Genomic DNA, 199,367 nt, shown 5'->3' with positions numbered 1-199,367 from the left:
GGAGTTGAGGATGAGCGGAACCCATGAGGGCCCGGAAGCCAGAACGCTTCCACGAAGAGGCCGGATATGCGAATGCAACCGTTCTTCACTGACCTGGGGGAGTGACCAACAGGGAGGGGACCATATAAGATGCTTCAGCTTCTTAGGCGCCGCCAAGCGCCCACCGTTCTTACCTACCTCCCGACCTGTATCTATTACTCCTGTGGCGTCCTGCACAAGGTCAGATCGAAACCAATGGCTGCCATCGCTGGAGCAGAGGACAGGATGTCCTCGTCGCCTAAGCGGCCATGGACGGCCCTCTTGGGCGACGGAAGCGATGGCAGCCATTGGCTTCAGACTCCCAAGGTCTGCTCAGGGCATACGCAATAAATGCGCAATAAAAAAGGGGCCCTCGAAGGGCCCCTTATCATTCTCACCACAACCAATCAGTGGGATTCAGACGGCTCGGCATGCGCCTTGGCCGCTTCATCCTGATCGGCGTTGTGGTCCTTCGCCAGCAGGACGTAGAACGCCGGCAGCACGAACAGCGTGAACAGCGTGCCGATGCCCAGGCCCGTGGCAATGGTCAGGCCGATGGCGAAGCGGCTCTGGGCACCCGGGCCGACCGCGATCAGCAGCGGCACCATGGCCACGATCAGCGCCAGGGACGTCATGATGATCGGGCGCAGCCGGATGGCGGCAGCCTCAATCACGGCCTCAAGCTTGTTCAGCCCCTTGTCGTGCTGCAACAGGTTGGCGAACTCCACGATCAGTATCCCGTTTTTCGACACCACCCCGATCAGCGTGATCAGCCCCACCTGGGTGTAGATGTTCATGGTGGTGAAACCCAGCACCATGAACGCCATGGCCCCGGCAATGGACATCGGCACCGACACCAGGATGATGAACGGGTCACGCCAGCTCTCGAACTGGGCCGCCAGAACCAGGTAGATCACCAGCAGTGACAGGAAGAAGGTCACCGCCAGTGCGCTGCCCTGCTGCACATACTGGCGCGAGTCCCCCTGAAAGTCGTAGGTGAAGCCCTGCGGGAACACCTGGCTGGCCGCCTGCTTCATGAAGTTGATGGCGTCGCCCTGCGGCACCAGCGGGATCCCCTGGATGGTCAGGGAGTTCTGCTGGTTGAACTGCGTCCGCTGGGACGGTTCCACCGCTTTGCTGAAGCTGATCACGCTGCTCAAGGGCACCAGTTCGCCCGAGTCGGCACGGATGTAGTAGTCGTTCAGGTCTTCCACGTTCTTGCGGGCGCTGCGCTCCACCTGCGGAATGACCTGGTAGGAGCGGCCTTCCATGTTGAAGCGGTTGATATAGCCGCCACCCAGCATGCTCGACATGGCCTGACCCACATCCTGCATCGACAGGCCCAGGTCGGCGACCCGGTCGCGATCCACCTTGATGGTGGTGACCGGCCGGTCGAACTGGATCGACTTCTGCAGGAACATGAACTTGCCACTCTGCATGCCCTTGGCCAGCAGGTCGTCCGCCACTTTATTGAGCTCTTCATAGCTCTTGCCGGTGGTGATGACGAACTGGAACGGCAGACCACCGCTGGAACCGGGCAGGGACGGAATCGGGAACACCGCCGTCTGCAGGCCGGTAATCTTGGAGATCTCCTTCTGCAGGATCGGCTGGACCTCGAACTGGGAAATATCCCGCTCGCTCCAGGGCTTCATCTTGAAGCCGCCGAACACGGCGTTGGGGCTGGTGATGCCCAGCAGCATGAAGGTCTCGTCGTAGCCGGGCAGCTTCTCGAACTCGTCCTGCATTTCATCGCCGTACTTCTGCAAATAGTCCAGCGTCGCCGTCTGCGGTGCGGTGCCCTGGAACAGCAGAATGCCCTGATCCTCACTGGGTGCCAGCTCGCTTTTGCTCAGTTTGACCATGCCACCGATCGACAACAGCACGATCACCGCGAAGAAGATGGTGACGGACTTGGTCTCCAGGCTGGAGGACAAGGCGCGCTGATAGGCGCCGGCCAGTCCGTTGAAGAAGTTCTCGACCTTGGTCTCGAACTTCGTCGGGTTGCCGTGGGGTTTGAGCACCTTGCCCGACAGCATCGGCGACAGGGTCAGCGCCACGATGCCCGAGATCACGACGGTGCCGGCGAGGGTAAAGGCGAATTCTGTGAACAGCGAGCCCACCAGACCGCCCATAAAGCCGATCGGCGCGTATACCGCCACCAGTGTTGTGGTCATGGCGATAATCGGCGTTGCCATTTCCCGCGCGCCGTTAAGCGCCGCGTCGAACCTGGATTCGCCCGCCTCGATGTGTCGGTGCACGTTCTCCACCACGATGATGGCGTCGTCCACCACCAGCCCGATCGCCAGTACCATCGACAGCAGGGTGAGCAGGTTCAGGGAGTAGCCCAGCGCCAACATCACGAAGGCGCCGCCGATGATCGACAGCGGCACCGCCACCGACGGGATAATGGCCGCGCGCAGCGACCCCAGGCAAAGGAAGACCACCACCAATACGATCAGGACCGCTTCCCAGAGCGTCTGGATGACTTCCTTGATGGAGTCGTCGATGAACTCGGACGCATCGTACGGCAGTTCCACCTTCAGCTCTTCCGGCAGCTGGGCTTCGATATCCGGCAGGGCGCCTTTGACCAGCCCGGCAACGGTCAGCGGGTTGGCGCCCGGCGACAGATTAATCGCGACATAGGTGGACGGCTTGCCTTTGTACAGGGCCAGGTTCTCGTAGCTCTGAGAGCCCAGTTCGACCCGGGCGATGTCGCCCAGACGGATCAGCGTGCCCTTGTCTTCCTTGATGACCAGGTTCTTGAACTGCTCGGCGCTGCCAATATCGGTGTCACTGGTCAGGCTGATCTGCACCAGGTCGCCCTTGGTGTTGCCGACCGCCGCCTGATAGTTGTTCTTCAGCAGAATCTGCACCACGTCGGACGGGGTCATGTCGACCGCCGCCAGGCGCTCCGGATCCAGCCAGACCCGCAGCGCGAATGTCCGGCCCAGCAATTCCGCTTTACCCACACCGGGCAGGGCCTGCAGCTTGGGCTGGACCACACGGGTCAGGTAGTCGGTGATCTTCGGCACGTCCATGGTGTCGCTGTAGAAGGCGATGTACATCAACGCCGTGCTGTCGCCGGTCTCGGACGTGATGACCGGGTCCTGTGCATCCGCCGGAAGTACGTTGCGCTGACTGGCCACCTTGGCCTGGATTTCGGCCAGCGCCGCGTTGGCGTCGTAGTTCAGCTCCATATGGGCCTGAATGGTGGAGGTGCCCTGGGAGCTGGTGGAGGTCAGGTAGTCGATACCGCTGGCTTCGGCGATGGCCTGTTGCAGCGGCGTCGTGATAAAGCCCTTGACCAGGTCGGAACTGGCGCCCGGATAACTGGTGGTGACGGTGACCGTCGTGCTTTCCAGCAACGGATACTCCCGCACCTCCATTTCCATGGCACTACGGACCCCGAGTAGCAGGATCAGCAGACTGACGACGGTCGCCAGTACCGGCCGGTTAACGAATATGTCCGTGAAGCGCATCAGTTGCTGGCCTCCTCGCCACTGTTTTCATCCTTGGCCGGGGCATCGTCGTCCTTGGTGATCTCGACCGCCTGGCCCGCCCGCAGGCGCAGCAGAGCCGTCGCCACCACACGCTCGCCGGCTTCGAGATTCTTCGTGACCTCAACCCGGCCGTCGCGTGTGGCGCCGGTTTCGACGCTGCGGCGTTCAGTGACCAGTTGGCCGTCGTCGTTCTTCTTCAGCACGTAGACGAAATCGCCGTAAGTGTTAAAGGAGATCGCCGTGCGCGGCAGGGTCACGACGTCGCGTTCGGCCGGGCGAACCGTCTGAACGGTGGCGAACATGCCCGGGCGCAGTTCGCGATCCGGGTTGCGCAGGGTGGCGCGGACGCGGACGGTCCGGGTCTCGGGGCTGATCGAGCTGTTGATGGCGCTGACCTTGCCCTTGAAGGTTTCACCCGGCAGTGCGGCCACGGTGGCCTCCACGTCATACCCCACATCCACGTTGGCCAGATCCTTCTCGGAGATGGTGTAGTCCACGTAGATGGGATCCAGCATGTTGATCTCGACGATCGGCGTGCCTACGCCGAGGTACTGGCCCTGGTCCACCAGACGCAGACCCAGGACGCCGGCAAACGGCGCTTTGATGACCTTCTTCTCAAGCGTGGCCTCGGATTCCTTCACACGGGCGTTGGCGGCTTCCAGGTTGGCCTGGGCCTCGTCGTACTCGGCCTGGGAAATGGCCTTCTTGGGCAGCAGGTTGGCGGTCCGTTTGAATTGCTGCTCGGCGAGCTTGGCTTCGGCGCGGGTGGTGCGCAGGGCCGCCTCGTCGGTGGCGCTGTCCATGGTCAGCAGCACATCGCCTTTTTCCACGCGGTCGCCGGACTCGAAGCGCAACTCCTTGATGACGCCGGCCACTTCGTTGGCGACTTCAATGCCGTTCACGGCGGTTACGCTGCCCACCGCCTTGATGGACTGGACCCAGGTGGTGCTTTTTGCGGTGGTGGCTTCAATCGTGGCCGGCGGCTGCGGCTGTGAGAACTGCTTCTGCATCTGGCCGAAGCGATAGAAGGTATAGCCGAAAATGCCGCCGAGCACGACCAGGAGAGCTACGATAACAATGGCAAAGCGGGACGCGGTGCGCATGAGAAAGTCCTGATTTCCGTCACTTAAACACGAATGATTGCCACAGCTGTACGAAACCGGTCACGCCGACTGTCCTTCGGCACCGGTACGGCTGTGAATGTGTGGGGAGGTCTGGTCTTCCCTACCGGGGGGTAGGCGTGTGGCTCCGTTTTTCTTTTCGGGCACAGGGCCGCCTAAAAAGCAGCAGCGCACACCAGGTTCCATCCAAACCGACACCAATAGATGTTTTTACCACGCACTTGCATAGGTAAAAACCCGTATATTGCCTAAATAACTACGGTTTTTTACAGAATTTGGATTTTGACGCCGGAATCATGGCAAACCTATGACATTTCCGGGCATGATGTCGACCACTAAGACGTATTTAAGTTGTTATCCATAAAAAATAATCCGGAGGTTGATCCATGATTGGTTACGTCACGCTGGGTGTCAGTGATATGAATCGCGCCAAGGATTTCTATACGGCCTTACTGGCCGACATGGGCGCCAAATTGCTGCTGGATATGGAGCGCATCGCGTTTATCGGCCGTTCCATGAAAGAGCCGATGGTGGCGGTCTGCATTCCCTATGACAAAGAGCCCAACCATCCGGGGAACGGCAACATGGTGGCTCTGCAGCCCGGCTCCAAGGAAGCGGTAGATGCGTTTTACGCCAAAGCGATTGAACTCGGCGCCACCTGCGATGGCGAGCCGGGGCAGCGTATCCCCAATCAGTTCTACGGCGCCTACATCCGCGATCCGGATGGCAACAAGGTCGCCTTCTTCCACTTCGGTTAAGGCGTCAGTCCGGGCCCCTCAGCCTTACGGTCATTCGGGGCCCTGGTTGGGAATCCGCACCAGCAGGTCGGTAACGCCGACGTCGACCCCCAACTGATTGAACAGCGTGCTGGCCTGCCCGCGATGATGCGTCTGATGATTGAACAGGTGCATCAGCAGGGGACCGAAGGCGCGGGTCAATGGTTCCCCTTTGACGTTGCGGTAATGCAGGGGAACCGCGTAATCCTGCTCGTCACTGGCTTCGATCAGCTCGGCGATCACCCGGTCCATGGTGTCACGGGCCTGGTGCAATTCGGCGAAGCTCGGGTAGAGGGTCTCCGACAGGGTTGTGGGCGTGGGGAAGTGATCCAGCGCGTCAAGGCACCGATAGCGGGCCGGATGTACCCGGAACCGGTTTACCCACATGATGTCCGCCACCAGGATGTGATTCAGTGTGCCTTCGATCGAACCGAAAAAGGCGCCGAGATCCCGCGACCGATCCCCGTCGTCCAGCTCGGCGGCGAGGCGGTAGAGGTTTCCGTTCATCCAGGCGTTGTAATCCGCCATGAAAGTGAACTGCTGCTTCAAAGACATGATTCCGCTCCTTGGTGAGATGACCATACGCTGCGCCTGAAGCCCGAGGTCGTCAAGGTACAGACCGTCCAGCCGCGGGAACTCATTCTGTACCGCTCTGCAGCCTTGCCATCATCCGGTCATGAGAAGCGATCATCATGAGGCTCCTTTTATCCGGGAGGGGAGATCGATGATCGAACGTTACTTGCGCCGCGCAATTGTCCTGACCCATCCGTATCGGCTCGTGGAGATCGAGCGGGAAGGTCCCCGACGTCGACAAAGCTGCTGCGAAGCCCGCTATTTCAATCTGGTGGATAACCGGAAAAACCTGATCGCTGGCTTTGACGCCTGGATGGCAGGGCAGTGCTTCTTCGGCTATTTCCGCTACTCGCCCCAGGGTGACCTTATCGAGCGACGAACCTTCCCGATCGATTCCTGGCAGTTCTGAAATGGAAGACCGTCAGGCGACCGTGCGGTGGGCAAAACTACCAAGCGTGACAGCGAACCATGACGGTGCCGTGAGGGTTCAGTCCTCGTTGAAGGTGAAAATCAGGCTGCCGCCCCTGAGCACGCTGCCGTAGTTGAAGTTCACGCCGATCGCGACGTTGTCCACCAGCGGAATCCGCCCGCGGGCTTCCAGTAGCCAGGCCAGACCGGCCTCGTAGTAATAGCTGTTGCCAAGCTGATCGCCGATGTCCCCGCCCATATCGATGCGTGCCGCACGAATCCAGATGTTCTGGCCCGGCAGAAAGCGTGAAATGATCGGATTGCGAATGCGGACGCCGTTGGACCAGAACCAGGCCTCCGGGTCGGCCTCATGGGCCGGATTGCGGGTGCCAATGGTGTGCCCGCGCATGTAGTGGTAATCGGAAAAGAAATCCCAATCCGCCCCCATGATGGGGCGGCTGTAACCCAGTGTCAGCGTGGGTTCAGCCACCAGGGCATCCACGGTGATGTTGGTCAGGGTGCCATCCAGCTCCGACTGCACGGCTTGTGAGGCGGTCGAGTTGTAGTTGGTGTCGTTCTTGTAGCGCATCCAGTGTACCAGGCTGCCGACGGTGACCTTCACGGGCTTGGTAAAAGGATGCGTCCAGGCGGCGCCGGCACTGGCCGAGACGATCTGCTCGTAGACCTTGTCCTTGCGTTGCTCATCGGACACCACCAACTGGGCATCCTGCTCCTGCGCGATGTACGCCACCTTGCCGGTATAGGTCAGTGTATCGCCCTGGTCACCGATAGGCTGGGTCCAGTCAAAGGGCAGGCTGGCGGTGGTGATGCTCTGGCGCAACTGGGCGGAATCGGCCGAGCCGAGATCATCGTTATCCAGCTCGAAGTAGTCGTTGGGATTGAAGTTCCAGAAGCCGAAACGAACCGCATCGCCGTTGGTTAGCAGTATGGCGAGGGTGTAGTTGGCAGAGAGCACATTGCGAGTGGCCCGATCCAGCTCCGATGCGGCCAGTATCCGCGTGGTCTGGCAAAGCACCAACGTTAGCAACAGGAGCCAGACGGCGCACCGGGCAGTGAGCGTCATAGAGGCGGACCCTTCCTGGAAAAGGTGTGTCTGGTTCCAGTCTAGCCGAGCCGTGGGCAAGGCGGTGTCGGGATATTTCTGGCGTTGACTGGTTAATCGGCGCACTTGCTCATGTTTCTGTCGTTGAAGGTTACGTAACGGCTTGTGAGTGTGGATGACAGGTTGCAACCTAATTAGTTGAGAGGGAGGCGTGTTCGCCTGTCCCCGGGTCCGCCGATCCCGTCCAGAACGCCCGAGCCGCCGCTCAGGGCGCTATTGTGCGACGGAATGGCCGTCGCGAGGGTGCAGACACAATGTGAAATCAATAAAACATTTGCCTTTCAAAATGCTACACACGTCATGTTTGGCCCATGGCACACTCATTTGTATCCACAGACCATTAATGAGGGGAGAGAGCCGAATGCCCGTTACCGTGTTGAAGAGTGAGGACGGCTACCAGCTGCTCAAGGTGTCTCACGCGGGTGAACATGGCGAGATCGTCAGGGAACACCACGTAGTCGTTGATTCCAACGGCGAGCTGGTCCAGGTCGGGATGACCTTTGATAAAGCGGAAGAACTGCTCAGGATTCTAACCGCCGATACCGGCGCAGACATGATGCCGGAACGCCAGAGGGCGGTTGGGGAATAACGCTGGCAAAGTCAGAAAAGCCGCTCAATCGAGCGGCTTTTTCATTTTGCGTCCCAGCGAATGCGGGTTCGATTCCCGCCGTCTCTACGATGTTTTCCAGGGATAAAAAAAGCCCCTGAAAATCAGGGGCTTTTTCGTGGGATCTTGGTGGAGACGGCGGGAATCGAACCCGTCGCCGCACCGTTTCGTTGCGCCACAGTAGCCCACAAAGCCCGTCGAATGGGCATCTCGCATTTTCACCGAACCACAGATTTCCACTTAACAGCGCTATTGCGTGGACACTTTGTTGACACCTGCGAGACTATGCAGTGAAGTCGGTGAAGTATAGGCACCAAGGTGAGTAGTAGGTGATGATCGATTGGGAAGTAACCACAGGAATAGCCACGGTGACGAGCACCGTTTGCACGGTCGGCAGCACCGTTTACTTTGCATTTAAGAAGCAGGGAGAGGTCTCAGCTGGAAGCTCTAGACTGATTAGTTTAGATAAATTTATGGCGTTCTTGTTGGCATCGTCGGGGTGGGCGCTCATTTGCCTGTGCTTTCTTTGGATTTTCAGGCCATTCAATGGCTTTCCGCTCGATCAGGATTGGCTTCAATTTTACGGAGTAGTACTGGCATTTCCAGCACTGATTATTTTTAGGACCGGGCTCAGAATCTTGAGCTCCGTCCAAGCACCAACAGTAGATGACAAGATCTGAAGTGGTGGACGCCCGGGACCAGTGCGCCTTTTTGGCGGTTTTGCCGGTCGAATTCGGGACATTGTTCAAAATTTTCCGATCAGCCTTTTTTGTGAGCTGACTTGCCACTAAGATGCTGTATAAATAAACAGTATTTTCAGGTGCGCCCATGCGCATGATCATCGTCAAAAAAGGCCTCGAAGATTTAACCCTTTGGACTACCGAACCCGGTGGCAAGGTCCGCATCTACAAACGCAACGGCAGTGAGATTCCCAAAAACTGGCTCGGTGGTATCGATGCGGAAACCGCCAAACAGCTGCCCGACGCCCATCCCGTGAAGATCAAGGCACAGGCTTGCAGCACAGGCTCTGGGTTACACCACGAATGGCGCCTGGTGAATGGGAACCGGGCGATTCTCGGTTGCCTGTTCAATGACTGCGTATACGCGATCCTGGATCGCGGCGAGTTCAGAATAGTCTCACGCAACTCGACCAAGACGTCCCGCAAGTGACCTATGGCCTACCGTGGCGAACGAAAGATCCGCACCTTGCGCTGCCGCTTTGGTAGCGACGAATACCGGCTCAACGGGGACGAACCAGGCGGATGGGTCCCCATCCAGAAACGAACCGGCGACGATACGCTGAGAAGCTGGCTGGGTACGATCGACAAAGAACTGGCGAAACGTATCCCCGGCGCCCGGCCGGTAAAGATCCGAGCACATGCCTACTCATCCGGTAAGCATTCCCACCGTATCTGGTTTAACCTCAAGGATAACGAAGCGGTCCAGGGGTGCCTGTTTAACGAGGGCGTGTTTGCGGTGCTGGATAGGGGCGAGTTCAAAATCGTCAAATGCCAGGCACCTGGACCGACGCCGCCACCGGAAGACGAACCGCCACCTCCGCCCCTAGCGGCGTGACCGATTGAAAGGAGACGCAACGACGCATGTGCGGCGCCTACAACGTAAAGCCCAATCCCTACATGATGGAACTGGCCGGACAGCTCCGCATCCCGGTACCGGATGAACGCCTGAACCTTCGCCCAGGTGCATACGGCCAGTTCGTCTACGAGACCTCGGAAAGAAGGCACCTGCAGGAAGGCATGTGGTCACTGCTGATCGAACGCAAACCGGACGGCTCCGGCTACCGGCCAAGCACGAAATACAGTACCTTCAACGCACGCTCTCGCAGTCTCGGCACCAGCCCACTCTGGCGAAAGCGATTCCCAACGCAACGGGCCATCATCCCGGCAAGCGCCTTTCACGAATGGACCGGACCGAAGGGCAGTAAACAGTGCTACAGCATCGCCCCTGTCGATTCAGCGATAGCCTTTGCGGGGCTGTACGAGTTCTGGAACTTCGACGGCGAGATCGTCCCGGCCTACACCACGATCACCCTGCCACCACACCCACGGTTCGACTATATCCACGACAAAAGCATCCCCATGATGCTGAGGGAAGAAGACTTCGAGTTGTGGCTGGACCCGACGATGACCAACACCGATCCGTTCCAGCACCTGCTGGTCGCCGAGATCAACACACCGTTGCGCGTCGTGCCGATCAAATCACCAACGAACCTGGAGCCGATAGGAGAGGAAGAAATTCTCGAACCCGATCAGTAAAGACGCATGTCAGCGATCTCTCACGCCACCCTGGGCGATTACCCCTAACATGCTGCTTACCAATCAGTAGAGTGAACCCCGCTCAGCAACGAACGGAATCACTAAGGCTGGCATGGATGCCAGGCTGAAGCGACACCTGCCCAGTGGTGTGACTTGTCAGGGAGAGGTCTGACTTACCTATCTCCCGGAAATTAAATCTGTCTCTTTTTCTACTCGTCGTTAAACCTAAACTGGTCACTAAATTCCTACCTTACTGTAACTAGGCAGAATTAAAGTTACTGTTTTATCAATCAGTTTTTAATAACAAACAAATCTGAGTTTATCCTTCCAATAAGTCATTAGTCTTGCTACATATCCATTTACTACCAGTAATCAAGGGAGTGATTAGTTATGTTACGATTCAAGGTTCTTTTTCTCGCTTTTCTATCAACTTCTGCGTTGGCATTCGATTTCAAGGCATCTGCTGCAGGAGTTGATGCTAACAAAGAATCGATGGAAAACATGAATTTACATATGTATGAACGTGAGATTACTGAAAGGGATGTGTCTTCAGTTATCCAAGATAATGACGGTTTTGGCGGTAGTGGCAGTATATTAATCTCACAATCGAGTGGCATGACTCAAAGGAAATGGGATGAAATCTATACAAATATGCGCGGGTCATGCTTTCAGTCTCAGAGAAATCATCCGGCAAATTCAGTACTTACAGACGGACAGATAGCGGCTTTTTGTTCCTGTGTTGCAAGTGAGACTGCGAATTCCTTGTCTTCGAATGATGTAGATTATATTGAAAGAACAGGTGATCCAGGTCCCATGCTCTCGGCATCTCGGAGTGCTTACGCGAGATGTGCAAGCTGAATTTTTAGTCTATCGAGGGGCTTTAGAAGCAAATGTACTTTTAGGCGTGGATTCAACCAATAACCGCAGCACCGCTCATTGATAGCGCTCCGGAGTATTCACCCCAGAACACCTCTGCCGGTGTCCGGTAGCCCAGCCGTTTTCTGGGCCGGTTATTCAACTGCTCAACCACTCGGTTGATGTGCGTTTGAGACCGCTTGGCGAAGTCCGTCCCCTTCGGGTAGTACTGTCGCAGCAAGCCATTGGTGTTCTCGTTCGTGCCACGTTGGCCCGAGCAGTACGGGTCACAAAAATAGGCCGACAAACCCAACTTTTTGGCCATCTGTTCGTGTTCCGCAAACTCGCTGCCGTTGTCCAGCGTCAGCGTTTTCGCAACACCCCGAATGGGCTGCAAGAGCCGAATCACGGTGCGCGTTGTCTGACTGGCCGTAAATGACTTCAGACGGCCGGCGAGCAAGTAACCGCTACGACGCTCGACCAGCGTCACCAGACCTGATTGTTTGTGGCCCTGGAGTACGGTGTCGCCTTCCCAGTGATCCAGCGCGGCACGGTTTTCAATCTCTTGCGGGCGACACTCAATTCCAACCCGGTTCGGGATTTTGCCGAGGCCCGCTTCTTTAGCTCTGCGCCTGCGGCCACGGCTATTCCGATGCCGACAGAAGCGCCAGAGCTTACCGCCCTGGAGGCGGTCACGATGAATTAGGTCATAGACCCACTGATGACTGACCCTCACCGGAGCGTCCATGCGGCTCATGAAGCCTGCAATTTGCTCAGGACTCCAGTATTCCTCAAGCCGTTCAGAGACCCAGTTGGTCAGCCACAGTACTCGTTTGTGGCGTTTGAAGGCGGCTCTACGGCGGGTATTGGAGTGGCGCTGCGCCATCTCCGGCTCATAGCCTTGAACGCTGTTCCGTCGCAACTCGCGGCTGATGGTACTGTTGTGGCAGCCCAGCATCACTGCAATCTGTCGTTGGCTTTTGCCGGCCACACGCAAAGCCGAGATCTGGTATCGTTGTGCCTGGGTCAGTTGTCGGTACTTCATCACTGCTTCACTTTGGTCGGTAAAGCCCGTGAGGGTACCGGCGACGGCCCTCCCGCCTCTACCTGGTTAAGCCAAAGTGCTGCAGTTATTATCTGAATTCACGAGGTAATGGTTGTTAGTTGCGTATCGCTATAATGAGGTCTAGGTCAATTTTGACATTTTCGTAAAAAAATGTTAAACTAATTCCACCTTACGGAGCACCCGTAAAGGTCTACCTAAAAGAAAAGGTGAGCTGGAAAGACCTTTACGGGTGCTCCGTAAGGTGGATGGTAGATTTCCAAGAAAATCCTTAAAAATCAAATGCTTAAACTTGGTTTTAAGGTGGTTCATCAAATCCTCCTATCTTGCATTACGGTCGCTCGTCGTTGGAGTTGCCTCCATAATTAAGAGCGGCTTCTGCTATTGGCTATTAACTATAATTGTACAATATTTTGACAGTAATTTCACTGGTGATGCTGTTGGCTCAGTGGTTGACTTCGTATCTATGTTGTTGATTTGAAATAAAAAAAGGGGCCGTTTGGGCCCCTTTTTTTGCTTGGTGCTGTCTCAGAATCCTTTGATTTCGCTATTGCGCATCTTGGTTAACTCCATCTTGGGGGTTAGGGCATCACTTTTTTATTATGCCTATACGTTTTTTAGACGTTTAGGGTCGGGGTTTCAAATAAAATTTTGTAATTACCCGTGTAGAAAAGTATTCGGTTTCACTGGGTTTTAAATGGGGTCAAATTTTACCATCACGCTTTCCTCAGAGCAAACTTTGTAAAAATCTATATATTTTTCATGGTGTTGCGCTATTTTTGTGGGCTCTTCATCGTAATGCTCTCTCGGGGACGGGCTCTCGACCAGCTCGTAGTTCAGGTCTACACCAGACATGTTGATAATCTTAATCGCCAATTTCTTCGTGTACCGTGTTGTCGTATACGTGAAATTTTTATGGCAAGGCTCACGTAGCCAGAAGCGCGACTCTATACGTACTTTTTCGTATGGGTCAATTGTAAATTGTGTAGGAAAAGTAAAGTGCCTATCTTCAATCAAAAACGGTGGTTTGCCATGGTTATGGTGGGAGTAGATCAATTCGCCACTTTCATCTAATTTGCGTGCTTCAATTTCTAAAATTTGTCCGTAAACACCATCTTTTGGATCTTCCTCAAGGTCGCTTCTAAATTCGAGTGTCGCATGTGGATCGGAAAAAGAGTCCATGTGGTGCAGGTTGTGAAGAGTTATATCCATGGCTATAGTGACTTTGAAGGTTTTAGTCTCTTTGCAATAGCCTTCAACGGAAATTTTTATGTTTGTAGATTCGCTAATGCATCCGAGCTTATTTATTTTGTCCTGGAAAAAAGTTTTTAAGTCACTGTCGGTGTTGACCGTCGGGAATAGGTAGGAAACTTTTTCGGATAGCTGCTTTTCTTCAGGTCTGATATTAGATCTGACCCAAACGTAAATGCCAATTACCGCAAAAAATAAGATATCTTGAAGTGCTGAAGCGGTAAATGAGACTGTAAAGCCAGACGGCTGGTTGTTTCGGGTTTCAACGACTCTGTTCATGAACTGCCAGTCTGGAAATACTATTCCAGAGTATATAAGTGGAATCAATAAGAAGGTAAGCGCATACAGTAATAGCGCTAGCGCAAAAAGCTTTACTTCCTTCTGAACTCTATTTGCGATATAGATTCTCGGTTTGTTTTTTTGTTTTGCCGTTGTCATAAATCTTTCCCAACCCAAACAACCTTCCCAATAACCTCAAGCTGCTCCAGATCCGCACTGGAAATCTCCTGAGGCGGATACTCCTTATTATCGGAAAGCAGCTTAACCCCATCATTCCAAAGCTTCTGAATCCGCTTCACCAGCAGATGGTCATCGTTCCGGATCACGTAGATCTGGCCGTCGCTGAGATCCTTAACGCTGGTATCGATCAGCACAGTCTCGTTATCGGAAATGGTCGGTTCCATGGAATCGCCTTTGGCGAAGACAAGCGCCAGCTCGTTCTCATTCAAACCACGGAACCGTAACCACTTTCGGCGAAACGCCAGCTCCCGCGACGGTGATTCCTCGTCGGCGATCCGGCCGTGTCCTGCAGCTACCTGGATGTTGTAGCCGGGAACCAGGGCGAATTCATCCTCGAAGTCGAAAGGCATCGCTGGAGAGGGTTCTTTCCCAGTAGCGAGCCATTCAACGGATACATCCGCTGCATTTGCTATGCGCAGCAAACTGTCCAGCCTGGGCAAGGCGCCATTCAAGATATTGCGGAACGTGCTGTCGCCCATTCCCGCTTTTTGGGCGAAAGCTCTTGCAGATTGCCCTTCTATCAAGCTTCTCAAGCGCTCGGTGAATCCTGTTTCGTCAACAGTTTGCTGTGCGTCGCGCGCGTTCTCGTCGCTCATTTTGTCTACTTTCACAGTTTAAGGCTCAAAAGTTCACAGTTTACTGTTGACTGGGAACGGGAGCACGTCTGTATTTTGAGTTGTGGTCAGTTAACTGCTCAGTTGTGAGCGGGTAACTGTGAAAATAAGTGTAGCAGAGTGCAAAACAGTGGACGAGCAAAAGCAAATCATTCTTCTCGCGACTCCGGTAATGACCCAGGAGCGCTTTGCGGAACTGACCGGCCTTACCGAAGGGCAGGTCAGGGGCATGATCGAAAAAGGCCACCTGCCCAGCCTGAAGATCGGCAAGCCCCGGCTGGTGAACATGGCTCTGCTCTCCAAAGACGCGCTGGATCAGGAGAACTGGTAATGAAACGTCTGAACAGAGCCGGTGAAGCCGTTAAAACCTTCGTAGAGCTACGCCAGAACGGCGGTTGTCATGTGCCGGGCGTCTGGTTCTTCGACGGCGGCAAGCTCGTGGCCTCTGCGGCTCGTCTCGGACCCGCCCGCATGGTCGCCCCAGGAACGGTTGCCGTGAGCGCTTCAGGCCGTCAGTGGATGGCCGTGGGTGGTGACCGGGTCAACGGTGCCGCTGGCTGGACGTTCGTCTCTCCTTATGTCGAACACGAGCCCGTCAAAGGCGACGCGGTTCGTTTCAACGACAACCCGAAGTCCCTCAAGATCCGCGCCAAGCTGGATGCCTATCTCCACTACTTCCAGGACGTCAAAGGCAGCCTCCCGGAGTCTGTGGCCCTGCGCCGTGAACAACTCTCTGCCTGTGGCGCGATGCCGGGCCAACTCTACAAGGGCGTCCGCCTGGAGGCCTACGTATGAGCATCAACAAGCGCCAGATCATCGAAAACGTCCATTCCGTCGGCGTCACGCTGCTCAAACACGGTGAGCGTGACGCGGCCATCGATAGCGCGATCAAACTCGAAGGCATGGTCGACGCCTACGAAGGGCTGGATAACACCCTCTACAACGCCGCCTTCGAGGCCCGCTCGGAACTGTTGCAGCGCATCCTGCATAACGAAAAGCAGGGTAGGGCAGGCCAACAGCCTGACCGTGTCACCACCCGCATCGCGGCCCAGGCCCTCGAAGCGCTTTTCTTCGGCCTCTGCCAGTGCCTGGACCAACTCAAAGAAGTCCGCACCGACCTCCCGGACGACTACGTCGCCCGCTGCAAGGCCAGTTTCACCGATGGCCTGCTGAACGAGTTCGAACGCCTGGGCTACCACAGCGCCGCCTTCGATCGCCTTATCACCCTACGCGATGCCTGGGACAGCGGCCGCCTGGAAAGCCCTCACGTCACGGAGACCACCCAATGACCCACATTCCCCCAAGACAGCAAAAAGTCGAGGACAAGGACCGCCGCTTCTACGTCGTCGCCCCCGGCTCCTGCTACCTGAAGCTCCAGCAGGAAGCCATCCAACGCGGAACGGATCTGTGGACCCTCTCCGGTGCGGTCCTGCGCGCCTGGCTGGATGCCGGCTGCCCGGATTTGGGCTTCCAGGGCCAATCCCCTGAAAAGTCCCCGAGTCCGCCCCCGTCATCGTCACCACTCGCGCACGATCAGGGGGCTGGGCAGTGAGCGCTGCAAGGCTGGCGCCTCGCGCCAGGGCCGAAGGCCCCCTGGCCTTGTGGCGGTCGCTGACCGGTCCACAGTGCGAAAAACGAGTGGTGAGGATGCCGGGGGAGGACGCCCGCCCCTTGATTCCGAACCATGAGCACAGGAGGCAAGCGGAGCGCGGCAGGCGACAGGGATCGTGACCCGTAAGGGTGGCCACCTGAGTGGCCAGGAGCAACGCGAGTAGAGCCCGCCCCGTAAGGGGTCGCAAAACACCGAACCCAACCGGCTGCCTGACTCTTAACCGATCTGGCATGCCTTACCAAGCAACGGAAAACCCGAACCGGGACCACTGAAAAACGAGGAAGTAACCCATGGAAAACTACCTGAACCTAATGATCATCGGCGCCACCCGCTACGACATCGACGGCAACAAAGGCGGCAGCCTCTGGGCCTACAGCCCCGCCGAAGCCACCGACGACAACCGCGTCGGCAACGAAGTCATGAAAATCAGCTGCGACTGGAAACACATCGACCAGCTACGCAACCACGCCGACAAACTCCCGGCGATGTTCGTCGTCAAAGCCCAGATGAAAGCCGGGGCCGGCGGCAAGGTCACCTTCAAGGCCCTGGACATGAAGCCCCAGGACGCCCTGAAAAAGCCAGCAGCCCAGTAACCGAGGCTGAACCATGAACCGTTTTCTCACCTTCCTTCGCCGCTACTGGGAAAACCTGCTGCTTCTCGCAGGGCTGCTATGCCTCGCCTTCGTTGGCGGTATCAGCGTCGCCCTGGTTGAGATCGACCACACCGTGGCCGACTTCATCGAAGCCCACGGCTGCCCGGTAGAAGGAGAGGAAGGGTGAGCACCGTCCAGAACTACGTCTGCACCGGCACCCTGACCAGCGAAGCCATTAACGGCAACGCGGTCATGGCCTGCAGCGGCAACTGGACCGTGGAAGCCATTCAGCAACAGGACATCGAAACGGTGTTCGCTGAATACCTTTCGCCTGATCCCGAAATCATCGGACTGGTCATGACCACCTCACTGGTCTTCTGGGCCGTGGGTCATTGCCTGGGCCGCGTGATCAGGGTCTTCCGGAAGGTCTCATAACCTCAAAACCAAGTTGGAGAAACAGCATGAACGAACTCATCGAAATGGAAACACAGGACGGCCGCACCTGGGCCATGGCTCGCAGCCGCTGGGGCAAGCGCGTCGCCAAAGTGGGCGTTGCGCTCTCTACAGGCGCAATGGCCGGTGTCGCCGCTGCCGCCGATCACTCCGAGAAGATCAACACGGCCTTCGGCGACGGCTCCACCAACGTCGGCGCTGCCGTCACCGGCGTGATCGCCCTGGTGGCCATCGTCACCGGCCTGGGCCTGATCGTCAGCATCCTGCGCCGCTAAATGTTCACCGGCATCGTCATCGGCACCCTCTGGGTGTCGATGTTCGCGCTCGGCTACAACGGTGCATAACAGCAATCCCGAGGGCCGGTCATCCGGCCCTTTTTTATGGGCGAAACCATGAGAACGGCTGCGTTATTCCCCGGCTCAACCTGGGTTCTGTTGCTTATCCTGCTGGCGTCTCCCCACCTGTCGGCGGACACCCTCTATTGGGAAGATTTCGACAACTGCACCGGCAGTACTTCGCCCGTCCAGAGTTTTCTGAGCCGCCAGGAAAACAAGTATCAGGCGTGTCTTGAGGATAACGAGCAGTGCCTCAAGACCTTCGAAACCGTCGATTCGCCCCATTGTCCGGGGTCGCTGATGGGGATCTACCGCGTCTACGTGGCCGAAACCTGCGAGATCTGGTCTGTCGAAGGCGGCGCGAATGCCGAATGCGGCACCTGCCCGGCGGGCTACATCGATGCCGGTGAAGACGTCTTACCCCGCTGTCAGTTACCCGAAACCCCGGAAGAATGCCTGGAGAACGGCGAGTACTACGAACAGGGCGGTTATTGCGTTCCCGAGTGCAAATCCGGTAGCGCCCTGGACCATATGTGCCTGGAGCCGCCTGAAGACCAATGTTCCGCTGGCTCCGATGACTTCATCGGCACCATCGGCTATGGCGCGAACCAGCACCCCGTCTGCGGCGATAACAGTTGCCCCGACGGCGGAACCTTCGGCTTCGAACAGAAAAACGGTGCCTATACCGCGACCTGTTTTCCCCCTGATGCCAATCCCCCGCAATGCCCCGGTGGCTCCGCGCTGATCGTCGGTGAAGGCGGCTATGCCTTCGAATGCCAGGGCCTCGACAACCGCCCCGGCCAGGACGAAGACGAACAAGACAGTGACGGCGATAGCGACGGGGACGGCGAGGGCGATCTGACCGGCATCACCAACCAGCTCGACGACATCAAGAAGCTGCTCAAGAGTGGCAACACCGAACGCAGCAACCTCAAAAGCAAACTCGACACGATCAATAAAACCATCGGCGACGGCGTGAACACCCTCAAGGACGCCATCGGCAACATCCCTGGTGGTGGCGGTGGTAATGGCAACGGCGATGGAGAGGGCGAGAGCGAAGACCCCATCACCTGGACCGGCGAGCCCATCGACACCGAACTGACCGCCGCCGATGAGGAATACGAGGCCGTCATGCAGGAATACCAGGACACGCTCAACAAACTGAAAACCGAAGTCCAGAACATGTTCGGCGCGAACCTCAGTGGCGGCGGCAGCGTCCCGGACGACGTGAAGCAGATCAAGGGCGTGGACGTGAACTTCAGCCTCAACCGCTTCCTGGGCGGCTTCGAGATCCTACCGGCCCTGATTCTGTTCATCGCGGCTTTTATTTCGCTGGGCATCATCACCAGTGGCCGGGGCTAAAGACCAAACAGACAACGAAACCAGAAAAAGAGAAACCCAGGAGTAACCCCATGGAATTTATTGCCGACTTCTTCGACGCCATCTGGGCCTTCTTCGGGTCCATCCCGGCCATGATCGACGACTTCATGGTCAAGGCCGGCGCATGGTTCGTCATCGCCGCCACCAAAGCCAAGATCGCCTTCATCGGCTACAGCTGGGCCGTGGCCCAGGAGATCCTGAACCAGCTCAACCTGTCCAACACCATCGAAAGCTACTGGCAGCGGCTGGACGGCACCTTCCTGGGTGTCGTCACCTATCTCAAGATCCCCGAAGCCCTGAACATGATCATCAACGCCCGCCTGACCCGCTACGTCATGGAGGTGATCGGATGAGCATCGTTATCCATCACGGTCACCCGGGCTCTTATAAATCCTTCGGCGTCCTCCAGCGCCACGCCATCCCGGCCCTGGAAGAAGGGCGCACCGTGGTCACCAACATAAGAGGCTTCGACAGCATCGAAAAGGTCGAGGAAGCCATGGGCCTCACCCTCCCGGACGAAGCCGCCATCCTCAACGTCGACACCGAAGGCCGCGAGGCCAAGGACTACATGGCAAGGTGGTTCCACTGGGTCCCTCACGGCGCGATGGTCATCATCGACGAAGGCCAGGCTATTTACCCGGCCAAGCGCAAGGACTTCAGACCGGAAAACCTCGATTACCCCGGGGGCCACGACCAGGCCCAACAGGACGAACGTCCCGCCGACATGTTCGAAGCCTACGACATGCACCGGCACTACAACTGGGACGTCTTCATCTGCACCCCGAACATCAGCAAGGTGCACGGCGAGATCCGGCAGGCCGCCCAGGTGGCCTTTAGACATTACTCCATGGGCGAATTACTGCCCTGGAAGAAGGGTAAATGGCGGGAGGTGGAACATGACCCTGAAAACAACGGCAAGAGTAAGTCCCATGCATACGGCGTCCCGAAAGAGTACAAGGCGGACACCCGCGTCTTCGCCACCTACCGGAGTACGAAAACCGGCGAACATCAGTCCAATCAAGGCCCCCAGAGCGTTTTTAAAGATAAGCGGGTTGTGGCTTATCTTTCGATTAGTGTCATTGCGCTGGTGGTGTTTATCGCGCTGTCGGTCTCTATCTTCAACCGCGAAAGGGCCCCTCTTGGCGCTCCTGAAGAGAGCGGGGAAAGCACTGCTCAGACTGTGCCTGATGGTCGGACTGATGGTGGTGATGGGCGCCATCCTGAAACTGATCCTCCGCTTCAGTCTGGCGTAACCAACACCACCAACACGATCCCGCACCCCCTGGCTGACGCCAGCCTCCGGATCTCCGGCAGCATCAACCGGCTCTACCTGATCCACGGCCAGGATCGTCAGGGCGAGTTCAGCATCACCCAACACGAACTGGCCGGGTACGGTTACCGGCTGCTCTACCTGCGCCCCTGCCACGGGCAACTCTACTGGGAAGGGGAGGTGGTCCAGGACCTGTATTGCCAGCGCCAACGCATCCTGACCCCGGACCCCCGCCCACAAATCGAACAACCCGGCCTCGAGACAATGGGCCTTGGCCTCATGAAAGTAGCCGACGCCCCGGAGCAAGCGGAGCGGTAGCGACGATGGCGAGGAGCGTACGCGCAGTGCCGCGGAGGGGCGGCGGCCAGACGTCCCTGTAACACGTCTCATAGAAAACGACGGCAGTCGATTTTGAACCACAGACAACCACAGAAGGCCATAGATGAAAATCAAAGACTTTGAACGCCTTGATATCCAGTCCGGTGAAACCGGGAAAGGGGATCTGTTCATTGGTCCTGACGGTCAACAACTCGACCTGTCGAACGTCAATGTCCTCTGGACGGGTGTGGATACCGTCCGGCAACTGTTCGACGGCAAGCTCAAACCCAAGGTCATCGCCGAAGTGATCACTGCCTATGAATCCGGTGTCGGTGCCCAGCTCACGATCCGTGACATCGAATTCCGTGTTCAATCGGGTAAGAAGGGTGGTTACCGCTACCTGCTGCAAAACCGTGAATACGGCCTGACGATCCTGGTCGGCAGCTTCTACAAGGAGACCGACAGCTACGGGGCCCACCTGAAGATCGAGTGTTCGCCGCGCTGGATCTATGAGCGTGGCTCTGAGCAGATCCACGAAGAGCTGACCGAGTGGGGCATGCACTTCCTGGCCGCGATCAAACCCACCGGCATTGCCTTGCACCTGGCCGTCGATATCCAGGGCTGGGAACCGCCCCAGGACCTGGCGCAATACTTCGTCACTCGCGCCCGTACCGTCTCCGTCCATAACGGCATCAGCGACCTGCAGTTCCAGGGACTGAGCGGATCGACCATCAATGGGCGAGGGGAGACGTTCACCTTCGGCAAGGCCAACAGCCTGCAGATCTGTATCTATGACAAGACCAAGGAAATCGACGTCAGCGACAAACGCGCCTTCATGGAAAACATCTGGGAATGTGCGGTCAGCGAAACCAGCTTCCCGGAAACCTGCTACGACCCCGAACTCCCGGTCTGGCGTATCGAAGTGCGCTTCCATCACCGCATCGTCAACGAGATCTCCCAGGGCACCCAGGGCATGACCCCGATCTATACCTTCGCCGAGGCGAACAAACACCTGACCGGCCTCTGGCAATACGCCCTCAAGGCGAACCGCTTCGAAGTGAAACGCGAATGGGTCCATCCGATCTGGACCAAGCTAAGAGAGGACGTGAACTTCGGCCATGCAGCGCCGCCGATTCACTACAAACGCGTAAAAAAGGAACCGGGTTGCGGCAACGAAAAAAACGTCTCTCTCGCCTTCGGCAACTTGCTCTCGATCTATGCCCGCAACCACTTCAGCGTTAAACAGGCCTGGGACTGCCTGAAGAAATCGGGACTCTGGGAAGACCTGTGTAGCTATTACCGAAGACGGGAGATCTACGAAAACGAACTATACCAGCTGGTACGCGATGGCCTGGTGAAAAGACGACTGCTGAGCAAGGTGGCGGCGTGATCAAGAAGCTAGATTCAGGCCGTTGGCAGGTTGATCTGTGGACGAACGGACGGGGCTCTAAGCGTGTCCGTAAGAGTTTCGCCAGCAAGGCCGAAGCGAAACGCTTTGAGGCCTTCATCGAGTCCCAGCGAGCGCAAGGCCAGGAATGGAACCCTGGGACCTTGGATAAACGAACCGTTAAGGATCTGATCGACTTGTGGTTCAACGCAAAGGGTGTCCACCTCAAGGACGGGGAACGCCGCAAAAGGGCCTTGGAAGCGATAGCCGATTCGATGGGCAATCCGATCGGTCGCAAACTGAAGCCTTCGGAGTTCCTGGCGTACCGAGCTGAAAAGCTCGAGGCCGGTGCGTCTGCAAAGACGATGAACAACCATCTGGGGTATCTGAACGCAGTCTATAACCAGCTAGGCCGGCTATCAGAAATCGACTTCGAAAACCCCTTGAAGCATGTCGAGATGATCCGGATCGACGAGTACGAATTGTCCTGGCTAACGATAGGGCAGATTCGTCACCTGCTGGATAGCATCGAGCGAGCTTCAGAAAATCCGCACGTTCATCTTTTGGTGCGTATCTGTCTCGCTACCGGTGCACGTTGGGGCGAAGCGGAAAGCTTGCTACTCCGGCATGTGCGGAATGGAAAAGTCACGTACGTTAAAACCAAAAGCAGCAAATCGAGAAGTGTTCCGATCAGTGATGATATATTCAGTGAGCTGACCGATCACCTGAAGAAGTACAAGCGGTTCAGTTCTTCGATCAACGCACTTCGACGAGCGATAAGGCGATCAGGGATTGAGCTTCCTAAAGGGCAGTCTTCCCACGTTTTGCGTCATACCTTCGCCAGTCACTTTGTAATGAATGGCGGCGACATACTCACGCTGCAGAAGATCCTGGGGCATTCAACGATCATGATGACAATGCGGTATGCCCACTTAGCGCCTGAGCATTTATTTGACGCGGTGAAATACTGTCCGTTGAATGCAGTTGGTTAGGGAAAAGATTAAGCCCGCCAGCCTTAACTGAATACGGGCATAACCGCTTACAGCTTCGATAGGATCATTGATGCTACCAAGGACAGCGTAAAAGCAGTCAGAGGCTCAAAGCTCACAACCAAGGTTGCGAACATTACACCAAACGCTCCAATTCGAAGGTGCAAAGCATCTGAACGTGCTAAAGGTTGGTGCGCCATTGGCGTTCCTCACTTTAGTGCTCCAGGTCTCTACGTGAGCCGGGTAGGAGCGTTCAGACTCTGCTGTCTATTGCAAGTTTAAAGCCAGTCGCTGAGGCGACAGCAGCCCGACTGGACGGTGAATGAGTACTGCATATCGCGCAGCAACTCATCGTTCGTCACCCCCTGTAGTCACTCGGTGGACACTTAGGGGGAAGTTCATATCTTAATCGTAAAAAAAGCCCCAAAAATCAGGGGCTTTTTTAGGGAGTCTTGGTGGAGACGGCGGGAATCGAACCCGCGTCCGCCAGTCCTCTGCCTTGAGATCTACATGCTTAGCTTCCTTCTATTGATTTAACCTCAAACGACCCGAAGGTCAGGGTGTAAGAGGCGAGCTCTTTATATCTTAGCTATCAGGCAGTGAGCTCTGACTGATAGAGCGTCCTACTCATGATGACGTCCTGAGGTGTTGCTTCTGGGTAGTAGGCACCCCAGTCAGGACGACTGGAACGGCTTACGCCGCCAGTGCGTAGTTTTCGTCGTTTGCGACTATTTAAATGCAGCTTTGGATTAACGAGATTGGCTGCCATCTCGACATGCACCCAAGGGTTTGTAACCGGCGTCGAAGCCATGTCGTCCCCTTGCATGACAAGTATATGGGGGCGGTCCCGCTCACTTCAAGGACATTCGTGCGAGCGGGACTCAGTATTTTTACTAGAATGACGCCGCTTTACGCCGTTCCACCTCCCGCCGCTCGACCTGGGGGTAGGTCCCGGGCGTGCCGGCGACGGCCTGCAGGTCGTAGAAACTCTTCTCGAATGCGGTCATGACCCGCTGTGGGTCCATGCCCAGTTTCTTGTCGACGATGATGCCGAACTGCACGCTGTCGGTGTAGCTGAAAATGCTCATGCCGATCCCGATCCCGCCGGTTTGCGGCACCCAGAACATGGGCTGTCTCAGGCGGGCGCCGGCCAGGTAGACCGGACGGCGCGGGCCCGGCACGTTGGTCAGCACCGCCGAGGCCTTCTGGCTGAGCAGGCCCAGGGCGCGGCGTTCGAGAATATCGGGGCCCCGGCCGAACAGGTCCAGCAGACTGTAAGTGACCTGTGCCTGCCAGGAACGCTTGAGCCGGTTCATATGATCCTGCACCTGGCGGAAACGCATACGCGGGCAATCCACGTCGATCGGCAGCGGCACCAGCACCAGGCCAAACTGGTTGCCGAGGGATTCCACCGGTTGGTGCAGTGGTCGCAGGTTGAACGGCACGGCAACGCGGATGCCGCAGTCCGGCAGGTCGAAGGCTTCTTCCCGCAGATACTCATGCAGGGCGCCGGTGGCGGCGGTCATCAGGACATCGTTGACCGTGCCCTTGAGCGCGCGGGCGGTGTCCTTGACGTTTTGCAGCGGCAGGCTGGCCCAGGCCACTTGCTTGCGGCCGCCCAGCGCTCCTTTGAGCGGCGTCAGCGGATCGGCCGGTGTCAGTCCCAGCTTGGCGCACTCCATACCGATACGGCTGCCGGTCCTGAGCAGCTGTAGCGGATAGGTCGGGTCCTGCTGGACGTTGTGGGCCAGGTGGCGCAGCTGTTCCACGCCGGCGCCTGCCGTGTGGCGCCATTCCCGGGCCAGGCGCTGGATGGATTGCCAGCGGCTTTCCACCGGTTGGTTCCGGGGTGGTACGGCGTGCAGGTGGCGGCCGGGCTTGTCATCCGTGAGCGCGAGCAGGACCCGCACCAGGGAAATGCCGTCGGCGATACAGTGATGGATGCGCACGATCAGCGCGCAGCCGCCCTGGTAGTTGTCCACGTAGTGAATCTGCCAGAGCGGTCGATTGGGATTCAGCGGGGTACTGTTCAGGTCGCTGGCGAACGATTGCAACGTCGCTTCGTCGGCCCGGCCGGGCAGGGCCACCACCTGCAGGTGGTTGTCCAGGTCGAAGGTCGGATCATCGTGCCAGTAGGTGCGGTCGCCGGCGTGCTCAACAACCTGCCGGAAACGCCGGAAGCACAGGAAGCGGTCTTCCAGTACCTGGCGGAAATGGGGCAGATCGATGGGGTCGTCAAAGATCAGCACGGCGCCGATCATCATGGGGTTTTCCGGGGATTCCATGCGCAGCCAGGCGCGGTCGACGGCTGTCATGGGCGTTCGTATGCGAGTCATAAGCCCTCTCTTCATTCCGTGGGAGAGGATGAGGTGTCGCGTCGGACTGCAGGCTCAGGGCGCGGACCCACCCGAAGTCGAACAGTATAGGACTGCGACAGGGTGGGTCGGAAGTGATAAAGAAGGCGACAGGCGAATAGTTCAGCCTTGATTGACCTCCCTCAAGATTCGCTGCTTTTGGCGGTTCCAGTCTCGCTCTTTTTCGGTCTGGCGCTTGTCGAATTGCTTCTTGCCTTTAACCAGCGCGATCTCGCATTTGACCTTGTTCTTTTTCCAGTAAAGCGCCAGAGGAATGCAGGTGTGGCCCTGCTGTTGGGTGACACCCAGCAGCTTGGCGATTTCCTTGGCATGCAGCAGCAGCTTGCGGGTGCGCGTCGGATCGCAGATGACGTGGGTCGACGCGGTGCTCAGCGGCGTAATGTGGGCGCCGAGCAGGAAGGCTTCGCCGCCCTTGAACAGAACGTAGGCATCGACCAGCTGGGCCTTGCCCGCGCGCAGGGATTTGACCTCCCAGCCCAGCAGGGACAGGCCGGCTTCGAACCGTTCCTCTATGTGGTATTCGTGCTTGGCTTTTTTGTTCAGCGCAATTGTGCTGCTGCCAGTGCCCGGTTTCTTCTTGCTCATGGATGTCGAATCGTTACCTGGATACGTCGATGGGGCGCGGGGCCAGCGATGGATAGGCCGGCCGGTAAGATGAAGGTCGCCCCGGCGAAACGACGCATTGTAGCTCAGTAGTGTCAAGCGGGTCACGGGTTGAAAACCGAGGCCTTACGTGTGGATGAACGCGGTCACGGGTTTCCGCTACAATGCGCCCAGCGATGGAGGCTCTGGAGCCCCGGAATAGACCGGTCCCCGTTCTATGGTGGTCGGCGGCAATCGCGTGCAGGGATGCGCTCCAGGCCACGCCCTGATACCCCGTCACGCAGTAGGAATGAGTCAGAGGCGACTTGAATGCTTGGACGTTATCAAACACCGGTCGGCTCCTGGTCCCACCGTACGACCTTTTTCTGGGCCACGACCGGCGCCACGGTCGGGCTGAGCGATCTGTGGACGTTTCCCCATATGGCCAGCCAGAACGGCGGCGGGGTGTTTATCCTGTTCTATCTCGCCTGTCTGCTGATTCTGACGTTGCCGCTGGTGCTGACCGAAGCCGTGATCGGCCGTGGCGCCCGTCATGGCGTGGTGATCGCGATCGACAGTCTGTCGAAGGAGGCCGAAGCGCCGCCGCGTTGGGTGTGGAGCGGTCGGCTCAGTGTGCTGGCGGGCTTCCTGGTGCTGACTTTCTACGCGGTGATTGGCGGCATCTGTCTGGCTTATGTGTTCTATGCCGCCTATGGGCGCCTGGACGATGCGTCCCCCCGGCAGCTGGCCGGGATCCTCACGTCGCTGGTCCAGCAGCCGGAGAACTACCGACACTTCATGGGCTGGCACGCGGGGTTCCTGATCCTGGTGCTGATCGCCTCCATGCAGGGCGTGACCAGCGGCCTCGAGCGGGCCCTGAGGGTGGTGGTGCCGGCGTTCATGCTGCTGCTGGGTGGGCTGCTGCTTTACGCAGCACGGCATGGTAATTGGCAGTCGGCGGTCGACTACCTGCTGGTGATGCGTCCGGAGGATGTGACCATCGACAGCGTGCGCAAGGCGCTGACCCACGCGTTCTACACCCTGTCTCTGGGCACAGGCATCCTGATTGTCTTTGGTGCCTATTCGGCCCCCACGACGCCGCTCAAGCGTTCCGTGCTGGCGGTGGCCCTGGTCGACACGTTGATTGCCATCGTGGCGGGGCTTCTGATCTACACATTGGTATTCAGTCATGGCGTCCCGGAGGGCGCACCACTGCAAGGGTTCAGTCTGGTGTTCATGGCGATTCCGGAGAACGTCGGCACGATGCCGGGTGGCCAGTTCGTACTGACGGCGTTTTTCGCGATGATCGTGCTGGCGGCCTGGAGTTCGTCACTGGCCCTGCTGGAGCCCACAGTGAGCTGGTTACAGGAGCATCTGGCGGCACCCCGGCGTTGGTGCGTTCTGCTGGTTGGGGCTGCAGCCTGGGTGGTGGGGTTGTTGAGTCTGTTCTCCTTCAACGCCTGGTCGGACGCTACGCTGCTGGGTGGCACGCCGTATCGCTGGATCGAGATCGTGACCAGCACGCTGCTGATTCCGGTGGTCAGTATCCTGTTGGCTTTCTTTGTCGGCTGGGTGTTGCCGGATGCGATGGTGGCGCGGCTGATCGGCCCGACGCCGGCTTTCCTGCGGGCGTCCTGGATCTGGGTGCTTCGTTTGGTCCTGCCGGCTGTGATCCTGTATGTGGGGATTCATTACGCCATGCAGTCCGGCGCGTCATTGTGCAACAGCGGCGACTCGCCGTTCTGGTGCAGTGGTGAGGCGCGCCCGGCGGCACCGGCGACTGCGCCGGACGCGACGCCCGCCGGGCCCGCGGCCGATCCGTCACAGCCCCCGGCTGAGGTGCCTCCGGCAAACGATGAGCCGGTCAATGACCCCATGCCGGACAAATCGGAAGCCGTTGTCCCGGAGACGGCGACACCGGTGCAAGCTCGGCCAGACGAAGAATCGACTGCCCCCGCATCCAGCGACGATATGCTTTATCATAGTGTCTGATTCGGCCCGTCACGGGCCGGTGTGTTTCCCATCTGATTGCAGGAAGTGTTCAGTCCCGCATGGCTCAAGTCATCGAAAAATCCGCACTGGTCTGGCATTCGGCCGAGCAGATGTACGCCCTGGTCAATGATGTCGACCGCTATCCTGAATTCCTGCCCTGGTGCGACGGTACGGAAATCCATACGGCCAGCGAGACGGAAATCGTGGCGTCCATCGATGTGGCAAAGTCCGGTGTCCGACATCGCCTGACGACTCGCAACCGGCTTCACGCGCCAAGCCAGATCGAGATGTCCCTGGTGGAAGGGCCGTTCAGTAATCTTGGCGGCAGTTGGGAATTTGTCGCACTGAACGAGAATGCCTGCAAGGTCATCCTGAGACTGCGTTTTGAGCTGTCGGGATCGCTGGCGCGCATGACCTTTGGCAAGGTGTTCGGTCAGGCGGCCAATACCATGGTGGATGCCTTTTGCCAGCGGGCGAAGGTGGTGTACGGAGGCGCGGCCCAATGACGACGTCGACCATTCGCGTTGAAGTGGCTTATGCCACCCCCGAGAAGCAGGCCATCTGCCTGGTGAATGTGCCGGAAGGTACCACCGCTTTCGAAGCGGCCGAGGCCTCGGACATCCGTACGGTGTTTCCGGAGATCGATCTGGAATCGGCGGATATGGGGATTTTTGGCAAGGTCGTGAAAGCGCCGCGGGAACATGCGCTCAGGGAAGGCGATCGCGTCGAGATTTACCGCCCGCTGAAGATTGATCCCAAGCAGGCCCGGCTGAACCGGGCGCGCAAGAAGTCAGTCGATTAATAGGCTGGCGTTTTGTCCAAAAGCTGGGCTTCGTAGGAGTCGTAGCTATCGCCGTCATAATAAACGATGACCCGCTGCTTCTTGATATCCCCACCCCCTTTTTGGAAGGTGTACATGTAGTACTCGCGGGAGTCATCCACCGGGTTGAGCATGATTGGCGTGCCCAGGATGGCATGGACCTGGTCGCGAGGCATCCCCTTCTGTAATTGGGCCAGGGCTTCATCGTCGACGATATTGCCTTGCTGAACGTTGATTTTATAAACGCCGGGGAAGACACAACCGGCCAGCAGGACAAGTGAGAGTAAGGCGGCGAGCTTTTGCATCAGGGGGTGGAATCCTCTATCTTGGAACGCTTGCCTGACCGGGCCAGTTTGTTGGCCTGAACGCGTCAGGATGGGTATCATAACGGAAGCAGACAGTACACCAAAGAGCGAAACAGCAGCATGTCATCTGAAAACGCTGAATTACGCAAGGTCGGACTCAAGGTGACCCTGCCCAGGGTCAAGATCTTCAACATCCTTGAAAATTCCGAAGAACATCATCTGAGTGCAGAAGATGTTTACAAAAAGCTTCTCGAAGCCGGGGATGACGTCGGTCTGGCGACCGTGTATCGCGTGCTGACACAGTTTGAAGCGGCCGGTCTGGTGCTGCGTCATAACTTTGAGGGTGGTCACGCGGTTTTCGAAATGGCGCGGGAAGATCACCACGATCATATGGTCTGCACCGAGTCCGGCGAAGTGATCGAGTTTTTCGACTCGGTGATCGAAGAGCAGCAGCGCAAAGTCGCCCGGGAACACGGTTATGAAATCGTGGATCACAGCCTGATTCTCTATGTGAAGCCGATTAAGAAAAGCTGATCAGTGGTCCTTAAAGGTCACTGATGTAAAAACGCCCCCGCGTCTGACGCGGGGGCGTTTTTGTTTGTGCGGCGTAAAGGGCGCACTGCCGCGATATTCCAGCACGCAAAAAAAAGAGGCAGACCCGAAGGCTGCCTCAGTAAACGCTCGGGGTTGAGCGTGGGGGAAATATCCGCGGCGCGGAATGCGTTATTGACGCCCGCCTGGCCCGGGATGGCCAGCAGGGGTGTCAGTGATGCGTAGCCTGTCCCTTCTGGAACATCTCCTGGGCATGGGCCAGGGTCTGCTCGGTCATGTCGACGCCGCCGAGCATCCGGGCCACTTCCTTGACGCGACCGTCGTCGTTCAACGTTTCGATCCGTGAGAAGGTGGCGTCCTGTTCGCTGAACTTGCTGACAAACAGGTGCTGGTGAGCCTGGGCTGCGACCTGTGGCAGGTGTGTGACACACAGCACCTGGCCGTTGTCGCCCAACTGGCGCAGCAGCCGACCAACCACTTCGGCGGTGCCGCCGCCAATGCCCACATCCACTTCGTCGAAGACCAGCGTGGGGATGGTTGAGGTCTGGGCCACGACCACCTGAATGGCCAGGCTGATCCGTGAAAGTTCGCCGCCTGAGGCGACCTTGCTCAGCGAGCGCGCCGGCTGGCCCGGGTTGGCGCTGATCAGGAACTCGACGTCCTCGTTGCCAACCGGTGAGGGCGCGGCTTTCTCGTGACGGGCCAGTCGGGTGACGAATTGAACGGACGGCATGCTCAGGTGGGCCAGCTCTTCGGCGATACGACCGTCGAGTTCGGCCGCGGCTTTCTCGCGCCGGGCGGTCAGTTCGTCCGCTTTCGATTGCCAGTTATCGTTCAGTTCCATGGCATCCGCCTCCAGACGCTCCAGGCTGCCTTCGCCACCGTCCAGTTGCTCCAGTTCAGTCTGTAGCTGGGTGTGCAGTTCCCCGAGGGTTTCCGGGGAAACCCGATGTTTACGGGCCAGGTCATAAATCGTGCTCAATCGTTCCTCGACTTCTTCGAGGCGAGCCGGGTCGGCGTCGTAGTCTTCCACGAAATGGCGCAGGTTATTGCCGGCTTCGCTGACCTGAATCTGGGCCTCGTTCAGCATTTGCAGGGTGTCGGCCAAGGCCGGCACCTCGACCGGCAGCTGCTCGAGCTGTTGCAGGGCCTGCTGGATCAGGCTGGCCGCACTGGGCTCGTCCTCACTGCACAGGACGGACGCCTGGTGGCAATTGTGCAGGACGGTTTCAGCGTGACTCAGGCGGGCCTGCTCGGCTTCCAGGTTGTCCAGCTCGCCGTCTTCCAGCGCCAGGCGGTCAAGTTCCTCTACCTGGTAGCGCAGCAATTGCAGGCGGGCCTCGTTCTCGTCGCGGTTACCGCGCAACTCTTCCAGTCGCTGCTGGGTCTGGTGCCAGGTTTTCCAGGCGGCACGGACGTCGCTGGCCAGCTTGTCGGCGTCGGCGAATTCGTCCAGCAGTTTGCGGTGGGTTTCTTTCTGTAGCAATGACTGGTGCTGATGCTGGCTGTGGATGTCCATCAGCATGCCGCCCAGTTCCCGCAGATCGGCCAGTGGACATGGTTGACCGTTGATGTAGGCGCGGGAGCGGCCGTCCTTGCTGATCACGCGGCGCAGGATGCAGTCGTTGTCTTCATCCAGATCATGGGCTTCCAGCCACTCTCGGGCCTCGGCGATGCGGCGCACGTCGAAGCTGGCGGTAATGTCCGCCCGCTTGGCGCCGTGGCGTACGGCCCCCGCATCGGCGCGCCCGCCCAGTACCAGCCCGAGGGCGTCGAGAACAATGGATTTACCGGCGCCGGTCTCCCCGGTCAGCGTGGTCATGCCCTGGCGGAACTGTAGTTCGACGCGCTCGGCAATGGCGTAGTTGGCGACGATCAGTTGATTCAGCATGAGAGGCTCCAGTCCTGTTCGACGGTGCTGCCAAGGCGACGGCGCCCGGCATCTGGTCAAATATACAGTACCTGTGAATGTATACAGTATTTTTGCTGGTTGCAAGCAATCGTTGCAAAAGCGGTTGAAAGCCCGGTGAGCTGTCCCCATATTCGCTGGCAAGCTATTCAAGAAGGGCGGCCGAGCCGTCATCGATGATTGATCAGGAGTGACTGATGAGCGCAGAAGAAACCCGTAACCAGAACGTGGAAGACGAGTTGAAAGAGGCCTCTGAGGAGACTGCGCAGGCCGACGCTGGTGCCGGCGAAACCTCGGCTCCGGAAGGCGAGTCGCAGGGTGAATTGAGCGAGGTCGAGGCGCTGCAGGCAAAGCTTGCCGAGCAAAAGGATCAGGTCCTGCGGACACAGGCGGAAATGCAGAACGTGCGTCGTCGCGCCGAAATCGATGTCGAGAAGGCTCGCAAGTTCGCGCTGGAGAAGTTCGTCAAGGAGCTGTTGCCCGTCGCGGACAGCCTGGAAAAGGCCGTTGAAAGCACCGAAGGCAAGGCGTCGTCAGACGACGTTGTCGCGTCCATCCGCGAAGGCGCCGAGATGACGCTGAACCTGCTGATGAACAGCCTCGAGAAGTTCAACGTGAAGCGGGTCGACCCGGTCGGTGAGCCGTTCGATCCGCAGCTGCACGAGGCCATGTCCATGGTGCCGGCGCCGGATGCCGAGCCGAACAGCGTCGTGGCTTGCATCCAGAAGGGGTACACCCTCAATGAGCGCCTGGTACGTCCGGCCATGGTTGTGGTCGCTCGACCGGAAGACGGCGCAAAAATCGACGAGCAGGCTTGAAAAAGAAACGTCTGAGCCAATATAGGCAGTAAACGGTTCGCAAGCCGACAGAATGACAGCATCCCACGCATGCTGATTCGGGCAGAACAGAGCTTAGGAATAAAAGGAACTGGAGTCATTCAATGAGCAAGATTATTGGTATCGACCTGGGCACCACCAACTCTTGTGTAGCCATCATGGATGGCGACAAGGTCAAGGTGATTGAAAACGCGGAAGGCGATCGCACGACGCCGTCCATCATCGCATACACCGAAGAGGGTGAAACGCTGGTGGGTCAGTCCGCCAAGCGTCAGGCGGTGACCAACCCGAGTAACACCCTTTACGCCATCAAGCGTCTGATCGGCCGTCGTTTCGAAGATAACGTCGTTCAGAAAGACATCAAGATGGTGCCGTACAAGATCACCAAGGCGGACAACGGTGACGCCTGGGTTGAAGTGAAAGGCAAGAAGATGGCGCCGCCGCAGGTGTCTGCGGAAGTGCTGAAGAAGATGAAGAAGACCGCTGAGGACTATCTCGGCGAGAAGGTTACCGAAGCGGTCATCACCGTTCCGGCCTACTTCAACGACAGCCAGCGTCAGGCGACCAAGGACGCCGGCAAGATCGCGGGCCTGGACGTGAAGCGGATCATCAACGAGCCGACTGCGGCTGCCTTGGCCTATGGCCTGGACAAGAAGAGCGGTGATCGCACGGTAGCCGTCTACGACCTGGGTGGTGGTACCTTCGATATCTCCATCATCGAGATCGCCGACGTCGACGGTGAGCACCAGTTTGAAGTGCTGGCCACCAACGGGGACACGTTCCTGGGTGGTGAAGACTTCGACCTGAAGATCATCGAGTACCTGGCGGACCAGTTCAAGAAAGACAGTGGCATCGACCTGCGCGGCGACTCCCTGGCCATGCAGCGCCTGAAGGAAGCGGCCGAAAAGGCGAAGATCGAGCTGTCCAGCAGCCAGCAGACCGACGTCAACCTGCCGTACATCACGGCGGATCAGAGTGGTCCGAAGCACATGAACGTCAAGCTGACCCGCGCCAAGCTGGAAGCGCTGGTTGAAGAGCTGGTCGATCGCAGTCTGGAGCCGTGCAAGGTGGCTCTGAAAGACTCCGGCGTTGACGCCAGCGACATCGACGAAGTGATCCTGGTCGGTGGTCAGACCCGGATGCCGAAGGTCCAGGAAAAAGTGAAGAATTTCTTCGGTAAGGATGCGCGCAAAGACGTGAACCCGGACGAAGCGGTTGCCATGGGTGCTGCCATCCAGGCCGCGGTTCTGTCCGGCGATGTGAAAGACGTCCTGCTGCTGGATGTCACTCCGCTGACCCTGGGTATCGAAACCATGGGCGGTGTGGCCACGTCGCTGATCGAGAAGAACACCACGATTCCGACCAAGAAGTCGCAGACCTTCTCGACCGCGGATGACAACCAGACCGCTGTGACCATTCACGTGGTCCAGGGTGAGCGCAAGCAGGCGTCCCAGAACAAGTCACTGGGTCGTTTCGACCTGGCCGATATCCCGCCGGCACCGCGCGGTGTACCGCAGATCGAAGTCACCTTCGACATCGATGCCAACGGTATTCTGAACGTGTCTGCGAAGGACAAGGCGACGGGCAAAGAACAGTCCATCGTGATCAAGGCCTCTTCCGGTCTGAACGAGGACGAAATCGAGAAGATGGTCGCCGACGCCGAGGCCAATGCCGAGGACGATCGTAAGTTCGAGGAACTGGTCCAGGTGCGCAACCAGGGTGACGGCATGATCCACGCCGTTCGCAAGACTCTGAGCGAAGCCGGCGATAAGGTCACTGAGCAGGAGAAAGAGTCCATTGAAAGCGCCATCAGCGAGCTGGAAGAAGCCCTGAAAGGCGACGACAAGGACGACATCGAAGCCAAGACCCAGAAACTGACCGAAGCGTCTTCCGAACTGGCTCAGAAGATGTACGCCGATCAGGCCGAGCAGGGTGCCCAGGCTGAAGGGCAGGGCGAACAGGCCCAGTCCAGCGGCGACGATGCTGTCGATGCCGAGTTCGAAGAGGTCAAAGACGAAGACAAGCGGTAATATTCATGTCTTCATGAGCGTCGCAAAACGCGGGGAGTCAGCTTCCCGCGTTTTGCGCGTTTGATGGGTTGGAAATTTGTGAGTCGCATCGGTCCGGTCTGGGTCGAATGCCAGTGCTCACGGAGCAGTCATAAGATTCCGGGCTGGCGGGATCTGCAACGGGTATCAGAACATGGCCAAACGCGATTATTACGACATTCTCGGAGTCTCCCGGGATGCAGATGAGAAAGAGATAAAACGCGCGTATCGCAAGCTTGCGATGAAATACCATCCGGACCGGAATCCGGATGACGAAGAGGCCGAGAACAAATTCAAGGAAGCCAGTGAGGCCTACGAGATCCTGGCGGATTCGAGCAAGCGCAGCGCCTACGATCAATTCGGCCACGCCGGCGTGGATGGTCAGGCCGGCGGTGGTGGCTTCGGTGGCGGCGGCGCCAGTTTCTCCGATATCTTCGGCGATGTCTTTGGTGACATCTTTGGTGGTGGCCGGGGTCGCAGTAACCGCGGTGCGGACCTGCGCTACACCCTGGAGCTGGATCTTGAACAAGCGGTCAAGGGCACGACGGTTCAGATCAAGGTGCCGGGGCATGTCGAGTGCGATACCTGTGACGGTTCCGGCGCGGCCAAGGGCAGTCAGCCGGAAACCTGTGGCACCTGTGGCGGTATCGGCCAGGTGCGGATGCAACAGGGTTTTTTCGCCGTACAGCAGGCGTGCCCCACCTGTCGGGGTTCTGGGAAGGTCATCAAGAATCCGTGTAAGAAGTGTCACGGCGCCGGTCGGGTTGAGCAGGCGAAGACCCTGTCTGTGAAAGTGCCTCCGGGTGTCGACACCGGTGATCGTATCCGCCTCTCCGGCGAAGGCGAGATGGGCATGGATGGCGGTCCGGCGGGCGATCTTTACGTGCAGGTCGCTGTGCGTGAACACGCGATTTTCACCCGCGATGGGCGTAACCTGTACTGTGAAGTGCCCATCAGCATTGTCGATGCGACGCTGGGCGGCGAGCTGGAGGTGCCCACCCTGGATGGCCGCGTGAAGCTGAAGATCCCGGCGGAAACCCAGACGGGCAAGCTGTTCCGTCTGCGCAACAAGGGGGTGACTCCGGTGCGCGGTGGGCCGGCTGGTGACTTGCTGTGCCGGGTGGTCGTGGAAACGCCGGTCAACCTGACCAAGCGCCAGAAAGAGCTGATGGAAGAATTTCAGCAGACGCTGGACGGTCAGAGCGCTTCCAGCCATGCGCCGCGCAAGACCTCGTGGTTCGAGGGCGTGAAAAGCTTCTTCGACGAAATGAAATTCTAAGGATTGAGGATATGAGGGTAGCAATCATGGGCGCCGCCGGGCGCATGGGCAAGACGCTGGTGGAGGCGATCGACGAGGCGGACGGTCTCGACCTGAGCGCCGCCGTTGTCGAGCCGGGCAGCAGTCTGGTGGGCGCCGATGCCGGTGAAGTGGCTGGCATCGGTCGCAACGGAGTTACCCTTGTGGATAACCTGGCCGCGGTTGAGGACGCCTTCGACGTCCTCATCGATTTCACCTTCCCGGACCTGACACTGGAGAATGCCCGCTTCTGCGGCCGTCACGGCAAGCGGATGGTGATCGGGACCACCGGCATGACCGAAGCGGAGAAAGTCGAGCTGCGGCAGGCTACCGAATCCGTGCCGGTTGTTTTCGCGCCCAATATGAGTGTCGGCGTCAACGTCGCGCTCAACCTTTTGCGCACCGCGGCCCAGGTGCTCGGTGATGACTACGATGTGGAAATCATCGAGGCGCACCACAGGCACAAGAAGGACTCGCCGTCCGGCACGGCGGTTCGGATGGGCGAGGTGGTTGCCGAGGCGCTGGGGCGTGATCTGAAAGAGTGTGCCGTCTACGGCCGTGAAGGTTTTGTCGGCGAGCGTCCGCGTAAGGAGATCGGCTTTGAGACCATCCGTGCCGGCGATGTAGTCGGGGATCATACGGTGTTGTTTGCCGGTATCGGCGAGCGAATCGAGATCACCCACAAGGCCAGTAGCCGGATGACCTTTGCCCGCGGCGCCGTGCGTGCGGCGCAGTGGTTGGCAGAGCGCCCGGCAGGTCTCTATGACATGCAGGACGTGCTCGACCTCAAAAGCTGAGCGGCCATTAGTCATGGACAGTGATCGCCAAATTTTTTACAATAAGGCGGTTTAACTGCACCAAGCGTGGTTTTAAAAGCCGGGAAGGCGGCAGCCCTCCATCGGCAACGAAAAAAGCGGGACGGAGTCATAATCTCCCTCTCGCTTTTTTGCGACCTGAATTTGCGCTTGCGCTCCTGTTCGTGACGTTAGGGGCGGCCTCTTTAGCCCGGGCGAGAGAGCCGGTCCGTTTCGGAACCAACGATACGCCACTCGATGAGGATACAAGCCTTGAGTACACCAGCAATCCTTGCGCTCGCAGACGGAAGCCTGTTCAAAGGAATCGCCATCGGCGCTGACGGCGAAACCAGTGGCGAAGTCGTCTTCAATACCGCCATGACGGGCTACCAGGAAATCCTGACCGATCCGTCCTACGCTCGCCAGATCGTCACCCTGACCTATCCCCATATCGGCAATACCGGCGTCAACGACGAAGACGTCGAGTCCGCCGGTATCCAGGCGGCCGGCCTGATCATCCGCGATCTGCCGCTGATGGCCAGCAGCTGGCGCCAGACCAAGACGCTTGACGCCTACCTGCGGGACAACAATGTGATCGGCATTGCCGATATCGACACCCGCCGCCTGACGCGTATCCTGCGGGACAAAGGTTCCCAGAACGGCGCGATAGTCGCTGGCGAGCATGCCACAGAAGAACGCGCTCTGGAACTGGCGAACGCCTTCCCGGGGCTCAAGGGCATGGACCTGGCCAAGGAAGTCGGCAGCAAGACGACCTACCAGTGGAGCCAGACAGAATGGTCCCTGGAGGGCGGTGGTTACGGAGAGCTGGAATCACCCAAGTACAAGGTGGTCGCCTTCGATTACGGCATCAAGTACAACATCCTGCGCATGCTCGCCGCCCGCGGCTGCGACGTGACGGTTGTGCCGCCGCAGACGCCGGCCTCCGAGGTGCTGGCGATGAATCCTGACGGCATCTTCCTGTCCAATGGCCCCGGCGATCCCGAGCCCTGCGATTACGCCATCAAGGCGATCAGCGACATTCTTGAGACCGAGGTGCCGGTCTTCGGTATCTGTCTCGGCCACCAGCTGCTGGCCCTGGCCAGTGGCGCCAAGACCCTGAAGATGGGTCACGGCCACCACGGTGCCAACCACCCGGTGCAGAACCTGGAAGACGGTACTGTGATGATCACCAGTCAGAACCACGGTTTCGCGGTGGATGAATCCACGCTGCCGGATAACCTGGAGATGACGCATAAATCCCTGTTCGACGGCACCCTGCAGGGTATCCGACGCACGGACCGCCCGGCCTACAGCTTCCAGGGGCACCCGGAAGCGAGCCCGGGACCGCATGACGTGGCGCCGCTGTTCGACACCTTTATTCGCCTGATGGACGGGCCGGCTCGCAAGCCTCCTGAGGTGCGCCGCTGAACGCCGCGGTAAGCGGCCAATGCTGACGACTGACTCAAGCTGCTGACAGGTTTACTGAGAAATGCCAAAACGTACTGATATCAAGAGCATCCTGATCCTGGGTGCCGGCCCCATCGTCATCGGGCAGGCGTGTGAGTTCGACTATTCCGGGGCCCAGGCGTGTAAGGCGCTGCGCGAGGAGGGCTACCGGGTCATCCTGGTGAACTCCAACCCGGCGACCATCATGACCGACCCGGCGATGGCCGATGCTACCTACATCGAGCCGATCACCTGGAAGACGGTGTCCAAGATCATCGAGAAAGAGCGTCCGGATGCGCTGCTGCCCACCATGGGTGGCCAGACCGCGCTGAACTGCGCGCTGGATCTGGAAAAGCACGGCGTGCTGGCGGAGTTCGGTGTGGAAATGATTGGCGCCAACGCTGACACCATCGACAAGGCCGAGGACCGTGACCGCTTCGACCAGGCGATGAAGGCCATCGGTCTGGAGTGTCCGCGCGCGTCCCTGGCGCACTCCATGGAAGAAGCCCTGCAGGTGCTCGACAACATCGGCTTCCCCTGCATCATCCGCCCGTCCTTCACCATGGGCGGCTCTGGCGGCGGTATTGCGTACAACCGGGAAGAGTTCGAGGAGATCTGTGAGCGTGGCCTGGACCTGTCGCCGACCAATGAGCTGCTGATCGACGAGTCCCTGATCGGCTGGAAGGAATACGAGATGGAGGTCGTTCGGGACAAGAACGACAACTGCATCATCGTCTGCGCCATCGAGAACTTCGACGCCATGGGCGTGCACACGGGCGACTCCATTACCGTCGCCCCGGCGCAGACCCTGACCGACAAGGAATACCAGATCATGCGGAACGCCTCCCTGGCGGTCCTGCGTGAGATCGGCGTGGAAACCGGCGGCTCCAACGTCCAGTTCGGCATCAATCCGGACACCGGCCGCATGGTGGTGATCGAGATGAACCCGCGGGTGTCCCGCTCCTCGGCGCTGGCGTCCAAGGCCACCGGCTTCCCGATCGCCAAGGTCGCGGCCAAGCTGGCGGTGGGCTACACCCTCGACGAGCTGCAGAACGACATCACCGGCGGCGTGACCCCGGCCTCGTTCGAGCCGAGCATCGACTATGTGGTCACCAAGATCCCCCGGTTCACCTTCGAGAAGTTCCCCCAGGCCGACGCCCGCCTGACCACCCAGATGAAGTCCGTGGGTGAGGTCATGGCCATCGGTCGGACCTTCCAGGAATCCGTTCAGAAAGCCCTGCGTGGCCTGGAAGTGGGCTCTGAAGGCTTCGAGGAGATGGTTGACGTCACCACCGAGGACGGTCGCGAGACCCTGATCCAGGAAATGAACGTGCCTGGCGCGCAGCGCATCTGGTACATCGGCGACGCCTTCCGCGCCGGCATGACCGTGGACGAGATCTACCGCCACACCAAGGTGGATCCCTGGTACCTGATCCAGATCGAGGATCTGATCAAGGAAGAAGCAGCGCTGAAGACGGCCGGCAAGAGCGACATCGATCACGCGACCCTGTTCCGCCTGAAGCGCAAGGGCTTTTCGGATTCGCGACTGGCCAAGCTGCTGAGCATTTCCGAGTCCAGCCTGCGCAAGCACCGCCACGACCTGGGCATCCGCCCGGTCTACAAGCGGGTCGACACCTGTGCGGCGGAATTCGCCTCCTCCACGGCCTACATGTACTCCACCTACGAGGAAGAGTGCGAAGCCGAGACGTCGGACCGCAAGAAGATTGTCGTCATCGGCGGCGGTCCCAACCGGATCGGCCAGGGCATCGAGTTTGACTACTGCTGTGTCCACGCCGCCTTCGCCATGCGCGAGGACGGTTACGAGACCATCATGATCAACTGCAACCCGGAAACGGTCTCCACCGACTACGACACCTCCGATCGCCTCTACTTCGAGCCGATTACCCTGGAGGACGTCCTGGAAATCGTGAACCTCGAGAAGCCGGCGGGCGTGATCGTCCAGTTCGGCGGCCAGACGCCGCTGAAGCTGGCCCGGGGGCTGGAAGCGGCCGGCGTGCCGATCATCGGCACCACGCCGGACGCGATCGACCGCGCGGAAGACCGTGAGCGCTTCCAGCAGATGATCAATCGCCTCAATCTGCGCCAGCCGCAGAACGCGACCGTGCGCAGTCATGAGGAAGGCGTGCTGGTGGCCCGCGAAATCGGCTACCCGCTGGTGGTGCGTCCGTCCTACGTCCTGGGTGGACGGGCCATGGAAATCGTCTACGACGAAGAAGAGCTGGTGCGCTACATGCGCAACGCCGTGCTGGTCTCCAACGACAGCCCGGTGCTGCTGGATCACTTCCTCAATGCCGCCATCGAGGTGGATATCGATGCGGTCAGTGACGGCAAGGACGTGGTGATCGGCGGTATCATGCAGCACATCGAACAGGCCGGCGTACACTCCGGTGACTCCGCCTGCTCGCTGCCGCCGTACACGCTGCCCAAGGCGGTGCAGGACGAAATGCGCGAGACCGTCAAGCGCATGGCGATCGAACTGGAAGTCGTCGGCCTGATGAACGTCCAGCTGGCCTGGCAGGACGACACCATCTACGTGATCGAAGTAAACCCGCGGGCCTCACGCACCGTGCCGTTCGTGTCCAAGGCCATCGGCGTGTCCCTGGCCAAGGTCGCCGCGCGTTGCATGGCGGGCATCAGCCTGCAGGAGCAGGGCTTCACCGAAGAGGTGGTGCCCACGTACTATGCGGTGAAAGAGTCTGTGTTCCCGTTCAACAAGTTCCCGTCGGTGGACCCGATCCTGGGACCGGAAATGAAGTCCACCGGTGAGGTGATGGGCCTGGGTGACAGTTTCGACGAGGCGTTTGCCAAGGCGTCACTGGCGTCAGGCACCCGTCTGCCGGACAAGGGGACGGCCTTCATCTCCGTACGCGATGTGGATAAGCCGGGCGCGATTACCGTCGCACGCGACCTGATTGACGCGGGATTCCGCCTGGTGGCCACCACGGGCACCGCCGCGGCCCTGAAGGACGCGGGAATTGAGGTCGAGCGCGTGAACAAGGTGCGTGAAGGCCGGCCGCACATCGTGGACGATATCAAGAACGGTCAGATCCAGCTGATCATCAACACCACAGAAGGGCGCAAGGCGATCTCTGATTCAGCCCAGATCCGCCAATCTGCGCTTCAGCACAAGGTGACCTACACAACCACGCTGGCAGGTGGCGAAGCCTTCTGCCGCGCCATTAAATTTGGACCGGAGCGGACGGTACGTCGGCTTCAGGACTTGCACGCAGGAATTTGAACGTTATGAACAATCGAGTGCCGATGACGGTGAGCGGTGAGGCGGCGCTTCGTGCTGAGCTGAAGAAGCTCAAGAGCGAAGATCGTCCCCGTGTTATCGAAGCCATCGCCGAGGCCCGTGAGCACGGCGACCTGAAGGAAAACGCGGAATACCATGCCGCGCGTGAGCAGCAGAGCTTCATCGAAGGCCGGATTCAGGAGATCGAATCCAAGCTGTCTGCCGCCCAGATCATTGACGTTACCAAGATGGACAATACCGGTAAGGTGATCTTTGGTGTGACCGTCAAGCTGATCAATGTCGATACGGACGAGGAAGTTCAGTACCAGATCTGCGGCGAGGATGAGGCGGATATCAAGGCTGGCAAGCTTTCCGTTACGTCACCGATCGCCCGAGCTCTGATCGGCAAGAACGAGGGTGACGTCGTCGCCGTCCGTGTGCCTTCCGGCACCGTTGAGTACGAAATCGAGGCCGTTGAGCATCTTTGATCGCTGGCCTGAATGCAGAAAAGCCGGCGTCAGCCGGCTTTTTTGTGTGTCCCGAATCCCGAAGTCGAAAGGTCCTGTGGCTCAGTCCTTGTAGCGTTGAAGGTTCGACAGCTTGGGGTTGGGTTTCTCAGCCCGACGCAGGATGACGGCGTTCTTGCCGATCATCTGCACCAGTTCCGCGCCGGCTTCCTGGCAGACCGCCTCAATCGCCGCCTGACGCTCGTCGCGATCCGGGCTGGCGATTTTCACCTTGATCAGCTCGTGATCATTCAGGGCACGGTCCAGCTCCTGTTGCAGGCCTTCGCTCAGCCCCTTGTCGCCGATAATCACGACCGGCTTCAGATGATGGGCTATGGCGCGATAGGCGCGCCGTTGTTCGGGCGACAGGCTCATAATTCAGTCTCTTTATCAATACGATTTAAAATGTCGGGCGGCAGTCACTGCGCCAATCCCGTATAATCGACGGATTGTAGCAGCACGCCCGCGGGCGGTGAATCGCTGTCACTACGTATTATTAGGCTGGGTAACTTCGGGCATTTTAACGTCTCCGTCGCCCCGTCTGTTATTGGAGGTTCGGTTTGGCGCGTTCCAAATCCAGCAAGCGCTGGTTGAAAGAGCATTTTGATGACGAATACGTCAAACGCTCGCAGGTCGATGGTTATCGCTCCCGGGCCAGCTACAAGCTGATTGAGCTGGACGACAAAGACCGTTTTTTTAAACCAGGACAAGTGGTTGTGGACCTCGGCGCGGCGCCGGGCGGCTGGTCCCAGGTGGCAATGGAGCGCATTGGGCACAACGGACGAGTCGTGGCCAGTGACATCCTGGACATGAATCCGATTGCCGGCGTGGACTTCCTGCAGGGGGATTTCACGGAGCAGTCCGTACTGGACAAATTGCTGGATTTACTGGGTGAGGCGCGTGCCGACGTTGTAATTTCGGATATGGCCCCCAATATGAGTGGTATGCCTGCCGTTGATATTCCCAAGGCGATGGATCTGGTGGAGCTGGCGCTGGATATGGCCAAGCAGGTCCTGAGGCCGGACGGCGTTTTTGTGGCAAAGGTATTCCAGGGCGAGGGCTTCGATTCCCTGCTCAAGGATATGAAAACGAATTTCAGGACCGTCGTGAGTCGCAAGCCGGGAGCCTCCCGGTCCCGTTCTCGCGAAGTCTATCAGGTGTGTCGCGGTTTTCGTGGCGCCTGAAGCGTCCATTAACGGGTTGCTGTCGGCGACAGGTCGTCTTCGGACACTGCGCCATTCCTAGTTAAGGGGCGTACAATTGATGTAAGGTTGAGGTAGAAGGGGTTGCCGGCTTGACATCCGGTTATCTTCTTGCGGGGCGGCCCCGGCGGTGGCCCTTACATTCACAGGTGATGATCCTTGAACGATATGGCTAAAAATCTGGTTCTCTGGCTGATCATAGCAGCCGTCCTGCTGATGGTTTTCCAAAACTTCTCTCCGACGACGAGTGGACAGCAGGTCAATTACTCCCAGTTCGTACAGATGGTGCAACAGGGACAAGTCAAGCAGGTGACGGTGGACGGCCTGGAGATCCAGGGTGTGCGTGAAGACAACACCCGTTTCCAGACGATTCGCCCGCAAGTGCCGGATAACAAGTTGATGGACGATCTGCTTGCCAACAATGTCGAGATTGTGGGTAAGGAGCCGGACCGTCAAAGCATCTGGACGCAGTTGCTGGTCGCCTCGTTCCCGATTCTGATCATCATCGCGCTGTTCGTGTTCTTTATGCGACAGATGCAGGGCGGTGGTGGCGGCAAAGGCCCCATGTCGTTCGGTAAGAGCAAGGCTCGCCTGATGAGCGAGGACCAGATCAAGACCACCTTCTCTGACGTGGCCGGCGTCGACGAGGCGAAGGAAGACGTCAAGGAGTTGGTGGACTTCCTGCGGGATCCGAGCAAGTTCCAGCGACTGGGCGGTCGCATCCCGCGCGGCGTCCTGATGGTTGGTCCGCCGGGTACCGGTAAAACGCTGTTGGCGAAGGCCATTGCTGGTGAAGCCAAGGTGCCGTTCTTCTCCATCTCCGGTTCCGATTTCGTGGAAATGTTCGTGGGCGTGGGCGCCTCCCGTGTCCGTGACATGTTCGAGCAGGCCAAGAAGCAGAGCCCCTGTATCATCTTCATCGATGAGATCGATGCGGTCGGTCGTCACCGGGGGGCTGGCCTGGGCGGTGGTCACGATGAACGTGAGCAGACCCTGAACCAGCTGCTGGTTGAGATGGACGGTTTCGAGGGCAACGAAGGCGTGATCGTCATCGCCGCCACCAACCGTCCGGATGTCCTGGATCCGGCGCTGCTGCGCCCGGGCCGTTTCGATCGTCAGGTGGTGGTCAACCTGCCGGACATCATTGGTCGCGAACAGATCCTCAAGGTGCACCTGAAGAAGGTGCCGCTGGCCGACGGCGTCGATCCGAAAGTGATCGCCCGCGGTACGCCCGGTTTCTCCGGTGCTGATCTGGCCAACCTGGTGAACGAGGCGGCACTGTTTGCGGCGCGCCGTAACCAGCGTCTGGTCTCCGGGGAAGAGCTGGAGCTGGCCAAGGACAAGATCATGATGGGCGCCGAGCGCAAATCCATGGTCATGAACGAAAAAGAGAAGCTCAACACCGCGTATCACGAATCCGGTCACGCCATTGTCGGGCGTCTCGTGCCGGAACATGATCCGGTGTACAAGGTCAGTATCATTCCGCGCGGCCGGGCACTGGGTGTCACCATGTTCCTGCCGGAAGAGGATAAGTACAGCCACTCCAAGCGCTATCTGATCAGCTCGATCTGCAGTCTGTTCGGCGGCCGTATTGCCGAGGAGCTGACGCTGGGCTTCGAGGGTGTGACCACCGGTGCGTCCAATGACATCGAGCGTGCCACATCGCTGGCCCGCAACATGGTGACGCGCTGGGGGCTGTCCGAAAAGCTGGGGCCGCTGCAGTACGATACCGACAGTGAAGAGCCGTTCCTGGGTCGCTCTGCCGGTCAGAGCCACACGGTCTACTCGCCGGAAACGGCCCAGCGGATCGACGAGGAAGTGCGTTCCATCATCGACGATTGTTACGAGACGGCGCGCAACCTGCTGATCGAGAATCGCGACAAGCTGGAAATGATGGCCGACGCGCTGATGCGCTACGAGACCATCGATCGCTACCAGATCGACGACATCATGGCCGGCAAGACGCCGCGCCCACCGCAGGGTTGGAATGGCCCGGGTGCCGGTGGCAATGCGCCGGACGATGAAGCGTCGCCGGCAGCGAGTCCGGCGTCCGGCAGCGGCGACTCCGGTCGTCGCCCTGGCGAAGGCATCGGCGGTCCCGCTGGGGAGCACTGACCGACGCTGTCGGGTCCGTCCCGAGCGATAGAAAGACCTTCAAACGCCGTCCCGCGGGACGGCGTTTTTCATTGTGGGAAGCGTGTTTGTGGGTCGCGCTTCGACGTACCAATCAACAAGAGGATGCTGCCGATGGAAATGAACTTTGCCGGACACAAGATCGACCTTGCCCATCCCCAGGTGATGGGCGTCGTGAATGTAACGCCGGATTCCTTTTCCGACGGCGGCCGTTTCAATCAACTTGATACGGCGCTGGCACAGGCAGAAAAGCTGGTGCGGGAAGGCGCGGCGTTTATCGATATTGGCGGCGAGTCGACCCGGCCGGGCGCGGCGACGGTCAGCGTCGACGAGGAGTTGGATCGCGTCTGTCCGGTGGTCGAGGCGATCAGTCAGCGCCTTGATGTGGCCATTTCCGTGGATACCAGCACCCCGCAGGTCATCACCGAAAGCGCACGGTTGGGGGCTGGCCTGGTCAACGACGTCCGGGCCTTGACCAAAGACGGTGCGATGCAGGCCGCAGCAGACGCCGGTATCCCCGTGTGCCTGATGCACATGCAGGGCGAGCCGGGCACCATGCAGCAGGCGCCGCATTACGACAACGTGGTGTCCGAGGTGTCGCGATTCCTGATGGATCGGGTTGCTGTCGCCAAGGAGGCCGGCATCCCGGCAGAGCGGATTATCCTCGACCCCGGTTTTGGCTTCGGCAAGAACCTGGAACACAATCTGGTGCTGTTGGAGGCGCTGGATCAGATGCATGCACTGGGTTACCCGCTGCTGGTGGGTATGTCGCGCAAGACGATGCTGGGCCAGATTACGGGCCGGGATGTGGCGGACCGGTTGCCTGCGAGCCTCGCAGTCGCGACAATAGCCGCCATGAAGGGGGCCGCGATTATACGCGTGCACGATGTCAGGGAAACCGTGGATGCCGTTAAAGTGGTGTCCGCGCTGAAGGAAGCGACTGCATGAGCGAGCGCAAATATTTTGGAACCGATGGAATCCGTGGGCATGTGGGCACATCGCCCATCACGCCGGATTTCATGCTCAAGCTGGGCTGGGCCGCGGGCCAGGCTTTCAAGCAGGATGGCCAGCGCAACCGGGTGCTGATCGGCAAGGACACCCGCCTGTCCGGTTACATGTTTGAATCGGCCCTGGAAGCGGGGCTGTCTGCTGCCGGTGTGGACGTGTCCCTGCTGGGGCCCATGCCGACGCCGGCGATCGCCTATCTGACCCGGACGTTTCGGGCCTCGGCGGGTATTGTCATCAGCGCTTCCCACAATCCTCACGAAGACAACGGCATCAAGTTCTTCTCGCCGCTGGGCACCAAACTGAACGACGCCGTGGAAGCGGAAATCGAGTCCTGGCTGGATCGCGATATCGAGGTCTGTGCGCCGGGAGAATTGGGCAAGGCGTCGCGCATCGACGATGCGCCCGGACGTTACGTGGAATTCTGCAAGAGCACGGTGCCCAATGCCTTTACGCTGGAAGGCATGCACATCGTGCTGGATTGCGCCCATGGTGCGACCTACCACGTGGCGCCCAAGGTCTTTCGGGAGCTGGGGGCGAAGACCAGCGTCATCGGCAACAATCCGGACGGGCTCAATATCAACCTCAAGGTGGGGTCTACCCATCTCGATGCCTTGCGCGCTCGCGTACTGGAAGAGCAGGCCGATCTGGGGATCGCCTTTGATGGGGACGGCGATCGGGTCCTGATGATCGATCGCGATGGCTCGATGATCGATGGTGACGAACTGATGTTTATCATCGCGTCGCAGCGTCAGGTCGAGGGTCGACTCCAGGGGGGCGTGGTCGGTACCCTGATGACGAACCTCGGGGTGGAGTTGGCGCTGAAAGAGCTCGGTATCCCGTTCGAGCGGGCCCAGGTGGGCGATCGCTACGTGATGGAAAGGCTGGTGGCCAATGATTGGCAGATCGGCGGCGAAGGCTCTGGTCACCTGGTGGTCCGTGATTGTACGAGCACCGGCGACGGGATTGTCTCGGCTTTGCAGGTCCTGCTGGCCGCCTGGCGTTCCGGAGAGACGATTTCGGCGCTGCGGCAGGGGATGAGCCGTCTTCCGCAGGTGCTGATCAATGTGCGTGTGGACGAACGGTTTGACCCGCTGACCCGGCCGGACATCGCGGAAGCGGTGAAGGCGGCCGAGGCTTCCATGGGGGCGACGGGGCGCGTATTGCTGAGGGCTTCGGGCACCGAGCCGTTGATCCGGGTCATGACCGAAGGCCAGGACGAATCCGAGATGCGGCAGTGGGCTGAAAAACTGGCAGACGTGGTGAAATCCTCCCCATCCGTCTGAAAATTATCCGGGGGTGTTCCATCGGTTGTGTCCGTTGACGGACTGCTGTATAGTGCGCCCTCCCTTGAAATGAGGGTTGTTGATGCGACGCAGGATTGTAGCAGCCAACTGGAAAATGAACGGCTCCCGGGAGCTGGCCAAATCACTGGTTGGCGACGTGCGCAAAGGCATTGCTGCGCTTGATAATGAAGCGGAGGTTGTTATCATTCCTCCCGCTCTTTATGTCGCAAGCGTTCAGCAGCTTCTCGATGGGGTTGCCCAGGTTGGAGTGCAGAACATCGCCGCTTGGGAATCCGGCGCTTACACCGGCGAAATTTCCGGGAAAATGGCTGCGGATGTCGGTTGCGGTTACGCCGTCGTCGGTCATTCAGAGCGTCGGCAGCTCTTCGGTGAATCCGATGCGGTTATTGCCGAAAAGGTCGGTCAGGGTATTGCGGCTGGCGTGCAGATTATCCTTTGTGTTGGTGAAACACTGACGCAAAGAGAAGCGGGGCTGGCGGTTGAAGTGGTCAGTGCCCAACTTCGGGAAGCGCTCAAAGACGTTTCCGGAGAACAGTGGAAGCAGGTTGTTGTGGCCTATGAGCCGGTCTGGGCGATCGGAACGGGCAAGACAGCAACGTCGGAAGACGCCCAGGCCGTGCATCAGGCCATGCGCTCGCAGCTGAGCGAGATGGGGGCTCCGGCACAGGATATGACGCTGTTGTACGGTGGTAGCGTTAAGCCGGACAACGCCAAAGAATTGTTTGCTCAGCCCGATATAGACGGCGGCTTGATTGGCGGTGCTTCTTTGAAGGCATCGGATTTCCTCGCCATCTGCAAGGCGATTTAAGAGAGTTTGATATGGATTGGATTGAAACACTGGTTGTCGTAGCGCACGTCGTGATTGCGGTGGCGCTGGTGGGCCTGGTCCTGATCCAGCAGGGCAAGGGTGCCGATGCCGGTGCAGCCTTTGGTGGTGGCGCCTCCCAGACCGTGTTTGGTAGCCAGGGTAGCGGCAGCTTCCTGACGCGCGTGACCACCTTTCTGGCGATCCTGTTCTTTGTGACGAGTTTTACGCTGGCTGTGTTTGCCAAGCAGCGCGCCGAAGTGGCGGGCGAAACAGGCATCCCGACAGTTCAGCAGGCGCCGGCCGCGGCGCAGGAAAAGCAGGCAGCCGACGAGCAGAGTGATGCTCCGACGGCCAAGGACAGCGAGGCGCCTGATGCGTCAGGCAGCGCTGCCCAGAGTGAAGGTTCTGAAGCCGGCAGTGGTGATTCCTCACTGCCTGAGCTTGAGTAAGGTTGTTGCCGAAGTGGTGGAACTGGTAGACACGCTATCTTGAGGGGGTAGTGGCGTAAGCCGTGCCGGTTCGAGTCCGGCCTTCGGCACCATTATTAGAAACGGCTTGGAATACCAAGCCGTTTTTTTTGGTCAGTCCTTGACCAGTGTTGTCGGCGTCCTTATACTCCGGCGATTATTGCAGTGGGTATCGGCTGCGTCCGGTCCCGCTCAGGCAGGCCAGGTGTCTGTCGGCAGAGAAACGTAACGTTGATGTTCTCTGGCACGTAACGACTTCAGGAGGCCCCGCGTTATCTGGGGCCTTTTGGTTCAGGGGCCTGGCGCATGGGCCCGATTGCACGAAAAAGGGCTGATTAACAGGCCCTTTTTTTGTTTGTGCGACATGTAAAGGCGGCATTGAAAACGGCTTGGCCGCTCAATATCGCCCGAATAGTGGAGATGACAGCAACTTGTCAGCCAAGGTAAAGCAACTCGAAGAAATCCTGGTGCCGGTCATTGAGGGACTGGGATATAACTGCTGGGGGATTGAATTTCGGTCTCAGGGCCACAAGTCAATGCTCCGGATCTTTATTGATGATGCCGAGAACGGCATCAGCGTCGAGGACTGTGAAACGGTCAGCCGGCAGGTCAGCGGTGTGCTGGATGTCGAGGATCCGATCCAGACCGAATACACCCTCGAAGTTTCCTCGCCCGGTATGGACCGGCCGCTGTTCCGACTGGAGCAGTATGCAGCCTGGGCCGGGCACATGGTCAAAATCCGCCTGCGTATGGCGTTCGAAGGACGTCGCAAATTCGAAGGGCTCCTCAAAGGTGTTGAAGGAAGCGATGTCGTCGTGATTGTCGACGAGCATGAGTATCTGCTTCCCGTCGACAGTATCGAGAAAGCCCACATCGTTCCGGTTTTTGAGTGATTCGTTTGACTGCAAGTCTAAGGGTTAAGGGCAGGGCAATCTGATGAGTAAAGAGATCTTGCTGGTAGTTGAAGCCGTCTCCAACGAGAAGGGAGTGGAAAAAGAGGTCATTTTCGAGGCCATCGAACTTGCCCTGGCGACAGCAGCCAAGAAACGTTACGAAGACGAGGAAGCGGATATCCGCGTCCAGATCGACCGCAAGACCGGCGACTACGAAACCTTCCGTCGCTGGCTGGTGGTGGACAACGAAGCCGTGCCGGCGCTCGGTACCGAGCTGACCATGCAGGAAGCCGAGGAGATTGACGACAAGCTCCAGCCGGGTGACATGCATGAAGAGAAGGTGGAATCGGTGGCCTTTGGTCGCATTGGCGCCCAGGCGGCCAAACAGATCATCTTCCAGAAGGTCCGCGAAGCCGAGCGCACCAAGATCGTCGACAGCTACCGCGACCGGGTCGGTGAACTGGTATCCGGTACCGTCAAGAAGGTCACCCGCGACAACGTGATCGTCGATCTCGGTGCCAACGCCGAGGCGTTGCTGCCCCGCGACCAGCTGATCCCGCGCGAGACTTTCCGCATGGGTGACCGGGTCCGGGCCCTGCTGCTGGAAATTCGCACCGATCACCGCGGTCCGCAGCTGATCCTTAGCCGGACCAATCCGGCCATGCTGATCGAGCTGTTCCGTATCGAGGTGCCGGAGATCGCCGAGGACCTGATCGAAATCCGCGGTGCCGCGCGCGATCCGGGTTCCCGGGCCAAGATCGCCGTGAAGACCAACGACCGTCGTATCGATCCGGTGGGTGCCTGTGTCGGTATGCGCGGTTCGCGCGTGCAGGCCGTATCCAACGAACTGGGCGGTGAGCGAGTGGACATCGTCCTTTGGGACGACAACCCGGCACAGCTGGTGATCAACGCCATGGCGCCGGCGGAAGTGGCCTCCATTGTGATGGACGAAGACCGCCAGACCATGGAAGTGGCCGTCGCCGAGGACAACCTGGCCCAGGCCATCGGCCGTAATGGCCAGAACGTACGGCTGGCCAGTGAGCTGACCGGCTGGACACTCAATGTCATGACCGAGGAAGAGGCCGGTGAGCGTCAGGAGCAGGAATTCAACCGTCTGCTGAACCACTTCACCGATAACCTCGATGTCGATGAGGAGCTGGCCGGCGTCCTGATCGAAGAAGGCTTCACCACACTGGAAGAAGTCGCATACGTGCCCATGGATGAGATGCTGGCCATCGAAGGTTTCGATGAAGACACCGTGACCGAATTGCGTCGTCGCGCCAAGGATCGCCTGCTGAACCAGGCCCTGGCCAGCGAAGAGGCCCTGGAAGGCAATGAGCCGGCTCAGGACCTGCTGGACATGGAGGGCATGGACCGTGCGCTGGCTTTCAAGCTGGCCGGCATGGGTGTGCGGACCATGGATGATCTGGCGGAGCAGTCTGTCGACGATCTCATGGACATCGAAGATATGGATGAAGAGCGCGCGGGCCAGTTGATCATGACCGCACGTGCGCCCTGGTTCCAGGACCAGGAATAATCGGGAGAGGAGGACCAGTATGGCTGAAGTAACTGTAAAACAGCTGGCCGATGATGTAGGCGCTCCCGTGGATCGCTTGCTGCGCCAGATCGTAGAGGCTGGCCTGAAAGCCCGTTCTGAGAATGATGCCGTCAGCAGTGACGAAAAGCAGCAGCTGCTGGCATTCCTGCGCAAGAATCACGGCGAAGCTGATGCCGAACCGCGCAAGATCACGCTCAAGCGTAAGACCACGACCACCCTGAAAGCCGGCAGCGGCGCAGGGCGTGCCAAGACAGTGAACGTGGAAGTCCGCAAGAAGCGGACCTACATCAAGCGCGAAACGCCGCAAGCGGAGCCGGAAGAGGCTCCGGTTGAATCCGCACCGGTCGAACAGCCGGTTGCCGAAGCGCCGTCCGCGCCTGAAGCCGCTCCGGCGAAGCCGGCGGAAGAGGTGGCTCCGGCCGCTGAAGAAGCCGCCAAGCCAGAGCAGGGCGCCGAAGAACCGGTCACGCCAGAGCCGGAAGCACCGGCCGAGGAACCTGTGGCTGCCGAACCGGCGGACGAGGTGCCCATGCCGGCGCCAGACGCTGACAACGGCAAAGACCGCAAGGCCAAGAAGAAGAAGGAAAAGACGCGCGAGCGTACCGACGATGCCGAGGACGGCAAGCCGAAGAAGAAGTCCGCGGGTCACCGTGGACCCCGCAATCGTCCTGTAGAGCCCGTTACCCTGAGTGACGACGAGGACGATACCACTCTGCGCAAGCCGCTGCGGGCGAAGAAAAAGCCCAAGCAGAAGCGGCATGGATTTGAGAAGCCGACCAAGCCAATGGTGCGTGAAGTCGAAATTCCGGAAACCATCACGGTGGGCGATCTGGCCCAGCGGATGGCCGTCAAGTCCGCTGACGTCATCAAGACCCTGATGGGTATGGGCGTTATGGCAACGATCAACCAGGCCCTGGATCAGGAAACCGCAGTACTGGTGACTGAAGAGCTGGGCCACAAACCCAAGACCGTCAGCGAAGACGCCTTCGAAGAGGAAGTACTCAGCGAGATTTCCTTCGAGGGTGAAAAGGTCAAGCGCGCGCCCGTTATCAGTGTCATGGGCCACGTCGACCACGGTAAGACGTCGCTGCTGGACCACATTCGCCGTACCAAGGTTGCGGCCGGTGAATCCGGTGGTATTACCCAGCACATCGGGGCTTACCACGTCGAGACCGGCCAGGGCATGATCACCTTCCTGGATACCCCGGGCCACGCGGCGTTTACCGCCATGCGGGCACGCGGTGCCCAGAGTACGGACATCGTTATCCTGGTGGTTGCGGCCGACGACGGCGTTATGCCGCAAACCAAGGAAGCGGTCGATCACGCCCGTTCAGCCGGCGTACCGCTGGTCGTTGCCATCAACAAGATGGACAAGGAACAGGCGGATCCGGATCGCATCAAGACCGAACTGGCGGGTATGGACGTGATCCCGGAAGACTGGGGCGGTGATGTCCAGTTCGTGCCGGTTTCGGCGCATTCCGGCCAGGGCATCGACGACCTGCTGGAAGCGGTTCTGCTGCAATCCGAAATTCTGGAACTGGAAGCTGTTCCGACAGCACCGGGTGCCGGTGTGGTGGTGGAATCCAGCCTGGAGAAAGGCCGTGGTTCCGTGGCCACCATCCTGGTTCAGAACGGTACTGTCCGTCAGGGCGACATGGTCGTGGCCGGCGCCTACTTCGGTAAGGTCCGGGCGATGATGAACGAAGCCGGTGATCAGGTGAAGGAAGCCGGACCGTCGATCCCGGTGGAAATCCTGGGTCTGAACGGCACGCCGGACGCCGGTGACGAGTTCTTCGTCGTGGCGGACGAACGCAAGGCCAAAGAACTGGCTGAGTTCCGTCAGAAGCGCGAGCGCGAACAGCGTCTGCAGCGCCAGCAGGCGGCGAAGCTGGAGAACCTGTTCGAGAACATGGGCAAGGACGAGGTCAAAACCCTCAATGTCGTGCTCAAGACCGACGTTCGGGGTTCCCTGGAAGCCATCACCAAGGCGCTGCTGGACATCGGCAACGAAGAAGTCCAGGTCAAGATCGTGTCTTCCGGTGTCGGTGGTATCGCCGAAACCGACGTCAGCCTGGCGCTGGCGACCGGCTCGGTCCTGTTTGGCTTCAACGTGCGTGCGGATGCCTCCGCCAAGCGTCTGGTCGAGCAGGAAGGTGTGGACCTGCGTTACTACAGCATCATCTACAACATGATCGATGATGTCCGCGCCGCCCTGACGGGCATGCTGGCACCGGAGTTCCGCGAAGACATCGTGGGCATCGCCGATGTGCGCGACGTGTTCCGTTCACCGAAGTTCGGCCAGGTGGCTGGCTGTATGGTGACCGAGGGTACGGTCTACCGGAACAAGCCGATCCGCGTCCTGCGGGATAACGTGGTCATCTTCGAGGGTGAGCTCGAGTCCCTGCGCCGCTTCAAGGACGACGTCCAGGAAGTCAAGAAGGGCATCGAGTGCGGTATCGGTGTTAAGGGCTATGATGTGAAGGTCGGCGACCAGATCGAGGTGTTTGACCGAGTGAAGGTCGAGCGCAAGCTGGAAAGCTGATTCCGGCTCAAGCTCACGACCCAAGCAGACTGGCGCCCCGGACTCCCGGGGCGCCGTGCATTCAGAGGGGCCATTAAATGGCCCCGACAGGAGGCGTGTTGAAACGCCTCGCAAATGACAGGGCGTAACAATGCCAAAAGAGTTCAGTCGTGTTGAGCGGGTTGCGGACCAGATCCAGAAGGAGCTGGCCGTGATGGTCCAGCGCGAGATCAAGGATCCGCGTCTGGGTATGGTCACCGTCAATGCGGTCAAGGTCAGCCGCGATCTGGGGTATGCCGATGTCTACGTGTCGCTGCTGACCACCGAGGAGCTGACCGAGCAGGATCCCGCCGTCCAGGATTCCCTGGGCGTGCTGCGTAAAGCGGCCGGTTTCCTGCGCAGCCAGTTGGGGCGCGCCATGAAGCTGCGGGTGATCCCCCAGCTGCGTTTCCATTTCGACACCCTGGGTGGCCAGAGTCGCCGTATCGACAGCCTGATCGACCAGGCGGTGGGCAAGAAGCCGGCCGTCGATGGATCGGATGACGGCGGGGAGCGCGAGGATTGAGTCGGCGTCGACGCGGCCGTGACGTTAACGGCATCCTGGTGATTGACAAACCCCAGGGGGTCACGTCGAACGCGGTGCTGCAGCAGGTCAAGCGCCTGTACGGTGCTGCCAAGGCCGGTCACACCGGCAGTCTTGATCCGCTGGCGACCGGTGTCCTGCCCCTGTGCTTCGGGGAAGCCACCAAGTTCTCCCAGCTGATGCTCGACAGCGACAAGTCGTATGTGGCCCGGGGCCGTCTGGGCATCGTGACCGACAGCGGTGACAGTGACGGCAACGTCATGGCGGAAAAGCCACTGCCGGAAGGCTTGGATCAGGCGGCCCTCGAAGCCGTGTTGCCACGGTTCCGCGGCGATATTGAGCAGGTTCCGTCCATGTACTCGGCGCTCAAGCACAAGGGACGCCCGCTGTATGAGTACGCCCGCGAAGGCATCGAGATCGAACGTCCGGCCCGCCCGGTCACCATCCATGAGTTGACGCTGCTCGCTTTCGATGGCGAGAATTTCGACATTGCCGTCACCTGCAGCAAAGGCACCTACATCCGCTCGCTGGTGGAAGACATCGGCGAGGCGTTGGGCTGTGGCGCCCACGTCACGCAGTTGCGCCGGACGAAGGCGGCCGGGTTCAGTCTGGACCAGGCCCTGGATGTGGCCGAACTGGAAGCGCGCCGGGAAGCCGGGGAGTCCCTGGACCCGCTGTTGGTTCCCGTCGATGCGGCGCTTACGGAATTTCCGAAAATTCTGCTGCAGGACGCACAGATTGTATCGATATTGAACGGACAACCCGTTAAAATGACGGGTCATCCGCCCGGGTGGGTGCGTCTCTACGGAGGCGACCAATTCCTTGGGTTGGGTGAGCAGTTACCGGATGATCGGGTTGCACCCCGGCGTCTGGTAAAGCAGGCCTGAACACTCCGGTGTCAGGCTCTAGCCGGGCTGTAGAGATGCGCGGTCCGGCCGAATTCAATGGCATCGCAAATAGTGAGGTGAGTTATGGCACTGTCTGCCGCAGAGAAGTCACAGATCGTCAACGATTTTCAGCAAGGTGAAGGTGATACCGGTTCTCCTGAAGTTCAGGTTGCACTGCTGAGCGCCAACATCGACAAGCTGCAGAATCACTTCAAGACCAACAAGCAGGATCACCATTCCCGCCGCGGTCTGATTCGGATGGTTAACCAGCGTCGTAAGCTGCTGGACTACCTGAAGAAGAAAAACGCCGATCGTTACCTGGACCTGATCCAGCGTCTTGGTCTGCGTCGTTGATCGACGATCACGTCGTTCTCTGAACCGGTATCGCAGTCCCGTTTTCGGTCGTCAGCCGTATCGATGGCCGAAGCAGGACGGGTACCGGATCTGCCGGGAGGGTTCAGGCTCTCCGGGCAGGATCTCTCGCCCGTCTACACTGTCTCAACAGTGTGCCGGATGTCCGTCTCGACACAACGAGGGGATGACCGGAACAATGCCGACGCTGTCGGCCTGAAAGATTCACTGGAACGACCGATGTCGTCGAGTGGGTTGTCAGGTCTGTCAGTCCTGCCGGCACATATGAACCACAACAGGATGCCAGAGCTTTACCGACAAACCGGTCGGTGATGAAAGCCCGAACAATAGCAGGTTGTTGAAAGTCGCCCCTGCCGCCCGGTGACGCCTTTCAACAGCCTGTTAGCTTTCAGTCCGGTAAGTCCAGAGTCTCGGTCCTGTGGTGGTGATCACAGGGGTTCCCGCAGGGAACCGGAATATGCCAAGAAGAGTAAGGAGTTACCGTGAATCCGGTAAAGAAATCATTTGAACTGGGCGGCAAGACGGTCACGCTTGAAACCGGCCGCATCGCACGTCAGGCCACCGGCTCCGTCCTGGTGACCATCGACGACATCTCTGTACTGGGTACCGTGGTTGCCGCGAAAGAAGCAAAGCCGGGCCAGCCCTTCTTCCCGCTGACCGTGAACTACTTCGAGAAGACCTACGCGGTCGGCAAGATTCCGGGTGGTTTCTTCAAGCGCGAAGGCCGTCCGTCGGAGAAGGAAACGCTGACCTCGCGTCTGATCGACCGTCCGATTCGCCCGCTGTTCCCGAACGGTTTCATGAACGAAGTGCAGGTCATCTGTACCGTCATGTCCTCCAGCAAAAACCAGGATCCGGATATTGCCGGCATGCTGGCGGCCTCTGCGGCGCTGGCCCTGTCCGGCGTGCCGTTTGACGGCCCGGTTGGTGCGTCCCGCGTGGGCTACACCGACGAAGACGGTTACTTCCTGAACCCGACCTTCGAACAGCTGGAAAACTCCAGGCTGGACATGGTTGTGGCCGGCACCGAAGACGCCGTCCTGATGGTGGAATCCGAAGCCCAGGGCCTGACCGAAGACCAGATGCTGGGTGCGGTCCTGTTCGCTCACCATGAAATGCAGACCGCCGTGACGGCCATCCGCGAGCTGGCCGCTGAAGCCGGTCATCCGCGCTGGGACTGGCAGCCGGTTGCAGTGAACAGCCAGCTGGCCGAAGCCCTGAAAGGCGAGTTCTCCGATGCCATCACCGAAGCCTACGGCATCCGCGACAAGATGGAACGGTACACCCGTCTGGGCGAGATCCGTACCCAGGCCATCGAGAAACTGGCCGGTGAAGAAGACGGCCAGCCTGACGAAGCGGAAGTGAAGTCGTACTTCGGCAAGCTGGAGAAGTCCATCGTTCGTCGCCAGGTGATCGAAGGTAAACCGCGGATCGACGGCCGTGACAACAAGACTGTCCGTCCGATCGAAATCGAAGTGGGCGTTCTGCCGAGCACCCACGGTTCTGCGCTGTTCACCCGTGGCGAAACCCAGGCCATCGTGACCACCACGCTGGGCACCGCCCGCGATATGCAGATCATCGACGCGCTGGAAGGTGAGAAAAAGGATCCGTTCCTGTTCCACTACAACTTCCCTCCGTACAGCGTCGGCGAAACCGGTCGCGTTGGTGCACCGGGCCGTCGTGAAATCGGTCACGGCCGTCTGGCCAAGCGCGGCGTTGCGGCGGTCATGCCGACCATCGAAGAGTTCCCGTACACCATCCGTGCGGTATCCGAGATCACCGAATCCAACGGTTCCAGCTCCATGGCCTCCGTCTGTGGTTCCAGCCTGGCGCTGATGGACGCCGGTGTGCCGATCAAGGCACCGGTGGCCGGTATCGCCATGGGGCTGGTCAAGGAAGGTGACCAGTTTGCCGTCCTGACCGACATCCTGGGTGACGAGGATCACCTGGGTGACATGGACTTCAAGGTGGCCGGTACCGCTGAAGGCGTCACGGCGCTGCAGATGGACATCAAGATCAACGGCATCACCGAAGAGATCATGGAAATCGCCCTGCAGCAGGCCTACGCAGCACGTCAGCACATCCTGGGTGAAATGGCCAAGGTCATCTCCGAGCCGCGCTCGACCCTGTCTGACCGCGCTCCGAGCATCACCAGCATGAAGATCCATCCGGACAAGATCCGTGACGTGATCGGTAAGGGTGGTTCGGTGATCCGTGCGATCTGTGACGAGACCGGCGCCTCCATCGACCTGGACGACGACGGCAACGTCAAGATCTACGCCGACAACCAGGAAGCGGCCCAGGCGGCCCAGAAGCGCGTGATGGAAATCACCGCGGAAATCGAAGTGGGTGCCATCTACAAGGGCACCGTGGCGCGGATCGTCGACTTCGGTGCCTTCGTCAACATCCTGCCGGGCAAAGACGGTCTGGTGCACATCTCCCAGATCGCCGAGCGTCGCATCGAGAATGTCACTGACGAGCTCAGCGAAGGTCAGGAAGTTCTGGTCAAGGTGCTGGATGTGGACAACCGCGGTCGCGTGAAGCTGTCCATGAAGGAAGTGAAGGAAGGCGAACAGCCGACCGATTTCGGCGCCTGATTTCAGGTTCCGGAAGTGAAAAAGCCGCCCCTCGGGGCGGTTTTTTTGTGCCTGAAATAAGGCATGGGTAGGGTGTCAAACGGACTTGGGAGTGGATGCCATCGCTTCCGTCGCCTAAGAGGGCCGTCCATGGCCGCTTATGCGACGAGGACATCCTGTCCTCTGCTCCAGCGATGGCATCCATGGGTTTCGATCCGACCTTTTAAAGCCCCCCGAAGCGTCCACAGCATTTTCGGATTTGTAGCAGATGTTTAGCTTCTGAGGCGCCGTCAGGTGCCCATGTGTCTGTATCGAGCGCCGGGTTATTGACCTGAGTCCTTCGAGCTCACTGCAATCTCCCCCGCCGCCGCTTCTTTCAGGAAGCTTTCAACCGCATCCCGATACGCCGGAATCACAAACGTCGACGCATGGGGCGTGTCCGTCTGCAGGAACTGTTTGGGCTGTTTGGCGGCTGTGTACAGGGTCGTGCCATTGTGGAAGGGAATGATCCCATCACGAATGCTGTGAATCACCAGCAACGGCACCGGGCTGATCTCGGCGATGTGGTCGACGCCTTCGTAGTCGTCCGGGATGGTCCAGCTCAGCGGGATCTGGAGCGGCCAGGTGAGCCAGAAACTGTCCAGTTTTTCCCGGGTGATGGCACGAAAGCCGGCGAAGGTGCTGTCCAGCACGACGGCGGTGAGTGGCGGTTGCTCCTGGCGTTGGGTCCACTCGGCCGCCAGCATCAATCCCAATCCGCCGCCCAGGCTCTGGCCAAGCAGGTAGTAGGGGCCGGTGTCCGGCTGCCGGACCAGCCAGCGAAAGCCGGCTTCGGTGTCCGCCAGGGCGCCCTCGATGTCCGGATCGCCGGTCGACTCGCCAAAACCCCGGTAGTCGATCATGAACACGTTGTATCCTTCCTTGGGTAACCACGCCACATTCAGGATGTGGCTGCTCATATTCTGGGCGTTGCCGTGCAGGTAGTACACGGTGCCGTGGTCCTCACCCTCGGCTGGCAGCCACCAGCCGTGAAGGCGTTCCCCGTCGACGGTGTCCACGTAGACGTCCCGGTAGTCCAGGTTGAGCCGGTCTGGCGTGATATAGATCGTGCTGTCCGGATAGAAGAACAGACTCGAACAACCGCCCAGCGACAGCAGCGATAACGACAGGCAAAGACTCAGAAGTAGGCGTTGAATCCGATCTGCCATGTGGTGTCATACCTTTCGAAATGGTGTTTTCGTTCCCAGCCGGCGCTCAAGCCGATATTGCGTTCCAGGTGCCAGCCGAGACTGGCGTAGGCGATGTCTTCCCGGTCGCCGTCGCCAATCAGCCAGGCCTTGCTTTTGACGCCTCCCGTCACGCTGACCCGATGCCCTTGGTACAGCCATCCCAGATCGGCCCCGGGCGCCAGGTCATAGCCCTTGTCCAGGTCGTCGTCGATTTCCAGGTCGCCGGTCCCCATGGCGTAGATCTGGCTCTGATCGGACGTGGCCCAACCGAAACCCGCCCCGCCGTCGAGGTAAGGGGTGAGCACGCGGTTGCCGGATTCGATGTCGGTCCGCCGGGCACCGAAGCCCACCTGCCAGGACAGGGGGGTGAAAAAGCGGTCGCGCACGGACAGGGAGCGGATTTCCACGCCGATCAGCTTCTCCAGCTGCAGCTCATCTTTATCCGTGTAATAGCGGGTATCGAGACGCAGGAACTGCAGCTGGGCGCCCTGACGATAGCCTTCGGGCGGATCGAGGACGTCGTGATAGGCCGGGCGCAGGGTCATCTGGACGAAGTTGCGGTCGCCCTGGCGACCGCCGGCGACGCTGGCGAGAAAAGTGTCGTGGCCCTGGTCGTCGCGCACCGCTGGCTCCGGCGGCTGTTTCAGCGGTTCGGCATCGTCGATTTGGCTGCGTGCCTTGAGCAGGTCGTAGGACAGGGGAGCTGCCCTGTCGCGGGGCCACTCTTCCTCATGGGCTTCGTAGCGGACGTAATCGTAGGTGGCGTCGAGCACGTGCGCCCGATCTTCATCCGGCAGGGCCTGAACCTCCGGGCTGTCCACTGTGCGGGATCCCTCGGCGAGGTCGGCGGCGAGATCTCGCTCCTCCGGTGAGAGCTGCTCAAGGTAATGCGCAACGACGGTGGCCGAGGACGGTCGGTAGTTCACCGAAGCCACCAGGTCATGATCCACCACCCAGCGGACCGTGTCTGACGGGATGGCGTGAGTGTTCACTTCGTCCAAGAGCTGCGTGCCGGGGCGAGCCACGTCGATCAGCGCCAGCAGCCGATAGGCGCAATTCTCGTCGAAGAAGTAGTAGTCGAAGTTCTTGTCCCGGATTTCCCAGGCGTGGGCCAGCAGCCGGTCGGTTTCTTCCGGGGTGAGGTTCAGCCGGTATTCCCACAGGTCGCGGTTTTCGATATCCGAGTAGAGTTTGATCTTCTCGTAATAGGGCTTGACCGAGGTAATACCCGGGTAGCCGCCAAAAATCCCCCGATAGGCGAACATGATCTCGCTGTCGTGAGCCGAGGCATCGGCCGCATAGGAAACCGTACTGGCCAGCAGCAGGTCCGCATCGCGATCGCGCGTGTCGGCCGGATCCAGTCGCAGGAAGGTATGCCCGAACATGGACGATGGACTGTTCAGGTAGGAGGCTGCAAAGACCAGTGTGACGGTCTTGGTGTTCAATTCATCGCGCCAGGTTTCATAGGCCGGGCAGTCGGCGGGCGGTGCGGGCATATCGAGCCGCGTGCGCAGCCACTGGTCCCGGGCAGGAAAGCGGCAGCGGGCGTGATCATCGCCGGTGCCGGGAGCCTGGATGGCGGTGAGTGTCGCCTTCAGTTCGGCCAGCGGTGAATCCTTTCCTTCGGCGCTCAGGAAAAAGGCATCGTCATCGGCTTGCGAGGTATAGCCGCCGAGCAGGTCGGGCCGGTAATGCCCCAGGTTCAGCCAGACGGGATCATGCGCCAGTTGCTCCAGTGGTTCGGAAGCCTCGGCGTTGGACAAACACAGCAGTGTGCAAATGGCGGCCAGCAAACGGGGAGTGCGCCCCGACATCAGACGTCGTTGCATGTCATCTCGGATGGTTCTGGGTAGGTTGGCCGAAGCCGGTTGAGGCACCGTCCCTGGTGCCGGTTACCGTCCGTGGCGCCTGTTCTCGTTAGGCGACGTACTTGCTCAGTCCCTTATGGGATTCCATCAGGGCAACAATGGCAGAAACGGCCTGGTCAGAGGTGGTGTCTGAGGACGGGAAGATGGTGGCGAAGTTGTCCTGCATCAGCTTGCGGAATTCAGGACGATCCGCCTTGTCGATGTTCAGGAGTACCGCCAGGGTGTCCAGGTTCTCGCCTTCGCCGCGAGACATGTCACGCGCGACCTTGTCGACGTTGCTGTCCATATACATGGCCATGGACTGGATCGACTCGTTGGTATTACAGCCCAGGGTACCGGTGGTCATCCCGAAGGTCTGGTTACCCAGCGTTCCGTTGGTCGTGGCGGCCAGTACGTGGGGGGCAATACCGGACTGGCCCTTCCAGATCATGGCGCCAACGCCACAACCCGGCTGTGCAAAGGCAAGACTGGATGCACCCAGAAGCATGGCACCTGCGATCAGTTTTTTCATTGTCCAACTCCTTGTCGTGTTATGTCATCGATCTGAAAACATTGACTAACGGCCCTGACGTTTCTGCTATTTCCGCGTTGCATGTCGCGGCGTACCTGACCGTTGCTCCGAGTATAGTTCAGATCTGCGGCGTAATGATTAAATCGGCCACAATTGACTGATAATAGGAGTAAAAAAATGAACACGGCGGTAACATATATTCTTTTTTGCTATATAAAATATTTTTTAACTTATTATTTGTAATATGCCTGTCACTTAATTATAGTGCGCCCCGCCAAGACGGCTCATTTATGTCACACGGAGAGAGTAGTTGTGAAAAAAGCACTGATTGCATCCAGCCTGTTGCTGGCCGGCGCCCTGAGCGGCTGTAGCTCCATGAACGTCAGCTCCACTCCGGTACCGCTGGCGGGTACGGTAAGCACCGATATCAAGGCCGATATCGATGTGGGTGAGAAAATCACCGGCAAGTCCCACGCGACCAAGATCCTGTTCTTCACCGTCGGTGGTGACAACGAGTACGCCGATGGCGTGGCGTATGGTCAGGGTGGCGGCTCTGCGCTGTCCGTCCTGGATGCGGTAGCACCGGTCAAGGCCGCTGCGGCCTACAACGCCATCAAGTCCTCAGGTGCTGACGTGATTGTGGCTCCGCGCTACACCGTCAAGAAGCAGGACTACCTGGTTTACGGCACCATCGACGTGACCGTAGAAGGGTACAAGGGCACCATCAAGAGCGTTGACTGAGTCTCTCGCGTCTTCCGCTCAATAAAAAGCCGGGCATTGCCCGGCTTTTTTGTGCCTGTTCGGAGGGTGTCAGCCGCCGAGGTAGGCCTTTTGCACATCCTCGTTGGCCAGCAGGTTGGCCCCGCTGTCTTCGAGGCGGATGCGTCCGGTCTCCAGCACATAGCCCCGGTCGGCGAGCTTCAGCGCCTGCTTGGCGTTCTGCTCGACCAGGAAGACGGTGATGCCGTCGTCGCGCAGGGTGCTGATGATCTCGAAGATCTGCTTGATGATCAGCGGCGCCAGACCCAGTGACGGCTCATCGAGAATGATCATCTCCGGCTTGGTCATCAAGGCCCGGCCAATCGCCAGCATCTGCTGCTCACCGCCGGACATGGTGCCGGCGCGCTGGTTGCGACGTTCCTTCAGGCGCGGGAAAAGCTCGAACACGTGGTCCTGGCTCTTGCGGATCTCCTGCTTGGAGGTGAAGAACCCGCCCATGTGCAGGTTTTCCTCGACCGTCAGGCCGGGAAAGACCCGGCGCCCTTCCGGCACAATGGCGATGCCGGAGCGCATGATCTGGGCCGTCGGCTTATGGGTGATGTCTTCGCCCTTGAAAAGGACCCGGCCGGAACTGGCCTGGGGATCCCCGCACACGGTCATCAGCAGCGTTGTTTTGCCCGCGCCGTTGGCGCCGATCAGAGAGACGATCTCGCCCTTCTGGATCTCGACAGAGACGCCGTGCAGCGCCTCGATCTTGCCGTAATGGGTATGGATATTTTCAAGTACCAGCATGGTGTCTCCCTTACTCCTCGCCCAGGTAGGCTTTGATCACATCGTCATTGGACCGGATTTCCTCCGGCGTACCACTGGCCAGGGGGCGCCCCTGGTTGATGACGTTGATGCGATCGGAAATGCCCATGACCAGGCTCATGTCGTGCTCGATCAGCAGCACGGAGACGCAATAGTCCTCCTTGAGGCTGACAATCAGCTCGTTGAGCTCCCGGGTTTCGTTCGGGTTGAGACCAGCGGCCGGCTCGTCGAGCATCAGCACGTTTGGCTCGGTCACCATGCAGCGGGCAATTTCCAGGCGGCGCTGCTGACCGTAGGCCAGGTTGCCGGCGTCGCGGTTGGCCATCTCCATAAGGCCCACACGCTCCAGCCAGTAAGCGGCCCGCTCCAGGGACTTCTCCTCGCGCTTGCGGTAGTCCGGTGTCTTGACCAGACCGGAGAAGAGGTTGGTGTTCAGGTGACGATGCTGGGCCACAAGCAGGTTTTCCACCACCGTCATCTTGCTGAACAGACGGACGTGCTGGAACGTCCGCACCATGCCCATGCGGGAGATCTTGTAATCCGGCTTGCCCTGGATCGGGCGGCCCTTGAACGTGATCTTGCCGCCGGTTGGTCGATAGAAACCGCTGATGCAGTTGAACACCGTGGTCTTACCGGCGCCGTTGGGACCGATGATGGACACGATCTCTCGCTCGCCCACATCCAGGGACACCTGATCGACGGCCAGCAGGCCGCCGAAACGCATCGACAGGTCGCGTACTTCAAGCATGGTCAGTCACTCCCGCTTCCTGTTTCTTGAGGTTGATGTGGACCCGGGTCATGGGCAGCAGCCCTTGTGGACGCCAGACCATCATCAGCACCATGGCGGCACCGAACACCAGCATCCGGTATTCCGAGAATTCACGGGCCAGCTCCGGCAGGATGGTGACGGCAATCGCTGCCAGGATAACCCCCAACTGCGAGCCCATACCGCCCAGCACCACGATGGCCAGCACGATAGCCGACTCCAGGAACACGAACGACTCGGGGCTGATAAAGCCCTGCTTGGACGCGAAGATGGTGCCGGCGAACCCGGCGAAGAAGGCGCCGATGGTGAAGGCGGACAGCTTGACCGCGGTCCGGCTCAGACCCAGCGAACGGGCTGCGATTTCATCTTCCCGCAGGGCTTCCCAGGAGCGCCCGACCGGCATGCGGATCAGGCGGCGGATGATGAACAGAGTGAACACCGCCAGGATCAGGGTGATCAGGTAGAGGAAGATCACCTTGTGGGTGCTGTCGTAGGGAATGTTGAACACTTCGTGGAACGAGGTGTTGCCCTCGACTTTAACCCGGCGACCAAATTCCATGCCGAACAGGGTCGGGTCCGGGATGCCGCCGATGCCGTCCGGGCCGTTGGTCAGGTCGGTCAGGTTATTCAGCAGGATGCGGATGATTTCACCAAACCCGAGCGTCACGATGGCCAGGTAGTCGCCCCGCAGTCGCAGGACCGGGAAGCCGAGCACGAAGCCGAATGCGGCGGCCAGCACGGCACCGATCGGCAGGGACATCCAGAAGGAGAAGCCGTAATACTGGGACAGCAGGCCGAAGGTGTAGGCACCGACCGCATAGAAGGCCACGTAGCCCAGGTCCAGCAGGCCGGCCAGGCCCACCACCACGTTCAGGCCGAGGCCCAGGATGATGTAGATCAGGACCAGTGTGGCCAGGTCGACTGCACCCCGCGAGGCGATGAACGGCCAGAACATGGCGCCCAGCACGATCAGGACCAGGGCGACGCGTTCAAACCTGATGCGTTTTTCCTGCGGCATCGGCTGGCGGTCCACCAGCGGGTTGAGGGCCTTCACGCGACCCAGTCCACCCAGGATCGCCGGACGGAAAAGCTGGAACAGGAACACGATCAGCACGGCCAGGGAGATACCCACATAAGTCTGAGTTTCGGCGCCGGTCAGCTTGATGCTGATGCCCTGGGCTTCCAGGTTCAGCCCCAGGATGGGGTAGGAAATAACCAGTGTTATGAATGCGCAGAACAGCGCATGCCGGAAATTCTGTGCAATCATCAAATCTTCTCCACTTCCGGTTTGCCGAGCAGGCCGGTGGGCCGGAACAGGAGGATCAGGATCAGCAGGCCGAACGAGACCACGTCCTTGTACTCACTGCTCAGGTAGCCCGACGTGAAACTCTCGGCGACCCCCAGCACCAGGCCGCCCAGCATGGCGCCCGGAATGCTGCCGATACCGCCCAGAACCGCTGCGGTGAAAGCCTTGAGGCCGGCAATGAAACCGAACAGTGGATCGATCGAACCGTAATACATGCCCAGCAGCAGCCCCGCGACAGCCGCCAGGGAGGCGCCGATCACGAAGGTCGCGGTGATGATACGGTTGGTGTCGATGCCCAGCAGGCTCGACATCTTGAGATCCTGGGACACGGCGCGACAGGCGCGACCGGTTTTGGAGCGGGAAATGAACAGGGACAGACCGGTCATACAGATCAGCGTGACGATGAAGATCGTCAGCTGCATGTACGACAGGTTGGCCTGGAAGGTGCCGTCTTCGCCGCCACCCAGAGAAATGCCGCCCTCGATCAGCAGCGGAAAGCCGATGTTGCGCGAGCCCTGAGCCAGGTGAACGTAGTTCTGCAGGAAGATGGACATGCCGATGGCGGAGATCAGCGGAATCAGGCGGTGTTGTCCGCGGACAGGGCGATAGGCGATGCGCTCCACCGCCCAGCCCATGGAGCTGGAAACGATGATGGCACAGATCAGGGCGACCAGCAGGACCAGCGGGATCCAGGCAGGGCTGGTCACGGCCAGGCCGGTGATCACGATCAGCGAGACATAGGCGCCGATCATGTAAATCTCACCGTGGGCAAAGTTGATCATGCCGATGATGCCGTACACCATCGTGTAACCGATGGCGATCAGGGCATACGCGCTTCCCACCGTCAGCCCGTTGATCAGCTGCTGGAGAAAGTACATTACGTCGTGCATTGTGGGAAAACTCCGATAAAGAAAAACCCCGGCTGGCGATCACACGGACAGAAAGCTGCTTGTGGCACAGTGCTCAAACGCTTTACATCCATGAATGCTTGCCGGGGTTCCAAAAAAACACCTTCCCCCTCGTGAGGGGAAGGTGTCCTCAGAAGGGCGTGGCTATGGGCCGTTCCCTTCTTCATCGTCCATTACCGATTTTTAACGGTGATTATTTTACCGGAGTTTTGCTGCCATCTGAATGCCATTTGTAGACAACGAAGTCGAATGACTTCAGATCGCCGGACTGGTCGTACTGAACTTCGCCGATCGGCGTGTCGAAGGTGCCTTCGCGCAGGGCGGCAGCCACTTCATACGGATCCTTGGAATCGGCTTTCTCGATGCCGTCGGCAATCAGCTGAACTGCGGCGTAGGAGGTCAGCACGAACGGACCAGACGGGTCTTCACCCTTGTCCTGGAACGCTTTGACCAGCTTCTGGTTCTCGGCTTTCTGGTCGAAGCTGGGCGGCAGGGTGACCAGCAGGCCTTCGGCTGCGTCGCCGGCGATGGTGTTGATGTCCTTGTTACCCACGCCTTCCGGACCCATGAACTGGGCGTCCAGGCCAGCCTGTTGCGCCTGACGCAGGATCAGACCCAGCTCCGGGTGGTAGCCGCCGTAGTAGACGAAGTCTACGTTGGCCTGCTTCAGCTTGGTGACCAGGGAAGAGAAGTCCTTCTGGCCGGCGGTGATGCCTTCGTACATCACCACGTTGATGCCGTCGTCTTCCAGGGTGGACTTCACAGCGCTGGCGATGCCTTCACCATACTGCTGCTTGTCGTGGATAACCGCCACGCGCTGGGGTTTCAGGCTGGCGATGTAGTTGCCGGCAACCGGGCCCTGCATGCTGTCCAGGCCGATGGTGCGGAAGACCAGTTCATAGCCGCGATCGGTGATGGCCGGGCTGGTGGACGCCGGGGTAATCATCAGGACGCCTTCGTCCTCGTAGATGTCGGAGGCCGGCTGGGTGGAGCTGGAGCACAGGTGGCCCACGACGAAACGAACACCGTCGTTGACCATGTTGTTAGCGACCGTGACCGCCTGCTTCGGGTCACACACGTCGTCCTGTTCGACGGCAACGAGTTTTTCACCCATCACGCCGCCGTTGGCGTTGATCTGCTCGATGGCCATGCGCGCGCCAGAGAACTGCATGTCGCCGTACTGGGCTACCGGGCCGGTCATCGGGCCTGCGATACCGATCTTGATGTCCGCATTCGCGGTCCCTGCGGCCATCACTGCCAGCGAAGCGCCTACCCCGACTACAAGCTTGTTCAGTTTGGTTTTCATTTTGGTTTGTCCTGCCTTAAAGATCACTGAGAACATTTTTGGTGTTTTTACAGCCACGCCGAGCCTCTGCGCGCGTAGCGATGAGACTAACAAACACCACACGTTGAACGTTGTCAAGAAAGCGCCCCGGTGAATGATGATGAATTCATCGGTCGGGTCCGGGGCGCGATGTGCGTTAAACAGGCAGGGATCGTGCCAGTATCAGGCGGAGGGGGGCGTTGCGTCGGGATCCTCGATCTCTTCCGGGTTGATCAGCTGCTTGAACTGTTCGAAATCCTTGAGCCGGGCGAAGCTGGGGTCCACCGACGCGTCGTCCCGGTAGGCTTCGGAAATCTCGATGGCGCTGCCCAGGCTCTTGATGGCGTCTTCCCAGCGGCCAATCTCAGCGTAGGCGCAGGCCAGCTGATAGTGGGGGTGGCCGTTGTCCGGCGCCAGCTTCAGGGCGCGCAGGCAGAGGCTGATCGCCCACAGCGGCTCGTTCAGTTCCAGCACGGCGTCGGCTTTATAGCTGAGCGCCTCCACATCGTCCGGTCGCAGGTCGAGGATCTGGTCATAGACGGCGATCTTGTTCTGCTGCGAGGTTTCCTGGCTGGCCTTGAGCCAGAGGGAGTGCACTTCGTTGGTGCGTTCGATCTCTTCCTGGTTGCGGTTGATGATGTCGGATTTCTGCTGCAGCTGTTCCTCGATGAACTTGAGCCGCTTCTCGTATTCCACCACCAGTTCATTCACACGTTTCTCCGCCACGCTGGCCAGCTGGTTGCGCATATCCCGGATGGAATTCCAGCCGATAACGACGAGAATAGAGGTGGCCCCGGCGATCAGGTAGAAGAAGTAGGTCACCGTGTCGGTGGCGTAGGACATGGTTTTGTCGGCGACGGTCAGTTCCTTGTCCACCACTTTTTCGATCAGCTCGGCGCGAGTGCTCTGGATTTCGGTCCGCAGGTCTTTCACCTGATCCAGCAGGTAGCGCTCGATGAAGGGGTTGTACATTGGTTCTTTCAGGTGGTCGATGCGCTCTTCGACGTCATCTGCCGTGACCTTCGTCGGCTCGCCGGTCTGGGCCGCGGCGGTCGTATCGGTATCCGGCGTCTCCATGTCCTGGGCGTGTATTGAGGCCGCAGCCATCGTCAGCCACAACCCGGTCAGGGCGGGGGCCAGCCAGTGGAATGCGCGGGAGGCGCGCAGGGCAGAAAAGCGGGAAATCAGCGTCGTCATGACCGTCCTGTGTTTGTTTTGAAGCATAAAGTTTTGCACGGGCTCTCTCTGTCGAACCAGGAGACACACCCGGACCCAGGCCACAGCATAGTGCCTCAGTGGCGCGACTCGGGCAAAGGGTGCTGCGCAAGACTGATTAGACTTTAAACGAATGAATAGTTAGAGTTATAAATATTGGTCCTGTTAAATCCTGTGCGCCGCGTCCGCAATGCGGACAACTTCAGGACAGTGTAGACCGCCACAGGGGGCCTCGGGCAGTCCGTAATGTCCGTCCACCCCGGGAAGGCGTCAAACGATTTCCGTATCCGTCTGCACAGCCGGCGTCCAACAAGCTATTTGTAGTGATGTCTGACAGCAAAGTTTTGTACTCAAAAAAGATAGCGCACTATAATCGCGAGCTCGCCGAGCCGGTAGCGTGGGATACAGTCATGAATAACTATGAGCAGGTGCTTGTCGCTCTTCGTCGGGTGATCCGGGCCACCGATCTTCACTCGAAACGCCTCAGTAAGCATGCTGGCCTGACGGCGCCGCAGTTGCTGATCATGCGGACCATCCGCGACCTTGGGCAGGTGACCATTGGCACCATCGCCGACAAGGTCAGCCTGAGTCAGGCGACCGTGACCACCATCCTGGATCGGCTGGAACACCGCAAGCTGGTCTACCGGGTGCGCAGCACTACGGACAAGCGCAAGGTCCATGCGCACCTGACGGAAGACGGCGCCGAATTGCTCGCCCAAGCGCCTCAGCCGCTTCAGGAAGACTTCATCCAGAAATTCCAGAGCCTGCACGAATGGGAGCAGAGCATGATTGTCGCCTCCCTGCAGCGCGTCGCCAGTATGATGGATGCCGACAGTATTGACGCTTCGCCGGTCCTGGATGTTGGGCCGATCAATCGTGAAGATGGCTGGAAGGGTCGTAAGAAGCAATCTGCGGGCTGAAGTCGGTCATCTTTCACATTTTTATGCATTTCCCTCCCTAAATTTTCAGCGCACCTGGCCGATACCTGCGGCCGGGAATGCTTGTATCCCGTTGGTCCCTGCCTGTGCTGTTTTGTAATCGTTACATACGGTTACGGCGTTTCTTGACCTGGATCAGGAATGGCTGGACAGGTGTCGTGATTTTATGCGCGTGCCCCGGAAGCCTGGATATTCCATATTAGGGTCTATAGTTGCTACAGAGGCACCGAAGGAAGCGTGTCGAGTGGCAAACAACAAGGATTGAAACAGTCTATGAGACGTAACCTTCCCGTTACCCAGCGCGAAGTTCGAATGGCGGAGGACGGCCGCCTGATCACCACCACCAATCTCAAGGGGGTGATCACTTACTGCAACGACGAATTCGTGACTATCAGCGGTTTCTCCCGTGATGAGCTTGTGGGGCAGGCCCACAACATTATCCGGCATCCGGATATGCCGCAGTCGGTGTTCAAGCACATGTGGGACACGCTCAAGGCTGGCAAGGCCTGGATGGGTGTTGTGAAGAACCGATGCAAGAACGGCGACCACTACTGGGTCAGCGCTTACGTCACGCCGGTTCGTGAAGGTGGCCAGATCGTGGGCTACGAGTCCGTGCGGACCGCGCCGAGCGAAGACCAGAAACGCCGGGCGGAAGAACTCTACCGGAGGCTCAACGCCGGCAAGACCGGCGCCGGACTGGTCAAACGCGGCAACATGCGTAACAGCGTTATGGTCAGCCTGCCGGTGCTGAGCTCGCTGGTGGCCAGCGTGATTGCGGTGCAGTGGGCATCGCCGGCCGTTGCGACCGTCATCATTGTGCTGTCCCACCTGGTGGCCGGGTTCTCGCTGAGAGGGTTGATCGAGCATCGAATCAGCGGCCTCGTGGACCTGCGTAAGGACGCGTTTGCCGATCCGCTCATTGCCATGACCTACACGGGCCAGCGTGGCCGCTTCGGTGAGTTGGCCATGTTGCTGATCAGCGAAGAAGCGCGCCTGCGCACGGCGCTGGCGCGGATTGAGGATCAGGCCGGAATCCTGGCAAGTCACGCCTCGACCAGTCACAAGGCCATCAATGAAGGCGCCGGCTACATTGCCAAGCAGCGGGCGGAGACCGACCAGACCGCATCGGCGATCAACGAGATGACCGCGTCGATTCAGGAAGTGGCGGAGAACGTCGGTCGCAATGCGAAGGAAGCGGAGGCGGCCAACGAACATGCCTCCCAGGGTATGGACCTGTCGCGCCAGGCCCTGAAAGCAATTGAGGTACTGGTTGAGCGGGTCCACGAAGTCGGCAATGCGGTGGAAACGCTGGGGCAGTCCACAGAGAGCATTGGCCAGGCGGCCAAGCTGATCTCCGACATCGCGGAACAGACCAATCTGCTGGCCTTGAATGCCGCGATCGAGGCGGCCCGGGCCGGTGAGCAGGGGCGCGGTTTTGCGGTGGTCGCGGATGAGGTGCGCTCGCTGGCGGCCCGCACCCGGGAAAGCACGTCGCAGATTCACAGTGTGATCGAGGATTTCCGCCACCAGGTTGATACCGCCGTGAGCACCGCGCGAGATGGTGAGGTCGTGGCCGGCTCCGGCCTGGACAAGGTGCGCGAATCCGAACGGGCCCTGAATGAAATTGTCGACGCGATCAGCCGGATTACCGATCGCTTCCTGCAGATGTCGGCTGCCGTCGAACAACAGAGCCAGGTGTCCGAGGAGATCAATCGGCAGGTGGTCAATATCGCAGAGCTGGCGGACAGCAGCACTGATCGCGCGGAAACCGCCGACAAGGTCAGCGAGGAGCTGATGCGTTTCTCCGATGGCCTGCGGGATCTGGTGGCCCGGTTTATCGGTCGGCGGTAAACCGGCGCGACAAAGGGAGGGCATCCTGAGCGGTGCCCTTTTTTTGGAGCAAAAAAAAGGCGTCCAAATTGGACGCCTAATGGGCTCTTCTCAGATGACAGGGATTCGACGCGAATGCGATGAAATCCAATGGTTAAAAGTGTAAGTATCGACCCCGTTTTGAACCATAGTGGATTGCGCGTACGGGCAATCCGTTATGCTGTAAGCCGCGTCAATTGTGGCTTTCGGGTCGATGCGCTTCGTCAGTGCACGCTCGCTCCACGCCGGGGTTTGTTGCCAAAACAAACCGTGTACACATCGGCATAATGCTTCGCAAAATGGACATCCAGACCTTCCTGCAGGTACCCGGGCAACTCCTCATAATCGCCCCGGTTCCCTTCTGGCAGGATCAGCGTGTTGATCTTCTGCCGACGGGCTGCAATGACCTTCTCGCGAATACCGCCAACCGGTAGGACCTGCCCGGTCAATGTCAGTTCCCCGGTCATGGCGATGCCGGCCTGCGGGGCCTCCTTGCGGGCGATCGACAGCAGGGCTGTGGCCATCGTTACGCCGGCGCTGGGCCCGTCTTTCGGCGTGGCGCCCTCTGGCACGTGCAGGTGGACGAACGACTTGTCAAAGAACGCGGGATCACCCTTGTAGCGTTTCAGGTTGGACGACACATAGCTGTAGGCAATCTCCGCCGATTCGCGCATGACATCGCCCAGTTGTCCGGTCAGCTTGAAACCCCGCTGGCTGGAATGGATGCGCGAGGCTTCGATACTCAGGGTGGCACCGCCCATTGCGGTCCACGCCAGACCGGTGACCACGCCCGTGCCCTTGAGGGATTTCTCCTTCTTGAAATAGGGCTGGCCGAGGTAACCCGGCAGGTCGCTGACGCCCACTTTCACGGGCGTATCGGGCTCTTCCAGCAGTTTGACGATGCCTTTACGGACAATCTTGTGCAGCTGCTTCTCCAGATTGCGCACGCCGGCCTCCCGGGCATAGCCCTCGATGACCTGGCGGATAGCCGCATCGGTGATGTTGAGCTGCTTCTTGAGCAGGCCCGACCGCTTGAGCAGGCGGGGCAGCAAGTGGTGCTTGGCGATCAGCAGCTTTTCCTCGGCGATGTAGCCGGACAGGCGGATGACGTCCATCCGGTCCAGCAGCGGCCGCGGGATGGTGTCCAGCTGGTTGGCGGTGCAGATGAACAGCGCCTTGGACAGGTCCATCCGCACGTCCAGGTAATGATCGAGGAAATCCTTGTTCTGTTCCGGGTCCAGGGTTTCCAGCAGGGCCGATGCCGGATCCCCCTGGAAGGACGCACCGATTTTGTCGATTTCATCCAGCATGATCACCGGATTGTCGACGCCGCTGTCTTTCAAGGCCTGCACCAGCTTGCCGGGCATGGCGCCGATATAGGTGCGGCGGTGGCCCTTGATCTCGGCCTCATCCCGCATGCCGCCCAGACTGAAACGGTAGAACTGGCGTCCCAGCGCATCGGCGACTGAGCGACCGATTGAGGTCTTGCCTACACCGGGCGGGCCGACGAGCAGGATGATCGAGCCGGAAACCTCCTGCCGATAGGCGCCTTCGGCCAGGAATTCGATGATGCGGTCCTTCACGTCTTCCAGACCGTCATGGTCCCGGTCCAGCGTCTCGCGGGCCTGTTTCAGGTCGAAGTGATCCTCGGAATGCTGGCCCCAGGGCACCTGCGTCAGCCAGTCCAGGTAGTTACGGGTCACGCCGTATTCCGGCGAGCCCTGTTCCAACACCGACAGCTTCTGCAGCTCGTCCTTGAAGCGTTGCTGGACGTGCTCCGGCGGATCCAGTTTGTCCATGCGGGTCTGGAAGTTTTCCACATCGGCGGTTTTGTCGTCCTTGGCCATGCCCAGCTCGCGCTGGATGACTTTCAGCTGTTCGCGCAGGAAGAACTCCCGCTGGTGCTTCTGGACCTTGGTGTTGACCTCTTCGTTGATCTCCGCCTGCAGGCGGGCCACTTCCTGCTCTTTCTTCATCAGCAGCAGGACTTTCTCCATCCGCCGCAGCAGCGGCACGGTGTTGAGGACATCCTGTAGCTCAGGGCCCTTGGCGCTGGTCATGGACGCGCCGAAATCGGCCAGCGGCGAGCTGTCGTCCGGCCCGAAACGGGACAGGTACTGCTTCACTTCCTCGCCATAGAGCGGGTTGCTGCGCAGCAGGTCCTTGATGGCGCTGATGATGGCCAGGGTGTAGGCCTTGAGCTCGTCGGCTTCTTCCTCCGGCTCCTGTGGATAACTGACTTCCACCAGGTACGGCGGTTTGCGGCGCAGCCATTGGACGATGCGGAAGCGCTGCAGCCCCTGGGCGATGAACTGGATCTTGCCGCCTTCGCGCTGGGTCTGGTGGACCCTTACGGCGCAGCCCATGATCTCCAGGTCATCGCTCTCGGGAACGGCCATTTCTTCGTCGGCGTCGACGAAGCACAGGCCCAGGACCTGATGATCGGTTTCCTTCACGCGCTTGAGGGTTTCCTGCCAGGGGTCCTGGTTGACCACCACCGGCTGCACCTGGGCCGGAAAGAACGGGCGGTTCTGGACCGGCAGCAGGTACATGCGCTTGGGCATCAGCTGCTGGGGCAGGGCAAGGCTCTGACGGTTCTCGTCCTTGCCGATGTACTCCATGGTGTCATCGTCGTCGTGATGGGTATCGGTCATGATCACTAGGCGTCCTTATTCAGAGGCTCTGTCTCTTCCGTATGTGACGGCATAGCCGGGAATTTCAAGCGGCGCAAGGTTGTTGGTTGAGGCCCGCTTGAATTCCCGGCCATTGGCGCCATAAAAGGTCTACGGTTTGATATAGTTTCCTGATGACATTTCCTTTCCGGACAAGGTTTGCAGACATGAGCGAGTCTCCCTACGTATTTGAAGCCACCCTCGACAACTTCCAGGACAAGGTCATGCAGGCGTCCATGCAGACGCCGGTTCTGGTGGACGTCTGGGCCGACTGGTGCGCGCCCTGCAAGCAGCTTATGCCGGTCCTGGAAAAGCTGGCGGACGAATACAAGGGTGCGTTCCTGATGGCCAAGGTCAACGCCGACGAGCAGCAGGAACTGACCGGCCACCTGGGCGTACGCAGCCTGCCGACCATCCTGCTGGTCAAGAACGGCCAGGCCGTGGATGGCTTCAACGGCGCGCTGCCGGAGAGCGAAATTCGCAAAGTGCTGGATAAGCACGTCGAGGCGCCGGAGGAAAACCCTCACGACAAGGCCAACCGTTTGTGGGAAGAAGGCGACCTGAATGGCGCACTGGAAATCCTGACCGGCCTGAACCAGGCGGACCCGGAGGATATCGCCGTCCTGATCGACCTGGCGCAAATCAAGGCGGAGCTTGGCGATACCGAGACCGCCCAGCAGATCCTCGACAGCCTGGCACCGGAAGACAAGATGCAGCCTCACGCCCGCCAGCTGGCCGCACGCCTGAAGTTCATGGAACAGGCCGGGCAGCTGGCACCGGTGGCGGATCTGGAGAAGCGTCTGGAGGCGGATCCGAAGGATTGCGAAGCGCTGCATCAGCTGGCCCTGCAGCACGTTATCAAGGAAAACAACGCCCAGGCGATGGAGCTCCTGATCCGTCTGATGCAGGTCGATGCGGGTTACAAGGACGGGGTGGCCAAAACCACACTGGTCGAGCTGTTCGACAAGCTGGGCAACACCAACTCCGATGTGCGGACCTACCGCCGCAAGCTCTACACCCTGATGCACTGACAGGGCGGGGCGCAGCCGGTGATCCATGATGCTGAAACTGCCCCCGCAACCGGATCGCTGTGAGCTTTGCGAGCGTCCTGTCGCCAAGCTCACCCGACACCACCTGATCCCCCGCCGCCTACACAGCAAGAAGCGCTTCCAGAAACTCTTCACCCGTGACGACATGATCACCCGCACCCTGTGGGTCTGCCGTCCCTGCCATAGCGCCATCCACGGCACCTGCTCGGAGTACGAGCTGGGCATGCACTACAACACCCGGGACAAGCTGATGCAGCTGGACGACCTGCGCACGTTCGTCGACTGGTTGCGGGACAAGCCGGAAGGGTTTGTGCCGAAGCGTGGGCGTCGTGGGTAAAACGTTTAATGATTGGCTTGGTGGCTTGCTTGGATCGGGTGCCTGAAGCCAATGGGCGCCATCGCTTCCGTCGCCTAAGAGGGCCGTCCGTGGCCGCTTATGCGACGAGGACGTCCTGTCCTCTGCTCCAGCGATGGCGCCCATTGGCTTCGATCGAACGGCGGTGCAAAACGCCGGGCCGTTTTTCTTGAGGCAGCTACTCGAGACTCGACCGAAGCGAAGGGATGTCAGCCCTGGAGGAGGGACAGGGACGTCCCGGTTGTATTAGCCGGCCATGGATGGCCGTCTAATATCAACGGAAGGGCTGACATCCCTTCGCTTCGACTCCCCGGGTATAGGATTTCATTGGCTTCAGCCCCACCGTCGAAAACCAAGGATCATTGGGGCAGAAACAAAAAAGCCGGACACATGGTCCGGCTTCTCGCTCACAGGTGAAACGGCTTAGCCATTTCCCTTGCGCATCGCTTCATACTCATCCTCAAAGAAGAACTTCTCTTCCCCGAAAGCCGGTTCCAGCTCATGCAGCCAAGTGGCCGTATCGCTGTACTTGGCGAAGAACGGGCGCTGCACCCAGTCCGGATTGCGGCCCTGCAGGAAGCGCAGGACGAACACCTTCTCGCCCTTGATCTCGGCGATACCCTGGATTTCCACCTTGCCCGGACCGGCACTCATGGACGGACCGCGCGCGGTACGACCGAGGCCGGAGACGTTTTTCATGGCTTCGCGATAGATCTCGTAAGCCTGCGCCAGTGGCAGCTCGAAGTAGTTCTTCGCGCCGGTGTCCCGCTCGACGAACATGTAGTAGGGGATGATGCCCAGCTGGACCTGCTTCTTCCACATCTTGGCCCAGGCTTCGGCATCGTCGTTGACGTGCTTGATGATCGGGCCCTGGGCGCGGATTTCCGCACCGGTGGCGCGGATGCGGCGGATCGCTTCTTCGGCGATCTCGGTGGTGATTTCCTGCCAGTGGTTGTAGTGGGCCATGATGGCCACGTGCTTGCCGCCTTCCACCAGGCGGGCGAACAGGTCGATCAGCTCATCCGCGTCCTTGTCGGTCACGAAACGATACGGCCAGAAGGTCAGCGCCTTGGTGCCGATGCGGATGGTCTGGATGTGATCGAACTCCGGTTCCAGCAGCGGCTCCAGGTATTGCACCAGGTTCTTGGTCTTCATGACCATCGGATCGCCGCCGGTGACCAGCAGGTCGGTGACCTCGGTGTGGTTGCGCAGGTAGCCGTGCAGCTTCTCGGCGTCGGTGCTGGCCATCTTCAGGTCCTTGTCACCCACAAACTGGGCCCAGCGGAAACAGAAGGTGCAGTAGGAGTGGCAGGTCTGGCCCTGGGACGGGAAGAACAGCACGGTTTCGCGGTATTTGTGCTGCACGCCTTCAAGCACTTCACCGTCCAGCTTGGGCAGGTTCATCTGCATCTGGCCGGCCGGGTGCGGGTTCAGGTCGTCGCGGATTTCCTTGGCGACCGCCTGGATCTCTTTCTTGTCGGCGCCGCTGCGATGCATGTCCGCCATGCGCTCGTAGTGCTCGGGCTTGAGCATCTCGCGCTGGGGGAAAACCAGTTGGTAAATCGGATCGTTGGGCACCTGGTCCCACTGGATCAGCTCGTTGATCACGTATTCGTTGACGCGGAAAGGCAGGACGCTGGAGACCACCTTCATCTCGAACAGGGTCTCTTCAGGCAGCGACTGGATGGCTTCGATCTTGTCCAGTTGACGGTCGGTGTAGACCTGGAAACGACGTTCCTCGAATTCGACGGTGGGAATGCGTGCAGAGAACGTTTCAGGGGCGTTAACGATTGAATTCATAGGCCTCCCTCTCTCCTGTTGGCTCGGGCAGCGTTTCTGTGACGCCGCTGGCAAATGGCTGAGGCAAAAAAGGGACGGCAACGCGCTGTCGTGCGCGCGGTAGACGCGGTGTTCCTCTGGCTGTGACTCCCTCCTTTTGCCCCGGTACAAATCGGGAAGCGGAGTATACCGAATTGCCTCAATATTTTCAGGTCTAATTAAATTTTCAGTGCCGTCAATCGTTTAGCAGAGCACTTCTCGGTAAGTTTCCGAAATTTCGGTGGAAATTATGCAAGGATACTGGCGGGGCGTTACGAAAATATTTCGTGTCAAAATGGAAAGCGGGGAGTGAAGGGCCAACTCATCGTGACCCGATGATGTCTTGAAGACCGCTGGCGGAGGTTTCAACGACAGAGATAAACGATCAATTCCCGCGGACCATGGGCACCGTACGCCATCGTCTGCTGGATATCCGCCGTCTTGGACGGGCCGGAGATGAAGATCAGGTTGGTGGGCATGCCGTGGCGGCTGTAGTAGACCATGGCCGTCGGCATGTCCGGAAACAGGCTGCCTTCGCGCACGATGACGACGTGTACCGGCGGCACCAGGGACAGGGTACGAGGGGCCTCTGGCCGGCTTTCCACAATCAGGGTGCCGGTGTCGGCGATCCCGCCCTGGGCCTGGCTGAGGCTGATGGGTGCCGAATCGAACAGGGCCGCTTTCTGGCCGTCCCAGTCATCAAACACGGTCACGGACGGGGCCGAACCGTGTGCCTGCCAGATAGCCGCGGCTTCGTCGCGGCCGACCCACCACTGCTGCCAGTTCCGCTCGGTCGCGAGTGAGGCCAGATGATCCGGCCAGTCGGCCTCGGCCATCCGGAACACCTGCGCATGGGCGGCTTCCAGGGCCGTGACCATGCTGTCGATGTTCGGCGCTGAGGGCGTAACGGCGATTGTCTCCGGTGCCGGATACGGCGTTGCCGGCGACGCGGCGCGCCCGTGACGGAGTCGGGACAGGATACGATCGCGGGGTTTCATTGGCGGTGATCCTTCTTATGGTGACGCATCCACCCCTGGAAGCTTTGCTCTGCCGGTTCGAGCGGCGCTCGATGGCGGGTCCAGGCCCGTGGCAGCGGAGGCAACAGGCGGCGGGCGCGAGTGGCCGCGCGAGTCACCAGCCGATAGACCGCCGGTCGGGTGTGAATCCATTGCCAGGCTCGCCAGATCAGCGCCTCGCTGACTCGTCGCTGGCGGCCGTGGCCTCGAACCGGGCTGGCGGGATCGGCGCTGACACCTTCATGGCGCAGGCGACGAATCAGGTCGGGCAGGGGAATCCGCACCGGGCACACTTCTCCACAGGCACCGTTCAGACTGCAGGCCTGGGTCAGCTTCCCGGCGTGATCCAGCCCGAACAGCTGCGGCATCACCACTTGGCCGATGGGGCCGGGGTAGACCGTGCCGTAAGCGTGACCGCCCAGCCGCTCATACACCGGGCAGTGGTTCATGCAGGCGCCGCAACGGATACAGCGTAGCGTGGCCCGCAACTGGCGGTCGGCGTAGATGCGGCTGCGACCGTTGTCGATCAGGACCAGATGGACCTGCCTCGGGCCGTCGCATTCGTCTTCCCGGCGCGGTCCGCTGATCATGTTGACGTAGGTGGTGATCGCCTGACCGGTGGCGGACCGGGGCAACAGGCGCATCAGATCCGGCAGGTCAGTCAGCTTCTCGATGACTTTTTCGATGCCCATGACGGCAATGTGCGTGTCCGGCACGGTGGTGGACATGCGGCCGTTGCCTTCGTTCTCCACCAGACACAGAGTGCCGGTCTCGGCGATCGCGAAGTTCACGCCGGAGATGCCCACATCCGCCTCGGCAAAAGCCCGGCGCAAAACCCGGCGGCCGGTGCCGATCAATTCATCCACATCCTCGGTGTAGGGCGTATCGGGAATTTGCTCGGCGAACTGGCGGGCGATGCTGGCCTTGTTGCGATGGATGGCCGGCATGATGATGTGGGACGGTGTTTCATGGGCCTGCTGGACGATGTACTCGCCCATATCCGATTCCAGACAGGTGAAGCCGGCGTCTTCCAGCGCGGTGTTGAGGCCGATTTCCTCGGTCGCCATGGATTTGCCTTTGACGATGCGCTGGCCGTTCACCGCCCGGATCAATCCGGTAATGATGCGGTTGGCATCGTCCGCCGTCTCGGCCCAGTGCACCTGGATGCCGTTGTGCCGGCAACGGTCCTCCAGCTGTTCCAGCAGGTCCGGCAACTGGGCCAGCGCCCGGTCGCGGATGGCGGCGCCGCTGTCACGCAGGGTTTCCAACGCGTCGACGTCGGGAAACTGGGCGCGGCGCTTGTCCCGCAGGAAGGTCATGGCGCCGTGGAAGCTTTCCCGGAGTTCGGCATCGCCCAGGGCATCGTGGATGCGGACGCCGAAGTCCTGGTCGGGGTGGTCGGTGAAGCCGCTCATGGGGTGTCGCCTCCGGTCCGCTTCCAGAGAAATTCGGCCAGGTGCTCGGCCGGCAGATTGGCGCCCTGTTTACGCAGCATACCGTCAATGTTGAGCAGGCAGCCGCAGTCGCTGCTGAGGAGTTGGTCTGCCTCGGTGGCTCGAATGGCGCTGCATTTGTCCGTGGCCATCGCCGCAGAAATGTCCGACATCTTCACGGCAAAGGTGCCACCGAACCCGCAGCAGGCTTCGGCGTTTTCCGGCTCGCAGACGTCCACGCCCTTGAGCTGTTTCAGCAGGGCGAGACCGTCTTCGCGCACGCCCATTTCACGGCGCGCACTGCAGGAGGTATGCATGACGATCTTCACCGGATCGCCGTGATCCTGCCACGTCACCTGCAGCACCCGGTTCAGGAATTCATGCAGCTCGTAGGTGCGGGCGGCCAGATCCTGGGCGGCTTCGGCCAACGGCCCGTCGGCCAGCAGGCTGGGATAATGATGACGCAACATCCCGGCACAGGAGCCGGAGGGCACGATCACGGGGATCGGCTCATTAAAACGGCGCACCACCTGGCGGGCAACGGCCCGGGCTTCGTCATCGTAGCCGGAATTATAGGGCGGTTGCCCACAGCAGGTCTGCTCTTCCGGGAAGACCACCTCGACGCCTTCCCGTTCCAGCAGACGCACGGCCGCCATGCCGGCCCGGGGATGGAAGACGTCGATCAGGCAGGTGCCAAAGAGGTAAACGCGATGGATCGCGGGAGCGTTCATGCAGTAACCCGGCGTTAGTGAGGATGCTCTGTATAGACTAGTGTGCTATCGAGGCAAGATAGAACCTCGCGGGCTCAGACATTGGTCGCAGGCCCCTTGTCGGCGCCGGGCCAAAAACACCACAGTGGGACTTTCCAGCCGCGTTCAGCGCCCCATCGGTTTGTCTGTGGAACCGTTGCCCGGGTTCGGCGACAAACCCATGGAGCGTGTTGCCTCTCGAGCGAATCCGCTCGTCAATGTCCCTGCGTGGGGACGTCTCGGCCTGCAAGATATCGAACCTGTTCTATGCTTATTGGAGCGTTTTGCGAGGCTTTCCCGCCTTTTCAGGGGCAGTCGGCCGCTCATGGGGTCCGGCCGTATCGCCGCAGTTTCGGACCCGGACAGTGATTCCCTGCACCAACAATTTGACGCCTTACGAGGAGGGTTGGATGTATCAGGACGAAGATCCTATCGAAACCCAGGAATGGATGGAGGCGCTGGATTCCCTGATCGAGAATGAAGGAATCGAGCGTGCCAAGTTTATCCTGGAGCGCCTGTCGGAACGGGCCAGCAAAGACGGCACTCCGCTGCCCTATTCGATCACTACGCCGTTCCGCAACACGATTCCCGTCACCCAGGAAGCGCGCATGCCGGGTGACCTGTTCATGGAACGCCGCATCCGCTCACTGATCCGCTGGAACGCGCTGGCGATGGTCCTGCGGGCCAACAAGCGACCGGGCGAACTGGGCGGCCATATCTCCTCGTTTTCCTCCGCGGCCACGCTCTACGACGTGGGTTTCAACTACTTCTTCAACGCCGGGAACGAGAAGCAGGAATCGGATCTGGTCTACTTCCAGGGACATTCGTCGCCCGGGATCTACGCCCGCTCCTTCCTGGAAGGACGTTTTGACGAAGAACATCTGGACAAGTACCGGGAAGAGGTGGATGGCAACGGGTTGTCGTCCTATCCCCACCCCTGGTTGATGCCGGATTATTGGCAATTCCCGACGGTGTCCATGGGTCTGGGGCCGATCCAGGCGATCTACCAGGCCCACGTGATGAAGTACCTGCACAGTCGCGAGCTGGTCGATATGGGTGATCGCCACGTCTGGTGCTTCGTCGGTGACGGCGAGTGCGACGAACCGGAAACCCTGGGTGCGATCGCCCTGGCCGGACGTGAGAAACTGGATAACCTGATCTTCGTGATCAACTGCAACCTGCAGCGCCTGGATGGCCCGGTACGGGGCAACGGCAAGATCATCCAGGAGATGGAAGGCGTCTTCCGCGGGGCCAACTGGAATGTCCTCAAGGTGGTCTGGGGCCGCATGTGGGACCAGCTGTTCGAGCGCGACACCGACGGCATCATGCAGCGGACCATGGACGAGTGTTGCGACGGCGACCTGCAGAACTTCAAGAGCAACGGCGCGGCCTACACCCGCAAGAATTTCTTCGGCCGCTACCCGGAACTGGCCAAAATGGTCGAAGACCTGTCCGACGAGGATATCGGCCAGCTCAACCGCGGCGGTCACGATCCCTACAAGGTGTATGCGGCCTATCACGATGCGGTCCACCACAAGGGCCAGCCCACGGTCATCCTGGCGCATACCATCAAGGGGTATGGCTTCGGTGCTGCTGGCGAGGCGCAGAACACGGCTCACTCCCTGAAGAAGCTGGATATCGACGGCCTCAAGGCCTTCCGTGATCGCTTCGGTATTCCGCTCAAGGATGAAGAGCTGAAGGACGTGCCGTACTACCGTCCGGCGCCGGACAGTCCCGAGATGGTGTACATGAAGAAGCGCCGGCAGGAGCTGGGCGGCTTCTATCCCAAGCGCCGCAAGGACAGCCAGCCGCTGAAGATTCCCGACCTGGATATTTTCAGCAACCTGCTGGAGGGCTCCGGCGACCGGGAAATTTCCACCACCATGGCCTTCGTGCGTCTGCTGACGTCGCTGACCAAGGACAAGCGGGTCGGTAAACGGGTGGTACCGATCGTGCCGGACGAGGCGCGGACCTTCGGCATGGAAGGCATGTTCCGGCAACTGGGGATCTACACTTCCGAAGGGCAGAAGTACACGCCCCAGGATCGCGACCAGATCATGTACTACAAGGAGGACAAGCAGGGGCAGATCCTCGAGGAAGGCATCACCGAGGACGGCTCCATGGCCGCCTGGATGGCGTGTGCCACCTCCTACAGCACCAACGATTTCCCGCTGATTCCGTTCTACAGCTTCTATTCCATGTTCGGCTTCCAGCGAGTGGGCGACCTGGCCTGGGCTTCCGGCGACATCCAGGCCCGCGGCTTCCTGATGGGCGGCACCTCCGGGCGCACGACGCTCAACGGCGAAGGGCTCCAGCACCAGGACGGTCACAGCCACATCCTCGCCCAGACCATTCCCACCTGCGTGGCCTACGACCCGGCCTACGCCTACGAGATGGCGGTGGTGGTTCACGATGGCATGAAGCGGATGTACGAGGACAATGAAAACGTCTTCTACTACATCACCATCATGAACGAAAACTACCTGCAGCCGGCCATGCCCAAGGGCATCGAGAACGGCATCAACAAGGGCATGTACAAGCTGGAATCGGTGGAAACCAAGGGCCGCAAGAAAACCCCCCGGGTCCAGTTGCTGGGGAGCGGTGCGATCCTCAACGAGGTGCGCGAAGCCGCCAAGCTGCTGCGGGACGACTACAGCGTGGCCAGCGACGTCTGGAGCGTCACCAGCTTCAACGAACTGGCCCGCGACGGCCAGCATGTGGATCGCTGGAACAAACTGCATCCGGACGACAAGGCCAAGCAGTCTTACGTCACCAAGTGCCTGGAGAAACAGAAGGGCCCGGTGGTGGCATCCACCGACTACATGAAACTCTACGCCGACCAGATCCGCCGTTGGGTGCCAACCCACTATGAGGTGCTCGGCACCGACGGTTTCGGTCGCAGCGATACCCGGGAGCGACTCCGCAGCTTCTTCGAAGTGGACCGTTACCACGTGGTGGTGGCGGCCCTGAGCGCGCTGTCGGTCGACGGAGACATCAAACAGGAGCAGGTTTTGGACGCGATGCGCAAGTACGGGATCGATCGCAATAAACCCAATCCGGTGAAGAGCTAAGGAGACCGCCATGAGTGAACAGGACATCAAGGTGCCCGATCTTGGCGGTGCGGATGAGGTTGAAGTCATCGAGATCACCGTCAGCAAGGGCGACACCGTCGAAGAGGAGGATCCGATCCTGACGGTGGAATCGGACAAGGCGTCGGTGGACCTGCCGGCGCCGGTGGCTGGCAAGATCACCAGGATCAGCGTCAAGGTGGGGGACAAGATCAAGGAAGGCGATGTGGTCGGCACGATTGACGCCGAGGGAGCCGGCGGCGAGTCGTCTGAGGAGGACGATCAGCCGGAAGACAAGGCGGCCGACTCGTCCGATACCTCGTCCCAAAAGACCTCGTCTGACGAGAAGGCGTCCGCCAGGAAATCCTCCGGAAAATCCGGCGGCGGTTCCCGCAAGGAAACGGTGAAAGTGCCCAATCTCGACGGCACGGAAGACGTGCCGGTCATCGAGATCAATGTGAAGGCCGGGGATGAGGTCGCTGAGGAAGATCCGCTGGTCACCGTGGAATCGGACAAAGCCACCTTTGAGATCCCGTCGCCCTACGCCGGCAAGGTCGGCAAGGTGCTGGTCAAGGAAGGGGACAAGCTCTCGGAAGGCGACGACCTGCTGGAGATGACGATCTCCGACGGCGGCGGAGCCGATAATGATGAAGAGGCCGGCAGTGAGGACGCGTCTGCAGAGGCGTCGGAAGCACCGGCTGAAAAGGCGGAAGATAAGGCACCGAAATCCGGCAAGAAGGCATCGGGCGGCGGTTCCCGTAAGGAAACGGTCAAGGTGCCGAGCATGGATGGCGCGGAGGACGTCCCGGTCATCGAGGTGAACGTCAGCAAGGGCGACGAGGTTGCCGAGGAAGACCCACTGGTGACCGTGGAGTCTGACAAGGCCACCTTCGAGATCCCATCGCCCTACGCCGGCAAGATCGACAAGGTGCTCGTCAGCGAAGGAGATAAGCTGTCCGAAGGCGACGACCTGCTGGAAATGACCGTGTCCGGCGAGGACCAGGACGAAGAGGAGGCCGACGAGGCGCCGGCAGAAGGTCAGAAAGAGGCGACGCGGCAAAGCCCGGAACGTCAGCAACCGGCCCGCAGCGAAACGGAATCCGAACCCAAGACCAGTGGCAAGGTGCATGCCGGCCCCGCCGTGCGCAAGCTGGCCCGGGAGTTCGGCGTCGACATGGCGCGGATCAAGGGCAGCGGCCCGAAAGGACGCATCCTCAAGGACGACGTCCAGGCCTATGTGAAGGGTGAGTTGCAGAAAACCCAGGAGGGTGGCGCAGCCGCACCCGGCGGTGGTGGCATTCCTGGCGTCAAACTGCCGGACTTCAGCCAGTTCGGGGAGATCGAGCGGGAAGCCATGTCGCGCATCCAGGTGGCCACCGCCAACAACATGCAGCGCAACTGGCTCAACGTGCCGCACGTGACCCAGCACGACGAGGCCGACATCACCGACATGGACGCCTTCCGTAAGAGCTTGAAAGCGGAAGGCGAGAAGCGCGGGGTCAAGATGACGCCGCTGGCGTTCATGCTCAAGGCCTGCGCCCAGGCCCTGACGGAACTGCCCCAGTTCAACGTGTCGCTGGATATGGAGCGCAAGGAGCTGATCCGCAAGCAGTACATCCACATCGGCATCGCCGTGGATACCCCCAACGGGCTGATGGTCCCGGTGATCCGGGATGTGGATAAGAAAGGCCTGTGGGAGCTGGCGGAGGAAGCGTCCGACATGGCCGCCAAGGCCCGGGACAAGAAGCTCAAACCCAACGAAATGCAGGGTGGCTGCTTCTCCATCACCAGCCTGGGCGGCATCGGTGGCACGGCGTTTACGCCCATCGTCAGCACCCCGGAAGTGGCGATCCTCGGTGTCTCGAAAGCCTCGATGAAACCGGTGTGGGACGGTGAGGCCTTCGAGCCGCGGCTGATGATGCCGTTGTCGCTGTCCTACGATCACCGTGCCGTGAATGGGGCGGATGCCGCGCGGTTTACGACGTTGCTGGGGCAGTTGCTGGGGGATGTTCGGCGATTGCTGTTGTAAGCGGTGACTGATGATGGCTTAAAAGCAGGCTTCGGCCTGCTTTTTTGTTGCGTGGGTGTTGGGCTTTCTGTGCTCGGGGTTGAAGCCAACGGGCACCATCGCTTCCGTCGCCTAAGAGGGCCGTCCGTGGCCGCTTATGCGACGAGGACATCCTGTCCTCTGCTCCAGCGATGGCGCCCATTGGCTTCGATTTGAGATTTGTGCAGAACGCGACCTGGTTTGCGCTTGATGCCAGTCACTCGAGCTATGGGCGAAACAAATGGATGTCAGACCTGGAGGAGGGACAAGGATGTCCCGGTTGTATTAGCCGGCCAGGGACGGCCGTCTAATCACAACGGAAGGGCTGGCATCCATTTGATTCGCTTCCACCGAATCAAAGCCGATGTGGCCTCGCAGTCGGAAGCAACACAATAAAGAAGATCAATCCAGAAACGCCCGCAACTCCTGCTGCATGTCCTCCTCCAGATAGCAGGTCACGAACTTGCCGTCCTTCTCCACACGAATCAGCCCGGCGTTCACCAGTTCCTTGATGTGATGGGAAATGGTCGGCGCGCCCACCTTCATGGAATTGATGAAATCCACCAGCTTGCAGCCGCTGTCTTTCAACGGGCTGACCCGGGCGGCCTTGATCTGCTGGTAGATGCGCAGGCGATTAGGGTTGGACAGCGCCTTGAAGGCGCGGGCCAGGCGTTCGGAATGGGGCGGTTCTCTGGTTGGCATAACGGTCCCGACAGCAGTCTTTAAAGGCCATTCTATTACAATTTGACAATTATCGAAACGTATAATAATTTGACGATTGTCGAATTATGAAAGGATCACGATCCCATGAAGAACGGCCTCAAGAACAAGCCCGCCGACGACGGCGCCCGGATGAGCGCCAGCGACCTGCTGGGCCAGCCCCTGACGCTGCGCAATGGCAATGTCCTGCCGAATCGCTTCGCCAAGTCCGCCATGAGTGAAACCATGGGCACGCTCGACAACCGCGTCACCCACGACCTGGCGACCCTCTACGACACCTGGGCCGAAGGTGGCACCGGCCTGCTGATTACGGGGAACGTGATGATCGACCGGCGTCACACCGGCGAGCCGCAGAACGTGGTACTGGAAGATGAGCGCGATCTGCCGGCCCTCAAGACCTGGGCCGCCGCAGGCCAGCGGCGCGGCAACGCCATCTGGATGCAGCTGAACCATCCGGGCAAGCAGAGCCCCAAGATGCTGAACCGCGACCCGGTCTCTCCCAGCGCGATCCCGTTCCGGAAGGAACTGCAGAGCATGTTCGCCACGCCCAGGGCCCTGACCGGCCCGGAGATCGAGGACATCATCCAGCGGTTCGGCCGCAGTGCGGCCATTGCCGAGAAGGCCGGTTTTGACGGGGTGCAGATCCACGGTGCCCACGGCTACCTGATCAGCCAGTTCCTGTCACCGCACCACAACCAGCGCACCGACGATTGGGGTGGCACGGCCGAGAAGCGCATGCGTTTCGTGGTCGAAGTCTACAAAGCCATTCGGGCCGCCACCTCGGAAACATTCAACGTGGGCATCAAGCTGAACTCGGCGGATTTCCAGCGCGGTGGATTCACCGAGGAAGAGTCCCTTGCAGTGATCGAGACGCTGGCGGACCTGGGCATCGACCTGATCGAGATCTCCGGCGGCAACTACGAGAATCCCGCGATGGCCAAGGGCACCAAGGCCAGTACCCGGGCCCGGGAAGCCTACTTCCTGGAGTTTGCCGAGAAAGTGCGTGAACGGGCCGACGTGCCCCTGATGGTGACCGGCGGCTTCCGCACCCGGGACGGCATGGCGGCCGCGATCGAGAGCGGCGCCACCGATCTTGTCGGTCTGGCCCGGCCGCTGGCGGTGGAGCCGGACTTCCCGCGCCTGATCCTGGCCGGCGCCGATTTCACCAGTGCGGTGCGTCCCATCAAGACCGGCATCAAGGCCATCGACAACATGGGGTTGATGGAGGTGAGCTGGTACACGCGGCAGCTGGAACGCATGGGGCGCGGCAAGTCGCCACGTCAGCACGACCGCGGTTTGCTGTCGCTGATGCAGGTGATTTCGGTGATGACGACGCGGGGGTTGAGAACGCGTCTTCGGGCCGGCGAGTAAGTGATCGGGCCCGGGAAAACCGGGCCCGAAACGAATCAGTTGGCGAAGTACATCCAGTCGAAGTAGTCGTGCAGGTCGTCCATAACGGCCGCTTCGAACGGGTGGGTCAGCTCAAACAGCAGGCTGGTGTTTTCAGCGTGTTTCATAAGGCATCACCTCCAAACGGTGCAATCCGGTTCCATTCAGTCCTGAGGCCTGACTTCGCGCGCCTCTGTCCTCTACAAAAAAAGCATTGGCTGTGCCATGTGTTGCAAAGTCTGCTAAATCAGTCAGTTGGTTTTTGATCGCCCGCCTGTCGTCCTGTTCCCTTGCCCCATGTTGAGTCGCATCGCGTGAAGTTGGTGCGCGCACGCCGCTTTACTGTCTAAAGTGGACGTCAGGGTGATCGACTATTCAGCGCAAACCTGACTTCCATCAATGGGAGCCCGCAGGCGGACTGCTACTGTTCAGGGATAAAGCGCCGTTGGCAGTCCGCCGTTCTGAGTGAGGGGTCGTGAATTACGCGAATGAATTGAAAGCGTTTCCCATGGGGATCGATACCCATCAGGAACTGGTGGTCTACATGCGGGACGACTGTCACCTATGCCGCTCCGAGGGTTTCGTCGCCAGCAACCGCCTGAACGTGTCCTGTGGTGGTCGATCCATTATCGCGGTGCTGAACGTGGTCTATGGCGGCCATATCCCGCATGGCCATATCGGGCTGTCCAACAGTGCCCTGGAACGCCTGCGGGTGCGGCCGGGGACGCCGTTGACGATCAAGCACGCGCCGCCAATTCGATCGCTCGCCGCCGTTCGCAAGAAGGTGTTCGGCCACACCCTCAGCGATCACGACATCACCGCCATCATCGACGACGTCACCCGCCACCGTTACAGCGATATCGAAATTGCCGCCTTTCTCAGTGTCTGTGCCGGCGGCCGGTTGTCGCTGGCGGAAATTACCGACCTGACCCGGGCCATGGTGGCTAGTGGCGAGCGGCTGGCCTGGGGCGACGACCGCGCGATTTACGACAAACACTGCATCGGCGGCCTGCCCGGTAACCGTACTACGCCGCTGGTGGTGGCGATCTGCAGTGCCGGTGGGCTTGTCATGCCCAAAACCTCTTCCCGGGCGATCACATCGCCGGCCGGCACGGCGGATACCATGGACGTGCTCACCCATGTGGATCTTGGTGTAGCGGACATTCGCCGTGTCGTGGAGGAAGCCGGCGCCTGCCTGGCCTGGGGCGGTTCGATGAACCTGAGCCCCGCCGATGACCTGCTGATCCGGATCGAACGGGCGCTGGAGCTCGATGGCGAGGGGCAACTGATCGCCTCGGTGCTGTCCAAGAAGATTGCGGCGGGATCGACCCATGTGCTCATCGATATCCCGGTCGGCCCGACGGCCAAAGTCCGCAGCCAGCCGGAAGCGGAGCGGCTGGAGTCCCTTTTGGTGGAAGTGGGCGCGGCCTGTGGCCTATCGGTGCGCTGTGTGATGACCGATGGTCGGGGACCGGTGGGGCGGGGAATCGGTCCGGTGGAAGAAGCCCGGGATGTGCTGGCGGTATTGCAGCAAACGCCCGAGGCGCCGGCGGACCTGCGCGATCGGGCGCTGGAGTTGGCATCTCACCTGTTCGATATGGCCGATGGTGAGGGACTGGCGGCCGGTCGGGAGCAGGCCCGCGTGCTGCTTGAGGGTGGCCATGCCTGGACCCAGTTCAAGCGGATCGTGACGGCCCAGGGCGGACTCAAGACGTTGCCTCAAGCCGTCTATACCCATGAAGAGAAGGCCTCCCGCAGCGGCGTGGTCAACGCCATCGACAACCGCCGGCTGGCCAAGCTGGCCAAACTGGCCGGTGCGCCCGCCAGCAAAGCGGCCGGACTGCGACTCTGCGTGGCGCTGGGCGACCGGGTAGAGACCGGACAGCCACTGTTTCAGCTGTTCAGTGAAAGTGCCGGAGAACGGGACTATGCCCTGGACTATTACGCCACCGAACAACCCATTTTCAGCCTGGTGAACCAACCATGACGCCCGCTGCCGAGAAAACGCCGCTGCTGTTTGCCTTTCAGGAGTTGCCGCTGCAACAACCCCTTTGCGACCGACTGAGGGCCCAGGTCGGGCAACTGGAGTCGCGTTATTTTCCAGACGGTGAAAGCTATGTGCGCGTGCTCTCGGACGTGGTCGGGCGTCACTGCCTCCTGCTGGCGGACCTGTCCCATCCCGATGATCGCTACCTGCCGCTGATTTTCCTCGCCGACACCTTGCGGGATCTCGGTGCCGCGTCGGTGGGGCTGGTGGCGCCCTATCTCTGTTACATGCGACAGGATGCCCGCTTCCAATCCGGTGAAGCGATCACCTCGAAAATTTTTGCCCGTAGCCTGTCTGCCCACATCGACTGGTTGGTCACCGTGGAGCCGCACCTGCATCGCTTCCGCAGTCTGGATCAGCTTTACAGCGTGCCCAGCCGGGTCGTGCAGGCGGCGCCGGCGTTGGTAGAGTGGCTGGGTCAGCGCCGGCATCTACTGTTGGTCGGCCCGGATGCGGAGAGTGAACAGTGGGTGGCCGAGATTGCGCGGCGCAGCGGTCATCCTTATGTGATTGGCCGTAAGGAACGCCTGGGCGATCGCCATGTGCGGGTGACCCTGCCGCCGGTGGAGCAGTACGACGATCGCGTGGCGGTCATCATCGACGATGTGATCTCCAGCGGCCATACCATCCTCAAGTGCCTGCAGGCTCTTGAAGCCGGTGGCATCGAACAGGTGGAGTGCGTGGCGGTGCACGGCATCTTTGCGGACGAGTCCGACGCCCAGCTCGTGGGCGCCGGCCTGGCCGGGCTGGTGACCACGAACACCGTGCCGCACGCCACCAACGATATCGACGTCAGTCCGTTGCTGGCGCCGGCGATACAGGCCTGTCTGAAAGCAGCACGGGAGACATGATATGCGGATCACCTTTTTGGGCGGAGCCGAGACCGTCACCGGTTCCAAGTTTCTGCTGGAAACCGATAACACCCGCGTCCTGATCGACTGCGGGTTGTTCCAAGGCTACAAGTGGTTACGCCGTCGTAACTGGGAACCGCTGCCCATGGACATCGACGGGCTGGATGCGATCGTCCTCACCCATGCCCACCTCGATCACTCCGGTTACATTCCGGTGCTCTACAAAGCCGGATACCGCGGGCCGGTTTTTACCCACCACGCATCACGGGAACTTTGCGCCATCCTGCTGGCAGACAGTGGCCACCTGCAGGAAGAGGAGGCGGACTACCTGGGCCGGCACAAACTCAGCCGTCACGAAAAGCCCGAGCCGTTGTACGACCGGGCCACCGCCGAAGCCAGCATGGGGCTGTTCCAGTCGGTGGGATACCACGAGACCTTCGCAGTGGGCGATTTCCAGTTTCACCTTCAGTCGGCGGGACACATCCTGGGATCGGCCAGCGTGATCATCGAGGTGGAGGGCAAACGTATCGGCGTATCCGGCGATGTGGGCCGGCCCCACGACCTGTTCATGAATCCGCCACCACCGTTGCCGGAACTGGACCTGCTGTTGCTCGAGTCCACCTACGGCAATCGCCGGCACCCGGAAGAAGACCCCTACAGCGAGTTGGCAAAGATCGTTAACGAAACCATCAGCGGTGGCGGCAATGTCCTGATTCCCTCCTTTGCGGTGGGGCGGGCCCAGGTGCTGCAGTACATGCTGGCGCGCCTGATCCGTGAGCAGCGCATTCCGGAAATTCCCATCTACCTGGACAGTCCGATGGCGATTGACGTGTCCGGTATTTACTGGAACTACCCCGAGCAGCACCGCCTGAGCGAGAAGGAATGCCATGAGATGGCCAGCGCCGCCATCTACACCCGCTCCGTGGACGAGTCCAAAGCGCTGACCAACCAGGCGTTCCCGCACGTGGTGATTGCGGGCAGTGGCATGGCGACCGGCGGACGTATTTTGCATCACTTCAAAGAGCGTCTGGGCGATCCGCGTACGACGGTGCTGTTTGCAGGTTACCAGGCTGGGGGCACCCGGGGCGCGAAGATGATGGCCGGCGCCGAAGCCGTGAAAATCCACGGCAGCTGGATCCCCATCAAGGCGCGTATCGAGATGCTGGACGGCCTGTCGGCCCATGCGGATTACGTCGAGCTGGAGCAGTGGCTGGCAGCCAGTGACCTACGTCCCGGAACGGCGATTCAACTGGTCCACGGCGAGCCGGAATCGTCGGAAACCCTGCGCGATTATCTCCGGCAGCGGACAAAGTTCGAGGTGGATATCGCGGGCTACCACACCATCCTGCGGGTCTGACCGTCAGGCATAAAAAAGCCCCGGCGAACCGGGGCTTTTGGGGCTTGGTTGTGGATCAGAAGTTGTACTGACCGGCGAACATGATGCGGCTGGCATCACCGTCGTCGCCGTTTTGCTTGTCGACCATGAAGTAGGCGTATTCAACACCCATGGTGACGTTCTTCACTGGACTCCACATGTAGTTGAGCATGGCGTTGCTGTTGGTTTCGTGTTCGTCTGCGACATCTACACCATCATCTTCGGCGTCATCCCAGTCGTTCTGGACCCAGCCGTAGCCGGCGTTGATCGAACCCGGACCAACATCGACGCCTACACCAATCGTGCCACCATAGCCGGTGATGGTGTCCAGGTCGCCGTTACCTTTCACGTAGGCATCCGCCGCGCCGAAGTTATCGCCGGAACGGTACAGGTAGGAGTTGGCACCGTCGCTGTAGGTCACTGCACCCTGAATGCTGACGGTATCGGTGACGGCAAACTTGGCCGCGCCGAAGACGGCATAGCCGATCGCCTGATCATCCTGTGTGCCTGTGTCGTACTCCACCTGGTGCATCAGGGCAGCAGCCGACAGGGACAGCGGGCCGGACGAATTCTCGAAACGTGCGGTCAGTGTCGGCAGGCTGTTTTTCTCAGAGTCTGCAGGCTCATTCAAAACACTGGTGACGTTATCTTCCAGAGAAACCGACAGTGGACCTGTCGTGTAACGGGCTTGGGTGACACGGCCCTGCAGACCGGCGTTACCGGCCAATGCGTCGAAGTCCAGGACGGACGTGTTACCCACAAAACTGTTGAAGTTGGACCAGGTCTGACCCAGCAGCACGCCCATGTATTCACCGTAGGCGTGACGCAGTCGCAGATCGCCACCGCCGTTACCACGGAAGTCCCCTTCCACGACGACCTTGACACCTTGCTCGGTTGTAACCTTCACGCCCAGGCGGGACTGCACGGCGTCCGCATCAAAGTGACCGGTGACTTCATTATCTTCGGCGGCACCGGTGTTCACCTTGTCGAAAGAACCAGCCTGGGTGGACACACCGATATCCTCATCGATGTCGTAAACAGCGTTCATGCGGGCGTAACCGTACAGCTCGGCATCGATTGACCCTGGATTGAGTTCGATAGCGCTGGCCTGGGAGGCGAGCCCCAGTACCATCGCCGCCGTTGTTGCCTGAACTGCGATTGTTATTTTGTTGCGGTTCATTGAAGTGTTCTCCATGCGTTATTGTTGTGTTGCGTCTTCTTCAAAGTAGTTACGGTTTGGTGACAATTCAAACAAGTTGATCGTTATTTATACCAAGGTCTAATTCCCGGGAAACTCCTTTTTAATCGCGGTCCAGTGAGGCTTTGTTCACGTAAAGGATAAACATGTCTGAGACCGTCGCCTTCCTCGATTCCGCCACCTTCGCTTTTCTCGATCTGGAGACTACCGGCGGCAACGCCATGCACGACCGGATCACCGAGATCGGTATCCGCTTCTGGCGCAACGGCGAGGTGGTGGATGAATGGCAGACACTGCTGAATCCGGAAACGCGAATTTCCGCCTTTATTGAACGGCTTACAGGCATCAGCAACGAGATAGTGGCGGACGCACCGCGGTTCGCGGAGATCGCCGACACGCTGCGGGAAAAGCTGAAGGACACCGTCTTTGTCGCTCACAATGCCCGCTTCGACTACGGCTTTATCAAGGCGGAATTCCGTCGATTGGGGCAGGCGTTTTCGTCGAAAGTGCTGTGTACGGTCAAGTTGTCCCGCCGGCTGTATCCGGAATTCCGGCGCCACAACATGGATGCGCTCATTGCCCGGCATGGGCTGCCCGATGTGCAGCGTCACCGGGCCATGGGCGATGTGACCGCAATGCAGGCGTTTTTCGAGGCCTCGTTGCAGGATAAGGGCGCGGAGCAGGTGGAAGCCGCTGTCAGGCACCTGCTGCGCCGTCCCAGCGTGCCGTCGCATTTGCCGCCGGATATCCTCGAAACCCTGCCCCAGGCGCCGGGCGTGTACCGCTTCTACGGCGAAAATGACGTGCTGCTGTATGTGGGCAAAAGCACCAATATCCTGCAGCGCGTGGCGTCCCATTTTTCCGGCGACCACAACTCCCATCGTGGGGTGCGCATGTCCCAGAGTTTGCGCCGGGTGGACTGGACGGAAACCGCCGGCGAGCTGGGGGCGCTGTTGCTCGAGCTGCACCAGATCAAGAACCTGAATCCCCTCTACAACCGGCGTTCCAGGGCCGCCAAAACACTCGTCAGCATTGAACTGACCCACAACGAAGCGGGTTACCTGCAGGCCCGGTTGGTGAGGGAAATCGAACCGCATCGGTTGGGGGACTACTTCGGACTGTTCCGCAGCATCCGGGACGCCGAACGGGCCCTGCAAGGCATCGCCGCCAAGAACGACCTCTGCAACAAACTGCTGGGTTTGGAGCCGGAAGGTGAGGGGCCCTGTTTCCAGCGCACGCTGGGCCGCTGCAAAGGCGCTTGCGAGCAGGATGAGGATGTCACCCGCTATAACCTGCGCATGCAGATCGGCTTCCATAACCTGCGGCTGAATACCTGGCCGTGGCAGGGGCCGGTCGGCGTCGTCGAACATAATCGGGAGCGCGATCGCACCGACATCCTCGTCATCTACAATTGGATGCACGTCGCCACGTTGCACGATGAAAGCGATCTCCAGGATCTCTCTCTGGGCGGCCAGAGTGTCATCTTCGACCTGGATTCCTATAAACTGGTCGTCAAAGCCCTGATGGGGCGGGACGGTCGATCCCGCCGTATTGTCGAGCTACCTGCAGTGAGCACGCCGGATGTCCTGATACCGGACGGCTTACTGTTTGAATGAATCTGTCTGCCGGGAGAGAACTGCTTGTCGCTGCGTGTTGGATTGTTGTTGCTGCCGGGTGCCTCCGCACTGACCTATGCGGCCGCGGTCGAACCGATGCAGGCGGCCAACCGTCTGTTGGGCGAGACGTGTTTCTCCATCGAGCACCTGGGCCTGGGCGCCGCTTTCGGTTCCGGTCTGCCGATCCCACAAACGCCTCTCGATCATTGCGATCCGCCCCTGGACTGGCTGCTGCTGGTGGGCGGTCATGCGCCGCCTCGTGAACTGCCGGACGATTTCGCGCAAAAGCTCACGCATCATGCGGACTGTGTGTCGACATTGGGCGGCCTGGCCAGCGGTGGTCTGCTGCTGGCCGAGGCGGGATTGCTGGATGGCTATCGCGCCGCTCTGCACGGCTTGCCGGCCTCTCAGCTGCGCGAACGCTTTCCGGCCATTCGCCAGACCGAGGACGTGTTCTGTGTGGATCGCAATCGGCTGACCTGCCGTGGCGCCACCGCCGCGCAGGACCTGATGATCTGGACCATCGGCCGCGAGCTGGGCCGTGATGTCGCAGAAGCGCTGGCCCAGTGGTTTGTCCGCGAACGGGTCGGGGAGCCGGAACTTGGTGGTGGCGCCGAACTCGATCAGGCCACCCGCGCCGAGCAGCCCGCGCTGGCGGAAGCCGTCGACCTGATGTTTGCCAACATCGAAGAGCCTTTATCCGGTGACGACATCGCCGGGCACGTGAACCTGTCCCGCCGCCAACTGGAGCGGCTGTTCCGCAAATACCTCGACACCGTGCCGTCCCGTTATTACCTCAAGATCCGCCTGGATCGCGCCCGCGAGCTGGTGCGCAACAGCGCACTGAGCCTGACGGATATTGCGCTTTCCTGCGGGTTCTCCTCAGGTGCGCATTTCAGTACGACCTATCGCAATGCCTTCGGTTTAACGCCGTCAGAAGATCGCGAAGTCTGAGTCCGAGCTTCATTCAATAGCGAATTCTCCGAGTCCCGCAGGTTGGGCTGACGCAGGAAGCCCAACAATAAGCGGGCACCGGACGTTCCCGTTATCGTGGGACAGGCTTGCAGCATGGGTTCTCAAAAGCCGGCTTGGCGACCCTTGGATGGGACAGGCCGCAAGCCCGGCTTGTTGGGCTTCCTGCGTCAGCCCAACCTACCAGAGACTCTGATCTCTGACGTTAACTCCAAAGCTTGTTGGCTTCGATCAGACCGTGTTGCGAGACGCCGGGACCCTGCGGGCCCTCTGAAGCGTCGGCTACACGGACAGAAGCAACCAGGAACACTTCGCCATTTTTCAGGTCGCAATCCTGTAACGGCCGGGTCGCATTCCTGAAAGCGACACGGGTGGCGCCCGTCTAGACTCGTTGCCAGTTTCTGCCAACACCCAACAACGAGGCTCTTATGACAACACCTTCCATTACCCGAGAAATGTTTGATGACGTGATGGTCCCCAACTACGCGCCGGGCAAGATCATCCCCGTTCGTGGCGAGGGATCGCGAGTCTGGGATCAGGAAGGTAAGGAATACGTGGACTTGGCCGGCGGCATCGCCGTGACGTCTCTGGGCCATGCCCACCCGGGACTGCTGGGCGCATTGACCAGCCAGGCCGAGAAGATCTGGCACCTGTCCAATGTCATGACCAACGAGCCGGCCATCCACCTGGCCAAAACCCTGTGCGACCTGACCTTCGCCGAGCGTGTGTTCTTCGCCAACTCCGGCGGCGAAGCCAACGAAGCCGCCTTCAAGCTGGCACGCCGCTACGCGTGGCAGCACTTCGGTGGCGAGAAGAACGAAATCATCTCGTTCAAGAACAGCTTCCACGGCCGCACCCTGTTCACCGTCAGCGTCGGCGGTCAGCCCAAGTACCTGGAAGGTTTCGAGCCGGCACCGAAGGGCATCCACCACGCCGACTTCAACGACCTGGCCAGCGTCGAGAAACTGATCTCCGACAAGACCTGCGCCATTGTGGTCGAGCCGATCCAGGGCGAGGGCGGCATCCTGCCGGGCGAGCAGTCCTTCCTGGAAGGCCTGCGCGAGCTGTGCGACAAGCACAACGCCCTGCTGGTGTTCGATGAAGTCCAGACCGGCGTTGGTCGTACCGGCCACCTCTATGCTTACCAGATGTACGGCGTGACCCCGGACATCCTCTCCACCGCCAAATCCCTCGGCGGCGGCTTCCCGGTCGGCGCCATGCTGACCACCGCGAAGATCGCCGAAAGCCTGGGTGTCGGCACCCACGGCAGCACCTACGGCGGCAACCCGCTGGCCTGCGCGGTCGCCCAGCGTGTGATCGATATCGTCAGCCAGCCCGAAGTGCTCAAGGGTGTTGAAGCCCGCTCCAAGCGCCTGCGCGAAGGTATGGAAAAGATTGGCCAGAAATACGGCGTGTTCGAACAGGTGCGTGGTGCCGGCCTGCTGCTCGGTGGCGTATTGACCGACGAGTGGAAGGGCAAGGCCAAGGAATTCCTCAATGCCGGCCTGGAAGAAGGTGTGATGGTGCTGGTCGCCGGCGCCAACGTGGTTCGTCTGGCACCGTCCCTGATCATCCCCGAGTCCGACATCGACGAGGCCCTGGTTCGCTTCGAACGCGCCGTCGCCAAAATCGCCGGTTAATGACTCCGGAGGCGGGCGCTCACAAGGGGCCCGCCTCCGGGCACATCACAGGAGTTATCTCTCATGTGGATTGTCCGTCCTGCTCGCCACGAAGACCTGGCCGGTATTGAAAAGCTGGCAACGGCTCACGGTGCCCGGGTCTCGACGCTGCCCCAATCCCGGGACAAGCTGAGCGAGAAAATTGATCATTCGCAGCGTTCCCTGGCCGGTGATCCCGCGCTGGCGGATCGTGAGCGTTTCCTGTTCGTGCTGGAGGACTCTGACACCGGCCGCATCCACGGTACCGCCGGTATCGATGCCCGTGCCGGCAACAGCCAGCCGTTCTACAACTACCGCCGCGACGAGCTGATCCACGCCTCCCACGAGCTGGATGTGGCCAAGCGCGTCGCGGTGCTGTACCCGACCCACGAGCTCACCGGCAAGACGCTGCTGTGCTCGTTCACCATCGATCCGGACCTGCGCGACACCGAAGCCTTCGAGCTGCTGTCCCGCTCGCGCCTGCTGTTCGTCGACCGTCATCGCGAGCGCTTTTCCGATGACGTGGTGGTGGAAATCCAGGGCGTACAGACCGAGGAAGGCGATGCGCCGTTCTGGGACAGCCTGGGTCGGCACTTCTTCCACATGGATTTTGCCACGGCGGATTACTACTCCGGTGTGAAGACCAAGACCTTCATCGCCGAGCTGATGCCGCCGAACCCGATCTACGTGACGCTGCTGTCCGATGCCGCGCAAGCTGCCATCAGCGAACCCCACGAGGCCGCCGCGCGCACCTGCCAACTGCTGGGGCGGGAAGGGTTCCGCGTCGGCCAGCACATCGACATTTTCGACGGTGGCCCGGTGCTGGAAGCCCGCACCGACGAGCTGACCTCCATCACCCGCCGCCGCAACAAGACCGCGCGCCGGGGTGAGGGCAGTCGGGGTGTGCGCTACCTGGTGGCCAATGGCGAATGCGAAAGCTTCCGCTGTTCCCTGACCAACGTCAGCGACGGCCTGGGCGACGTGGTGCGCCTGAACACCACCATCGCCGATCAGCTGGGCGTCAGCGACGGCGACGACCTGGTCCTGGTGGCCCTGTAAGGAGAGGAGATTGTTATGTTGCTGATTCGCCCCCTCAATCAGGGTGACCTGGAAGACCTGCACGATATGGCGGAAGGCGCCGGAAAAGGGCTGACCTCACTGCCGCCGAACCGCGATCTCCTGTCCCGCAAGATCGCGCGGGCCGAAGACACCTTCAACGAGCGGTGCGCGCCGGAAGCCGGCATGTACCTGTTTGCCCTGGAAGATACCGAGCAGAAGAAGTGCGTCGGTATCAGTGGTATCGAGGCCCGGGTCGGGCTGGATGAGGTCTGGTACAACTACCGCCTGAGCATCACCGTGAACGCCTCGCGGGAACTGGGCGTGCACGTGCGCACGCCGACCCTGCACCTGACCAACGACATGACCGACACCAGCGAAATCTGCTCGCTGCTGCTGTCGGACACCCACCGTCAGGGCGGCAACGGCCTGCTGCTGTCCCGCTGCCGTTTTCTGTACATGGCGGACTTCCGGGAGTTCTTCTCGGAGAAAGTCTTCGCCGAGATGCGCGGTGTGTCCGACGAGAACGGCCGCAGCCCGCTGTGGGATGCGCTGGGTCGCCGCTTCTTCGACATGGACTTCAGCGAGGCCGACTTCCTGTCCGGCATGGGCAACAAGTCGTTCATCGCCGAATTGATGCCCAAGTACCCGATCTACGTGCCCCTGTTGCCGGAGCCGGCGCGGGCCGTCATCGGTGAAGTTCACGACAACACCAAGCCGGCCCTGCGGATGCTGCAGGCCGAAGGCTTCAACTTCAACGGGCTGTGCGACATCTTCGATGGCGGTCCGGTGGTGGAAGCGTTTATCCACAACGTGCGTACGGCGCGTGAGAGCGTGAAGCGTCATGTGCTGGTCTCGCGGCAGCCGGTCAACCTGGATGTGCCACCGGAAGAGCGGGTGATGGTCTCGAACCGCTCTTTCCGGGATTTCCGGGTCACCACACTGCCGAAGAGCTGTATCAAGCCGGATACCGTGAGCATGCCCGCCGAAGTGGCGGATGCCCTGCAGGTGTCATCCGGCGATCTGGTGCGCCTGTCACCGCTCAAAGAAAACCGCACCGCCAAGTAACCGAATTCAGGAGTTTGCTATGACTGTTAAATTGACCGGAGAAGTCCTCATCGATGGCAAATGGCTGACTGGCCATGGCCCGGCCCTGGAATCCGTCCAGCCGGTAACCGGCGACGCGGTATGGGAAGGGCACAGTGCCGATGTCGAGGATGTCGACGCGGCCGTGCGTGCTGCCCGTGCTGCTTTCCCGGCGTGGCGCCGCAAGACCTTCGAAGAGCGCCTGGCCATTGTCGAGGCGTTCGGCAAGGAACTGGAAGCCAACAAGGAAGAACTGGCCTACACCATCGGCCTGGAGACCGGTAAGCCGTTGTGGGAGTCCCGCACCGAAGTGGGCGCCATGATCGGCAAGATCGCCATCTCCAAGAAGGCCTACGAGGATCGCACCGGCTACAGCGCCAATGAAGTCCCGGGCGGTCAGGCCGTCCTGCGCCACCGTCCGCACGGTGTTGTGGCGGTGTTCGGCCCCTACAACTTCCCGGGCCACCTGCCGAACGGTCACATCGTGCCGGCGCTGCTGGCGGGCAATACGGCCATCTTCAAGCCCAGCGAAATCGCCCCGGCCGTGGCCGAGCTGACTCTGCGCCTGTGGCAGAAAGCCGGCCTGCCGGACGGCGTGATCAACCTGCTGCAGGGTGAGAAGGACACCGGTATCGCGCTGGCCAGCCACCCGGGCATCGACGGCCTGTTCTTTACCGGCAGCTCCAACGTCGGCCACCTGCTGCACAAGCAGTTCGGCGGCCAGCCGGAAAAAATCCTGGCGCTGGAAATGGGCGGCAACAACCCGCTGATCGTGCAGGACATCGCTGACCTGGACGGCGCCGTTCACAACGCCATCCAGTCCGCGTTCCTGTCGGCTGGCCAGCGCTGCACCTGCGCGCGTCGTCTGCTGGTGCCGAAGGGTACGGCGGGCGATCGCTTTGTCGATCGCGTGGTCGAGGTGGCCAGCAAGATCCAGGTGGGTCGTTTCGACGCCGATCCGCAGCCGTTCATGGGCGCCCTGGTGTCTGTTGCGGCGGCCGACGGCCTGCTCAACGCCCAGGCCAGCCTGATCGAGAAAGGCGGCAAGTCGCTGCTGGAAATGCGTCGTCTGGAAGAGGGCACCGCGCTGCTGTCGCCGGGCATCGTCGACGTCACTGACATTAAAGACCGCGTGGACGAAGAGCACTTCGGTCCGCTGCTGACCGTCATCCGCTACGACAGCTTCGATGACGCGTTGGAAATCGCCAACGACACGAGCTATGGCCTCTCCGCCGGCATCCTGACCGACGACCGCGCCCTGTACGAGCGCCTGACTGAAGAAGTCCGGGCCGGCATCGTCAACTGGAACCGGCCGCTGACCGGCGCCAGCAGCGCCGCGCCGTTCGGCGGTGTGGGCGCCAGCGGCAACCATCGCCCGAGCGCCTACTACGCGGCGGATTACTGCGCGTGGCCGATGGCGTCGCTCGAGTCCGAGAAGAGCACCATGCCGGAGTCCCTGGCCCCGGGCCTGAGCTTCGAGTAAGACGACTCAGGCGTGTAGCCGACGCTTTATAGAGTTTGCAGAAGTCTGCGCTTTGAAGCCTCTCTCCCCTTGAGAGAGAGAGGTTTGGAGAGAGGGGAACGAGGCGATAGCCTCGCCAAAGAGGCGGGTGTTGCCGTCACGGGCAACCGCTGGAGCCTCCTCTAGCCCCGCTCTGCGCCCCGGCCCTTCACCAGGGCCGTAGGTTGGGCTGACGCAGGAAGCCCAACAATAAGCGAGTACCGGACGTCCCCGTTATCTCGAGTATGCTTGAAGCATGGGTTCGCAAAAAAGCCGGATTGACGGCCATTTGATGAAGTTGCCTGCAAACCCGGCTTGTTGGGCTTCCTGCGTCAGCCCAACCTACGATACTACTTTCAAGATAGGCCCGGTGACGCTTGATGTGCCGGTGTCACCAAGACGAATTTTGTGAGGTTTTCATGACCCAACACGCCACTGAAGCCAATTTTGACGGTCTGGTCGGACCGACCCACAACTATGCGGGCCTGTCCTGGGGGAATGTCGCCTCCAAATCCAACGTCAGTGCCGTGTCCAATCCAAAGGAAGCGGCGCTGCAGGGCCTGGCGAAGATGAAGGCCCTGGCGGATCGCGGCTTCGTACAGGGCATCCTGCCGCCGCACGAGCGGCCGCATATTCCGACCCTGCGCAAGCTGGGCTTCACCGGCAGCGACGGTGAGATCCTGTCCCAGGCCGCAAAGGAAAATCCGGTGATCCTGGCGGCCGTGTCGTCCGCATCCTGCATGTGGACCGCCAACGCGGCGACGGTCTCTCCGAGTGCCGATACCCACGATCATCGGGTGCACTTCACGCCGGCGAACCTGGGCGCGAAGTTCCATCGCTCCATCGAGCATGAAGTGACCGGCCGGGCACTGAAGTCGATGTTCTCGGACGAAGCCTACTTCGCCCACCATCCGGCGCTGCCCTCGATCAGCCAGTTCGGCGATGAAGGCGCGGCCAACCACACCCGTCTGTGTGGCGCCTACGGCGATCCCGGGGTGGAGTTGTTTGTCTACGGCCAGCAGGCGTTTGACGAGTCGGCGCCGGCACCCAAGCGTTTCCCGGCTCGTCAGACCCTGGAAGCGTCCCGCGCTATTGCCCGGCTGCACGGCCTGAGCGACGCGCGAGCGGTGTTCGCCCAGCAAAATCCGGATGCCATCGACGCCGGCGTGTTCCACAACGACGTGATCGCGGTGGGCAACGGCAACGTGCTGTTCTACCACGACATGGCGTTCCTGAACGAAGCGCAGGTGCTGGCGGACGTGCAGGCGCGGCTGAAAGGGGCCGAATTGCAGGCGGTAAAAGTGAGCACCGACGAGGTGCCGATGGTCGATGCGGTCAGCTCCTACCTGTTCAACAGCCAGTTGCTGACCCAGAAAGACGGCTCCATGCTGCTGGCCGTGCCGGGCGAGTGTCGGGAGATCGAGTCCGTCAGCCGCTATCTGGACAAGCTGGTGGCTCAGGGCGGTCCTATCAAGGCCGTGGAAGTGTTCGACGTGAAGCAGTCCATGCGCAACGGCGGTGGTCCGGCCTGCCTGCGTTTGCGGGTGGTGCTGACCGACGACGAACTCAAGGCGATGCACGACGGCGTGCTGATGAACGATGCCCTGTATGAGCGTCTGACCACCTGGGTGGAAGGGCACTACCGGGACGAGCTGACCCAGGACGACCTGGCCGACCCGATGCTGCTGGACGAATGTCGTCACGCGTTGGACGAGTTGACCGGGATTCTGGGGCTGGGATCGATTTACGATTTTCAGCGGTGATTCCGCTTTATGTTATGACCTGAGAGGCTATTCTTGCCTTCTCCCCCTCTCCCCTAGCCCCTCTCCCTCCAGGGGAGAGGGGGAACGGTCCGGCAACTCGAGATGATGCTCCCTCTCCCCTGGAGGGAGAGGGTTGGGGAGAGGGGGGCGCGCCTCTGACGGCGCCTGATTCGTCTTTGCCATCAAGCCCTGATAGACCGCACCAACATCTCCATCGTATGCCGCACCAGCGAATCGCTGGGGTATGTCGCCAGCGGGCCGTCCTCGCCCATCTCCTGCTGGCACATCATGATCACCCCGTGCAGCGCGCCGCGCAGATAGAGCGCCGTCTCGAAGCAATCACGGACCTGATCGGCATCGATACTGCCGTCCTCGATCCCGGCATTGAGCGCTTCCACCATCAATGACATGGTCTGCATCTCGCAGCCCACCATCTGTTCCGTCTCGTCGGCGTCGGCATCTTGCATGGCCGTCGTGGCCCGGGTCAGGGCGTCGAAATAGTTGGGGTCTTCCTGCCAGAAACGGTAGTAGGCCGTGCCCATCTCGCGGATCTTGTCGAGGCCCGTTTCGCCGGCGTCCAGTGCCGCCCGGAAGCGTTCCCGCAATCGCTCGGCCGCCCGCAGCATGATGCCGCGCTGGATGGCCGCCTTGTCCTTGAAATAGACATAGAGCAGGGCCCGGCTCAGGCTGGCGGTGCGGGCAATTTCGTCCATGGACGTCCGCTCGTAGCCTTTCTCGGCAAACATGGTTTCCGCCGCATCCAGGATGGCGTCCTGTCGCTGCTGTTTTTCCCGTTCCCGCCTTGCCTGCAGGTCACTCATAAAACCGGATCCTCTCTGACTGCCTGGAGCGGTGTCATACCGCGCTGATCCATGCAGGGACTTTATTCATATTCTAGCCGTTGACAAAGTGTCAAAGAATGACATGATGTCTTAAAAGATCGTTCAGGTCATGACCGATTGCAAATTTAATGGATAACCCGTTCAACATTCGCCCGGAAGGAATCCGGGCATCCAGCCAACTGGTGATCACGATGAATACCACCGCCCGAGGTTTCTCCCTTCCTTTCCTGGCTCTGCTGATGACGGCGGTCCCCGCCGGATTAAGTGGCTGTGCAGAGTCGGTCGGCGCGCCCGAAGCGCCGGATACGTCCGTCAGCGTGCGTGCCGCCCCGGTGAGTATCACGGCGGACCAGGCCGAGCCGCTGCGCTTTGCGGGCATTGTCCAGGCCCGTCAGCGAGCGACGCTGACATTCCAGGTGAGCGGTACGGTCCGGGAACGGCCGGTGGAACTGGGGCAGCAGGTGAATCAGGGGCAGGTGCTGGCGCATCTCTACAACCCGGGGCTGGAACCGGCTCGGGATTCCGCCAAAGCGCGCCTGCAGGAACTGCAGACCCAACTCGACCAGGCTGGCCGGGAGTGGCAACGTTCCCAGCGTCTGTTTGAACGCGGAGTGGTCTCGGAGCAAACCCTGGAGCAACTCGAAGCCAAGCGGGATGCGCTCAAGGCCAGCGTATCCACCGCCCGGGCATCCCTCGCCGAGGCCGAGCGGATGGTCGCCGAAAGCACGCTGAAAGCGCCGTTTAGTGGCCGCATTGAGGCGGTGCTGGTGGAAGCGGACGAGTTTGTCGGCGCTGGGCAACCTGTCGCGCGCCTGTCAGCGCCCAAGGGGCTGGAAGTGGAAGTCCGGGTGCCGGCCTATCTGCTGGATCACGTCACGCTGAATGAACCCGTGCAGGTCTGGTCGGTGCAGCAGCGGGACCGGACACCAGTGACCGGTACCGTCAGCGAAATAGCCCAGCCCAGTGGGCTCCGGGGTGAGCTGCACGCGGTGATGATCAACCTGCCGGACGGTCAACTGGAAGCCGGCGTGCCGGTGGAAGTCGGCATCGCATCGCCCAATGCCTCTCTGCTGTCCGTGCCGTTGCTGTCCGTCATGCGCTCGGCCACCGGCACCTCCGTGTTTCGTATAGCCGAAGATGGAGATCGGCCCACCGCTGAACGGGTGGATGTGGCGGTTCGGCGGATCATGGGCGAACACGCGATTCTCGCTGATGGCGCGCTCAAGGCGGGCGATCAGGTGGTTTACGCCGGCATGACGCGGGTGACCCCGGGTGACGCCCTGGAGATCCTGCCATGATGGGCCGGCTGATGCGGTGCCGCCGCTTGCTGGGCATGGTGGTGACCATGCTCTGCCTGTTGGGGATAGCCGCCTACAACACCATGCCCCGGCAGGAAGACCCGTCCTTCCCGCACCGGGCCGGGCTGCTGACCGTCAGTTATCCGGGCGCCAACGCCGACGCGGTGGAGCGTCTGGTGCTGGAGCCGCTGGCGGACGAACTGCGCCAGGTTGAGGAAGTCGACTTCGCCTCCGGCACCGCCCGAACCGGCGTGGCGGTGGTCAATATCCGCCTCAACGACACCATCTACGACACCGACGCCGCCTGGGATCGGGTGCGTCAGGCCATGGAGCGGGCCCGGCACGATTTCCCGGACGGTGTCGGCACCATGAATCTGGAAGATCGCCTGATCAACATTCCCTCCATCGTGCTGGCGGTGGGCGGTTCGCCGTCGGTGACCGAGCTGAGCGAGCAGGCGGAAAAGCTCAAGAACAACCTGCTAGATATTCCCGGCGTGTCTCGCATCGAACTGGAAGGGGACGCCGACGAGCAGATCACCCTGGCGCTGGACGATGCCGCGCTCTACCGGTTGGGCGTGTCGCCGTCGCGGGTGCTGGACACGCTGGCCCAGCGCAATCAGGTGATCCCGGGCGGGTTCCTGGTGGTGGACGGTCAGCGGATTTCGATCCTGCCCAACAGCGAATTCGACAATCTCGATGCCATTCGTGCCACGCCGATCGAGCTGCCGGACGGCTCCCAGGTGCCGCTGGCCTCGGCCGCCGAAATCTGGCGCGGCCCTGCCGAACCCCGGCAGCCGGAAACCTGGTACGACGGCGAGCGGGTGGTGCTGGTCAACATCATGCTGGAAGAGGGCAAAACCGATGCCATCCGCTTTGGCGAGCGGGTGCGCGAGCGCCTGACTCAGCTAAGGCCGGATTTTGCGCCCTACACGATCCAGGAAATGTTCTTCCAGCCGGACAAGGTCCAGGACCGCCTCGACAACCTGGCCTGGAGCCTGCTGTTCTCGGTCCTGATCATCATCGCCGTGGTCTTTACCGGCATGGGGCTGCGGATGGGGTTGTTGGTGGCGACCATCCTGCCGATGGTCACGCTGATCAGTATCGGCCTCTACGATCTGGGTGGCGGCATCCTGCATCAGATCGCGGTGATCGGGATGGTGATTTCCCTGGGTATCCTGATCGACAACGCCATCGTGATTGTAGAAAACATCCAGACGCTGCTGGATGAGGGCGTTGAGCGTATGGAGGCGCTCGTTCGCTCGGTGAAAGAGCTGGCGGGACCGCTGGGGGCGTCCACAGGCACCACGTTGGCCGCGTTTGCGCCACTGTTGCTGTCCAAGGGTGGGACGGCGGATTTCACCCGCGGCATTCCGGTCATGATCATGCTGACCCTGTCGGTCAGCTACCTGTTGGCGATCTCTGCCGTGCCCCTGTTGGCGGCCCGTTTTCTCAAACCGCGCAAGCAGATGAGGGCGGATCGGTTGGCGGGTCTGGCCCGCGTGCTTGGCGGACTGGTGTCCCGGGCGCCGGGTTGGCTGGTTTTAGGGGGTGTCCTGATGGTCGCCGCGAGCGTGGCGCTGACGCCATTTCTCAAGCAGCAGTTCTTCCCCAATGCGGACCGGCCACGGGTGATCGTGGAGCTGTATATGCCCGAAGGCACGGACCAGGGTAAAACCGCCAGGGTCGCTGCCGATCTGGAGCGGGCGATTCGCAGCCGCCCGGAGACGGTCAATGTGCATCGCTTTGTGGGATTTACCGGTCCGAGCTTCTACTACAACCTGCGGCGCGCGCCCCAGGCGCCGAACCGCGGGCGCCTGGTGGTCAAGACAGAAACGCTGGCGCAAACCACCGGGCTGGTGCACTGGATTCGGGAATACGCCGCCGAGGCGTTGCCGGAAGCTGATCTGACGGTCGGCATTCTGGGGCAGGGCCCGCCCCGCGTGGCGCCGGTGGAGGTTCGCCTGTCTCACCCGGATGACAGCGTGCGCGCTCAGGCCGTGGAAACCGTCTATGCCGGCCTACGGCAGGCGCCCGGTGCCGTGGACGTGCGCCACGATCTCGATCCCGGTGTGCCCAGCGTGCGCATCAATGTGGACGATGCAGTGGCCGCCCGCTATGGCATCACGCGGGCGGATGTGGCCCGCAGTCTTTATGGCCAGAGCTTTGGCATGGTGGCCGAGCAGTATCGCCAGGAGGACGATCCGATCCCGCTGGTATTGCGCTCCCGGGAAGGCACCGACCTGTCCCTGACCCGTCTGCTGTCGATCAACGTCTACACGGCCCAGGGCAAGGCGGTACCGTTGTCCGCCGTAGCCACCGTCAACACCACCTGGGAGCCGGCGGCGCGCTACCTGCGCAACGGGGTGCGGGTCAACACGGTGACGGCCAATCTCGAAAACGGCTACAGCTTCAGCCAGGCATTGGGCGGACTGGAAGGCTACCTGAAAACCCATCCACTGCCGCCAGGCACACGCATGGAGTTCGGCGGTGACGCCGAAGGTTCCAAGGATGCCAACAGCGCCATCCTGACCACCGCGCCGATCGGTGTGCTGTTGCTGCTGTTCTTCCTGTTGTTGCAGTTCAACTCGTTCAAGCGGGTGGGCATCATCCTGCTGACGGTGCCATTGGCGACGGTGGGGATTTTCCCGGGGCTGGTGCTGTCCGGTTCGCCGTTCGGCTTCCAGTCGTTGTTGGGCGTGATCGCACTGGTGGGGATTGTGGTGAACAACGCCATCGTGCTCCTGGACGTGATGGACCGGCAGTTGGAAGCCGGGCAGCCGATTCGTGATGCGGTAAGGCTGGCGGTGGAGCAGCGCACCCGGCCTATCCTGTTGACGACGGCCACCACGGTGGCGGGTCTGTTGCCGCTGGCCTTCTCCAGCTCCACGCTCTGGCCGCCCATGGCCTGGGCGATCATCTCCGGCCTTCTGGCTTCCACATTGCTGACGTTGCTGGTGGTGCCTGCGCTGTGTGTGAAGGTGATTCGTGGGCCGGTGGTGGAGATGGAAGAGGCGAGAATTCCGGGATAGCGCTGAGGCGTAGGTTGGGCTGACGCAGGAAGCCCAACAATGAGCATGCGCCGGATGTTTGCGCTATCGCGGAATCTGCTTGATGCATAGGCTCTCAAACAGTAGTTCGGGCTCCTTTGGAGTGGGAGAAATTGGTTGCAAGACTGGGTTGTTGGGCTTCCTGCGTCAGCCCAACCTACGGGCTGAGAAGCTGAAGCATTCCAATAGTTGCGTCGTGAACTCCCTCTCCCCTTGAGGGAGAGGGCCGGGGAGAGGGGGATGCGCCGTGAGGCGCTCCTAATTGCCGGCTACCTTTTTCGGCGAGGCTTCGCCTCGTCCCCCTCTCTCCAAACCTCCGCTCCGCGCCCCGGCCCACATCCAGAGGCTGTGGGCGTTCCGGCGGGCGAAGCGATGCTTCGCTGTTTCCGCCTGCACCCCACCAGGGGAGAGAGGCTTCAATACAGCGACCTTCTTGACACTTTTTCAGCGTCATTGGGGCCGGCAGGCCCCTGAAGGTATCGGCAGACTGAAGTCAGGACTTCTCCCGCACCAATAACCCAACCCGCTGTCCAACGGGCACATTCCGATTCGGGAAGATGATCGCCTCCGGCACATCACCCACCTTGTACCGGGTCTCGCGATCCTCCCAGATGACGGTACCCGGCTGGTACGGTGTGAAGTTAGCGATATCGTCCGGTACGTGGAACTGGAAATCGTCCCCGGTATTCAGGATCTCATGCACCACCTCGAACACCGCCAGCTCGTCGGCGTTTGGCGGTGTGGGCGCCGGCTCGTCCCGGAACAGGCGGCGCAGGGCGCTTTCGATGCCTTTGAAGCGCAGCAGGTCGTTCTGGCCAAACGGCCGCACCTTGCCCAACTCGATGGTGAAGCTCTCTGCACCCAGATAGCTGGACGAAAAGGACGAGAAGGTCGTACCCGACTTGTGCTGCAACAGCAGGGTATGCACGTCCGCTTCCAGCAGGAAATCGCACTGATCCTGCGGCACATCGCGGCCTTCCACAAACGGGTAGAGTGCGAACTTCTCCCGCAGTGAGGGGCGAATCGCCGTGTGCAGGTCGTAGTGGGTAACGGTGTCGGCATCACCCACGAAGTCCCGGCAGGTCTGTTCGAGCAGGGCAGCGCGCTCCGCCTCGGGCGACCCCGCGTAGGGTGCCTTGGCGTGGGCGCCGCTGAACAGCCGGTTCATGTTGTGATCCACGAACCGGTCACCGGCGACCATCGACGGCGGGTTGCCCAGGATCAGCAGCGTCCGGCGCCCGATGGCCCAGTGGCCGCTGATCAGCTCATTCAGCAGACCATTGACCACTTCGATCGGGGCGGTTTCGTTGCCGTGAACGCCGGCGGAGATGATCAGCCGGCGTTTATCCGCCGTAGCCGGTACCAGCTCCAGAATGCCGGTGTCCAGACGCCGGATCTCGGCACCGTCGGGCAGGCGGGTGGTGACAGGGGCTGACGTCTGGCCGGCCCGGGAAAGGGTATGGGCGAGCCAGTCCGGCTCGCCATCGAACAGGGTGTTGCGCACTGACATGAGGGCGTACTCAGCTCAGCGGTTTGAGGTGTCGCAGCATCCGCTTTTCCAGCTGGCGGAAGACGAAGATGATGGTGAACGTCAGGGCCATGTACATCAGCGCGACGGCGATGAAGGCGTCGAACGGGGCGTAGAAACGGGAATAGATATCCCGTGCGGCACCAGTCAGGTCGACGATGGTCACCACGCTGGCAATGGCACTGGCGTGCAGCATGAAGATTACCTCGTTGGAATAGGCCTGCAAGGCACGGCGGGCCGCACTGGGCAGGATGATCCGACGGGTGCGCATGAACCAGGACATACCATAGGCCTTGGCCGCTTCCACTTCACCGTAGGGCGTGGCCTCAAGAGCACCGCGAATGATCTCCGTGGTGTAGGCCGCGGTATTGAGCACAAACGCCAGCAGGGCCGGATAGAACGGATCCCGGAAGATGGTCCACCAGAAGGTCTCCTGAATGCCATCAATCTGGGCGATGCCGTAATAGATGATGTACAGCTGGATCAGCAGCGGCGTGCCCCTGAACACGTAGGTGTACAGCCAGATCGGGCCCGAAATGAACGGGTTGCGCATTGTGCGCAGGATCGCCAGCGGCACGGAAAGGACCAGGCCGATCACCAGGGACAGGAAAACCAGCTGTACGGTAGTCACTAGACCATCCCAGTAATGCAGCATGGTGGTGGCGGTGAACACATCGTGGGTGTTCAGCCATTGAATAATAAAATCAGGCATTGGTTCAGTCCCCCTTCACGACGCCAACGCTGACGCGGCTGTTGACCCAGCGAATAAACAATTCAGATCCGGCTGTCAGTAGGAGGTAGACCACCGCGACCGGAATGAAGAATTTGAACGGGGAGTGTTCTGCCTTGCTGGCCTGCTCCGCCACACGGACCATGTCGGTCAGGCCGATGATGGAGACCAGAGCCGTAGTCTTGAGCAGCACCTGCCAGTTGTTGCCCACACCGGGCAGGGCATGGCGCAGCATCTGCGGAAACATGATGCGACGGAACGTGTGCCAGCGGGTGAAGCCGTAGGCCTTGCCGGCCTCGATCTGGCCGCTGTCGACTGCAAGGAACGCGCCGCGGAAGGTTTCCGTCATGTACGCACCGAAGATCAGACCGATCGTCAGCACGCCGGAAATAAACGGATCGAACTGGAAGAACCAGTCAACCTCGAACTGGTAATACAGGAAGTCGGACAGTTTATTGACCAGAACCTGTCCGCCGTAATAGAGCAGCAGCATCATGACGAGATCGGGAACACCCCGGATCAGCGTCGTATAGACGGTGGCGCCGGCATTGAGTCCGCGGTTCCCGGAAAGCTTAGATGAGGCGCCAATCAAACCCAGGACGACCGCAAGCAGCAGCGATAGCAGTGCCAGCTCGACGGTAATCACCGCGCCTTTCAGGATTGAAGGGCCGTAGCCGTGCAGATCAAGCATGGATAGGTCCGTGTTGAGGACAGGCCGCCGGCGGGATGCCGGCGGCCGTGCCGGGGTTTACATCTTGACGTCGTAGGTGAAGTATTTCTTCATGATGGTGTCGTAGGTGCCATCATTTTTCAGCTTCTCCAGCGCCTTGTTGATCTGGTCGGCCAGATCCTGGTCACGCTTGCGCATGGCCACGCCAACGCCTTCGCCCAGCTTCACCGGCTGACCGATTTCGTGGAAACCGTCGCGGTTCAGCAGGGTCTGCTCGCCTACCGGGTAGTCAACGAAGACCATGTCCAGACGCTCGCCTTCCAGGTCCAGGACCATGTCGTCAGCGGTGGTGTAGCGCTTGATTTCAACCGTGCCACTCATGTTTTCGGTGACGTAGGTGTCCATGGTGGTGCCGCGCTGAACGCCAACGATCTTGCCCTTCATGGCGTCCATGTCGGTCGGATCGGTGTTGACGTCATCCTTGGCGAACCAGCCACCCGGGGTGTTGTAGTATGGCTCGGAGAACAGGACTTTTTCCTGACGCTCCGGGGTGATGGACATGGAGGACATGATGGCGTCGAACTTACGCGCCAGCAGGCCCGGAATCATGCCGTCCCAGGACTGGATGACGAAGTCACAGTTGGCTTGCAGCTCTTTACACATGGCTTCGGCCAGTTCCACTTCGAAACCGGTCAGGGAGCCGTCCGGCTTCTTGTATTCGAACGGCTCGTACGGCACGTCGAAAGCGATGCGGATGTCTTTCCATTCTTTTGCCTGCACTGAGCCGGTCATCACGGCCAGGGCACAGGTTGCTGCAACAATCAGCTTTTTCATGAGTCGCTTCTCCATTGTTTTGCCTTTTGGCTTTTTTTATCCAGTGACGTTGCCATCACTGTTTTTCTGAACCTTTCCCGACCCCCTTTGGTGCGGCGTCGCGGACTGATCCGATCCGTTAATCAGAACTTGGGCGCCAGGAACTGCTTCATGCGCTCCGAATCCGGATTGTCGAAGACTTTGTCCGGCGTCCCCTGCTCTTCAATCCGGCCCTGATGCAAGAACAGGACCTGACTCGACACATCCCGTGCAAACGCCATCTCGTGGGTCACCACGATCATGGTTCGGCCCTCTTCGGCCAGGCTCTGCATGACCCGCAGGACTTCGCCCACCAGCTCGGGGTCGAGTGCCGATGTCGGCTCATCGAACAGCATGACTTCCGGCTCCATCGCCAGCGCCCGGGCAATGGCCGCACGCTGCTGCTGGCCGCCGGACATGTGGGAAGGATAGTAGTCCTTGCGTTCGTAGATACCGACTTTGTGCAGATAGGCTTCGGCGCGCTCGATGGCCTCTTTCTTGGGCACCTTGAGCACGTGCATGGGGGCTTCGATGATGTTCTCCATCACGGTCATGTGGGACCAGAGGTTGAAGCCCTGGAAGACCATGGACAGCTTGGCGCGCATCAGTTCGACCTGCTTATTATCGGCCGGTACCCGGATGCCCTTGCGGTTCTGTTTGAACCGAATTGGTTCACCGTGAACGATCACCTCACCGGCAGTGGGCGTTTCCAGCAGGTTGATGCAACGCAGAAACGTACTCTTGCCTGAGCCGGAGCTGCCGATCAGCGACACCACATCGCCTTTGCGGGTTTCCAGGGAAATGCCCTTGAGCACTTCATTCTCATTGAAGGTTTTGTGGATGTCTTTACAGATCAAGGGCGCATTTTCCGCCATGAATGACTCCTGAGCCTGTCGATAACAGTCGGTATCTGAGTAAAAGATAGTCGCAAACGTGCAGGTGCACTAACCCCTTGATACAGCAATCCGTGTGCCGTCGAGGGTGTGGTGCATCCGCTGCAATTGGGAAGAGGGGAGATCTACTCGTCGAGGACCTTGGCGAGAACGAGCTTAGCCACGGGAGATTGGCCAATCAGCGCTGCTGGCTGCAGGCGCGGACGGCTCACCGTGGGAATAAATGATAGGTATGTCATCATCTGAAGGCTTTGCATTGTGCTTTTACCTGCTACCGTCACCGGGATCACCGGCCGGCTGCATTGCCCTTCTCTTTTTTTGGACCGTCTTACCCCGTATGCCGTCGTTCATGCCTCTTTTGGGGCCACTTCCAACACGATATCGGCACCGGGAATGCGGTTGGATAGCGTTATGTTTTACGGACTGTTGGCTGAAAAATCAATAGTGGCGACAATTCTGGCCAACTCGATGGCATTGATTATCGGTTATAGATATGTCAAAAAAAGACGCCTGCAGAGAGGGTTACGGCCATCCTGCAAATCCGGCCCGAATACAACGCGGGTCACAAAAAGAAACGGTTTTAACCTTCGCTGCCGGGTTATTTTGGTAGGGTGAAGGAAGTTGCTCAGTGGGGTTCTGGAGCCCCGACAGGGAAGAACCGGCGTGACGGATCGCGGTATGAACAATAACAACAGGAACGCGTTGCATGGCTGTCACGCAAAACAATGTTTTACTGGAACGAGGGCTCCTGCGGGTGACCGCACGCCCATGTGAGGAACTGCCGTCTCCCGACAGCCTGACCTATGACGTGGAAATCGTCGGTCAGGAAATCCTCCAGAGTTTCCCCACCTTCGATGAAGCCCGCCAGTTTGTCGACATGGTCGCGCCGAACGACGACTAATGCCGTTGCACCCCACAAGCAGACTCTGAATACCGAATATGAGTAGCGCGCCTCGAACGTTGATCGGTTCGACGAGGCGCGCCATCGTATCTACTTCAGAATCGACAGCACCCGTTGGGCGTGCTCGGCGGCCTCAATGCCCAATTGCGTCAGGTAACCGCCGTCTTTCTGGGTGGTCAGGCCCTTATCGAAAAGCCGCTGCGCTGCGTCCACCGCATCCAGGTCGGCGCTGTGGCCATGCACCTTGATGCCCTCCTGGGTGGAGTGCAGGTTGAAGAGTGTCAGCAGGTTCAGTTCGGCAATCTGGTCTTTGGTAAACGTCATCGTTGGGCTCGCTCGCTTGTTGTTGTGTATTGTGTAATTTGTATCGGATTGGGCAGGATTCGCAAGGGGAAATGACCAGGGAAGCACGTTGTTTTGCTGGTCGGATCGGGTCAAGGTAACGCCATGAAAGGCGAGCCAGGGGATGCGCCCGCTATCTGGAATATCACAAATAATGGAGGGAGTGCGCTGATGGTCGGTTTGAGCCGTGCGAGGTATTCGTTCTCGATGGGACAAGCTGGGTTGTGGCTTTTCGTGATGATGGCCGTGAGCGGCTGCAGCTCCCTCTACTACGACGCCATGGAAGAACTCGGTATCGAAAAGCGTGACATCATGGTCGATCGCGTGGCCGATGCCCGGGATGCCCAGAGCGAAGCACAGGAAACCTTTCGTTCCTCGCTGGAGCATTTTCAGAGCGTGGTGAACACGCCAGACTCCGAACTGAAGGCCAAGTACGAAGAGATTCGCGACGCCTACGAAGAGAGCCAGGATGCCGCCGACAACGTGCGTGACCGGATCGATGCCGTCGAAGACGTGTCCGAAGCCCTGTTCGACGAGTGGGACGACGAGCTGGACCGCTACCAGAGCGATTCCCTGCGCCAGGCCAGCGCGCAGAAACTGAAAGACACCCGGCAGCACTACGACCAGATGATCACCCGCATGCACCAAGCCGAGGAGCGCATGGACCCGGTGCTGGAAGCCTTCGAGGATCAGGTGCTGTTTCTCAAGCACAATCTCAATGCCCAGGCGATCGGTTCACTGCAGGGTGAGTTGGGCCGTATCCAACAGGATGTGGACGCTTTAATCCAGAATATGGAAGCGTCGATAGCCGAATCCGAAGCCTTTATCCAGCGCTTCCAGTCGCAGAACTGACCGTGCAAGCGTTGGATCAGGCGGTCGTCGGGATCGCCTGGCTCTCCCGCAGACTCTTGTAGGCGTTCAGGTCGAAGAACGACACGTGCACGATGTGTTTGGTCGGGATCACGATCCGGAATTCGGACAGTCGGTCCAACTGGGCGCCTTCTTCCAGCAGCCCTTTCTCTTCATAGTGGTGGTAGTAGTTCCGCAGCAGCTTGAGCTCCAGGTCGTCATCGTTCCGGTAACCGCTGAGGGTCGGGATGATCGAAATGGAATCCAGCAGCGCCGCCTCGGTGTGTACATGGGTCACGATGCCGATGTAGCACTTGCGGGTATCCAGCGTCAGCGACACCCACTGCTCGCTGCGCAGCGCGTCCAGGAAAATGCCCTCCAACTCATCCCCCAGGCAGGCTTTGCGCAGTTTGCGCAGGCGAACGCCCGGGTTCTTCGTCCGCCACTTGCTGAAACCGCCACTGACGCCGGCCAACAGGAAGGCGAGCAGGGCAATCAACAGCTCCCGGGGCGTCACCGCCTGGTTGGTGTAATCGCCGATGTGCGCGTTGAGTCGGCCGAGCGTGGTATCGAGATGGGGCAGGGCGTGTGACGGCAGATCAAAACCGTCGATCAGCATGACGATCAGCGTCGCCAGGATGACAAAGACAAAACCATAGAAGGCAACGGAGAAATAGCTTTCCCAGCCGGATGAGCGTTTCTGCTGGTAGCGTGCGGGCAGGTGCAGGGAGGTGAAAATAAAACCACAGACCAGCACGAATGCGACGTAAAGGACGCCCATGCGGGATCAGGCAGTCTTGCGGTCGGGTTCGAAATCCTTGAGGCTCTGGAGTTGGGCGCGAATGGAGCGGATCACCTCTTCATTTTCGAGGTTCAGTTTGGCGTTGCCGTCCTTGTCCACACGATAGCGACCGGCCGAGTCCTTCCCGGCGTCGTCTTTCCCTTTTTTCCAAAATCCGAAGAATCCCACGGACATAAGCTTCCTCTCCTCGCTCACAGCACAAGACTAGCGAATTTGATTAGGGGCTGTCCATTCACGCCATTCGACGGCGGGCGTGATCACCGCCGTGATGCCCCTGGGACGAGTTGTGTGGGCGCGCCAGACCAGAGCGCCGGCTGGTTACAAATAGCCTGCGAAATACATTGCTAATCGGGACAGTAGGGTATCTGATGAAGAGATACCCTTAACGGGTCGACACGCAGGGCACCACCATGATGAGGCAATTCTTTGTTGATCTACAGTCCAGAAGGGATGGGTCGCATCTCGTCCATGTGGATGGCTGCATGCTGATGCCCGAACGTGACCAGCGTCGATTGCTGGGGCGGCATATGTCTCATAAGAACGCCGTCGTTGAAGCCTCGGCCTCGTTCTCTGGCGCGTGCGCCTGCTTCTATTGCAACGAGGATTTCTGGGACGACCGCTCGGACGCCATGCCCACAATGAACTTCAGTCATTTCATTCCAGTGCATGATAGCCAGGCGGGCTATCACAACCTCGAACCGCGCGGCTGACGGACGGTTGTTCGACCTACAAGCCCAAGAATGGCTGGCCAGGGCATGACACCTGTCCGGCCCAGGTCACAGGAGGTGCCCACAATGGCCAATCTCTATTTTGTTGATCGTTATCCCCAGGTGGATGGCCTGCACAAGGTGCATGCCGACGGCTGCACCCTGGTACCGGAAGAGGAAGACCGCCTCAACCTGGGCTTCCATGACACACCCCAGAGTGCGCTGAAGGGCGCGCGATTGTACTACGCCCGAGCCCATCCCTGTTTCTACTGCGCCCGAACCTGGCATTTCGGTCTGGTCGACTCGACTGACTGGGGTCGAGACGAGAGCGCCCAGCCGCAATGGAACGGTGCCCAGATCTCCTGTTGAGGTCACGCCAATTCACCGATGAGGAGCGGTCCAACGAGCCGCTTCTCATCCGCCGGGAGTGTGCGCACAAGTAGCCTTGGGGTACCCCTGGCACCATCATCTTTCGCCACAATTCTTACCCAAAGTTGCTGAGATACGGCCCCGTCCTCGGCGATAGCCTTGCTCCTGTATCGTTTCAACAACAGGAGTCATGATGTCCATGGAATCCATCACCCAGCAGTGGCTGGAATTGTGTGACCAGGCCAACCAGGCCGAAGCGCGTTATGCGTTCGAGCGGACGTTTCAGAATCTGAGGGCATTGCGTCGGATACAGAAAATGAGGGATCGGCTGGCAAAGAGGCTGGTGCGGTGCCGGTGAGCGGGGTGTGCAAGACCTTTTGAATGCCGCCCAGGTCATCATGATTACTGTCTCCGGTATGTCGGATGCTCGAATCAAGGGCATTATAAAAGGAGTGATTTAAGCCGTGTCGCTATCCACAAAAATAATTGTGTACCCATTTCTTCACTAAGGCTTTGGAAAACAATGAAGCCGCGATAGACCGCGGCTTCGTTGATTTGGTTAGGAGTCCTTGTCCTGCATGCCTTGAATTCGAGAGGCAAGCTCTTTGATGTCATCAGAATCCATCACAACAACTTGCAGGCGTAGTTGTCCTAGATTATTGCGCCGGTCTTCATCGTTCATGATGAATTCTAGCCTGCCCGATGCGTCAGCCTGTCCTCGATTCTCCTGCTGAAGAGCTCTGCCGTTGACGCTAGACGAACCTCTCACTCGATACAGAAGCGCTCCAAGCGGGGCATTTCGATTCAATGTGTAGGCGTCAGAGCGGCAAACGTAGCCCTCGCTGTTTGTCGGGGCATAATGCGAGGAAGCTTTCCAGCTTCCCTCGGATTTCACCCATATCAAATCACCTTTATTGACCGTGATCCCTGAGTTTGCCCATCCCTCTTTTGCGTACACGGTAAACGTCTCGCTCTGCATGGAATCAGCAAACTCGGTGTACGCTTTGCTAAACGCCTCCAGCTTGGGAATGGATGCAGTAACATCCTCGTCGTAAACCTTTTCGATCACCGAGCTGTACTGTGCTTTGATGGACTGCTTGTCCATGAGCTTTGCTAAATCGCTGAAGTTATCTTCAAACTTCTCCAACGCCCCGGGAAGCGCTTCTCCCTGCTTCTTGACCGCTGGCACATTGGGTTCTTTCTGAAGCGTCATGGTTGCGACGAACACTGCTTGCAGAACTTGGGACTGAAGCTCTTGCGAAGATTGGTAGTAGCTTTGCAACTTGTTCGTGAAGTCGTTTTTCGCGATCGCGGGTGCAGAAGCAAAAAGGCCGGCAGTTGATAAGAACAGCGCACTCATCAGTTTTTTATTGGAAAGCATTATTACTCCTTGTTGTTTTTGCCGCCTTGGCGTTAGCGGCGTCTACAAAATAGCGCATAGTTTTTGTGTTGCGAATGGCTTTTAGTACAACAGATTGATTGAGAAAAATGAGGCGATTTACTTTAGCTCGGACTATGGTTTGCAAATTACCTGTCGATCAAGACCGCAGTTCGGATAGGAAAAAGTGAAGGGCCAGAAACGAAAAAAGCCGCTCGAGTGAGCGGCTTTTCAGAATAATGGTGCCCGGAGGCGGAATCGAACCACCGACACGGGGATTTTCAATCCCCTGCTCTACCGACTGAGCTATCCGGGCAACGGGGCGGTATTAAACCGGTTTAGGTTGACGGAGTCAAGGCCGTTTCAGAGAAAATTTCTCGTCTTTCCGGGAGTTGGTCAATCCCTGTTCAGTGAGGTGTATCAACGCTCTTCCGGCGGCACGAATCCCTCGGCCTGTTCGAATTCCTCATTGTCCAGGAACTTCTCCATCTGGGCCTTGAGGTACTTCCGGGCGAACGGGTCCATCATGTTCAGGTGCTTTTCGTTGATCAGCATGGTCTGCTGGTTCTGCCACTCCTGCCAGGCCTGCTTGGAGACGGTCTCGTAGAGTTCCTGGCCCTTGGCGCCGGGCATGGGCGGCATGTCGAGGCCTTCCATCTCTTTCTGGTACTTGCGGCAGAATACGGTGCGGCTCATGTCGGCTCCTTTCGGGATGTCTTCAATTCCGGCGATGGTAACAGAATCAGAGCAGGGTGGTTTGTTCCGGCTGCGTCAGGAGTTTTCGGATGGGGCTCGGGACACCAAGGGTTGGAGCGTCCTCCCGTGGCTGCCAAACTAAATCCCCACTATCCATCGCGGCAGCGGTCCCGGCATGGCGCAGGCGCACCGGATGGATGTGCAGGTGATAGTGGCTGAAGGTGTGGCGGAAGGCGCTCAGCGGTTGGGCGTCGTCGCAGGCGATGCCCAGTTCGCGTTCGGCCACTTCCGGCAGTTCGTCCAGGGTGATGGCGGTGTCCAGCTCCGGCAGGCTCCAGAGGCCGCCCCAGATGCCGTTGGGCGGGCGCCGTTCCATCAGCAGGTTGCCGGCGTCGTCCTCGATCATCAGCAGCCAGGTTTCCTTTTCCGGCTTGGCTTTCTTCGGTTTGGACTCGGGCAGGGCGGCGGTCAGGCCCTGGGTCCTGGCTTCGCAGTCGTCGGCCAGCGGGCAGTGGTCACAGTCCGGTTTGCGTCGGGTGCAGACCATGGCGCCCAGGTCCATGATGGCCTGGGTGTAGTCCCGCACGCGCTCGTGGGGCGTATGCTGTTCGGCGTATTCCCAGAGTGTGCGCAGGACGGCGGTCTGGCCCGGCCAGCCGTGGACGGCGTGGTAGCGGGCGAGCACGCGTTTGACGTTGCCGTCGAGGATGGTGGCGCGTATGCCGTGGGCCTGGGCCAGGATGGCGGCGGCGGTGGAGCGGCCGATGCCGGTGAGGGCTTCGAGCTGCTCCTGATGTTTCGGGAATTCGCCGCCGTGGTCGGCCATCACCGCCTTGGCGGCTTTTTGCAGGTTGCGGGCGCGGGCGTAGTAGCCCAGGCCCGACCAGTGCTGGAGCACATCATCCACCGGCGCTTCGGCCAGGCTCTTCACGTCCGGGAAGCGGGCCATGAAGGCCTCGTAGTAGGGGATGACGGTGGTCACCTGCGTTTGCTGCAGCATGATCTCGGACACCCACACGCGGTAGGGTGTCCGGTCTTCGTGCCAGGGCAGATTCTTGCGGCCGTGCTGGTCGTACCACGCCAGCAGCCGGTCGGCGACGCTGTCGGCCATTACTTGAACAGCCCCTTGAGTGCGCCCTTCACTTTGTCGCTGGTGTCCTTGTCCAGCTTCTCGTTCAGCTTGTCACCCAGCTTTTCGTCGATGGCCTTGTTCACTTCGTCCTGTGCCTTTTTCTTGGCGGCGTTGGCGGCCATGTCCTTGAGGGTGTCGCGGAAGCGCGAACCGTCGAAGGAGCACAGTTTGGCCGGGTCGCCGGAAATGTCGCCGCGGCATTCTACAGGAATCACCACGTTCTCGACGTACTTGGTGACGCGGCAGGCTTCGTCGCGGTGGATCTCACCGACAACGCGCAAGCCGGCCTCGTAGTCGAGGTCGCTCTTGGCCAGATCGACGGTGCCGCCGCCCTTGAGCTCCATGCCGGCCAAGGCAGCCGTCAGATCGGTGTTCTTGATGGTGTTGCCGTCGATCTTGAGTACGCCGTGCATGTCGTTGAACGGCGTGGAATCGCCCCAGTCGGTGGTGGTCAGGCTTTCCTGGTTGGCCAGCGCGATGCCCTGACAGGCCATCTTCGTCAGGTTCATCTTGTTGAAGCTGCCCTTGTCCAGGTTGAACTTGATGTCGCCCTTGGCGTTGCTGCGCAGGGCGGATAGGCGATTGCCCTGGGTGGTGATGTCAGCGGTCAGGTTGGCGGCGCCGGAAAGCAGCTTCATGTCCGCCAGGTCGGTGAGCAGCGAGAGGGTCTGGATGTTGTTGGCCCGCTCGGTGATCTTCCAGGTCGGGTTGTCCTTGCGCGCATCCAGCGTGGCCTGCACGTTGAAGTCGCCTTCATACAGCTTGCCGGCGAAGGGATCGACTTCGATCAGGCCGTTCTTGGCGGAGATTTTTGACTGAATATCGGTGATGGTCAGGTTACTGGCAACCAGTTCGCCCAGGCTCAGATCCACGTCCAAGTCGAGGCCGCGCAGGGTGTCCAGCGGCAGCAGGTCGGATTCCGGCGGGGCCTTGGTGCTGCCCGGGGCCGGGGCGCCGCTGTCGTCGCTGCTGGCGGTTTCGGCGGCCGGCTGGTCGGACTTCGGCGGCAGGTAGCGGTCGACGTTGATCTTGTCGCCCTTCAACTTCAGGTCGATGGCGGTGTTGGCCAGACCCAGCCCGAAGCTGCCCTTGAAGGTGGTGTCGTCCAGCTTGAGCTGCAGGTTGTTCAGGTCGATCTGGCCCGGCTTGCCGCCGATGTCGGTGGAGAAGGACGCTTTCTTGAGCACATCCGGATCGCTGGTTTCGATCGGCGCCTGGCCGAGGGTGTCCATCAGGTCGCGGATGGAAAATTCGGCGACGGACAGTTTGCCGTCCAGCTTGGGCTTGTCGCCGAAGCCGGCTACGTTCACGTCAGCGCTCAGCTCCAGGCCGGCCAGTTTGGCGACGAAGTCGGACAGGGACGCCGTCTCCTGTTCCAGGTTGGCGGCGGCGTTACCGGTGAAGCTGGCATTGACGGTCTTGCCGCCGACGGCCGCCCCTTTGAGTTCAAAGCTGCTGTCCAGATCCTGCATCTGGAACTGGTTGAGCGCTTCGTTGGCGGTCAGTTGGGCTTTGATCTGCGCGACCACGTCCAGTTCCGGCTCGTTGGTGGTGAAGTGGAAGCCGAGGCTGAGCGGGAAGGTCTGGCCCAGGGTAATGTCACTGGCGTTGAGCGAGAAGTCGTCCAGGGTGACGGACTGGCCGGTGCCCTGATCCGAGTAATGCACCTGGGCGTTGGTGATGGCGATTTCCTCGACATTGAACTTGAGCGGTTCGCTGCCGCCTTGATCCGCCGCCGGTGTTTCTGCCGGAGCCGGTTCTTCTTTCTGGGCGGTCTGTTCGTCAGCCGGTTTCGCTTCGCCCTCCGGCATGATGCGTTGCCAGTTGCCCTGGCCCTGCTTGTTCTTGACCAGGCGGGCTTCCAGGCCGTCGAGTGTGAAGGTGTCGACCGCTGGGGACATACTGATCAGCGACCAGAAGTCCACTTCCGCCCGCAGCAGGTTGAGCTTCACGAACTGATCGCCGTCGAGCTTGGCCTCGACGTCGTTCACTTCCAGGCCGATGGGGATGAACGACCAGCTGATGTCGCCGTTCAACGACAGGTCGAGGTTGGTTTTCTTCTCGACGATTTTCTCGATCTGGGGTTTGTAGTCGTTCGGGTCCAGCACCATCGTGGCGATCACGACCGCGGCAGCGATCAGGACGATGACGGCGACGACGGCAATCAGCAGGTAGCGAAGCGCTTTCATGGCAGCAGTATCCTTACGGCTATGTTGATGGCTGGCCCGGAGCGGCTCGCGGGCGCCGGTAATCCGGTGCAGGCAGGGCCGGCCAATCATTGAATGTCAGCGCGGAGTGTCTCAACACCGCGTAAGCACAACAGTTTTACAACGTCGTATTACGGTTAGCATACGACACAGGATTCAATCAGCCCACCGATCAGGCGGTGTATACCGGCAATCTTTCAGAATGTTCATTTGACCGCCAATCCCGGTACACTCTGCAGAGAGCGCCATCGGGGCAGAAAGCATTGCCCTGAAATGATTAGGTAACAAAATAACGATTGACGGCGTACGACTTTTCGTCAGAATGCCGCGCATCACGTATCCAGGGCCAGAGCGCCCGACACAATAAAGACAACGCAAGTTAAGGAGTTTCGGGTGGCCATCACGATTGCTATTGAGCTGAATCGGGAAATCGATATTCCAGGCAGTTACGACGAGGTGTTCGACCTGCTGGCAGACGTCCCCAAGTCGGCCAGTTACTTCCCCAAAGTGGATAAGCTGGTGGATCTGGGCGACAACGTCTACCGCTGGGAAATGGAAAAGATCGGCGTGGACAAGCACTCCATCCAGTCCGTTTATGCCAGCAAGTACGTCGCCGACAAAGACGCCGGCAAAATCACCTGGGAACCGGTGAAGGGCGAGGGCAACGGTGTTGTGCGCGGCTCCTGGAACCTGTCTGCCAAGGGCGATGACGTGACCCGCGCCAGTTTCCAGACCACGGCGGAGCTGACGCTGCCGCTGCCGAGCCTGCTCAAACTGGCCATCAGCCCGGTGGTTAAGCACGAGTTCAACGGCATGGTGGACACGTATATGAATAACCTGAAGAAGGCCTTCTAAGCGGCCTTCTCCGACCGGCGTGGCGCCCCGCTACGCCGGTTCGTGCCATTCCACGCTATCGCCTCAATAAAGTGAGAAAGACGACATAACGCGGTATACTCTGCGCTGTCACAATTTCCGGCTTTATTCACTGGAGTCCCCATGGCCGAACGCAAGGCGCGGGTAGAACGCAATACCCTCGAAACCCAGATTACGGTGTCGATTAATCTCGACGGCACCGGCGAGTCCCACTTCGATACCGGCGTGCCCTTCCTGGAGCACATGATGGATCAGATCGCCCGTCACGGGCTGGTGGATCTGGACATCGTGTCCAAGGGCGACCTGCACATCGACGACCACCACACGGTCGAGGACATCGGCATTACGCTGGGCCAGGCGTTCGTCAAGGCTGTGGGCGACAAGAAAGGCATCCGCCGTTACGGTCACGCCTATGTGCCGCTGGATGAAGCCCTGTCACGCGTCGTGATCGACCTGTCGGGCCGCCCCGGTCTGAGCATGGAGGTGCCGTACACCCGTGCCACGGTCGGCGGGTTCGATGTGGACCTGTTCGAGGAGTTCTTCCACGGGTTCGTGAACCACTCCATGGTGACGCTGCACATCGACAACCTGAAGGGCAAGAACACGCACCACCAGATCGAGACGGTGTTCAAGGCCTTCGGTCGCGCGCTGCGCATGGCCATCGAGCCGGACGAGCGCATGGCGGGTGTGATCGCGTCCACCAAAGGCTCGCTCTAAGGCGGGTTGCACTGACGCGGGTTCTGTCACCCTATCTGTTATCCCGGCCGGCTGAGGGCAACCCAGCCGGTCGCTGCTTTCCGGAGTTGTCCTGACTATGAAGTCCGTTGCCATCATCGATTACGGCATGGGTAACCTCCATTCGGCCAGCAAGGCGGTCGAGCACGTGGCGCCGGACATGCGCGTCCAGGTGACCGACAACGAAGCCATCATCCGCGAGGCCGATCGCGTGATCCTGCCTGGCGTTGGCGCAATGCGCGACTGTATGGGCGAGATCCGCCGCCAGGGCGTCGACACGCTGGTGAAGGACCTGGTCGCCGAAGGTCGCCCGCTGCTGGGGATCTGCGTCGGCATGCAGGCGCTGATGGCCCGCAGTGAAGAGAACAACGGCGTGGACGGCATCGCGCTGTTTCCCTCGCAGGTCCGTTTCTTCGGCAACAACCTGAAGGACGAGCAGGGCGAGCGCCTGAAAGTCCCGCATATGGGCTGGAACCAGGTCTGGCAGACCCAGGATCATCCGATGTGGCACGACATCGAGGACGGTGAGCGCTTCTACTTTGTCCACAGCTACTACGCCGAGGCCGAGGGCAATCCGGACATTGCCGGCCGCACGCACTACGGCGTGGATCTGGCGGCGGCCGTCGCCCGCAATAACGTCTTCGCCACGCAGTTCCACCCGGAGAAGAGCCATCGGGCCGGTCTGCAGCTGCTGAAAAACTTCGTACAATGGTCGGGTCAGTAAGCGCTGACCTCCACACCGAACTGGATTGATAACACCATGCTGATTATTCCCGCCATCGACCTCAAAGACGGAAAGTGTGTTCGCCTGCGCCAGGGCCGGATGGACGACTCCACCGTGTTCTCCGAGAATCCGGTCGACGTTGCGGCCCGCTGGGTCGACGCCGGCGCCCGTCGTTTGCACCTGGTGGACCTGAACGGCGCCTTTGCCGGTGAACCGGTGAACGGTGAAATCGTCAACGCCATCGCCAAGCGCTTCCCGGACCTGCCGATCCAGATCGGCGGCGGCATCCGCTCTGCGGAAACCATCGAGGCCTACCTGAAGGCGGGTGTGCAATGGGTGATCATTGGCACCAAAGCCGTGAAGGAGCCGGAGTTCGTCACCGAGATGTGCAAGCGCTTCCCGGGCCACATCATCGTGGGGCTGGATGCCAAAGACGGCCTAGTGGCGACGGACGGCTGGGCGGAAGTCTCTGAAGTGAAGGCGACGGATCTGGCGAAACAGTTTGCCAACGACGGTGTGGACAGCATCGTCTACACCGACATCAGCCGCGACGGCATGATGCAGGGCGTGAACGTCGAGCAGACCGCGCATCTGGCGGAGTCCTGCGGGATTCCGGTGATCGCCTCCGGCGGCGTCACCAACATGGACGACATCCAGCGCCTGTCCGCGGAAGCGGATCGTGGCATCCTCGGCGCCATCACCGGCCGGGCCATCTACGAAGGCACCCTGGATGTGGCGGAAGCCCAGGCCTGGTGCGATCAGCAGGAGAAGTGATATGACCCTGGCCAAGCGCATCATTCCCTGTCTGGACGTCGATAAGGGCCGCGTGGTCAAAGGCGTCAACTTTGTCGATATCCGCGACGCCGGCGACCCGGTAGAGGTGGCTCGCAAGTACAACGAGCAGGGCGCGGACGAGATCACCTTCCTGGACATCACCGCCAGTCACGAAAGTCGCGACACCACCTACGAGACCGTCGAGCGGATGGCCAGCCAGGTCTTTATCCCGCTGACCGTTGGCGGCGGCGTGCGCACCGTGGAAGACATCCGCAAGCTGCTCAATGCGGGCGCCGACAAGGTGAGCATCAACACCGCGGCGGTGTTCAATCCGGAGTTCGTGCGGGAAGCCGCTGAGCGGTTCGGCAGCCAGTGCATCGTGGTGGCCATCGACGCCAAGCGGGTGAGTGCCGAGGGCGAAACGCCGCGCTGGGAGATCTTTACCCACGGCGGGCGCAAGCCGACGGGGCTGGACGCCGTTGAATGGGCGAAGAAGATGGTCGAGATGGGTGCCGGCGAACTGCTGCTCACCAGCATGGACCGTGACGGCACCAAGATCGGCTTCGATCTGGGCCTGACGCGCGCGATCAGCGATGCGGTGGTGGTGCCGGTGATTGCCTCAGGCGGTGTGGGGGAGCTGCAGCACCTGGCGGATGGCGTGACCCAGGGCGGTGCGGATGCGGTGCTGGCGGCGTCGATCTTCCACTTCGGTCAGCACACGATTCCCGAGGCCAAGCAGTTTATGCATGATAAGGGGATTGAAGTTCGGCTATAGTCTTTCTGGATAGCGTCCAACTCCCTGATTCCTTTGGCTGGCTGGCGCCAGCTCCCCCTCTCTCCAACCTCTCTCCCTCCAGGGGAGAGAGGCTAAAGATCGCTTCGGTTCCTCTCAAGAATTGCATTCTCAATTTCGGCGCGCAATTCATTCAGCATATTTAAGAAGAGTGACTAGGCCATATGCCTCTCTCCCCTGGAGGGAGAGAGGTTGGAGAGAGGGGGGAGCGGTAAAGCAGGGGCAGCCAGAAAACCACTTGGCCTAACAAACAGCCAAACCAACGGCTATTTCACAGCTGCCTTCCCTTTAGCCAACGACGTCCGCACCGGCTGCTTCACATCCACAAACATCGGCGCGTTATTGTGCCGCATGGCCCACAGGCCACTGACGGTCGCCACGGCGATGCCCTGCGCGTCCAGCTCCGGCAGGTGCTTCACCAGATAATCCACCGTCACCTTGTGCGGATGGCCGATGCCAATCGCGGTGCCGTTGCGCTTGGCGGTTTCCACCAGCAGCTTGAACTGCCGATCCACCGCTTCCTCGGTCTGTTCGTTGTCGAGGAACACGTCACGGCTCATGTTGGGGACGTCGTGATCGCTGGCGCTTTGGGCGGCCACGGTGCCGGCAATCGTGCGGCTGTCCACGAAGTAGAGCGGGTAGTGGAACAGCTCCTTCATGACCCAGTCCATGTGCTGGCGGTTCTGGGTGAGCAGGCTGCCCATGTGATTATTCACGCCCTGCACGTAGGGGATGGATTGCAGCGAGTGGCGCAGGGACGTGGTGGTGGCGCGTTCGTCCATGCTGGCGTCCAGGCCACCGGCTCCGAGGCCGATGTGATGGGTGTTCGCCATGGGCGCGTGCAGCATGATCTCCTTGCCGTTGGCGTGGGCATCCCGGGCCAGCGATGTGGTATAGGGCCGGAACGGCAGGAAGGCGAGGGTAATCGGCTGGGACAGCTGGATCAGGCGCTCGCCCTGGACTTTGTCGTGGCCCATGTCATCGATAATGATGGCGATGGTGGGCGGCGGCTGTTCGCCGCGCGGTGCGGCTTGGATCGGCGTTGCCAGCACCGGGGCGATACACAGCAACGCGGGCGCCAGAAGCGCCCGGCAGGTACGGCTCAATCTCACTGGGCGCTCTCTTTGCTCTTGCCGAGAATTCCCAGCCCTTTCAACAGGTTCAGGGCTGTGCGTAGCTGGTAGTCCTTGGCCACCAGTTCGTCTTTGGCCGCTTTCGCGGTCTTGTCGTCGGTCTTGCCGTCTTCCGTGCCGTTTTCCAGATGGCCGCTCAGGTCTGCTTCGGTGAAGAACGGCTGGTTGTCCACCTCGGTCAGGCGGGCCTGTTTGACCACGATGTCCGGGTGGATGCCCTTGGCCTGGATGGAGCGGCCGCTGGGGGTGTAATAACGGGCAGTCGTGAGCTTGATGGCGTGGGTCTCGTCCAGCGGGATGACGGTCTGGACCGAGCCCTTGCCGAAGGATTCGGTGCCCATGATCACGGCACGGTGATGATCCTGCAAGGCGCCGGCCAGGATTTCCGACGCAGAGGCGGAGCCGCCGTTGATCAGCACGACGATCGGCGCGCCGTCGGTTTCGTCGCCCGGTTGGGCGCTGAAGCGCAGTTTGGAACTCTGGATGCGGCCATCGGTGTAGACGATCAGGCCTTCATCCAGCACCGCATCGGCGGATTCCACCGCGGCCTGGAGAACGCCGCCGGGGTTGTTGCGCAGGTCGATGATGATGCCACTGAGCTTGCCGCCGTTGTCCTGTTCCAGCTTGTCGATGGCTTCGACGAATTCACGACCGGTTTCGGCCTGGAACTGGGTCAGGCGCAGGTAGGCGTAGCCCGGCTCCAGCATGCGGGATTTGACGCTGGCCACTTTGATCACGTCGCGTTTGACGTCGATCTCGATGGGCGCACTCTGTTCGTCCCGCACGATGGTCAACTTGAGGGTCGAGCCGGGCTTGCCGCGCATCAGGTTGACGGCTTCTTCCAGGCTCATGCCTTTGACGGGCTGGTCACCCAGCTTGATGATCATGTCGCCGGCCTGCACGCCGGCTTTCTGGGCCGGGGTGTCGTCGATGGGGGAGATGACGCGGACAAAGCCGTCCTCCATGCCTACTTCGATGCCCAAACCGCCAAATTCGCCGCTGGTGCTTTCCTCCAGCTCTTCGTAGGCCTGGGGCTCCAGGTAGGCAGAGTGAGGGTCGAGGCCGGAGAGCATGCCCTTGATGGCGTTCTCAAGCAGCGTGGTGTCGTCCACTTCCTCGACGTAGGCTTCGCGAATGCGGCCAAACACTTCGGTGAACTTGCGCAGTTCGTCCAGCGGCAGCTGCTTTTCCGGGTCGGGCAGGCGAACGGTCACATCCTTGCCGTTGGCTTCGCCCTTGAGAATGGTTTCGCCGGTTTCGGGGTCGGTGTCTGCCAGCGCCAGCGCCGGTAGGGTCAACAGGCTGTAAGCGCAGAGAAGAGCAGTAGCGGCGGTACGTCTGGCCAGTTTCATGCAGTGTTCCTGTACTCGCGGTGTTTTATTGTCACGGTGGGCAGGCAATGGAAGACAGCAATACAGTGTGTTCTCACGGCGCATCCCTCACCTTATTTATGGGCCAGCCACCTCATTGGGTTTTGTGGCTTGCCGTTATGCCGAATCTCGAAATAGAGCCGGGCGCTCGAATCCTTGTCGCCCTCGCCCGCGATAGCGATGGTCTCGCCAGCCCTGACCCATTCTCCGGGGCTCTTGAGCAGGCTCGAATTACGGCCATAGAGGCTCATGTAACCATCCCCGTGGTCAATAATGGTCAGAAGTCCGAAGCCGCGCAACCAGTTGGCGAAAACGACGCGCCCGTAATGGACAGCTTTGACCTCGGCCTCGGGCTGGGCGGCGATGAGCAGGCCGTTGTGGCGCAGGCGCCCGTTATGCAGGCTCTCGCCATAGCCGATAATCACCTTACCACGGGTTGGCCACGGGAGTTTAGCGCGCAAACTTGAGAAAGGTTGTGATTCTTTGGGCGTGGGAATGTCGGCAATCGCGGCTTCCACTTCCTTCAGGAGTTTTTCCAGGCGTTCCCGGTCGGCCACCAGATCCTGGCGCTGGCCTTTCTTGTCGGAGATGTCCGATTTCAGCAGGGCCAGGGTGCGTTCGCGGGTTTTGTGCTGGTCCTCCAGCTTGTCCTGGCGTTCGGCGACGGCGGCTTCGGTTTTCTTGAGCTTGAGCTGGGCGGCGATGCTTTGTTCGCGCGTGGTTTTGAGATCGTCCAGGGTGCGGTTGAAGGCTTCCAGCCGGCTGACGGTGTCTTTGCTCAGGTACTCGTGGTAGGTCATGACCCGCGACAGCTTCTGCGGATCGATCTCGTTGAGCAGGACTTTCAGGGCGGGCGCGTCGCCGGCCATCCAGGCGGCCCGGATCTGGGCTTTGAGCGCTTCGCGCTTGGCGGCAAGCTCCTTTTCCAGTTTCCGCTCGCGGTCCTTGAGCTTGTCGATTTCGGTCTGTTGCTCGGCCGCCTGCTGACGCAGGGAGCGGCGTTCCTTCTTGAGCTGGCCGATCTTGCGCTCGGTGCTGGCCAGGGTCTGTTCCAGTTCGCCGCGGTCGGCTTCGGCGTCTTTCAGCCAATCGTCGATGTCGGCGATCTGTTCCTTGAGCGCTTCAATCTGCTCCGGGGAAACGGAGTCGGCATCCTGCGCGTAGGTTGTCGCAGGGAGGGGCGAAAGCAGGGCCATCAGCAGCAACCCGGCGCGCAGGAGGCGCGTCGGGAGGCTGGATCGGGAATCGGGGCGGCACTGCCGGATGGCCGCGTGGGTCACACCGAGTCCTAGTCTTGTTCGATCAGTGAATGACCGGTCATTTCAGCCGGCTGTTCCAGCTGCATCAGGGTCAGCAGAGACCGGGCCACATCACTCAGGGCGCCGTCGTCCTTGAGTTGGATCTTGCGGCTGCCCATGTACACCAACGGCACCGGCCCGGTGGTGTGGGCAGTGTGCATCTGGCCGGATTCCGGATCGGTCATCTGTTCGCAGTTACCGTGGTCCGCGGTGACCAGGGCCTGGCCGTCCACGTCCTTCAGCGCGGCGTCGATCTTCGCCAGGCACTGGTCAAGGCACTCGGCCGCCTTGACTGCGGCTTCGAAACTGCCGGTATGGCCGACCATGTCGCCGTTGGCGTAGTTGCATACCACCAGGTCGTACTTGCCGCTGCGAATCGCTTCGCACAGCTTGTCGGTGACTTCCGGCGCGCTCATTTCCGGTTGCAGGTCGTAGGTGGCCACGTTGGGCGAGGGCACCAGGATGCGATCTTCGCCTTTATACGGCTCCTCGCGGCCGCCCGAGAAGAAGAACGTCACATGGGCGTATTTTTCGGTCTCGGCGATGCGCAGCTGCGTCTTGTCCAGCTTTTCCATGTACTCGCCCAGGCTGTTGACCAGCTTCTCGGGCGGGTAGGCGCAAGACGTTTTGATGTCGGCGGAATACTCGGTGAGCATGACGAAATCCGACAGGGCCGGGCGCTGCTCACGCTCGAAGCCGTCGAAATCGTCCTCGACGAAGGCGCGGGTCATTTCCCGGGCGCGGTCGGCGCGGAAGTTCATGAAGATCATGCTGTCGCCGTCCTGCACGAAGGCGTCCGGCTCGCCGGCGGCCTGGATGCGGGTGGCCTTGACGAACTCGTCGTTCTCGCCACGCTCGTAGGCTTCATGCAGGCCTTCGACCGGTGTGTCCGCGGTGAATTCGCCTTTGCCGGCGGTAAGCAGGTTGTAGGCGGCTTCGACGCGGTCCCAGCGGTTGTCGCGGTCCATGGCGAAGTAGCGGCCAACGAGGGAGGCGATGCGGCCCACGCCCATTTCCCGCAGTTTGCCGTCCACTTTTTTAAGTGAAGGCTCGGCGCTGCGCGGCGGCATGTCACGGCCGTCCAGGAAGGCATGAACGTAGACGGCCTTTGCGCCCCGTGAGTGGGCCACTTCGGCGGCCGCCAGGATATGGTCTTCGTGGGCATGGACGCCGCCCGGAGACAGCAGGCCCATCAGGTGAACGGCCTTGCCTTTCTCCACGGCCTTGTCGATGGCACTGGTGATTACCGGGTTGTCGGCGAAGGCGCCATCGGCGATGTCTTTATCGATACGGGTCAGGCTCTGGTAGACGATGCGACCCGCGCCCAGGTTCATGTGACCGACCTCGGAGTTGCCCATCTGGCCCTTGGGAAGGCCAACGAACATGCCGGAGGTGTTGATCAGCGTTTTCGGCTGCTCTTGCCAGAGCTTGTCCCAGAACGGGGTGTTGGCATTGCTGATGGCATTGTCGTCAGAAGGGTCGCGATAACCCCAGCCGTCGAGAATTATCAGTGCAGTCGTCTTTCGCATTGCGGTCATTGCCTGGTCCGATGGAAATGGGAATGGAGTGCCGAGTCTACCTTTTTTGAACGACTCAGGCTATGTGGGCCGCCTTCTGTCAAGCGTTACGGATGTGTATAATCGCGCATCAATTTCGTTTGCAGGCCCCGCAGGTTGTACTGATGAACTTTCTGGAAAAACTCCCTGAATTTGTTGCCAATCATTACGTGCTCGCCACGCTTTTCATTCTCATGCTGGTGGCGCTGGCCCTGCTGGAGATGCGTCGTGGGGGCAAGAAGATTACCGCCCAGTCGGCGATCGGCCTGCTGAACAAGGACGAAGCCGTGGTGGTCGACATCCGCGAGAAGAAGGAATACGGCACGGGTCATATCGTCGGTTCCCTGCACATTCCGCTCAATTCCCTGAAAGAGCGGATGGATGAACTCAAGAAATACGAGGACAAGCAGATCATCGTCGCGGACAAGATGGGCCAGCATTCCGCAACGGCGGTCAAGCAGCTGAACGAGGCGGGTTATAGCAATGTGGTGCGCCTGGCCGGCGGTATTTCCGAGTGGCAGGGAAGCAACCTGCCGCTGAAGCGCAAGAAGAAGTAATCCCTCAATTGCGCCAGTTGAATTCCCCGCCCACTTGGCGCACTGTTTCACATCGATATCCCCTGACAGCGGGTATAGTGAGGCCCTCTCACAGTACCCGCTCACAATAATCAGACCGGAGGGCACTCCCGGTGCGCTCCCAGACAAGAACCGGAAGGAAAGAAAATGGCTGAGAACCAGCAGGCAGCAGGCAACGAAAACGCAAACCCGGACCAACCCCAGTTTGCGCTGCAGCGTATCTACATCAAGGACCTGTCCTTCGAGTCCCCGAACTCGCCGACCATTTTCCAGGAGCAGTGGCAGCCCCAGGTCAACCTGGACCTGAACACTTCGCATACCAAGGTCAGCGACAACCAGTACGAAGTGGTCCTGTCCATGACGATCACCGCCAAGATCGAAGAGAAGGTGGCCTACATCGTCGAAATCCAGCAGGCCGGCGTGTTCATGGTCAAGGGCATCGAAGGGCCGCAGCTGGGCCAGATGCTGGGCGCCTACTGCCCGACCATCCTGTTCCCGTACGCCCGCGAGTCCATCGACACCATCGTCAACAAGGGCAGCTACCCGGGCCTGATGCTGGCGCCGGTGAACTTCGACGCGATCTACGCCCAGGCGCTCAAGCGTCAGCAGGAAGAAGCGGCCGGTCAGGCCACCGAAGAACAGAAGCACTGATCCTGCCTCCCGGGACCGGCTTTCCGGCCGGTCCCGCCCCTTCATCCCCGGAACCTCCCGGTTCCTCTCTGCCAGACTGACTGTCCCGTTTCCCAACACGCGGCCGTTGGCGTATCTTTGGGCTCTCCTGTAAACCCCGGCCATTACGGCCGTCTGTTAACGCTCCAGAGTCGCCATGTTCCATATCGTCCTGCATGAACCCCAGATTGCCCCCAATACCGGCAACATAATCCGTCTGGCCGCCAACACCGGCTTCCAGTTGCATCTGATCGAACCGCTGGGTTTCGATTTCGAGGAGCGCAAGCTCCGTCGGGCGGGGCTGGACTATCACGACCTGGCGAACGTGAGCCGTTACCGGGATTTCGATGACTTCCTGGCGAAGCAGCCGGACAAGCGGATCTACGCCATGACCACAAAGGCGAGCACGCATTACAGTGAGGTGGCATTCGAGGCGGGGGATTGTCTGCTGTTTGGTAGCGAAACCGCCGGTCTGCCCGCGGACATCCGCGGCGGCTCTGCTATCGAGCAGGCGTTGCGCCTGCCGATGTGTGACTCCTCCCGGAGTCTGAACCTGTCCAACGCGGTGGCTGTCGTCTGTTACGAGGCCTGGCGTCAGGTCGGGTTCAAAGGGGGTATCTGAGAAGGCCGTGTGAGAACCGCCGCGTTCGCGACGTTCCCACACGGTCTCTCTGAGGCGGCTCTATCAGTCGCCTGAGGTCAGGTTGCTGAGCAGGCGGCTGGTGCTCTCGTGAGCATCGCCGAACAGCATGTGGGTGTTCTCCTTGAAGAACAGCGGGTTTTCCACACCGGAGTAACCGGCGGACATGCCCCGCTTGAGGACCACGACCTGGCGCGCTTTCCAGACTTCCAGAACCGGCATCCCGGCAATCGGGCTGCCCGGGTCTTCCGCGGCGCTCGGGTTGACGGTGTCGTTGGCACCGATCACCAGGACCACGTCGGTCTCGGGGAAGTCTTCGTTGATCTCATCCATTTCCAGCACGATGTCATACGGCACGTGGGCCTCGGCCAGCAGCACATTCATGTGCCCCGGCAGGCGACCGGCCACCGGATGGATCGCGAAGCGCACGTTGACGCCGCGCTTGCGCAGGTACTGGGTGATCTCGCTGACCGCGTTCTGGGCCTGGGCGACGGCCATGCCGTAACCCGGTGCGATGATCACGGAGTCGGCGTTGCGCAGCTCGTCGGCCACTTCATCGATGGAGGTTTCGTTGATGGTCAGGTCGCCGTCCACTGCGGCGGAGCTGGAACTGGTCTGACCGAAGCCGCCCAGGATGACGCTCACGAAGGAGCGGTTCATCGCCTTGCACATGATGTAGCTCAGGATCGCACCGCTACTGCCCACCAGGGCGCCGGTCACGATCAGCAGGTCGTTGCCCAGCATGAAACCGATGGCGGACGCCGCCCAACCGGAATAACTGTTGAGCATGGACACCACAACCGGCATGTCCGCACCACCGATCGCCATGATCAGGTGGATACCCAGAATGCACGCGAGGGCGGTCATGATGGCCAGGGCCAGCAGGCCTTCGACCATGCTGTCGGTGGTCAGGAACCAGCCACCCAGGCCGATGCAGGCCGCGATGATGATCAGGTTCATCAGATGACGACCCGGCAGGGTCAGTGCCTTACTGGCAATACGGCCGTCCAGCTTGCCGCAGGCAATCAGGGAACCGGTGAAGGTTACCGCGCCGATGAAGATGCCGACGAAGACTTCCACCAGCTTGATGGTGTGCTCCGCACCGTGGGTGTCGACCAGTGGCTCGACGAAGCCGGCAAAGCCGACCAGCACCGCGGCCAGACCCACGAAGCTGTGCAGCAGGGCCACCAGCTGGGGCATCTGGGTCATTTCCACCTTGTTGGCGATGACGATACCGATAGCGCCACCGATGGCGATGGCCACCAGGGTCATCATCCAGCCCGCACCCATGCCGGCCATGGTGGCGGCGATGGCGATGAGAATACCGGCGATGCCGTAGACGTTACCGCGACGGGCGGTTTCCTGGTGGCTCAGGCCGCCCAGGCTCAGAATAAACAGGACACTAGCGGCCACGTAGGCGACTGTAATTAATCCTTGTGACATGGTCGCTCTCCTTACCTATGGAACATCTTGAGCATGCGGTAGGTGACCCGGAAGCCCCCACCGATGTTGATACAGGCAATCAGCACCGCGAAGAACGCGAGAATACCGATCACCAGGTTCTGCGCCTGGGCCAGGTGCAGGACGGCGCCGATCACGATGATGCCGCTGATGGCGTTGGTCACACTCATGAGAGGGGTATGGAGTGAGGCTGTCACGTTCCAGATCACCTGCCAGCCGACAAAACAGGCCAGCACGAAGACCGTGAAGTGGGACAGGAAGGACGTCGGTGCGTAGGCGCCGATGCCGTACAGGGCGGCGACGGTGGCGACCAGCAGGGCGCCTTTCCAGAACGCCTTGGCGCCGGATTTACCGTCTTCGGCCTCGTCGCTGGCCGGCTGTGCGGCCGGCTTCGGCTGGGCCGGTTTGGGTGCAGGCTTTTCAGGCTGCGGGGCCGGCCAGGTGACCTTGCCTTCGTGGGTCACGGTCACGCCACGGATGACGGTGTCTTCCATGTTGACCTTGATCTCGCCGTCTTTCTCCGGCGTGAGCTCGCCCAGCAGGTGCCACAGGTTGGTGGCGTACAGGTCGGAGGACACGCTCGCCATACGGCTCGGCAGGTCGGTGTAGCCGACGATGCTGACGCCGTTCTCGACCGCGACTTCACCCGGCTGGGTCAGCTCGCAGTTGCCACCCTGTTCGGCGGCCAGATCCACGACCACGCCGCCCGGCTTCATGGCGCGAACCATGTCGGCGGTAATCAGGCGCGGGGCCGGCTTGCCCGGGATCAGGGCGGTGGTGATGATGATGTCGACTTCCTTGGCCTGTTCCATGAACAGGGCCATTTCCGCCTCGATGAACTCTTTGCTCATCTGCTTGGCGTAGCCGCCACTGCCGCTGCCGTCTTCCTCGAAGTCCAGCTCCAGGAAGTCGGCGCCCATGCTTTCCACCTGCTCTTTGACTTCCAGGCGGGTATCGAAGGCGCGCACGATGGCGCCCATGCTGCGGGCTGCACCGATGGCCGCCAGACCGGCGACACCGGCGCCGATGACCATGACCTTGGCGGGCGGTACTTTACCGGCCGCAGTGACCTGACCGGTGAAAAAGCGGCCGAAGCGGTTGGAGGCTTCAACCACCGCGCGGTAGCCGGCGATGTTGCCCATGGCGCTCAGGGCGTCCATTTTCTGGGCGCGACTGATGCGGGGCAGGGCGTCGATGGAGAAGGCGGTGACGTTCTTGGACGCCAGTGTCTCCAGCATTTCAGGATTCTGTGCCGGCCACAGGAAGCTCAGCAGATAGCTGTCGTCCTTGATCAGGCTGGTCTCGTCCAGATCGGCCTCCTTGTTGTAGCCAGGGCCGCGGACTTTCAGGATGAATTCTGCAGCGGACCAGAGGTCGCGTGCGTTTTCCGCAATCTCGGCGCCGGCTTCGCGATAGGCATCGTCATGATACTTCGCGGCGTCACCTGCACCAGTTTCGACAACGACCGTATGGCCAAGCTTGATCAGCTTGCCGACGGACGCCGGCGTTGCTGCCACCCGGTTTTCGCCGGGATGGCATTCCTTGGGGATGCCAATTTTCATGTGCAAATCTCTCTATTGACGTCTGTTACGGGTGTCCGTTTTTTATTTGGCCGCATAGCCTACACGAAGCGGGCCAGGATATCTGTCTATCCAAATTATTCTTTTTACGAGTTTTTCATTCCCTGAGTCGATCCGGCAGTTTCGAACATCACCGTTACTCGCCGGAATCGCTCATCTGGCGAGGGGGTGCGGTTGTACCATAAGTCGGTAAATACGTATAGACATTAATTGGCCGTTTTGGGCGTTTTTTAGGCAGAATGGCGATTATGAATCATTGTCTGACGCGCGTGGATAGCCCGTCTGACGTGGGGAGGCGGTTAATCGGGACAAGCGGAGTAGGCAGGGCCGGCAGCGAGTGCGCTACCGGCCTGTTGGCACTTCAATAGGCTTAGCGTTCGACGGCCAGCGCGACGCCCATGCCGCCACCGATACAGAGGGTGGCCAGACCTTTTTTGGCGTCCCGGCGCTGCATTTCATGCAGCAGGGTCACGAGGATGCGACAACCTGACGCACCAATCGGGTGGCCCAGGGCGATGGCGCCGCCGTTGACGTTCACGTTGTCGGTATTCCAGCCCAGGTCCCGGTTGACGGAAATCGCCTGGGCGGCGAAGGCCTCGTTGGCTTCGATCAGGTCGAGATCGTCGACGGACCAGCCGGCGCGCTCCAGGCAGCGACGGGTGGCGGGAATCGGGCCGGTGCCCATGATCTGCGGATCCACGCCGGCGCTGGCATGGGCGCGGATGGTCGCCAGCGGCGTCAGTCCCAGGGCCTGGGCTTTTTCGGCACTGCAGACCACGACCGCAGCGGCACCGTCATTAATGGACGAGGCGTTGCCCGCCGTCACGGAGCCGTCTTTCTTGAAGGCCGGCTTCAGCTTGGCCAGGCTTTCGCCGGTCACGCCGGCGCGCGGGCCTTCATCCTTGTCCACGATCAGGGGGTCGCCTTTGCGTTGCGGGATGGTGACCGGCACGATCTGGTCGTCGAAGTAACCGGCTTCACGGGCGGCAGCGGCTTTTTGCTGGGACGCTGCGGCAAAATTGTCCTGCTCTTCCCGGGAGATGCCGTATTTTTCCACGATATTCTCGGCAGTTATGCCCATATGGTAGCCGTTGAAGGCGTCCCACAGGCCATCGTTGACCATGGTGTCGATCAGCTTCCAGTCGCCCATGCGCTGGCCGTTGCGGCTGTTGGGCAGCACGTGAGGCGCCTGGCTCATGCTTTCCTGGCCGCCGGCGATGATCAGGTCGGCGTCGCCGCAGCGAATGGACTGGACGGCCATGTGAACGGCTTTCAGGCCGGAGCCACAAACCTTGTTGATGGTCAGCGCCGGAACGCCCGCGGGCAGGCCAGCGTTGATGGCTGCCTGGCGGGCCGGGTTCTGGCCGCAGCCCGCCGTCAGGACCTGGCCGAGGACCACTTCGTCGACCTGCTCGCCGGCGATACCGGTTTCTTCAAGCAGGGCTTTGATCACCGCCGACCCCAGCTGGTCAGCACGCAGGCTCGACAGGCCGCCGCCGAAGGTGCCAATGGCCGTTCGGCGGGCAGCCGCAATAACGACGTCACGCATGATGCTTTCTCCCGTTATAAGATTTATCCCGGCATTGTAACTGAATTCCGGGGCACTAAGGTTCCATGCCGTCGGATCGTGTCAGATCCAGGCTGTCACTGATGATCTGGTGGCGCCGACGCCGGATGGCCAGCCCCAATTCCTTGCCCTGATACCCCTCGTCCATCAGGGTGCGGGGATCGACGGCCTTGGCGGCTCTCACCGCATCCTGGATGGGCAGCGGGTTGAAGTCGATACGACGCGCCAGACCCACCGCCCGGACGGCGACCAGCAGCTCATCGAAACGCTCTGGTCGCCGCCAGGCATCGCATCGGTCGAGGATGGCCAGCAACAGGCCGGGATCGTTGCGGGCCTCGCCCAGCAGGTCATCGGCGTTGGCCGCCAGATGCGTGGCCAGGGCGCGGCAATCGTTCGGCGCTTTCAACCGGTCGCACAGGCTGTCGACGCCGGCAGCATCCTGCAGGCTGCCGGTCAACGCGGCGAAGCGGATGGTGAGCGACTCGCTCAGTTCACTGGCAAATTGCAGGGCGCGCAACGCGTTGGGTGCCGGTTCCTGTTCCATGGCGGTGGCCAGCGATGGCATCAGGATTGCCAGCGCGCCGCAGTCTTGCAGCACACTGAAAAAGACCGTCGGCGAGGCTTCCAGCAGCGCGCGCTGCATTTCCTGCCAGATGCGCTCCGGCACCAGGTGCTCTACCTCGCCGGCTTCTACCATCGTGCGCATCAGCGCCCGGGTCTCTTCGGCAATGCAGAAACCCAGCGGTGCAAAGCGGGCGGCGAAGCGCGCTACCCGCAGGATGCGCAGGGGATCTTCGGCGAACGCCGGGGAAACGTGCCGCAGCAGGCGTTTTTCCAGATCGGCCCGGCCATTGAAAGGGTCGACTAGGGTACCGTCCTCGGCCTGGGCCATGGCGTTGATGGTGAGATCGCGGCGGCGCAAATCGTCTTCCAGGGTCACGTCGGGCGCGCTGTGGACCTCGAAGCCGTGATAGCCGTGGCCGCGCTTGCGTTCGGTGCGGGCCAGGGCGTATTCCTCGTTGCTCTGCGGATGAAGGAAGACGGGGAAGTCTGCGCCGACCTGTCGGAAGCCTTGGCGGATCATGTCCTCCGGCGTGGCGCCGACCACGACCCAGTCCCGGTCCTTGACCGGGCGGCCCAACAAGGCATCGCGTACCGCGCCACCTACGAGATAGATATTCATGCGTGATCCTGTCGTTGCGTCAACGGGATTATCAGGATCAACGGGGGCGTGAGCAACACCGGCCCGCTGCGGGACCGGTGTGCCGGGTGATGGCGGTCGTCAGAAAGCCGCGCCGAGCTCCACAGCGCCACCGACTTCGGTGTCGCTGAACAGGCCGGCCACTTCCAGGTGGGCGCCAAACGGCGAGAAGCCCAGACCGAAGGTGTACTGGGTGGTCTCCTCGATGCCGTCGTTGTTGTCGTTGCTGGCCAGGTTATGGCGGACACCGGCACGCAGCTGCACGGCCCGGAACGCGTCGAACTCGGCGCCCAGGGCAATCCACTGGGTGTCATCCCCGTAACCGAATGCCTTGTTCTTGGTCAGGTCCGCTTCAGCGGTCAGGACGTGCATGTCGCCGCGATGGGCGATGCCTACGGTGGCTTTCGGATCCAGTTCGTAGGTGCGGCCGGACTTCGAATCCAGCTCCATGGGGATGATGTTGCGTACACTCAGGCCGGCGGTCCAGTGTTGGTTTTTACCGAAGCGATAGGCCGTGCCCAGGTCGGCGTTGAAACCGTTTTTCTTGGTCTCGTATTCACTGGCGTTGAAGTCGCTGTCGTCAAAGTCGCTGACTTCCTGCACGTACTCGAAGGTGCGCAGCTGCACGTACTTGGGGGACACGCCGATCGACAGCGTGTTGTCGTTCGCCAGTGTAAACGCCTTGGCCAGGCTGAGCCCGACTTCGCCCTGGGCGGAGGCAATCACTGTGCCGTCCGAGTTGAGCTGATCGCCGATGTCATCGATACCGGCGGCCAGGGCCGGGTTGTTCTTGATGGCTTCCAGCAGGGCGATGTCGCTGTCGGCCACGTTGCCGCGGCCGGTGGCGCGCAGGGTGGCGTCGGTAAATACACCGACGGAAATCGACGAGCTGGGAACCGCCACGCTGATACCCACGCCGGCGTCGGCCCGCACGGTATCGTGGTCGAGCTCCACCAGTTGGTTCTGCAGGCGCCCGGCGCTCTGCTGTACGCCCGTGAAGTTGGCGGCGTCCACTTGCTGGTTGATGAGGTCAATGGTGTCCTGGATGTCGTCAATCTGGTCGACGACTTTCTCATCGTCTGCCATGCGGGCGTTCACCGACGGCAGGATCAGGCCAAAATCATTGGCCCAGTCGTGTTGTTGCATGGCCATCATGGCCGGATTGGCGGTGTTGGCGGACGCGGGTTGCGCCACGGCGACACCGGTGCCTCCCATGGCAACGGAACGGGCCGTGGTAAAGCTCTGCGGCCCGGCAATTGCAGTCCCGGTGGTGGCCGCGAGGCCAATCGCCAGGACAAGGCGTGCGTGCTTCATTGGGTGACTTCTCCCATTTTTCTGGTTGTCGAGCTTCCTCCCGGAAGTGCCCCGAACTATAGTTCACGCGGCGCGCGGGTTGTGTGACCAGACGGTTACGGGACGTGGCTTTTTGCGATCCTGTGGCCGGGTTCACTGGGCGGACAGCTCTTGCCGCTTGCCGCCGACGGGTTCGGGGTTTGACGGGTTTATTCCAGTGCTGACAGCGGCTTGGCGCTTCTGGCGCGATTTTTTCATGGAAGGCGGCAAAGCTGCATTTTCGCCGGAGAAAAAGATGAAGCGTTTTTTGATGATCCTGAGTCTTGCCGCGGTTGGTCTGGCCGGTTGCGCCACGTCAGGCTCGGGCACTCAGGGTAAGAACATCGATCCAGAGCGGCTGGAGCCGATTGTCGTCCGCGTCAGTGGGTTCGGTACGTACGAGAACAGTGCGGATGACCGCCTCGACACCCGCAAGCGTCTGCTGGCCCGTCGTGCTTCCAAGCTCGATGCCTATCGTGCACTGGCCGAGCGGGTATACGGGACGGTGGTCTATGGCAGTTCCACCGTCAACGACTTTGTATTGCACAACGACAACTTCCGGGCTTATGTGGACAGCTACATCCGCGGCGCCAAGCTGGTCGCCGTCAACGAGCACAGCGACGGTGTGGTGGAGTCGGTGATGGAGCTCAAGCTGGAACCGCGCTTCCGGGCCTGTGTGGCCATGTCTGACGACCGTGAGGTGGCCGAGCGCTGCGCCATTCCCATGCCATCCGGCAATGACCGCCGGGGCGATGTGGCCGCCGACAACGTCGACTCACTCTATTACCTGGAGTGATCGGCATGGGGCGAGGGATTCTGTTACTGGTTGGATTGTTACTCAGTGGCGCTGTCTCGGCGGCATGGGTGCAGGGTACCGGTCAGGCGGTGATTGTTAACGGTGATATGAATGCCGCGCGGGAAGAGGCTCGAAATGCCGCTTTGCGGGACGCCTCCCTGCAGTACGAGGCGCAGGTGTCCAGCCAGGATACGATGGAAAACGGCGTGCTCACGGATTCGCGCCTGACCGTGGCCTCCCGGGCTCAGGCACGCCAGGTTCGGATCATCGAGGAGCAGCGTCGCGGTAACCTGCTACGCCTGACGGTGGAGGCGGACATGTCCCGCGGCCAGCAGTGTGCCGCCCGGGACGCGGCGCGGATGCGCAAGCGTGTGGCGATCGCCGGATTCCCCATCCTCAATACCGGTGATGCCCGTATGGGGCGGCTCAGCGATGCCGGCGAAGTCTTGCCGCAGCAGCTGCTGGCCGGATTGCAGGCGGATGGAAATGTCCAGGTATTCGGTGCGACGGGCGTCCAGCTGTTTCCCGACATTCGCAATGCCCCCACACAACAACGATTTGATAACAGCCTCACCAATGTGATCCAGCTGGCGAAAGAGTTGGATGTGCAGTTCGTGGTGACGGGCGTGATCCGGGATATGTCACTGGCGGATCCGACCGCCTGGGGCACGTCGATTCTGGACCGGATGTCCCGGGGGTTGGGCATGAAGAACCAGGAACGCCAATTCGTGGCCGACCTGATGGTGTATGACGGCTTCAGCGGTTCACCGGTCTATCAGAAGCGTTTTGTGACCAGCGGTACCTGGGATGAGGACATGACGGCGGCCGTCGGCTTTGGCTCGTCGGCGTTCAATGATACGGATTACGGCAAAGCCGTGGGCAAGGTCATGGGTGAGATGGAACAGGCGGTCAATCAGGCCCTGGCCTGCCAGCCGTTCATTACCCGGATCAGCCGCGTCGACGGCCAGCAGGTCTACCTGCGCTCCGGTGCCACGGCGGGCCTGCGGCCGGGCGACAAGCTGCAGCTCTATCGCAGTTACCAGTTCTTCGATTCGCCGGGCACCACACCTGAGCTGCGCGATGCCGAGGTCACCATGACCGTCAATCACGTCCACCCGGATTTCAGCAGCGGTCTGATGCCGGAGCAGGGCGGGGTCAAGAATTTGCAGCGGGACGATATTGCGATCATCTGGTGACCCGTAGCCAGCGCTCAGTGTTGTGACGCTGGTAGGTTGGGCTGACGCAGGAAGCCCAACACGGGAGGCCTCAAATGCCCCCGATACGAGCCGTTGTGGCAGGCAACGAGCAGTCGGTTCGGCAGCACATGCTGCGTGAGTCTGGTATTGTTGGGCTTCCTGCGTCAGCCCAACCTACGGAGAGGTGCCTGGCCTGGTGGCTCGACTTAGGCCCCGGTTTCCTCTTTAGCCGCAATATCCCGAATCTTCCCGACCATTGCCCGCAGGCCGTTGCCACGCGTCGGCGAGATGTGGCGGAACAGGTCCAGGCGCTCGAACAGCTCGTCCACATCCACGGACAGCAGATCCCTCGGCAGTTTGCCGTTCAGGGCAATCAGGATGATCGCGGCCAGACCGCGCACGATCATGGCGTCGCTGTCGATCATCAGGAACAAGCGACCGCTGTCCGGGTCCAGGTAGTGGATCAGCCACACCTGGCTCTGACAGCCGTGCACGTAATTCTCTTCCACCTTTTCATCGTCCGGAAAGGCCGGTAATTGCTTGCCCAGGTCGATGATGTAGGCGTAACGCTCTTCCCAGTCGTCCAGGAATTCGAAGGCGTCGTTGACGTCGTCGAGGGTGACGCCCTGGCCGAGCGGGTTGTCGAGGAATTGTTGGGCAGCTGCAGTCATAGCGGATCAGTGAATCGTCAGAAGGGTTTGGTGAGCAGTGAACCGCATCAGCGGCGGCGGTGCAAGGGAATGCCTAGAGCATCCCCAGTTCGAGCTTGGCTTCGTCCGACAGCATGTCGTTGTTCCAGGGCGGGTCGAAGGTCAGTTCCACGGTGACCTTGTCCACGTTGGGCACGTGCTCCACCTTGCGCTTGACGTCGTCGGTGATCACCGGGCCCATGCCGCAGCCGGCGGCGGTCAGGGTCATCAGGATATAGACCTGGTTGCCGTCGGGCGTGTCGTTGGTGATCTGGCAGTCGTAGATCAGCCCAAGCTCGACGACGTTGACCGGAATTTCCGGGTCGTAGCAGCTGCGCATGGCTTCCCAGACCTGATTCTCGTTGACGGTACCGTCTTCCGGCGTGTCGTAGCTGCTCTGGGGCGGTTCCTTGCCCAGGGCGTCCGCGTCATGGCCTTCCACCCGCGCCAGGTTCCCGTTGACGGCCACGGTAAAGGTGCCGCCCAGGGACTGGGTGATGGTGACGAAGGTGTCGGCCGGGATCATGATTTCGGTGCCGGAGGGCACCAGCCGGGCTTCCACTTCGCGCTTGGTCAGGACAACTTCGCGTTCGGCCATGGATCGGATACGCCTCGCTGGTCAATGGATCAGGTGATGGAGAAGCTTTCGCCGCAGCCGCACTCGGCTGTCGCATTCGGGTTGCGGAAATGGAACATGGAGTTCAGGCCTTCCCGAATGAAGTCGATTTCAGTGCCGTTGACGACCGGGAGATCCTTGCGGGCCACATACACGTCGACATCATCAAAGTTGAAGATGGCGTCGTCGTCGCCCTGTTCAGTCACCCACTCGGTCTCGTACATGAAGCCGGAGCAGCCGCTCTTGCGGATGGCCAGACGGATGCCGCGGGCCTCCGGTTTGCTGGCCAACTGCTTGCGAACGTGGGCGATGGCCGCCGGTGTCAGGGTTACGCCAACGCTGGGGGTAAAGGTTTCAGCCGTCATGTTTCGTCTCCCGATGTCTCAATCCGCAATCAAACAGGGTCCGGATCAGTCTGCAAACAGACGCTGGATCTTCTGCAGGGCCGCAAAGAACTGTTCCACTTCGTCCAGCGTGTTGTAGAACGCGAAGGACGCGCGGGCCGTTCCCGGTACACAGAAGAAATCCATCAGCGGCATGGCGCAGTGATGGCCGGTACGGATTGCAATGCCCTGCTGGTCGAGCAGGGTGCCTATATCACTGGGGTGCAGACCCTCGATTTTAAAGGACAGCACCGGCACTTTTTCATTCGCGGTGCCGATCACGGTCATGCCCGGTACGGTCTCCACCAGTTCGTTGGCCCGCTGCAGCAGGGCCTGTTCGGCGGTCTCCAGGGCGTTGCGGCCCAGGCCTTCGACATAGTCAATGGCCGCGCCCAGTCCGACCGCCTCGGCAATCGGCGGTGTGCCCGCCTCGAACTTGTAGGGCAGGGTGTTCCAGGTGGTCTTCTCGAACGACACCCGCTCGATCATCTCGCCGCCGCCCATGAAGGGCTCCATCTCGTTCAGCAGCGCTTCGCGGCCATAGAGCACGCCGATGCCGGTCGGGCCGAACAGCTTGTGGCCGGAGAAGGCGTAGAAGTCGCAGTCCAGCGCCTGTACGTCGGGCCGGTAGTGCGGCACGGCCTGGGCGCCGTCGATGACGGTCAGCAGACCCGCCGCTTTGGCTTTTTGCACCAGCTCGCGGATCGGGTTCACGGTGCCCAGCACGTTGGACACGTGCGTCACCGCCAGAATGCGGGCGCGATCGCTCTGCAGCAGGCTGTCCAGCGCGTCCCTATCCAGCTCGCCCTGGGGCGTGACCTGGATCGGCAGGACCTTGGCGCCGGTGCGCTGGGCCACCATCTGCCAGGGCACGATGTTGGCGTGATGCTCCATGGTGCTGACCAGGATCTCGTCGCCCGGCTGCAGGCGGGCGGCCAGACCATTGGCGATGGTGTTGATCGCTTCGGTGGTGCCGCGGGTCCAGATCACCTCGCGGGTGCTGGACGCGTTGATGAAGCGACGGACGGTCTCACGGGCGCCCTCGAAGGCGACGGTGGCGCGGTCACCCAGGGTGTGGGCGCCGCGGTGCACGTTGGAGTGGCACTCGCGGTAATAGCGCTCCATGGCGTCCAGAACCGCAACGGGTTTCTGGGCCGAGGCGCCGTTGTCCAGATACACCAGGGGCTTGCCATTGACCGTTTCGGCCAGGATCGGGAAGTCCCTGCGAACGGCGTTCACGTCCAGGGCTTTTTGGGCTGCCGCAAGATCCGTCATGGTGTTCAGGCTCCTTCGAACGCTTGTTCGATAAACCGGTTCAGGCGCGCCTGTACGGTTTCCCGTACGGCTTCCACCGGAATCTGCTCGATCAGCTCGTTGATGAACGCCATGCTCAGCAGGGTATTGGCTTCGCTGCGATCAATGCCGCGGGACACCAGGTAGAACAGGGCGGTCTCGTCGAGCTGACCAACGGTGGCGCCATGGGCACATTTGACGTCGTCGGCGTAGATTTCCAGTTCCGGTTTGGTGTCGATTTCCGCGCCGGTGGAGAGCAGCAGGTTCTTGTTGCTCATGTTGGCATTCGACTTCTGCGCATCCTTGTGGATATGGATGCGGCCATTGAAGATCGCGTGGGACTCGTCCGCGGCGATGTTGCGGTAGGTCTCCTCGCTGTCGCAGTGCGGGGCCACGTGCTCAATGGTGGTGTGGTTGTCGAAGTGCTGTTTGTCCTGGGTTACGGCGACGCCGTTGAGGCGGCAGTTGGCGCCCGGGGCTTCCAGGCGGACCTGCAAGTCGTGACGGCGCAGCGGGCCGCCAAAGCCGACGCAATGGCTGTCCAGCCGGGCGTGGCCCAGCAGGCGGGCTCCGGTGGCACCGATGTGATGGATGTTCTCGCCTTCCAACGACAGACGCACGTTGGTGACGTTGGCGCCGTCGGCCAGGCTGAATTCGGTGACCGCGTCCACCAGGGCGGTCTGCTCGCCGGTGGAGATGTACTCTTCCACCAGGGTCATCTGGCTGTTCGCGCCGGCGTCCACATAGATGCGGGGATAGACCGAGCCGGCCGCTTCCGCGTCCGCTTCAAAGATGACGAACAGCGGGCGATCCAGGACGGCATCCTGGTGCAGCCGGATGTACAGGCCGTCCTCGAAGCGAGCCGTGTTCAGGCGCGCCATCTGCACGGCGTTGTTGTCCAGGGTGTTGTCCAGGCGATCGGCCAGTTGCTGGGCGGTCTCATCGTCCAGATCGACAAAGCTGCAGATCTCGATGCCGTCCACGTCCGGGAAGTCGCTGGCTTCCGGGACCAGTACGGCGTTGTGGATCACGACGTGATAACCGTCCACCGCCAAGCCCGGGCCGGTGTTGCGACCGGACGGCAGGCTGGCGGCCAGTTCGTCCGTCAGCTTCAGGTAGCGGCTGGAGTATTTCCAGTTTTCCGTCTTGCGCGTGGGCAGCGGCATGTCTGCCAGGGCCTTGCCGCGCTGTTCGCGCAGGGCCTTAAGTGGTGCCGGCAGTTTGCTGCCTGCCGCTTCGAGGAAGGCGCTGGACAGGGTCGGTGCTGCTTTCATCATAACCACCCCCTTAGCCGGCCTCGACTTCGTCGCTGTCCTTGATGCCGAGCCAGCCGTAGCCGCGCTCTTCCAGCTCCAGGGCCAGCTCGCGGCCACCGGATTTGACGATCTTGCCGCCGGCCAGCACGTGCACGTAATCCGGCACGATGTGGTTCAGCAGGCGCTGGTAGTGGGTAACCATCAGCACGGCGCGCTCCGGTGAGCGCAGGGCATTGACGCCGTCGGCGACGACCTTCAGGGCGTCGATGTCCAGGCCGGAGTCGGTTTCGTCCAGAATCGCCAGACGCGGTTCCAGCAGCAGGGCCTGCAGGATCTCGTTGCGCTTCTTTTCACCGCCGGAGAAGCCTTCGTTGACGCCGCGCTTGAGGAAGGCCGGGTCCAGATCCACTTGTTTGGTGGTTTCCTTGGCCAGCTTCATGAAGTCCACCGCGCTAAGCTCCTCCAGGCCGCGGTGCACGCGCATGGCGTTGACGGCGGTGCGCAGGAACTGCAGGTTGCTGACGCCGGGAATCTCCACCGGGTACTGGAACGCCAGGAAGATGCCATCGCGGGCGCGCTCTTCGGTTTCCTTGTCCAGCAGGTTCTCGCCGTCGAGCAGAACCTCACCTTCGGTCACCTCGTAGGCTTCGTTGCCGGCCAGGACCGCGGACAGCGTGCTCTTGCCGGAGCCGTTCGGACCCATGATGGCGTGGACTTCGCCCGGTTTGATCTCCAGGTCGATGCCCTTGAGGATTTCCTTGCCATCGACGGCGGCGTGCAGGTTACGAATGCTCAGCATGGATGATGGTCTCTCTCTGAATTCCTGAATTCTGTGTGCGTGTGCGATAGCAGGCGTTGATTAACCCACGGACCCTTCGAGGCTGACTTCCAGCAACTTGCCGGCCTCGACCGCGAATTCCATCGGCAGCTCCTTGAAGACTTCCTTGCAGAAGCCGTTGACGATCATGGAGACCGCCTGTTCCGGATCGATACCGCGCTGGCGGCACAGGAACATCTGCTCATCGCTCACTTTGGACGTTGTGGCCTCGTGCTCGACGATGGCGCCCTTGTTCTTGCTCTCGATGTACGGGAACGTGTGGGCCGCGCACTGATCGCCGATCAGCAGGGAGTCGCACTGGGTAAAGTTGCGCGCGCCTTCAGCACCGGGGCCGAACTTGACCAGCCCGCGGTAGGCGTTGCTGGAGCGGCCGGCGGAAATCCCCTTGGAGATGATGGTGCTGGACGTGTTCTTGCCCAGATGAATCATCTTGGTGCCGGTGTCGGCCTGCTGGTAATTGTTGGTCAGCGCCACGGAGTAGAACTCGCCCACGCTGTTCTCACCACGCAGCACGCAGCTCGGGTACTTCCAGGTGACCGCAGAGCCGGTCTCGACCTGGGTCCAGGAGATCTTGGAATTCTTGCCAATGCAGGCGCCGCGCTTGGTGACGAAGTTGAAGATCCCGCCTTTGCCGTTCTCGTCCCCCGGGTACCAGTTCTGGACGGTCGAGTACTTGATCTGCGCATCGTCCAGGGCAACCAGTTCCACCACGGCGGCGTGCAGTTGGTTTTCGTCCCGCATGGGGGCGGTGCAACCTTCCAGATAGCTGACATAACTGCCTTCGTCGGCAATGATCAGGGTCCGCTCGAACTGCCCGGTATTGGCCGCATTGATACGGAAATAGGTCGACAGCTCCATGGGGCAGCGCACGCCCTTGGGCACGTAGACGAAGGTGCCGTCGGAGAAGACGGCCGAGTTGAGACCGGCGAAGAAGTTGTCGCCCGCCGGGACTACAGAGCCCAGGTATTTCTGCACCAGTTCCGGATAGTCCTGGATCGCCTCGGAAATCGAGCAGAAGATGACTCCGGCCTTGGCCAGTGGCTCCTTGAACGTCGTCGCGACAGAAACCGAGTCGAAAACCGCATCAACGGCAACGCCTGCGAGCTTCTCGCGCTCGTGCAGGGGAATGCCCAGCTTTTCGTAGGTTTTCAGGAGTTCCGGATCGACGTCGTCAAGGCTCTGGGGCATGTCCTCTTTGCGCTTGGGCGCCGAGTAATAGGAAATCGCGTTGTAATCGATTTTCGGGTAGCCGACATGCGCCCAGTTCGGCTCGTCCATTTCCAGCCAGCGACGGTAGGCTTTCAGGCGCCAGTCCAGCATGAACCGGGGCTCTTTCTTGATGGCGGAAAGGCGCCCGATGATGTCTTCGTTCAGGCCGGGCTCAAACGTTTCGGCTTCGATTTCGGTCACGAACCCGTGTTCGTATTCCCGTTTGATCAGCTCGTTCACCTGTTTGTCGGTGTTCGCCATGATCGTCGCTCCGTCTCTCTCAGATGCAGGCACGTTGAATGGCCTGCAGGCTCTATTTGCGTGTTGGCCATGGCCGTTGCCATGCCCGGAAATCTGCCTTCCCCGTTTTCTACAGGCGTTACGTTACCGGCCGGTGATCGGTTCCCCGGTCGATGCTGACGCCCTTGTCGTTCTTATGGTGGGTCTTCTGGGGGAGGATTGTACAATATCAGAGTAAAATAGTCAGGTATTAAATGGTCGTACCTGAGGTCTCTGCGGGCAGGTCCTTCGCCGGACGTTCGGGTTGCCGGAGCCACCCGGAAAGCCGCGCATTATAACGCATCCGGGGGCGTTTGGTTACTGTCTGTCGTGATCGGAACGGCCGGCGCTAATAAGGCGCATAGAGCGATTCAATGTCCGTGGTGTAGCTGATGCCCACCAGTTTCCAGCCCTGATCCGCCTGATAGAAGGTGAACTGCCACGCCATGGCGGCCTCGGCGAATTTCTGCAGCCAGGTTTCCCGGTAGAAGTCGTCGGCAATGGCTTCGCGTTTGACCAACGACGTCCCCACCGTCTTGCCGGCGCGGTCAAAGACTTTCTGGAAATAGGTGTCGGCTTCCTTGGCGGAGGCATCGAACGGCTTTCGGGGCACGCCCAGGTAAGGCGCCAGGCCCGTGTAGGCTTCGGCCACGTCACCTTTTTGCACCTGCGCCATGAAGGTCTCGGTCTGGTTCTTGATGGTGTCGGTGCTTGCCAGGGTATCGGCGGCAACCGGGAGGGCGAGGACAACAAGCAGAAGGCTGGCAACACGGGCGATCTGTAACAGCATGGACGACTTCCTGGAGCGGCAGGGTGGCTCAAACAGCGAGATGTTCTATCCTAGTCCACCTTTGCCCGTCACGCTGTGACTCAATCCGTTTTCCAGAGGTTGTTCCGTCCCATGGACGTTGTCCTGTCGCTCTTCGTCAAACTGCTACCCCTGTATATCACGGTCGCGCTGGGCTGGGTGGCCGGCCGCTATCTGGAAGCCAGCGGCCGGCACATTGCCGGCATCATGTTGTACATCGTCACCCCATCGGTGATCTTCTCCGGCGTGATGGCGGCGCCGCTGACGCCGGAAGTGCTGCTGATGCCAGTAATTGTGTTCGGCTTCTGTACCGGCGTGAGTCTGCTGCACCTGGCGATCGGCAAACGCATCCTCTCGGACGGCACAGCCAGCATCATCCCGCTGGCGGTGGGCACGGGGAACACCGGCTACTTCGGCATTCCCGTGGCGCTGTTGCTGTTCGGTGAGGAGGGTGTGGCGCTCTACATCGTCTGCATGCTGGGCACCACGCTATTCGAGAATTCCGTGGGCTTTTACTTGGCCGGGCGGGGGCGCTACAGCGCCCGGGACTGTCTGGCCCGGGTGGTCCGCCTGCCGGCCATTTACGCGTTCCTGCTGGGTGTCGTACTCAATCTCAGTGACGTTGCTATACCTGCCGTGTTCCAGCCGCTGTTCGACAACCTGCGTGGGGCCTACAGCATTCTCGGGATGATGATCGTGGGCATGAGTATCCTGAATTTCCGGGGACTGCTGGGGAATGTGCGCTTCACCGGGCTCGCCTTCTTCGGCAAGTTCGTGGTCTGGCCTGTCGCGGCACTGCTGTTCTGGTGGCTCGACAGTCACTGGTTCGGATTTTATAACGAGGCGGTCTACCGGGCCATTTTCCTGGTCTCCATTACACCGATTGCTGCCAACACCGTGGTCATCGCGACGCTGCTGGAGGCGTCACCGCGCCAAGCGGCAGGCACCACGCTGCTGAGTACGCTGTTTGCGCTGGCGTATATCCCGGTGATGGTCGCCATCTTCCTGGCCTAATCACCAAACAGTGACAGCTGGTTGCTGTCGTCCTGTTGCTTGCCTCGCACCTTCGGCCGATTCTGGTGCGGGCCTTTACGACTGCCGTGGCGCTTGAGGACCCGGTCGGTTTCCGCCCGTGTGACGTGATTCTTCCGAAATTCACTCACCGCTTGACGGGCCGCACGGGCGGCCTGTTCGTGGTCACAGATCGGCGTTGTGTATGACTGTCCACCATAAAGGGCGTGTTGTTCCCGGGTCATGTGCCAGGGACTGTGGATCAACTCATCCGGCACCCCTTCCAGCTCGGGAACCCAGCGCCGGATGAAGTTGCCCTCCGAGTCCAGCTTGCGGGACTGCAGTTCCGGGTTGTAGATGCGCAGGGCGTTGATGCCGGTCAGTCCGCTCTGCATCTGGGCCTGGGGGTAATGGATGCCCGGCTCGAAGTCGGTGAACAGGCGCGCCAGCTGCAGGGCCGGATCGCGCCAGTGCAGCCAGAGCTGGTAACTCGCCACGGCCATCAGCATGGCGCGCATGCGGAAGTTGATCCAGCCGGTCTCCCGCAGGGCCCGCATGGCCGCATCCACCAGCGGCCAGCCGGTTTGCCCCTCCGCCCAGCGCGCCAGCCGTTCGCCATCGTTGGGTCCCTGCTTGAGCGTTTCCAGTTCCCGGTGAATGGCGCGGAATTCGAGATCGGGTTCGTCTTCCAGTTTCTGGATGAAATGACAGTGCCAGTGCAGGCGGGAGCGAAAGCTGCGCAGGCTGGTCTGTCGCCTCGGTAAGCTGGACGGATGATCGCCGTTGGCTTTGGTCTGTTGATAGATGGACCGCAGGCTGACCGTGCCGTAGGCGATGTGCGGACTGAGGCGGGAGCAGCCCTTGATCGCCGTGTTGGGACTGGAAATGTTGTACTGGTAGCCAATGCAGCGCCGGGCCAGGAAGCTGTCCAGCAGTTTCTCCCCCGCCGCCATACCGCCTTTCTGTCGGCCGGGGCAGGCGAGGGTATCCGCCAGTGTCGGTGTCGTCAGGTCACAAGCGCCTGGAACACCAAGCGGCGCCGGAATTTGCGCCGGTGCTTCCAGCATGGGTTGCCGCATCAGCTGCTGCCAGGCACCGTCCCACAGGTCCCGGTCGGCCAGTCGGCGGACCACGCCGAATTGCCGCCACGCCTGAAACTGAACGCCGTTCTCTACGCACCATTCGATGACCTGCCGGTCCCGCTGGAAGGTCCAGTCGTTGCCGGTTTCCTCATGGGCGTGCAGGTGGGTGAAACCGGTGGCCTGTTTCAATAAGTGCAACACGTCGACCACAGCTCCGGTTTGCACCCGCAGTTGGCTGCCCCGCTTGCGCAATTCCGTGTCCAGTTCGGCCAGGCTGTCCGCGATAAACGCCCACTGTCGCTCGCTGGTATCGGGAAGCTGCCAGTAATCCGGCTCAACCACATACAGCGGGATAACGGGCTCGCCCCGTTCTACGGCCGCCGTCAGGGGCGCGTGGTCCGCCACACGCAGATCCCGCTTGAACCAGACGACGGTGGTCATCGGGCGTTTGCCTCAGTGGCTTGATGCTTATGGCGGCGGCAACGCTCGCTGCAATAGCGCACCTCATCCCAGTCGCGTGCCCACTTGCGACGCCAGGCAAACGGGCGGCCGCAGACCGTGCAGGTTTTTTCCGGGAGGTGTTTTTTGCGGTGCATCGGGCGACGATCCTGTACGTATTCTGTCAAAGCTACGTGGTGTTCCGGTCGACGGATGACCGGGCGGTCCGACCGTGCCACACTCCGAAAAGAGATGAGTATGTCCGGGGAGGCCTCATGCGACTGACGATAACCTTCACACTGGCTCTGCTGGCGATCTGGCCGGCGCTGTCCCAGGCGGCATTCCGCTGTGGCACCGGCCTCGTGGATGTGGGCGACTGGCCGGTGGAGGTCGAAGAACGCTGCGGCCAACCGGACTACGTGGCGGTGTATCCCGAGGCGTCGTTGCCCGGCATCGGCATCGTCCAGACGGTGGAGCACTGGTACTACAACCCCGGTCCCAGTGGGTTCGTCAGACGACTGGTGTTCCGCAACGGCAAGCTCACCAAGGAAGAAAGCATGGGGTATGGGTTCCTGCCCGGTGCTGCCGGTGATTGCAAACCCAACGATCTGCGCGAGGGCATGAACGAATTCGAGATTGTGCGCCGTTGTGGCGATCCTCTGTCCAAGCACGTGGAGTGGATCGTGCCCTACCAGGACAACCGGAACTACGGCGGGCTGACCGCCGCCTATCCGCAGGAAGAGTGGCTGTACGAATTCGGGCGTAACGAGTTTCGCCGGGTTGTGACCTTCCGAAATGGCCGGATTACCCGGGTGGAGAGCACCGGCAAACCGGCGCGATAGACACTATCTTTCCAGGAAACCCGGGTGCCTTCGGTCCCGGGGATCATTCAAGAGGAGATACGCCGTTGCGGACCCGTGATGACGGACTCGCCGTGCCCGACGCCCTGCTGTTCGACTGGCACGGCACCCTGGTCGACACCCACGACGCCATGTTCAGCGCGATGGAGGAAATGCTGCCCCAGCTTGAAGATCTCGGGCTGGTCGAGCATTTGCTGCCCGAAGACCAATGCAATACGCCGGAGGATGCCCGGCTGGTGCGCTATATCCGTATCTTCCGGCGATTGCATCCGCGCATCCTGGCGGAGCGTCGGGTGTCGAGGACCGATATCTTCAACGCCATCTTTGGCGACGACCGCGACGCCAAGGCCATTGCGCACGAGGCCTACAACGCCTGTTATCGCAAATACTTCGGTCAGGTGAAGCCCTTCCAGGAGGGCATCGTGGACTACCTTCTGGCCTGCCGCGAACTGGGCATCAAGCTCGTGGTGGCCACCAACCGCAACCGGGAATTCCTCGACACCGAGCTGAGCACACTGGAAGACGGTCGCTGGCTTGAATTGTTCGATGCCACCGTCTGCGCCGACGATGTGGTGCATTACAAGCCGGATCCGGAGATGATTCAGAGCGCGGCCGATAAGATCGGTCTGCCGGTGGATGCGCACGTCTGGTACGTCGGTGACGGTTACACCGATATGGTAACGGCCAATAACGCCGGCATCACCGCGGTGTTCTATAACGGCTCGGGCTGGGACCCGCAGAAGATCGACAGCTGGTTCCGCAAACAGGATCGGCCGTCCCTGGTGCTCGAGAGTTTCGAAAGCCTGATGGACGAGCTGGCGGCGTTCCCTGGCGGTGCATTCCGGCAGGCGGTTGCCGATGTGCGGCCAGCGGCCTATCCGCCGCCCGTGACGCCCCAGCCAAGGGTCGAGCCGGATTGGCATCCCGCGGTGGCGAAACTGGTCCGGCCGGAGGCGATTCTTTTCGACTGGCACGCCACATTGGTGGACACGCTGGATGCCATGTACCACGCCGTGGACGACATGCTGCCGGAGTTTCGTCAGCTGGGACTGATGGAGCGCCTGCTGGAACCGGCGGACAGCAAGACGCCGGAGGACGCCCGCCTGGTCGCCTATGTGCGCGAATATGCCCAACTGCATCCCAAGGTGCGGGCAGACCGCAAGATCTCACGCACGGACATTTTCGAGGTGCTGTTCGGCGACGATCAGGATGCCAAGGCCATCGCTCACACCGCATTCAACCGGCACTACCGCAATCACTACGGGACAGTCACGGCGTTCGAACCCAAGGTCAGCCAGATGCTGCGGGGCATCCGTAACCTGGGCATCCGGGTGGGTGTGATCACCAACCGGGACCGGGAGTTCTTCGAGCACGAACTGGCAGCGGTGGAGGGCACCGGTTGGCAGCATCTGTTCGATACCGAGGTGTGTGGCGACGACACCCCACTGCGCAAACCGCATCCGGATCAGTTGATCCTGGCCGCGGAAAAACTGGATTATCCGGTGGGGCCCCGCGTTTGGTATGTCGGTGACAGCACCACCGACATCATTGCCGCCAAGCGTGCGGGCATGACGGGCGTCTTTTTCAACGGCGCCCTGTGGGATCTGCCGTGGCTGCACAATATTTTCCCGGGCACCCATCGTCACCCCCACAAGCCGGACGTGGTGGTTAATGATTTCTCGGAATTCTGGGCGCTGGTGCTGGCCTGCGAAGTGGGTCCCCCCTGACCGGTACGATTAAGGCGACGTGACGTCTGCCAGGACCTGACCACTTAAGGCCTTCTCGATATCGATCCCGAGTGCCACGGCGCCGATCAGCTCGCCGCTGCGGGGATCGTGCAGAGCGCGGGAGGCGATCACCTGGAAGTGTTGCGCCGACGCATCGTAGCGGACAGGGCCGATATAGAAACCGTCGCCCGGATCGGCAGCGACCACACGGAACTTGTCTTCATCCCCCTGCCAGTAATCGCTGGTCATCTGACTGGAGGCCACCAGGGAGCCCTGGGCGTCCATCACCATGGTTTCCGTCACCCGGCCACGCTGCTGTTGCTGCCACTGGCGCAGTGCCTTGGACAAGGGGCGCTCCAGGATGTGCTGCGCCTCCTCACTGGGCGCGTCGGCCGTGGAGGCCTGCCAGAGTTCGTCGATCATCAGGATGTCGGCCAGGGTGCTGGGTGGGGGCGGGTTGCTCAGGGTGTCCTGGATCGCCAGTTCGCTGATCGCCTGGTCCAGCAGGGTAGTGGACTGCCGCTGGATGAGTTGGCGCTCGCTGTCCTCCAGTTGGAAACCCGAGCTGACGCAGTCGTCGAGGTTGTCGTTGAACCGCGCCAGGAAACGGGGGTGCGCCGCCAGGAAATTCTTCCCCACATACAGGCCCAATGGCGCAAACCGGATGAACTGGCGTTGCAGTTGAACGCGCGGTGCGGAACGGTTGTCGCGGGCGTCTTTCAGGTAACGCTCCATCACGCGCTGGTCGACGACCATGGCGTCAATACGGTCACGCTCGATCAGGGCGACCAGTTGCCCCAGCGACGACACCTGCATGCGGGGTGTCAGTCCTTTCTTGTGGAGCCAGATCGACTCGTTGCTGCCGGCAATGGCGCCCAGGCGGGCCTTGCTCAGGCTGACGGGTTCCCGGGAGTACAGGTACCACTTCTCCAGCGCCAGCGGCGCGCTCAACGTCGCAAACTGGTCGATGTCGTCGGAGGGCGTAATGGCCATGTAGCCATCAATCACGCCGGTTCGCAGGGAATGGATGCCGCGCCGTTGCGGCACAATATGAACGTCGGGGCGCCAGCTGGTTTCATTCAGGGCGCAGCGCAGGGCTTCCACCGTGGTGCCGTGAACTTCGCCGGCCATTTCATATTGATAGGGGGCGGCTTCGGGGGCATAAATTTGCAACGGCTGTGTGGCCAGCGCGGATGTCGCCGCCAGACAGCCCAAGAGCAGAATGTAGGGAGCGCAGAACTTCATACCCGATCCGTGGAACGTATGCCGACGCCAATAGACTTGTTCTTGCGGGAGAAAGTGTAGCAGTTGCAAGTGCTTGGTGGCGGCGTAATCGCCTTCGGATGATTACAAAGTCTCCAGATTGTCGAGCAACCATTCCGCCCGGGCCAGCAGGGCGTCCCGCCGCTCGGGCTTCTGCCGGTCCCAGTTGCGGTACATCATGCCCATGCGCGGATTGTCCTCGAAATCGCGCCGATGCCTGTGGATAAAGTGCCAGTAAAGGGCGTTAAACGGGCAGGCGTCTTCGGTGGTTGCCTCGCTGACGTTGTAGCGGCAGTGACTGCAGTAGTCCGACATGCGCTGGATGTATTTGCCGCTGGCGGCGTAGGGTTTGGAGCCCAGGTAGCCGCCATCGGCATGCATCACCATGCCCAGGGTGTTGGGCAGCTCCACCCAGTCGTAGGCGTCGGCGTAGACCGCCAGGTACCAATCGCAGATGTCTTCCGGTTTGACGCCGGCCAGCAGCGCGAAGTTGCCGGTCACCATCAGACGCTGAATATGATGGGCGTAGCCGTTGCGACGGGTGGCGTCGATGGCTTTGTGCATACAGCGCATGCCGGTCTCGCCGGTCCAGTAGAGCCAGGGCAGGTCGCGGTCATTGCCCAGCCGGTTTTCCTTGGCGTATTCCGGCATCAGCAGCCAATAGATGCCGCGCACGAATTCCCGCCAGCCAATAATCTGGCGGATGAAACCTTCCACCGCGTTCAGCGGTGCCTGGCCGCTGTAGTAATGCTCGGCGGCCGCCTCGCAAACGCCCAATGGGTCCAGCAGGCCGCAGTTGATGTAGGGCGACAGGATCGAGTGGAACAGCCAGTCTTCCTGGTCCGACATGGCATCCTGGTAGTCGCCGAAGCAGGGCAGGGCAAAGTCCAGGAAATGGGCGAGGGCGGCTTCGGCATCCTCGGCCGTAACGGCGAAATGAAAGTCGTCGGTGGTGCCGAAATGATCGGAAAAGGTGTCGTCCACAAGCTCGATCACGTCGCGAGTGATAGCGTCCGGTTCCACCCGGAACGGGGCCGGCGCCGGTGGTTTGCCCGTCCACTTCTTGCGGTTGTCCGCATCGTAATTCCATTCGCCGCCTTCGGGCTTGCCGTCGGGCGTGATCAGCAGACCGGTCTTCTTGCGCATTTCCCGGTAGAAATATTCCATGCGCAATTGCTTGCGACCCTCGGCCCAGCGGGCAAACTCTTCCTTGGTCGCGATAAAGCGGTCGTCGGGACGGATCTCGACCGGGACGTTCAGCGACTCGTGCCATTGGCGTATGGCAGCGTCCAGACGGTACTCGCCGCATTCGGTGGTGATGACCTTCTCAGGTTGATCTTGCCCGACCCGTTCGCGGATCACCTCCAGCAGGCTGTGATGCGGGCTGTCGGGATCGTAGGCGTGGTAATGCACGGTCCAGCCGTTGTTTTCCAGTTCCCGGGCGAAATGCCGCATGGCGCTGAAAAGCAGGACGATCTTCTTCTTGTGGTGATTGGTGTAGCTCGCCTCGTCGCTGACTTCCGCCATCACGATGGCGTCCTGTTCGGGATCGGCCTCCCGCAGGGCGCTGATGTCGGGTGTCAGCTGGTCGCCGAGAATCAGAATCAGGTGGCGCATCGGAATCTCCTTTGGGACGAAGATACGCCGTCAGGCCTTTCCCGGTTCATGCTGATCCAGGTCAATGTGACATCCGTCCAGCGGCGTAGACTGCATCGTGCCAATCATTGATGTGGAATGAGCCATGCCCGTCCAGTCCGCCTTTTGCCAAGAATCCCCTGTGTCCCCGTCCACCGCTTTCTGGAACGAATCGCTGATCCGTCGCTATGACCTGAGCGGCCCGCGCTATACGTCCTATCCCACGGCTGTGGAGTTCACCGACCGGTTCACGGTCGCCGACATGGCCGAGTCAGCCCGGGCCAGCGCGGCAAGCGGACGGGACCTGTCCCTGTACACGCACGTGCCGTTCTGCGCCCGGCTTTGTTATTACTGCGCCTGCAACAAAGTGGTCACCCGCAAACGCGATCTGGCGATGCCCTACGTCGAACGGCTACTGCGCGAAGCGCGGTTGCAGGCGGACCTGTTTGGTGCGAAACGAACCGTCAGTCAACTGCACTGGGGCGGCGGTACGCCGACCTTCCTGCCACGACAGGCGATGCAGCACCTGATGGCGGGCTATCGTGAGATATTCAATTTAGAGACCGGTGAAATCCGGGATTTCAGTATCGAAATTGACCCTCGCGAGCTGGCTGAAGAGACGTTGGCCCAACTGGCCGAACTCGGTTTCAACCGCATCAGTCTGGGCGTGCAGGATTTCAACCCGCAGGTGCAAAAAGCGGTCAATCGACTGCAGCCCCAGCGTATGGTCGAGGATGTGATGGTTGAGGCCCGGAAGCGGGGATTCGGTTCCATCAACCTGGACCTGATCTACGGTTTGCCCTACCAGACGCCGGCATCGTTTGCCGAGACGGTCGATTCGGTAATCGAAATGCGCCCCGATCGCCTGTCGGTTTTCAGTTATGCCCATTTGCCGGAGCGGTTTTTTCCACAGACCCGTATCAAGGATGAGACGCTGCCGTCACCGGCCGACAAGCTAACGATCCTGCACCAGACCATCGACAAGCTGCTGGACGCCGGTTACCAGTACATCGGCATGGACCACTTTGCGCTGCCGGACGATTCCCTGGCGGTTGCCCAGCGGGAAGGACGCCTGCATCGTAATTTCCAGGGCTACACCACCCACGACGACTGCGACCTGGTAGCACTGGGGGTGTCCGCTATCGGTCAGACCGAGCACGCCTATTTCCAGAACGCACACGACCTGAATGCGTGGGAGGCCCGGATCGATGCGGGCGAGCTGGCGACCATTCGGGGCGTGGCGCTGACGGAGGACGACCGGATTCGCCGTTGGGTCATCGGTCAACTGATTTGCCAGTTCGAGTTGGAATACGTCCGGTTTGAATCCACCTGGCACCATTCGTTTGGCAGCTATTTCGAAGAGGAATTGCAACGGCTTTGCGTGATGGAGCTGGATGGCTTGGTGAGCATTGGTGAGAGGAAGCTGGTGGTGCACGAGCCGGGACGGCTGCTGATCCGGGCCATTTGCCAGGTGTTCGACGCCTATCGTGCAAAAGGGGCGGGGCAGCGGTTTTCGCGGATTATCTAGGTGGCCTGAAGCTCCAGCCCCCTCTCCCCAACCCTCTCCCGCCAGGGGAGAGGGCGTTCTTACCCCGAGTTAGCGGCATGAGCTCCCCTCGCCCCTGGCGGGAGAGGGGCCGGGGGAGAGGGGGAGAAATGCCCCCGGGGGTTCAGGCGAATTAAGTTGCCTGAGCCTCCAGCTTCATCCGCACCCGATCCGGCAGCGAGTAGTGCCCGATCCGCTTGAGCACGGTCCAGTACTGCTTGCCGAAGCTGCCCGTATTGTACTTCAGGCCGTACTTGTGACAGATCGCCTCCACCCGCGGCGCGATCTCGCGATAGCGGTGGGCCGGAATGTCCGGGAACAGGTGGTGCTCGATCTGGTGACTCAGATGGCCACTGAGGATGTGCACCCACTTGCTGCCGGTAAAGTTACTGGAGCCGGTCATCTGACGCAGGTACCAGTGGCCCCGGGATTCGCCTTCGATGGACGCTTCGGTGAACGTCTCCGCATCCTCGGTGAAGTGACCACAGAAGATCACGGTGGACGACCACAGGTTGCGGACCAGGTTCGCGCACACGTTGCCGGCCAGCACGATGGGGAAGACCGGGAAGGTCAGCAGCGGGAAGAACACATAATCCTTGAACGCCTGACGGCCGCCCTTGCGGAAGAAGTCTTTCAGGAAGCCCTTCTTGTCCGAGAGCTTGATCTCGCGGCGGCGGATCCGCTCGCTTTCCAGTTCGTGCAGACCCACGCCCCACTGGAAGAACACTGTCAGCATGACGTAGTTGATGAACTGCAGCAGGTGCAGCGGGTGCCACTTCTCGTCGTCGCTCAGGCGCAGTACCGCGTAGCCGTAGTCCCGGTCCTTGCCGATCACGTTGGTGTAGGTGTGGTGCTCATAGTTGTGGGTCTGGCGCCAGGAATCGCCGGTGCAGACCGTGTCCCACTCGTAGGTCTGTGAATGCAGGGACGGATCGTTCATCCAGTCGTACTGGCCGTGCATCACGTTGTGGCCGATTTCCATGTTCTCGATGATCTTGGCCAGGCCCAGCGACGCCACGCCGGCAACAAACACCGGCGGGATGAAGCCAAACGGCATCAGCACCCGGCCGCCGACTTCCAGCGTCCGGTGCAGGCGGATGATGCGACGGATATAGCGCGCATCGCGCTCGCCCAGGTCGGCCCGGACTTCATCGCGGATGGCGTCGAGGTCTTTCGCCAGTTCGTCCAACTGTTGTTGCGTCAGTTGCTTTGTCATGTGTCTCTCCTCAGGCCGGCTGTCTGCCGGCCATCTCATCTGTTCAGGGGGCTGTGCGGGTAATGATCAAAGGTCCACGGTGACCGGACCCTGAGGCACGGAGATGCACAGCTGGATGGTTTCCTCGCCGGGGCCGGAAGCCTTGCCGGTGAGGCGATTGACGACGGTGCCCACCGTCTTGCGGCAGCTGCACTGATGGCAGATACCCATGCGACAGCCGAAGGCCGGCTTCAGGTCGGCAGCTTCGGCGATCTCCAACAGCGGCGCGTCGCCTTCGGCGTCGACGGTCTTGTCGCTGCGACCGAAGGTGACGGCGCCCCCCAGCGGGGTGTCCGCCGGTACGGCAGACGGCGCGCTGAAGAAGGTGGTCTGGATCTGGCTGTCCTTGATGCCGAATGAATGCAGCAGGTCACCGGCCAGATCCATCAGACCTTTCGGGCCGCACAGGTACACCTGGCGGGCACGCAGGCCCGGCACGGTGTCCAGGTGGTTTTCGTTCAGGAAGGCGGTTTTGCCGTCCTCTTCCGTGCGGTAGATCTGCAGGGTCAGCGCTGGCCAGCGGGCCGCCAGGGCGTACAGGATCTCTGCACCGATCACGTCCGCCTGGGTCCGCACGTAGTAGAGCAGGGTGACCGGCGCCCGGAAGTCCCGGTCGGCCAGGGTCATCAGGTGACTCAGCACCGGCGTGATGCCGCTACCGCCGGCGATGTAGAGCAGCGGGACGTCCGCTTCCGGCAACTCGAAATCACCGAACGCCTGGCTGATGCCGACGATGGTGCCGGGCGTCAGGTGATCGTGCATCCAGTTGGTCATGCGGCCACCCGGGTGGCGTTTCACCGTCAGCGTGATCGTGCCGTCGGTGTCCCACTGGCGTGGGGCGCTGGCGATCGTGAAGGTCCGGTGATGCCGCACGCCGTCCGCTTCCAGGATGATGTTGATGTGCTGGCCGGCCCGGAAGCCTTTCCAGCGAGGCGACGGCCGCAGACGAAAGCTGCGGGTGTCGGCCGTTTCGTCGGTCACTTCCAGCAGGCGGGCCGGCACGAAGCCGCGTACCCACATGGGATTCAGGACGGCCAGCAGCGGGTCGAAAAAGGCGCCGGGATCCTCACGGTTAAACAGTTGCTTGCCGAGCCAGCGCAGGGATGCGTGTGTGTTCCGTGTCGACAGCATGATGTGTTTCTCCTCACCGATTTGTGGTGGTGTGTACAAGTGTTCACAATATGTGAACGACTGTACACATTGATGGTTCCGGGTGTCAACGGGGAATGGGGGCCGTCCGGGCGCAACCGATATGGCGCCCGACGCCTTGTGGCGGGCGGCTTCGGGGCGGTGCTTCAGTGGGTGCGACTGGTAGGTGATTGGCGTTTGGCCCGTAATGACAGCCTTTATTTCCGCAGGCCTGGTGATTTGTGTACACTCGTTGTCCATTACGGGCCGAGAGCGGTCCGGCAGTCAGGCCCGTAGTCAGGACGCACACGATGACCCAGCGACAGCGACGCAAACCCGGAGAAACCCGGGACAAACTGATGGAGGCGGCCCTTACCCTGGTGGGCAAGGGGCGGCACTTCGCCAGTCTCGGTATCCGCGAAGTGACCCGCCAGGCCGGCGTGGTGCCCACATCGTTCTATCGCCACTTCCGCAATATGGACGATCTGGGTTTGCAGCTGGTGGACCAGTTGGGTTTGGTGCTGCGCCGCATGATGCGCGAGGCGCGGGGCAATGTGCTGCAGGCGGACAAGCTGATTGAGGAGTCGGTGACGATCTTCATCAGCCATGTGGAAGCCAACCGCAGCTTCTTCTTTTTCATGGCCCAGGGGCTGGCGGGAGAGAGCCGCGCGGTGCAGGATGCCATCCGCAGCGAGATGCGCTTCTTCGCCAGCGAACTGGCCAACGACCTGCGCCGCATGCGCCTGGTGGAGCATTTGAGTGACGGCGATCTGGAGCTCACCTGCGACCTGGTGGTGCGCACGGTCGCCTTCACCCTGACCGACCTGCTCAACGTAGCGCCGGACGACGACTACCAGATCGACCAGATCCGCCAGCGCACCGCCCGCTTCCTGCAACTGATCTTCGTTGGCGCGGCGCATTGGAACAGTCGTACACAGGTAGGCAACCCATGACCGGTCACTGGAAGCGTTTTCTCGGCACCCTCGTGGCCCTGGCCACCGCGGCCTTGTGGCTGACGTTCTATCAACCGGACCCGGAATACGGTCAGAAGCAGCGGCTGGCGGATTTCTCGTCGTTGCTCACCACGCTGTCCCGCACCTGGGACCGATCCGCCGTCGAGCCCATTCTGGCACCTACGCTGAAACACGCCGGCCCTTCCGGGGCCACCCTGACGACCGCGCAGCCCCTGGGCCGCTTTGTGGGTTGTGAACGTCTGGCGCTGGGGGATTTCGGTGACGATGCCCTGAGCCAGTCACCGCTCAACCGGTTGAAGACAGGTACGGTGTACCAGGGCAACGGGCGCTGCGCCTTCGAACATGGCCGGGCGGATGTCCTGGTGGGCTACGTGAAAGGACAGGACCAGCCGCAACTGGTCCTGTTGGAAGTGGATAACGTGCGGTTATTTGACCGTCTTTGACGTGCGCTTGCGGCGGGGACTGGCCGTCTTGCGCTTCGGCCGGGTCTTCGGCTCGGCCTTGGCCAGCAGGATCAGTTCCAGCTCCTCCAGCGCTTCCCCGGTATAGACCGCCAGACGCTGCATACTCGGCAGCGTATCCCGACACCCCGTATACCCGAAGTTCAGCGACCCCGCATAACTCAGGCAGGTAATGTTGAGCGCCCCGCCGTGAGCGATCAGCGAAACCGGGTACATGGCCTCCAGCTTGGCGCCCTCGTAATAGAGCGGCTTCTCCGGCCCCGGCACATTGGAAATGGTCACGTTGAACGCCGGCCGCATCCGCCCGCCCAGCCCCGTCATCAACTGCAGGATATAGGGCGACATCAGCAGCATGGTGTACTGGTTCAGCGCGCTGCGCGGCAGGCTTTGCAGGTGGGCCTTGGCGCTGGCGGTGGACGCCTGGATGGCAGCCAGCCGGTCTTTCGGGTCCGCCTCGTTGGTGGCCAGGCTGGCGATCATGAAGCTGATGGCGGTGCCGGTGCCCTCGTCGTCCGCGGGGCGGATGTTGACCGGAATCCCGGCGGTCAGCGGTGTATCCGGCAGTTCATCCTGTTCCAGCAGGAACCGGCGCATGGCCGTGCCGCACAGGTAGAGCACGATGTCGTTGAGCGACGCGTCCGCCTTTTTGGCCAAGGCCTTGAGGCGATCCAGTTCGTAATGCTGGGTGGCGAACCGGCGCTGACCGGTGACCCGGCGATTGAGGATCGAGCTGGGGCCCACGAACGGCGGGGTCAACTTGTCCTCGGGATGCCGGGCGGAATGGACCAGACGGGAGAGGGCGCTGACCAGCTTGGGCGCGCTGTCCACCTGGATCTTCAGGGCTTCCAGCGCTTCGTTGAAGGCCCAGTTCAGGGTGGCGGCCTTGTCACCGGTCTGCTTGCGCCCGCGCTGCGGCTTGACCGACCAGGGCGCCAGCATGTTGGTCTCGTTGGGATCGGTGGACAGAATGCGCTGCATCAGTCGCACCCCACTGATACCGTCGATCATCGAGTGGTGCATCTTGGTGTAGAGTCCGAAGCGGTTGTTCTCCAGGCCCTCGATGATGTGGCACTCCCACAGCGGCCGGGAGAAATCCAGCGGGTGGGAATGCAGGCGCGAAACCAGCACCCCCAGTTCCCGTTCACTGCCGGGCTTGGGCAGGGCGGAGTGGCGCACGTGATAATCCAGGTCGATCCCCTTGTCGACCTTCCAGGCGGGCGCGACCAATCGCCCCAGTTTGCCCGGGTAGGCCAGTTTGTAGTTCCACGGGGGCGCGACTTCGCAATCGGTTTTCATGCGCGTAACCATGTCCCGCAGGAAGGTCTCCGGCGCGCCTTCCGGCAGCGAAAAAATCTGTAAAGTGCCCACATGCATGGGCGTGTCCTCAGACTCAACGGCGAGCCATGAGGCGTCCAGTGTGCTCAGGCGTTTCATAGTGTCCGTTCTTTCCTTGTCCGTGCGTGTTTTGGGTTGTGCAGATCTGTCGAAACTGCATCTTTTTATAGGGTTTGCGCGAGTATATACGAGGTGGAAATCGAACACAGTCGCCGCAGTGACGGAGGCCGCAGTCGATCACAGATTGATGGGGCAAAAAAAGGCCCGGTGAATCGTGTGATCCAGCTTATAGGGTGGGAAGCAGGATCGACTCACCGGGCACCAGGTTGGAGACGCAACTCAAAACACTTCAGAAAAGCCTGAGAGAGGCGGGACTCTGATTCCGGCCTCTTCATTAGCTTCCACACTAACGCAGGATTTTCCGTTCATCACGTTAAAATCCGGTAAATGGACAACCTGTAAGGTGTTGAAAAGGCCGCGTTAATTCGGGTAAGGGGAAACCGAAATAAAAAGGCGCCAAAGTGGCGCCCTCTGAGACTTACTCAGCCATCGCCTTCTTGTAAAGCGATTTGCGGGGCCTGGCCATCACCCGGCGCAGCATCGGTTCGAAGTAGGACAGGGGCAGGGTCTCCGCCTCCGGATCGAACGCCGGCGAGTCGTACTTGCTGACGAACTCGAGCGTGTGCTGGTAATACGGGTGATCCTTGAAATTCTCCCGCAGGTTGGGATCGAGCCCCAGGTATTCGAAGAAATAGTAGCCCTGGAAGATCGCGTGGTGCTTGACCATCCAGTGATTCTCCTCGCTCACGAACGGCTCCAGCAGCACCGCCGCCACATCCGCGTGGTTGTAGGTGCCCAGTGTGTCGCCGATGTCGTGCAACAGGGCGCACACCACGTATTCCTCGTCCTTGCCGTCCCGGTGGGCCCGGGTGGCGGTTTGCAGGCAGTGGGTCATCCGGTCCACCTTGAAGCCGCCGAAGTCACCCTCCAGCAGCTTCAGGTGATCCATGATCCGGTCCGGCAGGGACTTGGCGAAATCCCCGAATGAGGCGGCGATGGTCTGCCAGTCCTCGGCGGTACCGTCCTTCATGTGGGTGAACCGGGCGCGGTTGTCGGTTGCTGTGCTCATAGAAACCTCCGGGCTCAGTCGCGGTAGCTGGGATCGAGACGATCAAGCTTGCGCAGCAGGCCGGGCCAGGCCAGCTGACCGCCCATGCCTTTGGTCACCTGCGCCGCCTGCTGCTTGATGGTGTCGACGATGCCCGCGGGGATCGGTGTCAATTCGCGGTTGCCCGCCAGTGCATTGATCTGCACCTCGCAGGCCCGCTGCAGGATGAACATGCCCAGGAACGCATCGGCAATGGAGCTGCCCACCGTGAGCAGGCCGTGGTTACGCAGGATCATGAAGTTGGACTCGCCCAGGTCCGCCTGCAGCCGGGCTTTTTCATCCTCGCGCAGGGCCACGCCCTCGTAGTCGTGGTAGGCCAGGCTGGCCAGCGGGAACAAACTCTGCTGCGACAGCGGCAGCAGGCCGTCCTTCTGGGCGGACACCGCGACACCCGCTGTGGTGTGGGTATGCATCACGCAGGCCGCATCCTCGCGCACTGCATGGATGGCGCTGTGGATGGTGAAGCCGGCGGGGTTGATGTCGAAATCGTCGGGATCCAGCTTGTTGGCGTCCTGATCGACACGTACCAGGCTGGAGGCGGTGATCTCCTCGAACATCATGCCGTAGGGGTTGATCAGGAAGTGATGCTCATCGCCGGGAATGCGGGCGGAGATGTGGGTAAAGATCAGGTCATCCCAGCCGTGCAGGGCAATCAGCCGGTAGGCGGCCGCCAGGTCGACGCGCAGCTGCCATTCCTCGGCGCTGACGTTGTCCTTCTTGGATTTGAATGCCAGGGGTGCGGACATCGTGGGCCTCTCTCGTTGTTGGACTTGTTGTGGATCCGTCCTGAGAGTGTAGGCCGGCGCGGGCGGGCAAGACTGTCAATGGATTTACATTGTCCGGTGCGGCGTCCGGATTGTCCGCGATATTGGGGGTTTGGTTTACACTGTGCCGATGACCGACCTCTTCCACGTTATCCGCCATTGCCCGATCTTCTCCGGTTTTCCGGACGAGGCGATTGCCGAGGCCGCCCGGCACGCCCACGTTCGCCGTTTCGAGGTGGACGAGTTGATTTACGAGAAAGGCTCGCTGCAGTCCGGCATCTGTGTGATCGCCGAAGGCGGGGTGCGGATCTGCTCGGTCAACGCCGAAGGCCGTGAGGCGGTGCTGATGATTTTCGACCATGGCACCTGGTTTGGCGACACCGTGTTCTCCCCGGACACGCCCCGCGTCTATGGCGCTCGCGCCCATGAACGCGCGGTGATTGTCGATCTGCCCGGGGAGGTGTTCCGTGACTTGATGCGCCGTTATCCACAGAGCTACCCGGTGGTGCTGGACCTGCTCAGCCAGCGTCTGTGGGCCACCATGTCGCTGATCGAAGACGACGCCCTGCGCGGCATCCCGGCCCGGGTGGGTCGCCGCCTGCTGTTCCTGGCCCAGATGCACAACGGCGGTCGCATCGCCGGCGATCCGGTCAGCTTTCGTCTGACCCGCGAGCACCTCGCCAGCATGATGGGGATGACCCGCCAGGGCGTGCATAAAGTTCTCAAGACCTTCGAGGCGGAAGGCCTGATTGCCTTCAGCTATGGCCGGGTGACCGTCAACGATCCGCTGGCCCTGGAGCGGCACGTGGCCACCTGCGATTGAGCCACCTCAATTCCTGTAACCAAGCGAAACAGGCTGGCCCTTCCAATCCCCGGCGAAAACCGCAATGATCTGCTACTGACAAAAACGACCAGTCGGGTTGGCCAAAACGATCAGGCGGGTCGGTAAGTCGAGCCGGATTGGCGGTGCCACAGGGCCGCGATCCCAACAAATCGATCCTTTGCTCAAGAGGACACTGCCATGGCGATTCCCACCGGCTTCGGTCGTGCCGGATCCGCAGCACGCAAGATCCGCCTCGGTCTGGCGCTGCTGATGTTCTGCCTGTCTGCCGCGCCCACCGTGCGGGCTGACGACACGCGCTTCCATATCTTCACCGAGAATTACCCGCCCTATAACGTCTCCAAAACCGGCAAGAACTTCGCCCACAAGCGGGAAGACATTGGCGGCATCTGTCCGGAAATGGTGGAAGCCCTGATGGCCAATACCCCCTACAAATACGAAATGAAAATGCGGGACTGGAGCTTCGCCTACCGCTGGGTCAAGGAGCACAAGAACCACGCCCTGTTCTGCACTGCCCGCACCGATGAGCGGGAGGACCAGTTCCAGTGGGTTGGACCGCTGGCGTCGATTCGCTGGACCCTGTTTGCTGCCCCTGATTCCGATATCCAGCTGAATTCCCTGGAGGACGCCAAGGGCCTGAAGATCGCCGGCTACAAGGGCGATGTGATGACCGATTACCTGCTCAGCAAGGGCTATGATGTCACCACGACGGTCACCGACGAGCAGAACCCCAGGCGCCTGGTGCTGGGGCAGGTGGATCTCTGGGTGACCGACGGGTTGGTTGGCCCCATGGTGGCCAAGGAGAATGGCGATATCACCGGACTGCGACCGGTCCTGGTCTTCCGTGAGACACCGATGTACCTGGCGGTGAGCAACAAGACCGACCCCGCTGTGGTGGCGAAGCTACAGGCCGGCCTCGACAAGGCCCGCAAGGACGGCACCATCGACGCGATCAAGAAACACTACGGTATCGGTAACTGATCGCCGGACTTACTTGAGATAGTACTCCAGGGTGGAGACAACCCGGACCGTCTTCACCGGTTGCTGCTCTTCGGTTATGCCCGGCGCCGGGTCACGGGGCAAGATCTGGAACACGCCCTGGTTGGCCCGGCGCATCCCGCCCACATCCGCACCCGCATCCTTGGCGAACTGCTGGGCCGCCTCCCGCGCCGAGGCGGTGGCTTCGGCAATCATCGCCGGCTTGATGTCGTTGAGCCCGTTAAACAGGTACGTGGGGCCGCCGGCACCATAGTCACTGGACAGCACCACGCCGGAATCCACCAGATCGCTGACCGCCTGCGCGGCCTGCTGCACCTTGTCGATGTCCTGAGAGCGCACCATCAGCGTCTGGTTGATGATAAAGCGCTTGCCGGTGTTGTTGTTCTGGTAGGGGTTGGCCTGGGTGTCGGTCACATCGAGGCGCTGCAATTCCATGGCGCCGGCATCGATGGCCTGCAGCTTGAGGAAGGCCTGGATGCTTTCCCGGCTCTTGCGGGCCTGCTCCTGGGCTTCCTCCAGCGTGTCCCCGGTGGCTACGAAGCGCAGTGGCCAGAGCGCCACGTCGGCCTGGACCTGACGTTCCGCCACGCCCTTGACGGTCACGAAGCGATCCCCGGTACGCAGGTCCCTGAGTCCGTTGGCGCCGATCCAGGCGGCGACGATCAATCCGATGGCGATGATGATGCTGGTAAGAACTCTCACGTGGGGCTCCTCCTTGAGTGGGCTGTTCCCATAGTAGCCAGGCGGATCCTGGGTTGGATAGGGTCCGGGCTTACACGTTGTCATGATGCCACGCCTTTGAAGAGTGTGGTTAGTCCCGGCTCGAAGCTCGTCGTCTTCAGCGACAGCGTCTATGATAAAGGCAAGATCCATTTTCAGGACTCACCCCGGGGCGTCTGTCACAGGACGGACACAGCCCTCTGGCCATCAATTGGCTCTTCTGTAGAGCGACCGCGTAGTAACAGGGAAGACGAAACAGGAGCTCAAGGATGCTGAGTAGTCTGCTGAAAGGCGATGAGGACATTGCTTCGCCCGCCAGGCGTTGGCTGGCCGGGGCTATTCTGGCGGCCATCTACGTGTTGGTCGCCTATTTCAGCCTGAAGCTGGCGTTTGCCGCCACCAACGTCTCTCCCATCTGGCCGCCGACCGGCATTGCGGTCTCTGCACTGTTGCTGGGCGGTCTGCGGCTGTGGCCGGCGATTACGGTCGGCGCCTTTATCGTGAACCTGGTCAGCTTTCCCTCGGGCATGGACGACCTGGCCGTCACCCTGCCGGCTTCGCTGGCCATTGCGGTTGGCAACACCCTGGAAGCACTGACGGCGGCCTATATCATTCGTCGGCTGGCTGGCGGCCGCCGATCGTTCGACCGGGTCTTGCACGTCTTCCGTTTCGTCGGCATTGCGGTCCTCGCCTGTGTCATCAGCGCCGGGGTGGGTGTCACCACCCTGGTGCTCAGCGGCTACGTACTGCCCGAGGCATTTGCCACAACATTGGGCATCTGGTGGTTGGGCGATACCGTCGGCCTGCTGGTGATCGTGCCGCTGGTGATTTCGCTGTTGAGGATACATGGCGAGCCTGCCGGGGAAGGGGCTTGGGGAGTCGGTGTCGGGCTGGTGCTGGCTTACAGCGTCATCAGCCTTCTGGTGTTCTGGCCGGATGTGGACATGGCGAACATCCAGCAGCTGCTGGTCTTTCTCTACATCCCGTGCCTGGGTCTGTCGGCCTACTATTTCGGCCTGCGGGGCGTGGCCACCCTGAGCGCGGCAATTGCCGCCATTGCCGTGCCGGCCACCCTGTCCGGCATGGGGCCTTTCAATTTCCAGACAGTTCACGCCTCGCTGGTCGCGTTGGACTGCTTTCTGCTGCTGTGGGTCATTACCGGGCTGATCCTGTCCGCGGACCTGACCGAGCGGGGCCACGGTCAAAGCCGCTTCCTGAGGGATTTCATTCCTCCCTGGCTGGCGTTGATGGCGGCATTGGCACTGACGGTGCTGGCCTGGCGGGTGACCACCCTCAATGTTGAGCAGGAGGCGAGCCAACGGTTTGAGAACCTTTCCAGTGAAATCAGCATGCGTCTCAAGGATCGCGTGCGGGATTATCAGCAAGTCCTGCGAGGTGCGGCCGGTCTCTTCTATGGCTCGGAGTTCGTGAGCGCAGAGGACTGGCGGCGTTACGTGCGGGAGCTGAAGATTAACGACGATTATCCGGGTATCCAGGGCGTAGGTTACGCCACCTACCTCACGGGCGATCAGGAAAAGAGGGCTTTCGAGTCGCAGGTCCGCCGTCAGGGGTATGACAACTTTGTCGTCAAGCCGGAAGGCATTCGGACGATCTATGTCCCGGTGACCTACCTGGAGCCCTATGACTGGCGCAACCAGCGGGCCCATGGCTACGACATGTTCTCCGAAGGCAACCGCCGCTGGGCCATGATTCGTGCCCGCGACCGGGGGGATGTCGCCCTGAGCCACCGCATTACGCTAGTGCAGGAAACCAGCGTCGGCGTCCAGGCCGGGTTCCTGATGTATGTCCCGGTCTATGATACCGACGAAACGCCGCCAACGATTGAGGCAAGGCGCACCCACATCCAGGGTTACACCTACAGTCCCTTCCGCATGAACGACCTTATCGGGGGGATTCTGGGGAGTGGCTTTTCCGCCGTGGCACTGGAAATTTTCGACGGTGAACACACCGACCCCAATACCCTGATGTACCGGGATGCGCAGCTCGATAAACTGGCCAGACCGGAAGTCGCGCGGACCCGGGTTTCCCGACTGGCGGTTGCCGATCTGGACTGGACATTGCGGGTTACCGCCCTGCCGGCGTTTGCCCGCGCCATCGATTTCCAGAAGGCCCACATCGTGCTGGTGGGTGGGATCCTGATCAGTCTTTTACTGTTTTCCTTCATTCGGGCGTTGGCCCTGACCCGGACCAAGGCGATTCGGTTGGCCCGGGAAATGACGGAGGCTTTGCGAGAGTCTGAAGGCCGCTTCACGACCCTGGCAGAAAGCGCCAACGAAGCCATTTTCATGGTGGATGAGCAGGGCTGCGTGCAGTCCTGGAACCGCGCTGCGACGGTGATCTTCGGCTACACCCCGAAAGAGGTGGTGGGACGGCGTTGGCTGATGTTATTGCCGCCCGAAGAGCGCCAGAACCGGGTGGCTGAAATCGGTGATATAGCCGCCTATTCCAATGCCCGTCTGGCGGAGCATGACATCCGGTTACAGTGCCGTCGCCGGGACGGGGAAGTCTTCCCGGTTGAGTTGTCCCTCTCGAAGTGGGAGACCGGTGGCGCAACGTTCTACGGCATTATCCTGCGCGACGTGACCGAGCAGCGGCTGGCGGAGCAGCGCCTGAACGAGGCCCGGCAAGTGGCGGAAGCGGCCAGTCGCGCCAAGACCGAATTCGTTGCCAACATGAGTCACGAGATTCGCACCCCCATGAACGCCATGCTGGGCATGACGCAGATCCTGTCCCGCACGCCGCTGAACGCGGACCAGCGGCGATACGTGGACATGGTACAGGCGGCCGGACGATCCCTGCTGGCGATACTCAATGACATCCTCGACTTCTCCAAGATCGAGGCGGGCAAGATGGAGCTCACCCGAGACGCCCTGAACCTGGATGACCTGACCAGCAGCCTCGCGTCGATCATGTCGCTGGACGCCTCCGGCAAGCATCTTGAGCTGGCGATCGGCATCGAGCCGGACGTTCCACGGGAGCTGATCGGCGACGAATTGCGCATTCGCCAGGTGCTGATCAACCTGCTGAGCAACGCCATCAAGTTCACCGAGGCCGGGGAAGTTTCCCTGCTGGTGCGCCTGGTCGATCGCGAGGACCAGACCGGGATGTTCGAGTTTGTGGTGCGGGACACCGGCATTGGCATCTCTCCGTCACAGTTGCAGAAGCTGTTCCGCGCCTTCACCCAGGCGGATTCTTCGACCACGCGCCGGTTTGGCGGTACCGGCCTGGGGCTGACCATATCCAACAAGCTGGTTTACCTGATGGGCGGCGAGATTCGGGTCAACAGCGAGTTGGGAAAGGGGAGTGAATTCATTGTGTCACTGCCGCTGTCTATTTCCGGATTTGGCATTGACCAGGAGGGCATACGGCGACTGGGGCGTATGCGGGTGATGCTGATCGACGACAACGAAACCTCCCGGGATTACCTGCACAAGACGTTGCAGGGCTGGAAATGGAACGTGGAGAGCCTGGCTCGCCCGCGCATGCTGGAGCAGCGGCTGGACCAGGCCGTGTCCTACGACCTGTTCCTGATCGACTATGACATGCCCGAGTTGAACGGAATGGAACTGGCGCGCGCCATCCGCCGACTGAAGCGTTACGACAGCGCGACCGTGATCCTGCTGGCGGGTGCGTTCGAGCAGGAAACCGTCATGTCCTCGCCGGATATCGAGTTGGTGGATGCGGTCCTGCTCAAACCGGTTACCAGCTCCCAGCTGTACGATCGACTCAACGAGTTGATGGCCGCCAAGAACGGTGGAATGTCGCCGTCGCTGCCGGAAAACAGTAAGTTGGCGGGGCGCCTGGCGGGGACCCATATCCTTCTGGTGGAAGACAACCCGCTGAACCAGACAGTGGCCGCCGGGTTCCTTGAGTTTGCCGGTGCCAAGGTGTCGATAGCCCCCAACGGTCAGGCTGCCGTGGACGCCATCGCAGAACCGAACCACCCGTACGACCTGGTGCTGATGGACGTGCAGATGCCGATTATGGACGGCATTGCCGCCACGCGGTTGATACGCAGCGACTTGAAGGCAAAACTGCCGGTGCTGGCCATGTCGGCGGGCGTTCTGGACAGTGAGCGGGCAGACTGCATCCAGGCCGGTATGAATGGTTTTATCGGTAAGCCGGTGGACGAAGTCGAACTGATTTCCACGATTGCGGAGCATCTGGGCCTCGGCAGCGAGCGTCCGATTCGGCTGACTCCGGACGGTGAGCCGATCCAGCCGGAGCCCCCCTGGGTAGACTTCAGCAGCCTGGACGCCCTGGTGCAGGCCCATCCGGAAGCGGGCCGATCGCTGATGGGGGTGGTGGCCGGCATTGTCGAGCGGGGTATGGCGCCGATGGACGAAGCCCATGACTTGTGGGCTGCCGGCGATGGCACCGAAGCGGCGCGGCGCCTGCACACACTGCGTGGTTCACTGGGCACCATCGGCGCCCGGGCGTTCGCCGACGACGCACATGAGCTGGAACAGGCGTTGCGGTCGATGCCGGACGCCGATTTTCTTGGCGATCAGTGGGCATCACTGGCGGCGGGTTATCAGCGGGTGCTCGATGCTGTGCAGGACTGGCTGGAAGCGCATGACGGCGACAGCGCCCCCGACGACAAACCCGAGTTGGATGACGCCGCGCTGGCGGAATTGCGTGAGCTGTTGGCACAGAATAACCTGAGGGCGCAGGCGTTGTTCCTGCAGTATCGCGATGCCCTGGCAGAGTTGCTGTCGCCGTCCAGTATGGCTGAGGCGGAACAGGCGATGCGGCAGCTGGACTTCGAATGGGTGAAATCCGTCCTGGATGATCTGTAAACGTGTTGGCGCGGAGGTGACATGAAAACCATAGGGTTATTGGGCGGCATGAGCTGGGAGTCCACCGTCAGCTATTACCGGGCGCTCAATGAAGGGGTAAAGGCCCGCCTGGGCGGCCTGCATTCCGCGAAGATCTGCCTCCACAGTGTCGATTTTGCCGAGATCGAGACCCTGCAGCGTAGCGGCAACTGGGACGAAACCGGGCGCATGCTGTCCGCGGCGGCCCGTTCGGTCGAAGCCGCCGGCGCCGACTTCCTGCTGATCGGCACCAACACCATGCACAAGGTGGCGCCGCAGATCGAGGCGGCCATTGCCATTCCACTGTTGCACATCGCCGATGCCACCGCCGAGCGCTTGCGAGCGGACGGCATCACCCGGGTGGGCCTGATCGGCACCCGCTACACCATGGAGCAGGATTTCTACAAAGGCCGCATGGCCGAGCGTTTTGACCTCGACGTGCGGGTGCCGAACGAAGACGAGCAGGCCGCCATTCACGAGGTGATCTTCGAGGAATTGTGCCAGGGCATCATCCGGGACGACTCCCGGGATGCCTTCCTGGCCATCATCCAGAAACTCTACGAGGCCGGCGCCGAGGCCGTGATCCTCGGTTGTACCGAAATCGCGCTGCTGGTGGGGCCGGAGGACACCGGCGTGCCGCTTTACGACACCACCCGCATTCATGCCGAACAGGCGGTGGAACGCGCCCTGGCGGATTGATCAGCCCGCCAGGCGTTCAGCGATCTGCCGTTCCAGTTCGTCCTGATCCGACGCAAAGCGCCGGATACCTTCGGCCAGCTTGTCCGTCGCCATGGGGTCTTCGTTGTGGCCCCAGCGGAAGTCGGACTCGGTCATCGGGGCCGGGCGCTGAGGGCTGCCGTTGCCGTCGTGAATCTGCTGGGACACCTCGCCGTCGCCGGCGGACAGCTCTTCCAGCAGCGCCGGGGAGATGGTCAGTCGGTTACAGCCGGCCAGCGCCAGCACCTGCCCGGTATTGCGGAAGCTGGCGCCCATCACCACGGTTTCGAAGCCGCCTTTTTCCACCCGCTCGCACACGCCACGCACGAAGCACACACCGGGATCGGTGTCCGGCGTGTAGTCCTGGCCGGTCTGCTGCTTGTACCAGTCGGTGACGCGGCCCACGAATGGCGACACCAGGAAGACGCCGGCGTCGAAGCAGGCCTGGGCCTGGGCGTCGGAAAACAGTAGCGTGAGGTTGCACTGGATGCCGTCCCGCTCCAGACGCTCGGCAGCGCGAATGCCTTCCCAGGTGGACGCCAGCTTGATCAACACCCGCTCCGGGCCGATCCCGTGCCGGTCGTAGTCGGCCATCAGGTCGTGGGCCTTGCGGATGCTGGCCTCGGTATCGAACGACAGTCGCGCTGGCACTTCGGTGGAGACCCGTCCCGGAATCATGCCGGCGATCTCCGTGCCGATGGTGACCGACAGTCGATCCACGGCTTTTTCGATCCGTGCTTGCGGGTCGCTGATCTCGGCCTTCAGCTTCGCCAGCGTGGCGTCTATCAGATGTTGTTGGCTCTCCAGTCCGAAGGCCTTGAGGATCAGCGACGGATTGGTGGTGGCGTCGTGGGGCTGGTAGCGGCGGATCGCTTCCAGGTCGCCGGTATCGGCCACGATCAGGGAATGGCGCTTCAGGGCGTCGAGTTGAGTCATGGTCCTCCTCCTGTGAATGATGAGTGAGGCGCGCGACCCTTGGCCGGAAGCCTCAGGCCGTCACGCCGTAGCGTTCCTCCAGGGCGGTACGGTAGCGGCGGTAGACCGTCTCGTAGGCGGTCCGGCTCTGTGTTTCGGGCCGGGTCAGCGTGCTGTCGTCCAGGCTGACCAGTTGGTCGCACAGTTGTGCCAGGGTGGGACCGTTGCCTTTAGCCTGGCCATGGCACCAGGCTGCCTGGATGGCTGCGCCCAGTGCCGCTGCCTCGTTGATGCGTGGGCAGATGACCTCGGCGCCCAACACATCGGCGACGATCTGGCGCCACACCGGTGAACGGGCGCCGCCGCCGATCAACCGGATCTGGCTGGCGCCCTGGGCCAGGTCGCCCAGATGCTCCAGGCCGTAGCGCAGGCCGAAGGTGGCGCCTTCCACCACCGCCCGGCACAGGTTGGCCTGGGTGGTGTTCAGGTTGTCCAGGCCGATAAGGCTGGCGGTGGCGTGAGGCAGCATGGGGACGCGTTCGCCGTTGAAGAAAGGCAGTACCGTCACACCCTCGGCGCCGATAGGCGCCTGTGCCATGCGATCGCCGAACTCGGCGAGGTCGAGCCCGAACAGTTGGCGGACCAGGGTGGTGGCGGAGGTGACGTTCATGGTGCAGGCCAGCGGCAGCCAGCCGTCACTGCTGGCACAGAAGTTGGCCACCATGGCGCTGTCACTGACCACCGGATCCGACGAGTAGGCATAGACGGTCCCGGACGTGCCCAGGCTGACCGTCACCAGGCCGGGCTGGATATTGCCGGTGCCGATGGCGCCCATCATGTTGTCACCGCCACCGCTGGCCACGATCACATCGCTCGCCAGTCCCAGCCGGGCGGCGACCTCCGGGGTGACCGTGCCGGCAGGCGCTTTCGAGTCGATTAGCCGCGGCAGCACGCGACCCGGGTCCAGTTCCGGTGCGATCAGGTTGAACACGTCCTCGCGCCACTGTCGGGTTCGGGTATCGAAGTAGCCGGTGCCGGAGGCGTCGCCGGCTTCCGCTACTTTCTCGCCGGTCAGACGGAAATTCAGGTAGTCGTGGGGCAGCAGAATGCTGTCGATGCGCCGGTAGGCGTCCGGGTGGATTTCCCTCAGCCAGGCCAGTTTGGAGGCGGTGTAGCCGGTCTGCAGCACCAGTCCCAATTTGTCGATACAGCCTTCCTCGCCGCCCAGTTGTTCCACCAGCTGGCTGTTGTGACGGGCTGTTTCGGTATCGCACCAGAGCTTGGCCGGATGCACCGGCTGGCCGTCCCGATCCAGGGCCACCAGCCCGTGCTGCTGGCCGGAAATGCCAATGGCGCGGATCGCCTTGGGGTCGATGCCGGCCTGCGCGATCGCGTCACCCAGGGCCTCGACAAAGGCGGTCATCCAGGCCTCCGGGTCCTGCTCGCGACGGCCGTTGGCGCCTTCGATCAGCTCATGCGGGCGGCTGCCTTCGCCGAGGATGCGGCCGTATTCCGGGTCGACCACCACCACTTTGGTGCTCTGGGTGCCACAGTCTGCGCCTACGTACATGAGACTCTCCTTGTGTCGATACGGTGTGAGACCCTCAAGCTTAGACGGTGTTTCACAAAACCCCCTTCACCAGCGCGTCCACTGTGGCCCGTGCCCCGGAGGATCGCAGGCTGTAGAGTGCCGCCAGGAAGGCGTCCCGGAAGCGGGGCTGGTCGCTCAGGTCGCCGAACAGTTCCCGGTTCTCGATGAACGCCGTCGGGTGGGTGCGGCTTTCGGCGGCGATGGCCATCAGTTGGTCCCTGAGCGGATCGACCACGTCGATGGGCTGGCCGTCCTCGTCGGTGCCTTCGGCATAGCGTGCCCAGCTGGCCACCACGGCGGCGGCCCGATGGATCTCGCCACCTTGCTCCAACTGCTCGCGGACGACGGGCAGCAGCCACTTGGGAATCCGGTCCGAGCTCTCGGCACACAGCCGCGCCAGGGTGTCCTTGATTTCCGGGTTGGCGAAGCGCTCGATCAGCGTATGCCGGTATTCGGCCAGATCGACACCGGGAACCGGCGCCAGGGTGGGGGTGCCTTCGTTTTCCATATAGGCGAGCAGGAATTCAACAAACAGCGGATCCTGGCAGACTTCGTGGGCGTAGCGATAGCCACTCAGGTAACCGAAATAACACAGCGCCTGGTGACTGGCATTGAGCAGGCGCAATTTCATCAGTTCATAGGGCTCCACATCCTCGACCACCTGCACGCCGGCGTCTTCCACCGGCGGGCGCCCGTCGACAAAACGGTCCTCCAGCACCCATTGGGTGAACGGCTCGCAGACCACCGGCCAGCGGTCCTCGACGTCAAAGCGGGACTGCAACTCGGCGATGTCCGCGTCCGTCGTGACGGGCGTGATCCGGTCCACCATGGAGTTGGGGAAGGTCACGTTGGCCTCGATCCACTCAGCCAGTTCTGCATCCCGGCGTCGGGCATAGGCGGTAAACATGCGGTGGGCCACGTCGCCATTGCCCTGGATGTTGTCGCAGGACATGACCGTGAAGGGCGAGATGCCCCGCTCGCGGCGCCGGCGCAGGGCTTCGGTGACCAGGCCGAAGGTGGTGCGCGGCTGCTCGGGGTTGCTCAGGTCCTGTTGCACGTCCAGGTTGGAGAAGTTGAACTCACCGGTCACCGGATGGAAGTTGTAGCCGCCTTCGGTCACCGTCAGCGACACGATGCGGATGGCGGGATCGGCCATGCGCTCGACCACCGCATCCGGGTCGTCCGGGGCGAACAGGTAATCCACCATGCTGCCGATCACTCGCGCGTCGTAGTGGCCGTCCGCATGCTTGACCACCAGGGTGTACAGATAGTCCTGGCTGGCAAGGGCCTCCTGCATGCGCCGGTCGCCGGGCATCACGCCGACACCGACGATGCCCCAGTCCAGTGCCTTGCCGTCGTTCATGAGCTGGTCCAGGTACATGGCCTGGTGGGCGCGGTGAAAGCCGCCCACGCCAAAGTGCACGATGCCCGCCGTGACGGATTGTCGGTCATACCCGGGGACGGCGACCTGGGTATCGAGACGGTTGAGCTGTTTGCGGGAGAGACGGGTCATCGTTACCTCCTGTCGGAGCAAGGGTTGTTTTCCGTTACGTGGGTATTCGCTCGTGATCGGCGGCCCAGCGGATATCGGGTTCAATGGACGCCTGTTTCACCAGGCGACTGTTCAGCATGTCTTTGTCGTAGGTCTTGGCCCGGGCGCCGACTTCGTCCTGGCCCATGTCCTGCCAGCGCCGGAGCAGGCGTGCGGCCAGTAAGTCATCCGGCACGTCCAGGAACAGCGTGAGGTCGAACAGACCGTGCAGCCCCCGCCAGGGATCCCGGTCGAGCAGCAGGTAGTTGCCCTCGACGATGACGATGCGGTGCGCCGGCGTAACGATCCGCCCTCCGGCCCGGGCCAGGTCGAGCGGTCGGTCAAACACCGGCACCGCGACGTTGCCCGAGTTGTTGCGAATCCGCTGCAGATCCCACAGCAGGCCCTCGGGATTGAACGTCTCCGGCGCGCCCTTGATCGGTACCTGGCCGCGCGGTTCCAGCACGGCGTTGTCGTAGTGGTAACCGTCCATCGGGACCACCACGGTGCTGCCGGGCACCTTGCGGTTCAGCAACTCGGCCAGGCGTTCCGACAGGGTCGACTTGCCGGCGGCCGGCGGTCCGGCCAAGGCAACGATCAGCCGCTGGCGCTGCCCGGCCGCGGCCAGGATGTGATCGGTGACGTCTTGAATACTGGGTGTCATGGTTCCTTCTCCGACAGCTTGATGGCGGCAGCCACTCGATGGCCGACCGCCCGCCGCCGTCAGCTCATCCAGTTGCCACCATCCACATTCAATGTTTGTGCAACCACATAGTCGGCATCCTCGCTGGCCAGGAACACCGCCGCCCCGGCATGATCCTCGGGGCGGCCCATCCGGCCATAGGGCACCGCTTCGCCCACCAGGCGTTTTTTCTCGCCGAGCGGACGGTTCTCGTATCGCGCGAACAGGGCGTCGACCTCCTCCCACATGGGGGTGTCGACCACACCGGGCGCGATACCATTCACGTTAATACCGTATTTGATCAGGTCCAGGCCACAGGATTGTGTGAGGCTGATAACGGCGGCCTTGGACGCGCAGTAGATGCTGACCAGCGCTTCACCGCGCCGGCCGGCCTGACTCGACATGTTGATGATCTTGCCACCGCGCCCTCGATCCACCATCGATTGGGCCACCGCCTGCAGGGTGAAGAACATCCCCTTCACGTTGACGTTGAACTGGCGGTCGTAGCTCTCTTCGGTGACGTCCAGGACCGGTGCCATATCAAAGACCGCGGCGTTGTTGACCAGGATGTCGATGCCGCCCCAGCGGTCGGTGACCGTTCGGATCAGGGCGTCGATGGAGGCTCGGTCGCACACGTTCAACGAGTCACCGATGAGCCGGTCCGGGTCGGTCAGCGTGCTGCGGATCTCATCCACCGCGGTATGAATGGCGGCCCGGTCGATGTCGGCCACGACCACCCGGGCGCCTTCGGCCAGGTAGCGTTCGGCAATGGCCCGGCCAATGCCGCGGGCGCCACCGGTGATCACGGCTACTTTATCCTGTAATTTCACAGTGGATCTCCTTTGCGTCAGCCTGCGCTGCGGTGTTGGCGCCATTCATCGATCAGGGTCTCCAGTCCGGTCATGTGGCGCAGGATGCGCCAGGCGCCGGCGTCTTTCAGGTGTTCGGCGTGGTCCGGCGGGATGTGACTGGCGCCGGTAAAGCCGATGACGGTCATGCCCGCGGCTTTGGCCGCAGTCACGCCTGAGACGCTGTCTTCCACCACCAGGCACTCCTGCGGGGAGCAGGCCAGCTCGCGGGTGGCCAGCAGGTAAACGCCGGGATCCGGTTTCGGCAGCGCGACCTGCTCGGCAGTGAACAACGGAACCGTGCCCAGCCAGGCATCGAGGCCGGTGGTGGCCAGGGAGTTGCACACCCGGAAACGGCTGGAGTTGGAGACGATCGCCAGGGGTATCGCGAGCTTGTCCAGCGTGTCGGCGACGCCGTCTATCGGTTGCAGCTCTTGCGCCAGCCGGGCTTCAATGGCCTGATCGATGCGCGGCAGAGCGTCTGCCGGCAACGTATGGCTGCTGAGGGCTTCCAGGTGCAGCAGGATGTTTTCGGTAGTCATGCCGAGGGCATGGTGCAGCACCGTGTCCGTCTGCAGATCCGGCAGCCAGTCGCGCAGCTGTTCCACCAGCGTGGCTTCGGCGATGACCTCGCTGTCCACCAGAACGCCGTCGCAATCGAAAATCAGCGTCTCCATGGGCGCCCTCACTGGTCGTCGCCGGAATTTGTCGAGGCCCGGTTGGCCTGACGGTTGATGGCGGTGAGCGGATGACGTTGCAAGCTCTCCAGGGCCAGGCCGTCTTCGCGGAACAGTTGGCCGCGGAAGGACTCGAAGCCGAAGCGGATGGTGTCGCCCACCTTGTGCTCGATATCACCATCGGCCACCACCGTGATCATGCCGTGATCCATCTGGACGTAGAGAGAGGTGGCGCCGCCGAGGCGTTCGATGACCTGGATTTTGCCGCTCATCGGGCCGTTGTCGTCCAGGTTCAGGTGCTCGGGGCGGATGCCCAGTTCCAGCGTGGCGCCGGCCACCAGGGCTTCCCCGTTGACCGGAATCCGGCAGTTCTGGCCGCCAGGCAGGGTGACCTGCACGCCCTCGGCATTGGCATCCTGAAAGTCCACCGGCATGAAGTTCATGGTCGGTGAGCCGATAAACCCGGCCACGAACCGGTTGCGGGGATGGTGGTACAGCTCCATCGGTGACCCCACCTGTTCCACCTCGCCGCCCTGAAGGACGACGATCTTGTCGGCCATGGTCATGGCTTCGATCTGGTCGTGGGTCACGTAGATCATGGTGGCATCCAGCTCTTCATGAAGCCGGGCCAGCTCGACGCGCATCTGCACGCGCAGGGCGGCATCCAGATTGGACAGCGGTTCGTCGAACAGGAAAATGCTGGGGTTGCGCACGATGGCGCGGCCGATGGCCACCCGCTGGCGCTGCCCGCCGGACAGGGCCTTGGGCTTGCGGTCCAGCAGGTTTTCCAACTGCAGGATGCGGGCTGCATCGAGCACCTTGTCCTTGCGCTCGGACTTGGACACACCCGCTAGGCGCAGGCTGAAGCCCATGTTGTCCTCGACCGTCATGTGGGGGTAGAGCGCGTAGCTCTGGAACACCATCGCCAGTCCCCGTTCGGCCGGGCCGATGTCGTTCATGCGTTTGCCATCAATGACGATATCGCCGTCGGTCGCGCTTTCCAGGCCGGCGATCATGCGCAGGAGCGTGGATTTACCGCAGCCCGATGGGCCAACGAAGACGACGAACTCCCGGTCCTTCACTTCCAGGTCCACGCCCTTGATCACGTGGGTGTCGCCGAATTCCTTGATGACGTTTTTCAGTTGAAGCGTTGCCATGTTGAAACCTTTCTATGTGAAGACGGCTACTTGACGGCGCCGAAGGTCAGGCCCCGGACCATCTGTTTCTGGGTGAGCCAGCCAAAGACCAGGATGGGCGCGATGGCCATCGTGGAAGCGGCGGACAGTTTCGCCCAGAACAGTCCCTCGGGACTGGAGAAAGAGGCGATGTACGCCGTCAGCGGCGCGGCCTGCGAGGTGGTCAGGTTGAGGCTCCAGAAGGCCTCGTTCCAGCTCAGGATGACCGACAATAGACCGGTGGAGGCGATCCCCGGCAGGGTCAACGGCATCAGCAGGTAGAGCACCTCCTGCAGGGTACTGGCGCCGTCCATGCGGCCGGCTTCAAGGATGTCCTTGGGCAGGTCCTTGAAGAAGGTGTAGAGCATCCACACCACGATCGGCAGGTTCATCAGCGTGTAGACGATGACCAGCCCGGTACAGGTGTCCAGCAGCCCGGTGTCCCGGAACAGCAGGTAGATCGGTACCAGTACGCCCACCGGCGGCAGCATCTTGGTGGACAGCATCCACAGCAGCGTGCCCTTGGTGCGCTTGGTGGGCAGGAACGCCATGGAATAGGCCGACGGAATGGCAATGATCAGCGCCAGGAGCGTGGAGCCGAAGGAGACGATCACGCTGTTCCAGGCAAACTTGAAGTAGTCCGCCCGCTGCTGGACCTCGGCGTAGCTGTCCAGCGTGGGGGTGAAGATCAGGCTGGGGTCGGACACGGCCTCGACTTCGGTCTTGAAGCCGGTCAGGACCATCCAGAAGATCGGGAAGAAAATGATAAACGCGATCACCCAGGCCAGCAGGCCGATGGCGAAGCGCTTGAGCGTTGATGGATTCATGGGAGTCTCCGCCTCAGTCTTCCAGGTTCTTGGCCACGAGTCGCACCAGGAAAATCGCGACAATGTTGGCCAGGATGATGGCGACGACGCCGCCGGCGGATGCCATGCCCACATCGAAGTCGAGCAGGGCGCGGATGTAGATCAGATAGGCCAGGTTGGTGGTGGCCAGGCCCGGTCCGCCCGAGGTGGTGACGAAGATCTCCGCGAACACAGTCAGCAGGAAGATCATCTCGATCATGATCACCACGCTGATCGCCCGCCGCAGGTGGGGCAGGGTGATGAAGAAGAAAATCGAAATGGGGCCGGCGCCATCCATTCGGGCGGCCTCCACCTGGTCCTCATCCAGCGACTGGATGGCGGTGAGCAGGATCAGCAGCGCAAACGGCAGCCACTGCCAGGCGACGATCATGACGATAGACGTCAGCGGCAGCGACGAAAACCAGTCCACCGGCTGGGCACCGAACAGTTCGGCGATCCAGGCGAAGATGCCATTGGCCGGATGCATCATCAGGTTTTTCCAGACCAGCGCACTGACCGTCGGCATGACGAAGAACGGCGAGATCACCAGCACCCGGGCGATGCCGCGGCCGAAGAACTCCTGCTGGAACAGCACGGCCAGCAGGGTACCGCCGACGACGGTGATGACGAGCACCCAACCCACCAGCAACAGGGTGTTGAGCATCGACTTCCACAGGGCCGGATCAGTGAACAGGTATTCGTAGTTCTCCAGACCGGCAAACCCGGTCATGGTGGGCATCAGCAGATTGTAGCGCTGCAGCGAGAACCAGACGGTCATCGCCAGCGGCACGATCATCCACAGGAACAACAGGGTGACAGCGGGGGCCTGCAGCGCCAGGGGACGAAGTCCGCCGACGGTGCGCCCGGCAGCTCGGGGTTTGTTCATGGTCGTATCCGGGGTTGGGTGGGGTGGCGGGACGGCCGCAGCCGTCCCGTCGAAGACCCGTTTACTTGATGTAGCCCGCGCGCTCCATGGTGCGCTGGGTGGCGCGCTGGGCGCTGCTCAGGGCCTGGTCGACCGACATTTCACCGGTCAGGGCGGCGGCGATCATCTGACCCACCTGGGTACCGATGGCCTGGAACTCAGGAATGCCCACGATCTGGACCCCGGTGTAAGGCACCGGCTTGAGTGTCGCATCGGTGGGATCGGCCTCGCGAATCGCGTCGAGCACGAAGTCGGCGAAAGGCGCGGCTTCCTGGTACTTCTCGTTGGCATAGGTGGACTCGCGGGTGCCCGGTGGCACGCTGGTCCAGCCTTCCTTCTCACCGACCATCTTGATGTAATCCTGCGAGGTGGCCCAGGTGATGAACTCACGCGCCGCATCCTTGGCATCCGATGAAGACGGGATGGCCAGGGCCCAGGACCACAGCCAATGAGAACCTTTCGGCGTCGCCGCGACCGGTGCGGGGGCGAAGCCCAGCTTGTCGGCGACCTTGGACTCTTTCGGGTTGTAGAGCTTGCCGGCGGCGGAGGTGGCGTCGACCCACATCGCGCAGTTGCCGCGGGAGAACAGCGCCAGGTTTTCGTTGAAGCCGTTGGAGCTGGCGCCGGCCGGGCCGTAGTTTTTCAGCAGATCGACGTAGAAGTTGATGGCTTCGTGCCACGCCTTGGAATCGATTTCCGGCTTCCAGTCCATGTCGAACCAGCGGCCGCCGTAGGTGTTCACCAGAGTGGTCACGAAGGCCATGTTCTCGCCCCAGCCCGGCTTGCCGCGCAGGCAGATGCCGGCCACGTCGTGGTCCGGATCGTTGAGCTTGGCCGCCCAGTCGTGGACCTCGTCCCAGGTGGGCTGCTCGGTCATCTCGATGCCGGCCTTGTCGAACAGGTCCTTGCGGTAATACATCATCGAGCTTTCGGCGTAGAAGGGCAGCGCGTAGGGCTTGTCCTCGTAGCTCAGGCCGTCGATGACCGGCTTGAGCAGGTCGTCCGGCTTGTAATCCGCCGGCAGATCGGTGAGCGGTGTCAGCCAGCCGCGCTCGGCCCAGATGGGGGCTTCATAGGTACCGATGGTCATGACGTCGAACTGGCCGCCATGGGTGGCGATATCGGTCGTGAGGCGTTGGCGCAGGACGTTCTCCTCCAGGACGACCCATTCCAGATTGATGTCCGGATGGGATTTTTCAAAGGCGTCGGAGAGGCGCTGCATGATGACCATGTCGTTGTTGTTGACCGTGGCCACGGTGACGGTTTCGGCATGGGCCGCAAAACTGCTGACGGCCATCATGCCCGCGAGGGGCAGTGCATAAGAGAGCTTCATGGCTTGCTCCTGTTGTGGGAGGTCTTGGTGTTGTTTTATTAAGCCGGACTGCTTGGTTGTTTTGATCAATTGAATCTACGCCCGAACAATTGATCAGTCAAGGGCAAAAAATTTTGCGCCGGTCGGGGCGGTCCGGATCAGCGCCGGACCGCGTTATCGAGCACGTAGCGGGCCGCCGCCTCGTCCGTAATCAGCCCCTTCAGCCAGCCGCCGCGCAGGGCTGAGAGAATGGCCGGGCCCTTGTCGGTACCGCCGGCCAGCGCCACCAGACGTTGGGGCGCCAGACTTTCCAACGCCGGGCTGGTGACCCGCCGGGTGACGGAGCAGTCGATGATGCGGCCCTGCGCATCCAGCGGCCAGCCCAGCAGTTCACCCACCGCGCGGCAGTTCAGGAGTTCGTCGAGTTCCGATTCATTGATGAAGTCATCCTGGAACAGGGTGGCCTGACGGTTGATCGGCCCCACGCCGATAAAGCCGACTTCCGCATCGGCGGCGACGCTGGCGATGGCCCGGAACAGGCGCTGGTTCAGCAGGGCCTCGCGTTCCTCGACGGAGCCGGCCACCACCGGGGCGGGCAGCAGGAAGCGGCCGCTGGCGGTCTTGTCCGCCAGGGCGGTGACGCCGTCGTAGCGGTTGGAGGAGCCGTCCCGGGCGACGTTGCCTACCAGGGACACGAAACGGTGCTGGGGCCGGTCCATGCGGCTGACCGCTTCCACCGTGGCGCGCACGGTCCGGCCGGAGCCGAGGGACAGGGTCAGCGGATCGGTGCGTTCAAGATAGCGGGTCAGGCGATCGCAGCCAGCCACGGCCACGTAATGGGCACTGTTGTGCTCGGCATCCGGGTCGACCGGCACCACGTCGCAGAACTCCAGGTCGAACTGGTCACGCAGCGCCTGACCCAGCGTCATGCAGTTGGAAATGGGGTGATCGATGTGAACCTTGATCAGCCCTTCCTGACGGGCCAGGGCCAGAAGCCGCTGGACGCCCGGGCGGGACACGCCCAGCTGCGCAGCGATTTCGTCCTGGGTGCGTCCACCCACATAGGAGAGCCAGGCAGCCCGGGCGGCCTGGTCGAGTTTGACTTCAAATTTATCCATGGTGCTGCGGACATCCTCGGCGGCAAAGTGCCCTGATCATCGCAAGCAGGCCGGCAATTCACAACAATTGTTGTGCTTGTGCGGTGTTCTGGAGGGCCTTGTCAGAGCGTGCCGCCGGTCTCGATCCGGTAACCCAGGTCGATCACGCGCTGGCTGACGTAGGCGCCCTGGAGTCGTTCCAACAACACTTCCGCCGCCCGGCGACCGATGGCTTCCCGGGGCGTGACGACACTGGCCAGCCGGGGCGTCATCACCTGACCCACGTCATGGCCGTGGAAACCGACGATGGCCATTTTCTCCGGGACCGGAATGCCGCGGCGCTGGCACTCGAAGAAGGCCCCGATGGCCACGTCGTCGTTGGTGCAGAAGATGCCGTCGGCTTCCGGGTGCTCTTCCAGGATGCGGGCCATCAGTGTGGCACCGACAGAATAGGAAGATCGTTGTTCGAAGCGCAGGATCACCGGTTCCAGGCCGTGTTCTTCCATGGCCTGCGCGTAACCGTCCTGGCGCTGGATGGTCCGGGTATCCAGCCGCACGCCCAGGTAGACGATGTGCTTGCGGCCGTGGCGGATCATCTCGCTGACCATGTCGTAGGAGGCCTGCACGTTGTCGAAACCGACCGCCTGTTCGAACGGCGGCAGATGCGTGTCCATCAGTTCGATGGTGGGTACGCCGGCGGTTTCCAGCATGCGCCGGCTGCGGGCCGTGTGTTGGCTCTCCGACAGGATCAGCGCGTCGACGTTGTAGGACAGCAGGGCGGACAGGCTGCGTTCCTCCACCTCCGGGCTGTAGCCGTAGTGGGCCATCATCAGGTGATAGCCGGCCGGCTCGGTGACGCTCTCGATACCTTTCACCACGTCGGCGAAAACCTGGTTGGTCAATGACGGCAGGAGCACGCCGATGGCCCGGCTGGTGGCCTTGGACAGGATGTCCGGCGCGCGGTTGGGGATATAGCCGATCTCCTCCGCCACCGCGAAGATCCGCTCGCGCATTTTCTCCGACACGTTGTCGGCACCGCGCAGACAGCGGCTGACGGTCATCTTCGTGGCACCGACCCGGTCGGCGATGTCCTGCAATGTGGGGCGTCGTTTCTTGGCCATGGTTGTTGTTCGGTCCTCTCTAAGCGGCGCCTATGATACGTCATGACTCGGGGGCTGAAAGCGGGCGGTTGATCCCGCCCGGGGCGCGCTGTACATACATCCCTGTACGCTCACCGGCAGCATCCCTGCTGCCGGAGTCCCCGGGCGGGATCAACCGCCCGCTTTCGAATCCCTCAGGTGCTGGCTTCCAGGCGTTGCAGACACAGTTTCAGGACCTGCTCCGGCGTCTGTGCAATATCGACGATGATCGCCTCCTCCGGCCCCGGTTCCTCCAGGGACTGGAACTGGCTCTCCAGCATCGACTGTCCATTGAAGTAGTGGTCCTTGCGCTGGGCGTGGCGCGACCAGATGGTGTCGAAAGAGCCTTTCAGGTAGACGAACTGCAGCGCCGGATCCCCGGAGCGCAGCTGATCCCGGTAGACCTGCTTCAGCGCGGAGCAAGCCAGCACCAGTCCGTCCTGCTGGCGAATCAGGTCCGCCAGGTCGGTCAGCCAGCCCTCCCGGTCGGCATCCGTCAGCGGGATGCCGTTGGCCATTTTCTCCACGTTGGAGCGACTGTGGTAGTCGTCCGCGTCGAAGAACGGCACACCCAGTTGCTCGCCCAGCCGCTGGCCGACCAGGCTCTTGCCACTGCCCGAGACGCCCATGACGACGATCTTGGGATGTTTCATATCACTGCCACCATAACGCCAGTTGCGGGAATGCGATCACCAGGCCCAGTGCCAGGATCTGCAGCACGATGAAGGGCACCAGGGAGCGGAAGATCTCGCCCAGGGAAATGTCCGGCGGAGTCACGGTCTTCAGGTAGAAGGCGGCCGGGCCGAACGGCGGTGACAGGAACGACACCTGCATGTTCATGCAGAACACCACGCCGAACCAGATCGGGCTGTAGCCCAACTCGTTCACGATCGGCACGAAGATCGGCATGGTCAGCAGGGCCACGCCCACCCAGTCCAGGAACATGCCCAGCACCAGCAGGATCAGCATCATGAACAGGATGGTCAGCAGGCCGTTGCCGCCGCTGACGGTGAAGACCATGTCGCGGACGAAATCGATGCCGCCCATCAGGTTGTAGACCCCCACCAGCGCGGTGGCGCCGATGCCGATCCAGATGATCATGCCGCACACCCGCAGGGTGCTGATGGTGGACTTGCGGATCATGGCCAGGTTCAGCTCGCCACGGATGGCGGTGGAGATGGCGATGCCCAGCACACCCAGGGCCGACGCTTCGGTCACCGACGCCACGCCGCCGTAGATGCTGCCCAGCACCACGACCACGGACAGGATCGGGAAGAACAGCGCCTTGAAGAAGTTCGGTGCCGGGGTTTCTGGTTCGTCGGAGTCCGACGGCAGCGGCGCGATTTCCGGCTTGAGCCAGACACGGACCAGCACGTAAGCGATATAGAACAGTGCCAGGATCAGGGCCGGCAGGAACGCGCCCTTGAACAGCTCGCCGATGGAGACGTTGGCGGTCAGGCCGTAGATGATCAGGACGATGCTCGGCGGCAGCATGGTGCCCAGGGCACCGCCGGCACAGGTGGTGCCGATGGCCAGGCGCCGGTCATAGCCCAGGCGCAGCATCTGCGGCAGGGCCAGGATGCCCAGCAGCACGGTTTCACCGCCGATGACGCCGGACATGGACGCCAGGATGATGGCCACGATCAGGGTCTGGATGGCGACGCCGCCGCGCAGCTTGCGGCCGATGCGGGCCATGGCGTCGAACAGGTCTTTGGCAATCCCCGAATGATCCAGTAATGAGGCCATAAGCACGAACATGGGCACGGCCAGGAAGACGTAACTGCCGATAAAACTGTAGAGCCGGCTGCTCACGATGGGCAGCGCGTCCACGCCAAACCAGCCGAGCGCAAAGAGCAGGGCGACCAGGCCGGTCGCAAAGGCCAGCTGCATGCCGGTCAGCAGGAGCAGGACCAGCAGCACCAGCATCAGCAGGCTGCCGTAGCCGATCCCGAGGGAAGCGAGTTCAAACATCAGGCATCACCTCCTTTGAGGGCACGGCGCAGGTCACGAATCAGGTGCAGAATGAACTGGAGCATCAGCACCGCCATCGCGATCAGGATGATGACTTTCAGGAAGGCCGGGAACGGCGGGTTCCAGGCGGAGCCGGAGGTCTCCAGGCGCCAGGCACCCCAGGGCGCACGGACGGCGTCCTTGGCCATGAACCAGCTGCCGTAAACCATCATGCTGCAGAAGGCCAGACCAAACAGCTGGTGCAGGACATCCAGCCAGCGGCGGACACGGGGTGAGACCGCGTCGTAGATCAGCACCACGCGCACGTGACGGTTGGTGGCGAAGGCGTAGAGGCCGCCGAGAACAAACAGCGTCGCACCGGCGAAGGTCACCGTTTCGTGCACCCACAGGGTGGGGGAGTCGAAGATGTAGCGACGGGCGATTTCGTAGGCGGAGACAATCACAATCAGGGCAAAGACCAGGCTCAGCTTCTTGCCCAGCCAGACGATACCCCGGTCGAGCCGGGTGGCGCCGACGTCCTCGTCGTTGTTGTCCGGCAGCAGGTCCGTCTGGCCGTCTTGGGACGCGTGATCAGACATAGGGAGACTCCTGACCGGCGCATGGGTTTGGGCCCGATGCGCCGGTTGATGTCAGATTTCAGGAAGGTTGGAGAGTGCTCGGAGCGGGCTTAGAGCAGGCCCTGGGATTCCAGGTAGCTCGTCACCGACTTGTAGACTTTTTCCGCGTTGGGAGACTGCTCCGCGTACTTCTTCCACTGGTCGCGGGCGATGTTACGGAACTTGCGACGCTCTTCGGCAGACCAGTCGTGGATCGTGATGTTCGGATCCTTGCGGGCCTTCTGGACGGCCTTCTTGTCGGCCATCGCCAGCTGGGTGCTGATGTCATGCGCGAAGTCGCGGGCGGACACGGTCATGATCGCCTGGATGTCCTTCGGCAGCTCGTTCCACTCCTTCAGGTTCATGGCGATTTCCAGCAGCGGCAGGGAGTGGAAACCGGGGTAGACCGGGTTCGGGGCGATGTCGTTCAGGCCCGCTTCCTGGTTGGTGGAGAACACCGTGTAGTCGGCGGCATCGATCACGCCCTTGCTCAGTGCGGTGTAGACCTCGGAGCCCGGCAGGTTCACCGGCGCGGCGCCCGCAGCAGCGAAGACAGACTGCACCAGACCTTCCGGCGCGCGCATCTTCAGACCTTTCAGATCATCCACGCCGTCCAGCGGCTTCTTGGAAACAAAGGACTCCAGGCCGGTCGCGGCACCACCGACGAACTTCACGCCGTACGGCTTGTAGAGCTCGTTCATCAGCTCGTAGCCGCCGCCGTAGTAGATGTAGTCGATCAGTTGATCCGGGCTGGACCAGGCACCCACGGTGTTGCCGATCAAGCCGAACGCGGGATCCTGGCCAGAGAAATAACCGGTGACGGAGATGTGCCCGTCGAGCACGCCCATCTTCATCGCGCTCAGGGTCTCGGAGTGGCTGACCACACTGCCAACCGGAAGCAGTTCGATGTGAACGCGACCGTCGGTCATGGTCTCGACGCGGTCAGCCCATTCCTGCTGGATCTTGTAGTTCTTGACGCCGGTGGGATCGGACGACTGGAACTTGAAGTTGAAGTCGGCGGCAAAGGTGTTCAGGGCGAAAGTGGCGGCGAACACACCGGCCACGAGCTTGAGCGGGGACATAGTGTTTTACTCCTGGGCTTCTTGTTTTGTCGGTAAATGTTACCGGTAACATTTGCGAAGTCTATTGCATGAATTTTGGGCACGCAAGGGTGTTTTTTGATCTGGATGTTTGCCGGTGGTGCAGGATGTTGGCGCGGAAGGGATTCAACTGATTGAAATCAGGGCGTGTATCCGGAGGCCTGGAAGCCTCCGGATACGATCGTTCAGGACGCCATCGCCACAGCCTGACGGTTGTGGTGGACCACCAGCAACACATCCAGGATGAGGAAGACGGCCAGGCTCACGCCCATCACCGGCAGGGCCCAACCGAGAGCGGCCGCAACGGCCATGATGGCCAGGCGGGCAGGAACGGGCGCCCGCAGCCAATGGGTGGTGAGCCGTGTGGCGCTGGCGGCCGACGAGGCTCTGGGCAGTGGTCGGCGTACCCACCACATCCGGTAGCCCCAGACGATCAGCGTACACAGGCCCAGCGCCAGGGCCAGCATGACCAGCTGGTTTGCCAGACCGAACAGCGTGCCCATGTGCGCGTCGATACCCCAGCGGGTCAGTTTGGCCGCGATGGGGAAATCCGCGAAGTTCGCCTGGTCGGTCACCCGGAAGGTGTGCGGGTCCACCGCGACGGAATCCACCTGGGTAGGCCAGCTTCGATCGATTTCCCGGACTTTCCAGGCACGATCGGGACCGCTTCCCGGACGAATTTCCAGCTTTCCGGCGTCGATGCCGGCTTCCCGCGCGGCCTCCAGGACCGGATCAAACAGGGCATCAGGCACCGCAGGCAGGGCCTGGCGTGCATCGGACAGCTGGGTGTTCACGCTCGGCGTGCCCCAATCCAATGCTGCCCGCAACTCGGCGATGCGGCCACCGGCCCATTTCGACCAGGTCAGCCCGGTCACCGACAGGAACAGAAAGCCGGTCAGCAGGATCAGGCCCAAAGTGGCGTGGCGACGGCGGCGTCGACCGCTTTCGGTCTGGTCGGTGGCGCGCAGGGCCGCGGACTGCCGACGTTTCCGACGTCCGATAAACCACAGCGTCAGCCCACCCAGCCCGGCGATCCACAGCCAGGAGGCGGCCAGCTCGCTGTAGATCCGTCCCGGCTCGCCCAGCAACAAATTGCGATGCAGGTAGTCGAGCTGAATCCGGAACGGCAGCGCGCCGCTGGTGCCGTAGACCGTGAGATCACCTTTGACGGCCAGCGAAACCGGATCGACGAAGATCGCGCGGTTTTCATACAAATTGAGGCTCGGATCATCGAACATCACCCGCGTGGTCTGACCGGGCGCCGGCGCGGGACGCACCGCTGCCAGGTGCAGGTCAGGGGCTGCCTTCCGGGCGGCTTCGATCTGTTCGGCCAGGGAGTGGGGCGTTCCGCTCATCTCCCCGGTGAGCGCATCGGCGTAGATCATGTTCTCGATCTGCGGCGAAATCACGTAAAGTCCGCCGGAAAAGGCGGCAATAAAGATAAACGGCCCGACCAGCAGGCCGATGTAGAAATGCAGCCGTCGCAGGAAGGGATAGAACCAGCTGGCGGTCTTGCGGCCGTCAGAGGGTGCCCGGGTTTCCGGGACATGGGTTTGGGTCATGGGTCACCTGATAACGTGAATCAGCGAACAGCACCACGCCACCACGCCGGTCACGGACACAGGAAGGCTGTGCCGCCGTCCGGCAGCGGTTGCATGGGCCTGGAAAAGGGGCGGGTTATCCGGTGAAGGTGGGTGGCGCGCGCACTTCGGCAAGGGTGTAACGAAGCCGCAGGGTGGTGGCGGTGCGGACCGGCCAGTGATCGGCCGTCAGGGACCAGCGAACCGGTGCAGAAATGATCAGTGGCGGGGGCGACATCGGCGTGACGTGCGCCAGCAGCACACAATAGCCGCACTCCGGGTGATCGAAGGTGATCGCCCTGTCCATGGCATGAGGCGCCATCGGCATGTCGGCCATGGCGTGATGGTCCGCGTGACCGGCCATGTCCGGGCTCATGCTGTCGTGGTGCATCAGCGCCATGGATTTCGACCACAGCGGTGCGGCAAAGATCAGCACCATCGCCCACAGGGCCAGGCCGGCACCCAGGCGCTGGCGCCAGCCCTGGAAGCTCATGACAGAGGCGGATGATGCGGGTGGGCTCATGCTCAGTGGTTCGGTGCGGCCGCAGCCCGGGTATGGGCCTGCAGGGCCTCCGCTTCCACGAAAATCCGCTTGGCCTGGGGATAGGCTTCCTTGATGCGGTGGTCAAGGTCGGCGATGATGGCTTCCAGATCCGCCACGGATTGCTGGGGCCGGAACTTGACGCTCAGGTTGACCAGCACAAAGTCCGGGCCCATGTGCATGGTCAGCAGTTCGTTCACTTTGTCGATCTCCGGCATGTCGACCGCGAGCTTGCGGATGCCGGCGATCACCGCCTGGTTGGCGGATTCACCGATCAGCAGGCCCTTGGTTTCGTAGGCCAGCCAGATGGCGGTGCCGCCCAGAATCAGACCGATGATCACCGAGGCGACGCCGTCCATCCACAGCAGGCCGGTGTTGTCCGCCAGATAGATCCCGACAATGGCAACCACCAGGCCAACGATGGCAGCCGAGTCCTCGAACAGCACCACGAAATTGGTCGGATCCTTGCCCCGCTGGACCGCTTCGATATACCCCCATTTACCCTTGGATCGGGAAAACTCGGTCAGCGCAAAATACCAGGCGGCCCCCTCGAACAGGATACCCAGGCCCAACACGATGTAGTTGACGATGGGGTTCTCGATGGGAGAGGGATCGAGGATGCGATGAACGCCTTCGTAGATCGAAATGCCCGAACCCACTGCGAAGATCAGAATGGCGACCACGAAGCTCCAGAAGTACACCTCCTTGCCGTGACCAAACGGAAACTTCTCGTCGGCGGGCCGGGCGGAACGCTTGAGGCCGTAGAGCAACAGGATCTGGTTGCCGGTATCCACGAGCGAGTGGACGCCTTCGGAGAACATGGCCGAACTGCCGGTGACCACAGCGGCCACGAACTTGGTGATGGCGATGAGCAGGTTGCCCCCGAGGGCGGCGAAAATCACTTTCTTGCTGGAACCGGCCATGGTGCGAACGTCGTCCTGTCAAAAATGGGTGGGCGCAAGGTTAGCATAGCTGGCCATCAGGCCGATGATGCGTTTTCCGGTTCCCGGAATTGCAGTTCGGCCAGACGGGCGTAGAGCGGGTCGCTGTGGATTAGTTCCTGGTGCGAGCCAACGCCATGCAGCCGGCCATGATCCAGCACCGCAATGCGGTCGGCGTGCTTGACCGTGGCCAGGCGGTGGGCAATCACCAGCGTCGTGCGGCCCGCCATCAGCTCCGGCAGGGCTTGTTGGATCAGGTGTTCGCTCTGGGCGTCCAGGGCGCTGGTGGCTTCGTCCAGCAGCAGGATGGGCGCGTCCATGATCAGCGCCCGGGCGATGGCGATGCGTTGGCGCTGGCCCCCGGACAGGCCCAGGCCGGCATCGCCCAGTCGGGTGTCGTAGCCGTCGGGCAAGTCAGTGATGAACTCGTGGGCGTGGGCGACGCGGGCGGCGGCCTCGATATCGGCTTGCGACGCTTTCGGGCGACCGTAGCGGATGTTGTCGGCAATGCTGCCGAAGAACAGGGCGGGTGTCTGGGACACGAGGGCAAAGCAGCGGCGCAGCTCCGCCGGGTCCAGCTCGCGGATGTCCACGCCGTCAATGCGGATACCGCCGCTGCGGGGATCGAAGAAACGCAGGAGCAGATCGAACAATGTGGACTTGCCGGCGCCGGACGGTCCCACCAGGGCGAGGGTTTCGCCGGCGGTGACGGTCAGGTCGATGCCGTCGATCACGTCCACGTTGGGGCGCCCGGGATAGGCAAAACGCAGGGCCTCGAATGCGATCTCACCCCGCACCGGGACGGGCAGCGAGCGGGGATGTTCCGGCGGTGTGATCTCACTGCCGGTCTGCAGCAGTTCCACGATTCGCGCGGCGGCACCGGCGGCCCGCTGCAATTCGCCGATGACTTCGCTCAGCGAACCCACGGATGAGCCCACGATCAGGCTGTAGAACACGAACGCGGCCAGTTCGCCGCCGGTGATCTCGCCGGCGATCACGTCCTGCCCGCCGACCCAGAGCATGATGCCCACCGCGCCGAGAATCAGCAGGATCACGATGGCAATCAGCCAGGCCCGCTGGCGGATGCGCTGGCGGGCCACGGCAAAAGCGTTCTCCACCACCTCACCGAAGCGGTCCTGATCCTGGGGCTGGTGGTTGTAGGCCTGCACGATCTTGATCTGGCCCAGGATCTCGCCCACGTAGCTGCCCACATCCGCCACCCGGTCCTGGCTCTGGCGGGACAGGCGCCGCACCCGCCGGCCGAAAATCAGGATCGGGGCCACCACGAGCGGCACCGCCAGCATCACGATGCTGGTCAGCTTCACGTTGGTGACAAACAACAGGATGATCCCGCCAATCATCATGAAGAAATTGCGCAGGGCCATGGATATGGTGGAGCCGATCACCGATTGCAGCACCGTGGTGTCGGTGGTCAGTCGGGACTGGATCTCCAGGCCGCGATTGGTTTCGAAAAAGCCGGGATGCAAATCGATCAGGTGGTTAAATACCTGCTTCCGGATATCCGCAACCACCCGCTCGCCGATCCAGGAGACCAGATAGAAACGCACGAACGTGCCGACCGCCAGACAGCCGATGAGTATGAAGAACAACAGGACGGAGCGGTTGAGCAGTTCCGGTGAGCCGGTGACGAATCCCTGGTCCACCAGGAGCCTGATGCCCTGGCCCAGCGACAGCGTGATGCCTGCGGTGAACACGAGCGCGGCAAAGGCACCGGCCAGCGCCTTGCGGTAGGGCATGATGAAGTCGGTGGCGAGTTTCAGGGCCTTGCGGCGATCCGAGGTCATGGGCGTCCCGTTAATTGATCTTGTCGGGGAAGTATAAGAGTTGTGGGCCGGTCCGGTTCACCTTTATGCGCCGGACCGGCGAATCAGTCCGCTGGTTTCGCTGTTTTGGGAGAACGGAATAGCAGCAACAGCGGGATGGACGCCAACGCCACCCAGGCCATCAGGCGGAAGTCGTTGAGGTAGCCGATGGCGGCCGCCTGTTGGGTCGCCATGCTGTTGAGGTAGGCCAGGCCCGTGGTGCTGGAGGGATCGATGCCGCCGGGCAGGGTCATCGACTGGAACGCCGGCCGGAAGGGATTGAGGTATTCCCCCAGGCTGGCGTGATTGATCTGGGTGTTTCGGGCCACCAGCGTCACCATCACCGAAATACCGATTGAGCTGCCGATGTTGCGCATCAGGCTGAACATGGCCGTGGCTTCGGTGCGGTAGCGCGAGGCCAGGGTGGCAAAACTGATGGTGCTCAGCGGCACGAACACCATGCCCAGTCCCATCCCCTGGACCACGCCCGTCAGCGCCACCCGCAGGGACGACACTTCGGTGTTGAAATTGGCCATCTCGAACAGGCTGGCGGTCATCAGGATCAGGCCGGTCAGGATCAGCAGGCGGATGTCCACTTTATTCACCAGCCGACCCACCAGCATCATCGAGAACATGCTGCCCAGGCCGCGTGGGGCCAGGACCAGCCCGGTGGTGATCACCGGATAGTCCATCAGGTTCTGCAGGAACGGTGGCAGCAAAGCCAGCGTGGCCAGCAGGATCACCCCGATCATGAAGATGAAGATCAGGCCGATGGCCAGGTTGCGGTCTTTGAAAAGCCCGGGTTCCACGAACGGTTCCCGATAAGTGAACATGTGGACGAGGAACATCATCAGGGCACAGGCGGCGACCGTGGCTTCCAGCATGACTTCGCCGGATGAGAACCAGTCGAGGCTCTGGCCGCGGTCCAGCATCAGTTGCAACGCGCCGATTGAAAGCCCGAGCAGGGCGAAGCCGAAAACATCGAACCGGCGTTTGACCTGCTCCGTCTCCGGCACAAAGAACAGGATGCCCAGCAGCGAGAGAATGCCGAACGGCAGGTTGATAAAGAAGACCCAGCGCCAGTTCAGCACTTCCGTCAGGTAGCCCCCGAGGGTCGGGCCGAGGATGGGGCCGACCATGACGCCCACGCCCCACATGGCCATGGCGGAGCCGTGTTGCTCACGGGGATAGGTGTCCAGCAGTACAGCCTGGGACAACGGGACGAGCCCGGCGCCGAAGATGCCCTGCAGCAGCCGGAACAGCACCATCTCTTCCAGGTTGCCGGCAATGCCGCACAGCACGGAGGCGATGGTGAACCCGGTAACCGACAACAGGAACAGGCGCTTGCGACCCAGCCGGCCGGCCAGGAAACCGGTCAGCGGCGTGGCAATGGCCGCGGCGACAATGTAGGAGGTCAGCACCCAGGAAATCTGTTCCTCGGTGGCCGACATGCTGCCTTTCATGTTGGGCAGGGCCACGTTGGCGATGGTGGTGTCCAGCGCCTGCATGATGGTAGCCAGCATGATGGAGAGGGTGATCCATCCCCGTTTCAGGCCACCCTGTTCACCGGCCGTGGTGGTTGCGGCCGTCATTCGGCAGGGGGTTCTTCAGCACGGGCTTGGGAGACTAGGCCTCGCAGCCAGCCGACAAGCGGCACATCCGCGTCCGGATACCCGGTATCGATCTCGACGATGGTGCTCATGCCGGCGCGCAGGCCAATGTCCGCCGGCAGGTCGTCAAAGCGGATGCGCACCGGGATGCGTTGGACCACCTTCACCCAGTTGCCGGTGGCGTTCTGTGCCGGCAGCACGGAGAACTCGGCGCCGGTGGCCTGGGCGATACTGGCGACGTGTCCGTGGAATTCCCGATCCGGGTAGGTGTCCACTTCGATCGAGACGGCCTGGCCGGGTTTGACGCGGGTCAGGTCGGTTTCCTTGAAGTTGGCATCGATCCACAGATTGCGGTTGCCGACCAGGCCCATCACGGAGGAGCTGGCCCGGGCGTAGGTGCCGGGGTCGGGTGTCTTGGCGGCAATGCCGTCAAACGGTGCGCGAATATGGGTGTGTTCGAGGTCCAGTTCCGCCTGCTCCAGGTTGGCTTTGGCCACCTGGTAATCCGGATGCTGCTCCACCGGCAGGTCCACCTTGCCGCCCAGGCTGGTGGCAATACGCTTCAGATCGCGCTCGATCGCTGCCTGTTCGCGACGGGCGGTGGTGTAATCGTGGCGGTATTTTTCCAACTCCGATTCCGAGGTGAGCTGGCGTTTGGCCAGCGCCTGCTGGCGGGCCAGTTCGCGCTTGGCAAAGGCGACGTTCTCTTCCGCCAGGGACAGGTCTTCCTGCCGGGTGGCGTAGCTGGCCTCCAGCGTGCGGATGTCATTGGCGGCCTTTGCCAGTTCCGCTTTGGCATGATCGACGGCAATGCGATACGGCGCCGGGTCGATCTGTAGCATCAGATCGCCCTTACGGACTGGCTGGTTCTCTTCCACCCGCACCTCGCTGATCTGGCCACTCACTTCCGGCGCGATATTGATCAGGGGCGCACCGATGTATGCGTTTTCGGTGGACACGTAGCGGCCGCCAAAAATCGACACCAGACCCGCAACCACCACGACCACCAGCGGGATACCCACCAGCAGCGTACGGCGAATCAGTCGGGTCCGGCGCGGCAGCGGCGCCGGTTTGGTGTTCGGGTCGGATGTGCTCATTGTTGTTGCTCCGATAACGCCAGCCACGCTCCGGCGGAGCGGCAGGCCGTGTTGAATCTGTCAGATACGGCAGCTGTGGCGGGCGAGTGCCGACGCTCCGGCCGGGCCGGTGAACGGCGACGGGGACAGCTGATGCCACGGATATCCCTGAATCGTTGACCTTGTCAGGGATACCCGGGAAATGGAATATGTGTAGTTTACTAATTAAAGCCTGCTAAGGAAACGGCGGAGCATAAGGGACATCCCCTATGCCACATCAGCTTTGGTTGTGGCCATCCAGGAAGGCGTGCAGTGCGGAGAAATCGTCGCGGCCATGGCCGGCGGCGTCAGCACTGGCGTAGAGCGCCTTGGCCACGCTGCTCATGAACAGTGGCTGCCGGTGCTCGTAGGCGGTCTGTTCCAGAAGATGCAGATCCTTGAGCATCAGCTCCAGGGGAAACTGCGGTTCGAACTGGCCGTGACGGATGAGCTCCGCCTTGCCGGTCAGGAAGGGCGCGCTGACGGGCAGGTTGGGCAGGGTATCCATCAGCATCTCGCGGGAAAATCCCAGCTTTTCACCGAGCAGGGTGGTCTCGGCGAACACCGCCATGGACTGGGCCAGTTGCGCGTTGATCAGCATTTTGAAGGCACTGCCCTGGCCGTGGTTACCGGTGTGGACGATTTTGCTGCCCATGTGCTCGAGCAGGGGGCGCGCCTGGTTCAGGTCGGCTTCGGCGCCGCCGACGAGAAAGGTCAGGGTACCGTCTTC

The 199,367-nt window shown here is 61.0% G+C and carries 181 protein-coding genes, 2 tRNA genes and 1 other RNA gene (1 of these 184 only partly in view); 90 read left to right on the top strand and 94 right to left on the bottom strand.

Going from position 1 to position 199,367, the window contains the following annotated elements; genetic code table 11:
* Nucleotides 1-425: 425 nt before the first annotated feature.
* Entirely contained in the window at nt 426-3,497 is a 3,072-nt protein-coding gene (locus J3364_RS10735) for an efflux RND transporter permease subunit (protein ID WP_349558342.1), read from the bottom strand.
* The gene (locus J3364_RS10730; protein WP_349558341.1) at nt 3,497-4,621 is read right to left on the bottom strand and encodes an efflux RND transporter periplasmic adaptor subunit; all 1,125 of its coding nucleotides are present in this window, start codon (nt 4,619-4,621) and stop codon (nt 3,497-3,499) included. Before J3364_RS10730 ends, J3364_RS10735 begins: the two co-directional genes overlap by 1 nt.
* 404 nt (nt 4,622-5,025) lie before the next feature.
* Between J3364_RS10730 and J3364_RS10725 the strand changes: the two genes are divergently transcribed.
* Nucleotides 5,026-5,397: a VOC family protein gene (locus J3364_RS10725; RefSeq protein ID WP_123636152.1), complete on the top strand. Its 372-nt coding sequence runs from the start codon at nt 5,026-5,028 to the stop codon at nt 5,395-5,397.
* Nucleotides 5,398-5,427: 30 nt separating this feature from the next.
* Here the strand turns inward: J3364_RS10725 and J3364_RS10720 are convergent, their stop codons facing one another.
* Complete coding sequence (locus J3364_RS10720; RefSeq protein WP_349558340.1) at nt 5,428-5,970, bottom strand: DinB family protein; 543 nt, start codon at nt 5,968-5,970, stop codon at nt 5,428-5,430.
* Between the two features lie 169 nt (nt 5,971-6,139).
* Between J3364_RS10720 and J3364_RS10715 the strand changes: the two genes are divergently transcribed.
* Nucleotides 6,140-6,397, top strand: a complete 258-nt coding sequence (locus tag J3364_RS10715; protein WP_349558339.1) for a hypothetical protein — start codon at nt 6,140-6,142, stop codon at nt 6,395-6,397.
* A 78-nt stretch (nt 6,398-6,475) separates the two neighbouring features.
* On the opposite strand, the gene J3364_RS10710 is transcribed toward J3364_RS10715, so the two are convergent.
* Nucleotides 6,476-7,480 (bottom strand): Solitary outer membrane autotransporter beta-barrel domain, encoded by a 1,005-nt coding sequence (locus J3364_RS10710; protein WP_349558338.1) that lies wholly within the window; start codon nt 7,478-7,480, stop codon nt 6,476-6,478.
* A gap of 400 nt (nt 7,481-7,880) precedes the next feature.
* On the opposite strand from J3364_RS10710, the gene J3364_RS10705 reads away from it, so the two are divergent.
* Nucleotides 7,881-8,108: a hypothetical protein gene (locus J3364_RS10705; protein ID WP_349558337.1), complete on the top strand. Its 228-nt coding sequence runs from the start codon at nt 7,881-7,883 to the stop codon at nt 8,106-8,108.
* A gap of 479 nt (nt 8,109-8,587) precedes the next feature.
* On the opposite strand, the gene J3364_RS10700 is transcribed toward J3364_RS10705, so the two are convergent.
* The gene (locus J3364_RS10700) at nt 8,588-8,956 is read right to left on the bottom strand and encodes a hypothetical protein (protein WP_349558336.1); all 369 of its coding nucleotides are present in this window, start codon (nt 8,954-8,956) and stop codon (nt 8,588-8,590) included.
* Between J3364_RS10700 and J3364_RS10695 the strand changes: the two genes are divergently transcribed.
* From J3364_RS10695 to J3364_RS10680, 4 genes are all read left to right on the top strand, one after another.
* Nucleotides 8,955-9,296 (top strand): hypothetical protein, encoded by a 342-nt coding sequence (locus tag J3364_RS10695; RefSeq protein WP_349558335.1) that lies wholly within the window; start codon nt 8,955-8,957, stop codon nt 9,294-9,296. The genes J3364_RS10700 and J3364_RS10695 overlap by 2 nt on opposite strands.
* 3 nt (nt 9,297-9,299) lie before the next feature.
* Nucleotides 9,300-9,701 (top strand): hypothetical protein, encoded by a 402-nt coding sequence (locus J3364_RS10690; protein WP_349558334.1) that lies wholly within the window; start codon nt 9,300-9,302, stop codon nt 9,699-9,701.
* Nucleotides 9,702-9,727: 26 nt separating this feature from the next.
* Complete coding sequence (locus J3364_RS10685; protein WP_349558333.1) at nt 9,728-10,402, top strand: SOS response-associated peptidase; 675 nt, start codon at nt 9,728-9,730, stop codon at nt 10,400-10,402.
* Between the two features lie 390 nt (nt 10,403-10,792).
* Nucleotides 10,793-11,260, top strand: coding sequence for a hypothetical protein (locus tag J3364_RS10680; protein ID WP_349558332.1), 468 nt, complete (start codon nt 10,793-10,795; stop codon nt 11,258-11,260).
* 52 nt (nt 11,261-11,312) lie between these two features.
* Here J3364_RS10680 and J3364_RS10675 read toward each other — a convergent pair whose 3' ends face one another.
* From J3364_RS10675 to J3364_RS10665, 3 genes are all read right to left on the bottom strand, one after another.
* On the bottom strand, nt 11,313-12,302 hold the full coding sequence (locus J3364_RS10675) for an IS30 family transposase (RefSeq protein WP_349558331.1): 990 nt from the start codon (nt 12,300-12,302) through the stop codon (nt 11,313-11,315).
* 711 nt (nt 12,303-13,013) lie between these two features.
* Nucleotides 13,014-14,009: a hypothetical protein gene (locus tag J3364_RS10670; RefSeq protein ID WP_349558330.1), complete on the bottom strand. Its 996-nt coding sequence runs from the start codon at nt 14,007-14,009 to the stop codon at nt 13,014-13,016.
* Nucleotides 14,006-14,686 (bottom strand): XRE family transcriptional regulator, encoded by a 681-nt coding sequence (locus tag J3364_RS10665; RefSeq protein ID WP_349558329.1) that lies wholly within the window; start codon nt 14,684-14,686, stop codon nt 14,006-14,008. The genes J3364_RS10670 and J3364_RS10665 overlap by 4 nt, the downstream gene beginning before the upstream one ends.
* A gap of 118 nt (nt 14,687-14,804) precedes the next feature.
* On the opposite strand from J3364_RS10665, the gene J3364_RS10660 reads away from it, so the two are divergent.
* The 13 genes from J3364_RS10660 to J3364_RS10600 all read left to right on the top strand — a co-directional run bounded on the left by J3364_RS10660 (nt 14,805) and on the right by J3364_RS10600 (nt 23,044).
* Nucleotides 14,805-15,035, top strand: coding sequence for a Cox family DNA-binding protein (locus J3364_RS10660; RefSeq protein ID WP_502882498.1), 231 nt, complete (start codon nt 14,805-14,807; stop codon nt 15,033-15,035).
* Entirely contained in the window at nt 15,035-15,499 is a 465-nt protein-coding gene (locus J3364_RS10655) for a hypothetical protein (protein WP_349558327.1), read from the top strand. The genes J3364_RS10660 and J3364_RS10655 overlap by 1 nt, the downstream gene beginning before the upstream one ends.
* Nucleotides 15,496-15,993: a hypothetical protein gene (locus tag J3364_RS10650; protein WP_349558326.1), complete on the top strand. Its 498-nt coding sequence runs from the start codon at nt 15,496-15,498 to the stop codon at nt 15,991-15,993. The genes J3364_RS10655 and J3364_RS10650 overlap by 4 nt, the downstream gene beginning before the upstream one ends.
* On the top strand, nt 15,990-16,256 hold the full coding sequence (locus J3364_RS10645; RefSeq protein WP_349558325.1) for a hypothetical protein: 267 nt from the start codon (nt 15,990-15,992) through the stop codon (nt 16,254-16,256). Before J3364_RS10650 ends, J3364_RS10645 begins: the two co-directional genes overlap by 4 nt.
* 350 nt (nt 16,257-16,606) lie before the next feature.
* Nucleotides 16,607-16,909, top strand: a complete 303-nt coding sequence (locus J3364_RS10640) for a hypothetical protein (protein ID WP_349558323.1) — start codon at nt 16,607-16,609, stop codon at nt 16,907-16,909.
* A 13-nt stretch (nt 16,910-16,922) separates the two neighbouring features.
* Complete coding sequence (locus tag J3364_RS10635; protein WP_349558322.1) at nt 16,923-17,096, top strand: hypothetical protein; 174 nt, start codon at nt 16,923-16,925, stop codon at nt 17,094-17,096.
* Entirely contained in the window at nt 17,093-17,344 is a 252-nt protein-coding gene (locus J3364_RS10630; protein ID WP_349558321.1) for a hypothetical protein, read from the top strand. The genes J3364_RS10635 and J3364_RS10630 overlap by 4 nt, the downstream gene beginning before the upstream one ends.
* A gap of 26 nt (nt 17,345-17,370) precedes the next feature.
* Entirely contained in the window at nt 17,371-17,637 is a 267-nt protein-coding gene (locus J3364_RS10625) for a hypothetical protein (RefSeq protein ID WP_349558320.1), read from the top strand.
* A 117-nt stretch (nt 17,638-17,754) separates the two neighbouring features.
* Nucleotides 17,755-19,059, top strand: coding sequence for a hypothetical protein (locus J3364_RS10620; protein WP_349558319.1), 1,305 nt, complete (start codon nt 17,755-17,757; stop codon nt 19,057-19,059).
* A 50-nt stretch (nt 19,060-19,109) separates the two neighbouring features.
* Entirely contained in the window at nt 19,110-19,430 is a 321-nt protein-coding gene (locus J3364_RS10615) for a DUF2523 family protein (RefSeq protein WP_349558318.1), read from the top strand.
* A complete protein-coding gene (locus tag J3364_RS10610; protein WP_349558316.1) occupies nt 19,427-20,665 on the top strand; it encodes a zonular occludens toxin domain-containing protein in 1,239 nt (412 codons plus the stop codon). The genes J3364_RS10615 and J3364_RS10610 overlap by 4 nt, the downstream gene beginning before the upstream one ends.
* A 124-nt stretch (nt 20,666-20,789) precedes the next feature.
* A complete protein-coding gene (locus tag J3364_RS10605; RefSeq protein ID WP_349558315.1) occupies nt 20,790-22,055 on the top strand; it encodes a phage replication initiation factor in 1,266 nt (421 codons plus the stop codon).
* A complete protein-coding gene (locus J3364_RS10600; RefSeq protein WP_349558314.1) occupies nt 22,052-23,044 on the top strand; it encodes a phage integrase in 993 nt (330 codons plus the stop codon). The genes J3364_RS10605 and J3364_RS10600 overlap by 4 nt, the downstream gene beginning before the upstream one ends.
* A gap of 450 nt (nt 23,045-23,494) precedes the next feature.
* On the opposite strand, the gene ssrA is transcribed toward J3364_RS10600, so the two are convergent.
* The 3 genes from ssrA to smpB all read right to left on the bottom strand — a co-directional run bounded on the left by ssrA (nt 23,495) and on the right by smpB (nt 26,001).
* Nucleotides 23,495-23,861: a transfer-messenger RNA gene (ssrA, locus tag J3364_RS10595) on the bottom strand.
* 73 nt (nt 23,862-23,934) lie between these two features.
* Complete coding sequence (locus J3364_RS10590) at nt 23,935-25,377, bottom strand: WS/DGAT/MGAT family O-acyltransferase (RefSeq protein ID WP_349558313.1); 1,443 nt, start codon at nt 25,375-25,377, stop codon at nt 23,935-23,937.
* A gap of 141 nt (nt 25,378-25,518) precedes the next feature.
* Nucleotides 25,519-26,001 carry an SsrA-binding protein SmpB gene (gene smpB, locus J3364_RS10585; protein WP_123636146.1) on the bottom strand — a complete coding sequence of 161 codons (483 nt, stop codon included), beginning with the start codon at nt 25,999-26,001 and terminating at the stop codon, nt 25,519-25,521.
* Between the two features lie 327 nt (nt 26,002-26,328).
* Between smpB and J3364_RS10580 the strand changes: the two genes are divergently transcribed.
* The 3 genes from J3364_RS10580 to J3364_RS10570 are packed head-to-tail and all read left to right on the top strand — an operon-like array spanning nt 26,329 to nt 28,792.
* The gene (locus J3364_RS10580) at nt 26,329-27,990 is read left to right on the top strand and encodes a sodium-dependent transporter (protein ID WP_349558312.1); all 1,662 of its coding nucleotides are present in this window, start codon (nt 26,329-26,331) and stop codon (nt 27,988-27,990) included.
* Between the two features lie 59 nt (nt 27,991-28,049).
* A complete protein-coding gene (locus J3364_RS10575) occupies nt 28,050-28,496 on the top strand; it encodes a type II toxin-antitoxin system RatA family toxin (RefSeq protein WP_123636144.1) in 447 nt (148 codons plus the stop codon).
* Entirely contained in the window at nt 28,493-28,792 is a 300-nt protein-coding gene (locus J3364_RS10570) for an RnfH family protein (protein ID WP_349558311.1), read from the top strand. The genes J3364_RS10575 and J3364_RS10570 overlap by 4 nt, the downstream gene beginning before the upstream one ends.
* Here the strand turns inward: J3364_RS10570 and J3364_RS10565 are convergent.
* On the bottom strand, nt 28,789-29,115 hold the full coding sequence (locus tag J3364_RS10565; RefSeq protein ID WP_123636143.1) for an outer membrane protein assembly factor BamE: 327 nt from the start codon (nt 29,113-29,115) through the stop codon (nt 28,789-28,791). The genes J3364_RS10570 and J3364_RS10565 overlap by 4 nt on opposite strands.
* 120 nt (nt 29,116-29,235) lie before the next feature.
* Here J3364_RS10565 and fur point away from each other — a divergent pair, with 120 nt between their 5' ends.
* The gene (fur, locus tag J3364_RS10560) at nt 29,236-29,649 is read left to right on the top strand and encodes a ferric iron uptake transcriptional regulator (protein ID WP_123636142.1); all 414 of its coding nucleotides are present in this window, start codon (nt 29,236-29,238) and stop codon (nt 29,647-29,649) included.
* A gap of 229 nt (nt 29,650-29,878) precedes the next feature.
* Here fur and recN read toward each other — a convergent pair whose 3' ends face one another.
* Nucleotides 29,879-31,558: a DNA repair protein RecN gene (gene recN, locus J3364_RS10555; protein WP_349558310.1), complete on the bottom strand. Its 1,680-nt coding sequence runs from the start codon at nt 31,556-31,558 to the stop codon at nt 29,879-29,881.
* A 215-nt stretch (nt 31,559-31,773) separates the two neighbouring features.
* Between recN and grpE the strand changes: the two genes are divergently transcribed.
* The 7 genes from grpE to greA all read left to right on the top strand — a co-directional run bounded on the left by grpE (nt 31,774) and on the right by greA (nt 41,741).
* A complete protein-coding gene (gene grpE / locus J3364_RS10550) occupies nt 31,774-32,394 on the top strand; it encodes a nucleotide exchange factor GrpE (RefSeq protein ID WP_349558309.1) in 621 nt (206 codons plus the stop codon).
* Nucleotides 32,395-32,516: 122 nt separating this feature from the next.
* Nucleotides 32,517-34,442 carry a molecular chaperone DnaK gene (dnaK, locus tag J3364_RS10545; RefSeq protein WP_349558307.1) on the top strand — a complete coding sequence of 642 codons (1,926 nt, stop codon included), beginning with the start codon at nt 32,517-32,519 and terminating at the stop codon, nt 34,440-34,442.
* Nucleotides 34,443-34,614: 172 nt separating this feature from the next.
* Entirely contained in the window at nt 34,615-35,739 is a 1,125-nt protein-coding gene (dnaJ, locus tag J3364_RS10540; RefSeq protein ID WP_349558306.1) for a molecular chaperone DnaJ, read from the top strand.
* An 11-nt stretch (nt 35,740-35,750) separates the two neighbouring features.
* Entirely contained in the window at nt 35,751-36,554 is an 804-nt protein-coding gene (dapB, locus tag J3364_RS10535) for a 4-hydroxy-tetrahydrodipicolinate reductase (RefSeq protein WP_349558305.1), read from the top strand.
* A 270-nt stretch (nt 36,555-36,824) separates the two neighbouring features.
* Entirely contained in the window at nt 36,825-37,979 is a 1,155-nt protein-coding gene (gene carA / locus J3364_RS10530) for a glutamine-hydrolyzing carbamoyl-phosphate synthase small subunit (RefSeq protein WP_349558304.1), read from the top strand.
* Between the two features lie 61 nt (nt 37,980-38,040).
* The gene (gene carB / locus J3364_RS10525; RefSeq protein ID WP_123636135.1) at nt 38,041-41,256 is read left to right on the top strand and encodes a carbamoyl-phosphate synthase large subunit; all 3,216 of its coding nucleotides are present in this window, start codon (nt 38,041-38,043) and stop codon (nt 41,254-41,256) included.
* A gap of 5 nt (nt 41,257-41,261) precedes the next feature.
* Nucleotides 41,262-41,741 (top strand): transcription elongation factor GreA, encoded by a 480-nt coding sequence (gene greA, locus J3364_RS10520; RefSeq protein ID WP_123636134.1) that lies wholly within the window; start codon nt 41,262-41,264, stop codon nt 41,739-41,741.
* Between the two features lie 81 nt (nt 41,742-41,822).
* On the opposite strand, the gene yhbY is transcribed toward greA, so the two are convergent.
* Nucleotides 41,823-42,134 (bottom strand): ribosome assembly RNA-binding protein YhbY, encoded by a 312-nt coding sequence (gene yhbY / locus J3364_RS10515; RefSeq protein ID WP_123636133.1) that lies wholly within the window; start codon nt 42,132-42,134, stop codon nt 41,823-41,825.
* A 185-nt stretch (nt 42,135-42,319) separates the two neighbouring features.
* On the opposite strand from yhbY, the gene rlmE reads away from it, so the two are divergent.
* The 14 genes from rlmE (at nt 42,320) to pnp (ending at nt 58,092) form a co-directional block, all read left to right on the top strand.
* Complete coding sequence (rlmE, locus tag J3364_RS10510; RefSeq protein WP_349558302.1) at nt 42,320-42,943, top strand: 23S rRNA (uridine(2552)-2'-O)-methyltransferase RlmE; 624 nt, start codon at nt 42,320-42,322, stop codon at nt 42,941-42,943.
* A 186-nt stretch (nt 42,944-43,129) separates the two neighbouring features.
* Nucleotides 43,130-45,076, top strand: a complete 1,947-nt coding sequence (gene ftsH, locus J3364_RS10505) for an ATP-dependent zinc metalloprotease FtsH (RefSeq protein ID WP_123636131.1) — start codon at nt 43,130-43,132, stop codon at nt 45,074-45,076.
* A gap of 111 nt (nt 45,077-45,187) precedes the next feature.
* Nucleotides 45,188-46,042 carry a dihydropteroate synthase gene (gene folP / locus J3364_RS10500; protein WP_502882500.1) on the top strand — a complete coding sequence of 285 codons (855 nt, stop codon included), beginning with the start codon at nt 45,188-45,190 and terminating at the stop codon, nt 46,040-46,042.
* Nucleotides 46,039-47,385 carry a phosphoglucosamine mutase gene (gene glmM, locus J3364_RS10495; protein ID WP_349558299.1) on the top strand — a complete coding sequence of 449 codons (1,347 nt, stop codon included), beginning with the start codon at nt 46,039-46,041 and terminating at the stop codon, nt 47,383-47,385. Before folP ends, glmM begins: the two co-directional genes overlap by 4 nt.
* An 82-nt stretch (nt 47,386-47,467) precedes the next feature.
* Complete coding sequence (gene tpiA, locus J3364_RS10490; RefSeq protein WP_349558298.1) at nt 47,468-48,214, top strand: triose-phosphate isomerase; 747 nt, start codon at nt 47,468-47,470, stop codon at nt 48,212-48,214.
* Between the two features lie 11 nt (nt 48,215-48,225).
* Nucleotides 48,226-48,663: a preprotein translocase subunit SecG gene (secG, locus tag J3364_RS10485; RefSeq protein ID WP_349558297.1), complete on the top strand. Its 438-nt coding sequence runs from the start codon at nt 48,226-48,228 to the stop codon at nt 48,661-48,663.
* Nucleotides 48,664-48,670: 7 nt separating this feature from the next.
* Nucleotides 48,671-48,755: transfer RNA gene (locus J3364_RS10480), tRNA-Leu, on the top strand.
* Between the two features lie 357 nt (nt 48,756-49,112).
* A complete protein-coding gene (gene rimP, locus J3364_RS10475) occupies nt 49,113-49,574 on the top strand; it encodes a ribosome maturation factor RimP (RefSeq protein WP_349558296.1) in 462 nt (153 codons plus the stop codon).
* A 43-nt stretch (nt 49,575-49,617) separates the two neighbouring features.
* Nucleotides 49,618-51,111 (top strand): transcription termination factor NusA, encoded by a 1,494-nt coding sequence (nusA, locus tag J3364_RS10470; protein WP_123636125.1) that lies wholly within the window; start codon nt 49,618-49,620, stop codon nt 51,109-51,111.
* A 19-nt stretch (nt 51,112-51,130) separates the two neighbouring features.
* Nucleotides 51,131-53,674 (top strand): translation initiation factor IF-2, encoded by a 2,544-nt coding sequence (gene infB / locus J3364_RS10465; protein ID WP_349558295.1) that lies wholly within the window; start codon nt 51,131-51,133, stop codon nt 53,672-53,674.
* A gap of 130 nt (nt 53,675-53,804) precedes the next feature.
* On the top strand, nt 53,805-54,218 hold the full coding sequence (gene rbfA, locus J3364_RS10460; protein ID WP_123636123.1) for a 30S ribosome-binding factor RbfA: 414 nt from the start codon (nt 53,805-53,807) through the stop codon (nt 54,216-54,218).
* Nucleotides 54,215-55,123, top strand: a complete 909-nt coding sequence (gene truB / locus J3364_RS10455) for a tRNA pseudouridine(55) synthase TruB (protein WP_349558294.1) — start codon at nt 54,215-54,217, stop codon at nt 55,121-55,123. Before rbfA ends, truB begins: the two co-directional genes overlap by 4 nt.
* Before the next feature lie 84 nt (nt 55,124-55,207).
* On the top strand, nt 55,208-55,477 hold the full coding sequence (gene rpsO, locus J3364_RS10450; RefSeq protein ID WP_123636121.1) for a 30S ribosomal protein S15: 270 nt from the start codon (nt 55,208-55,210) through the stop codon (nt 55,475-55,477).
* A 500-nt stretch (nt 55,478-55,977) separates the two neighbouring features.
* Nucleotides 55,978-58,092, top strand: coding sequence for a polyribonucleotide nucleotidyltransferase (gene pnp, locus J3364_RS10445; RefSeq protein WP_349558293.1), 2,115 nt, complete (start codon nt 55,978-55,980; stop codon nt 58,090-58,092).
* 302 nt (nt 58,093-58,394) lie between these two features.
* On the opposite strand, the gene J3364_RS10440 is transcribed toward pnp, so the two are convergent.
* From J3364_RS10440 to J3364_RS10430, 3 genes are all read right to left on the bottom strand, one after another.
* The gene (locus tag J3364_RS10440; protein WP_349558292.1) at nt 58,395-59,279 is read right to left on the bottom strand and encodes an alpha/beta hydrolase; all 885 of its coding nucleotides are present in this window, start codon (nt 59,277-59,279) and stop codon (nt 58,395-58,397) included.
* Complete coding sequence (locus J3364_RS10435; protein ID WP_349558291.1) at nt 59,249-61,129, bottom strand: Lnb N-terminal periplasmic domain-containing protein; 1,881 nt, start codon at nt 61,127-61,129, stop codon at nt 59,249-59,251. The genes J3364_RS10440 and J3364_RS10435 overlap by 31 nt, the downstream gene beginning before the upstream one ends.
* Nucleotides 61,130-61,217: 88 nt before the next feature.
* On the bottom strand, nt 61,218-61,679 hold the full coding sequence (locus J3364_RS10430) for a DUF3015 domain-containing protein (RefSeq protein WP_349558290.1): 462 nt from the start codon (nt 61,677-61,679) through the stop codon (nt 61,218-61,220).
* A gap of 312 nt (nt 61,680-61,991) precedes the next feature.
* Between J3364_RS10430 and J3364_RS10425 the strand changes: the two genes are divergently transcribed.
* Nucleotides 61,992-62,420 carry a hypothetical protein gene (locus J3364_RS10425; protein WP_123635329.1) on the top strand — a complete coding sequence of 143 codons (429 nt, stop codon included), beginning with the start codon at nt 61,992-61,994 and terminating at the stop codon, nt 62,418-62,420.
* Nucleotides 62,421-62,489: 69 nt separating this feature from the next.
* Here the strand turns inward: J3364_RS10425 and J3364_RS10420 are convergent, their stop codons facing one another.
* From J3364_RS10420 to J3364_RS10395, 6 genes are all read right to left on the bottom strand, one after another.
* Nucleotides 62,490-63,191 (bottom strand): ABC transporter ATP-binding protein, encoded by a 702-nt coding sequence (locus tag J3364_RS10420; RefSeq protein ID WP_123635330.1) that lies wholly within the window; start codon nt 63,189-63,191, stop codon nt 62,490-62,492.
* A 10-nt stretch (nt 63,192-63,201) separates the two neighbouring features.
* Nucleotides 63,202-63,957 carry a high-affinity branched-chain amino acid ABC transporter ATP-binding protein LivG gene (livG, locus tag J3364_RS10415; protein WP_123635331.1) on the bottom strand — a complete coding sequence of 252 codons (756 nt, stop codon included), beginning with the start codon at nt 63,955-63,957 and terminating at the stop codon, nt 63,202-63,204.
* On the bottom strand, nt 63,950-65,242 hold the full coding sequence (locus tag J3364_RS10410) for a high-affinity branched-chain amino acid ABC transporter permease LivM (protein WP_349558289.1): 1,293 nt from the start codon (nt 65,240-65,242) through the stop codon (nt 63,950-63,952). Before J3364_RS10410 ends, livG begins: the two co-directional genes overlap by 8 nt.
* Entirely contained in the window at nt 65,242-66,171 is a 930-nt protein-coding gene (livH, locus tag J3364_RS10405) for a high-affinity branched-chain amino acid ABC transporter permease LivH (protein ID WP_123635333.1), read from the bottom strand. The genes J3364_RS10410 and livH overlap by 1 nt, the downstream gene beginning before the upstream one ends.
* A gap of 211 nt (nt 66,172-66,382) precedes the next feature.
* Nucleotides 66,383-67,495 (bottom strand): branched-chain amino acid ABC transporter substrate-binding protein, encoded by a 1,113-nt coding sequence (locus J3364_RS10400; protein ID WP_203143139.1) that lies wholly within the window; start codon nt 67,493-67,495, stop codon nt 66,383-66,385.
* Between the two features lie 201 nt (nt 67,496-67,696).
* Nucleotides 67,697-68,590 carry a TPR end-of-group domain-containing protein gene (locus tag J3364_RS10395; RefSeq protein ID WP_349558350.1) on the bottom strand — a complete coding sequence of 298 codons (894 nt, stop codon included), beginning with the start codon at nt 68,588-68,590 and terminating at the stop codon, nt 67,697-67,699.
* A gap of 548 nt (nt 68,591-69,138) precedes the next feature.
* On the opposite strand from J3364_RS10395, the gene J3364_RS10390 reads away from it, so the two are divergent.
* Nucleotides 69,139-69,648: a MarR family winged helix-turn-helix transcriptional regulator gene (locus tag J3364_RS10390; RefSeq protein ID WP_123635335.1), complete on the top strand. Its 510-nt coding sequence runs from the start codon at nt 69,139-69,141 to the stop codon at nt 69,646-69,648.
* 291 nt (nt 69,649-69,939) lie between these two features.
* Nucleotides 69,940-71,517: a methyl-accepting chemotaxis protein gene (locus J3364_RS10385; protein WP_349558288.1), complete on the top strand. Its 1,578-nt coding sequence runs from the start codon at nt 69,940-69,942 to the stop codon at nt 71,515-71,517.
* 242 nt (nt 71,518-71,759) lie between these two features.
* On the opposite strand, the gene lon is transcribed toward J3364_RS10385, so the two are convergent.
* Nucleotides 71,760-74,189 (bottom strand): endopeptidase La, encoded by a 2,430-nt coding sequence (lon, locus tag J3364_RS10380; protein WP_349558287.1) that lies wholly within the window; start codon nt 74,187-74,189, stop codon nt 71,760-71,762.
* 185 nt (nt 74,190-74,374) lie between these two features.
* Between lon and trxA the strand changes: the two genes are divergently transcribed.
* Nucleotides 74,375-75,238, top strand: coding sequence for a thioredoxin (trxA, locus tag J3364_RS10375; protein ID WP_349558286.1), 864 nt, complete (start codon nt 74,375-74,377; stop codon nt 75,236-75,238).
* Nucleotides 75,239-75,266: 28 nt separating this feature from the next.
* Nucleotides 75,267-75,593: a hypothetical protein gene (locus J3364_RS10370; RefSeq protein WP_349558285.1), complete on the top strand. Its 327-nt coding sequence runs from the start codon at nt 75,267-75,269 to the stop codon at nt 75,591-75,593.
* A 441-nt stretch (nt 75,594-76,034) separates the two neighbouring features.
* On the opposite strand, the gene J3364_RS10365 is transcribed toward J3364_RS10370, so the two are convergent.
* From J3364_RS10365 to J3364_RS10350, 4 genes are all read right to left on the bottom strand, one after another.
* The gene (locus tag J3364_RS10365) at nt 76,035-77,411 is read right to left on the bottom strand and encodes a KamA family radical SAM protein (protein ID WP_349558284.1); all 1,377 of its coding nucleotides are present in this window, start codon (nt 77,409-77,411) and stop codon (nt 76,035-76,037) included.
* Nucleotides 77,412-77,794: 383 nt separating this feature from the next.
* A complete protein-coding gene (locus J3364_RS10360) occupies nt 77,795-78,427 on the bottom strand; it encodes a LutC/YkgG family protein (protein ID WP_349558283.1) in 633 nt (210 codons plus the stop codon).
* On the bottom strand, nt 78,424-79,860 hold the full coding sequence (locus tag J3364_RS10355; protein ID WP_349558282.1) for a LutB/LldF family L-lactate oxidation iron-sulfur protein: 1,437 nt from the start codon (nt 79,858-79,860) through the stop codon (nt 78,424-78,426). Before J3364_RS10355 ends, J3364_RS10360 begins: the two co-directional genes overlap by 4 nt.
* The gene (locus tag J3364_RS10350) at nt 79,857-80,609 is read right to left on the bottom strand and encodes a (Fe-S)-binding protein (protein ID WP_349558281.1); all 753 of its coding nucleotides are present in this window, start codon (nt 80,607-80,609) and stop codon (nt 79,857-79,859) included. Before J3364_RS10350 ends, J3364_RS10355 begins: the two co-directional genes overlap by 4 nt.
* A 428-nt stretch (nt 80,610-81,037) precedes the next feature.
* Between J3364_RS10350 and aceE the strand changes: the two genes are divergently transcribed.
* Entirely contained in the window at nt 81,038-83,698 is a 2,661-nt protein-coding gene (gene aceE, locus J3364_RS10345) for a pyruvate dehydrogenase (acetyl-transferring), homodimeric type (protein ID WP_349558280.1), read from the top strand.
* A 10-nt stretch (nt 83,699-83,708) separates the two neighbouring features.
* A complete protein-coding gene (aceF, locus tag J3364_RS10340; protein WP_349558279.1) occupies nt 83,709-85,724 on the top strand; it encodes a dihydrolipoyllysine-residue acetyltransferase in 2,016 nt (671 codons plus the stop codon).
* A gap of 420 nt (nt 85,725-86,144) precedes the next feature.
* On the opposite strand, the gene J3364_RS10335 is transcribed toward aceF, so the two are convergent.
* Nucleotides 86,145-86,444, bottom strand: a complete 300-nt coding sequence (locus tag J3364_RS10335) for an ArsR/SmtB family transcription factor (RefSeq protein ID WP_349558278.1) — start codon at nt 86,442-86,444, stop codon at nt 86,145-86,147.
* A gap of 105 nt (nt 86,445-86,549) precedes the next feature.
* On the opposite strand from J3364_RS10335, the gene J3364_RS10330 reads away from it, so the two are divergent.
* The 4 genes from J3364_RS10330 to J3364_RS10315 all read left to right on the top strand — a co-directional run bounded on the left by J3364_RS10330 (nt 86,550) and on the right by J3364_RS10315 (nt 92,106).
* Entirely contained in the window at nt 86,550-87,833 is a 1,284-nt protein-coding gene (locus tag J3364_RS10330) for an NADH:flavin oxidoreductase/NADH oxidase family protein (protein ID WP_349558277.1), read from the top strand.
* A gap of 493 nt (nt 87,834-88,326) precedes the next feature.
* A complete protein-coding gene (locus tag J3364_RS10325; RefSeq protein ID WP_349558276.1) occupies nt 88,327-89,838 on the top strand; it encodes a thymidine phosphorylase family protein in 1,512 nt (503 codons plus the stop codon).
* Complete coding sequence (locus tag J3364_RS10320; protein ID WP_349558275.1) at nt 89,835-90,749, top strand: ribose-phosphate diphosphokinase; 915 nt, start codon at nt 89,835-89,837, stop codon at nt 90,747-90,749. Before J3364_RS10325 ends, J3364_RS10320 begins: the two co-directional genes overlap by 4 nt.
* 1 nt (nt 90,750) lies before the next feature.
* Nucleotides 90,751-92,106, top strand: coding sequence for an MBL fold metallo-hydrolase RNA specificity domain-containing protein (locus J3364_RS10315; RefSeq protein WP_349558274.1), 1,356 nt, complete (start codon nt 90,751-90,753; stop codon nt 92,104-92,106).
* Nucleotides 92,107-92,161: 55 nt separating this feature from the next.
* Here J3364_RS10315 and J3364_RS10310 read toward each other — a convergent pair whose 3' ends face one another.
* Nucleotides 92,162-93,304, bottom strand: coding sequence for a DcaP family trimeric outer membrane transporter (locus J3364_RS10310; protein WP_349558273.1), 1,143 nt, complete (start codon nt 93,302-93,304; stop codon nt 92,162-92,164).
* A gap of 164 nt (nt 93,305-93,468) precedes the next feature.
* Here J3364_RS10310 and J3364_RS10305 point away from each other — a divergent pair, with 164 nt between their 5' ends.
* The 7 genes from J3364_RS10305 to astB all read left to right on the top strand — a co-directional run bounded on the left by J3364_RS10305 (nt 93,469) and on the right by astB (nt 102,974).
* Nucleotides 93,469-94,938, top strand: a complete 1,470-nt coding sequence (locus J3364_RS10305) for an exonuclease domain-containing protein (RefSeq protein WP_349558272.1) — start codon at nt 93,469-93,471, stop codon at nt 94,936-94,938.
* A gap of 24 nt (nt 94,939-94,962) precedes the next feature.
* Nucleotides 94,963-95,892 (top strand): GlxA family transcriptional regulator, encoded by a 930-nt coding sequence (locus J3364_RS10300; protein ID WP_349558271.1) that lies wholly within the window; start codon nt 94,963-94,965, stop codon nt 95,890-95,892.
* 446 nt (nt 95,893-96,338) lie between these two features.
* Nucleotides 96,339-97,550: an aspartate aminotransferase family protein gene (locus J3364_RS10295; RefSeq protein ID WP_349558270.1), complete on the top strand. Its 1,212-nt coding sequence runs from the start codon at nt 96,339-96,341 to the stop codon at nt 97,548-97,550.
* A 63-nt stretch (nt 97,551-97,613) separates the two neighbouring features.
* Complete coding sequence (locus tag J3364_RS10290; RefSeq protein WP_349558269.1) at nt 97,614-98,627, top strand: arginine N-succinyltransferase; 1,014 nt, start codon at nt 97,614-97,616, stop codon at nt 98,625-98,627.
* Nucleotides 98,628-98,642: 15 nt separating this feature from the next.
* A complete protein-coding gene (gene astA / locus J3364_RS10285) occupies nt 98,643-99,692 on the top strand; it encodes an arginine N-succinyltransferase (RefSeq protein WP_349558268.1) in 1,050 nt (349 codons plus the stop codon).
* Between the two features lie 19 nt (nt 99,693-99,711).
* On the top strand, nt 99,712-101,193 hold the full coding sequence (gene astD, locus J3364_RS10280; RefSeq protein ID WP_349558267.1) for a succinylglutamate-semialdehyde dehydrogenase: 1,482 nt from the start codon (nt 99,712-99,714) through the stop codon (nt 101,191-101,193).
* 437 nt (nt 101,194-101,630) lie between these two features.
* Nucleotides 101,631-102,974, top strand: a complete 1,344-nt coding sequence (gene astB, locus J3364_RS10275) for an N-succinylarginine dihydrolase (protein ID WP_349558266.1) — start codon at nt 101,631-101,633, stop codon at nt 102,972-102,974.
* Between the two features lie 182 nt (nt 102,975-103,156).
* Here the strand turns inward: astB and J3364_RS10270 are convergent, their stop codons facing one another.
* Nucleotides 103,157-103,795 (bottom strand): TetR/AcrR family transcriptional regulator, encoded by a 639-nt coding sequence (locus J3364_RS10270; RefSeq protein WP_349558265.1) that lies wholly within the window; start codon nt 103,793-103,795, stop codon nt 103,157-103,159.
* Nucleotides 103,796-103,944: 149 nt separating this feature from the next.
* Here J3364_RS10270 and J3364_RS10265 point away from each other — a divergent pair, with 149 nt between their 5' ends.
* Together J3364_RS10265 and J3364_RS10260 are read left to right on the top strand one after the other, a co-directional pair.
* Complete coding sequence (locus J3364_RS10265) at nt 103,945-105,114, top strand: efflux RND transporter periplasmic adaptor subunit (RefSeq protein WP_349558264.1); 1,170 nt, start codon at nt 103,945-103,947, stop codon at nt 105,112-105,114.
* Complete coding sequence (locus J3364_RS10260) at nt 105,111-108,143, top strand: efflux RND transporter permease subunit (RefSeq protein WP_349558263.1); 3,033 nt, start codon at nt 105,111-105,113, stop codon at nt 108,141-108,143. The genes J3364_RS10265 and J3364_RS10260 overlap by 4 nt, the downstream gene beginning before the upstream one ends.
* 511 nt (nt 108,144-108,654) lie before the next feature.
* Here the strand turns inward: J3364_RS10260 and astE are convergent.
* The 5 genes from astE to J3364_RS10235 form a co-directional block, all read right to left on the bottom strand.
* Nucleotides 108,655-109,671, bottom strand: a complete 1,017-nt coding sequence (gene astE, locus J3364_RS10255; RefSeq protein ID WP_349558262.1) for a succinylglutamate desuccinylase — start codon at nt 109,669-109,671, stop codon at nt 108,655-108,657.
* A gap of 10 nt (nt 109,672-109,681) precedes the next feature.
* Complete coding sequence (locus tag J3364_RS10250) at nt 109,682-110,401, bottom strand: ABC transporter permease (protein WP_349558261.1); 720 nt, start codon at nt 110,399-110,401, stop codon at nt 109,682-109,684.
* Between the two features lie 4 nt (nt 110,402-110,405).
* Entirely contained in the window at nt 110,406-111,110 is a 705-nt protein-coding gene (locus J3364_RS10245; protein WP_349558260.1) for an ABC transporter permease, read from the bottom strand.
* A gap of 57 nt (nt 111,111-111,167) precedes the next feature.
* Entirely contained in the window at nt 111,168-111,923 is a 756-nt protein-coding gene (locus J3364_RS10240) for a transporter substrate-binding domain-containing protein (protein ID WP_349558259.1), read from the bottom strand.
* Between the two features lie 122 nt (nt 111,924-112,045).
* Nucleotides 112,046-112,816: an ABC transporter ATP-binding protein gene (locus J3364_RS10235; RefSeq protein ID WP_349558258.1), complete on the bottom strand. Its 771-nt coding sequence runs from the start codon at nt 112,814-112,816 to the stop codon at nt 112,046-112,048.
* Nucleotides 112,817-113,540: 724 nt separating this feature from the next.
* Here J3364_RS10235 and J3364_RS10230 point away from each other — a divergent pair.
* Entirely contained in the window at nt 113,541-113,735 is a 195-nt protein-coding gene (locus J3364_RS10230; protein WP_123635364.1) for a hypothetical protein, read from the top strand.
* Between the two features lie 90 nt (nt 113,736-113,825).
* Here the strand turns inward: J3364_RS10230 and J3364_RS10225 are convergent, their stop codons facing one another.
* The gene (locus J3364_RS10225; RefSeq protein ID WP_123635365.1) at nt 113,826-114,059 is read right to left on the bottom strand and encodes a TIGR02647 family protein; all 234 of its coding nucleotides are present in this window, start codon (nt 114,057-114,059) and stop codon (nt 113,826-113,828) included.
* A gap of 225 nt (nt 114,060-114,284) precedes the next feature.
* Between J3364_RS10225 and J3364_RS10220 the strand changes: the two genes are divergently transcribed.
* A complete protein-coding gene (locus tag J3364_RS10220) occupies nt 114,285-114,929 on the top strand; it encodes a DUF2959 domain-containing protein (protein WP_349558257.1) in 645 nt (214 codons plus the stop codon).
* A gap of 16 nt (nt 114,930-114,945) precedes the next feature.
* On the opposite strand, the gene J3364_RS10215 is transcribed toward J3364_RS10220, so the two are convergent.
* Together J3364_RS10215 and J3364_RS10210 are read right to left on the bottom strand one after the other, a co-directional pair.
* Nucleotides 114,946-115,707: a hypothetical protein gene (locus tag J3364_RS10215; RefSeq protein WP_349558256.1), complete on the bottom strand. Its 762-nt coding sequence runs from the start codon at nt 115,705-115,707 to the stop codon at nt 114,946-114,948.
* A 6-nt stretch (nt 115,708-115,713) separates the two neighbouring features.
* The gene (locus J3364_RS10210; protein ID WP_123635368.1) at nt 115,714-115,902 is read right to left on the bottom strand and encodes a hypothetical protein; all 189 of its coding nucleotides are present in this window, start codon (nt 115,900-115,902) and stop codon (nt 115,714-115,716) included.
* A 308-nt stretch (nt 115,903-116,210) separates the two neighbouring features.
* Here J3364_RS10210 and J3364_RS10205 point away from each other — a divergent pair, with 308 nt between their 5' ends.
* From J3364_RS10205 to J3364_RS10195, 3 genes are all read left to right on the top strand, one after another.
* The gene (locus J3364_RS10205; RefSeq protein ID WP_349558255.1) at nt 116,211-116,438 is read left to right on the top strand and encodes a hypothetical protein; all 228 of its coding nucleotides are present in this window, start codon (nt 116,211-116,213) and stop codon (nt 116,436-116,438) included.
* 84 nt (nt 116,439-116,522) lie between these two features.
* Nucleotides 116,523-116,804, top strand: coding sequence for a hypothetical protein (locus tag J3364_RS10200; RefSeq protein ID WP_349558254.1), 282 nt, complete (start codon nt 116,523-116,525; stop codon nt 116,802-116,804).
* 199 nt (nt 116,805-117,003) lie between these two features.
* On the top strand, nt 117,004-117,162 hold the full coding sequence (locus J3364_RS10195; RefSeq protein WP_349558253.1) for a hypothetical protein: 159 nt from the start codon (nt 117,004-117,006) through the stop codon (nt 117,160-117,162).
* 201 nt (nt 117,163-117,363) lie between these two features.
* On the opposite strand, the gene J3364_RS10190 is transcribed toward J3364_RS10195, so the two are convergent.
* The 5 genes from J3364_RS10190 to J3364_RS10170 form a co-directional block, all read right to left on the bottom strand.
* Nucleotides 117,364-118,185 carry a hypothetical protein gene (locus tag J3364_RS10190; RefSeq protein ID WP_349558252.1) on the bottom strand — a complete coding sequence of 274 codons (822 nt, stop codon included), beginning with the start codon at nt 118,183-118,185 and terminating at the stop codon, nt 117,364-117,366.
* 237 nt (nt 118,186-118,422) lie between these two features.
* A tRNA-Phe gene (locus J3364_RS10185) sits at nt 118,423-118,498 on the bottom strand.
* Nucleotides 118,499-118,602: 104 nt separating this feature from the next.
* Nucleotides 118,603-118,878: an oxidative damage protection protein gene (locus J3364_RS10180; protein ID WP_123635373.1), complete on the bottom strand. Its 276-nt coding sequence runs from the start codon at nt 118,876-118,878 to the stop codon at nt 118,603-118,605.
* Between the two features lie 46 nt (nt 118,879-118,924).
* Nucleotides 118,925-119,989: an A/G-specific adenine glycosylase gene (gene mutY / locus J3364_RS10175; RefSeq protein ID WP_349558251.1), complete on the bottom strand. Its 1,065-nt coding sequence runs from the start codon at nt 119,987-119,989 to the stop codon at nt 118,925-118,927.
* Complete coding sequence (locus J3364_RS10170) at nt 119,989-122,199, bottom strand: AsmA family protein (RefSeq protein WP_349558250.1); 2,211 nt, start codon at nt 122,197-122,199, stop codon at nt 119,989-119,991. Before J3364_RS10170 ends, mutY begins: the two co-directional genes overlap by 1 nt.
* Nucleotides 122,200-122,610: 411 nt before the next feature.
* Between J3364_RS10170 and J3364_RS10165 the strand changes: the two genes are divergently transcribed.
* The 5 genes from J3364_RS10165 to hisF all read left to right on the top strand — a co-directional run bounded on the left by J3364_RS10165 (nt 122,611) and on the right by hisF (nt 126,098).
* The gene (locus tag J3364_RS10165) at nt 122,611-123,072 is read left to right on the top strand and encodes an SRPBCC family protein (protein WP_123635376.1); all 462 of its coding nucleotides are present in this window, start codon (nt 122,611-122,613) and stop codon (nt 123,070-123,072) included.
* Between the two features lie 141 nt (nt 123,073-123,213).
* Nucleotides 123,214-123,807, top strand: a complete 594-nt coding sequence (hisB, locus tag J3364_RS10160; RefSeq protein WP_123635377.1) for an imidazoleglycerol-phosphate dehydratase HisB — start codon at nt 123,214-123,216, stop codon at nt 123,805-123,807.
* A gap of 97 nt (nt 123,808-123,904) precedes the next feature.
* On the top strand, nt 123,905-124,549 hold the full coding sequence (hisH, locus tag J3364_RS10155) for an imidazole glycerol phosphate synthase subunit HisH (RefSeq protein WP_349558249.1): 645 nt from the start codon (nt 123,905-123,907) through the stop codon (nt 124,547-124,549).
* Between the two features lie 36 nt (nt 124,550-124,585).
* Complete coding sequence (gene hisA, locus J3364_RS10150) at nt 124,586-125,323, top strand: 1-(5-phosphoribosyl)-5-[(5-phosphoribosylamino)methylideneamino]imidazole-4-carboxamide isomerase (RefSeq protein ID WP_123635379.1); 738 nt, start codon at nt 124,586-124,588, stop codon at nt 125,321-125,323.
* Between the two features lies 1 nt (nt 125,324).
* Nucleotides 125,325-126,098 carry an imidazole glycerol phosphate synthase subunit HisF gene (gene hisF / locus J3364_RS10145; RefSeq protein WP_349558248.1) on the top strand — a complete coding sequence of 258 codons (774 nt, stop codon included), beginning with the start codon at nt 125,325-125,327 and terminating at the stop codon, nt 126,096-126,098.
* Nucleotides 126,099-126,382: 284 nt separating this feature from the next.
* On the opposite strand, the gene J3364_RS10140 is transcribed toward hisF, so the two are convergent.
* From J3364_RS10140 to gpmM, 4 genes are all read right to left on the bottom strand, one after another.
* Nucleotides 126,383-127,222: a divergent polysaccharide deacetylase family protein gene (locus J3364_RS10140; RefSeq protein ID WP_502882499.1), complete on the bottom strand. Its 840-nt coding sequence runs from the start codon at nt 127,220-127,222 to the stop codon at nt 126,383-126,385.
* A 2-nt stretch (nt 127,223-127,224) separates the two neighbouring features.
* Complete coding sequence (locus J3364_RS10135) at nt 127,225-128,601, bottom strand: S41 family peptidase (protein WP_349558247.1); 1,377 nt, start codon at nt 128,599-128,601, stop codon at nt 127,225-127,227.
* 92 nt (nt 128,602-128,693) lie between these two features.
* Entirely contained in the window at nt 128,694-129,899 is a 1,206-nt protein-coding gene (locus J3364_RS10130; protein WP_349558246.1) for a murein hydrolase activator EnvC family protein, read from the bottom strand.
* An 8-nt stretch (nt 129,900-129,907) separates the two neighbouring features.
* Nucleotides 129,908-131,455 carry a 2,3-bisphosphoglycerate-independent phosphoglycerate mutase gene (gene gpmM, locus J3364_RS10125; protein ID WP_349558244.1) on the bottom strand — a complete coding sequence of 516 codons (1,548 nt, stop codon included), beginning with the start codon at nt 131,453-131,455 and terminating at the stop codon, nt 129,908-129,910.
* 152 nt (nt 131,456-131,607) lie between these two features.
* Between gpmM and J3364_RS10120 the strand changes: the two genes are divergently transcribed.
* The 3 genes from J3364_RS10120 to J3364_RS10110 all read left to right on the top strand — a co-directional run bounded on the left by J3364_RS10120 (nt 131,608) and on the right by J3364_RS10110 (nt 133,339).
* Nucleotides 131,608-132,030, top strand: a complete 423-nt coding sequence (locus J3364_RS10120) for a rhodanese-like domain-containing protein (protein WP_123635414.1) — start codon at nt 131,608-131,610, stop codon at nt 132,028-132,030.
* 165 nt (nt 132,031-132,195) lie between these two features.
* Nucleotides 132,196-132,699 carry a protein-export chaperone SecB gene (gene secB, locus J3364_RS10115; protein ID WP_123635384.1) on the top strand — a complete coding sequence of 168 codons (504 nt, stop codon included), beginning with the start codon at nt 132,196-132,198 and terminating at the stop codon, nt 132,697-132,699.
* A gap of 175 nt (nt 132,700-132,874) precedes the next feature.
* Complete coding sequence (locus J3364_RS10110) at nt 132,875-133,339, top strand: tRNA (cytidine(34)-2'-O)-methyltransferase (RefSeq protein WP_349558243.1); 465 nt, start codon at nt 132,875-132,877, stop codon at nt 133,337-133,339.
* Between the two features lie 63 nt (nt 133,340-133,402).
* Here J3364_RS10110 and pntB read toward each other — a convergent pair whose 3' ends face one another.
* From pntB to J3364_RS10085, 5 genes are all read right to left on the bottom strand, one after another.
* Complete coding sequence (pntB, locus tag J3364_RS10105) at nt 133,403-134,800, bottom strand: Re/Si-specific NAD(P)(+) transhydrogenase subunit beta (protein ID WP_349558242.1); 1,398 nt, start codon at nt 134,798-134,800, stop codon at nt 133,403-133,405.
* Nucleotides 134,801-134,811: 11 nt separating this feature from the next.
* The gene (locus J3364_RS10100; RefSeq protein WP_203143098.1) at nt 134,812-136,380 is read right to left on the bottom strand and encodes a Re/Si-specific NAD(P)(+) transhydrogenase subunit alpha; all 1,569 of its coding nucleotides are present in this window, start codon (nt 136,378-136,380) and stop codon (nt 134,812-134,814) included.
* A gap of 388 nt (nt 136,381-136,768) precedes the next feature.
* A complete protein-coding gene (locus J3364_RS10095; protein WP_349558241.1) occupies nt 136,769-137,947 on the bottom strand; it encodes an acetyl-CoA C-acetyltransferase in 1,179 nt (392 codons plus the stop codon).
* Nucleotides 137,948-138,002: 55 nt separating this feature from the next.
* Nucleotides 138,003-139,148 (bottom strand): tRNA nucleotidyltransferase/poly(A) polymerase-related protein, encoded by a 1,146-nt coding sequence (locus J3364_RS10090; protein WP_349558240.1) that lies wholly within the window; start codon nt 139,146-139,148, stop codon nt 138,003-138,005.
* A 99-nt stretch (nt 139,149-139,247) separates the two neighbouring features.
* Nucleotides 139,248-140,480: a conjugal transfer protein TraF gene (locus tag J3364_RS10085; RefSeq protein ID WP_349558238.1), complete on the bottom strand. Its 1,233-nt coding sequence runs from the start codon at nt 140,478-140,480 to the stop codon at nt 139,248-139,250.
* Between the two features lie 274 nt (nt 140,481-140,754).
* Here J3364_RS10085 and J3364_RS10080 point away from each other — a divergent pair, with 274 nt between their 5' ends.
* Nucleotides 140,755-141,294, top strand: a complete 540-nt coding sequence (locus tag J3364_RS10080) for an LPP20 family lipoprotein (protein WP_349558237.1) — start codon at nt 140,755-140,757, stop codon at nt 141,292-141,294.
* A 5-nt stretch (nt 141,295-141,299) separates the two neighbouring features.
* Nucleotides 141,300-142,490, top strand: coding sequence for a flagellar assembly protein T N-terminal domain-containing protein (locus J3364_RS10075; protein WP_349558236.1), 1,191 nt, complete (start codon nt 141,300-141,302; stop codon nt 142,488-142,490).
* Nucleotides 142,491-142,696: 206 nt separating this feature from the next.
* Here J3364_RS10075 and J3364_RS10070 read toward each other — a convergent pair whose 3' ends face one another.
* The 8 genes from J3364_RS10070 to J3364_RS10035 form a co-directional block, all read right to left on the bottom strand.
* Complete coding sequence (locus tag J3364_RS10070) at nt 142,697-143,161, bottom strand: SufE family protein (RefSeq protein ID WP_349558235.1); 465 nt, start codon at nt 143,159-143,161, stop codon at nt 142,697-142,699.
* A gap of 73 nt (nt 143,162-143,234) precedes the next feature.
* Nucleotides 143,235-143,777, bottom strand: coding sequence for a putative Fe-S cluster assembly protein SufT (sufT, locus tag J3364_RS10065; protein ID WP_123635394.1), 543 nt, complete (start codon nt 143,775-143,777; stop codon nt 143,235-143,237).
* A 29-nt stretch (nt 143,778-143,806) separates the two neighbouring features.
* Entirely contained in the window at nt 143,807-144,160 is a 354-nt protein-coding gene (locus J3364_RS10060; protein ID WP_349558234.1) for a HesB/IscA family protein, read from the bottom strand.
* 45 nt (nt 144,161-144,205) lie between these two features.
* On the bottom strand, nt 144,206-145,453 hold the full coding sequence (locus J3364_RS10055) for an aminotransferase class V-fold PLP-dependent enzyme (protein ID WP_349558233.1): 1,248 nt from the start codon (nt 145,451-145,453) through the stop codon (nt 144,206-144,208).
* A 5-nt stretch (nt 145,454-145,458) separates the two neighbouring features.
* On the bottom strand, nt 145,459-146,745 hold the full coding sequence (gene sufD / locus J3364_RS10050; RefSeq protein WP_349558348.1) for a Fe-S cluster assembly protein SufD: 1,287 nt from the start codon (nt 146,743-146,745) through the stop codon (nt 145,459-145,461).
* A gap of 13 nt (nt 146,746-146,758) precedes the next feature.
* Nucleotides 146,759-147,526, bottom strand: a complete 768-nt coding sequence (sufC, locus tag J3364_RS10045; RefSeq protein ID WP_123635397.1) for a Fe-S cluster assembly ATPase SufC — start codon at nt 147,524-147,526, stop codon at nt 146,759-146,761.
* Between the two features lie 60 nt (nt 147,527-147,586).
* Entirely contained in the window at nt 147,587-149,035 is a 1,449-nt protein-coding gene (sufB, locus tag J3364_RS10040) for a Fe-S cluster assembly protein SufB (RefSeq protein WP_349558231.1), read from the bottom strand.
* A 367-nt stretch (nt 149,036-149,402) separates the two neighbouring features.
* Nucleotides 149,403-149,843 (bottom strand): hypothetical protein, encoded by a 441-nt coding sequence (locus tag J3364_RS10035; RefSeq protein ID WP_349558230.1) that lies wholly within the window; start codon nt 149,841-149,843, stop codon nt 149,403-149,405.
* 111 nt (nt 149,844-149,954) lie between these two features.
* On the opposite strand from J3364_RS10035, the gene J3364_RS10030 reads away from it, so the two are divergent.
* Complete coding sequence (locus J3364_RS10030) at nt 149,955-150,875, top strand: AEC family transporter (protein ID WP_349558229.1); 921 nt, start codon at nt 149,955-149,957, stop codon at nt 150,873-150,875.
* Here the strand turns inward: J3364_RS10030 and J3364_RS10025 are convergent.
* Together J3364_RS10025 and J3364_RS10020 are read right to left on the bottom strand one after the other, a co-directional pair.
* The gene (locus J3364_RS10025; RefSeq protein WP_349558228.1) at nt 150,872-152,395 is read right to left on the bottom strand and encodes an FAD-binding domain-containing protein; all 1,524 of its coding nucleotides are present in this window, start codon (nt 152,393-152,395) and stop codon (nt 150,872-150,874) included. The two genes, J3364_RS10030 and J3364_RS10025, sit on opposite strands and share 4 nt — an antisense overlap.
* Nucleotides 152,392-152,550, bottom strand: coding sequence for a DUF2256 domain-containing protein (locus J3364_RS10020; RefSeq protein WP_349558226.1), 159 nt, complete (start codon nt 152,548-152,550; stop codon nt 152,392-152,394). Before J3364_RS10020 ends, J3364_RS10025 begins: the two co-directional genes overlap by 4 nt.
* A 117-nt stretch (nt 152,551-152,667) precedes the next feature.
* Here J3364_RS10020 and J3364_RS10015 point away from each other — a divergent pair, with 117 nt between their 5' ends.
* Entirely contained in the window at nt 152,668-153,234 is a 567-nt protein-coding gene (locus J3364_RS10015) for a DUF2845 domain-containing protein (protein WP_123635403.1), read from the top strand.
* Nucleotides 153,235-153,299: 65 nt separating this feature from the next.
* Nucleotides 153,300-154,979 (top strand): HAD family hydrolase, encoded by a 1,680-nt coding sequence (locus J3364_RS10010; RefSeq protein ID WP_349558225.1) that lies wholly within the window; start codon nt 153,300-153,302, stop codon nt 154,977-154,979.
* A gap of 9 nt (nt 154,980-154,988) precedes the next feature.
* Here the strand turns inward: J3364_RS10010 and J3364_RS10005 are convergent, their stop codons facing one another.
* A complete protein-coding gene (locus J3364_RS10005; RefSeq protein WP_349558224.1) occupies nt 154,989-156,224 on the bottom strand; it encodes a transporter substrate-binding domain-containing protein in 1,236 nt (411 codons plus the stop codon).
* 102 nt (nt 156,225-156,326) lie between these two features.
* Nucleotides 156,327-157,859 (bottom strand): cryptochrome/photolyase family protein, encoded by a 1,533-nt coding sequence (locus J3364_RS10000; protein WP_349558223.1) that lies wholly within the window; start codon nt 157,857-157,859, stop codon nt 156,327-156,329.
* Between the two features lie 124 nt (nt 157,860-157,983).
* On the opposite strand from J3364_RS10000, the gene hemN reads away from it, so the two are divergent.
* Nucleotides 157,984-159,405: an oxygen-independent coproporphyrinogen III oxidase gene (hemN, locus tag J3364_RS09995; RefSeq protein ID WP_349558221.1), complete on the top strand. Its 1,422-nt coding sequence runs from the start codon at nt 157,984-157,986 to the stop codon at nt 159,403-159,405.
* Nucleotides 159,406-159,556: 151 nt separating this feature from the next.
* On the opposite strand, the gene J3364_RS09990 is transcribed toward hemN, so the two are convergent.
* On the bottom strand, nt 159,557-160,639 hold the full coding sequence (locus tag J3364_RS09990; protein WP_349558220.1) for a fatty acid desaturase family protein: 1,083 nt from the start codon (nt 160,637-160,639) through the stop codon (nt 159,557-159,559).
* A gap of 66 nt (nt 160,640-160,705) precedes the next feature.
* Nucleotides 160,706-161,809, bottom strand: coding sequence for a ferredoxin reductase (locus J3364_RS09985; RefSeq protein ID WP_349558219.1), 1,104 nt, complete (start codon nt 161,807-161,809; stop codon nt 160,706-160,708).
* Between the two features lie 308 nt (nt 161,810-162,117).
* Between J3364_RS09985 and J3364_RS09980 the strand changes: the two genes are divergently transcribed.
* Together J3364_RS09980 and J3364_RS09975 are read left to right on the top strand one after the other, a co-directional pair.
* The gene (locus J3364_RS09980; protein WP_349558218.1) at nt 162,118-162,759 is read left to right on the top strand and encodes a TetR family transcriptional regulator; all 642 of its coding nucleotides are present in this window, start codon (nt 162,118-162,120) and stop codon (nt 162,757-162,759) included.
* The gene (locus J3364_RS09975) at nt 162,756-163,223 is read left to right on the top strand and encodes a hypothetical protein (protein ID WP_349558217.1); all 468 of its coding nucleotides are present in this window, start codon (nt 162,756-162,758) and stop codon (nt 163,221-163,223) included. The genes J3364_RS09980 and J3364_RS09975 overlap by 4 nt, the downstream gene beginning before the upstream one ends.
* Here the strand turns inward: J3364_RS09975 and J3364_RS09970 are convergent.
* The 3 genes from J3364_RS09970 to J3364_RS09960 form a co-directional block, all read right to left on the bottom strand.
* On the bottom strand, nt 163,206-164,675 hold the full coding sequence (locus tag J3364_RS09970; RefSeq protein ID WP_349558216.1) for a WS/DGAT/MGAT family O-acyltransferase: 1,470 nt from the start codon (nt 164,673-164,675) through the stop codon (nt 163,206-163,208). The two genes, J3364_RS09975 and J3364_RS09970, sit on opposite strands and share 18 nt — an antisense overlap.
* 439 nt (nt 164,676-165,114) lie before the next feature.
* Nucleotides 165,115-165,705, bottom strand: coding sequence for an HD domain-containing protein (locus J3364_RS09965; RefSeq protein ID WP_349558215.1), 591 nt, complete (start codon nt 165,703-165,705; stop codon nt 165,115-165,117).
* Between the two features lie 14 nt (nt 165,706-165,719).
* Nucleotides 165,720-166,490 carry a class II aldolase/adducin family protein gene (locus J3364_RS09960; protein ID WP_349558214.1) on the bottom strand — a complete coding sequence of 257 codons (771 nt, stop codon included), beginning with the start codon at nt 166,488-166,490 and terminating at the stop codon, nt 165,720-165,722.
* 148 nt (nt 166,491-166,638) lie between these two features.
* Between J3364_RS09960 and J3364_RS09955 the strand changes: the two genes are divergently transcribed.
* Together J3364_RS09955 and J3364_RS09950 are read left to right on the top strand one after the other, a co-directional pair.
* On the top strand, nt 166,639-167,331 hold the full coding sequence (locus J3364_RS09955; RefSeq protein WP_349558213.1) for a Crp/Fnr family transcriptional regulator: 693 nt from the start codon (nt 166,639-166,641) through the stop codon (nt 167,329-167,331).
* A gap of 198 nt (nt 167,332-167,529) precedes the next feature.
* Nucleotides 167,530-168,330, top strand: coding sequence for a substrate-binding periplasmic protein (locus tag J3364_RS09950; protein ID WP_349558212.1), 801 nt, complete (start codon nt 167,530-167,532; stop codon nt 168,328-168,330).
* A 9-nt stretch (nt 168,331-168,339) separates the two neighbouring features.
* Here J3364_RS09950 and J3364_RS09945 read toward each other — a convergent pair whose 3' ends face one another.
* Nucleotides 168,340-169,050, bottom strand: coding sequence for an SIMPL domain-containing protein (locus tag J3364_RS09945; RefSeq protein WP_349558211.1), 711 nt, complete (start codon nt 169,048-169,050; stop codon nt 168,340-168,342).
* A gap of 287 nt (nt 169,051-169,337) precedes the next feature.
* Here J3364_RS09945 and J3364_RS09940 point away from each other — a divergent pair, with 287 nt between their 5' ends.
* The gene (locus J3364_RS09940) at nt 169,338-173,888 is read left to right on the top strand and encodes a CHASE domain-containing protein (RefSeq protein ID WP_349558210.1); all 4,551 of its coding nucleotides are present in this window, start codon (nt 169,338-169,340) and stop codon (nt 173,886-173,888) included.
* Between the two features lie 21 nt (nt 173,889-173,909).
* The gene (locus J3364_RS09935; protein ID WP_349558209.1) at nt 173,910-174,605 is read left to right on the top strand and encodes an aspartate/glutamate racemase family protein; all 696 of its coding nucleotides are present in this window, start codon (nt 173,910-173,912) and stop codon (nt 174,603-174,605) included.
* Here the strand turns inward: J3364_RS09935 and tal are convergent, their stop codons facing one another.
* The 23 genes from tal to J3364_RS09820 form a co-directional block, all read right to left on the bottom strand.
* A complete protein-coding gene (gene tal / locus J3364_RS09930) occupies nt 174,606-175,559 on the bottom strand; it encodes a transaldolase (protein WP_349558208.1) in 954 nt (317 codons plus the stop codon).
* 52 nt (nt 175,560-175,611) lie between these two features.
* A complete protein-coding gene (xylB, locus tag J3364_RS09925) occupies nt 175,612-177,108 on the bottom strand; it encodes a xylulokinase (RefSeq protein WP_349558207.1) in 1,497 nt (498 codons plus the stop codon).
* A gap of 52 nt (nt 177,109-177,160) precedes the next feature.
* A complete protein-coding gene (locus J3364_RS09920; RefSeq protein WP_349558206.1) occupies nt 177,161-178,642 on the bottom strand; it encodes a mannitol dehydrogenase family protein in 1,482 nt (493 codons plus the stop codon).
* A 34-nt stretch (nt 178,643-178,676) separates the two neighbouring features.
* Nucleotides 178,677-179,324 (bottom strand): nucleoside triphosphate hydrolase, encoded by a 648-nt coding sequence (locus tag J3364_RS09915; RefSeq protein WP_349558205.1) that lies wholly within the window; start codon nt 179,322-179,324, stop codon nt 178,677-178,679.
* Nucleotides 179,325-179,383: 59 nt separating this feature from the next.
* Nucleotides 179,384-180,217 (bottom strand): L-iditol 2-dehydrogenase, encoded by an 834-nt coding sequence (locus tag J3364_RS09910; RefSeq protein WP_349558204.1) that lies wholly within the window; start codon nt 180,215-180,217, stop codon nt 179,384-179,386.
* Nucleotides 180,190-180,867 (bottom strand): HAD family hydrolase, encoded by a 678-nt coding sequence (locus J3364_RS09905; RefSeq protein ID WP_349558203.1) that lies wholly within the window; start codon nt 180,865-180,867, stop codon nt 180,190-180,192. Before J3364_RS09905 ends, J3364_RS09910 begins: the two co-directional genes overlap by 28 nt.
* Before the next feature lie 8 nt (nt 180,868-180,875).
* Nucleotides 180,876-182,024, bottom strand: coding sequence for an ABC transporter ATP-binding protein (locus tag J3364_RS09900; RefSeq protein ID WP_349558202.1), 1,149 nt, complete (start codon nt 182,022-182,024; stop codon nt 180,876-180,878).
* A gap of 26 nt (nt 182,025-182,050) precedes the next feature.
* Entirely contained in the window at nt 182,051-182,869 is an 819-nt protein-coding gene (locus tag J3364_RS09895; RefSeq protein WP_123635908.1) for a carbohydrate ABC transporter permease, read from the bottom strand.
* A gap of 13 nt (nt 182,870-182,882) precedes the next feature.
* Nucleotides 182,883-183,773: a carbohydrate ABC transporter permease gene (locus J3364_RS09890; protein ID WP_123635907.1), complete on the bottom strand. Its 891-nt coding sequence runs from the start codon at nt 183,771-183,773 to the stop codon at nt 182,883-182,885.
* A 61-nt stretch (nt 183,774-183,834) separates the two neighbouring features.
* Nucleotides 183,835-185,145, bottom strand: a complete 1,311-nt coding sequence (locus J3364_RS09885) for an ABC transporter substrate-binding protein (RefSeq protein WP_123635906.1) — start codon at nt 185,143-185,145, stop codon at nt 183,835-183,837.
* 137 nt (nt 185,146-185,282) lie between these two features.
* A complete protein-coding gene (locus J3364_RS09880; RefSeq protein ID WP_123635905.1) occupies nt 185,283-186,242 on the bottom strand; it encodes a sugar-binding transcriptional regulator in 960 nt (319 codons plus the stop codon).
* A gap of 101 nt (nt 186,243-186,343) precedes the next feature.
* A complete protein-coding gene (gene gntR / locus J3364_RS09875) occupies nt 186,344-187,342 on the bottom strand; it encodes a gluconate operon transcriptional repressor GntR (RefSeq protein WP_349558201.1) in 999 nt (332 codons plus the stop codon).
* A gap of 173 nt (nt 187,343-187,515) precedes the next feature.
* Nucleotides 187,516-188,013: a gluconokinase gene (locus tag J3364_RS09870; RefSeq protein WP_349558200.1), complete on the bottom strand. Its 498-nt coding sequence runs from the start codon at nt 188,011-188,013 to the stop codon at nt 187,516-187,518.
* A 1-nt stretch (nt 188,014) separates the two neighbouring features.
* Entirely contained in the window at nt 188,015-189,331 is a 1,317-nt protein-coding gene (locus J3364_RS09865; protein WP_349558199.1) for a TRAP transporter large permease, read from the bottom strand.
* On the bottom strand, nt 189,331-189,909 hold the full coding sequence (locus tag J3364_RS09860) for a TRAP transporter small permease subunit (protein ID WP_349558197.1): 579 nt from the start codon (nt 189,907-189,909) through the stop codon (nt 189,331-189,333). Before J3364_RS09860 ends, J3364_RS09865 begins: the two co-directional genes overlap by 1 nt.
* Before the next feature lie 89 nt (nt 189,910-189,998).
* Nucleotides 189,999-191,009 (bottom strand): TRAP transporter substrate-binding protein, encoded by a 1,011-nt coding sequence (locus tag J3364_RS09855; protein WP_123635900.1) that lies wholly within the window; start codon nt 191,007-191,009, stop codon nt 189,999-190,001.
* Between the two features lie 203 nt (nt 191,010-191,212).
* Nucleotides 191,213-192,589 (bottom strand): PepSY-associated TM helix domain-containing protein, encoded by a 1,377-nt coding sequence (locus J3364_RS09850; RefSeq protein ID WP_349558196.1) that lies wholly within the window; start codon nt 192,587-192,589, stop codon nt 191,213-191,215.
* A 115-nt stretch (nt 192,590-192,704) separates the two neighbouring features.
* Complete coding sequence (locus J3364_RS09845; RefSeq protein WP_349558195.1) at nt 192,705-193,130, bottom strand: DUF2946 domain-containing protein; 426 nt, start codon at nt 193,128-193,130, stop codon at nt 192,705-192,707.
* Between the two features lie 2 nt (nt 193,131-193,132).
* Nucleotides 193,133-194,071, bottom strand: coding sequence for a cation diffusion facilitator family transporter (locus J3364_RS09840; RefSeq protein ID WP_349558194.1), 939 nt, complete (start codon nt 194,069-194,071; stop codon nt 193,133-193,135).
* A gap of 56 nt (nt 194,072-194,127) precedes the next feature.
* The gene (locus J3364_RS09835) at nt 194,128-195,894 is read right to left on the bottom strand and encodes an ABC transporter transmembrane domain-containing protein (RefSeq protein WP_349558193.1); all 1,767 of its coding nucleotides are present in this window, start codon (nt 195,892-195,894) and stop codon (nt 194,128-194,130) included.
* Nucleotides 195,895-195,977: 83 nt separating this feature from the next.
* Complete coding sequence (locus J3364_RS09830) at nt 195,978-197,504, bottom strand: DHA2 family efflux MFS transporter permease subunit (RefSeq protein WP_349558191.1); 1,527 nt, start codon at nt 197,502-197,504, stop codon at nt 195,978-195,980.
* A complete protein-coding gene (locus J3364_RS09825) occupies nt 197,501-198,619 on the bottom strand; it encodes an HlyD family secretion protein (RefSeq protein ID WP_349558190.1) in 1,119 nt (372 codons plus the stop codon). Before J3364_RS09825 ends, J3364_RS09830 begins: the two co-directional genes overlap by 4 nt.
* 256 nt (nt 198,620-198,875) lie before the next feature.
* Nucleotides 198,876-199,367: the 3' portion of an NAD(P)-dependent oxidoreductase gene (locus tag J3364_RS09820; protein WP_349558189.1), read on the bottom strand. 378 nt of this gene lie beyond the right edge of the window; 492 of the gene's 870 nt are visible here — the last part of the coding sequence; its start codon lies off the right edge, out of view; the stop codon is at nt 198,876-198,878.

It is taken from the genome of Marinobacter sp. NFXS9 (assembly GCF_040148665.1).
Lineage (GTDB): Bacteria > Pseudomonadota > Gammaproteobacteria > Pseudomonadales > Oleiphilaceae > Marinobacter_A > Marinobacter_A mangrovi.
The sequence above is the reverse complement of the archived record's forward strand: the minus strand, read 5'-3'. Positions and strand labels throughout refer to the sequence as shown.

What these genes read in the sequence shown, in the direction of transcription:
- J3364_RS10735 (WP_349558342.1), bottom strand. Translation starts at nt 3,497, where the DNA reads ATGCGCTTCACGGACATATTCGTTAACCGGCCGGTACTGGCGACCGTC.
- J3364_RS10730 (WP_349558341.1), bottom strand. Translation starts at nt 4,621, where the DNA reads ATGCGCACCGCGTCCCGCTTTGCCATTGTTATCGTAGCTCTCCTGGTC.
- J3364_RS10725 (WP_123636152.1), top strand. Translation starts at nt 5,026, where the DNA reads ATGATTGGTTACGTCACGCTGGGTGTCAGTGATATGAATCGCGCCAAG.
- J3364_RS10720 (WP_349558340.1), bottom strand. Translation starts at nt 5,970, where the DNA reads ATGTCTTTGAAGCAGCAGTTCACTTTCATGGCGGATTACAACGCCTGG.
- J3364_RS10715 (WP_349558339.1), top strand. Translation starts at nt 6,140, where the DNA reads ATGATCGAACGTTACTTGCGCCGCGCAATTGTCCTGACCCATCCGTAT.
- J3364_RS10710 (WP_349558338.1), bottom strand. Translation starts at nt 7,480, where the DNA reads ATGACGCTCACTGCCCGGTGCGCCGTCTGGCTCCTGTTGCTAACGTTG.
- J3364_RS10705 (WP_349558337.1), top strand. Translation starts at nt 7,881, where the DNA reads ATGCCCGTTACCGTGTTGAAGAGTGAGGACGGCTACCAGCTGCTCAAG.
- J3364_RS10695 (WP_349558335.1), top strand. Translation starts at nt 8,955, where the DNA reads ATGCGCATGATCATCGTCAAAAAAGGCCTCGAAGATTTAACCCTTTGG.
- J3364_RS10700 (WP_349558336.1), bottom strand. Translation starts at nt 8,956, where the DNA reads ATGGGCGCACCTGAAAATACTGTTTATTTATACAGCATCTTAGTGGCA.
- J3364_RS10690 (WP_349558334.1), top strand. Translation starts at nt 9,300, where the DNA reads ATGGCCTACCGTGGCGAACGAAAGATCCGCACCTTGCGCTGCCGCTTT.
- J3364_RS10685 (WP_349558333.1), top strand. Translation starts at nt 9,728, where the DNA reads ATGTGCGGCGCCTACAACGTAAAGCCCAATCCCTACATGATGGAACTG.
- J3364_RS10680 (WP_349558332.1), top strand. Translation starts at nt 10,793, where the DNA reads ATGTTACGATTCAAGGTTCTTTTTCTCGCTTTTCTATCAACTTCTGCG.
- J3364_RS10675 (WP_349558331.1), bottom strand. Translation starts at nt 12,302, where the DNA reads ATGAAGTACCGACAACTGACCCAGGCACAACGATACCAGATCTCGGCT.
- J3364_RS10670 (WP_349558330.1), bottom strand. Translation starts at nt 14,009, where the DNA reads ATGACAACGGCAAAACAAAAAAACAAACCGAGAATCTATATCGCAAAT.
- J3364_RS10665 (WP_349558329.1), bottom strand. Translation starts at nt 14,686, where the DNA reads ATGAGCGACGAGAACGCGCGCGACGCACAGCAAACTGTTGACGAAACA.
- J3364_RS10655 (WP_349558327.1), top strand. Translation starts at nt 15,035, where the DNA reads ATGAAACGTCTGAACAGAGCCGGTGAAGCCGTTAAAACCTTCGTAGAG.
- J3364_RS10650 (WP_349558326.1), top strand. Translation starts at nt 15,496, where the DNA reads ATGAGCATCAACAAGCGCCAGATCATCGAAAACGTCCATTCCGTCGGC.
- J3364_RS10645 (WP_349558325.1), top strand. Translation starts at nt 15,990, where the DNA reads ATGACCCACATTCCCCCAAGACAGCAAAAAGTCGAGGACAAGGACCGC.
- J3364_RS10640 (WP_349558323.1), top strand. Translation starts at nt 16,607, where the DNA reads ATGGAAAACTACCTGAACCTAATGATCATCGGCGCCACCCGCTACGAC.
- J3364_RS10635 (WP_349558322.1), top strand. Translation starts at nt 16,923, where the DNA reads ATGAACCGTTTTCTCACCTTCCTTCGCCGCTACTGGGAAAACCTGCTG.
- J3364_RS10625 (WP_349558320.1), top strand. Translation starts at nt 17,371, where the DNA reads ATGAACGAACTCATCGAAATGGAAACACAGGACGGCCGCACCTGGGCC.
- J3364_RS10620 (WP_349558319.1), top strand. Translation starts at nt 17,755, where the DNA reads ATGAGAACGGCTGCGTTATTCCCCGGCTCAACCTGGGTTCTGTTGCTT.
- J3364_RS10615 (WP_349558318.1), top strand. Translation starts at nt 19,110, where the DNA reads ATGGAATTTATTGCCGACTTCTTCGACGCCATCTGGGCCTTCTTCGGG.
- J3364_RS10610 (WP_349558316.1), top strand. Translation starts at nt 19,427, where the DNA reads ATGAGCATCGTTATCCATCACGGTCACCCGGGCTCTTATAAATCCTTC.
- J3364_RS10605 (WP_349558315.1), top strand. Translation starts at nt 20,790, where the DNA reads ATGAAAATCAAAGACTTTGAACGCCTTGATATCCAGTCCGGTGAAACC.
- J3364_RS10590 (WP_349558313.1), bottom strand. Translation starts at nt 25,377, where the DNA reads ATGACTCGCATACGAACGCCCATGACAGCCGTCGACCGCGCCTGGCTG.
- smpB (WP_123636146.1), bottom strand. Translation starts at nt 26,001, where the DNA reads ATGAGCAAGAAGAAACCGGGCACTGGCAGCAGCACAATTGCGCTGAAC.
- J3364_RS10580 (WP_349558312.1), top strand. Translation starts at nt 26,329, where the DNA reads ATGCTTGGACGTTATCAAACACCGGTCGGCTCCTGGTCCCACCGTACG.
- J3364_RS10575 (WP_123636144.1), top strand. Translation starts at nt 28,050, where the DNA reads ATGGCTCAAGTCATCGAAAAATCCGCACTGGTCTGGCATTCGGCCGAG.
- J3364_RS10570 (WP_349558311.1), top strand. Translation starts at nt 28,493, where the DNA reads ATGACGACGTCGACCATTCGCGTTGAAGTGGCTTATGCCACCCCCGAG.
- J3364_RS10565 (WP_123636143.1), bottom strand. Translation starts at nt 29,115, where the DNA reads ATGCAAAAGCTCGCCGCCTTACTCTCACTTGTCCTGCTGGCCGGTTGT.
- fur (WP_123636142.1), top strand. Translation starts at nt 29,236, where the DNA reads ATGTCATCTGAAAACGCTGAATTACGCAAGGTCGGACTCAAGGTGACC.
- recN (WP_349558310.1), bottom strand. Translation starts at nt 31,558, where the DNA reads ATGCTGAATCAACTGATCGTCGCCAACTACGCCATTGCCGAGCGCGTC.
- grpE (WP_349558309.1), top strand. Translation starts at nt 31,774, where the DNA reads ATGAGCGCAGAAGAAACCCGTAACCAGAACGTGGAAGACGAGTTGAAA.
- dnaK (WP_349558307.1), top strand. Translation starts at nt 32,517, where the DNA reads ATGAGCAAGATTATTGGTATCGACCTGGGCACCACCAACTCTTGTGTA.
- dnaJ (WP_349558306.1), top strand. Translation starts at nt 34,615, where the DNA reads ATGGCCAAACGCGATTATTACGACATTCTCGGAGTCTCCCGGGATGCA.
- dapB (WP_349558305.1), top strand. Translation starts at nt 35,751, where the DNA reads ATGAGGGTAGCAATCATGGGCGCCGCCGGGCGCATGGGCAAGACGCTG.
- carB (WP_123636135.1), top strand. Translation starts at nt 38,041, where the DNA reads ATGCCAAAACGTACTGATATCAAGAGCATCCTGATCCTGGGTGCCGGC.
- greA (WP_123636134.1), top strand. Translation starts at nt 41,262, where the DNA reads ATGAACAATCGAGTGCCGATGACGGTGAGCGGTGAGGCGGCGCTTCGT.
- yhbY (WP_123636133.1), bottom strand. Translation starts at nt 42,134, where the DNA reads ATGAGCCTGTCGCCCGAACAACGGCGCGCCTATCGCGCCATAGCCCAT.
- ftsH (WP_123636131.1), top strand. Translation starts at nt 43,130, where the DNA reads ATGGCTAAAAATCTGGTTCTCTGGCTGATCATAGCAGCCGTCCTGCTG.
- glmM (WP_349558299.1), top strand. Translation starts at nt 46,039, where the DNA reads ATGAGCGAGCGCAAATATTTTGGAACCGATGGAATCCGTGGGCATGTG.
- tpiA (WP_349558298.1), top strand. Translation starts at nt 47,468, where the DNA reads ATGCGACGCAGGATTGTAGCAGCCAACTGGAAAATGAACGGCTCCCGG.
- secG (WP_349558297.1), top strand. Translation starts at nt 48,226, where the DNA reads ATGGATTGGATTGAAACACTGGTTGTCGTAGCGCACGTCGTGATTGCG.
- nusA (WP_123636125.1), top strand. Translation starts at nt 49,618, where the DNA reads ATGAGTAAAGAGATCTTGCTGGTAGTTGAAGCCGTCTCCAACGAGAAG.
- infB (WP_349558295.1), top strand. Translation starts at nt 51,131, where the DNA reads ATGGCTGAAGTAACTGTAAAACAGCTGGCCGATGATGTAGGCGCTCCC.
- rbfA (WP_123636123.1), top strand. Translation starts at nt 53,805, where the DNA reads ATGCCAAAAGAGTTCAGTCGTGTTGAGCGGGTTGCGGACCAGATCCAG.
- rpsO (WP_123636121.1), top strand. Translation starts at nt 55,208, where the DNA reads ATGGCACTGTCTGCCGCAGAGAAGTCACAGATCGTCAACGATTTTCAG.
- J3364_RS10440 (WP_349558292.1), bottom strand. Translation starts at nt 59,279, where the DNA reads ATGGCAGATCGGATTCAACGCCTACTTCTGAGTCTTTGCCTGTCGTTA.
- J3364_RS10435 (WP_349558291.1), bottom strand. Translation starts at nt 61,129, where the DNA reads ATGCAACGACGTCTGATGTCGGGGCGCACTCCCCGTTTGCTGGCCGCC.
- J3364_RS10430 (WP_349558290.1), bottom strand. Translation starts at nt 61,679, where the DNA reads ATGAAAAAACTGATCGCAGGTGCCATGCTTCTGGGTGCATCCAGTCTT.
- J3364_RS10420 (WP_123635330.1), bottom strand. Translation starts at nt 63,191, where the DNA reads ATGCTGGTACTTGAAAATATCCATACCCATTACGGCAAGATCGAGGCG.
- livG (WP_123635331.1), bottom strand. Translation starts at nt 63,957, where the DNA reads ATGCTTGAAGTACGCGACCTGTCGATGCGTTTCGGCGGCCTGCTGGCC.
- J3364_RS10410 (WP_349558289.1), bottom strand. Translation starts at nt 65,242, where the DNA reads ATGATTGCACAGAATTTCCGGCATGCGCTGTTCTGCGCATTCATAACA.
- livH (WP_123635333.1), bottom strand. Translation starts at nt 66,171, where the DNA reads ATGCACGACGTAATGTACTTTCTCCAGCAGCTGATCAACGGGCTGACG.
- J3364_RS10400 (WP_203143139.1), bottom strand. Translation starts at nt 67,495, where the DNA reads ATGAAAACCAAACTGAACAAGCTTGTAGTCGGGGTAGGCGCTTCGCTG.
- J3364_RS10395 (WP_349558350.1), bottom strand. Translation starts at nt 68,590, where the DNA reads ATGGAGACGCCGGATACCGATACGACCGCCGCGGCCCAGACCGGCGAG.
- J3364_RS10390 (WP_123635335.1), top strand. Translation starts at nt 69,139, where the DNA reads ATGAATAACTATGAGCAGGTGCTTGTCGCTCTTCGTCGGGTGATCCGG.
- J3364_RS10385 (WP_349558288.1), top strand. Translation starts at nt 69,940, where the DNA reads ATGAGACGTAACCTTCCCGTTACCCAGCGCGAAGTTCGAATGGCGGAG.
- lon (WP_349558287.1), bottom strand. Translation starts at nt 74,189, where the DNA reads ATGACCGATACCCATCACGACGACGATGACACCATGGAGTACATCGGC.
- trxA (WP_349558286.1), top strand. Translation starts at nt 74,375, where the DNA reads ATGAGCGAGTCTCCCTACGTATTTGAAGCCACCCTCGACAACTTCCAG.
- J3364_RS10370 (WP_349558285.1), top strand. Translation starts at nt 75,267, where the DNA reads ATGCTGAAACTGCCCCCGCAACCGGATCGCTGTGAGCTTTGCGAGCGT.
- J3364_RS10365 (WP_349558284.1), bottom strand. Translation starts at nt 77,411, where the DNA reads ATGAATTCAATCGTTAACGCCCCTGAAACGTTCTCTGCACGCATTCCC.
- J3364_RS10360 (WP_349558283.1), bottom strand. Translation starts at nt 78,427, where the DNA reads ATGAAACCCCGCGATCGTATCCTGTCCCGACTCCGTCACGGGCGCGCC.
- J3364_RS10355 (WP_349558282.1), bottom strand. Translation starts at nt 79,860, where the DNA reads ATGAGCGGCTTCACCGACCACCCCGACCAGGACTTCGGCGTCCGCATC.
- J3364_RS10350 (WP_349558281.1), bottom strand. Translation starts at nt 80,609, where the DNA reads ATGAACGCTCCCGCGATCCATCGCGTTTACCTCTTTGGCACCTGCCTG.
- aceE (WP_349558280.1), top strand. Translation starts at nt 81,038, where the DNA reads ATGTATCAGGACGAAGATCCTATCGAAACCCAGGAATGGATGGAGGCG.
- aceF (WP_349558279.1), top strand. Translation starts at nt 83,709, where the DNA reads ATGAGTGAACAGGACATCAAGGTGCCCGATCTTGGCGGTGCGGATGAG.
- J3364_RS10335 (WP_349558278.1), bottom strand. Translation starts at nt 86,444, where the DNA reads ATGCCAACCAGAGAACCGCCCCATTCCGAACGCCTGGCCCGCGCCTTC.
- J3364_RS10330 (WP_349558277.1), top strand. Translation starts at nt 86,550, where the DNA reads ATGAAGAACGGCCTCAAGAACAAGCCCGCCGACGACGGCGCCCGGATG.
- J3364_RS10320 (WP_349558275.1), top strand. Translation starts at nt 89,835, where the DNA reads ATGACGCCCGCTGCCGAGAAAACGCCGCTGCTGTTTGCCTTTCAGGAG.
- J3364_RS10315 (WP_349558274.1), top strand. Translation starts at nt 90,751, where the DNA reads ATGCGGATCACCTTTTTGGGCGGAGCCGAGACCGTCACCGGTTCCAAG.
- J3364_RS10310 (WP_349558273.1), bottom strand. Translation starts at nt 93,304, where the DNA reads ATGAACCGCAACAAAATAACAATCGCAGTTCAGGCAACAACGGCGGCG.
- J3364_RS10305 (WP_349558272.1), top strand. Translation starts at nt 93,469, where the DNA reads ATGTCTGAGACCGTCGCCTTCCTCGATTCCGCCACCTTCGCTTTTCTC.
- J3364_RS10295 (WP_349558270.1), top strand. Translation starts at nt 96,339, where the DNA reads ATGACAACACCTTCCATTACCCGAGAAATGTTTGATGACGTGATGGTC.
- J3364_RS10290 (WP_349558269.1), top strand. Translation starts at nt 97,614, where the DNA reads ATGTGGATTGTCCGTCCTGCTCGCCACGAAGACCTGGCCGGTATTGAA.
- astA (WP_349558268.1), top strand. Translation starts at nt 98,643, where the DNA reads ATGTTGCTGATTCGCCCCCTCAATCAGGGTGACCTGGAAGACCTGCAC.
- astD (WP_349558267.1), top strand. Translation starts at nt 99,712, where the DNA reads ATGACTGTTAAATTGACCGGAGAAGTCCTCATCGATGGCAAATGGCTG.
- astB (WP_349558266.1), top strand. Translation starts at nt 101,631, where the DNA reads ATGACCCAACACGCCACTGAAGCCAATTTTGACGGTCTGGTCGGACCG.
- J3364_RS10270 (WP_349558265.1), bottom strand. Translation starts at nt 103,795, where the DNA reads ATGAGTGACCTGCAGGCAAGGCGGGAACGGGAAAAACAGCAGCGACAG.
- J3364_RS10265 (WP_349558264.1), top strand. Translation starts at nt 103,945, where the DNA reads ATGGATAACCCGTTCAACATTCGCCCGGAAGGAATCCGGGCATCCAGC.
- J3364_RS10260 (WP_349558263.1), top strand. Translation starts at nt 105,111, where the DNA reads ATGATGGGCCGGCTGATGCGGTGCCGCCGCTTGCTGGGCATGGTGGTG.
- astE (WP_349558262.1), bottom strand. Translation starts at nt 109,671, where the DNA reads ATGTCAGTGCGCAACACCCTGTTCGATGGCGAGCCGGACTGGCTCGCC.
- J3364_RS10250 (WP_349558261.1), bottom strand. Translation starts at nt 110,401, where the DNA reads ATGCCTGATTTTATTATTCAATGGCTGAACACCCACGATGTGTTCACC.
- J3364_RS10245 (WP_349558260.1), bottom strand. Translation starts at nt 111,110, where the DNA reads ATGCTTGATCTGCACGGCTACGGCCCTTCAATCCTGAAAGGCGCGGTG.
- J3364_RS10240 (WP_349558259.1), bottom strand. Translation starts at nt 111,923, where the DNA reads ATGAAAAAGCTGATTGTTGCAGCAACCTGTGCCCTGGCCGTGATGACC.
- J3364_RS10235 (WP_349558258.1), bottom strand. Translation starts at nt 112,816, where the DNA reads ATGGCGGAAAATGCGCCCTTGATCTGTAAAGACATCCACAAAACCTTC.
- J3364_RS10230 (WP_123635364.1), top strand. Translation starts at nt 113,541, where the DNA reads ATGGCTGTCACGCAAAACAATGTTTTACTGGAACGAGGGCTCCTGCGG.
- J3364_RS10225 (WP_123635365.1), bottom strand. Translation starts at nt 114,059, where the DNA reads ATGACGTTTACCAAAGACCAGATTGCCGAACTGAACCTGCTGACACTC.
- J3364_RS10220 (WP_349558257.1), top strand. Translation starts at nt 114,285, where the DNA reads ATGGGACAAGCTGGGTTGTGGCTTTTCGTGATGATGGCCGTGAGCGGC.
- J3364_RS10215 (WP_349558256.1), bottom strand. Translation starts at nt 115,707, where the DNA reads ATGGGCGTCCTTTACGTCGCATTCGTGCTGGTCTGTGGTTTTATTTTC.
- J3364_RS10210 (WP_123635368.1), bottom strand. Translation starts at nt 115,902, where the DNA reads ATGTCCGTGGGATTCTTCGGATTTTGGAAAAAAGGGAAAGACGACGCC.
- J3364_RS10205 (WP_349558255.1), top strand. Translation starts at nt 116,211, where the DNA reads ATGCTGATGCCCGAACGTGACCAGCGTCGATTGCTGGGGCGGCATATG.
- J3364_RS10200 (WP_349558254.1), top strand. Translation starts at nt 116,523, where the DNA reads ATGGCCAATCTCTATTTTGTTGATCGTTATCCCCAGGTGGATGGCCTG.
- J3364_RS10195 (WP_349558253.1), top strand. Translation starts at nt 117,004, where the DNA reads ATGGAATCCATCACCCAGCAGTGGCTGGAATTGTGTGACCAGGCCAAC.
- J3364_RS10190 (WP_349558252.1), bottom strand. Translation starts at nt 118,185, where the DNA reads ATGCTTTCCAATAAAAAACTGATGAGTGCGCTGTTCTTATCAACTGCC.
- J3364_RS10180 (WP_123635373.1), bottom strand. Translation starts at nt 118,878, where the DNA reads ATGAGCCGCACCGTATTCTGCCGCAAGTACCAGAAAGAGATGGAAGGC.
- mutY (WP_349558251.1), bottom strand. Translation starts at nt 119,989, where the DNA reads ATGGCCGACAGCGTCGCCGACCGGCTGCTGGCGTGGTACGACCAGCAC.
- J3364_RS10170 (WP_349558250.1), bottom strand. Translation starts at nt 122,199, where the DNA reads ATGAAAGCGCTTCGCTACCTGCTGATTGCCGTCGTCGCCGTCATCGTC.
- hisB (WP_123635377.1), top strand. Translation starts at nt 123,214, where the DNA reads ATGGCCGAACGCAAGGCGCGGGTAGAACGCAATACCCTCGAAACCCAG.
- hisH (WP_349558249.1), top strand. Translation starts at nt 123,905, where the DNA reads ATGAAGTCCGTTGCCATCATCGATTACGGCATGGGTAACCTCCATTCG.
- hisA (WP_123635379.1), top strand. Translation starts at nt 124,586, where the DNA reads ATGCTGATTATTCCCGCCATCGACCTCAAAGACGGAAAGTGTGTTCGC.
- hisF (WP_349558248.1), top strand. Translation starts at nt 125,325, where the DNA reads ATGACCCTGGCCAAGCGCATCATTCCCTGTCTGGACGTCGATAAGGGC.
- J3364_RS10135 (WP_349558247.1), bottom strand. Translation starts at nt 128,601, where the DNA reads ATGAAACTGGCCAGACGTACCGCCGCTACTGCTCTTCTCTGCGCTTAC.
- gpmM (WP_349558244.1), bottom strand. Translation starts at nt 131,455, where the DNA reads ATGACCGCAATGCGAAAGACGACTGCACTGATAATTCTCGACGGCTGG.
- secB (WP_123635384.1), top strand. Translation starts at nt 132,196, where the DNA reads ATGGCTGAGAACCAGCAGGCAGCAGGCAACGAAAACGCAAACCCGGAC.
- J3364_RS10110 (WP_349558243.1), top strand. Translation starts at nt 132,875, where the DNA reads ATGTTCCATATCGTCCTGCATGAACCCCAGATTGCCCCCAATACCGGC.
- pntB (WP_349558242.1), bottom strand. Translation starts at nt 134,800, where the DNA reads ATGTCACAAGGATTAATTACAGTCGCCTACGTGGCCGCTAGTGTCCTG.
- J3364_RS10100 (WP_203143098.1), bottom strand. Translation starts at nt 136,380, where the DNA reads ATGAAAATTGGCATCCCCAAGGAATGCCATCCCGGCGAAAACCGGGTG.
- J3364_RS10095 (WP_349558241.1), bottom strand. Translation starts at nt 137,947, where the DNA reads ATGCGTGACGTCGTTATTGCGGCTGCCCGCCGAACGGCCATTGGCACC.
- J3364_RS10090 (WP_349558240.1), bottom strand. Translation starts at nt 139,148, where the DNA reads ATGAATATCTATCTCGTAGGTGGCGCGGTACGCGATGCCTTGTTGGGC.
- J3364_RS10085 (WP_349558238.1), bottom strand. Translation starts at nt 140,480, where the DNA reads ATGAAGCACGCACGCCTTGTCCTGGCGATTGGCCTCGCGGCCACCACC.
- J3364_RS10080 (WP_349558237.1), top strand. Translation starts at nt 140,755, where the DNA reads ATGAAGCGTTTTTTGATGATCCTGAGTCTTGCCGCGGTTGGTCTGGCC.
- J3364_RS10075 (WP_349558236.1), top strand. Translation starts at nt 141,300, where the DNA reads ATGGGGCGAGGGATTCTGTTACTGGTTGGATTGTTACTCAGTGGCGCT.
- J3364_RS10070 (WP_349558235.1), bottom strand. Translation starts at nt 143,161, where the DNA reads ATGACTGCAGCTGCCCAACAATTCCTCGACAACCCGCTCGGCCAGGGC.
- sufT (WP_123635394.1), bottom strand. Translation starts at nt 143,777, where the DNA reads ATGGCCGAACGCGAAGTTGTCCTGACCAAGCGCGAAGTGGAAGCCCGG.
- J3364_RS10060 (WP_349558234.1), bottom strand. Translation starts at nt 144,160, where the DNA reads ATGACGGCTGAAACCTTTACCCCCAGCGTTGGCGTAACCCTGACACCG.
- J3364_RS10055 (WP_349558233.1), bottom strand. Translation starts at nt 145,453, where the DNA reads ATGACGGATCTTGCGGCAGCCCAAAAAGCCCTGGACGTGAACGCCGTT.
- sufD (WP_349558348.1), bottom strand. Translation starts at nt 146,745, where the DNA reads ATGAAAGCAGCACCGACCCTGTCCAGCGCCTTCCTCGAAGCGGCAGGC.
- sufC (WP_123635397.1), bottom strand. Translation starts at nt 147,526, where the DNA reads ATGCTGAGCATTCGTAACCTGCACGCCGCCGTCGATGGCAAGGAAATC.
- sufB (WP_349558231.1), bottom strand. Translation starts at nt 149,035, where the DNA reads ATGGCGAACACCGACAAACAGGTGAACGAGCTGATCAAACGGGAATAC.
- J3364_RS10035 (WP_349558230.1), bottom strand. Translation starts at nt 149,843, where the DNA reads ATGCTGTTACAGATCGCCCGTGTTGCCAGCCTTCTGCTTGTTGTCCTC.
- J3364_RS10030 (WP_349558229.1), top strand. Translation starts at nt 149,955, where the DNA reads ATGGACGTTGTCCTGTCGCTCTTCGTCAAACTGCTACCCCTGTATATC.
- J3364_RS10025 (WP_349558228.1), bottom strand. Translation starts at nt 152,395, where the DNA reads ATGACCACCGTCGTCTGGTTCAAGCGGGATCTGCGTGTGGCGGACCAC.
- J3364_RS10020 (WP_349558226.1), bottom strand. Translation starts at nt 152,550, where the DNA reads ATGCACCGCAAAAAACACCTCCCGGAAAAAACCTGCACGGTCTGCGGC.
- J3364_RS10015 (WP_123635403.1), top strand. Translation starts at nt 152,668, where the DNA reads ATGCGACTGACGATAACCTTCACACTGGCTCTGCTGGCGATCTGGCCG.
- J3364_RS10005 (WP_349558224.1), bottom strand. Translation starts at nt 156,224, where the DNA reads ATGAAGTTCTGCGCTCCCTACATTCTGCTCTTGGGCTGTCTGGCGGCG.
- J3364_RS10000 (WP_349558223.1), bottom strand. Translation starts at nt 157,859, where the DNA reads ATGCGCCACCTGATTCTGATTCTCGGCGACCAGCTGACACCCGACATC.
- hemN (WP_349558221.1), top strand. Translation starts at nt 157,984, where the DNA reads ATGCCCGTCCAGTCCGCCTTTTGCCAAGAATCCCCTGTGTCCCCGTCC.
- J3364_RS09990 (WP_349558220.1), bottom strand. Translation starts at nt 160,639, where the DNA reads ATGACAAAGCAACTGACGCAACAACAGTTGGACGAACTGGCGAAAGAC.
- J3364_RS09985 (WP_349558219.1), bottom strand. Translation starts at nt 161,809, where the DNA reads ATGCTGTCGACACGGAACACACACGCATCCCTGCGCTGGCTCGGCAAG.
- J3364_RS09980 (WP_349558218.1), top strand. Translation starts at nt 162,118, where the DNA reads ATGACCCAGCGACAGCGACGCAAACCCGGAGAAACCCGGGACAAACTG.
- J3364_RS09975 (WP_349558217.1), top strand. Translation starts at nt 162,756, where the DNA reads ATGACCGGTCACTGGAAGCGTTTTCTCGGCACCCTCGTGGCCCTGGCC.
- J3364_RS09970 (WP_349558216.1), bottom strand. Translation starts at nt 164,675, where the DNA reads ATGAAACGCCTGAGCACACTGGACGCCTCATGGCTCGCCGTTGAGTCT.
- J3364_RS09965 (WP_349558215.1), bottom strand. Translation starts at nt 165,705, where the DNA reads ATGAGCACAGCAACCGACAACCGCGCCCGGTTCACCCACATGAAGGAC.
- J3364_RS09960 (WP_349558214.1), bottom strand. Translation starts at nt 166,490, where the DNA reads ATGTCCGCACCCCTGGCATTCAAATCCAAGAAGGACAACGTCAGCGCC.
- J3364_RS09955 (WP_349558213.1), top strand. Translation starts at nt 166,639, where the DNA reads ATGACCGACCTCTTCCACGTTATCCGCCATTGCCCGATCTTCTCCGGT.
- J3364_RS09950 (WP_349558212.1), top strand. Translation starts at nt 167,530, where the DNA reads ATGGCGATTCCCACCGGCTTCGGTCGTGCCGGATCCGCAGCACGCAAG.
- J3364_RS09940 (WP_349558210.1), top strand. Translation starts at nt 169,338, where the DNA reads ATGCTGAGTAGTCTGCTGAAAGGCGATGAGGACATTGCTTCGCCCGCC.
- J3364_RS09935 (WP_349558209.1), top strand. Translation starts at nt 173,910, where the DNA reads ATGAAAACCATAGGGTTATTGGGCGGCATGAGCTGGGAGTCCACCGTC.
- tal (WP_349558208.1), bottom strand. Translation starts at nt 175,559, where the DNA reads ATGACTCAACTCGACGCCCTGAAGCGCCATTCCCTGATCGTGGCCGAT.
- xylB (WP_349558207.1), bottom strand. Translation starts at nt 177,108, where the DNA reads ATGTACGTAGGCGCAGACTGTGGCACCCAGAGCACCAAAGTGGTGGTG.
- J3364_RS09920 (WP_349558206.1), bottom strand. Translation starts at nt 178,642, where the DNA reads ATGACCCGTCTCTCCCGCAAACAGCTCAACCGTCTCGATACCCAGGTC.
- J3364_RS09915 (WP_349558205.1), bottom strand. Translation starts at nt 179,324, where the DNA reads ATGACACCCAGTATTCAAGACGTCACCGATCACATCCTGGCCGCGGCC.
- J3364_RS09910 (WP_349558204.1), bottom strand. Translation starts at nt 180,217, where the DNA reads ATGGCGCCAACACCGCAGCGCAGGCTGACGCAAAGGAGATCCACTGTG.
- J3364_RS09905 (WP_349558203.1), bottom strand. Translation starts at nt 180,867, where the DNA reads ATGGAGACGCTGATTTTCGATTGCGACGGCGTTCTGGTGGACAGCGAG.
- J3364_RS09900 (WP_349558202.1), bottom strand. Translation starts at nt 182,024, where the DNA reads ATGGCAACGCTTCAACTGAAAAACGTCATCAAGGAATTCGGCGACACC.
- J3364_RS09895 (WP_123635908.1), bottom strand. Translation starts at nt 182,869, where the DNA reads ATGAATCCATCAACGCTCAAGCGCTTCGCCATCGGCCTGCTGGCCTGG.
- J3364_RS09890 (WP_123635907.1), bottom strand. Translation starts at nt 183,773, where the DNA reads ATGAACAAACCCCGAGCTGCCGGGCGCACCGTCGGCGGACTTCGTCCC.
- J3364_RS09885 (WP_123635906.1), bottom strand. Translation starts at nt 185,145, where the DNA reads ATGAAGCTCTCTTATGCACTGCCCCTCGCGGGCATGATGGCCGTCAGC.
- J3364_RS09880 (WP_123635905.1), bottom strand. Translation starts at nt 186,242, where the DNA reads ATGGATAAATTTGAAGTCAAACTCGACCAGGCCGCCCGGGCTGCCTGG.
- gntR (WP_349558201.1), bottom strand. Translation starts at nt 187,342, where the DNA reads ATGGCCAAGAAACGACGCCCCACATTGCAGGACATCGCCGACCGGGTC.
- J3364_RS09870 (WP_349558200.1), bottom strand. Translation starts at nt 188,013, where the DNA reads ATGAAACATCCCAAGATCGTCGTCATGGGCGTCTCGGGCAGTGGCAAG.
- J3364_RS09865 (WP_349558199.1), bottom strand. Translation starts at nt 189,331, where the DNA reads ATGTTTGAACTCGCTTCCCTCGGGATCGGCTACGGCAGCCTGCTGATG.
- J3364_RS09860 (WP_349558197.1), bottom strand. Translation starts at nt 189,909, where the DNA reads ATGTCTGATCACGCGTCCCAAGACGGCCAGACGGACCTGCTGCCGGAC.
- J3364_RS09855 (WP_123635900.1), bottom strand. Translation starts at nt 191,009, where the DNA reads ATGTCCCCGCTCAAGCTCGTGGCCGGTGTGTTCGCCGCCACTTTCGCC.
- J3364_RS09850 (WP_349558196.1), bottom strand. Translation starts at nt 192,589, where the DNA reads ATGACCCAAACCCATGTCCCGGAAACCCGGGCACCCTCTGACGGCCGC.
- J3364_RS09845 (WP_349558195.1), bottom strand. Translation starts at nt 193,130, where the DNA reads ATGAGCCCACCCGCATCATCCGCCTCTGTCATGAGCTTCCAGGGCTGG.
- J3364_RS09840 (WP_349558194.1), bottom strand. Translation starts at nt 194,071, where the DNA reads ATGGCCGGTTCCAGCAAGAAAGTGATTTTCGCCGCCCTCGGGGGCAAC.
- J3364_RS09835 (WP_349558193.1), bottom strand. Translation starts at nt 195,894, where the DNA reads ATGACCTCGGATCGCCGCAAGGCCCTGAAACTCGCCACCGACTTCATC.
- J3364_RS09830 (WP_349558191.1), bottom strand. Translation starts at nt 197,504, where the DNA reads ATGACGGCCGCAACCACCACGGCCGGTGAACAGGGTGGCCTGAAACGG.
- J3364_RS09825 (WP_349558190.1), bottom strand. Translation starts at nt 198,619, where the DNA reads ATGAGCACATCCGACCCGAACACCAAACCGGCGCCGCTGCCGCGCCGG.